We start from the raw sequence: 222296 nt of genomic DNA on the forward strand, positions 1-222296 counted from the left end.
CCCAGCCTCCATTCGCTGGCGATAAAACCGGACAACTCATGTGCTACCTAACCCGGACAACTCATGCGCTTACGACAGGCTGCGTCCCGGAGCTTGACGCAGTGGTGAAATGCCACTATGCAACGCCAACTTTTCCAAAGGCCGCCTGACCGATACCGCGCGCCGCCTGGCGCGGGCAGAATGGTTTGGCAGGTCTAGAAACTGAAGGTTAGACAAGATGTCCCGCACCTGCGAACTCACTGCCAAGGCAGTCCAGACTGGCAACAATGTGAGCCACGCCAACAACAAGACCAAGCGTCGCTTCCTGCCGAACCTGGTCAATGTGACGCTGATTTCCGAAGCGCTGAACCAGAATGTTCGCCTGCGCATTTCGGCCAACGCGCTGCGTTCGGTCGAGCATCGCGGCGGCCTCGACGCCTTCCTGGCCAAGGCCGACGTCAAGGAACTGTCGCAGCGCGCGCGTCTGCTCAAGAAGCAGATCGCCAAGAAGCTTGCCGAGCAGTCGGCCGCTTAAAGCAGCTTTCAGGCGGGGGACGACCGCCTTGGGCATCGGCCAGACCGGTGCTCGGAATGTGAGCGAGCGTCGGCATGACGCTCCGCTGGTTCCATCACCCAGGATAAAAAAATGAATTTCCTGACGCGATATTCGCCCTTCGTGGCCGCAATGGCGCTCGTCGTCGTGGCGTCGAACATCCTAGTGCAGTTCCCGATGCAGGGCGAGATCGGCGGCCTGTCGCTGGCCGACCTGCTCACCTGGGGCGCCTTCACCTATCCCTTCTCCTTCCTGGTCACCGACCTCGCCAACCGCCGCTATGGCCCGGCCGTGGCGCGCAAGGTGGTGTTCATCGGCTTTATGGCTGCGGTGACCTGCTCGATCCTGATCCCGCCCTTCCTGTTTCGCCACGGCCTGATCGAGTTCGAGACCGCCGCCGACCGGCTGGTGCGCATCGCCGCCGCTTCCGGCGCCGCGTTCCTCACCGCACAATTGCTGGACGTCACCGTCTTCAACCGCCTGCGCCGGCAGAGCTGGTGGCGCGCGCCGATCGTCGGCACGCTGGTTGGCTCGGTGTTCGACACGGTTGTCTTCTTCGGCGTCGCCTTCTCCGCGGCCTTCGCCTTTGCCGGCCCCAACGACAGCTTCGCGCTGGAGACCGCGCCGCTGATGGGCGTACTGCCGGTCGAGACGATGCGCTGGGTGTCCTGGGCGCTTGGCGACCTTTCGGTGAAGCTCATCATCGCTGTCGTGGCGCTGATTCCTTACCGTCTGCTCGCCGCGCGCTGGAGCCAGCCGGCGGTCGCGGTCGGAGCATGATCCCGAAAAGTGGGACCGGTTTTTGGAAAAGATCATCCTCAAACAAAATGAGAGAGCATGATCCCCTGGGTTCAGCTTGATTCCACGCGCACGCCCGAGGGCGGCCAGGAGCTGCGCCTTAAACAGCGCGGCGCTGAATTTTCGATCATGCTCGGCACCAACGAGCTGATGAACAGCCGCCTCAGCGGCTCCGAGGAAGCGCTGGCCAGGCTTTCCTGCGAGCGGATCGCCGGCCGCAAGCGGCCAAACATCCTCATCGGCGGGCTCGGCATGGGTTTCACCTTGCGCGCGGCCCTCTCCGCGCTCGATGCGGACGCCACCGTCACCGTTGCCGAACTTGTCCCCGCGGTCGTCGCCTGGGCGCGCGGCCCGATGGCGGAAATCTTCGACGGCTGCCTCGACGGCCCTCGCGTCGCCATTCGCGAGGCCGATGTCGGCCAACTGATACGGGCGGAGAAAGCCGCCTGGGACGCCATCCTGCTCGACGTCGACAATGGTCCCGAAGGCATCGTCTACAAGGGCAATGACGCGCTCTATGGCGCGGCCGGCCTGGCGGCCGCGCGAGCCGCCTTGACGCCCGGCGGCGTCCTGGCGGTCTGGTCGCAGGGGCCGGACAGCGGCTTCACCCGGCGGCTGAAGCAGGCCGGCTTCGTGGTCGAGGAGATCAGCACGCGGGCCAACGGCAAGCGCGGTGCTCGCCACGTCATCTGGGTTGCTACCAACCAGGCCTGACGCTTTCAGCCACGGCCGCAGCGGCTTTACGCTTTGTTACGCCCGATGATGCAGGATCGCGGAAATTCTCCAGAGTGGTTCGCCGTTTCACGGAAACGGCGAACCACTCTACCTCTCTGTTTTGATGCAATTCCTAACGGAAAACCGTGGCACACTTTTCCTGGAATTGCTCTAAGGCATCGCGACCAGCATGACCGTGCATGGCACCGGTTGGAAAAACGATCTCCTGCTTGCGTTGTGCGCCATGCTGGTGGTGCTGACGATCAACGCCGTTTCCGGCTTCCCCACCCTTGCGAATTATGGCGCAGACAATGACAGCATGCTGCGGCTGGTCGAGGTTCGCGACCTGCTCGGCGGCCAAAGCTGGTTCGATCTCCATCAATACAGGATGGGCACCTCGGGCGGCTTCGTCATGCATTGGTCGCGGCTTGTCGACACGCCGCTCGCGCTGATCATCATGGCCTTCGATGCGCTGGGCGCCAGCACGGCCGCTGCCGAACGCGCCGCGCAGATCATCTGGCCGACCCTCCTCTACGGGCTGACCATATTCGTGCTCATGCGCGCCTCGCAGCGCTTCGCCGCTGCGAATGTCGCGATGCCGGCAATCATCCTGTCGACGGCGGCGCTGTTCTTCCTGATGATCTACAGCCCGGGGGTGATCGATCATCACAACGTCCAGCTGTTGCTGACCGCAGCCAGCCTCTGGCTCCTGATGGAAGCGCCCTTCTGGCGGCCCGCTGCCCTTCTGTCGGGCATTTGCGCCGGCCTGACGCTCGCGGTCGGCATGGAGACCGCTCCTTATGTGGCGGTGCTCGGCATCTGCGCTGCTGTCCTGTTCATCCTCGACGACAAGGAGCGCGTCACGGCACGAGGCTTTGGCCTCGGATTTGCCGGCATCGCCTCCCTGGTTTTCGTAGCGACCATCCGGCCCGCCGACTGGGGCGTGGCCCAATGCGACGCCTTCTCGTCCTTCCAGTTCGCGGTAGCAGCGCTGTCCGGCTTCGGCCTCGCGATCGCGGCTGCGTTGACCGCGTCGACAACGCGGGCGCGGCTGGTTTCAATGCTGGCGCTTGCGGTGGCGGTCGCGGCCGCCGTGATGCTGTTCTTCCCGCAATGTCTGGCATCGCCCTATGCGGGCATGGACGAGCGCATCCGCACCTATTGGCTGGCCGACGTGATCGAAGCCCAGCCCTTCTGGAGCGTCGCCATCCACCAGCCGAAGCTAATGGCGGCGCGCTATGTGACGCCCTTCATCGCGATTCTGCTGATCGGCTTTCAACTCCGGACCCGTCGCCTGCGCCGCGAGGAAACGCTGGCCGCCATCCTGCTCCTCGTTGCCTTCGTCGTCAGCCTTTGGCAGGTGCGCGGCTCGACCTTCTCCGTCGCCTTCGCCATATTGCCGCTCTCGGCCTGGATCGCGAAAATCCGCCTGCGGGCGGACGCCGCCCCGTCATGGCGCCTTTCCGCCGGCATCGTCCTGGCGTGGCTGGTCTCGCTGAACGCGACCTGGACCGGCGTCGCGATAGCGGCGCAGTCCATGGTCCAGACGGCGCCGCAGCGGATCAATTCCGATCCCGACCATGCCGTGACCTGCGGCAAGCCGGGCGACTTCCGCGACCTCGCCGCCATGCCGGCGACGACGGTGCTTGCCTCGTCCAATCTCGGCTCGGGAATATTGGTGTTCACCGGCCACCGCACGCTGGCCGGCCCTTACCACCGCAATGTCGGCGGCAATTTGGCCATGCTCGATGCCTTCATGGGAGCCCCGGACGCCGCCCGCGCCGTCATCGAGCGCGAGCATGTTGGACTGATCGCGATCTGCCGCGGCAACACGGAAGAGATATCGCTGGCCTCGGACGCGCCGGAAGGCCTTGCCGCGGCGTTGCTGCGGGGCGACCTGCCGGAATGGCTCGAACTAGACCAGTCTACGGCGGGAAAGCCGATCGAGATCTACAAGGTCCGTTGAATATCAGCCTGCAACGATATCAGCATCGTCGACCGCGCCCCTCGCAACCTGCTTGCTTTGAGCTGATGCAACTTCACTTCGTGATTTAGAAAATCGCGATCGAAATCAGTTCCGTGGGTCGTTGCAATCCAGCCTGTGCTTTGGTTAGCATTTCGCTGGGGCGGCGATATATGTATTCAAGCAATTTGGATTCGGGGTTTTAGGGAGAGAATATCCATGTCGGCCACAGAGGACGCGCTGGTGCCTGCATCAGCCACACAAACGCTGCAGCATGTTGTCTCCCACATGGTGGGCGCCGTGAACCGCGCCGCCTTTGTGGAAAAGCCTTTCTGGCATTTGGAGATGACCGATGTTTTCCCGGCGGACCTTTATCGGCGCATGCGCGCCGCCATGCCGGAGGCGCGCGAATATCGTGCGCTCAAGGGGCGCAACAATGTGAATATCAAGGCTGACGGCACCGCGACGCGGATCAAGATCGACCTCTACCCTGAATATATCCGCCATCTGCCTAGCGAGAAACGGGCCGTCTGGGCGTTGGTCGGCAAGGCATTGCATGCGCCGGACCTGAAGCAAGCGTTCATGCGCCGCCTCGCCCCGGGCCTGGAGCGCCGGTTCGGTCCGGACTTCATGAAGGTCGGCATGTATCCGGTGCCGATGCTGACGCGCGACGTGGCGGGCTACAAGATCGGCTTCCACACCGACACGAAGTGGAAGGGCATCACGGTGCAGTTCTACCTGCCGGAGGACGACTCGATCAACCATATCGGCACCCGCTTCGCCGAGCGCATGCCGGACGGGCGTTTCGAGAATTCGCACCGGATGTCGTTTTCGCCGAATACAGGCTACGCCTTTGCGGTCGGCACCGACACCTGGCACGCCGTCGACACCGTCGGACCGGAAGTCCGCACCCGCGACAGCATTCTTCATACCTATTTCGTCGACAACACCACGACGCTCAAGATCCGCAACCGGAGCAAGCGCGCGGCCAATTTCGTGATGAACGAAGTCCGCCACATCGGCCGGTAGAACAATTCCAGGAAAAGTGTGAACGGTTTTTCCGTGCGGCCGACAGGGCCCATCGTCCTCAGTCCTGGTGCAGGATGAATTCCAAATAGAGGTTCCGCTGCAGGATCGAATGGTTGTCGTCGGATATCAGCGATACCATCAGCGCGCCGTCGTCGCGGGTCCAGACGTCGAGCCCTTCCATATTGTCGATCTGGTAGCTCATGTCGGCCTCCATCAGCACCGGCCCGTCGGCGACCGCGCCCTTCGCGACGCTTTCGCCATAGATGCGCCGCAGCCGCATCTTCACCCCGCGGGCAATCGAGAAACTGCGTTCCAGAAGCAGCAGGTCGCCGTCCGGCAGGAAGGCGCCGTCGGTTATGTCGAAATCGCCGTCGCGCCTGACGGTGAAGACGCCCTTGTGCGGTCCCTCGATGACGGCTGCGTAGACGTTGCCTGCCTTGTTGAGGCTCCTCTCCGAGACCACGACCAGGCCGCCCTCGTGCTGCCCATAAGGATTGGCGTGGGTGACGGTCTCAAAGCCGCGGTTCTGGCGCAGCTCCTCGGCCGGGATCTGATAATCGAGCTGCCTGACCGGGGCTTTCATATTGTCGGGATCGATCTTGAACTGGGCGACGCGCTGGTCGCGCTCGAAGCCGACGGTGGCGATGCCGTCCTTGACCGCGAGCCCCTCCGCGTCGACCTCCCATTTCCGGTCGATCGGGCGGCCCGCGGCGTCGACCATCTGCTGCATGCGGAAATTCGTCACACCCAACGGTCGCCTGCCGGCGTCACGCGTGATCGTGCCGAAGAACCAGAAACCGGTGTCGGCGACACCGATGAAATCGCCGCCCGGCTTCAGGAAGCGAAAGGCCGACAGCGCGCCGAAATCGCGCGCCGGCGAGGTCATCTCCAGCCCGCCGACGAATTCGAGCGGCCCGAACCGCGTCTCGTCGTGGCCGATATGGAACTGGCTGATCGGCCGCGCTGAGATCTCGACCGTCTCGACGGGAGTCCCCGCAGCGGCAATGGCCGGCGAGGCGCAGGCCAGCATGCAGGCGAAAAACGTCCGCCGCGCACGCCTCCTTGAAAAGATCATCCGGCGCGCCGCAGGCCGCCGCGCCTTGTGTCGCGCGCGCTTTCCTCGCCGAACAGCGATGCGAGCTGCTCGGTCATGGCGCCGGCCAGTTCCTCGGCATCGACGATGGTGACGGCGCGGCGATAATAGCGCGTGACGTCGTGGCCGATGCCGATCGCCAGCAGCTCGACCGGCGAGCGCGTCTCGATCAGCTCGATGACCGCCCGCAGATGGCGTTCCAGGTAATTGCCCGGGTTGACCGAGAGCGTGGAATCGTCGACCGGCGCGCCGTCGGAGATCATCATCAGGATCTTGCGCTGCTCCGGCCGGCCGATCAGCCGGTTATGCGCCCATAGCAGCGCCTCGCCGTCGATGTTTTCCTTGAGCAGGCCCTCGCGCATCATCAGCCCGAGATTGCGCCGCGCGCGCCGCCACGGATGGTCGGCGGATTTGTAGATGATGTGGCGCACGTCGTTGAGCCGGCCGGGATTCGGCGGCTTGCCGTCCTTCAGCCATTTCTCGCGCGCCTGCCCGCCTTTCCACGCCCGCGTGGTGAAGCCGAGGATTTCCACCGAAACGCCGCAGCGCTCCAGCGTGCGCGCCAGTATGTCGGCGCAGGTCGCAGCGACCGTGATCGGCCGGCCGCGCATCGAGCCCGAATTGTCGAGCACCAGCGACACCACCGTGTCGCGGAACTTCGTGTCGCGCTCCTGCTTGAAGGACAGCGGCTGCATCGGGTCGATGACGACGCGGACCAGGCGCGCCGGATCGAGATAGCCTTCCTCGAGGTCGAAATCCCAGGAGCGGTTCTGCTGCGCCATCAGCCGGCGCTGCAGCCGGTTGGCGAGCCGCCCGACGACGCCGGAGAGGTTGGCCAGCTGCTTGTCGAGGAAGGCGCGCAGCCGGTCTAGTTCCTCTTCCTCGCACAGATCCTCGGCGCCGACCGTCTCGTCGAAGGCGGTGGTGAAGACCTTGTAATCGATCTCTTTCGGCAAATTGAGGAATGGGTTGTCGTTGCGCTTGGCCTCGCCCGGCGTCTCGGCGTCGGAATCATCCTCGTCGGAGAGATCGTCCGAGGTGGCGTCGGTCGCCTCGGTCTCGGCCGACTCTTCCTCGTCGGCGGAGGCTTCGGCATCTTCCGACTGCGACTGCTCGGAGCCTGAATCCTCCTCGCCGCCCTCCTCGCTCTGTTCCTCGCCTTGCTGCTCGTTCTCTTCGTTTTCCTCGGAGTCGTCGGTTTCCTGGTCGTCGCCAAGCTCTTCGGCCATTTCCATGGAAACCAGCATGTCGCGCACGACGCGGGCAAAGGCCTGCTGGTCCCCGAGCTTGGCCGACAGGCCGTCCAGATCGGCGCTGGCCTTCTCCTCGATCCAGGGACGCCAGAGGTCGACCAGGCGCTCGCCGCTCTTCGGCACGGGACGTCCGGTGAGCTTTTCGCGCACCATCAGCGCGATCGCCTCTTCGAGGGGGGCGTCGGCCTTGTCCCTGACGTCGACGAGGTTCGCCTTGGTGTATTTGTCCTCGAGCATCGAGCCGATATTGTCGGCCACGCCCTGCATGGCGCGGCTGCCGATCGCCTCGACACGAGCCTGTTCGACGGCATCGAAGATAGACCGCGCCAGCTTGCCCTCCGGCGCCAGCTTGTTGTGGATGCGCTGATCGTGGCAGGCGCGCTTCAGCGCCATGGAATCCCCCAGCCCACGGGTGATCGCGATATCGTTGCGGGAAGCTTTCTTCGGCAGCTCGGGCAGCCGGGCGCGGTTGCCGGCGAGCGCCGGCCGATCCTTGGCGAAGCCGACCTCGAGGTCCTTGTCGCCGGCCACGGCGCGCATGCACACGGTCACGGCGCGCTTGAAGCTGTCGGCTTCAGACCCGTTCTTCGGCTTGTTGCGCGTGTTGTCGCCCGGACCCGCCATTGATCATTCCCTGCGCGATTCATGCTGAAAGGCTGGAGGCCTTTCAGCTGCGCACCTAACCCAGCACCACGTTGGCGGCGCTCTCCGGCAGATCCTCGCCGAAGGCGCGCTGGTAGAACTCAGCCACAACCGAACGCTCCAGCTCGTCGCACTTGTTGAGGAAGGTCAGCCGGAACGCCATGCCGATATCGCCGAAGATCTCGGCGTTCTCGGCCCAGGTGATGACGGTACGCGGGCTCATCACGGTCGACAGGTCGCCATTGATGAAGGCCGAGCGCGTCATGTCTGCGACGCGCACCATCTTGTTGACGATGTCCTTGCCCTTGTTGTCGCGATAGTGCTTGGCCTTCGCCAGCACGATGTTCACTTCATTGTCGTGCGGCAGGTAGTTGAGCGTGGTGACGATCGACCAGCGGTCCATCTGCGCCTGGTTGATCTGCTGCGTGCCGTGATAGAGGCCGGTGGTGTCGCCGAGACCAACCGTGTTGGCGGTGGCGAACAGCCGGAACGCCGGATGCGGGCGGATGACGCGGCTCTGGTCGAGCAGCGTGAGCCGCCCCGACGATTCCAGGACGCGCTGGATGACGAACATCACGTCAGGACGGCCGGCGTCATATTCGTCGAAACAGAGCGCGACATTGTGCTGATAGGCCCAGGGCAGAATGCCGTCGCGGAATTCAGTGATCTGCAGGCCTTCCTTGACGACGATGGCGTCCTTGCCGACGAGATCGATACGGCTGACATGGCTGTCGAGATTGACGCGCACGCAGGGCCAGTTGAGCCGCGCCGCCACCTGCTCGATATGCGTCGACTTGCCGGTGCCGTGGTAGCCCGACACCATTACCCGGCGGTTGTAGGCAAAGCCGGCGAGGATCGCCAACGTCGTCGCGCGGTCGAAGAGGTAGTCGGGATCGATATCCGGCACATGCTCGGTCGCCGCCGAATAAGCGGGAACGACCATCTTGGACTCGAAACCGAATTTCTCCTTCACCGACACCGTCGTGTCGGGCAGGTTGGCGATATCGCGATCGACCTTGTTCATCTCTATCAACGTCTCCACGGGCGAAACGCCGCGTTTCGCCGGCAATCGATTTTGTCCGGGGGCGGTCTTAGAGCCTTTTCCAACCTTATGAAAGTTGGAAAACGACACGGACCGTGGGGCCGCTCAGCACAATCCTGCCTGCTTGAGCACGCGATAAGCCTGGAGCACATCGCGTAACCGGTCTTCCGAACCTCTGTCGCCGCCATTCGCATCCGGGTGGTGGCGCTTTACCAGTTCCTTGTAACGCGCCTTGATGTCCTGGCCAGTCGCCTTTGTGTCAAGGCCAAGCGTTTCCAGCGCCTTGGCCTCAAGCGGCTTTGCCTTGCGCTCCCGCGGCTCGCGCGCGCCTGAGCCGAACAGGTTGAACGGATCGCGCATGCGGTTGTAGTAGCCGGCGCGACCCGAACGCTGCTGCGCGAAATCCGGCGCCGAGCGCGTCCCGCCGCCATTGGCGCCCATGCGCCATGTCGGCCTGTGGCCGGTCAGCGCCTCTTTCTGGAAGCGCGCGATCTCGCTGTCCGACACGCCGGAGAAGTAATTGAAGCCCTTGTTGTATTCGCGCACATGCTCGAAGCAGAAGCGGAAATACTCGCCCTCCTTGAGGCGTCCGACAGGCGCCCGGTGCGTGCCTGCCTCGTTGCAGCCGTCCCACTGGCAGATCGGCGCGCGCGACTTAAGCTCCGCGTCCTTTTCCGGCCGGATTCGAATTTTCTCGAAATATTTGGGATACGCTTTCATCTCACCCATTTATGGGCTGTTCGCACCTGCGAAACAAGAATTGACATTTCGCCGATGATCGCCCTAACCGCTGAATCGCGGCTTAAAAGCGGTCGAATTCAGATTTTGCGGCTGTGCCGCAGGTAAGTTGCGGCCATGCCGTCAACAATTTGCGGCTATGGCCGTCAAGTGGGGAAGGGAAGCCCGGATGTCCATACAGTCGACGATGGAAAACAAGCTGAAAGCGGCATTTTCGCCCGAACGGCTCGCCGTCATCAACGAAAGCCACCTTCACGCCGGCCATCATCACGTCGAGCACGGTCACGAGGCCCACTTCGACGGCACCGGCGAGACGCATTTCCGCGTCCGTGTCGTCTCGGCCGCCTTTGCCGGCATGAGCCGCGTCGATCGTCACCGCGCTGTCAACAAATTGCTGGCCGATGAATTGAAAGCCGGCGTGCATGCGCTGGCGATCGAGCCGGCGGCACCGGGCGAGAAGACGCGCTGGTAGTCAGCCGACCGTCGCCTTGAGAAACGCCAACACAGCCGCGGTCAGGGCATCGCCGTCCTGACCGATTGATCGACACCGCCGTCGAACAGCGTGACCTGGCCCGGACGCCCGGCGGCTGACGCGCCTGCCGGCAACAGCGCCGTCAGGGATGCCGCAATGGAGCTGCGCCGATCGATCATCATCCTCATCTCCGGCCAGATTTAAGGCGGCAGCGCGCGGATGCGCGCCGCGCACTTCGATAAAGCATCAATAACGACAACTTGTGGAGCGCAAACCAGATCCCGCCCTTGAAGCTCCGCCGGCAATCACCACGTATTTTCCAAGGCGAGCAATTCGGCCGCATCGGGCATCTAAACGGGTCAATGTCAGATTGCATGCGCTATCCTTCATATGAAGGGAACAAACAGCGCTTTCCGGCAGTTGATGCAGCGATGAGCCGATTGGCAGCCCATCGGCTCCGAGGCAAAGCACCATGCGCGAGAACCAATCAGACGTCTTCGATCTGTTTTCGGAGATTTATTCCAACGCGGCCCAGGAAGAGATCAGCCTACAGCAATACCTACTGGCCTGCCGCGAAGACAAAACCATGTATGCGTCGGCACCCGAACGCATGGTCGAGGCGATCGGTGAGCCGAATCTGATCGACACCAGCAAGGACGAGCGGCTCGGTCGCATTTTCTCCAACCGCACCATTAAGATCTATCCCTCTTTCTCCGACTTCTACGGGATGGAGGATACGATCGAGCGCATCGCCGGATATTTCCGCTACGCCTCGCAAGGCCTCGAGGAGCGCAAGCAGATCCTCTATCTCCTCGGTCCGGTCGGCGGCGGCAAATCCTCGCTCGCCGAACGGCTGAAGAAGCTGATGGAAGAGCGGCCGATCTACACGCTCAAGGTCGGCAACCAGATCAGCCCGATCTTCGAGTCGCCGCTTGGCCTTTTCCATCCCGATCGCATGGGCGACCTGCTGGAAGACAAATACGGCATCGCCCGCCGCCGCCTGAGCGGGCTGATCTCGCCCTGGGCGGCCAAGCGCCTCGACGAGTTGTCGGGCGACATCTCCAAATTCAGTGTGGTCAAGCTGATGCCGTCGCGGCTGCGCCAGATCGCCATCGCCAAGACCGAGCCCGGCGACGAGAACAATCAAGACGTCTCGGCCCTGGTCGGCAAGGTCGACATCAGACAGTTGGAGCACTTCAGCCAGTCCGACCCGGACGCCTATTCCTACAGCGGCGGCCTCAACCGGACGACGCAGGGCCTGCTCGAATTCGTCGAAATGTTCAAGGCGCCCATCAAGGTCCTGCACCCGTTGCTGACCGCAACCCAGGAAGGCAGCTACAACGGCACCGAGAATTTCGGCGCCTTCCCGTATCAGGGCATCGTCGTCGCCCACTCCAACGAATCGGAATGGCAGCAGTTCAAGAACAACAAGAACAACGAGGCCTTCCTCGACCGCATCCTCGTGGTCAAGGTTCCCTATTGCCTGCGCATCACCGAGGAACGGCAGATCTACGAAAAGCTGCTCCGTGAGAGCGAATTGGCGAACAGCCCCTGCGCGCCCGAAGTGCTGGACATTCTCAGCCGCTTCACCGTCTCCACCCGCCTTGCCGAACATGAGAACTCGCCGCTCTACACCAAGATGCGCGCCTATGACGGCGAGAACCTCAAGGAAATCGACCCGAAGGCGAAGTCTGTCCAGGAATATCGTGACGCGGCCGGCGTCGACGAAGGCATGACCGGGGTCAGCACCCGCTTCGCCTTCAAGATCCTGTCGCAGACCTTCAACTACGACACCAAGGAGGTCGCCGCCGACCCGGTGCACCTGATGTACATCCTCGAGGAGGCGATCAAGCGCGAGCAATTCCCGAAGGAGACGGAGGCCGCGTATCTCGAATTCATCAAGTCGGAGCTCGCGACGCGCTACGCCGAGTTCATCGGACACGAGATCCAGAAGGCCTATCTGGAATCCTACAGCGAGTACGGTCAGAACCTCTTCGACCGCTACATCGCCTATGCCGACGCCTGGATCGAGGATCAGGATTACAAGGACCCCGACACCGGCCAAATCCTCAACCGTGAGGTCCTGGACAAGGAATTGTCGCAGGTCGAAAAGCCCGCCGGCATCGCCAATCCCAAGGACTTCCGCAACGAAGTGGTCAAATTCACCTTGCGCGCCAGGGCGCGCAACCATGGCCGCAATCCATCCTGGACGAGCTATGAAAAGCTTCGCGAGGTCATCGAGAAGCGCATGTTCGGACAGGTCGAGGACCTGCTGCCGGTGATCAGCTTCGGCTCCAAGCAGGACAGCGTCACGGAGAAGCGGCACAACGAATTCGTGCAGCGCATGGTGGAGCGCGGCTACACTCAGCGGCAGGTGCGACGGCTGGTCGACTGGTACATGCGCGTGAACAAGGCGGGCTGAACAAAGTCGGGACGGTTCCATGCCGATCTTCATCGACCGCCGCCTCAATCCGAAGGACAAGAGCCTGGGCAATCGCCAGCGCTTCCTCAGGCGCGCGCGCGAAGATCTCAAGCGCAGCGTGCGCGACCACGTCCGGACAGGCCGCATCGCCGACGTCGACCGAGAGCACGCCGTGCCGATGCCTCGCAAGGGTATCAACGAACCGACCTTCGGCAACGACAAGGAAACCGGCCGGCGCCAGCATATCCTGCCCGGCAACCGGACGTTCAGCCCCGGCGATCTTATCGCCAAGCCGGGCGGCGGCGGAGGCTACGGATCGGCCCCGGGAACCACGGCATCCGAAGACGACTTTCGCTTCGTGCTGTCGCGCGAGGAAGTGCTCGATCTTTTTTTCGAAGACCTCGAACTGCCGGATCTGGTCAAGCTCAATCTCAAGCAGATACTGAGCTTCAAGCCGAGACGGGCGGGCTTCAGCGCAAGCGGAGCGCCGACCAACATCAATGTCGGACGCACGATGCGCAACAGCCATGGGCGGCGCATCGCGCTGAGACGCCCCAAACAGGCGGAGCTCGACGCGATCGCCCGGCAGATTGCCGAGCTCGAAGCGAAGCCGGCCAGCGCGGCGGTAAGCGAACGCATCGCCGCCCTGCGCGAGGCGTTTGAGCGGCTGGAGCGCCGGCGCAGGCGCATTGCCTATGTCGATCCGGTCGATATCCGTTTTAATCGCTTCGATCCCCAACCGGTGCCGAATGCGAGCGCGGTGATGTTCTGCCTGATGGACGTCTCCGGCTCGATGGGAGAGCGCGAGAAGGATCTGGCCAAACGCTTCTTCGTGCTGCTGCATCTGTTCCTGACGCGCCGTTATGAACGCACCGAGGTCGTCTTCATCCGCCACACCCACGAAGCCAAGGAGGTGGACGAGCATACATTCTTCTACCACACCGAAAGCGGCGGCACGGTCGTCTCAACCGCGCTCGAGGAAATGCACCGCATCATCGAAGAACGCTATCCGGTCGCCGAATGGAACATCTACGCCGCCCAGGCTTCCGACGGCGACAATTTTGCTACTGACTCCGAGCGCTGCATAGAACTGCTCGACCGCAAGATTATGCGGCTTTGCCAGTATTTCGCCTATGTCGAGATCATCGACGAGCGGGAAAGCCATATTTTCGGCTCGACCGAGAACGGAACGTCGCTCTGGCGGGCCTACAACGCCGTCGACGGGAAATGGCCGAACTTCCAGATGAGGCGCATCGCTGCGCCGGCCGACATTTACCCGGTCTTCCGAGAGCTCTTCGCCAGGCAACCTGATCTGCGCAAGAGCGCTTGAGGACTGAGGGTCGAAGGGACATAGGCCGATGGTCAGCCAGGCGCGCAAATCCGAACTGTTGTTTTCCGGGTCTGACTGGGACTTTTCGAGACTGTCCCGCGTCTATGACGAGATCGAAGCGCTCGGCCTCGAAGAGCTTCGACTCGACATCTATCCGGTGCAGATGGAGGTCATCTCTTCCGAGCAGATGCTCGACGCCTATTCTTCGGTCGGCATGCCGCTGATGTACCGGCATTGGTCTTTCGGCAAGCGTTTCCTCTACGACGAGCTTCTTTACCGCAAGGGCGCGCGCGGTCTGGCCTATGAGCTGGTCATCAACTCCAACCCCTGCATCGTCTATCTCATGGAAGAGAACACCATGGCCCTGCAGGCTTTGGTGACCGCCCATGCCGCGCTTGGGCACAACCATTTTTTCAAGAACAATCATCTCTTCCGGCAATGGACCGATGCCGGCGGCATTTTGAGCTATCTGGATTTTGCCAAGAGCTACATAGCCCGATGCGAGGAACGGCATGGCCTGGCAGCCGTGGAAGCGATCCTGGATTCAGCCCACGCGCTGATGGAACAGGGTGTGTTTCGCTATCACCGGCCGCCGAGGCTGTCGTCGGAGCAGCAGCGCGAAGGGCTTCGCGAGCGCCTGGAATACGAGGAGCGTTCCTTCAACGATCTCTGGCGAACGCTGCCGCCTCCTCAAGAGAGCGGCGAGACCAAAACAGGCATTGACGACGATGCGGCCGAGCGGAAGAAATCGCTTCATCTGCCGGAGGAAAACCTGCTCTACTTTCTCGAGAAGAACAGCCTCGTCCTCGAGCCCTGGCAGCGCGAGATCGTCAGGATCGTGCGGGTCATCGCGCAATACTTCTACCCGCAGCGGCAAACCCAGGTGATGAACGAAGGCTGCGCGACCTTCGTGCACTACACGCTCATGAACACGCTTTTCGACCGTGGCCGTATCAGCGAAGGCGCCATGCTCGAGATCTTGCGCAATCACTCGAACGTCGTTTTCCAGCCGGCCTATGACGACCCGCGCTTTTCCGGCATCAATCCCTATGCGCTCGGTCTCGACATGATGCAGGACATCCAGCGCATCTCGACCACGCCGACAGCCGAGGACCGCGACTGGTTTCCCGACATCGCCGGCCGCGGCGACTGGCGCGACACCTTGGTCGACGCCTGGGCCAACCACCGCGACGAATCCTTCATTCGCCAGTATCTGAGCCCGGCGCTGATCCGCAAATGGCGGCTCTTCGTGCTGGCCGACGGTGCCGACGAGCCGCATTACGAAGTCGCCTCGATCCACAATGAGCGTGGCTATGCCAAGATACGGTCGGCGTTGGCGCAAAGCTACGACATCGGGGCAAGTCGCCCCGACATCCAGGTGATCGACGTCGACCTCCTGGGCGACCGGCATTTGCGGCTTCAGCACACGGTGAAGGACGGCGTGATGCTCGAGGGTGAAAGCCGCGATGCGACGCTGCGCCATGTCCGCAACCTCTGGGGCTACGACGTCAGCCTGGCCGCAATCGATGGCGGAACCGGCGCAATGCTCTCCGAGCGCTGGACCAAGGAACTCTAAGATCGCAGGCTGTCGCTAGATCAAGATGACGTTTCGTTGAATCGCCATCCTGATCTAACTCTTTGTTGGAGCATGATCTTCTCCGAAAACCGGTTACCACTTTTCCGGATCATGCTCTAGCAGGCCGGCATTACGTGATTATCAACACACCTAGCCTTCGCTGGCCGGACGTATCCTCAACCTCGCAATGCGGTTCTTGTCGCGTTTCATGACAACGAAGCGCTTGCCGTGGAACGTGAAAGCCTGCTTCTCCTCAGGAATCGATTGCGTCTCGTGGATGACGAGACCGGCGATCGTCGTCGCCTCCTCGTCGGGCAGGTCCCAGTCGAGTGCGCGGTTCAAGTCGCGGATCGGCACCGTCCCGTCGACAACGACCGAGCCGTCAGCCTCCTTCTTCACGCCCTGCATATCGATGTCGTGCTCGTCGGCGATCTCGCCGACGATTTCCTCGATGATGTCTTCCAGCGTCACCAGTCCTTCGACCTCGCCATATTCGTCGACGACGATGGCGAAATGCGCCTTGCGCCGCAGGAAGGCGTTGAGCTGTTCCTGCAAGGTGGTGGTGTCCGGCACGAACCACGGCTTCGCCGCGATCTTCATGACGTCGATCCGCGAAAAGTCGTTGCCGACCTCGTTGAGGGCTCTCAGCAGATCTTTCGCGTGCAGGACGCCGACGATGTTGTCGAGCGAGCCCTTCCACAGCGGCATGCGGGTGTGCGGGCTCTGCAGGATTTCGCGCACCACCGCCTCCGGCGCATTGTCGGCATTGACCGAGCGCATATTGGTGCGGTGGACCATGATGTCCGACACTTCGAGTTCATCGAGGTCGAAGAGGCCTTCGAGCCGATTGCGCTCCTCACCGGCAGTCGCGCCCTCGCGGCGGGCATCGTCGATGTCTTCATCCTTGCCGTTGCGCTCTGTTCGCTGCGGCGGCTCGAGCGGCCGAAGCGCGTAGCCGAAAGCGGCAAGCAACCGGGCACGGAACAGAAGCGCCAAAAGCACGATGACGGCAAGGACGGCGGCGACGATCCAGCCGGCGCCGGTCATCTGGAATGGCTCATCTTGAGCCGTTCGGGATGGCTCACTTTGAGGAAGGAGAGCACTTCCGAGGACGGCACGTCCTTGGCGATGAACGACTGGCCGATGCCGCGCGTCAGGATGAAGGTCAGCGCGCCGCGCGAGACCTTCTTGTCCTGGGTGATGAAGCCGAGCAGCGCCTCGGCATCCGGCAGGTCGCCCGGAATATCGGCCATCCGCCAGGGCAGGCCGACGGCGCGCAGATGCGCTTCGACGCGCTCCGCGTCGTCCGGGCTTGCCAGGTTGAGCCGCGCCGAAAAACGATGTGCCAGCGCCATGCCGATGGCGACGCCCTCGCCATGGACGAGGCGCGCGCCGTCATATTGCGTGGCTGCTTCCAGCGCATGGCCGAATGTATGGCCGAGATTGAGCAGCGCGCGGTCGCCGGTCTCGAACTCGTCGCGGGCAACGACATCGGCCTTGGCGCGGCAGGCCTCGGCGATCGCCCCGACCCGCGCCGGACCGCCTGCGAACACGTCCCGCCAGTTCTGTTCAAGCCAGGCGAAGAAGGCCGGGCGGTCGATCAGCCCGTATTTGGCAAGCTCGGCATAGCCGGCGCGGAACTCGCGGATCGGCAGCGTGTCGAGCACGCCCGTGTCGGCGAGCACCAGCCTGGGCTGGTGGAAGACGCCGACGAGGTTCTTGCCGCGCGCGCTGTTGATGCCCGTCTTGCCTCCGACCGAAGAATCGACCTGCGCCAGCAGCGAGGTCGGGATCTGCACGAAGTTCATGCCGCGCCGCACGATGCCGGATGCGAAGCCGGCAAGGTCGCCGATGACGCCGCCGCCGAGCGCGATCACCACGTCACGGCGTTCGAGCTTTGCCGCGAGCACGCCGTCGACCACCTCCTCGAGATGGGCGAAACTCTTGGTCTTTTCGCCGGCGGGCAGCGTGATGACGGCGGACTGGATGCCGCCCTCGCCCAGCCCCGCCTTGAGCGTGTCGAGATGCGCGGCGGCGACGTTCTCGTCGGTGACGATGGCCGCGCGGATGCCGGGAAGGCGGCGCGCGATCTCTTCGCCGGAGCGCGCGAGCAGCCCCGAGCCAATGAGGATGTCATAGGCGCGGTCGCCGAGCCCGACCTCGACCTTCACCGGTTCGGCCTGGCTCACGGCTGCACCTCGTCAGTTGGAGCGCCCGTCGCGATCGTGGCGACGCCGAGTTGGGCGCAGAGCGCCGCGACGACCTCGCCGGCGATGATCTCCTTGCGGTCGTCGCGCGTCGGCACGGTCAGGTCGGCGGTCGCGTACACCGGATAGCGCTCGCCCATCAGGCGCTCCAGCACACCGCGCGGGTCGGGATTCTTGAGCAGCGGCCGGTTCTGCTTCTTGGAGACGCGCTCCATCAACAGGTCCAGATCGGCTTTCAGCCAGACCGATACGCCATGCGCCGAAATCGCCTCGCGCGTCTGCGCGTTCATGAAGGCGCCGCCGCCGGTCGACAGCACCTGCGGACCGTTCTCCAGCAGACGCAGGATCACGCGCTGCTCCAGCGCCCGGAATTCCGGCTCGCCATAGCGCTCGAACAGCTCCGGCACCGTCATGCGCGAGACGCTTTCGATCTCCTGGTCGCTATCCATGAAGGGCAGCGAAAGCATCGTCGCCACCTTGCGGCCGATCGCCGTCTTGCCGGCGCCCATCAACCCGACGAAGACGATCGAACGGCTGCCGAGCGCTTCGATCAGCGCGGCGCATCCTTCGTCCGTCGGATTTGGCAGAGCGTTCATCGGGGCCTCTTTGCGCCGTATCGACATCAAAAGCCTGTTTGCGTCAAGCGCAGGCGGACGAACGGTTTCAAAGCTTTTCCGGCAAAACCTCTGTCGACCGAAATCCTTCGTCCTTGAATTGCCTGGATTGGCGTCCCATAAGGGCACAGGGCTTTGGAAACGCAGAACAGCAAGACGGGCGAAATTTGAATGCCGACTTTGTTTCGCTTCGTCGTGACGCTGGCGGTTCTTGCAGGCATTGCCTATGGCGCGATGTTCGCCCTGGCCATGTTCGTGGAGCCGAAAAAGGCCGAAATGAGCATCCGAATTCCGGCCGAGAAGCTCAATCCGAAGAAGAATTGATCCCGGCCCGATGAACAGCGCCGCCCGCATCGAAGCCTTCCTCGAAATGATGAGCGCCGAGCGGGGCGCGGCCGAAAACACGCTTTCGTCCTACCGCCGCGATCTGGAGGATGCTTCCGAGGCGATCAAAGGCGGGCTTGCCGGCGCGGGGCCGGCCGACATCCGCGCCTATCTCGACGACATCGCCGCGCGGGGCTTCGCGCCGACCTCGCAGGCGCGCAAATTGTCGGCGATCCGCCAGTTCTTCAAATTCCTCTATGCCGAAGGCCTGCGCGGCGACGACCCGACCGGCACGCTGGACAGCCCGCGCAAGGGCCGGCCGCTGCCGAAGACGATGAGCGAGGCCGAAACGGGCCGGCTGCTCGACCGCGCGGCGCAGGAAGCGGCAGAAACCGGACCGGACGGCGACAGGCTGGCCGCGTTGCGCCTGCACGCGCTGGTCGAGGTTCTTTACGCCACCGGCCTGCGGGTGTCGGAGCTGGTCGGCCTGCCGGTCACGGTGGCGCTGCGCGACGACCGCTTCTTCATGGTGCGCGGCAAGGGCGACAAGGAACGCATGGTGCCGCTGTCGGCCAAGGCGCGCGCCGCCATGCGCGCCTGGCTTGCCGCGAGAGCCGAGCGGCCGGCCTTTGCCGAGAGCCCGTTCCTGTTTCCGTCCTCCTCGGACAGCGGCCATCTCTCCCGGCAGGTGTTCGCCCGCGATCTCAAGGGCTTGGCCGCGCGGTCCGGCATAGCGTCGGCGAAGATCTCGCCGCATGTGCTTCGCCACGCTTTTGCCAGCCATCTCCTGCAGAACGGCGCCGATCTCAGAGCCGTTCAGCAACTCCTAGGCCATGCCGATATCTCGACCACGCAGATCTACACCCACGTTCTGGAGGAGCGGCTGGTGCGGCTGGTCAACGATCATCACCCGCTTGCCGACTAGGCCTCATATCGCTATGTGAGGGCGACGTTCCACCGCCCGGAGCCGGCATTTCAGCGGTTCCGCCAGCCATTTGCCTTCCGACGGATCGGTCCGACCCAAGCATGTACAACTACCTCGACTTCGAAAAGCCGGTGCAGGATCTGGAGCTCAAGATCCTTGAGCTGAAGAAGCTTGCCGAGAACGGCGAGGCGGTCGATGTCGCCGAAGAGATCAGCAGGCTGGAAAAGCGCTCGCGCGACGCGTTGCGCGACCTCTACAAGGCGCTCACGCCCTGGCAGAAGGTGCAGGTCGCGCGCCATCCCGACCGCCCGCATTGCGTCGACTACATCAAAGGGCTGTTCACCGATTTCACGCCTTTAGCCGGCGACCGCAATTTCGGCGACGACCAGGCGATCGTCGGCGGCTTCGCGCGTTTCCGCGGCGAGCCGGTGGCGGTCATCGGCCAGGAGAAGGGTTCAGACACGGCAAGCCGCATCAAGCACAATTTCGGCTCGGTGCGGCCAGAGGGCTATCGCAAGGCGGTGCGGCTGATGGAGCTTGCCGACCGCTTCCAAATCCCGCTTTTGACATTGGTAGACACGGCCGGCGCCTATCCCGGCGTCGGCGCCGAGGAGCGCGGTCAGGCCGAAGCCATCGCGCGTTCGACCTCCGCCTGCCTTTCGCTGAAAGTGCCGTCGATCTCGGTGGTCATCGGCGAAGGCGGCTCCGGCGGCGCCATCGCGATCGCCACCGCCAACCGCGTCTACATGCTGGAGCATGCCATCTATTCGGTGATCTCGCCCGAGGGCGCGGCGTCGATCCTGTGGCGCGACACCACGCGCTCCAAGGACGCTGCGACCAACATGAAGATCACCGCGCAGGATCTTCTCGAGATGAAGATCATCGACGCCATTATTCCCGAGCCGATCGGCGGCGCCCAGCGCGCTCCGGAGACGGTAATTGCGTCCACCGGCGACCTCATCGCCCGGACGATGAAGGATTTTGCCGGCGCCAACACCGATTTCCGCGAGCAGCGCCGCGAGAAATATCTGGCGATGGGCCGCAGCCTTTGACCTCTCAAGTCCCGGCAAGACGTTCAACTGTGGCCGGAATAAGCAATTCCGCCACAAAAATGCCGCCGGATTCGGCTCAATGGAAATCGCCGCGAGGGGTTTGCCAAGGCTTGCGGTAAGGAATTTTCAAGGTTAACGGGCTTACGGTCCCACTGGTGTTCAGCCTGCGGGCCCGGCCATGCCGAGTGCCGTTGGCCCGAGAGAAGAGACGTAGCCGTATCGATGTTTGCCAAGCTTGCCCGCACCGGAGTCCTGATCGCCGCCATCGGCGTCGCCGGCTGCAATGATTCGTCGATGAAGGATTTCGCGCCGGAGGCCAACAAGCCGCTGCCGGACAAGATCCTTGCCGACATGAAGGCCAAGGGCATGGTGCGCACCTCTTCGGTGATGGCGCGCATCTTCAAGGAAGAAGGTAAGCTGGAGATCTGGAAGGCCAAGACCAATGGCCGCTACGATCTCGTCGCCACCTACGACATCTGCAAATGGTCGGGAAAGCTCGGCCCGAAATACACCGAGGGCGACCGCCAGGCGCCGGAAGGCTTCTATACGGTGCGTCCGTCGCAGATGAATCCGCGCTCGAATTACCATCTGTCCTTCAACATCGGCTTCCCCAATGCCTATGACCGCGCCAATGGCCGCACCGGCCAGAACCTGATGGTGCATGGCGCCTGCTCGTCGTCCGGCTGCTATTCGATGACCGACGCGCAGATCGAACAGATCTATGCCTTCGGCCGCGACGCCTTCCAGGGCGGCCAGACCGAGTTCCAGATCCAGGCCTTCCCGTTCCGCATGACCGCCGCCAACATGGCGCGCTACCGCAACGACCCGAATTACGAATTCTGGAAGATGCTGAAGGTCGGGTACGACAATTTCGAGATCACCAAGGTGCCGCCGAAGGTCGACGTCTGCGAGAAGCGCTATGTCTTCAACCAGGTGGCGCCGGAAGGCACGACCTTCGACCCGACCGGCCCCTGCCCCACGACCATGCAGCCTGACTCGTTGAAAACGGCCTATGCTGACTACGAGAAGCGTTACGACGCGGCCTTCAAAGCAGCCGTCAATTCCAGCACGCCGCCGCCGAAGCCGACGATTGCCGGCATCAAGGAAGCGAGCATCGTTTCCGACTGGTCGAAGCGCCGCGCCCGCGGCGAGCGCGTGCCGATCGAGCCGCCGTCGCTGAATGCCGACGGCTCGGTGACGGAAACTACCCGCATGGGCCGCATCGATTCCCCGCTCGGCCGCAAGATGGCAGCAGCCGACGCGCAGAAGGAAGCCAAGCGCAAGGCCGAAGAGCAGCGCGTGGCCGCGATCGAGGCGGCTAAGGCCGCCAAGGAAGCGGCTAGGCAGCAGGCGCTGGCCGAGAAGGAAGCCGCCAAGCAGGCGGCGCAGCAGCCGGTCGTCACTGCAGGCGTCGAGGCAGTGCCCGCGCAGGAGACCCAGCAGGCCGCCGACGCCGACCAGGGCACCGTGTCAAAGCTGAAGAAGAAGCTGCTCGGCATGTTCGGCGGCTGAGGCTTCAATGCATGTCGCCCAAAAGCATGCTCTCGGGCATTGACCCGAGGGGTAAGGCGGTTTTGGAATAGCGACATGCATGAACAGAGGGCAAAGCCGCCCGCCATCTACGATCTCAAGGGACTGAACTGTCCGCTGCCGGTGCTGAAAGCCCGCAAGCGGCTGGCTGCGATGCGGCCGGGTGCCAGGCTGTGGCTCGAGACCACCGATCCGCTGGCCGTGATCGACATCCCGGCCTTCTGCGCCGATGCCGGCCACCAATTGGTCGAAACGGCCGCGGTGACGGGCGGCCATCGTTTCCTGGTCGAGCGCGGCAGCGCGGCCTGACCGGCGTCGTTTTCGGCCTATAGCCCCGCTATTGCCAGCGGATTGGTCTCCAGCGCGGCCCGGTCCGGCGTGTCGATCGACGGCTTGTTGGTGAAGGCGGCGAACAGCCGACGGCTGTAGTCCTGCGGCATGTCGAGCGTGATCAGCACCAGCCTAGTGCCGCGCTGGCCGTCGGGCCAGGCCGGCAGCCTTGCCGGCGGATGCAGGATCTTCTGCACGCCGTGAATGACCAGCGGCCGCGACGGATCCTCCGCAAGCTCGATGACGCCCTTCATGCGCAGGAGTTTCTCGCCATGCGTCGAGCGCAGAAGATCAAGGAACATTTCGATCGCCGAGAACGGCACCGGGCCGTCATGGACGAGCGAGTGCGTGCGCACGCGCGTATCATGGCGATGCTCATGATGGTGGTGGTGATCGTGGTCGCCGTCATGGTGATGATGATCATGGTGATGATCATGCGCCGCCTCTTCACCAAGCCAGCGCCGCACGTCGGCGGACTTGGTTTCAGGATTATAGAGGCCGCAATTGAACAGCGCCGCGGCGCCGGCATCGGCGACGTCGAGCAGGACGGCGCCTGGATTGACCTGCTTCAGCCTTGCCCGCAACGCCTCGACCTCGGCCGCGTCGGCCAGGTCGATCTTGGTCAGCACGATGCGGTCGGCCACCGCCGCCTGCTTCACCGCTTCGACATGGGTATCGAGCGTTGCCTCGCCATTGACGGCGTCGACCAGCGTGATGACGCCGTCGAGCCAGAAGGCGTGCACCAGCGCCGGATGCGCCATGATCGACTGCAGCACCGGCGCCGGATCGGCCAGACCCGTCGTCTCGACGACGACGCGCGCCAGTTTCGCGATACGGCCGGTCTGCAGCCGGTCGACGAGATCGGCGAGCGTGTCGACCAGGTCGCCGCGCACCGTGCAGCACAGGCAGCCGTCGGAAAGCTGGATGATGCCGTCGGAAGCCTGCTCGACCAGCAGATGGTCGATCGCCACCTCGCCGAACTCGTTGATGATCACCGCCGTGTCGGCAAGCGCCGGCTCCTTGAGCAGCCGATTGAGAAGCGTCGTCTTGCCGGCGCCGAGGAAACCGGTGAGCACGGATACGGGAATGGGAAAGCTGCTGTCCATGACGCGGCTCAGTTGGCCTTGGCGGGCTGGTCGCCCTGCGCCGCGGCGGCAGCCGTTCCGGTCGCCAGAGGCTCGGCGCCGGCCGGCGCCGGCCTGTCGGGTCGCCAGCTCGGCAGCGGCACACCGGCATAATTCTGATCGGCCTGGTCGACGAACGCCTTGGGCGCCGGCCCCGTCGCGCCGCCGAGACCGACGGCAACGAGCGTGGGGTGGTCGAGCTTCACCTGGTAGGGCGATTTCGGCTTATCCTTGGCGGCAACCTCGGGGGCCGCCTCCGATTGCTCGTTCTTCGGCTTTTTCGCGCAGATCTCGTCATGCATATCGTTGGGCGACAGTGTGTCGCCATAGGGCTTGAGCCCTGCAAGCGTGGTCGAAGTGGCCGTCGGCATCTCAAAACCCAAGTCGAGCAGCTTTGCCGCCGCTTCGGCGCGGCTGATCGCCGATTTCTCACCCAATACCACGGCCACCAGCGTGCGCCCGTTGCGTGTCGCCGAGCCGATCATGTTGAAGCCGGACGGACAGACGAAGCCGGTCTTCATGCCGTCGGCGCCCGGATAGCGGCCGATCAGGAGATTGTAGTTCGGGATCGCCTTCTTGCCGACCGCAAGGCCTTCGATCGAGAACCACGGGGCATATTGCGGAAAATCATTGCGCAACGCCGTCACCAGCACGGCAAGGTCACGCGCGGTCGTATACTGCTCCGGCGAATAGAGCCCGTTCGGGTTGACGAAATGCGTGCCGACCATGCCGAGCCGGGCCGCCTCGGCGTTCATGCGGTCGGCAAAGGCAGCCTGCGACCCGCCGATATTCTCGCCCACGGCCATGGCGATGTCGTTGGCCGACTTGACCAGCATCATCTTCAGCGCGTTGTCGAGCCGCATCACCGAGCCGGGCTTGAAGCCCATTTTGCTCGCCGGCTCGCCGGCCGAATGCTTCGTCACCTTGATTGGCGAATCGAGCGCCACCTCGCCGGCCTGGATCGCGCGGAAGGCAACATAGGCCGTCATCAACTTGCTGAGCGAGGCCGGATACCAGCGCTTGAATGCGTCCTGGTGCTCCAAGATTGAGCCGCTCTTCAAGTCGAAAAGGACGATCGGATTGGCCCGGACCGGGCCGGCAAACACCGGCAACGCAAGCGCGCCTCCCAGCAATAGGTTGAGGAAATGCCTTCGCCGCATGATCAAATCCGAAATCGCCTCTTGCCGTAATCGCGGCTGGGTTCGTAAGATTTGGTTACCCATCGCCAGCATAAATGCGGCCCGGCCCTCGACCCGGACCGCATTGTTGCGGTGCTATTTACCCTATGTGACGCCAAAATGGCAAAGTTCAAGACAATCATAATTGCTGAACAGCGGCTCTGACCGACTGCCGCCAATCAACCAAGAGATGGACCGATCATGCCAATTCTGAACCGCGCCGCGCAAATGCAGGAAGAAGTTGCTGGCTGGCGACGGCATCTGCACCAGACACCGGAGCTGAATTTCGACGTGTTCCAGACCGCCGCCTTCGTCACCGAGAAGCTGAAGGCCTTCGGCTGCGACGAGGTGGTGACGGGGCTGGGCAAGACCGGCGTCGTCGGCATCATCCGCGGCCGCAAGGGCGATGGCACGGCGATAGGACTGCGCGCCGACATGGACGCGCTGCCGATCGACGAGATCACCGGCAAGCCATGGGCCTCGACGGTGCGCGGCAAGATGCATGCCTGCGGTCATGACGGCCACACCGCCATGCTCTTGGGTGCGGCCAAATATCTTGCCGAGACGCGCAATTTCGCCGGCAGCGTGGCGGTGATCTTCCAGCCGGCCGAGGAAGGCGGCGGCGGCGGCAACGAGATGGTCAAGGACGGCATCATGGAGCGCTTCGGCATCGAGAAGGTGTTCGGCATGCACAATATGCCGGGCCTGCCGGTCGGCCAGTTCGCCATCAAGCCCGGCCCGATCATGGCCGCGACGGCCGAATTCACCATCACCGTCAGGGGCCGCGGCGGCCATGCGGCGATGCCGCACGGCACGATCGATCCGATCGTCATCGCCAGCCAGCTGGTCGGGGCGCTGCAGACCATCGCCTCGCGCAGCACCGATCCGGTCGAGGCCGTGGTGGTGTCAGTGACGAAGTTCCACGCCGGCGACGCCTATAACGTCATTCCCGAAAGCGCCGAGATCGCCGGCACCGTGCGCACGCTGAAGAAGGACGTGGCCAGGAAGTCGGAAGAGCGCATCCGCGCGCTCTGCGCCGGCCTCGCCGCGGCCTTCGGCGCCACCATCGAGGTCGATTACGACGCCAATTACCCCGTCACCTTCAACCATGCAGAGGAAACCGCGTTTGCGGGCGATGTCGCAGCCGACATCGCCGGCGACAGCCATGTCCACCGCGCCATCCAGCCGGTGATGGGCGGCGAAGATTTCTCCTATATGCTGGAAGCCCGCCCCGGCGCCTTCATTTTCATCGGCAATGGCGACTCCGCCGGCCTGCATCACCCGGCCTACGACTTCAACGACGAGGTCATCCCGCACGGCATGAGCTATTGGGTGAAGCTGGCCGAAACCGCGCTGGCCGCCTGAGCGCCTTAAGGCGATACGGCTTGGCCGGCTCGGCCCTGCCGAGACAGCCTAAGTGGGAGGTCAGCATGCCCCTTGGCGAACCGGCCCGAAGCGTTTATGTGTCGGGCCGCGTGGTCCCGTAGCTCAGTAGGATAGAGCGGCAGATTCCTAATCTGTAGGTCACAGGTTCGATTCCTGTCGGGATCACCAAGTTTTTTCAAGGGCTTGGCGAGCAGGTCGCTGCATCGTTGGCGTCAAAGTGATCCCGAAGCGAACGGCCCCGAAAGATGGTGCCTGCGCAAAAGTGTGGAGAGGTGGTTCGCGGCCTCGGCGAATGCTTCGCCTCCGGAAGTGATCAGTGCCGGCCGTTCCTGCTCGGACGCAGCCAGGACGCGTTCCCAGAAAGCGGCGACGACAGCGCTCGACCGGGCGAGATCGGCAGCCACGTTCTTGTCATCGGCCAGCGCCGCCAGATGCCGAAGATCGATGCCGCCAATACCGGGCGGGACTTTCGCTCCCATGTCGACAAAGCCCGGAGGCAGCGATCCTTTCAGATTGTGGACGCGATGCTCGATGACGGCTGCATAGATCTGGTCGACGGCCTGCTTGGCGCCCGCGACACGAGAGGGGTGATCGGTGTCGGCCGCGGCATGGGGGAGAAGTTCCAGACGCTCACCATAGGTTTGGACCAGCTTGAGATAGGGCAGCATCGGCCCCGAAACGGTGCCGCCGTCATTGAACAGGTCCGCATCGATCGCCGCATGGGAAACGGGCCCTGACGCCAGCGCGCGCTCCAGCGCCGCCACGTCGACCAGCTCGCCGCGATCATAGTTGATGAGCACGGCGCCGTGGTTGAGAGCCGAAAGCACCTCATCTCCGATCAGCCCGGCATTGGCGTATCGTTGCTGGCCGGCATCGAAGGCACCCAGGCCAAGGTGAACCGAAAGCGCGTCCGCGCCGCGCGCTGCGTCCACCATGGTTGCGGCGTAGTCGAAGCCTTCCAGCTCGATCCATTTCCGGTGGCGTGGCCGCGCATGGATAGTGATCCGCATGCCGAAGGCCTGGCCGAGCCTGGCGAATTCCCGGCCGATATTGCCATAGCCGATCACCGCCAGTCTTTTGCCTTCGAGCTTCTCGGTCGGATAGTGCCGCAGGTCTTTTCCCGTATCGAACTGCCCGCCGGCGACCAGGTTGTTGAGCTTGTCAACGGGAAGATCCGGCCTGACCTTCAGCAGCGCCTTCATGGCCATTTGTGCGGTGGCGCGGCTGTTGATGCCCGGCGTGTTCATCAACGGCGCTTCGCCGCCTTCTCCGCTGCCCCCGCCCCACGATGCCGACCCCATATTGCCGGTGCCGGCACCGATGCGCACGCCGCCGAGGCGGAACCTGGTCTCCGCGGGAATGAACGTCGCGGCAGCGATGACGGCGTCGTAGCGGCCGTCGCCGGCCTCGGCCAACAATTCCTCGCGCGTGCTCAATTGCGGCAGGTAAAAGAAATGCAGCTTGCCGGGGTCAAGGGCGCCCTTGACGATGCCTGTCTGGTGGAACACGCCACCTCTGGCTTCGATATAGGCCTTGACCTCGCTGTGGTCGGGATGGCCGTCCGCGCCAAAGCGGAGGCCTACAAAATCGCAGATCAGAATATTGGCTGATGTCATGGAGCGTCGTTTCCCTGCAGCTGTCTCCAGCTACTCCAATCCGTTATCCGATGGACTGCGTGAAGCGGCATATCCGGGTCGCAAGCGAGAGATCGCCGTAAGGAAGCTAAACTTGTTGGCCCTGAAGGATGAGAACCCGCGAAATGGCGCAGGCGCAGAAGAGCAGGCTCGCGCCCGACGCCGGCCTGGTCGGCGTCAACCATTATATGCGGTTCGCCGTTTCATGAAACGGTGAACCGGTCTGGCGCTTCGGCTATTCCGCCGCGATCCGCTGGCCGGCGGCGCGGCGCAAGAGCGCATAGCCCGCCTCGTCGACGGCCTGCGCAACGCGCTTGCGGATGGCTTCGGAAACCAGGACGCCGTCGGCGAAATCCTTGTCGGTCGCATAGACCGCGGTGGGCAACGCCAGAGCCTCGAAGAAGCCGAACAGCGGCCGCAATTGATGCTCGATGATCAGCGCATGCCGCTCGCCGCCACCCGTTGCCAGCAAAAGCACCGGCTTGCCCCTCAGCGACGCCGGATCGAGCAGGTCGAAGAAGTGTTTGAACAGGCCGGTGTAGCTGCCCTTGTAGGTCGGCGACCCGGCCACCAGCATATCGGCGTTGACGACCCTGTCGAGAATATCGCGGGCCTGCTGATCGAGATCGCGCGCCCATTTGGCGCTGCCGAGCGAGGCGCCGACGTCCTCGATATCAAAGGTGCTTGCCGACAGGTCGTTGCGGACCGCGATGTCCCTGACCACCTGCTCGACAAAACCGCGTGTCTTCGACGGCCGGGTGAAATTTCCGGAGAAACCGACAACGGTTGGATTGGGCATCATTCCCTCGGAAGCCGGCGCTGGATCTAACTTCTATAGTTTTTATAGACTCTGGCCTGCCTTAGAAGGAACGATCCGCCTTTCGAGGGTTCGTCCCCGAACAATTTTTCCATGGATCGGACTGATCGTGGTCAGATGCCCGGCCGGGTCAGGCTGAGATAATTTCGTAGTGAAGGATCTGGGCGTCGCCGAGGGACGATCTGCGTCCAGGCGAGATGACGCCGGAGCCGAAGAGAAGAATATCTTCGCGGCGTATGAGCACTTCATGGCCGGGTCCCATTGACACAAATGTGCCCGACGAGCTTCGCTCGACAAGGCGCGCCTTACCATTCGAAATGGTGAAGGTCGCGTGGTGCCTTGAGACCCAGGGCCGCTGGACGACGATATTGCATTCCGGAGATCGCCCGATCGTCACGAATTCGTTGTTTCGGCAGGATCGCGACTGATCTTCGTAGCGGATGACCAGATTGATCTGCGGCAGCGGGGCAGAGCGCCTCTCGACAAAGGTGCCTCGGTTGGCGATGTGCGTGCTGAGGGCCCCATCGTCGCTTCTCAAGGTATAGACGTCGAAGAGTTCTTGCTTTCCCTTGAAGGCCATTTTGTCGAGGAGCCGCAAGGTACTGCGGCTGCCCGCGGAAAGGGCTTCGAAGAAGCTCTGGCTGATCAGCACCTCCCCTGGGTTGGCCGTGGTGGACAACCTTGCGGTGACATTGACCACGTCGCCGAATAGTGCGCCGCGCGCGCGAATGACCGCTCCGAAGTGCAATCCGATACGGGCGCTCAACGGCCCTTTCATCAGTTGGCTGCTGATCTGGCAGACGGCCCTCAGCGCCACCTCCGGCCTCTCGAACAGGCTGAGCACGTCATCGCCCTTCGAGTAGATGAAATCACCGCCGTGTTGGACGACGATCTCGCGTATCGCGTCGAGGCAATCCGAGACCTGCCGCAGAGCGGCATCGTCGCCGATGCGCTCATAGAGCGGCGTGCTGCCCACGACATCAGCCAAGAGGACCGCGGCTAGAAGTCTTTCCTGATCCATCGACTCGTGTCCGCCCGAGAACGAAGCGTGTATAACATACCAAGGTCGACTTTGACTTATCCACGTGCGCGCCCGGGCCGCCGGGCAAGTGCTTTGGCGCGATTATCTCGGACGGACAGGCATCTGCTTTCGCTCATCCGCCAAACGGGTTATCGGGCTCTGAAATAGCGGCGAAAGAAGTTTCGCTTCCTTAACCTGGGCCGCCGGCCGCCGGATTGGCGATGATGGCGGCCCGGAAACGGGCGACGAAATCGTCCAGCGCCGGGCGTTCGGCATCCGAGATCGCCCAGTAGGAGAAGGCATCGTCGGTCCAGTGGACCTGAAGGAAGCCACCTGCCGACAGATTGTCCGCCACAGGCACGGATTTGGCCTCGTTCTGCCGCGGTTCGGCCACCAGCGTGATCAGATGCTCGTGATGGCGGTAGACCAGCGCCGGCATCGGCCTGTCGCCGATCACCTCGACGCGGCCGCCGAGCAGCGCGTAGCCGTCCTTGGCCATGTCGGGCGCCGGCGGCGACACGCCGATGCGGCCGTCGAGCCATGGCTTCACCGTGTGACGGTCGGACGAGACGATGTCGACCGGCGTCGCTGCAAGCAGGCTGCGGCGGTGGCCGTTGGCGACGGCCACGGCGAAGCTGTCGGACCCATTGTCGGCCGTCGCCAGCCACTGCGTCGCGCCGCTGGCGAGAAATGCCGTGAGCACGATCGAGGCCGCCATCTGGCGCCAGTCGAAGGAGTTATACCAGCGTGCCGCGCGCGGCTGCATCGCGATGACTTGGCCTCGCGGTTGCGCGGACGGCAGCGGCGCCGCCTTCGCGGCAGGAGGTTCGGCAGTGTCCTCGGCGTCTTTCACCTCGGCGATGGCCGCAATGCGGGCCAGGAAATCGTCGCTGACGGTCGGGCGTGGCACGCTGGCGACAGCGCCGCGCAGCGCCACGAGGCGTGCATGTTCGGCGGCCAGCGCCGGATCGGCGGCCATTCGCCGCTCGACCGCCAAAGCGGCCGCGGCATCGAGCTCGCCATCGACAAGGGCGTGGATCATCAGCTTCATATCCTGCGGGTCTTGCGGCAATCCATCCTCACGCGGGCGATTTTCATGCGGGCTCATGGTGGCGCCCTCCAAGTTCCTTCATCAAGAGGGCGCGGGCTCGTGCCAGCCGCGACATCACCGTGCCTTGCGGCACGCCGAGCATGGCGGCGATCTCGCGGTAGCTGAGACCGTTTATGTCGCGCAGCACCAGCGTTTCGCGAAAGGCTTGCGGCAGCTTGGCGATCGCCGCTTCCACCGCCGCCGAATTCGCCTTGGCGACCAGCGCCGCCTCGGGGCTGTCGGCATCGGAGTCGGGCGGCGGCGACACGTCGTCGAGATCGGTGAGGTCGCCGACGGCGACTATGCTGCGCGGGCGGTTCTTTGCCATCCATGTATAGGAGGCGTTGCGCACGATGGTGAGCAGCCACGCGCGGGGGTTTCCCCCGGCGAATCCGGCAATGCCCGCATGCGCCTTGAGGCAGGCCTCCTGCACGACATCCTCGGCATCGGCTTGATTGCCGGTCAGCCAGCGGGCGAGCGACAGCGCATCGCCAAGATGCGGCAGCACCACTTCGGCAAAACGCGCGGCCAGCATCTTTTCGCTCAACACCGTTCCGCCGCCGGGCGCTCCCGCCATGGGTCTGCCGCCCTCAGCGGGAGGCGACGATCTGTCCCTGCTCGTGCGGGTGAAGATCGCGACCGCAGGCAATGGCGCCTGCTTCGAGGGAGGAGAAGGCATTGGTGTCACCGGAGTCAAGTGCCTCGGAAGCAAGGCGCGCCTCGGAAGAGGACGGCGCATCGCTGGCTGCAATGAGATGCTCGCCGTCACGGTCGTGGATCTCGATGGTTGCGATCGGCACGGATCAGGGCCGGCGGCGGGGCGGTATCGCCCAGAACAGATGCGCCCAACTGGAACGCTCCAAGCGATGACGGCGGCTGACGCCTTCGCCCTCTTCAGCCCGTGCGTATTTGTCTTCTCGCCGCGTCATGATGGTCTCCTGCTGTCGCGCACAAAGGGCGCATGCCCTGGAGACCGGCGGACCGGGCCGTTTATTCCCGGCCGGTCGGCTTTTTCGTTCACGCTAACGTGAAGGCGTGCGAGCCTACAACGCCAGCAGCACAAGCCCCGCCAGCGCCGATCCCGCCAGCGCCGGCAGCATGCCGGCCTTCAGCCTGAACATGGCGACCATCGCCGCCGCCGACAGCAGCGCGGCGCGCCAGTCGAGCGAGGACAGGACCGGCACTTCCACGCCCCAGCCGACGCTTGCGACCTTGCCGAAGACGACATGCAGCGCGAACCACAATGCAAGGTTCATGATGACGCCGACGACCGCCGCTGTGATCGCGCCGAGCGCCGCTGCCAGCGCCTTGTTCTGCCTGAGCTGCTCGATGTAGGGCGCGCCCAAAAATATCCAGAAGAAACAGGGGACGAAGGTGACCCAGAGCGTCAGCGCCGACCCGAGCGATCCGGCAAGCAAAGGACTGATCGCGCCGGCATGGCGATAGGCGGCGGCGAAGCCGACGAATTGCAGCACCAGGATCAGCGGCCCGGGCGTCGTTTCGGCAAGCCCCAGCCCGTCGACCATTTGGCCCGCCGATAGCCAGCCGAAAGAGGTCACCGCCGCCTGCGCGACATAGGCGAGCACAGCATAAGCGCCGCCGAAGGTGACGACGGCCATCAGGCTGAAAAAGCCGCCGATCTGCGTCCACACGCTGGCCGGCCCCGCCAGCGCGGCGATCAGCGCCACCGGCCCGAGCCAGACCGGGAGCCAGATGGCGGTGGTGCGGACCGCATGCCACCTCGTCGGCATGGTGTGGCCGAGCTCGCCGCGCTCGAACATCAGGTCGACCACGCCGCTTGTGTCGGCAGCGGCGCTGCCCTTGCCGTGCGCAGAGCCCGAAAAAAGCCTCGGCGCGAAGCGATTTCCGATCCAGCCGATAAAAGCCGCCGCGAGCACGATAAGGGGGAACGGCAGCTTGCCTGCATAGATGGCCAGGAAGGCCGCCACCGCGATCACGATCATGGCCCGGTTCTTCAGCGCCCGCTTGCCGATGCGGATCACGGCTTCGACGACGACGGCGAGCACCGCTGCCTTGATGCCGAAGAACAGCGCCTCGACCACCGGGACGTCGTTGTAGAGCATATAGAAGCTGCTCAGGCCCAGCATGACCAGCGCGCCCGGCAGCACGAACAATGTGCCGGCGACAAGGCCGCCTGCCGTCCGATGCAGCAGCCATCCGATATAGATGGCAAGCTGCTGCGCCTCCGGGCCCGGCAGGAGCATGCAGTAGTTGAGCGCGTGCAGGAACCGCTCCTCGCCGATCCAGCGGCGCTCCTCGACCAGTTCCTTGTGCATCAGCGCGATCTGCCCGGCCGGCCCGCCAAAGGAAAGCAGGCCGATCTTTGTCCAGAGCCGCGTCGCTTCGCGGAAGCTCGGCGCGGCCGGGACCTCGACCGGCCGCGCCGCACCGTCCTTGGCAAGCATGGTCATTGTGCCTTCCCTCCGACCGGCCAGTTATGCGTCTCGTCGGTGGCGTCGCGGCACCAGCGGAAGAAGGCGTCATAGAAGAGCATGCCGGCCTCGAGCTGCTCGAGATCGTCTCGGAACATGCGCGACAGGCCGAGCGAGGCGGCGAGGAACCCGGCCGCCTGCGGCACGAGGTCCAGGCGCGCCGTATCCGCGGCGCGCACGATCAGCGCCAGGCGATCGAGCGCCTCGCTGCGCAGGCCGAACTCCTCGATCATTGTATCGAAGGTGCAGCGCTCGCCACGATGGCTCCAGAACACGCCTTCGATGTCGAAGGGAACCGCTGCGAACCGATCGGCCACCAGAGGCACCTCGGCCGGATCGACGAACAGGAGCACCGCATCGGGATCGACGAAGCGGCGGATCAGCCAGGGGCAGGCAATGCGGTCGACCTTCGGCCGGGAACGCGTGACCCATACGGTGCGGCCCTTCTCGTCGCGGGGCGGGATCGCGCCGGCGCTGACCAAGGGCGCCTTGGCGGCGACCCAGGCCTCGAAGCCGCCTTCAAGCGACTCCGCCGGAATGGCTTCATGACGCAGCCATGCGGCAACGCCTTGCGACAGCTTCTGCCCCCTCTGGCAGATCACGACGACTTTGCGTCCCGAAAATTCCGACGCCCAGCTCGAGACGGTTCTGAAATCGCGCCGGCAAGACGCCGGCAGCAGGCGCGGGTCGGCTTCATAATCCTCGTCGGTGCGCACATCGACCAGACAAGGCGCGTCGGGCAACCCGATGAGACGGGCAAGCTGCGGAACGGTAATTGCGGTTGTTGACGGCATGGCGTCCACCTCCTGAACAGAGAGAGTCTGGACGCGATCGTTGGGCTGACGCCTCACGGGGTCGTCGCGGGGAACCCCTTGCGGGAATGCTGGAACGGTCCCCTGCGATTGTCAAGAATTCAAATTGCCAGGGGCGGAAGCTCCGCCCCGCGCTTTACCTGAAGCGGCCGTGGCCTTTTACTGCGCCGTCCAGCCGCCATCCATCGGCAAAGTCGTGCCGGTGATCTGCTTGGCCGCGTCGGTGCACAGGAACAGCGCAAGTGCGGCAAGCTCCTCGACGGTGACGAATTCCTTGGTCGGCTGCGCCGCCAGAAGCACGTCCTGCTTGACCTGCTCCTCGGTCATGCCGCGCGCCTTCATCGTGTCGGGGATCTGCTTTTCGACCAGCGGAGTCCAGACATAGCCGGGCGCGATCGCGTTGACGGTGATGCAGTTCTGCGCGACTTCCAGCGCCACCGTCTTGGTCAGGCCGGCAATGCCGTGCTTGGCCGAGACATAGGCCGACTTGAACGGCGAGGCGACCAGCGCATGCGCCGAAGCCGTGTTGATGATGCGGCCCCATTTACGGCTCTTCATGCCGGGCACTGCCGCCTTGATGGCGTAGAAGGCGGCCAGAAGATTGATGCGGATGATGGCTTCCCACTTGTCGTCGGGAAATTCCTCGATCGGCGCGACATGCTGGATGCCGGCATTGTTGACCAGGATGTCGAGGCTGCCGAACGCCTCCTCGGCCTCGTGGATCATGGCGGTGACGGCGGCGCCGTCCATCATGTTGGCGCCCGAATAGCGGCACTTGACGCCGAAATCCTTCTCGATGCCGGCCCGCTCCTGCTCGATCGCCGCGGCGTCGCCCAAGCCGTTGATGGTGACGTTGGCGCCCTCCGCGGCGAAGGCACGGGCGATTGCAAGGCCGATACCGCTGGTCGAGCCGGTGACGAGCGCATTCTTTGAAGACAAGGAACCCATGGGAGATCTCGCGACACAAGGACAGGAGGGAAGAGTATGAAGGCAGACAACCGGGAAGGCACATGATTTGTGCGCCGCAGCATCACAATGCCACACCCATATGCCCACTCCTTTTGCATTGCAGCAAAGAACCGGGAAGGACGCTATGTCCCTAGAATGAAGCTGGTGTGACGCTCTTAATCGTTTGGTCACCACCAAACCGTTTGGCACTACCAAACCGTTTGGTGACCTATCCGGCTATCTTCAGGAGCGAGGACACCAGAAGCCTGCGCTCGTCTTCGGACAGCACGTCTGAATCGAACAGATTCATGCTGCGCATCCCTTCGATGGCGAGAAAGCAGACCAGCAGCGAGCCGAGGTCGTCCGTCTCCCCCTTCAGCCGTTCGAACAACTGGCGCTTGAAGGCCTTGATCGGTGTCAGAAAATCGGGATCTTCGGCAATCGCCGAGAACATCCAGGACGCCGACGGTTTCGGCCGCTCGCAATCGTCGGCCGACAGCTTGATATAGGCTGAGAGCACGCCTTCGTGGCCGGCCTCGATGGCGCGTGCTTCCAGCGCCTTCTGGAAGTCGCTGAGATAGCTTTCGACCAGCCCCTGCATCAGCTTGGCTTTGGTCGGGAAGTTGTACAGGAGGCCGCCTTTCGACACGCCGGCGCGGCTGGCGACCGCGTCGAGCGACAGGCTTCCCGGACCAGCCTCGCGCGCCACGTCGGCAGCGGCGGCAAGTATCTTTTCGCGCGAGTTCGCCCTGGGTATTCTCATCGCGCCTCCCCGTACATTAGCTTAGGCGGAATTGACAAGACCGTCCAGCCGGTACAGTAAAGCGCGCCGATTTGAAATCGGGACTTATCGTCGATATGTGCCCCGGCATCGATTGATTTGCCGGTTGCCGGCTCAGGGGACCACCGTGAAGCGCTTTTTCATCATCGCCGGATTCTTGCTGCTGCTTGCCTTGGTGTGCGTCGGCATCGTTGGTTTCAACTTCATGCGCGACGCCGGCATCAAGCAGTATTTCGCCACCATGAAGCCGCCGGCGGCGACGGTTTCGACAGTGACGGTCAAGCCATCGGGGTGGACGCCCGGCGTCGAGGCGATCGGCACCGTCAACGCCGTACGCGGCGTCGATCTCACCCTCGAGACCAGCGGCATCGTCAAGGACATCCTCTTCCACGCCAACCAGAAGGTTGCCGCCGACGCGGTGTTGGTGCAGCTCGACGATGCCGTCGAGAAAGCCGATCTGGTGGCGCAGAAGGCGCAGGCCGCCTCGGACCAGGCGGCGCTGACTCGCGCGATCGAATTGCAGCGGCGCGGCGTCGGCACGGACGCGACGCTTGACGCCGCGCGTGCCGCGGCGGACGCCTCGGCCGCGCAGGTCAACAAGCTGCAGGCGGTGCTCGACCAGAAGCAATTGTCCGCGCCCTTCGGCGGCACGGTCGGTATCCCGAAGATCGATATCGGCCAGTATCTGGCGCCAGGCAACGCGGTGGTGACGATCCAGGATTTGGACACGATGCGGGTCGACTTCACGGTCCCCGAACAGCAGCTGCCGCTGCTCAAGATCGGCCAGACCATCAAGCTCGGCACCAATCTAGCCGACATGTCCTTTGCCGGCTCCATTCGCGGCATCGACCCGAAGATCGACCCGGCAAGCCGGTTGGTCTCGATTCGCGGCGAGGTCGCCAATCCGGAAGGCAAGCTGACGCCTGGCCAGTTCGTCCAGATCCGCGTCGAGCTGCCGCAGGAAAACAACGTCATCTCCGTGCCGCAGACGGCGGTGACGTCCAGCCTCTATGGCGACTATGTCTTTGTGGTCCAACCGGCAAAACCCGCTGCCGCCGCCGCGCCGGCAAAGCCGGATGAGCAGAAAGCCGGCGCCGACAAGGCGTCCGGCGATGCCGCCAAGCCGCAGGCGGACGCCACCAAGCCTGCCGCCGACACCACGGCAAAACCGGCTGACGCGAAGCCGGCCGACAAAGCGGCCGGCGACGCTGCCAAGCCGGCCGAGACCGCGCAGCAGCCGGCGCTCACCATCTCGCAGGTCTTCGTGAAGCTCGGCCGCCGCAACAACGGCATGGTCGAGATCGTCCAGGGTCTCAAGGATGGCGACCAGGTCGTCACGGCCGGCCAGAATCGTCTGTTCAACGGCATGTCGGTTGCCGTCGACAACACCATCGATCCCAGCAAATCGGCGAATAAGCAGGTTCAGCAATGAGCTTTTCCGACCTCTTCATCCGTCGGCCGGTGCTCTCGACGGTGCTGGCCTGCATGATCCTGCTTCTGGGTTTCCAGGGCATCTTCGGCCTGTCGATCCGCCAGTATCCGAAGGTTGACGAGACAGCGATCACCATCACCACGGCCTATCCCGGCGCCAGCGCCGACCTGATCCAGGGCTTCATATCGGCCCCGATCGCGCGCGCCGTCGCCTCGACAGAAAACATCGACTACGTCACCTCGTCCAGCCGTCCGTCCTCGAGCACGGTCACGGTGCAGATGAAGCTCGGCTCCAATCCGGACGTCGCGCTCGCCGAGGTGTTGTCCAAGGTCCAGGGCGTGCGCGGCACCCTGCCGGACGCCTCCAAGGATCCGGTCATCGTCAAGGGCACCGGCCAGCAGTTCGCGATGATGTACATCTCGATGCAGAACCCGAACATGACGAAGGAGCAGCTCACCGAATATATCGAGCGCGTCATCCGGCCTCGGATCTCGACCGTGGAAGGTGTCGCCGACGTCCAGATCTTCGGCGCCCAGGAATATTCCATGCGCATCTGGATCGACCCGATCAGGCTTGCCGCCCGCGGCGCCACGGCCGTGGACGTGCTGACCGCAATCAACAACTCGAACTTCCTGTCGGCGCCCGGCAACACCCAGAACGAATATGTGGTCTCCTCGATCACCGTTCATTCGACCCTGCAGACGCCCGAGGCCTTCGCCCAGCTCCCGATACGCTCGACGGATGGCCAGGTGGTGCGCCTGCGCGATGTCGCGCGTGTCGAGCTCGGTGCGAAAAACACCGACACCAGAGTGAGCTTCAACGGCAAGCCGGGAACCTTCCTGGCCATCTTCCCGACGCCCGCGGCCAACCCTCTGACGACTGCCGCCGCGGTCACCAAGCTCGTGCCGCAGATCCAGGAGACGCTGCCGAAAGGCATGACGATCGAGGTCGTTTACGACGCGACGGGCCAGATCAGCGCCTCGATCGAGGAAGTGTTCAAGACCATCGGCGAGGCCGTCGCCATCGTCATCGTGGTCATCCTCCTGTTCCTCGGCTCGTTCCGCTCGGTAATGATGCCGATCGTGACCATCCCGCTGTCGCTGATCGGCGTCTGCTTCATCCTGTTCACCGTCGGTTATTCGATCAACCTTCTGTCGCTGCTGGCCATGGTGCTGGCGATCGGCCTTGTCGTCGACGACGCCATCGTGGTGGTGGAGAACATCCACCGCCACATGGAGGAAGACGGCATGTCGCCGATGCAGGCGGCCTTCAACGGCATGCGCGAGATCGCGACGGCCATCGTGGCGATGACCATTACGCTGGCCGCCGTGTTCGCCCCGCTTGCCTTCACCGGCGGCCTGACCGGCGCGCTGTTCCGCGAATTCGCGGTGACGCTGGCCGGCTCCGTGGTGCTGTCGGGCGTGATCGCCATGACCATCACGCCGATGATGTCCGCTCGCCTGCTGAAGGCGGGCCAGCACGGCCGCTTCCAGCGGATCGTCGACGGAACCTTCGGCCGCGTCGAGCGCGTCTACGAACGGGCGGTCACGGCTTCGCTCAGGAACCGCCCGGTGACGCTGATCATCGTCATAGCCCTCGTCGCCCTCACCGGCTTCATGTTCACCAAGACCTCGACCGAGCTGGCGCCGGAAGAGGATCAGGGCTTCCTGCTCTCGATCGTCACCGCGCCGCGCTACGCGACATCGGACTACACCGAGACCTACGTCAACCAGATGCTCGGCCTGGTGAAGGATATTCCGGAGACCAGGGCGCAATTCTCCGCCGTCGCCTTCGGCGGCGCGACCAACAGTGCCTTCGTCGGCTTCGCCTTCAAGGATTGGGCGGAGCGCAAGCGCAGTTCGAAGGAGCTGCAAGCCGACATCCAGGGCCGCCTCGCCAAGGTGGCCGGCGTCGAAGCCTTCGTCTTCGCGCCGCCGACGCTGCCCGGCTCCGGCGGCGGCCTGCCGATTTCCATGGTGGTGCGCTCCACCGGATCTCCCTCGGAGGTCTTCGAGCAGGCGGAGAAGATCAAGAACAAGGCGCAGGCCTCCGGCCGCTTCATCGTCGTGCAGAACTCGATGTCTTACGATGCGCCGCAGGTGACCGTCACGATCGACCGCGAGCGCGCGGCAGCATTGAACCTGCCGATCGCCGATGTCGGCAATACGCTGACGCTGCTTGTGGGCGGCTCCGAAGTGGCGCAGTTCGATCGGGATTCCAACAGCTACGACATCATCCCGCAGGTGCCGCAGGAATTCCGCGACAATCCCGACAAGCTCGGCGAATATTTCGTGCGCAGCGTCGACGGCAAGATGGTGCCGCTGTCGGCGGTCGTGAAGATTTCGACCAATGCCTCGCCGGCCGCCATCGAGCAGTTCAACCAGCTGAACTCCTCGACGATCTCGGCCTTGCCTCTGCCCGGCGTGACCACCGGCGACGGCCTGAAGGTGCTGGAGGATCTCGCCAGGGAGACGCTGCCCGACACCTTCTTCATCGACTATTCGGGCCAGTCGCGGCAGGAGAAGGAACAGGGCAACACCATCCTGATCGCCTTCGCCGCCGCCGTGATCGTCATCTACCTGGTGCTGGCGGCCCAGTTCGAGAGCTTCCGCGACCCGCTGATCATCATGATGGCGGTGCCGCTGTCGATCTTCGGCGCGATCGTGCCGCTCAACATCGGCCTGGGGACGCTCAACATCTACACCCAGGTCGGACTGATCACGCTGATCGGCCTGATCACCAAGCACGGCATTCTGCTGGTGGAATTCGCCAACCAGCAGCGTGAAATCCATGGCATGCGGCGCCGCGACGCCATCATCGCTTCGGCCAAGGTGCGCCTGCGGCCGATCCTGATGACCACGGCGGCCATGGCGCTCGGCGTCGTGCCGCTGATCGTCTCCAGCGGCGCGGGTGCAGCCGCGCGCTATTCGATGGGCCTGGTCATCTTCACCGGCATCCTGGTCGGCACCATGTTCACGCTCTTCGTCGTGCCGATGTTCTACACTTTCATCGCCAGCAAGGACCTGCCGCATCTCGCCGAGAAGCCCGATCCGAAGCTGATGCCGGCGCTGCCGAGCTGAGACGCCGACCGAAGCGAAAAACAAAAGAGGCCGGAAAATTCCGGCCTCTTTTTTTGGCGGCTGCCTCACAGCTTCGCGATCGGTGGAAGGCGGCAACCTGCCTGCTACTCTTGCCCAGCCGGTTACTTGGCCAGGGAGTTACTTGACCCAGGGCGTTACTTGACAATCACGATGCTGGTGTTGCCCGGGCCGAAGGCCTCGACCAACTGGTAGAAATCGGCCGCCGCATCGGGATGCAGCCGCACGCAGCCATGCGAAGCGGGACGGCCGAGATGGCTAATGGCATAGGTGGCGTGGACGGCATAGCCGCCGCTGAAGAAGACCGAATGCGGCATAGGCGCGTTGTCGTATTTTTTCGAATACCACATCTCGTGCAAGCGGGTCGGCTTGAACGAGCCCGTCGGCGTGATGTGTCCTCTGCTGCCGGTCGATACCTTCCAGATGTAGGTCGGGCGGCCGTCGACCGTGACTTCCATGACCTGTTGCGACAGCGAAACCTTGGCGACGAGCTGGTTGGCGTGGGCGGCGTTGCCGGCGCCGAACAGAAGCGCCGCGCCGGTGAGCGCGGCGGCGGTGATATGGATAAGCTTGGCCGAAATGGCGGTGTGCATGACGATCCCTCTGTTTTTTGCCGTTGTGTCCGGCTTCAATTTCGATGGGGCCTTATCGTGCTCCTCCGTTTCAGACCTATTTCGCTTGATGCTCGTTTCTGTTTCGAATTCGTTTCCACAAATTAACAGCCAAGCCGGGTGAGCGATACTGCGGACCTTTTTGAGAGGTGGCGGTCAGGCGCCGCACAATCAGCTTCGGCCAGAAACGAAAGTTCATTTCATACGTAATGAAAGACCGGGGCCCGCTTTCGAAACCGATTTGCAACACAATGCGTCTCCGGCGGCATGATCCGGATACAGGCCCGCGGCAGATTTGACGCAACGGGAACAGACATCTGCAAACGAAAATGGGCAGGAAATCGAAACTCCGCTCCTGGCTTCTCAGGATCAGCGTCGCGGCCATCGTGCTCGGCGGTGCCGGCTCGGTGGCCGGCAACCCGGCGACGACGCTGGCGGCGATGAGTTCCGGCGAGGTTTCGACGCTGCACATGGCTCTGTTCATCGCCACGGTCTGGATTGTTTCCAGCCTGCGCGTCCACCGGCTGAAGGCCCTCTGGCGGGTCGGCCGTCGGCTGATGAGGACGCGCGGCCCCTCCGGCTACTTGCTGCCGAGAGGACCGAAGGCCCGCGCCGCAGCGGGGGGCTCCGTAAGCGGCGCGGGCGCTTCGGGAGTTTCCTGAAGCACCGACGATATCGAGATTGGGGATAGGGACATGAAGACGAAACTTGCCGCCTCGGTGCTGTCCGCGCTCCTTTACGCGCAGGGCCTGCTCGGCTTCGCCGCCCTGGCGACGGTGCTGCTGAAGGAGCGTGCCCCGGCCGAGATAACCGTCAGCGCGAACGTTCCAACTGGACCCTCGGTCATCGTGGTGCGCTGAGCGCCTGGCACCGAACCCAGAATGACCACCGCTTTGGGGAATCCGATGCTCGATAGCCTCGCCGACCTGAACTCACTCATTGCGCGAGAGCGGCGGATCGAAACGATAGCCGGCGCCGCGGATGGTGGTGATGGTCTCGGTGTCGAGCTTGCGGCGCAGGCGCACGATGCGCGAATCGATCGACCGGTCGAAAGCGTCGGCATTCTCGGCCGGCGCCGCGGCAATGATGTCGTCGCGCGTCAGCACCTTGCGCGGGCTGGCCAGGAACAGTTTGAGCAGCGCCACCTGCCCGGGGGAAAGCTGCTCCTCCGCGCCCGAGCGATGCATCACCATGGCCGACCGCAGATCGACGGTCGCGTTCTCCAGCACGATAAGTTCGCCGGCGGCCCTGCCGCGTCTCATCAGCAGGCCGCCAATGCGCGCGGCAAGCTCGCGCACGTTGAGCGGGCTTTCGACGACGTCGGCCGCACCCAGCTCAAGCGCCAGCACCTTGTCGACGAGGTCGCGCGGCCGGCAGATCAGAATGAAGTCCGGGCCACCCTCGCCACCCCCGCCCTGGCTGCTGTAACGCCTGAGCAGTTCGCGGCCCTCGGCTTGGGTGACCTCGTCGCCGACCACCACGACATCGATGCCGCCAGCCGAAAGCAGCGTCTCGGCCTCCCAGGGCTGGCGCGCCTGGCGCACGTCGTGCCCGCGCCGATCGAGATGGTCGGCGAGGTCTTTGGCCACCACCTCGGCGACGGACACAAGCGCAATGACGGATCGTGCGGCCATTTTCTCCACCCCGCCACAGACAACTCGAGATGAGTGCTGGACATCATGTTTATACCCAATCTACTTTCCGCCGAAAGCGGGAGCGAGCGCGTTGTGAAGGCAAGCATCATCGTCGTCGAGGATGAACCGGATCTCAGGGAGGCCGTGGCCGAGTACCTCGGCGCCAGCGGCTTTGACGTCGCGACGGCCGAGAATGCCGTGGCGGCGCGCGCGCTGTTCGAGGCGCAGCCCTTCCACCTCGCCATCCTCGACATCGCCATGCCCGGCGAGGACGGGCTGTCGCTCGGCCGCTGGCTGCGCTCGAAAACGCAGATCGGCATCATCTACGCCACCGCCGCAGGCACCGCGCTCGACCGCATCGTCGGGCTGGAGCTCGGCGCCGACGATTATATCGTCAAGCCATACGAATTGCGCGAGGTGCTGGCGCGCGTGCGCAGCGTGCTGCGCCGCGTGCCGCAGCCGACCGAGCCGCAGGCGCAGAAGGCCGATGCCGGCAATCGCCGCTTCATGAATTTCGGCGGCTTCAAGGCCGATTTCGACGGCAGGCTGGTTACTGCCGCCAATGGCGCGGTGATTGAGATGGCCAAGAGCGAGTTTGATGTGCTCGAGGTTTTCCTCACCCGCGCCAACCGGCTTCTGACGCGAGCGGCGATTTCGGAAGCGATCGGCTTCGTCGAGGATCCGGAATCCTCGCGCGCGGTCGACATCCGCATCATGCGGTTGCGAAAGAAGATCGAGGCCGACCCCGCCAATCCGAAATTCCTGCGCACGGTGCGCGGCGAAGGCTATATCTTCTCGCTGCCGAGTGGCGACGCCAACTAGAGCGTTCCGGGAATGGCGTGAAACGGCTAGGCTCGGCGCCTTGGCCGTAGCCTTCCGTCCAAAATTGCGTCAAAACAAAGCGGTAGAGCGGTTCGCCGTTTCCGTGGAACCGGGGGACGCTCTGAACGACCGACGTCCGGGCCTTGGATGACCATGACTGCTGATGCAGCACGCACCGATACGAATGGCTCGCGTCCCGGCGGCGCCGCGATGGCGGCTGTCCATGTCGTGCGGCGCCTGCGCGAGGCAGGCGACTGGCAGCGCGAGATGGACGACATACTGGGAACAATGTGCCGCAAGATGGATTGCCAGCGCGGCATTCTTTTCCGCCTGCGTGAATTGCCGGGCGAAGGCTTCGCCCAGTCCGTCGCCGCCTATTGGATCGATCCTGATTTCGGCGGCGAGCTGGCGTCGCCCACGGTGATCATGCAGTCGATCATCAACTCGGACTCGCTGCTGGAGCAGTTGCAGGAGGATGAGCGGCAAGGCAAGATCTTCTCCGGCCACACACGCGACCTCGACGGTTTCCTGCGGGCCGATTTCGAGAAGCAGAACATCAAGTCGTTCCTGTCCGTCTCCGTTTTCGCGCATGGCCACCTTTGGGGCACGCTGGCCATCAACGACTGCATCGCCGAGCGCGAATGGACGGATGAGGAAGAAGCGACGCTGCACATCATCGCTTTGGCCATTGGCGACGCCATCGAGCGCTCGCCATCCGAGGCGCATGCCAGTGAAGTGATCCGTCGCACCATGCTGCAGGCCTCGCTGGACGCCATCATCGTCATCGACGAGACGGGTTCGATCATCGAGTTCAATCCGGCCGCCGAGAAGATGTTCGGCTTCCAGCGCAGCGCCATCCTCGGCAAGGACCTGCTCGATACCATCGTTCCGGTATACTACCGCAAAGGCTATGCCTCTGGCGCCGAATACATGGCCGGCCGCGGCGCGCCGATGGTCGGCCAGCGGTTGGAGACCGTCACGCAGAACGCCGCGGGCGAGATTTTCCCGATCGAGCTGACCGCAACCGAGATGCGCGTTGCCGACCGCCGCCTGATCTTCGGCTCGATCCGCGATCTGCGCGAAAAGCTGCAGGCCGAGGAGGAGATCAACCGCCAACGCGAGAAGCTGCACCAGAACGAGAAGATGGCGGCGATGGGCTCGCTGCTCGCCGGCGTCTCGCACGAGCTGAACAATCCGCTGGCGGTGGTGGTGGCGCAGTCGACGCTGCTGCATGAATTCGCCGGCGACCCGCAAACCAAGGTACGTGCCGAGAAGGTGCGCGCCGCCGCCGAGCGATGCGGCCGCATCGTCAAGAGCTTCCTGTCGATGGTGCGGCTGCACCCGACCGAGCAGGCCGAGACGGACCTCAACCAGGTGATGCGTTCGGCGCTCGAAGTCACCGCCTACGGGGCGCGCTCCAGCGGCATCATCATCGACACCGACTTCGCCAACGGGCCGCTGCTTGCCATGGCCGATGCCGACCATATCACCCAGGTGGCGGCCAACTTCCTCATCAACAGCCAGCATGCGCTGGCCGGCGTCAACGGCGAGCGGCGCATCAAGGTGCGGACGTTCCGCAACGAGCACGGCAATCCGGGCTTCTCCGTCGAGGACAACGGCCCGGGCATTCCCGAGGCGATCCGCGCGCGCATCTTCGAGTCCTATTTCACCACCAAGCCGGTCGGCGTCGGCACCGGCATCGGCCTGTCGATCTCGAAATCGATCGTCGAGCGCCACCACGGAAGCATCTGGTTCGAGGACGTGGAGCCGAATGGCGCGCGCTTCGTCGTGCAATTGCCGGCAATCGCAGGCGGCAGCGCCGCGCCCGGCGAAGGTCCGGCGCGTTCGAGCGGACTGCGCCATGCCTTGGTGATCGACGACGAGCCCGACGTCGCCGCCTCATTGTCCGACATACTCGAACTGATGGGCGTGAAGTCGCGCGTCGTGGTAAGCTGGACATCGGCGGCCGACGTATTGAACGGTTACATGCCGCCGGACATAGTCTTTTCCGATCTGCGCATGCCGGGCATCAGCGGCATTGCCATCTACCGCGAATTGCTTGCCGAGAAGCCGGCGCTGGCGCAGCGCTTCGTGCTGGTCACCGGCGATCTGATCGGCGCCAAGGCGGAAATCGAAGCGCTGCCGCCGCAGCAGCGCCCGCATATATTGGAAAAGCCTTTCTCGACCCTCGACGTCCGCAGCATTCTGGCGATTGTCGCCGACGAAGCCGCCGCCGACAACGGCGCCCACATCTGAGTTGACTGCCCAGAGCGACAGGGAAACGTAAGGAAGGTGCGGCGAAACCTCTTGATCTGGCGCCGCCGCGGGGTCTGTTGAGATTCAGGTCAGGCCGAGCCGAGAATGGTGGATTCCGAGAACCGGAGCGGAGCGTACTTTCAGTACGTGAGCACCGGAAGCGCAGGAAGCTGCCCTTCGCAGGCCGGCCTCACCTGAATATCGCCGGGCCCCAAAAAAAGAGGCTCCCGACCGACTTTCCCGGCGGGAGCCTGACTCGAGCGCAGGAGGGCGCGCTCAGGGGAGGTCTTAAAAAATGTTCGGCGTGCTGGTGAGCGGCGCGGTGTTGGCGATCATGCGCACCGCGCGTTCCCGGTGCTGGCCGGACTGCTCGGCGATGGCGCGCAGGCAATCGAGGCTCTCGGCGCCCCAGTTCTGGCCCTTGCAGGCAAAGTCGACCGAGGATTCCGGCAGGCGGGCGGTCTTGAGCGTCGTCTGCGCGCCCTCGATCACATTGGCCGGCGGATTGATCGAGGCGAAAGCCGGGCCTGAAGCGGGTGCCGCGAGCATGCAGCCGAAGGCGCAGACGCCGATCGCCATGAACATCGCCATCGGATGATCGCTGGCGCGCTGGCGCAACGCCAGCTTCGGCCGGCGGTCATTGCGTTCCGGTCCATGCAGGCGGCGATTGACATCGGCGGTACGAACTTTCGCAAACATCGCTGTTCCCTTCGTTTATCTTTCTTTTTGGCTATAAAACGAACTTAATCGCACCAGGTAACAGCCGAATGATCGACGGCGATTGTCTGTGTAACGGGATTGAAACAGGCACCGTAGGCGGCAGCATACCAATCCGAGGCGACCATTCGACCGACGATCGAAACGGTCAGCGCAGATATACGCCTGCCGCGTCCGGCCGGACTGTAAACAGCCTCACACAGCAAACGCTTAAATCGAGCGCGCCGCCGCTGTCTGCGCACGCCCCTTGACTCGTCGAAACGGGCCTTCTCCGTGGCTGGCATCCGCCCGCTGAATTGCTGTTCCGGCTCCTCGATTAACACCCGGATTTTCCGGGAAGCCCGGGCGAGGCTAAACTTGCCGCCACGGAATTCCCATATTTCCACAAGTAATTGCATTTCAATGAAAAATGTGCTTATATTGAATGGATATTCAATAAAAAGAAGAGCATGCAGATGAACCCGCACCTCCGTGACGTGGCGATCCCCAACGATTGGGACCGGCGGGGTTTGCCGGGGTGGAGCTACCATTCCAACGCCCTTCTCGAGCTCGAGAAGGAATACGTCTTCTGCAATCACTGGCAGATTGCCGGCCATGTCTCTGACGTGCCGAATCCGGGCGACTATCTGACCATGGACGTTATCGGCGAACGCGCGCTGATCGTGCGCGGCAAGGACGGCGTCGTGCGCGCCTTCAACAATATGTGCCGCCATCGCGGCAGCCGCGTTGTCGCCGACAGCCAGGGCAGTTGCAAGAACGCGTTGGTGTGCCCATTCCATGGCTGGGTCTACAATCTCGACGGCACGCTGCGCGGTGCTGCCCGTCCGCGTTCCTTCCCCGAACTCGACAAGACCGAGTTCGGCCTGATGCCACTCGACCTCGAAATCTGGATGGGCTTCATCTTCATCCGCTTTCGCAAGGGCGGCCCGCAGCCTTCGGTGGCCGAGCTGCTCAAGCCGATCGAGGCCGAGATCGCTTATTACAACGTCGCCGCCATGGTGCCGTCCTGGGGCATCTGGACGCAGAAATCGCCGGTCAACTGGAAGTCGGTGCGCGACGTCGACAATGAAGGCTATCACGTCGCCATGGCGCATCCCGCGTTGCAGGACCTCTATGGCGCCACCTATTTCGACGAGCCCTTCATCAACGGCGTGTCGCGGTCCTTCGCCACCTACAATCCGCATACCGGGCGACGCTGGAGCGTTCGCGAGTACATCAAGCTCGCGCCCGAGGCGACGCATCTGCCGGAACATCTGCGCAAGGCCTGGATCTATTACGGCATCTTCCCCAACAACGCGCTGTCGATCATGCCGGAATCCGTCCAGTTCTATCAGGAGTTCCCGCTATCGACCGGCGAGACGCTGCTGCGCGGCGCCATCTATCGCTACAAGGACGAGACGCGCGAACAGGCGGCGGCACGCTACCTCGCCTATCGCATCGACCGCGACACCATGAACGAAGACGTCCAGCTTTCGGTGTGGTCGAACGAATCCATGCTGTCGGAAGCCTTCGAGGGTTTTTATCTCTCCGACCTCGAATATGGCGTGCGCACCCATCACGACCATTTGCGCAAACAGGTGCCTGTGCTGAACCTGGAGACGGCGCCCGAGGAAAAGGACATGTGGGGGCTGAATGACGCGCTGCGGTCGAGGGCGTAGGCTACCGATCTCCCCCTTGAGGGGTATATGGCTGCGAAGCGGCCAGAGGGGGTCGCTGCGCGTGAAGCGCCAACACTTCATGCTAGACAACGATGGCGATTTACGTGAGGCGACCCCCTCTGTCGCCTTCGGCGACATCTCCCCCTCAAGTGGGGAGATTGGCTCTCACCCCCGCCACACCCCCTCTTTCCGCAGGTCGTCCATGGTCCGCGAAATGCCTTCGCGCAGGATCGCCACCATGTCGTCGACCTGCTCGCGGCTGATGACCAGCGGTGGCGACATCACGCACATGTTTATCAGCGGCCGCACCAACAAGCCTAGCTCGTGGCAATGCGCGTCGATGCGTTTTCCCACATTCTTGTCGAGCTGCAGCGGGTCCTTGCTTTTGCGATCGGCGACGCATTCGACGCAAGCCATCAGGCCGATGCCACGCACCTCGCCGACCAGCGGCAGCTCTTCCAGCGTCTTCAGTCGTGCCTGGAAATAGGGCGCGATTTCGCGCGTGTGGGCGAGCACGCCCTCCTCCAGCAGATCGAGATTCTTCAGCGCGACAGCGCAGCCGACCGGATGGCTGGTGTAGGTGAGGCCATGGCCGAACAGCGCATCGGGATGGTTGGAGCGGCGCAGCTCTTCGAGCAACCGCTCGGAGATGATGACGCCGCCGAGCGGGAAATAGCCCGATGTGACACCCTTGGCGAAAGTGATCATGTCCGGATCGATGCCGAACGCAGCGCCGGAGGCAAAGACATGGCCGAGCCGCCCGAAGCCGGTCACCACCTCGTCCGAGATATAGAGGATATCGTTCTCGCGGCAGATCTCGCGGATACGCTGGAGATACCCGTCCGGCGGCACGATGACGCCTCCGGAAGCCTGTACCGGTTCGCCAACAAAGGCGCCGATGCGCTGCGCGCCGACGCGCACGACGGCGTCGCGGAACTGATCGACTAGGAAATCGGTGAAGGCGGCAACGCCCATGTCTTTCGGGCGCCGGAACGAATCGGGCGAGGACAGCTTGACCACCAGCTCGTCGGCGCCGTCCATCCAGTCGCGGTCGCGCGGCCGGCCGTTGAGCGAGGCCGACAGATAGGTCGAGCCGTGATAGGCGCCGCCGCGGCTGAGGATCAGCTTCTTCTCCGGCCGTCCCCGCACATTGTTGTAGAACTGCATGAAGCGCAGCGCCGTCTCCACCGCCGACGAGCCGCCGGTGGTGAAGAAGGTGTGGCTGAGGTCGCCGGGTGCCGCATCGGCGATGCGCCGCGCAAGCGCGGCCGAGGGCGCGTTCATCGTATACCACGGCGTGTTGTAGGAGAGCGCCATCGCCTGGTCGTACATGACCTTGGCCAGTTCCTCGCGGCGATGGCCGACATTGATGCACCACATGCCGGCCGGCCCGTCGATCAGGCGCTTGCCGGAGCCGTCGGTGATATAGATGCCGTCGCCCTCGCCGATCAGAGCGCGGGCCTCCTTGCCGACCGAACCGGCATAGGGCCAAGGCTGCACGAGATGGCGCTTTGCGAGCTCGACCGCGTCGTCATCACCGGGTTCGACGAGGTCGCTTGCCTTGATCTTGCTCTGGGCCGCCATTTCCGCCTCGCATCGCCAGGTTTTCGATTTTCATCGGATATCGAACGGCGCGGAAAACCATGGAAATTCGGCCTTTCGTCACTTCATTTTGAATATCCGTTCAATCAATATCGCAGAGATAGCGCTTGATTTCAATCGGCGGATGCGCTCATGATGAAGAAAGCCGGCAAGCCAGGAGCGATCAGGCTCCGAGCATAATTCGGGAACAGGCGGCTGGCGCTACGAAGGGGAAGGCCGCATGGCGGGACAGTCCGAGCCAGCTACCGAAATCACGCCCGGAGCGCTGCAATGACGGTTGCCGCGGAAGGGTCGCCCCCGTTGCGCATGGCGGGATCGAGACGAAGCACCCTTCTGCAATCGGAAGCCGTCCAGGGCTTTGCCCTGATCAGTCCCACCTTTCATCTACGCCCTTATTCTCCTCGTCCTGCCGATCCTGGTCGTCATCGCCCATTCCTTCTGGACGCAGAACTACCTCACCATCGACGACACGTTCACGCTGGAGAACTACCGGGTCGCGCTGACCGAGCCGATCTACCGCGACCTGCTCTGGCGCTCGCTTTATATATCGCTGATTGTCAGCCTGCTGACAGTGGCGCTTGCCTACCCGATCGCCTATTTCATTTCCTTCCATGGCGGTCGCCACAAGAGCCTGTGGCTTTTCCTCATCACCATCCCGTTCTGGACCAGCTATCTGCTGCGCGTGATGTCGTGGAAGGTGATCCTCGGCTACAACGGGGTGCTCAATTCCAGCCTGATGGGCCTCGGCATCATCGACGAGCCGTCGACCGCGCTGCTCTACAATTCCAGCGCCGTCATCATCACGCTCACCCATGCCTGGGCGACCTTCGCGATCCTTCCGATCTTCGTTTCGCTGGAGAAGGTCGACCGGACCCTGGTCGAAGCGGCGACCGACCTCGGTGACGGGCCGCTGCGTTCCTTCCTGCGCGTCACCCTGCCGCTGTCGGCGCCCGGCGTCATCTCGGCCGCGCTGATCGTCATGATCCCGACCGTCGGCGACTATGTCACGCCGAAGCTCGTCGGCGGCAAGGACGGCGTCATGATCGCCAACGCCATCCAGGCGCAGTTCGGCAAGGCGTCGAACTGGCCGTTGGGCGCTGCGCTCTCCGTCACCGCGATGATCATCGTGTCGCTGATGGCAGGCGCCACCGTGCTGGTCATCCGCGCCCTGCAGAGGCTGGCACGATGACGGCGATCAGACGTTACCTGCCCGGCTGGCTGTCGAGCTACGCCGTCCTCTATCTGCTTTTCCTCTATCTACCGGTGATCTTCCTGCCGATCTTCTCGATCAACACGGCGGCGACGCCGAAATTCCCGCTCTCGGGCATCACGCTGCACTGGTACGAGGACCTGCCACGCACGCCGGCGCTGATTGACGCCACCTGGAACAGCCTGATCGTCGGCGTCTCCGCCTCGATCCTGTCGACGGTGCTCGGCATCCTCGCCGCCCGCTCGATCACCCGCTACCGCTATCCCGGCCGCCGCGCCGTCAATGGGCTGATCATGGCGCCGCTGGTGCTGCCCGAAGTGATCGTCGCCATCTCGATGCTGCTGGTCATGCTGCAGCTGGGTTTGAGCCTGTCGCTCTTCACCGTCGTGCTTGGCCATGTGCTGGTCTGCATTCCCTATTCGATGACCGTGCTCACCTCCGGCTTCGAGGGTTTCGACCGCAGCCTCCAGGAGGCTTCCGCGGATCTCGGCGAGAGCGCGTTCGGCACCTTCAGGCGCGTGACGCTGCCGATGGTCGCGCCGGCGATAATCTCCAGCCTGCTCGTCTGCTTCACCATCTCGCTCGACGAATTCATCATCGCCTTTTTCCTCACCGGCACCGAGGCGACGCTGCCGATCTACATCTGGGGCCAGTTGCGTTTCGCGGCCAAGCTTCCCGGCGTGCTGGCCCTCGGCACCTTGCTGCTCTTTGCGTCCTTCGTGCTGATGACGATTGCCGAAATCCTGCGCCGCCGCGCGGCGAGACGCACCCAGAATGGGGCAGGCAGTCCGAGCGCACGCCATCGGATCGCACCACGATCGAGATCCGCGACGTTACCCGCAGCTACGGATCGTTCAAGGCGCTGGACAACGCCTCGCTGGCAATCCGCGAAGGCGAGTTCTTCTCGCTGCTCGGGCCCTCCGGCTGCGGCAAGACCACGCTGTTGCGCATGATCGCCGGCTTCGACACGCCGACCAGCGGCTCGATCGCCGTCGACGGCCAGCCGATGGACGGCATCCCCGCCAACCGCCGGCCGACCAACATGGTCTTCCAGAGCTATGCGATCTTCCCGCATCTCAATGTCGAGCAGAATGTCGCCTATGGGCTGAAGCGGCTGAAGCTGGACGTCGGCGAGGAGAAGCGCCGGGTCGAGGAAGCGCTGGCGCAGGTCTCGCTCACCGGCCTCGGCAAGCGCCGCGCCACCGAGCTTTCCGGCGGCCAGCGCCAACGCGTGGCTTTGGCCCGGGCGCTGGTCATGCGGCCCAAAGTGCTGCTGCTCGACGAGCCGCTCTCGGCGCTCGACAAGAAGCTGCGCGAGCAGATGCAGGTCGAACTGCGCCGCCTGCAGCAGGCGGTCGGCATCACCTTCGTTCTGGTCACGCACGATCAGTACGAAGCCTTGGCGATGTCGGACCGCATCGCGGTGATGTTCGGCGGCCGCATCGCGCAGGTCGCTTCGCGAAGGAAATCTACCAGCGCCCGGTCAACCGCCAGGTCGCCGACTTCCTCGGCGGCATGAATTTCGTCAAGGCTGAGATCGTCGAGGAAAACGGCGCTTCGCTGGTGCTCGACACGCTGGGCTTCGGCCGCGTCAGGACCGACAAGCCGAAGGCCTTCCTGCGCAATGGCGGCGCGGCGACGCTTGGCATCCGGCCCGAACGCCTGCGCGTTTTGTGGGACAATGCGTCAGCAAAATTCGAGATCGCCGGCAAGGTCGCCGAGCGCCACTATTTCGGTGAGATCACGCATCTGATCGTCGAGATACCGGGGCTCGAAAAGCCGCTTTCGGTGACCGAGACAAACGATTTCGGCGCCGACGACATTCCGGTCGGTGCGCCGGTCCGCCTCGCCTACGATCCTGAAGCTTTGGTGGCGATGGCCGACTGAATCTTTGCGGCAGCGATACGGCCGGCGACGATCGCGCCCTCGACATAACCCGGGAAAGACGGCGAGACTTCCGAAGCGGCGAAATAGACCGGCGGCGCGCCGGCAAGGATCACGCGCTCGGCATTCCGCGCCGTCACATCGACGATGAGATCGCTATAGGCGCCGCCGCTCCAGCGGTCATGCGTCCAGTCGCGCGAGCTGAAATCGACGATGTCGGCGGCCCGCGGGCCGAGCGCCTGGACAAGCCGCGCGGTGATTTCCGCCTGCAACGCCGCCTTGCCGAGCGGATGCCAGCGCAGCGCGAGCGGCCCGCCGACAAAGACGACAAGCGCGGCGTGATCGGCATCCTTGCTGGCGTCGCAGGCAAACAGCCCGGGTTGATCGCGCCACATCATCATGCCGCTCAAGGCGCGCTCGCGCCAGAACGGCTTGGCGTAGCGCACCAGGATCTTGATCACCGCGCCGCTTTCCCAGACGCCGAGCGCGCTTGCGAGCTCCGCCGGCAAAGCCGGCGTGAAATCGAGCTTCGCGGCCGTCGCCGGCGGCAGCGCGATCAGCACCTCGCGCGCTTCGATCGTGGCTGCGCCGGTGCTGATGTGAACGCCTTGCGGGGCGCGCTCGACACGGGCCACCGCTTGGTTCAAGCGCAGCCAGTCGCCGAGCTCGCCGGCGAGGTCATCGGCCAGCGATTGCATGGTATCGCCCAGAAAATACTGCAGCTCGAACACCTCGTTGGTGACGCGGCGATCATTGTCGATCAGATACCAGAGCGGCACCTTGTCCGCTGCCAGGCACCACAGGCCCTCGACCAACGAGCGGAAAGCGGCCTTGGCATCGGCCGCATCGTGCTGGTGTTCCAGCCAATTGGCGACGGTCAGCCCGGCAATAGCTGGATCGTCCGGATCGATTCTGTTCATGCGCTCGCGGATCGCCATCGAGACACGATAGGTCCGCTCCGCCCGCGCCGGCCTCATCGACGGATGGGTGATGAATTCGCCCTCGACATAGGTCTCGACGAAGGTCTTGCCGTAGGCCCTGGCCAGCGCCATCACTTCGGGCATGTCCACGCACAGGAACTGGCCGCCGCTGTCGATCAGTTCGCCTAACCCATTGCGGACAGCCTCTACCCTGCCGCCGACGCGGTCGCGCGCCTCCAGCACAAGGAAATCGATGCGCCCCCGCTTCAGTTCGAGCGCGGCGGACAAGCCGGTGAAGCCGGCACCGACGATGACGACGTCGGTCCTTTCAATACTGCTCTTCAATAGCCGGCCTTGATCTTCTCGAATTCGGCGATCATCTTGAGCTTGAGTTCCGAAGGCAGCGGCTGCTGGAACAGCGTCTTGTCCACCCATTTTTCCACGTTGTCGTAGCCCTTTTCCTTGAGCACCGCCGGATCGACGCCAGCCATGCCCTTGGCGTTGGCTTGGCCGTAGCCCCAGTTCTTGACCAGCACCTTGGCGACTTCCGGATCGTTGACGGCGTTGAGGTAGTCATAGGCCTTGTCGACGTTGCCGGGCGCGTCCTTCAACAGCACGTAGCCGCAGACCCAGGTCGAGATGCCTTCGTCGGTGTCCTTCTTGGATTTGATCGGCACGCCGGCCTTGACAGACTGCACGGTCGCGTCGTTCCAGGCCCAGGCGAGGTCGACCTCGCCGCCGGAAAGCAGCTGCACGATGTCGGTGGTGTCGGTCCAGTAGGAACGCACATTCTTGTGCACCTGGCGCAGGAAATCCGACGCTTGCTTGAACTGGTCGTCCGTCATCTTGGTCCAGTCCTTGAGCCCGATGGCGAGGCTGGCCAGCGCATAGGCGTCGTCGACATTGTCGCCGATCGAAACCCTGCCCTTGTATTTCGGATCGGCGAACACCTTCAGCGACTGCACGTCCTTTTCGGCGATCTTGTCGGAATTGTAGGTGAGCTGTGTATCGCCCCAGTCCCACGGCATGAACCAGGCCTTTGCCGTCGGACGTCGCGGCAAGGTCCTTCATCACCATGATTCCGGGATTGAGATCCTTCCAGCCGGCGATCTTGGAAGTGTCGAGCGGCTGCAGCAGGCCCGCTTCGCGCCACTTCACCACGCTCTGCGAGCAAGGATGGCCGAGATCGGACTTGAAGCCGGAGCGGATCTTTTCGAAGGCCTCGTCCTCGTCGCCGAAGAAGGCGAAGGTCGGCGAGTCGCCGTTCTTCTCGACATATTTGCCGTGGAAGCTCGGATCCTCGTAGCCGGACCAGTCGAAGACGATCAGGTCCTTGTCGGCGGCAACGGCGAACGCCGCCGCCGAAGCCGCGATCGCGCTCCCAAGCGCCAAGGTCAATGTCAGGCGTCGGCTGAATTTCTTCATGCTGTTCCGTCCTCTTTTGGTTGCCGGTCTTGTTGGCCGGCTGTTGCTAACCCTGGCTTTTGCTAGCCCCAGCTCTCGCTAGCCATAGTGTTTCGGGAAGGCGGCGGCCAAAAACGCATTCGCCGCCTGCAATGCGGTCTCTCGCGTGGTGTCCTCGGTCCCCATCATCAGCCGCAGCCACAAGCCCTCGAGCATGGCGCTGAGCGCCAGCGCGATGACCTGGGGGTCATAGGTGTAGTTGCCGCTCTCTTTGAGCGTCGTGCAAAGATCGATGAAGACCTGCTGGTAATAGGCGTCGCGCGAACTGCTCAGCGCCTGGTAGGTCGGCCGTGACTTGGCTTCGCCCCAGAAGGCGAGCCATGCAGCAAGCTTGCGCTTGTTGCAGATCGAGCGGTCGAAATCGGCCCATACCAGATGCTGCAGCTGTCGCGCCGGATCGTCGCCCGCCTTCTCCAAGGCAGTGCGCCAATGCGCCGAATATTCGTCATACATGTACTGCAGCGTGGCAATGAGCAGCTTTTCCTTGCTCTCGAAATGGAAGTTGACGATGCCGCGCGACAGGCCCGCGCCGTCGGCCACATCAGCCATCGTCGTTTCGGCATAGCCGCGCTTGGCCAGTGAATCGATCGTCGCCTCGATCAGCTGCAGCCGCCGGACCTCTTTCGAGGCCTTGCGGCCACGCTTTTCGGCGTCGCCTTTCCGCGCCGTTTCGGGGAGAGCATCGCTCGCCTCTGCAGTCTTCATGGGTGTGACGGTCTCCAGCATCGCCGGCTATCCGACCGGCTTCCAACCGCGCAGATGAGTGGGGCGGTGCTCGCACTGTCAAGCACCTTCTGCATCGCCTCCCAGGTCTTGATATTCTTGTCGACATAGGCCGCGCCGACCGCTGTCGCGGCCTGCGCGTAGAGCGGCCCCTTGAGCCGCGAAAGCTCTTCGCGCGCGACCTCGCGGTACCATGGATTGCGGTCGCGGACCGTGATGTCGGCAAAGCCGGCGCGCCGCATCGCCTCGGCATAGCGCGCCGGCGAAGCCATGGCGAAGGAGAGCCCTTCGGCCGCGATATAGGCCTTCATCTGAGGCGACGGCTCGCCGTCATGCCCGATCATCCAGTCCGGCGCCGCAAACACCCCGCCGGGCTTCAGCACGCGAAAGATTTCGGCGAACAGCGCGTCCTTGTCCGGCACATGCAAAAGCGCATCCTTGGAGAAGACGACGTCGAAGGAGGCGTCCGTGAAAGGCAGCGGCCCCGGCGGCGCCTGGATGAAGCCGGCACGGTCCTCGATACCCTGCCTGATCGCCCCTCGCCTCGCCGTCTCGATCACCGGCTTCTCGACATCGAAGCCGGTGGCTCGAGCCGCGCCGTGCGTTGCGACCAGATGCAGCGTGATGCCGCCGGTGCCGCAACCGATATCGAGGACCGTCTTATCCTTGAGGGAAAGGCCTTCGACCACGCGGTCGACCTCGTCCGGGCCGCCCGGCGACAGGTAACCCTCGCTCCACAGCGCTTCGAGGAAGCGGATGGCGGTGTCGTCATATTCCGGCTCGGCGTCAGCCGTTTCGATCATCGGATCCTCAACGCAAATGCCGTGCGGGGTCGGTCCAGAAAATGCCGGCAAAGCCTAGCGCATCAACAGGAAAACGCAACACCATTTGTTGAACATTCATTCAGAACGGCTGGACAAAAAACTGTGGTCCGTGCCAAATTCGGGCAACCAGGGAACAAAACGCACGGAGTAATCCAGGAAAACCGCGACCCGGTTTCGCGTCGAGAATCGCGGAAACAAGAAGATAGGGGCAGCCGGATGGAGGTTTGCGCGCATGAAGGCATGGGACGCGATCGTCATCGGCGGCGGCCATAACGGGCTGGTCAACGCCTGCTACCTGCAGCGCGCCGGGCTGGACGTGCTGGTGGTCGAGAAGAACGATTGGGTCGGCGGTGCGGCGACCAGCCGCGAGCTGACGCCGGGCTTCCTCTATTCCAACTGTTCCTATGTCTGCTCGCTGTTTCGGCCCGAGATCATGCGCGATCTGGAGCTGCCGCGCTTCGGCCTGCAGGTGATCTCCTATGAAGGCGGCGCGGTGTTCACGCGCGACGGCGACTACCTCGCCAACTACCGCGATCATGACGCGCATCGCCGCGAGTTCGCCCGTTCTTCGAAGCGCGACGCCGAGGCTTATGACCGCTATTCGCGCGACGTCACGCGACGGTGTCGCTTCATCCAGCCGCTCTTGATGCGCACCGCGCCCGATCCGACCAGCTTCAAGCCGCGCGATCTCGGCGAACTGCTCTATCTCGGCAAGAAGTTCGCGGGGCTCTCAACCTCGGAAAGAGCGCTGACCTTGCGCTTCTGGACGATGTCGATCTCGGACTTCCTCGACGAGTATTTCGAGACCGACGTTATCAAGGCCAACTTCGCGCTGTCCGGCATCATCGGCACGGCGCTTGGGCCGATGTCGCCGGGTACAGCCTATGTGCTCCTCCACCACTATATGGGCGAGGTCGATGGTTCGGTCGGCGCCTGGGGCTATGCGCGCGGGGCATGGGCGCCGTCACCAGGGCGCTGGCCGTCTCAAGGCCAGTGGCGGCACCATCCGCACCGGTGCCGAAGTCGACCAGGTGCTGATCAGGAACGGCAAGGCCAAGGGCGTGGTGCTTGCCGGCGGCGAGGAGATTTACGGCAAGCTCGTCATCTCCAATGCCGACGTCAAGCGCACTTTCCTGAAGCTGGTCGAGGAGAAGGAGCTGCCCGACATCTTCCTGCGCCGCGTCCGCAATTTCAAAATCCGCGGCTCCTCCGGGAAAGTCAACATCGCGCTCGATTCCCTGCCCGAATTCCCGGCTTTGCCTAAGGACTCGCCGGCCTACCGCGCCGACATGCATTTCACCGATTCCATCGAGCGCATGGAGCGCGCCTATGACGACCGGAAGGCCGGACGCTGGTCGGCCGATCCCTTCCTAGACATGATGATCCCGACCACGCTCGACCCGACCATGGCGCCGCCGGGCAAGCATTTCATGAGCTGCTTCGTGCAATACGCGCCGCCCAAGATCGACGGCCGCGACTGGACCGACGCCGACCGCGACGGCTTCGCCGAAAGCGTGATTGCGCAGGTCGCGCAATATTCGCCCGGCTTCCGCGACCGCATCGTCCACATGGAGGTGCGCACGCCGCGCGAGATCGAGGCCGAGGTCGGCCTCACCGAAGGCAACATCTTTCAGGGCGAGCTCACCTTCGACCAGCTGCTCTTCAACCGCCCGGTGCCCGGCTACGCGCAATACCGCTCGCCGGTCGGCGGGCTCTACATGTGCGGCTCTTCCACCCATCCGGGCGGCGGCGTCATGGGCGCGCCCGGACGCAATGCCGCCGCCGAGATCCTGCGCGATCTCGCCAAGCCAACCCTGCATATGAGCCCGGCCCATGACGTCATCTGATTTGAACTGGGATGCCATCGTCATCGGCGGCGGCCATAATGGCCTCGTCGCCGCCGCAACGCTGGCCAGGTCTGGCCGCGCGGTGCTGCTGCTCGAGGCCGGCAACGAGGTCGGCGGCGCCGCGCGCACCGAGGAATTTGCGCCGGGCTTTCGCGTCTCCACGGTCGCGCATCTGCTCAATCGACTGCATCCCGATGTGGTGAAGACGCTGGAGCTGGAACGCCACGGACTGACGGTCGAGCACGGCGACTTCATGCCGTCGGTGGCGCTGTCGAAGGACGGTCCGCTCACGCTGCACGGCGCCTATGGCGAGGTGCTGACGGGTGCGAGCCCATCCGAGCAATCGGCCTGGAAAGATTTGCGCGCGCAATTGCTGCGCTATGCCGGCGTGCTGAAGCCTTTCCTGTCGCGCCGTCCGCCTGGTCTTGGCGGCATGTCGCTCGCCGAGATGACCGGGCTCGGCCAGACCGCGCTGGCGCTGAAGAGGCTCGGCAAGGAAGATATGCGCGACTTCCTGCGCGTGCTTTTGATGAATGTGTACGACCTGCTCGACGAGCAGCTCTCGGACGACCGTCTGAAGGGCCTGCTTGCTTTCGACGCGACGCTCGGCTCGCATCTTGGGCCGCGCTCGCCGACTTCACTGCTCGGCCTCTACTACAGGCTTTCCGGCGAAATTGGCGGCCTTGCGGGTGCGCAAGTCCAGCCGAAAGGCGGCATGGGCGCTGTCGTCGCTGCCATTCGCGCGGCGGCGGACAAGGCGAGCGTTTCGGTCCGCCCGGCCTCGCCGGTAGCCAAGGTCATCGTCGAGAAGGGCCGCGCCGTCGGTGTCGTCACTCAAGGCGGCGAAACGCTGCGGGCCAAGGCCGTCATCTCCGCCATCAATCCGGCGACGACGATCCTCGAGCTTGTCGGGTCGCGCGAGGTCGACACCGGCTTCGTGCGCAAGGTGAAGAACATTCGCATGAAGGGTGATGCGGCCAAGCTCCATCTGGCGCTTGACCGGCCGCCGCAATTTACTGGCGTCGACGCCGCCGACCACAAGGGCCGCCTCGTCGCCGCGCCTTCGCCCGACCATGTCGAGCGCGCCTTCAACCCGTCGAAATATGGCGAGTTCTCGCCCGAGCCGGTGATGGAGATCACGTTGCCCAGCCTGGCCGACCCATCGCTCGCACCGTCCGGCGCCTGCGTGCTTTCGGCCGTGGTGCAATACGCGCCCTATGCTTTGAGAGAGGGCTGGGCCACCGGCAAGCCGCGCTTCCTCAAGGCGATCATGGCGCAGCTCGAAACCTATGCGCCGGGGATCGGCGCAACGGTCCGCCACTTCGAGCTTTTGACGCCCGCCGACATCGAAGCGCGCTACCGCATGCCCGGCGGTCACTGGCACCACGGCGAGTTGCAGGCCGACCAGATGCTGATGTCGCGACCGGTCTCCGGCTGGTCGGGCTATGATACGCCGCTCGAAGGGCTGTTCCTTGCCGGCGCCGGCTCGCATCCGGGCGGCGGCATCTCCGGCGCGCCCGGCTTCAACGCCGCGCGCCACATCATCGCTATGAGGGCCTAGGGGATGTTTTTGCAGATCGCTGAAGCTGCGCTCTACGGCAGAGGAAAGCCGTCATGAATCGTCATGTGAAAACCGACGCAGCCCGCACCCTCGCGCAATCCCACTTCCGCACGCCGCCTGGCTGCGGATGGCGAAATATCGAGCTCCTCGTCCCACAGCGAATGCGGCGCGCGGTAGCCGGCCCAGCTGTACCAATCCTGCTTCAGGCCCAGCGCGTCGATGCGCGGCTGGAAGGGGTGCCGAGCCGGCTGTCGCCGACACGCTTTCGGCTGTGCTCGCAGGAGCGGCATCTGCCTTGGCTGCTCGACAGCGCGATCGGCTATGAGGTCAGCGTCGAGGAAGAGACGGAGACCGTCGCCGGACTGGCGCTGCAAGGTCCGACGTCCTTCGCCATCCTCCGCGACGCGGGCTTTTCCGGTGTCGAGCAGCTTAAAGTCTTCGACCTCGCCGAGTTCGCGCATGACGGCGCTACGGTGACCATCTCGCGCACCGGCTTCACCGGCGATCTCGGCTACGAATTGTTCGTGCCGGCCGGCAAGGCACTGAGCCTGTGGGACCGGTTGATGGCGGCGGGCGAGCTGCGCGGCATCCGTGCCATCGGCTATACGGCGCTGAACCGGGCCCGGCTGGAGGCCGGGCTGATCGTCGCTAACGCCGACTTCACCACCGCCGAGCATGCCATCCGCGCCGACCGCCTGCGCATGCCGGACGAGATCGGCCTCGGCTTCATGATCGATCTGGACAAAGGCCATTTCAACGGCCGCCGCGCCATCCTCGAAGCCCGGACGAAGAAGAAGCTTCGTCACGTGCTGGTCGGCCTGGAGATCGAAGGCAACATCCCGGCCGAGCATGCGATCGTCTACTACAAGAAGAGCCAGGAGGTCGGGCTGGTCAGCGCGGCGATGTGGTCGCCGATGGCCGAGCGCAACATCGCGCTCGCCTCGCTGCAGCGGCCCTATGGCGACACGATCGTCGACGAACTCTGGGTCGAGATTTACGCCATGCGCGAGCTGCAGTACCAGAAGCTGATGAAGAAGGCGAAGGTGGTGCAGAGGCCCTTCATCAAGCTCGACCGCCGCACAGCCAACCCGCCGGCGGACTTTTGACCATGGCAAGCGAAGCGGAAGATCTGGAAGCGGAAGCCGCCGAGCAGTGGGAGCTGGTCAACACGCCGCTCGGCGAGATGTGGTCCGGCCGCACCCGCTACGCTGCGGCGATGTTCTTTTTCAAGCGCGGCGAGATGAACGCCGAGACGCTGGAGGTCTACCGCATCTGCGCCCGGCTCGACCATGAGGATCCCTTGCCGATCATCCGCGACCGCGGCGTCGGCAAGGAATGGCTGAAACGCATGGGTTCTTAGGCAGCCCATAAACGTATGGCGGCGCCGCGAGGGCGGTGCCGCGCGATCGTCATTCTAGGGCGGAGCAAGGAGCGGAGCGACGCGGCGCAGACCCTAGAATCCATTCCGTGACCTCGAAGCGCTGCCGCGGTCCAGAATTCTGCGCTGCCGCGCCCTTCGACCAAGGTAACGGCATGGATTCTAGGGTCTTCGCGACGGAGCTTCGCTCCTGCTTCGCCCTAGAATGACGACGTGAAAAGCGCTGGGTTCCAATCTTTTAATCTGCGATCATGCACTCACACGGGAGGCTTATCCGATCGTGCGTTCAAGCACGCTCAACCAATTCCGGTAAGCGATCTTCTCGATCAGCGCGCGCCCGAAACCGTGGGCCGCCAGCGCATCGATGAGCTTGGGCAGGCCGGCGACGTCGCCGATAACGGCCGGGATCATGGCGCCGTCGAAATCCGAACCCAGCCCGACGCCGTCCTCACCCAGCGCCTGCAAAAGCGAATCGATGTGGCGCACCATGATGTCGAGGCTGGTGTCGGCATTCATGCGGCCATCCTCGCGCAGGAAGCCGGTGGCGAAGTTAAGACCCACCATGCCGCCCGATTCACGGATCGCGCCGAGCTGCCAGTCGGTCAGGTTGCGCGAATGACCACAGATCGCATGCACGTTGGAATGGGTCGCGACCAGCGGTGCGTCGCTCAGCGCCGCGACATCGCGAAAACCCTTCTCGTTGAGATGCGAGAGGTCGATCATGATGCGGAGCTTGTTGCAGGCCTTGACCAGCGCCTTGCCGGCATCGGTGAGGCCAGGCCCGGTGTCGGGCGAGGACGGAAAGCGGAACGGCACGCCATTGCCGAAGGCGTTGGGGCGGCTCCAGACGATGCCCAGCGAACGCAGACCTGCAGCATGCAGCACGTCGAGCATGGCAAGCTCGGGATCGATCGCCTCGACGCCTTCGATGTGGAACACCGCCGCGATCGAGTCCTTGGCCATCGCGTCCCGCACATCGCCGGCGCTGCGGCAGACGGTCAGCGCGCCGGCGCGCTCAAGCCGGAACAGGATGGAAGCCATGCCGATGGTCGAGGTGATCGCATCGGCCTGCGGCAGTTCGGGCGGCAGCGGTTCATTGTCGCTCGGTGCCGGCGGCACGGCGCTGCGTTTCGACTTTTCGACCGGCGGCGGAAAAATCGCGAACATGCCGCCGGCAAAGCCGCCCTTCCTGGCGCGCGGTAGGTCGATATGCCCGCCCGGAGTCCCCTCGATGAACAGCTTTTCGACATCGGCTTCCTTCGACTGGTAGAGCCGAAGCAGCGTGTCGTTGTGTCCGTCGAAAACGGGGATCAGGTCGGTATCGGTCATCAGGGAAGCCACTCAAAATCGGGGACGGGCGGGACGACGGGTTTCGTCCGAGCGAACCGTCAACTTAGGCAAGATGACCGGACGGTGCAAATGCCGGGCTGGCTCTTTTCCTTCTCCCCTTGTGGGCCCACAAGGGGAAGACGGCACTACTGCTTCAGCACATCCGCCCATTCAGGGTGGCGGCGGAACTGGGCGTTGGCGAAGGGGCAGAGCGGGATGATCTTCTTGCCGGCGGCGCGCGCATCCTCGACCGCGCGGGTGACGAGCCGAAGTCCGGCGCCCTGGCCGCGAAACACATCCGGCACCTCGGTGTGGTCGATGATCAGCTGGTGTTCGCCGATCTTGGTGAAGGTCATCTCGGCCTCGGCGCCGCCGGGGCCGCGCAGCACATAGCGCCCCTTTGAGCCGCGGTCTTCCAGTTCGATCTCGGGCAGTTGGTCAGCCATTTTTACTTGCCTCCTTCGGCAACCGGCGCCGGCGCGAAAAACCGCCGCGCCGCCTCGATTTCATTCGGCCGAACCTCATGCCCGCCGTCGTGCCATTCCACTGTGACATCGGCGCCGTCGGCGCGCAAATAGGCCTCGAGCCGCGACGTCAAATTGGGCGGGCAGATCGGATCGCGTTTGCCGGCCGTGATCAGGATATGGCGGCCGGCAAGACTGCCCTGCACCTGCGGCTCGAACGGGATCAGCGGATGCATCAGCGCCGTGGCGTCGAACAGACCGGGCTCGGCAAACACCACCGAAGCCAGGAGGTTGGCGCCGTTGGAGTAGCCGAGGCCGAAGACCGCCGAGGGTTTTGCCGCTTCGGCATGCGCCTTGACGAAGCCTGCCATCTTCGATGTCGCGCGCGCCAGGTCGTCCATGTCGTACACGCCCTCGCCGGTACGGCGGAAGAAGCGCGCAGCACCGTGCTCCGACACATCGCCGCGCGGCGACACGATCGTCGCCGAAGGCAGAAGCTCGCGGCCGAAACCGAGAAGCTGGTTCTCGTCGGCGCCGGTGCCGTGCAGGACGAAGAGCAGCGGACTGCCCGGCGAACCGGGCAGCACCTTGTGGATGTAAGCGTCCTTGCTCATGGCTTCAGTCTTCCAGCTTCGGCAGGTGTTCTTCGAGGTAAGGCCTCAAATGCTGATGCTGCGTCGGCAGCTTCAGCGCCTCGCCGAGATGCGCGGTGTCCTCGTCGCGGTCGAAGCCCGGTTCGTTGGTGGAGACCTCGAACAGCACGCCACCCGGCGTGCGGAAATAGATCGCCCAGAAATAATCGCGGTCGATAACCGGCGTCACCCCATAGCCCGTGTCGACCAGCGCCTTGCGTACTTCCAGCTGCTTGGCACGATCCTCGACCGCGAAGGCAACGTGATGCACCGAGCCGGCGCCAAGATTGGCAAAGCCGGCACCCGGCAACGATTCGATGTCGACGACATCGGCGCCGTTGCCGTTCTTGATCGACAGCCGGCGGATATTGCCGGACTTGTCGACCTCCTCATAGCCCATGAATTTCAGCAGCTCCTCGGTGGCGCCGCCATCCTTCAGCCGGAGCGAGACCGAGTGGAAGCCTCGGATCGCCTCGTCGCCGGGAACGCCGCCCTTGACCCAGGGCGCCCGCTTGTCGGTCTTGTCCTCGACGAGCGCGAAACTGTCGCCGTCCGGGCCGGTGAAGGTGAGCCGCTTTTCGCCGAAGCTTTCGGTGCGGGCAACATTGCCCACGCCCTCCTCGGCGAAGCGCTTTTCCCAATAGGCCAACGTGCCTTCCGGCACTGAGAACACCGTTGTCGCCACCTCGCCGACGCCGTGTCTGCCCTTGGCGATATCGGGGAACGGGAAATAGGTCATCACCGAACCCGGCGTGCCGACCTCGTCGGCGTAATAGAGATGGTAGACGTCCGGCGCGTCGAAATTGACGGTCTTCTTCACCCGGCGCAAGCCGAGCTTTTTTGTAAAGAACTCATTGTTGCGGCGTGCATCGCTCGCCATCGAGGTGACGTGATGCAACCCCTGGATCTGATTGAGCATGATAGTGCTCCTTCCCTTGTCCTTGTGCGGCCCTCGCCGCTGTCCACGCCAATATGAGGATGGGCGGGCTGGCGGCAAAGCGGGCAAACACAGAATGGACTGTGTCATAAAAGTGAACAACTCTTCAAAATATGTTCACCAATCTATCACCGGCATTGGCTTGCAACGCCGGTGATTTCCGGTCCATCTGAGCGCTTCCACAAGGAGACGATCTTGGACAATCAGCCGAGCCGCCCGAATGTTCTCCTCATCACCTGCGACCAGTGGCGCGGCGATTGCCTCTCGGCGGCCGGCCATCCGGTGGTGAAGACGCCGAATGTGGATGCGCTCGCTGCGGAGGGCGTGCTTTTCCGCCGCCACTATGCCGGGGCGGCGCCGTGCTCTCCTGCCCGCGCGTGCCTCTACACCGGGCTCTACCAGATGAACAACCGCGTCTGCCGCAATGGCACGCCGCTTGATGCGCGCCATGGCAACATCGCGCTTTCGGCGCGCGCGGCGGGCTATGATCCCACCCTGTTCGGCTACACCGATGTGTCGCTCGATCCGCGCCAGCTGGCGGCCGGGGATCCGCGGCTGCGCAGCTATGAGGGGGTGCTGCCGGGCTTCACCTTGCGCCAGGCCCTGCCCGAGCATCAGAAGCAATGGCTGTCGTGGCTGCGCGCGCAAGGCGTCGACACCGGCGAAGGCAGCCCCGACATCCACCGTCCGGCCCGCGGCCAGGCGGAACGCGGCGTGACCAACGCACCGCCCGTCTATTCGAAAGACCAGACGTCGACCGCTTTCCTGGCCGGCGAATTCATCCGCTGGCTTGGCGAGCAGGAAGAGCACGCGCCGTGGTTCGCGCATGTCTCCTTCATCAGCCCGCACCCGCCCTTCATCGTGCCCGAACCCTACAACAGTATGTATGATCCGGCCGAAGGGCCCGCTTTCAACCGCGCAGCAAACCCGGAAGACGAAGCCGAGAGCCATCCCTATCTCGCCTACGATCTCGCCGGGCAGAAGCGGACAAAATTCATCCCCGGCATCGAGGGCAAGGTGGCGGATTGGAGCGAGGAGAACTTTCGCCGCATCCGCGCGATCTACTACGGCATGATCTCCGAGGTCGACGCGCAGCTCGGCCGCATCTGGCAGGCGATCAAATCAGCGGGCGCCTGGGACCACACCGTCATCGTGCTGACCTCCGATCATGCCGAGATGATGGGCGACCATTTCATGCTCGGCAAAGGCGGCTTCTTCGACGCCAGCTATCACATTCCGCTGATCGTCCGGGATCCGCGCCGGACCGCCGCGGCGGGCTCGTCTGTGGATCATTTCACCGAAGCCGTCGATGTCTTCCCCACCTTGCTCGACCTGATCGGCGCCGCGCCGCAGCGCCACCTCGACGGCAGCTCGCTCGCGCCGTGGATAGACGGCAAGGAACCGCAGAACTGGCGCGACGCCGCGCGTTGGGAGTTTGATTTCCGCACTGTCGCCAAAGGCGAAGCCGAGCGCCATTTCGGCATCGGATCGCGCGCTTGCAACCTCGCCGTCCTTCGTACCGTGGACTTCAAATATGTCCATTTCGGCGGCGGCCTGCCGCCGCTTCTGTTCGACCTGTCGAAGGACCCGGGCGAGCTGAACAATTTGGCTAACGACCCGACCTATCTGCCGGTACGGCTGGAGTTCGCGGAAAAGATGCTCGCCTGGCGCGCCGCTCACCTCGATCAGTCGCTGGCCTTGGCGGAACTGACTGAGGATGGAGTGGTCGGGTACGTGAGTAGGCAGTAGGCAGTAGGCAGTAGGCAGTAGGCAGTAGAACATTCTTTCGCCTACTGCCTATTTCCTACTGCCTATTGCCTCATTTCAGAATCAACCGCTGCTGGTCGCGGTTGGCGGCATAACTGCTCTTGTCATAAGCCGTCTGCGCCTGCAGCTGCTCCTTGGTGAAGTTGGTGTATAGATATTTCTTGCCGTTCTTGTCGGTCATGAACTTGAGCTTGTCCATGCCGATCGCCACTTCCTTGGCGCCGATGCCGAGGAAGCCGCCGACATCGACAACGACCGCGTCCGGCTTGTTGTCGGGCGTCAGCACGACATCGCCGATCGAACCGATCTCGGCATCGTTGGCGCCATAGACCGTCGTGCCCTTGAGGTCGTCGACGCGGATGTTGCCCATGGGCATTTCGCTCAGCGTCGATTTGTCGATGGACGCGGTCTTGGTCTGGTCGGTGGCGGCGGTGCCGTTAGCGGCGGGCTTGTTCTCGGCCGTGCTCTGGGCCGGCGGCGTCGCAGGCTTGTTCTCGGCCGTCGACTTGGCGGGCTCTGCCGGCTTCGCTGCCTTATCGGACGTCGTGCCCGAAGAGACCACCGCAGGCGTGGTGGTTGCCGGCGCATTGTTCGCGGCCGTCGTCGAGCCAGCCGCCGGATCATAAGGCTTGCGGTCGAACTCCGGCTGGGCCTGCAGCTGCTCCTTCGTCGTCTCGGCCACCAGCCAGCGGTCGCCGTTCTTCTCCGCCCATTTCGCCTTGTCGAAGTCGAAAGTGACGTTCTTCGTGCCGATGCCGAGGAAGCCGCCGACGCCGATCACCAGCGACTCGGCCTTGCCGTCCTTGGCAAGCACGATGTCCTTCACGTCGCCGATCTTCTGGGCGTTGTCCCCAGTGCCGTTATAGACCGACTCGCCCATGATGTTCGTGGCCAGATTGCCCTCCGCCTTCTTCACCGGCTCGGCCGGCGCCGCAGCGGGAGCCTGCGCTGTTGTCGTGTTGTTGGCGGGCTGCGTAGCGTCGGTAGACTGCGCCGGCGCCGGATCGTAAGGCTTGCGGTCGAACGCCGGCAAGGCGTTCAGCTCATCCTTGGTGGACTTGACAACCAGCCACCGGTCGCCGTTCTTCTCGGCCCATTCCAGCTTGCCGTAGTCGAAAGCGACGTCCTTCTTGCCCACGCCGAGGAATCCCCCGACGCCGATGATTGCGGACTTGGCTTTGCCGGCGGAATCGAAAACGACATCATCCACCTTGCCGATGTTCTGGGCGTCATCACCGGTGCCATTGTAGACGGACTCGCCGATGATATTGGTCATCAGGGCGCCCTCGGCGCGGGGAACAGGAGCCGTGTTTTCCGCTGCTGGGGCCTGTGGAGCCGGGGCGGGAGTTGTCTGTGCAAAAGCGCCACTCGCGAGCAGCGTCGCGATCGCGGTGGTCGCAAAAAGAGTGCGGATCATAATAATCTCTCCTCGTGCCTGATCTTTGTGCATGGCGCTGTCCCGCGCGGCCTCTGAACGGCGTGGCGGGCGCGACAGTATCGACAGGATCACAACGTTGTGTCCGTGACCTTGTTCCAACTTGGCCTTGTTCCAAAAGCCGCCGCCGCCCCGTCGCGCTGATTCCTGACCGCGGGGGAACCTTGCGCCGGCACTTTCGTTTGGGCTGCGGCTGAGGCGTCGTCCGCCCAGTCCAGAAAGATACGGAGCGGGAATGTGGATTGCTGCGGTGCTGAACCAGGATGGCGGCACGTTCCGCACCATCGACATCCAGGCTTTCGCCGACCAGCTGCGTCAGATCCTCGAAGCCGCCGGTCATTCCGTTCAGATTGAAATCGTTGCCGGTCGTGACATCGCTGCAGCATTGGAAAAAGCCATCGCCAAGCGGAGCGTCGACGTCGTTCTCGCTGGCGGCGGGGACGGCACAATTTCCACGGCCGCTTCCCTTCTCATGAACAAGAAGAAGGCCTTGGCCATTCTCCCGGCCGGCACGATGAACCTCTTCGCCCGCGGCCTTGGCATTCCGCAGACACTGGAGGGTGCGTTGAAGTCCTTCGCCGACGGAGAGGTGATCGCCGTCGACATGGCGAGCGCCAACGGCCAGCCCTTCGTTCATCAGTTTTCCATCGGCATGCATGCAAAGATGGTCCAGCTGCGCGAAAAAATGGAATTCGGTTCGCGACTTGGAAAAATGCAGGCATCCGCGCGCGCCGCATGGGCGGCTATCAAGAACCCGCCGGCACTGAAGGTGAGTCTGACCATCGGCAAGACCGAAATTGTAACCCGCACCACCGGCATCGGCATTTCCAACAACCTGTTCGGCGAAGGCCATCTGCCCTATGCCGACAATCCGGCCGGCGGCGTGCTCGGCATCTATGTCAGCGTCGCACGCCGTCGCCATCATCTGGCAAAGCTTTTGCTGGACATGCTGCGCGGCAGGTGGCGCCAGAGCGCGCATGTCGAGGTGCATCAGGCAGACAGGGCGGTGCTGAAAATCCACTCTTCAGTCAAAAAGGTCAGAGCCGTCATGGATGGCGAGTTGATCCGGGTGGAGCGCGAGACAACAGTCGAAATCCACCCCGGCGCGCTGAACGTCCTCGTTCCGGCGCGCGGCGTCAGCGCAAAGGCGGCTTGAGCGGAAAGCGCTCCTTCAGGGTTGCGAGGTCGGTTGGGCGGGAGCTGGGCCCTGCTCGGTGCCGGGCGGCTGCGGTACATGCTGCGCGTCGGAATTCGGCGACTTTATCAATTCCCCGTAAATCTCCACCGCGCCCCACGCAATGAACACCAGCAACAGGCCGGCGATGAGTATCCTCAGAGCATGCCAGCCCCAGTGTCCCTGACGGGCTTTGTTTTCAGGAACGATCTTGGTCATGATTGGCCTCCATGTTGCGTGGCGGCGGCTTTTCAGGCGCAGCACGGTCGGGTAACGGGCCCTTTGCGTGAAGGTTCCAGACCGGGTGGCATCGCTTTCGCCATCATTGGACGAACAGATCAGGGCACGGGTTTGAGGTTGGCGAGCTTGGAGCGGGCCACCGGCCTTTAGACAAGTCGAGCAGTCTCGAGTAGTCTTTTAGACAAGTCGAGCAGTCTCGAGTAGTCTAATGCATGTCCTCCTGATCCGGCCTGCGCGGCTTGGGCTTGGCATTCTCGCGATAGATGGCGTAGGCCAAGACCGCCAGGGCGGGCGCGATGATGGCTCCGCCCTTGCCCTTGGCAAGGGCCGGAAGCAATGCAAGTGCCGCGGTGACGCCCAGCGCGGTCATGTCGGCCTGCCGCCGTTTCGCGCGCCGCCTGCTCCGCATACTCATCGTCAGCTTGTGAATGACAAGGGTGAGCCCGGCAAGCACCATGAACCCGATGCCGAAGCCGAGACTGGTCGCCAGCTGTCCATAGCGCGCCGCCAGCCAGATATAGACGGCGCAGATGAGGAAGCCGACAGCGCACAAGGTGAAAACGGCGGCGAGTCCGTAGAAGATTGCCGTCGTTTTTGCCTTTTGCAAAGCCGCCATTGCCTCGCCCGAGGCAAGGGCGGAGACCAGCGAGACAAGCGTCCCCATCTGAGGTTAGCGGCGGGAAAGCAGGGCGAAGAGGAAACCGAGGCCCGCCGCGATGGCCAGCGATGTCACGGGCTTCTCGCGCACCTTGGCTACCAGCTGCGCTTCAATGTCTTCGGCGCTGCTCCGCATGCTCTCGAAGGCTGCTTCACCTTGCGCGCGCAATTGTTCGACGCCCTCCGCAGCGGCATGGCGCGCCGCCCCATAACCGTGTTGACCGGTCTTGGCGAGCTGCTCCGTGAGTTTCTGGATGTCCACTTTCAATTGCTCGATATCGGCCTCTAGGTCGGCGGTGGTCGCTTCATCTGTTGCGGATCTGCCTGCGGCGGTTGCCATCTCTAACTCCCTGGGTTTGCTTGGATTTCAACGTCCGTTCTGTGTCAAAGTTCCCCTTTCAGCGGCTCCAACCGGCCTAGATCAGCGGACGGCGTTCCTCGCCGAGCCCCTCCCAGCGGGCGAGCTTCTTCAGTCCGTCATAGTCGACCACTTCGCAGCCGCCGTCTCGCCATAGGATGAGCTTGCGGTCCATCAGCTTGCGGATCGTCTTGTTGGTATGGACCAGCGAAAGGCCTAGGGTGTCGGCGATATGCTGTTGCGTGATAGGTATCCGCACCGGCGTCTGGCCGTTCACTCCGGCACTGCGCGCCCGGCTGGTGATAAAGGCGATGAGGTAGGCCGCTCGTTCGAGCGCGGTGCGGCGTCCGATGCTGAGCAGGTTCTCGTCCAGCATCCGTTCCTCGCGCGACGCGATCCAGGTGATATCGTAGGCAAGACCCGGATAATTGCGATAAAGTTCCTGCAGCTGTTCGCGCTCGAAGACGCACAACAGCATCGTTGACAAGGCCTCGACGGAATGCTGCATCTCGCCCATCAAGCTTCCCTGCAAACCGATGAGGTCGCCGGGCATGGAAAAATTAAGGATCTGCCGGCGCCCGTCGGGCAAGAGCTTGTAACGGAACGCCCAGCCCGACAGCACGGTGTAGAGATGCGCGCTGTGGCTGCCTTCGACCAGGACTGTCGCCCCCTTGTCGACGGCTAGCTCGCCACGCTTGAAAGTGCTTACGAACGACAGCTCCTGCGTGTCGAACGCGCGAAAGGCGGGCAACGACCGCAACGGACACACTTCGCAAGGATATTGACGACTCGCAGCCGGATGTGCGCTTTGGCTGGACATTTCGACCCCTCTTCGAAATCCCTGCCCTTCGTGGGCGCAGGGAAACGCTTGAGACCGGCAGGGGTTCCGCGAGACCGCGTCCCATGTCTTTTTTAAATGACATGGCAGCGAATTCCGCGCATCAGTGCGGCCCTGCCCCAGGAGAAAACCGAGAAGTGCCAGCATTGCTCGACGGACTGCGTATCCTCGTACTGGAAGATGAGTTCCTGATCGCACTGGACGTCGAGCAGCTTTGCCGCGACCACGGCGCCGCCGAAGTGACGATCGCCCGAGAGATCGCCGACATCGACGGAGAAGCTCTGTCTCCGCGCTTCGACGCGGCGGTGGTCGACCTGATGCTCGCAGGCGTCTCGACCCTGGATTTCGCCGCCCGGCTGCGCAGCGAGGGCCTGCCGTTCGTATTTGCCTCCGGCTATTCCGATTCGGACGAGATCAAGGACGCGTTCCCGGACATCCGCCTGGTCACCAAGCCCTTCTCGGGCGACGATCTTGTCGAAGCCGTGGCCCTGGCCTGCGGCCGGGCCGCCCCGGCCTGAGGTTACCCTTGCAGCCGCAATGGTAGAGATCGGCTCAAGCCGCGTTCGAACCTGTGACCTGCGCCGAGATCGCGTCAGGCCCGAACTCGTCTTCTCCGGAAATCTTGAGGATCTCCTGCAGCCTGGCGCGCGCCCGGCTGACGCGGCTCTTGATCGTGCCGACCGCGCAGCCGCAGATCTCGGCGGCTTCTTCGTAGGAGAAGCCTGAAGCACCGATCAGGATGATGGCTTCGCGCTGGTCCTCGGGCAGTTGCTCGAGCGCGCCGCGGAAATCCTTGAGGTCGAGCTGGCCGTGCTGGGCCGGGTGCACGGCAAGCCTGGCCGTCATGATGCCGTCGCTGTCCTGCACTTCGCGGCCGCGCTTGCGCATCTGCGAATAGAATTCGTTGCGCAGGATGGTGAACAGCCATGCCTTCAAATTGGTGCCGGGCTGGAAGCTTTCATGCTTGTCCCACGCCTTGACCAGCGTTTCCTGGACAAGGTCGTCGGCCCGATCGGCGTTCTGCGTCAGCGACACGGCGAAAGCGCGCAGGCTCGGAATCGCGCCGAGCAGCTCGGTCTTGAAGCTCTGGGATACGGCCGCCATGCCTCAGTCCTTTTTCTGGGCAGGTTCGGCCTGTTCCAGCTGGCTGAGCAACTGAGCGAAACGGTCCGGTACACGGTCCGAGACCAGCTCGTCATAATACTGTTTGAGCTTACGGGCGATTTCGGAGTTTGCCCCCAGCGGGTTGCCATCCCCGTTCCGATGCCTGCTTACGGCATCAGGCATTTGTTTTTTTGACATTTCTTTCATATTAGCCCTAGTTTCCAGCACCCGAACCGCTCTTCAGCTTCAAACCACAACGCAAGCGGAACCCTCGTCTGGTTGCCCATCCCGAAGTCCCGAAACGCCCGCCTTGTAATTTAGTTCCCAAGCCGGCGGAACTTTTTCCGGAAGCCTGCGTTTGAAATCCGGGGTGCGTAGTCGGTTTAGTCTCGAAAATGCAACGTCATCTGAGGGAGACGTCAATAATGAGTTTGTCAGCTACCATCGCTCCGCATCTTCCGTTCCTGCGCCGCTTCTCGCGGGCAGTAACGGGCTCGCAGGAGAGCGGTGACGCGCTGGTCGCCGCGATGTTAGAAGCCATTATCGCCGACACCAATATCTTCCCCGAAGCCTCGAGTGACCGCATCGCGCTCTACAAGGTCTTCGCCAGATTGTTCACCTCCGTCGCCATCCGCGTGCCGCAGGAACAGGCACAGACCGCCTGGGAGCAGCGGGCTGCGGCCAATCTGAATGCGCTCGCGCCCCGTCCGCGGCAGGCTTTCCTTCTGGTTGCCGTCGAGGGCTTCAGCGAGGACGAGGCGGCTGAAATCCTCGACGTCGAGGAAGAAGAATTCTCGGAGCTGCTGGCCCAGGCAAGCAACGAGATTTCCCGCCAGGTGGCGACCGACGTGCTGATCATCGAGGACGAGCCTCTAATCGCCATGGATATCGAGGAAATGGTCGAAAGTCTTGGCCACCGCGTGGTCGGCACGGCGCGCACCCATGCCGAGGCGGTGGCCTTGTTCGGCAGGACGCGGCCGAAAATGGTCCTGGCCGACATCCAGCTCGCCGACGGCAGCTCGGGTATCGAAGCCGTCAACGAGATTTTGTCCTCGACACCGGTGCCGGTGATCTTCATCACCGCCTTTCCGGAACGCCTCCTGACCGGCGAGCGCCCGGAGCCGGCCTTTCTGGTCACAAAGCCTTTCAATCCGGACATGGTCAAAGCTTTAATCAGCCAAGCTCTGTTCTTCGACCGCCAGGCCAAAGCCGCCGCCTGAGCCTGCGGAAGCTAAGCTCTTGGACCGCCAGGCGAGGCTTTTCGCCGCGTGTGGCGCGTCCCTGTTTGCGACTTGAAAAGCCCTTCAAGGGATCGTCTTTTTCGGCAAATGGTGGAACAAACGAAACCGAGCCACGTTCTTTCCCCGACAGAAGAAGGAGACGCATCATGCTGTACTGGGCGCTCGTATTTCTCGTAGTTGCGATCATCGCTGGTGCGCTTGGGTTCGGCGGCATCGCCGGTACATCGGCGGGCATCGCGCAGATTCTGTTCTTCATTTTCCTCGCTTTCCTGGTGATCTCGCTCATCGCCGCCCTCTTCAGGAGAGCTTGACCGCAACACTGGAAGCCGCACCCCTCAAACGGTTTCCAGCCACCGCCGGGCGGCGCCTCGAAAGAGCACCGTCCGGCGGACCGCTTTTGAAGAGCACTGCGAATTTCGGGAGGTCACTCGGGCGGAACCAGTTTGCGGATTGAGCCGTTCATGGACTAGCGCGGGATGTTTCCAATGCCTTCCGAGAGTTTTACGAAAGACGGCGGCAAGAAGCAGAACGGCGAAGTGATCGCGATGCATCCCTCGGAGAGTGGGATGCAAGTCGGGCGGGCCTTGCTTCATGCTCTGCACAATGCCGGGATCTCGGTTCTCTACCAAGACCGGCAGATGAAGACTGTCTGGGCGCGTAATATGAACGCGCCCTGGGCGTCCGAAACGGCCGACGGCAAGGATTTGCTTTCGCCGGCGCAGGCCGAGCGCATACAAGCCGCCAAACTCGGGGTGATCGAGTCCGGCAATGCGGATCAGCTCGAGCTCAGCATTCCGGGAAGCCATGGCGTCCGCTGGTTCCAGCTTTGGATCGACGCCGACCGCGGGGAAGCCGGCGACGTCCTCGGCGTCGTTACCACGATGGTGGAGACGACGGAGCAGAAACGCCGCGAGCAGACGCTGAAGGCATTGCTGCGCGAAGTCAGCCATCGATCGAAAAATCTCCTGGCCATTATCCAGAGCATCGCCACGCAGACCGGGCGCTATACGGAGACGCTTGGCGACTTCCTGGCGCGGTTCCGCGGCCGCCTGCAATCGCTCGCTTCCTCGCAGGATCTGGTCACTTCCTCCAACTGGCGGGGTGCCGCACTGCGGGAACTCGTATCCGGCCAGGTCGGCCGCTATAGCAGCGATCTGGCTAAAAGCCTGCGGTTCATGGGCGAAAATCCTTATCTCAATCCCAACGCTGCCCTGCATATCGGCCTGGCCATGCATGAGCTGGCCGTGAATTCCGTAAGCTATGGCGCGTTGTCCCGGCCGGAGGGCCATGTCGAGGTGCGCGCCAGGCTCGATCCCGAAAACGGAACCTCGCCTAAGCTTTTGCTGACCTGGACCGAAACGGTCGGCGACGCGCGGCGCAATGAGAAGCGCTTCGGCAGCGTGGCGCTGGAACGCGTCGTGCCGATGTCGCTTAACGGTTCCGCGACGCTGGAAATCGGCGAGGATCGGATCGAATATCGCCTCACCGTTCCGCAAGGGAACTTCGAGACGGATTGATCGTGCCGCCGATAGCGTGAGAGCTATTCCAGGAAAAGTGCGCAACGTTCAGGTTCAGCGACCTCGCCCTAGCCTTCCATCAAAACGGAGCCTTGCCGGCAAAGGTCTTAACCGGCTGTTCACCATAAAGTTCGATTCTGTACTCCCGGCTACAATGCGCCGGAAACCCGTCCGCGCCGGCGCGACCTGGGAGACTGACGATGGTTCCGGACATGAACAGGCTGGAGCAGGCCGCCCGCATCTCCATGAGCGGCTTCCAGGAAGCCGAGCCGCCACCGGCGCCGCGATCGTCGCATTTTTCGCCCCGCATGGGCGCGTTTGCGCTTCTGGCCGCCATGGCCTTGGTCGCGGCCTGGCAATTGTTCTGACCCGGGCAGGATCAAGACAGAACTTTGAAGCGCTGATCGCATCCCTGGAGGTCTCCGGCGTGCTTGTCGCGTCGGACGGCGAGCGCCCGGAAAAGACTGCGTTAGGCAACAGTGAAATCTGGCAGGCAAAGCATGTTTTTTCATGCTAAACGGCTGGTGGCACTGCCGAAAGTGAGGACAAAAGTGAGGAGCAATTCTATGCGGAAGATGATCATTGCCATGGTTGCCGTGGTCGCCGTCAGCGGCTGTACCACGACCGAGCAGGACGTCGTCGGCGGCGGCCTGATCGGCGCTGGTGTGGGCGGCCTGGTCGGCGGCGGCAAGGGTGCGCTGATCGGCGCGGCCGTCGGTGCCGGGTCGGGCCTTCTGGTTCGCAACCTGCGCAACGGCTACTGCCAGTATCGCGATCATCGCGGCCGGATCTACACGGCTCGCTGCAACTAGTTCAGCACCTGAAAAACCGGGGGCCGGCAGCCGGCCTCCGGTTCTCTCCGCTTTCGAATCGCTTATTCGCCGCCCAGGATTTTTGGCCCGCTCACGCGACCAGCGGGATCCTGATTTCCACCTTCAGACCGTCGTCACGGTAGTTGCGCGAGATCGTGCCGCGCAATTCGCGCGTGACATTGAGGTCTATCAGCTTGGTGCCGAAGCCGGTCTTGGCCGGTGCTTCCAGATCCTTCTGGCCCGTTTCGCGCCAATTCAAAAGCAGCGTCCGCTCGCGATCGCGCCCTTCAATGCTCCAGTCGACCTTGAGGGCGCCCACCGAACTGCCGGCTTCGCCATATTTCAGCGCGTTCGTGGCGAGTTCGTGGAAGGTCAGCCCGAGCGCTTGCGTCGTCGTCTCGTCGAGCAGCACCTGCGGCCCCGACAACACGCCTTCGGGAAGATCCTTGCCGAACACCTGTCCAAGTTCGATGCGCAGCAGGTCGCCAAGATCGGCCTTCTGCCAGCGCGAGCGCGTCAGCATATCCTGCGACGCGGCCATGGCCTGCAGGCGCGCCGAGAACGAAGCCGAAAACTCCTTGACGTCAGTGGCTTGCGAGGCCGTCTGCCGCGCGATCGCCAGCACGCGGGTGATCGAATTCTTGATGCGGTGTTTCATCTCCTGCAGGATCAGGTCCTTTTCCAGCAGGCTCTTTTCGGTCGCCTCGTGCAGCGCCGACTTCGCCTCATAGGCGCGCTCCTGATAGCGCGCCACCAGCGCGATGGCCCCTGCAAGCAAGAGGCCGAACAGCCCGAGCATCACCGGAATGGCGCGCGAGGACGGCGGTTCGAAGGCGCTTGTCGGCCTGAACAGCACGGTCCAGGGCCGGCCCGCGACAACGATATCGCGACGCGCCAGAAGCGTCACCCCGATGCGTTCTGCCGGCGGCGCCTCCGAACGGAACAAAAGATTGCCGTCCTCGGGCTTGCCGTCATAGACCTCGACATTGACCGGCAGCAGCGGAGAATGGCTGAGCGCGACCTGGAACAGGTCCTGCGCGCGGAAGGCAGCGTAGAGAAAGCCGGCCGTAGAGGAGCGGCTTGCATTAATCACCTCGGGCGCGGTTTCGATGTTCAGGCGCACAAAAACCAGGAACCCGGTGAAGGTCTGCGTCACGCCGGCACCCTGGCCGAGCTGGACAACGCCGCTCGCATGCTGCTGGTCGTCGGCCATCGCCTTTTCGATCGCCGCGCGCCGTACCGGCTCGCTGAACATGTCGAAGCCGATGATCGACTGGTTGGACGTATCGAGCGGCTCGAACAGCACGATTGGCGCGCGCCATGGCTCGGTTGTCGCGGGGTAGATCGGGTGCTCCGACCCCAGGTCGTGCAGGATATCGCGTTCGACCGCCGCCTCGTCGCCGGTCTTTGCCAGTCTCAGGAAGCCGATACCGCGAAGCCCCGCGAAATTGTCGGCTATGTCGAGGGCGGTGAAGAAGGCTTTGAACTCGCCGCGCGTGATGTCGCCGTTGCGGGCATCGAACAGCGCCTGCGTCGATCGCAGCAGCGACAGATGCAGGTCGATGCGGCTTTCGATGCGGTTCAACGCGTCATCGGCGGTGCCCTCGAACTTGATCCGAGCCGCCTCCTGCGTCGCGAAGTAAGCGAACCCCGCCATCGTCAGGCTGATCAGCGCGACGGCGACAAAGGCAACGATCGGAAAGAGCTTCTTCAATTCAAAGATGCGGCCCGTGGATGGTCAACGATCTTTATGGGCAAGTCTCCCCGCCAATACAATGGCGCGGTCAAATCATCACCGCGGTTGGTACATCACGTACCGTTAATTAGCCGGCTATCTGTCAGTTTTTATGCCGCGATCTTCAGCGCGCCTGGACCCGGAATGGCGCCCGGCGGGCATTTGCCCAAAATGATCATGCCGAGCACCTCGTCCTGGGTGACATCGGTGGTGCGCGCGGTGCCGACCACCTGGCCGTTCTTCATCACGCAGACCCGGTCGGCGAGATCGAAAACGTCGTGGATGTCGTGGCTGATCAGGAAGATGCCGATGCCTTCGGCCTTGAGCTGCTTGACCAGTTCCCCGACCTGCGCCGTCTCCTGCGGGCCGAGCGCCGCCGTCGGCTCGTCCATGATCAGGATGCGGGCATTAAACAGGATTGCGCGCGCGATCGCTACCGATTGCCGCTGTCCGCCCGACAGCTTGATGACCGGCTCCTTGAAGCGCTGGAAACGCGGATTGAGCCGGCCCATCACCTTGCGCGCCTCGGCTTCCATGGCGACGTCGTCCAGCGTGCCCCAGCCCGTCATCAGCTCGCGGCCGAGGAAGAGATTGGCCGCGGCATCGACATTGTCGGCCAGCGCCAGCGTCTGGTAGATCGTCTCGACGCCGTATTTTTTGGCGTCGCGCGGATTGGAGATCGAAGCCTCCTCGCCATTGATGAATATCTGCCCGCTGTCGCGCTTATAGGCGCCGGACAGGATCTTGATCAGCGTCGATTTGCCGGCGCCATTGTGGCCGAGCAGCGCCATCACTTCGCCGGGGAAGAGATCGACCGACGCATCGTCGACGGCGCGGATGCCGCCGAACGCGATCGAGATGTTGCGCATGTCAACCAGCGGAACGCCGGCGGGAGCGGTCTTGTCGGCCATGATCCTTTTCCTCCCGTTGCTCACACGCGCTTGCGATAGAGGGTGTCGAGCCAAACCGCCACGACCAGCACGGCGCCCACCACGATGCTCTGCAACGGCGAGTCGACGCCGAGCAGCACCATGCCGGACTGCAGCGACTGCATCAGAAGCGCGCCGAGCATGGCACCGAGCACGGTGCCCGAACCGCCGGCAAGCGAAGTGCCGCCGATGACGGCCGCGGCAATGACCAAAAGTTCGTCCAGCGTTCCGAGCGCATTGGTGGACGAATTCTGCCTGGCGGATGAGATCGCAGCCGCGATCGTCGCCAGCACGCCCATGATCATGAACACCTTCATGGTGATCCAGCGCGTGTTGATGCCGGCGAGGTTGGCCGCTTCCGGATTGCCGCCGATGGCAAAGACATAGCGGCCGAAACGCGTGCGCTTGGTGACGAAGGTCATGATCAGGCCGACGGCAACCGCCATCAGCACCGGAATGGCGATGCCATGCGCGATGAACAGCCCGCCTTCGGGGATGGTGATGTTGTTGGCGGCGGCGTAGCGGTTCACGATGCCGACGGGCCATGGATAGGAGTTGGCGAGCCACACGGCGCCGAGGATGATCGCGCAGGTGACCGTGGCAAGCAGCGTCTCGGCCCAGACCGGGCGCAGCGGGAAGCGGAAGCGCTTGCGCTGCACGCGGCCGTTGAAATGCATGAAAATGACCGCCAGACAGGCGACGATGCCGACGGCCCAGCTCCATTTGGCGCCGATCGAGCCTGCCGGGCCGCCGCCCATCAGCTGGAAGGTGGCGTCGAGCGGCGCAACGGTCTGGCCGCTGGTGACCCACCAGGCGGCGCCCCGCCATACCAGCAATCCCCCCAGCGTGACGATGAAGGCCGGCACTTCGAGATAGGCGATGACGAAGCCCTGGAAGGCGCCGATGATGAGGCCGAGCGCCAGGCCGATCAGTAATGCCAGGACCCAGATCCACGGGTTGCCGAGCTCAAGCCCGACAAAGCGAACCAGGAAATGCACCTGGGCAAAGCCCATGACCATGCCGATCACCCCTTCGGCTGATCCAACGGACAGGTCGATGTTGCGCATGACGATGACCAGCACCATGCCGGAGGCCATGATCGCCACGGCCGACGTCTGCACAGACAGGTTCCAGAGATTGCGCGGCGTGAGGAAGGTGCGGCTGTCGAAGTCGAGCGGGTTGACGCCGAGCCGCAGGCTGGAGATCACATGCAGCCCAACCCAGATCAGGAGCAGCGCGCCGATCATGCCGAGCATGCGGGTGTCGAGCTCGGTCGCCTTCAGGAACCGGGCGACAGTGCCGAGTTCCGACGCGCGCGCGGTGTCCGCCGGTTGGGTAGACGTCGTATCGGTCATGCTTTCCTCCCGCCGGCTTGCTGTCTGGCGCGGATGCCGGAACTCAGCCTAGAAGCTAGCCGCCTGAGGCGGAACCGCAATCTTTTGAGAAAACGCCGCGGCTTTCAGGCCGCGGCGCAATTCGTGAGATCGAATGTCGGCAAGGCTTAGTTGCAGACCGTGACGCTGCCGGCGGCAACGCCCGCGCAGACCTCGTCCTTCTTGATCCAGCCGGCGTCGATGACGACGTTGAGATTGTCCTTGGTGATCGCGACCGGCGTCAGGAAGAGCGACTTGACGGTGTTGCCGCCAGGCGTCGTGAAGTCCTTGGCGCCGGCGATGTCGCCCATCTTCTTGCCATCGGCGAGCTGCGAAGCGATCTCGGCGGCGTTCTTGCCGAGCTCGCGCGCGTCTTTCCACACGGACACCGTCTGCGTGCCGAGCGCGATGCGGTTGAGGGCCGCGTGGTCGCCGTCCTGGCCGGAGACCGGAACGGTGCCGGCCAATCCTTGCGCCGTGAGCGCCGCGACGACGCCGCCGGCAGTGCCGTCGTTGGCCGCCACGACCGCGTCGACCTTGTTGTCGTTGGCGGTCAGGAATTGCTCCATGTTCTTCTGCGCGTTGGCGGGCAGCCAGCCGTCGGTATAGGCCTCGCCGACATTCTTGATCTTGCCGCTGTCGATCGCGTCCTTCAGCACTTCCATGGAGCCCGCGAACAGGAAGTCGGCATTCGGATCGGAGCCCGAGCCCTTGATGAAGACGTAGTTGCCTTCCGGCTTCACCTTGAACACCTCGCGGGCCTGCATGCGCCCGACTTCCTTGTTGTCGAAGGTCAGGTAGAACACGTCCTTGTTCTCGATCAGGCGGTCGTAGCCGACGACCGGGATGCCTTCGTCGAGCGCCTTCTGCACCGCCGGACTGATCGCCGAGGCATCCTGCGCCAGGATGATCAGCGCGTTGGCGCCCTGCGAGATCAGGCTTTCGACGTCGGTCAGTTGCTTGCCCGGATTGGACTGCGCGTCCGCCGAAATATACTTGTCGCCCGCGGCCTCGATGGCGGCCTTCATCGCGGCTTCGTCGGTTTTCCAGCGCTCTTCCTGGAAATTCGACCACGACACGCCGATCACCTTGTCCTTCGCCTCGGCGACCGACGCCAACGTCAGCGACATGGTAACGCCCGCCAGAATGGCGGCTGCGAATTTCTTCATGATATCCTCCCTGCGCCGTGCGGCGCGACCCTGACTGGCCCGAAGGCCGGCACAGAGGCTTTTTTTCGAGCCTCAAAAAAATATTGGTCCAGCAAAACGACCCTGTCAACTGCGATTTTGATGGGTTTTGATGGGTCCAGGCATTTTTTTCGACGTCCGCAATAAATAATGACATGGACCTTGGCTTCTGCCACAATCCCTAGCGTGTCAGCGACAGGCCATGGCATCATCACAAGGCCGCGATGACCGGGAGGACGTGCAGGACAATGTCGGTCGGAATCCGTCACGACGATTTGCGCCGGCGCAACCGCGCCATGGTGATTTCGGCGGTGCGCCGCGCCGGCCAGCCATCGCGGACGGAGATTGCCGCCACCACCGGGCTCAGCCACTCGACCATTTCGGCGATCTCCGCCGATCTGATCCAGGAGGGCATCCTCGCCGAAAGCAAGGCCAGCGAGCCGACGGCGTTGAAACGCGGCCGGCCGCAGATCGGCCTGGCGCTGAACCCCGAAGCCGCCGCGGTGCTGACCGTGGTTTTGTCGCTGAACTTCCTGTCGGTTGCCGTCATCGACTATGCCGGCCAGGTGGTTTCCGAGGAGCAGCATCGCCTGGACACGCTCGTCATGCCGCGCGATGAGCTGATCGGCGAATGCATGGCGATTGTCCGGCGCCGGCTGCAGGATCCCGACCTCGACGTGGGCAGCGTCGCCCGCATCGCCATGGGCATTCAGGGCATCACCGATACCCATTCACGCGCCATGCTGTGGTCGCCGATCACGCCGCTGACCGATATCCCCTTTGCCGATCTCCTCGAGAAGGAATTCGGCATCCCGGCCACCACGGAGAACGACTGCAACATGATGGCGGTGGCGCTGCAGTGGCGCGATCCCGAGCGCTATCGCGACGACTTCATCGCCATCCTCTTGTCGCACGGCATCGGCATGGGCCTGGTGTTGAAGGGCGCGCTGTTCACCGGCACGCATTCCTCGGGCGGTGAGTTCGGCCATATGATCCATCGTCCGGGCGGAGCGCTTTGCCGCTGCGGCCGCCGCGGCTGCGTCGAGGCCTATGCCGGCAATTATGCCATCTGGCGCAGCGCCATGGGCATAAGCGAGGATGCCACGCCGACCGATGTCGGCGACGCCGACATGCGCGCGCTTGCCGCAAAGGCGCGTCAGCAGGATGGCCCCGAGCGCGAGGCCTATCGCCGGGCCGGCGAGGCGCTCGGCTTCAGCCTCGGCAGCCTGTTCGCCCTCATCGATCCGGCGCCCGTCGCCATGGTCGGCGTCAGCGCGGCCGCCTTCGACCTGATCGAACCGGCGCTGCGCGAGGCGATCGCCCAGACGGCCGGCGGCCAGCACTCCGAATCGATCTCCTTCGACACTGAGCCGAACGAACTGCCGCTGATCCGCGAAGGCTGCGCCATGCGCGCGCTGACCTTCGTCGACCAGGAGATTTTCGCGCCGGGAGGCCAGGCAAGAGCGGGCAAGCACGTCGAATAGCGGCGAGCCAGATGCCGGGATACGCTGAGATTCAGGTCAGGCCGAGTCGAGAATGGTGGGTTCCGAGAACCGGAACGGAGCGTACCTTAGGCACGTGAGTACCGGAGGCGCAGGAAGTCGCCGTTCGCCGGCCGGCCTCACCTGAATCTCGGCGTATCCCCCTAATCTTCCCTGATCGCGTAACCCGCCCCGCGGATGGTGCGGATGACGTCCGGCATGCGGCCGTTGTTGACGGCCTTGCGCAGGCGTCCGACATGGACGTCCACGGTGCGCTCGTCGATATAGATCGTCTCGCCCCAGACATTGTCGAGCAGCTGGCTGCGCGAGAACACGCGACCGGGGTGGCGCATCATGAATTCGAGCAGGCGGAACTCGGTCGGGCCGAGCCTGATCTCGCTCTTCTTGCGGTAGACGCGGTGCGACTCGCGGTCGAGCACGATGTCGCCGACCTTGAGCACGCTGGACAGCACCTCCGGCTTGGCGCGGCGCAGCAGCGCCTTGACGCGCGCCATGAACTCCGGCGTCGAGAACGGCTTGACCAGATAATCGTCGGCGCCGGTCGAGAGGCCGCGCACGCGGTCGCTTTCTTCTCCGCGCGCCGTCAGCATGATGATCGGCAGCCGCTCGGTCTCGGGCCGCATCCTCAGACGCCGGCAGAGCTCGATGCCGGAAACCGCCGGCACCATCCAGTCGAGCACGAGCAGGTCGGGAACGTTTTCCTGAAGGCGGATTTCGGCCTCGTCGCCGCGGGTCACCACTTCGACCTGGTAACCCTCGGATTCGAGATTGTAGCGGAGCAGCACCCCCAGCGGCTCCTCGTCCTCCACCACCATGATGCGTGGCGCGATCATCTGGCAGTTACCCCTGTCAGGCCGCCGGCGCCGACATTGCCGTCTCGTCCTGCTTGGGGCGGTTGGCGGGCAATTGCGTGCCGGTCAGCACATAGTAGGCGTTCTCGGCGATGTTGGTCACATGGTCGCCGATGCGCTCGAGATTCTTGGCGCAGAACAGAAGATGCGTGCAAGCGGTGATGTTGCGCGGGTCTTCCATCATGTAGGTCAGGAGCTCGCGGAAGACGGATGTGTATTTGACGTCGATGCGCTCGTCGTCGTTGCGAAGCTTGGCCAGCGCCGTGGCGCCGCCCACCGTATATTCCTGGATCACGGCCTGGACCTGGATCAGCACCATCTGCGCCATGGAATCGATCGAATGCGTGAGGTCGCGCGGCGCGGCGCTGACGCCGACCGAGCCGACGCGCTTGGCGATGTTCTTGGCGAGATCGCCGATGCGTTCGAGATCACCCGCCATGCGGATCGAGCCGACCACGTTGCGAAGATCATCGGCCATCGGCTGGCGCTTGGCGATCAGCGTAATGGCGCGATCGTCGAGTTCGCGCTGACGCGCGTCCATGATGGCGTCGTCGGAGACGACGCGCTGCGCCAGCGCATTGTCGGTCTCGAGCAGCGCCCTGGTCGATGCGCCGACCATGGAGGCGGCGAGATCGCCCATGTCGTTGATGAGCCGGCTGATCTGCCTCAGATCCTCGTCGAAGGAAGCGACGGTATGTTCGGCCATGATGATGTCCTCGTATGAACTCAGCCGAAGCGGCCGGTGATGTAGTCCTGCGTGCGCTTTTCGCGGGGCGAGGTGAAGATCTTCTCGGTTCGGTCGAACTCCACCAGCTCGCCGAGATACATGAACGCCGTCTGCCGCGACACGCGCGCCGCCTGCTGCATGTTGTGGGTGACGATGACGATCGTATAGTCGGCCTGCAATTCGTCGATCAGTTCCTCGATCTTGGCCGTCGACAGCGGATCCAGCGCCGAGGCCGGCTCGTCGAGCAGGATGACCTCGGGCTTCACCGCCACGGTACGGGCGATGCACAGGCGCTGCTGCTGGCCGCCCGAGAGGCTGAGGCCGCTGGCGTTGAGCTTGTCCTTGACCTCGTTCCAGAGGGCCGCGCGCTTCAGCGCCTGCTCGACGCGGCTGTCCATCTCGGCCTTGCTGATCTTCTCATAGAGCCTGACGCCGAAGGCGATGTTTTCGTAGATCGACATCGGGAACGGCGTCGGCTTCTGGAACACCATGCCGATCTTGGTCCTGAGCAGGTTGAGGTCCTGCGAGCGGTCGAGGATGTTCTTGCCGTCGAGCAGCACCTGGCCCTCGGCGCTCTGCTTCGGATAGAGCTCGTAGATGCGGTTGAGCACCCGCAGCAGCGTCGACTTCCCGCAGCCCGACGGGCCGATGAAGGCCGTCACGCTGCGCTCGGGCAGGGACAGGTTGATGTCCTTCAGCGCTTTCGACTGGCCATAGTAGAAATTGAGGTTCTTGACCTCGATCTTGGCCTTCTCGACGGTCGTCTCGGGTGCGTTCAGGTCGGTGGACAACATCGGTTTCATCTGTCCTCTCTGCGTCCGGTTAGGCTGCGAGCGATGATGCTCAACCCGAGAACCGTCAGGGTGATTATGAGTGCGCCCGTCCAGGCCAGCTGCTGCCATTCCTCGTAAGGGCTGAGAGCGAACTGGAAGATGGTCACTGGCAGGCTGGCCATCGGGGCATTGAGATTGCTCGACCAGAACTGGTTGTTGAGCGCGGTGAAGAGAAGCGGCGCCGTCTCGCCGGAGATGCGGGCGATCGCCAAAAGGATGCCGGTGACGATGCCGGACAGCGCCGCGCGGTAGGCGACCGAGCGGATCACCACCCAGCGCGGCGCGCCGATGGCGGTGCCGGCTTCGCGCAGCGCGTTGGGCACGAGGTTCAGCATGTCCTCGGTGGTACGCACCACCACGGGGATCACCAGGATCGACAGCGCGACGGCGCCGGCGATCGCCGAGAAGTGCCCCATCGGCCGCACCAGCAGCTCATAAACGAACAGGCCGATGATGATCGACGGCGCCGACAAGAGGATGTCGTTGATGAAGCGCACGACCGTCGTAAGGCGTGAGAAGCGCCCGTATTCGGCCATGTAGGTGCCGGCCAGCACGCCGATCGGCGTGCCGACGACGATGCCGATGATCGTCATGACGATGCTGCCGTAGATGGCGTTGAGCAGGCCGCCGGCATCGCCGGGCGGCGGCGTCATTTCCGTAAACACGGCCGGCGACACCCCGGAAAGCCCCTTGTAGAGCAGAGCGCCGAGGATCAGCGCCAGCCAGGCCAGGCCGATGCCCGCTGCGGTCACGCACAGCGTCATCATCACGGCATTCTTGCGTTTGCGGCTTTGGTGAAGCGATTGGGCCGTCGACATCGGTCAGGCTCCCGTACGGCTATCGATGCGCAACAGCATGTAGCGTGCGACCGCGAGGATGATGAAGGTGATGATGAACAGGATCAGGCCGAGCGACACCAGCGAGGATGTGTAGAGGTTGCCATCGGCTTCGGTGAATTCGTTGGCGATGGTCGCCGAGATTGTCGTGCCCGGCGCGAACAGCGAGGCGCTGATGCGGTGCGCGTTGCCGATGACGAAGGTAACGGCCATCGTCTCGCCGAGCGCGCGGCCGAGGCCCAGCATGACGCCGCCCATGATGCCGACGCGGGTATAGGGAATGGTCACGCGCCGGGTCACTTCCCAGGTTGTGCAGCCGATGCCGTAGGCCGATTCCTTCAGCACCGCCGGCACCGTGTCGAACACGTCCTTGGTGATTGAGGTGATGAAGGGCAGCACCATGATGGCAAGGATCAGCGACGAAGTCAGCAGGCCGATGCCGTAGGGCGGACCGGCAAAGAGGCTGTTGAGGCCGGGGATGCCTTTGAACAGCCAGATGACCAAGGGCTGGACCGTCGTCTGCAGGAACGGCGCGAAGACGAACAGGCCCCAGATGCCGTAGATGATCGAGGGAATGCCGGCGAGCAGTTCGACCGCAATGCCGATCGGTCGCCTGAGCGGGCGCGGGCAAAGCTCGGTCAGGAAGACGGCGATGCCGATGCCGATCGGCACGGCGATGAGTATGGCGATGGCCGAGGTGACGATGGTGCCGTAGATGGGCGCAAGCGCGCCGAAATTCTCGGTGACCGGGTTCCAGGCTTCTGTGGTCAGGAAGGAGAAGCCGAACTTCGACAGCGCCTCCCACGAACCGGCGATCAGCGAGATCGCGACGCCGCCGAGGAGAACCAGCACGAGGATGGCGGAAAGGCGCGTGGCCGTCCGGAAGAGCATGTCGGTGAGGGCGAAGCGGCGCACCGTCGCTTCCCTGGTCCGCATGGCGGATGATGTCGCAGCTTCGGAAACGGCCGTCATTAGCCCCTCGCATTTCGAAAGAGACAGGAGGGCGCCAAAGACGCCCTCCTTATTCCGCGATAATTACATGCCGGAGTAGAGCGGCTTGCCGTTCGCGTCGACGATGTCCTTGCTCCACATCTCTTCGACGCTCTTCACGACCGCGTCCGGCATCGGAACGTAGTCCAGGCTGGAGGCCAGTTCGTCGCCCTTGGCATAGGACCAGGCGAAGAATTTGAGCGCTTCGGTCGTGGCCGCCGCGTCGTCGGGTTTCTTGTAGACGAGGATCCAGGTGGCGGAGGTCATCGGCCAGGATTCGGCACCGGCCTGGTTGGCCAGGATGACGCCATAGCCCGGCTGCGAGCTCCAGTCGGCATTGGCCGCGGCCGCCGAGAAAGCGGCGGCGGTCGGCTCGGCCTTCTTGCCGTCCTTGTTGATCAAGTCGGTGTAGGTCAGCTTGTTCTGCTTGGCATAGGCATATTCGACATAGCCGATCGCGCCGCCGGTCTGCGAGACGTTGTTGGCGACGCCTTCATTGCCCTTGGCGCCGATGCCCACCGGCCATTCGAGCGCGGTGTTGACACCGACCTTCGACTTCCAGTCGGCGCTGACGTCGGCCAGGTAGTAGCTGAAGTTGAAGGTGGTGCCGGAGCCGTCCGAACGGTGCACGACCGCGATCGCCTGGTCGGGCAGCTTGACGTCGGGGTTGAGCTTCTTGATCGCTTCGTCGCTCCAGTTGGTGATCTTGCCGGCGAAGATGTCGGCCAGGGTCGGACCGTCGAGCACCAGCTCGCCCGGCTTGACGCCTCCGAGGTTGACGACCGGAACGATGCCGCCCATCACCATCGGGAACTGCGCGAGCCCGGTAGCGTCGAGATCCTGGCCCTTCAGCGGCGCGTCGGAGGCGCCGAAGGTGACGGTCTTGGCCTTGATTTGCTTGATGCCGCCGCCGGAGCCGATCGACTGGTAGTTGAGACCGATGCCGGTCTCCTTCTTGTAGGCGTCGGCCCACTTCGCGTAGATCGGATAGGGGAAGGTGGCGCCGGCGCCGGAAATGTCGGCTGCCATCGCGGCGGCCATGCTAAGGGTTGATGCCGCAGCCATTGCAATCGCAACGGCCGCCGAGCGGATGAAATGTCTCATGTGGCCTGCTCCTGTTCGGAAGATGGTCTTTCGGCACCCGTTCTATCGGCGCCCGTGAGCGCAATAGCCCTCGATTATTACAGTCGCATGACAGTTTCGTGTCAGCCCCGTAACGTCTGAAAGGGGATGTCGGCGGCGGCCCCCGAAGGACCGGCCGGAGTTTGCCGTGGAAATCAGCAACTTGTCTGGCTTTTGAAGCAAAATTTATCCCGGCGGCCGGATCGCGGCCGCCGGGAAATAAAATCCGGACGAGAGCGCGTTGCCTGAGCACCAGAGCGGATCATGGCGTGGCCATCGCCGAAAACAGGGTCCGTTGGGGTAGAGTCGACGCTGTTTCTTGTTGGCGGTCGCTGCTCCCGCCCGTAACCGAAGAGCGGAATCAATGCCAACATTGTCCGAGCTTGGCGTTTGCTTTGGTATGGTGCGATCGCGCCATACGCGTGCGTCAGCCCCTTGCCGCCGTCCTGCCGCCAAATTCGTTCTAACCGGCGTTGCGCCGGGTCTCGACGTCCGGTCCCAGCCAGCGCTCGAGCTTTTCGAGCAGCGCCCGCGGGCTGATCGGCTTCGGCAGGTAATCGTTCATCCCGGCTTCCAGGCAGCGTTCGCGGTCGCCCTTCAGCGCATGCGCCGTGACGCCGACGATCGGCACATGCGTGCCCATGTCCTCCTCGAGCCGGCGGATGGCGCCCGTCGCCTCCAGCCCGTTCATTTCCGGCATCGATACATCCATCAGGATCATGCGCGGATTGAGCCTGCCGAAGGCGTCGAGCGCCTTGCGGCCGTTGCCGACGATCTCGAAGCGGTAACCGGTCTCGCCTAGGATCTGCGTGAACACCATCTGGTTCACCTCATTGTCCTCCGCGACTAGGATGTCGAGCCCGCGCTCCGCCTCGGCTGGGCGTGGACGCGCCCGCACCGGCGGCGGCTGTCCGATGCCGCCGCCTGCGCCGGCGCGGCTTGCGGGGGGCTGCTGCCTGCGGCGGGTTGCGCCGCGGCGCTGCTGTGGCGATGGCGCTGGATGGTCGCAACCAGCGTTTCCAGGAGAATGGAGGAGCGCGCCGGCTTGATAAGCTGCGCATCGATGCCGAGGTCGCGATAGGTGGTGTTGGCAAGCGACTGGTCGACCGAGGTCAGCATGATGATGGGTGTATGCGCCAGGCCCGCCGTGCTGCGCATGATACGCGCCATCTCGGCGCCGTTCATGCCGGGCATCTGGTAGTCAAGCACCACGCAGTCGACCGGCACGCCATAGGCGGCGGCGGCAATCAGCACCTTCAACCCCTCGGCGCCGCTTTCGGCCGCGCAGGAATCGAACGTCCACGACGCCATCTGCTCGCTCAGGATCGAGCGGTTGACGGCGTTGTCGTCGACAATGAGCACGCGTGCGCCGGTGACGTCGACCGGCATGATGCGCTGTCCGCCCTGCTCGGCCCTGGGCAGCGTGACCGTGAACCAGAAGGTCGAGCCCTTGCCCTCGGCGCTGTCGACGCCGATCTCGCCGCCCATCATCTCGACCAGCCGGGAGGTGATGGCAAGGCCAAGTCCGGTGCCTTCGTGCCGCCTGGTCGAGGACGTATCGACCTGGCTGAATTTTTCGAACACCAGCTTCAGCTTCTCTTCCGGAATGCCGATGCCGGTGTCGGTGACCGAGATGGTGAGCCTTGTTCCCGCCGGAGCCCGCTCGCCCGTGACGTCGACCAGCACATGGCCCTTGTCGGTGAACTTCACCGCGTTGCCGAGCAGGTTGGTGACGATCTGCCTGACGCGGCCGACATCGCCGACGAATTGGCCGTCGAGCCCCGGCTGGATGCGGACGATGAGCTCGAGGTCCTTCTCCTTGGCGCGCGTCGATACCAGCGTCGCCACATCCTCGATCGCCTCGGCGAGATTGAAGGGCGCCGGATCGAGCACCAGCTGACCGGCGTCGATCTTGGAGAAGTCGAGAATGTCGTTGATGATGGTGAGCAGCGCGTTGCCGGATTTGACGATGATGTCGGTGAATGTCTTCTGCTTCGGATCGAGGTCCGACTTCGCCAGCAGTTCCGCCATTCCAAGGACCCCGTTCATCGGCGTGCGGATCTCGTGGCTCATATTGGCGAGGAATTCCGATTTGGCCCGGTCGGCTAGCACGGCGCGCCGGCGTGCTTCGCTCAGCTCGGCCTCGCGCTGCTTGAGCTCGGTGATGTCGGTGGTGGAGCCGATGAGGTAGAGCGAGCCGTCCGAGGCGATCATCGCGCCCTTGCGCGCGAACTGGTGCCTGACGGTGCCGTCCGGCATCGTCACCGTCTCCTCGATCTCCTGCGTTTCGCCGGTGCGCAGCACAGCAAGATCGCCGGCGACGAAAGCTTCGCCGTCAGCGCCGAAGATCTCGACATCGGTCCTGCCGACCGCTTCTTCCCTGCTGAAGCCGGTGAGATCGCACCAGCCCTTGTTGACGTAGAATTGCCTGAGGTCCGAACGCTTGGCGTAGATCGACACCGGCACATTGTCGATGAGGCTGCGGAACACCTCGTTCTCGCTCATGCTTTGCCGCAGCGCCTGTTCGCGCGCCTTGACGTCGGTGATGTCGGTGCTGGAGCCGACCAGATGCACGGAGCCGTCGATCGCCACCAGCCGGCTCTTGCGCGTCATCAGCTGCCGCACCGTGCCGTCGCGATGGGTGACGGCCTCCTCGACCTCGCGCCCCACACCGGTCGCTACGACTTCGGCGTCGTCATTGCTGAAACCATCCGCCTCTTCCGTCGCGAAAAGCTCGCGATCGGTCTTGCCGAGGACCTCGTCCTTGGCGAGGCCGGTCAGCGCGCACCAGGCCTTGTTGACGAATTCGATGCTGAGGTCGTCCGCCTTGATGAAGGCAGCCACGGGCAGCTCGTCCATCACATGCCGATAGAGGTCGATCTGGCGCATGGAGTCGCGCAACGCCTTCTCGCGCGCCTTGATGTCGGTGATATCGACACGCACGCCGATGAACGTTCCGTCGTCGGTGCGCATGTCATAGACCTGGTACCAGCGCCCGTCGGCGTTGAGGCGTTCGTAGGCCGAGCTCGGCAAACGGTAGCGCTCGAGCATTGCGTCGAGCCAGCGCTCGGTGTCGACGCCATGCAGGCCGTCGATTTCGGTGTCGCCGCTCGAGCGGAAGTAGCCGACCGAATGGCCGAGAGCCAATGCCTCGCGGAATGTGCGGCCCGGCTGCCAGACCGACTTCAGCGCCGGCAGCGTATCTTGCAGCTTGCGGTTGGCGAAAACGAAGCGGTTGTCCCGATCGTAGATGATGACCCCCGCGGGCAGCGACTCCAGCACGGTGGCGAGGTTCTTGCGCGCGTCCTCCGCCTCGGTCTCGCGCTGTTTCATGTCGGTGATGTCGACATAGGAGATCAGCTTTTTGCCGCCGGGGAGAAGCGCCAGCGAGGCGATCAGCGTGCGGCCGTCCTTGCGCGACAATTGCCTGGGGCCTGCGGCGCCGGCCCGGATTTCGGCTTCGCGGTCGGCCACATGGCTTTGCCATGCCTGTTCCTCGCCACCGAACGGGTCGGCGTCACGGCTGGCTTCCATGAGGTCGCGAAAGCGGCTGCCGGCCGGAGCACACCGCGGGTCTATCTGCCAGAATTCATAGAATGCCCGGTTGACCACCTCTGCCCGCAATTCGGCATCGAGAACGATGACGCCGATCGGCATCGAATCGACCATCAGGCTCAGATTGGCGAGCGCCTCCGAGGTCCCGGCCATATCGTCACCGAGGAAGGCGCCGGTGCCGCGAATATCCGCCTTGCTCGAATCCCGCGCGCTGTCCGCCTCGACAGTTTCGTTCGTATCCGCCATTCCTACCCCCAAGGCCGAACCGTGCTCGTTCGTCGGCGGAATGTGCCTGACAAGCATTAACGATCCGCTAACCATAATGATTGCAACGCCTGCCGCCCGGTGCCGTTGAGGCAGATTCCGACGCTGGCGCCGGCTGCGTTAATCCGCCCGTTGGCGATCACGGCAATGAAGCATTATAAGGTGCCTGAGGTGTTGCTAATGTTTGGTCGAATCGCGGCTTTTGTCCTGTGCCCGGCGCTGCTTGCGGCGGGTGGCTGCGCGCGCAGCGACGACGGCACGGTGATCGTTCCGAGCCGGATGGACGTCAGGCGTGTCTGGGACAAGGCACCGCCGGGAACGACCGCGTCGCGGCAGATCGCATCGGACGTGTTTCCCTTGCCGCCGAGCCCGCCGCAGAGCCCCGCTGTGCGGCGCCATTCCAGGTCCGCTCCGGCGAGGCGTTCCTACAACCAGGATCTGCCTGATCAGTCTTCCAACGAGCAGACCCCCCTCACCTGCAGGAATGTCGGCGAAAGCGGCAAGCGCTACCGCGTCGTCTGCGAGTAACTTCGCCTCAATCCGCCGGCGGATGCCGGCTGGGTGCGCTACCCGGATTGAGAAAGACAACCCGACTGGTTCAGGCCGGCGGCGGCCGAACCCGCGCCGCAATCACGCATCGCTGATGAAACCTTGGCCGGCGCCGGACGTTGTTGGCTCTGATGCGATCCGCGCAGCGCAGAGGGAGACCGAAGATGTCCTTTCACTTCACCGTCTCTGGCCTGACCAGGAACTTGATCCATTCGCTTGGGCTGGACCATGAGCACGCGCTGAGATCCCTTACCCCTGAACAAAGCCTTCTGCTGGATTGTTACCTGGCCGGGCAGATCCCGGAGTCCGCCTGGAGCGACTACGTCTTCGAGATGCCGGAACTGGAAAAGCATGCCCAGGTCAGGCGCTCAAGCGGTTTAGCCTGAAGGTAATTCCAGGAAGTGTGAGCGGTGAAGCTCGGCGGCTTCGCCCGGAATTGCGTAAAGACAGATAGTCAGGCCCGCCGCCTACTTCTTCGGCGAGTTGAACTGCAGCGTGAAGACATTTCCGGCAATGCCTTGCGCCAGCGAGGGCGAAAGGCTGAGCGGCAGACAATCGTTCAGGGCCTTGGTCGCAGCCTCGACATACGCCTTACGCGCCTTGTCGTCGCCGCTGACATGGATAGCGGTTGTTCTCGGCGGCCCGATCAGCGTGCCGTCGCGTTTGAAGCTGAAGCTGAGCGTGACTGAGGAATTGTCGGAATTGGCCGGCGGCGTCCAGCAGGCGAGCAGGGCGGCGCCGACCTCGTTCATACCATTGAGCGGTGCGGCGGCCGATGGAAAAGGCACAACCGACAGCGCGCCCGCTATCATCAGAAATCTTGCTGTGTTCATCGCAGGTCCTCGTCGCCGTCGCTCTGCCCCCTGGCGGTATCGTACGATCCAGGACGAAGATGACAATAGCATTTCGGCCCGCCCATCGGCGTACCGTCGTGATTGCGGCGCGATGGCCCGCGAAAAAGCAAAAGGCCGGCACGAGCCGACCTTTCCCTTGCCTCGTCATGGCGCCAGTACATCCGTGGTCGCGGCGAGGACTGGAACCAGTAGACAGGCCTTAGGTAAATGAAACCTTAACGCCGAGGATTTACTGCGCTGTGGCCTGCGATTTCACATGCGCGATGTAGCCGCGCACGTCGCCGGCCGGCTCCGAATAAGCCTTGCCGAGCTTCTTCTCCATGGCCGCCATGTATTCCTTCGCCCAGCTGGGCAGCGCGTAGTCGACCACCGCCAGGAATTCGAGCGTTGCCGCCAGCCTTATATCGGCGATCGACGGGTTGTTGCCGCCGATGAACGGTTTGCCGTTGCGGAAGAAGGAGTGAAACACCTCGAGCGGCTCGGCGATCGCGGCCATAGCCGCCTTCTGCGCTTCCGATTTCTTGTCGGGATGGGCGTCGCTGTGGCCGACCTCGCCGGCATACTGCGGAAAGCCGAGCGCCGGATATGTCGCGCGCGCGACATAGGGATAAAGCGTGCCGACAAGGTAGAACATCGCGCTGTCGATCATCGCCCGCTTTGCCGGCGCCTTCGGATAGAACTTATCCAGCCCGTGCTTGTTGGCGAGATACTGCATGATGGCGCAGCTTTCCCACAGCACGCCGCGCGGCAGGCCCTTGTCCTCGATCATCGGCGTCAGATGCGCCGGATTGCGCGCCAGGAATTCGGGCGAACGGGTAAGGCCCCAGGCATCGGTCTCTGCCGGATCGAGTCCGGCCGCGCGCGCGAACACCCGCACCGCCATGTTGTTGACGCTCGGCCGCAGCATGCTGAGCTTCACGCCGGGCATCCTGGCCGGCTTCGCTTTGGCCTTGGGCGCGGGCTTCGCCGTCGCTTTGGGCGCGGCCTTTGCCGTCGCTTTGGTCGCGGCCTTTGCCGTCGCGGCGTTTGCTGTCGCTTTAGGCGCAGCTTTTGCTGTCGCCTTCGGCGCGGCTTTCGTATTCACCTTCGCGGCCGTTTTTGCCGCGGCCTTAGCCGCGGGTTTCTTCGCGCTCCTCGTTGCAGCCTTTGCCATATTGGTCCCTCCCTTTGACCCGGTTAATAAGGATTTTTCGGCGTCCTGCTTTCGGACAATGTTTCGCGTGACCGCTCGACCAGCGCCTGGATGGCATCGGCCAGATGCAGTTCGGCGATGTTGTAGTCGCCGCGCGCCACACGGATCCTGTGCGCTTCCATCAGCACGTCGGCATGGGTGAAGCCGGCCGGCGGCTCGAAGCGGTAGGAAGCAAGCTCGATCAAAAGTCCCAGCGGATCCTCGAAATAGATCGAGTCCATGAAGCCGCGGTCCTTGACGCCGCTGTGCTTGATGCCGCGCTCGTCGAGCCGCGCGACCGCCTGCAGGAAGGTGACCCGCGACACCGAAAACGCGATGTGGTGGACGCAGCCGATATCGGTCGGTGTCCGCCGCTTGACCGGGGTGCGGCTCTCGTCGGTGAAGACGGTGATCAGCCGCCCGTCGCCGGGATCGAAGTAGAGATGGCTTTCGCTCGCCTTGTCGAGATTAGGCTGCTCGAAGATGAAAGGCATGCCGAGCACGCCCTCCCAGAAGTCGATCGAGGTCTGGCGCCCGGCGCCGACCAGCGTCATGTGATGAACGCCTTGCGACTGCAGCTTCCGCATTGCTTCCTCCCCGCCTGCGCTCGCTTGCCGGCTGACGAATTAAATGCCCAGCCGCCCTGAATCAGCGCTTGGCACGCGACCGCCGCCCGGTTCTCGGATCGAGGTCGGAGCGCCGATGAGTGGATGCTAATTCAATCCGAGGCGCTGCGCCAGAAGCACGGACCTTCACTGCACTTCCGAGCATCGCCGTCTTCGGCGATAATGCGAGCCATGATGGCGAGCCGTCCGGCGACCGCTCAGGACTGACGCTCGCGAACATACGCACGCCGCATGACGCTTGGCGTTCGTGTGACATGGCGACGTATTAGGAAGCTTGGTACGCCCAAGGGGAATCGAACCCCTGTTCCCGCCGTGAGAGGGCGGTGTCCTGACCGCTAGACGATGGGCGCGCTCAAGAACCGGCTACATAGGCTGGCGGCCGCGAAAAAGCAACCAAGCAGATTCCGGAAAAGTGTCGTACGGTTTTCCGACAAGAATCTGCGACAAAACAAAAAGGCCTAAGCGGGTGCGGTCAGCCCTTTTGTTTCGGCTCGATCAGGTCCCAAAGATTGCCGTAGAGATCGGCAAAGACAGCCACCGTGCCGTAGGCCTCATAGCGCGGCGCCTCGCGGAATTCGACGCCCTGGGCGAGCATCGCCTGATGGTCGCGGGAAAAATTGTCGGTCTCGAGGAACAGGAAGACCCGGCCGCCGGTCTGGTTGCCGATGCGGCTTGCCTGCTCTTCGCCGGATGCTTCCGCCAGGAGCAGCCGCGCTCCTTGGCCCTTGGCCGGTGCGACCGTGACCCAGCGCTTGCCGCCGCCGAGATCGACATCCTCGCTCAGCACGAAGCCGAGCCGTTCGACATACCAAGCGATCGCCTCGTCGTAATTGGCCACGGCGAGCGCGACGGTCGCGACGCTGCGGCCGTCGGCAAAACCGCTCATTTGTTGCGGATCGCGAATTGGCCGATCATGCGGCGCTCGGCGATCTCGTAGACGAAGATCGAATGGCTGCCATCGGTAAGCTCGGCATCGATCGACAGGCGGTTGCCGGAGAGCGACTGGCTGATCACCTTGGCGCCGACCGGCAGCACGATGTCGCCGGAGAGCGGCGCACCGGCCGGAGCCTGGACATCGCTGGCGGGCGCCGCCACCGGCGCATTGCGGGCTTTGTAGACAAGCGCCCCGATCACCACCATAAGGGCGAGGAACAGAAGGCCGAGATTGACGATCATGAAACGGACGAGCTTGCGGCGCACATTCTCGGCCGCGGGATCGAGCGGCTTTTCCTCATCTTCTTCGGCGATCGGCCGGGCCATGGCTAAACAATCCGCAACGGGTTTCGATGAGCGCTCATAACGAAGAGACCCCGATATTGATAGAGGACGAATTGGCGGACGAGGAATCGGCTGCCGGCGACGCTGTCGCGCTGGAAGCCGGCGCCGATGCCGCCGGCCAGCGTCTCGACCAATGGCTTGCCGCCAAGCTCGGTCCGGAGCTCTCGCGCAGCCGCGTGCAGGCTCTGATCAAGCAAGGCGCGGTCTCCATTGCCGGTAAGGCGGTGCTGGAAGCCAAGCGCAAGCTGACGGCCGGCGAGCAGATCGAAATTCTGGTACCCGCGCCCGAACCAGCCGAGCCGCAGGGCGAGGACATTCCCCTCGACATCCTCTACGAGGACGACGAACTGATCGTCATCAACAAGCCGGCGGGACTGGTCGTCCATCCCGGCGCCGGCAACTGGACCGGCACGCTGGTCAACGCGCTGATCCATCATTGCGGCGACAGCCTGTCCGGCATAGGCGGCGTCAGGCGGCCGGGCATCGTCCACCGGCTGGACAAGGAAACCAGCGGCGTCATGGTCGTGGCCAAGACCGACCGGGCGCACAAAGCCCTGTCGGAGGCCTTTGCCGACCACGGCCGCACCGGCGATCTCGAACGCGCCTATCTGGCGCTGGTCTGGGGCATCCCGCAACGACCGACCGGCACCATCGACGCCACCCTGGGTCGCGCCGCCGACCGGGTGCGCCGCGCGGTGGTGCCGGAAGGCCGCGACGACGCCCGCCATGCCGTCACCCATTTCAGCGTCGTCGAGCGCTTCGGCGAAGCACAGCAGGCTTTTGCCGCCGCAAGCCTCGTCGAATGCCGGCTGGAGACCGGGCGCACCCACCAGATCCGCGTCCACATGGCCCATATCGGCCACCCGGTGGTCGGTGACCCGGATTACGGGCAGGCCTTCCGCACCAAGGCCAACCGGCTGCCGGAACCCTTGAAAACCAAGGTCAAAGCCTTTCCCCGGCAGGCCCTGCACGCCTGGCTCCTTGAATTCCGGCACCCGACCACCCATCTGACGATGAGGTTCGAAGCGCCGATACCGGGAGATATGGAGGAACTCGTCGGCGACTTCCGAAAACTTTGAACCGGCCCGCCACGAACAAGCTGCAAACCAGCCATCAAAAAACCTGACCGGCGTTGTTCACTTCAGCGTGACAGACTGTTTAGCGTTGAACAAATGCCTGTCTTTTCTGGTTTTGTTCCTATATATACAGGTTGTCGCGGATGAGCCTTTGGCATCCGTGACGCGTGCCCGCCGCGTTTAGGGGGCATTCACTCCAAAGAGAGAGGGGCGCTATCATGGCCCAATCATTACCCAGTATCGTTTCCGGTGAAGGCGGTCTCGCCCGTTACCTGGAAGAAATCCGCCGCTTTCCGATGCTTCAGCCGCAGGAAGAGTACATGCTCGCCAAGCGTTATGCCGAGCATCAGGACACGTCGGCTGCCCACAAGCTCGTCACCAGCCATTTGCGGCTCGTCGCCAAGATCGCCATGGGCTATCGCGGCTACGGCCTGCCGATCGGCGAGGTGATCTCGGAAGGCAATGTCGGCCTCATGCAGGCCGTGAAGAAATTCGAACCGGAGCGTGGCTTCCGGCTCGCCACCTATGCCATGTGGTGGATCAAGGCCTCGATCCAGGAATACATCCTGCGCTCCTGGAGCCTGGTCAAGATGGGCACCACCGCCAACCAGAAGCGTCTGTTCTTCAACCTGCGCAAGGTGAAGGGCAAGATCCAGGCGCTCGACGAAGGCGATCTGAAGCCCGAGCAGATCAGCGAGATCGCCACGCGCCTCAATGTTTCCGAGGCCGAGGTGGTCTCCATGAACCGCCGCCTGTCGGGCGACGCTTCGCTCAATGCCCCAATCCGGGCGAGCGAAGGCGAGTCCGGCGAATGGCAGGACTGGCTGGTCGACGACCATGAAAGCCAGGAAGAGATGCTGATCGAGCAGGACGAGCTGGAAAACCGGCGCTCCATGCTGTCGGGCGCTCTGTCAGTGCTCAACGATCGCGAGCGGCGCATCTTCGAGGCGCGTCGCCTGGCCGAAGAGCCGTTGACCTTGGAAGAGCTGTCGGCCGAGTTCGACATCAGCCGCGAGCGCGTGCGCCAGATTGAGGTGCGCGCCTTCGAGAAGGTGCAGGACGCGGTCAAGGCCGCCGCCAAGCGCCAGACCCAGGCGCTGCGCACCATCGAGGCGCAGCCGGCGGCGTAACAAGCTCAAAATCGAAAGAAAAAGGCGGCGCATTGGCGTCGCCTTTTTTATTTGGCGAAAGCGGCGAACCAGCCCTTTCTCCGCGGGGAGAAATGTCCGGCAGGACAATGAGGGGCAGCGCCGACGCTGCAAGGTTGTGGTTCAGGCAACAATCGCTTCAAAGGGCCGGCGCGCTGATCCTCGACCGCCGCGCCGCCCCTCGTCCGCCCTTCGGCACCTTCTCCCCGTGGAACGGGGAGAAGGAAAGGCTCAGGCCGTCGGCTGCTTGGTCTTCCTGAGGTAAGGAAGAACCGTCTCATACGCCCCGAAACGCTTGATCGCATCCTCATTGGAGACGGCGGCGGTGATGATGACGTCGTCGCCCTGCTTCCAGTTGGCCGGCGTCGCCACCTGGTGCTTGGCAGTCAGCTGGATGGAATCGATGACGCGCAGGATCTCGTCGAAGTTGCGGCCCGTGGTCATCGGATAGGTCAGCGCCAGCTTGATCTTCTTGTCCGGGCCGATGACATAGACCGAGCGCACGGTGGCGTTGTCGGCCGGCGTGCGGCCCTCCGAGCTGTCGCCGGCGCCCGCCGGCAGCATCTCGTAAAGCTTGGCGACCTTGAGGTCTTTATCGCCGATCAAAGGATAGTTCACCGTCTGGCCGGTAGCGGTCTTGATGTCGGCCTGCCACTTCTCGTGGCTCGACACCGGATCGACGGAAATGCCGATGATCTTGACGTTGCGCTTTTTGAACTCGCCTTCCAGCCCTGCCATCGTGCCGAGCTCGGTCGTGCAGACCGGCGTGAAGTTCTTCGGGTGGCTGAACAGCACCGCCCAGCCGTCGCCGATCCATTCATGGAAATTGATCGTCCCTTGCGTGGTCTCGGCCGTGAAGTCCGGCGCAATATCGTTGATACGAAGGCTCATGACGTGTTCCCTACCCTTGTGACATGCCACCGGCATGGGCCAACCCCATCGGCGGCTTAGCCTTCTATACCGCCGCACGGTCCAGTTCAAAAGACTTGTGTCTGTCAGCGTGATCGAGGGAGCGGAAAAATTTCGTCTTTTCCTGGAAATGACACGCGGAATTTCCGCGACTATGCTGGGAGGCTGGATGAAGCGGCTTAAGCCTTCTTTATCGCCAGCGTTGCCGTGAGGTCTTCCATACGCTGCGCAAGCGCCGCGAGCGCGGTGGTGAGCACGCTGTCGCTCTTGTCGGCCTTAGTCAGCGCCTCGTCGCGCGTCTTGCGCAAGGTGAGCACCTCGCTCTCCATGCCCTTGACGCGCTTGGTGAGCTCAGAGAGCTCGTCCATAACCATGATACCTGCCATGACGGTAAGCCTCTGGTCGCCGATCTCGCCGAAGGAATCCTTCAGGTGCGAGACATAGCGGTCGAAGCGCTCGGCAAGGTCGATCAGATGCTCTTCCTGGCCCTCGTCGCAGGCCATCCGGTACTGTTTGCCGTCGATGGAAACGGTGACCTGTGCCATTGCCTTACCTGTCCAGAACCGCGCGGATGGTTTCCATGGCGGTCACCAGCCGCCGCGACACTTCCTTGTTGGCATCTTCCAGCCGCTCGGCGCGCGCTTCGGAATTGTCGAGCTCCTGCGCCAGGCGCGAACGGTCGGCGTTCATGCGCTGCACCTCGGCCTCGGCTTCCGAATAATCACGCTCATGCTCGAGCTTCGCCGCAACGGCGTTTTCCAGCCCTTCCATGGCCTTGCCCAGCCTGGCGATGACTTCCTTCAGGGTCGTTTCCCCGGTCATGGCCTTCGTCCTATGCCCTGCCCATCACCGAATCGCACGCGTTCAGAACGCGTTACCTCGGAAAGATTAGGCGCCGGGTGAAGGGCGCGTCAACAAAGCTCTCGCGACTGTCCCCCGCTATCGCTAATGTAGACGCTCGATGCCATCACAAGCCCGGCAAAATCCGTCCCGATTTGTTGACTAAAAGGCCGCGCCTGCTATGTGTCGCGGCATCCTTTTCCAAGGGTTCTCCCCAGGCTCCAACTCACTTCCGGAGGAAGCATGACCTCGCGTGAACAACATGATCGGATGGCCAACGCGATCCGTTTCCTTTCCATGGACGCCGTCGAGAAGGCGAATTCCGGTCACCCTGGCCTGCCGATGGGCTGCGCCGACATCGCCACGGTGCTGTTCAGCCGATTCCTGAAATTCGACGCCAAGGCGCCGCATTGGGCCGACCGCGACCGCTTCATCCTGTCGGCAGGCCACGGCTCGATGCTGCTCTATTCGCTCCTCTACCTCACCGGCTATGAGGACATGACGATCGACCAGATCAAGAGTTTCCGCCAGCTCGGCTCCAAGACCGCCGGCCATCCCGAATACGGCCATGCCGCCGGCATCGAGACCACCACCGGCCCGCTCGGCCAGGGCCTTGCCAACTCGGTCGGCTTCGCGCTCGGCGAGCGCATCATGAACGCCGCCTTCGGCAACGAACTCGTCAACCATTATACCTATGTGCTGGCCGGGGACGGCTGCCTGATGGAAGGCGTCTCCCAGGAAGCCATCGCGCTGGCCGGGCATTTGAAGCTCAACAAGCTGATCGTCTTCTGGGACAACAACAACATCTCGATCGACGGCCCGGTCTCGCTGGCGGACAACACCGACCAGGTCGCCCGCTTCCAGGCCTCGGGCTGGAACGCCAGCCACATCGACGGCACCGATCCGGAAGCGATCGCCTATGCTATCGAGGCGGCGCGCCATTCCGACAAGCCGACGATGATCGCCTGCAAGACCACCATCGGCTTCGGCGCCCCGACCAAGGCCGGCACCAACAAGGCGCATGGCTCGCCGCTGGGCGCCGAGGAAATCGCGGGCGCGCGCAAATTTTTCAACTGGGACTCGCCGCCCTTCGAACTTCCGGCCGACATCCTCGAGGCCTGGCGCGCCATCGGCAAGAACGGCGCCAAGGCGCGCGCCGACTGGGAAGGCCGCCTGGCCACGGCCGAGCCGAAGCTCAAGGCCGAGTTCGAGCGCCGTCTTGCCGGCAAGCTGCCCTCCAACTTCGACGCCGTCATCGGCGACTACAAAAAGAAGCTGTCGGCCGACAAGCCGAAGGTCGCCACCCGCAAGTCGTCGGAAATGGCGCTGGAAGTCATCAACGGCGCGGTGCCGGAAACCATCGGCGGCTCGGCCGACCTCACCGGCTCCAACAACACCAAGACCAGCCAGACCAAGAATATCACGCCCGACGATTACGGCCAGCGCTATGTCCATTACGGCATCCGCGAGCACGGCATGGCGGCTGCGATCAATGGTCTCACGCTGCATGGCGGCCTGATCGCCTATGGCGGCACCTTCCTGTGCTTCTCCGACTATGCCCGCCCGTCGATGCGCCTGGCCTCGCTGATGGGCATCCGCTCGATCTTTGTCATGACGCATGATTCGATCGGCCTCGGCGAGGATGGCCCGACCCACCAGCCGGTCGAGCATCTGGCCGCACTGCGCGCCATCCCGAACCACAATGTCTTCCGTCCGGCCGACGCGGTCGAAACCGCCGAGTGCTGGCAGATCGCGCTCGAATCCGAAAAGACGCCCTCGACCCTGGCGCTGACCCGCCAGAACCTGCCGACCGTGCGCACCGAGCATTCGGCAAGGAACCTCTCCAGCCAGGGCGCATACGAGCTTGCCGCCGCCAGCGGCGAGGCCGTGGTGACGATCTTCGCCACAGGCTCCGAGGTCGAGATCGCGCTTGGCGCGCGCGACCTGCTCGAAAAGCACGGCCATCCGACCCGGGTCGTCTCGGTGCCCTGCTTCGAGCTGTTCGACCGGCAGAGCGACGATTACCGCAAGAAGACCATCGGCAACGCCAAGGTGAAGGTCGCGATCGAGGCCGGCATCCGCCAGGGCTGGGATCACCTGATCGGCACCGACGGCATTTTCGTCGGCATGCACGGTTTTGGCGCCTCCGGCTCGATCGAGCAGCTCTATCCTCATTTCGGTATCACTGCCGAGGCCGCGGCCAAGGCGGTGGAAGCCCGCCTGCACGGCAACTAGGAATTGGCTCAGCCCGGATCGTCGATTGACGATTTGCCGGGCTGGACCAACCTAATCGATTTAAATGCGACCTTCTGCGGCTGGATTCTTGCGCCTTCCGCCGTTATGAAACTGCGGACCCATCCGCCCCAAGGGAGAGAACAATGACCGTCAGAGTTGCCATCAACGGATTTGGCCGCATCGGCCGCAACATCCTGCGCGCCATCCATGAATCCGGCCGCAAGGACATCGACGTGGTCGCCGTCAACGACCTCGGCCCGGTCGAGACCAATGCGCACCTCTTGCGCTACGACAGCGTGCATGGCCGCTTCCCGCATGAGGTGACCGTCGACGGCGACCAGATCTCAGTCGGCAAGGAGAAGTTCAAGGTCACCGCGATCAAGGATCCGACCCAACTGCCCTGGAAGGAGCTCGGTGTCGACATCGCGCTCGAATGCACCGGTATCTTCACCGCCCGCGACAAGGCCGCCGCGCATTTGACCGCCGGCGCAAAGCGTGTGCTCGTCTCGGCCCCGGCCGAAGGCGCCGACCTCACCGTCGTCTACGGCATCAACCACGACAAGCTGACCAAGGACCACATCGTCATCTCGAACGCGTCCTGCACCACCAACTGCCTGGCGCCGCTGGCGGCCGTGCTGCACGAGACCGTTGGCATCGAGAAAGGCATGATGACGACGATCCACTCCTACACCGGCGACCAGCCGACGCTGGACACCATGCACAAGGACCTCTACCGCGCCCGCGCCGCGGCGCTGTCGCAGATCCCGACCTCGACGGGTGCCGCCAAGGCGATCGGCCTTGTCCTGCCCGAGCTCAAGGGCAAGCTCGACGGCATTTCGATCCGCGTGCCGACCCCGAACGTCTCGGTCGTCGACTTCAAGTTTATCGCCAAGCGCTCGACCACCGCGCAGGAGATCAACGAAGCGGTCATCGCCGCATCCAATGGCAAGCTGAAGGGTGTTTTGTCGGTCACCCATCACCCGAACGTGTCGATCGACTTCAACCACGACCCGCATTCCTCGATCGTGGCGCTCGACCAGACCAAGGTCATGGACGGCAACTTCGTTTCGGTCCTGTCCTGGTACGATAACGAATGGGGCTTCTCGAACCGCATGGGCGACACCGCCGTCGCTTTCGGCAAGACCATCGCCTGATCCAGGGTTCATTCGGAGTTTTGAAACGCCCGGCTTGGCCGGGCGTTTTTTGTTGGCCGGCTGAGCCAAAAAACATCCTGCTGCCTTGCACTGGTCATGTCTTCGCCCCACTCTCCCGTAAATCGAGAAATGAGAGGGACTTGGAGGGGCAATAGCGGATGGAGCATGCGATATATCTCGTGACGCTGGTCGGCACGGCGCTCATTGTCGCCGCCGCGTTTTCGAGCCTGATCGCCTTCCGCTTCGGCGCTCCTTTGCTGCTCCTCTTCCTCTGCATCGGCCTTGCCACCGGCGTCGACGGGCTCGGCATCGAATTCGACAATGCGCGGCTGGCCTATTTTGCCGGCTCACTGGCCTTGGCCATCATTCTATTCGATTCCGGTTTCGGCACGCCGCTCAACGCGCTGCGCCAGGCGGCCGGGCCGGCGCTGTCGCTGGCCACGATCGGCGTTATCCTCACCACCGGCATCTTCAGCGTCGCCGCTTCGTATTTCCTCAACCTCAGCTGGCTGGAATCCTCTCTACTTGGCGCCGCTGTCGCGTCCACCGATGCGGCCGCCGTGTTCTTCCTGCTGCGCGCCGGCGAAATCCATCTGCGCGAGCGCGTGCGCTCGACCCTCGAAGTGGAATCCGGCACCAACGACCCGATCGCCATCTTTCTCACCATCACGCTGGTCGAGAGTATCGCCGCGCATGCCAACCCGGAAGCCAATGTGCTGGCCACCAACCTTTTGCTCGGTTTCCTCGCCAATATGGGGCTCGGCGCCATTATCGGCGTGCTCGGCGGCTTTGGCATCGTGCGCCTTGTCGAGCGGCTCAATCTCGACCACGGCCTGTTGCCGATCTTCGTGCTGACGCTCTCGCTGATGGTGTTCGCGGCGGCCGGCGCCATCGGCGGCTCGGGCTTCCTCGCCGTCTATCTTGCCGGGCTGATCGCCGGCAATTCCGACATCCGTGCCGTCACCATCCTGAAGCGCTTCCAAGACGGCATGTCGTGGCTGGCGCAGATCATCATGTTCCTGATCCTCGGCCTGTTCGCCACGCCCTCGCAATTCCCCGAAATCCTCGTGCCGGCGGTCCTGCTCGGCCTGTTCCTGATCTTCGTGGCGCGGCCTTTGGCCGTCTGGCTCTGCCTGATCCCGTTTCGCCTGCCGCGTCCCGAAGTCGCCTTCGTCTCGTGGGTCGGCCTGCGCGGCGCGGTCTCGATCCTGCTCGCCATCACGCCGTTGCTTGGCGGGCTCGAGCATGGCCGGCTGATCTTCAATGCCGCCTTCATCATCGTGCTTGTCTCGCTGGTGGTGCAGGGCTGGACGGTCGGGCCGCTGGCGCGGCGCCTCGGCCTGATCGTTCCTGCGCGGCTCGGGCCGCTGGACAAGGTGGAGCTCGAATTGCCGGGCTCGGCGCATCACGAGCTGCTTGCCTATCGCGTCGCCCCCGGCAGCCCGGTGGCGCGCGGCGAGCGCATCCCGCGCTGGGCAAGGCCTTCGCTGGTGCTGCGCGACGGCCGTTCCATGCGCTTCCAGGACATGGGCCGGTTGGCGGCCGGCGATCAGGTCTACATCTTCGTGCCGGACCGCTACCCGCGCCTGCTCGACAAGCTTTTCGCCAGCCGCGCCGTGGTCGATCCGGAGGATGCTGACTTCTTCGGCGCCTTTGCCGTAGATCCCGCTCGATCGGCGGCGGAGCTGGAAGCCGCGTATGCACCGGGGCTGACCGAGGCCGAACAGAAGCTCACCGTCGCCGCGCTCGTCACCGAGCGGCTCGGCGGCCACGCCGAATATGCCGACCGCGTGATGATCGGGCCGATCGAGCTGATCGTGCGCGATGTCGACGAGAAAGGCAGGATCACCGGGCTTGGCCTGTCCTTCGAGCCAACCGCGCCGGTGGCTCGCGTGCCGGTTTTCCTGAGCGCCGGCGAGATCGCCGATCGTATAGCCGCGATGATCCGCGGCTGGCGTAAGCCGGCGGAACAACAGCCGGCCGAGGACGTGCCGAGCGACAGCGTGGCGCCTGGACCGGACGCACAGAAGGCAACCGGCGAAAGCTGATGTCTCACGCCGACATCATTTTTGCGCGCGCGCTGCAACGCGGCCCTTGCATCGTCCCCGGTGCCGGGTAAGGTCGCCGCGTTTTCGCTAAAGCAATTCCAGGAAAAGTGTGGGCGGTTTTCCGTCCGGAATTGCGTCAAGGCACCAGGAAGGAACGACCATGGCCGGCTTCAAGACACTCGATGATATCGGCGCCGTCGGCGGCAAGCGCGTGCTGGTGCGCGTCGACCTCAACGTTCCCGTCGCTGACGGCAAGGTGACCGACGCCACCCGCATCGAGCGCATCGCGCCGACCGTCGCCGAACTCTCGAAAAAAGGCGCCAAGGTTATCCTGCTGGCGCATTTCGGCCGCCCCAAGGATGGACCGTCGGCCGAGTTCTCGCTGGAGCCGATCGCCCGCGCGACGGCGGAAGTGCTTGGCCGCCCTGTCGGCTTTGCCGCCGACTGTATCGGCGACAAGGCTGCCGAGGCCGTCGCCGCCATGAAGGACGGCGACGTGCTGCTGCTCGAGAACACCCGCTTCCACAAAGCCGAGGAAAAGAACGAACCGGCCTTCACCGAAAAGCTCGCCGCCAATGGCGACATCTATGTCAACGACGCCTTTTCGGCCGCGCATCGCGCGCATGCTTCGACCGAAGGCCTGGCGCGCCACTTGCCGGCCTATGCCGGCCGCACCATGCAGGCCGAGCTCGACGCGCTGGAAAAGGGCCTCGGCAATCCGGTACGGCCGGTGGTGGCCATTGTCGGCGGCGCCAAGGTCTCGACCAAGATCGACCTTTTGATGAATCTCGTGAAGAAGGTCGACGCGCTGGTGATCGGCGGCGGTATGGCCAACACCTTCCTGGCCGCGCGCGGCACCAATGTCGGCAAGTCGCTGTGCGAGCATGACCTCGCCGGCACCGCCAAGCAGATCATGATCGAGGCGGCCGAAGCCGGCTGCGCTATCATCCTGCCCACTGACGGCGTGGTCGCCAAGGAATTCAAGACTGGCGCGCCCAGCGAGACCGTCGCCATCTCGGACGTGCCGGCCGACGGCATGATCCTCGACGTCGGCGCAAAGACCGTACAGAGCGTCAACGACTGGATCGACCGCGCCGCGACGCTGGTCTGGAACGGTCCGCTCGGCGCCTTCGAGATCGAGCCCTTCGACCGCGCGACGGTGGCGGCGGCAAAGCATGCGGCGGCGCGCACCAAGGCAGGCAAGCTTGTCTCGGTCGCCGGCGGGGGCGACACGGTGGCCGCGCTCAACCACGCCGGCGTCGCCGACGACTTCACCTATGTCTCGACCGCCGGCGGCGCCTTCCTCGAATGGATGGAAGGCAAGCCGCTGCCCGGCGTCGAGGTGCTGAAGCGGTAAACAGTCCGAGACCGGGCAAAGCCCGCGCGGCTTTCAATCGATTCTAGCTTTCCGGCGTCATTCCTTTGGCGGTAGTGTTCTCCTAGCGCGGAATAAACGCAGCGTAGGAGAGCACCCATGAGCGAACGTCTCGAAGATATCGCCGCCGCGATGGTGAGCGGTGGCAAGGGCCTTTTGGCCGCCGATGAGAGCTCCGGCACCATCAAGAAGCGTTTCGACGTCATCGGCGTCGAGTCGACCGCCGATAACCGGCGCGACTATCGCGAGATGATGTTCCGCACCAAGGAGGCAATGACGAAATACATCTCCGGCGTCATCCTCTATGACGAGACCATCCGCCAGAAGGCCGCCGACGGCACGCCGCTGGTCGACATCATCAAGGCGTCCGGCGCCATTCCCGGCATCAAGGTCGATCTCGGCGCCAAGCCTCTCGCCGGCTTTCCCGGCGACACTATCACCGAGGGTCTGGACGGGCTGCGCGAGCGGCTCGCCGACTATTACAAGCTCGGCGCCCGCTTCGCCAAATGGCGCGCCGTGATCGACATCGACACCGGCAAGGGCGTGCCCTCGGCCAATTCGATCGCCTCGAACACCCACGCGCTGGCCCGCTATGCCGCGCTCTGCCAGGAAGCCGGCATCGTGCCGATCGTCGAGCCGGAAGTGCTGATGGACGGGGCGCATTCGATCGACACCTGCTACGACGTCTCCAAGGCGACGCTCGTCAAGCTCTATGACGAACTCTACGCGGCACGTGTCGTGCTCGAAGGGTCGATCCTTAAGCCGAACATGGTCATCTCCGGCAAGAAGTCGGGCAAGACCGACGCGCCTGAGGAAATCGCCGAAAAGACGATAAAGCTGTTCCGCGAAGTGGTGCCGGCGGCAGTGCCCGGCATTGCGTTCCTCTCCGGCGGCCAGGAGGACGAGGAGGCGACCGCGAACCTCAACGCCATCAACGCCATCGGACCGCACCCTTGGAAGCTCACCTTCTCCTATGGCCGCGCGCTGCAGGCCGCGCCGCAGAAGGCGTGGAGCGGCAAGGCCTCGAACATCGCCGCCGGCCAGGCCGCCTTCACCCACCGCGCCCATATGAACCATCTGGCGGCGCTCGGGAAATGGCAGCCGGCACTGGAAAAGGCCGCCTGACGCCAGCCTTTCGCATCACACGCAAAGCCCGGGCCAGCGGCCCGGGTTTTGTTTTTTGCCGACAGGATTCCTACCTGATGCAGCGAAACGGCGGCGGCCGATGCATGTCGCCCAAAAGCGCGTGCCGGTCTGGGAATACGACATGCATAAAAACGAAAACATAAAGCGCGTCGCCTGAATTCCTTTCAGCGCGACGGGCTTTATGTCGGATCGCGCCCATGTCGAACGTCCTTGGCAGGAGAGGACAGGAGATGGTCATGCAACGCAATGCCGTGGTTTCGCGCGAAGACTGGTTCGAGGCGCATCGCAAGCATCTGGAACGCGAGAAGGAACTGACAAAGTTCCGCGACCTTATTGCCGCCGAACGGCAGCAACTGCCCTGGTTCAAGCTGCGCAAGGATTATGTCTTCGAGAGCGAGGCGGGGCCGAAACGCTTGGCGGAGCTGTTCGCGGGCAAGAGCCAGCTCATCGTCTATCATTTCATGATGACGCCGGGCTCCGACCACCGCTGCGAGGGCTGCTCGTTCCTCGCCGACCATATCGACGGCGCAAACCAGCACCTGAAGCATCATGATGTTTCATTGGTCGTCGTCTCGCGCGCGCCGTTGGCCGAGATCCTGCCCTACAAGCGGCGCATGGGCTGGAAGTTCGACTGGATGTCGTCCTATGCCTCAGACTTCAACTTCGACCTGCAGGTCTCCTTTACCGACAGGCAGATTGCGGCGCGCGAAACCACATACAATTTCGAGAAGCGCCCGTTGCGGTCGAAGGACCTGCCCGGCACAAGCATCTTCTATCGCAACGAGCGCGGCGACATCTTCCTCACCTTCATGTCGCGCGCCCGCGGCGGCGACGCGCTGATCGGTGCTTATCATTATCTCGACATGACGCCCAAGGGCCGCAACGAGACCGGCCCCTATCACGGACTGATGGACTGGGTACGTCTGCACGACGAATACCAGGACAAGGCCAAGAACCGGCCGGACTGCTGTGCGTGAACGGCATCGTTCACGTCAGCCCAAACGTGCGCTAGGTCAGGACGCGCCACTCGCGGGCCGTCCTCACCCGAACATGGCCAGGCCTACGCCCAGTGCCCAAGCACCGCCGCCAGCGAGATCGCTGCCATCGCCAGCAGCGCCAGCTTCCAGAAATCGCCGCGCCGCTTCAGCCCCGGCCAGCCCAGCGGTTTGATGACCTGGATCAGCATGATGCCGATGATGACTAGGGCGAGCAGTTTCGTCATGCCGCCTTTGACCAGCATCGACGGCGGCTGTCAAAGCTGTTCTCAAGGCACACCTCGGTCGGAACAGAAATCGGGTTGATTTGCACCCTTCGAGAGGCGCCACACCGCTTTCTTCGGCACCCTGCCAACCTCCTGACAGACTGCTGTCAGGAGAGGTGTGAGATACTCTTCTCATCAAAAAGAGAGGAGTGAGGTCATGAACGGTTTTACCATTCTGCGTAGCGTGCAGCACTATGTCGGCAGGATCCGCACCGTGCGCAACGAGATCCGCACCCAGCGTTTCCTGAACAACTTGCCGGCGGACATCCGCAAGGACATTGGCTGGCCGGACCTTTACACCGGCCGCATACGCGAAAACTGAAATTTTGCCGCCGCGACTTGGATTGTGGCGCTGCCGCGCCCAGATGTAATGCCGCCTAGTGATGTCGAGTTCAGGGAATGAAGCCTTGTTTGCTGATGGTTTCGCCATAGCCTCCTGACAGTAGGTTGTCAGGAGGCCTGCGATAATTAGAACGGCTTCGATCCTGACAACAACGAATATGATCCCGACGATCCGGAGTAATCCGCGTATGGTGAAAAGCTGGAACGACACGCTGAACACGCCGGGCATCAACGGCATCAAGCCGTCGCCGCGACTGTCCTTCGGGACGAAATTCGTTGCCGCGCAGCGCAAGCGCGAAGGGCTGAAGCCATAAACCCCGGGGGAGAAATCGATGCGCCGCGCCGACAGGCTTTTCCAGATCGTGCAGCATTTGCGGGGTGGCCGGCTGGTCACCGCGCAGAAGCTCGGCACGTGGCTCGAGGTTTCCGAGCGCACCATCTACCGCGACATAGCCGACCTGCAGTCGACGGGCGTGCCGATCGATGGCGAAGCGGGCGTCGGCTACATGATGCGGGAGGGTTTCGATCTTCCGCCGCTGATGTTCACGCGTGACGAGATCGTGGCGCTGGTTGCCGGCGCCCGCATGGTGCGCGCCTTCGGCGGCGCCGCGATGGCGAGGGCCGCCGACGAGGCTCTGGTCAAGATCGGCGCCGTGCTGCCCGACTCGGAAAAGGACCGCATCGCCCGCACCGAGATCCACACGCCGATGTGGGTGGTGAGCGACGCCGCGCGGGAAGCGATCGACCTGATCGAGCGCGCCATCGAGAAGCGCCAGGTACTGACCATCGACTATTCGGACGAAGCCGGCCGCGGCACCGCGCGCGATATCAGGCCGTTGGGTCTGTGGTTCTGGGGCAAGGTCTGGACCCTGGTTGCCTGGTGCGAGATGCGCGACGATTTCCGCGCCTTCCGCATCGACCGCATCGCCTCGGTCGTCATTGCCGGCCGCATCTTCAAGCCGGAGCGCGGCAAGCAGCTCGCCGATTTCTACCGCGCCGTCGAGCGCAGCGAGGATTACGGCATGGCGCCCGACCGCGCCGCGCGGACGTGACTTCCTCCCAAGCCACTGTCCAATAAAAAAGCCCGCTTCGAGCGGGCTTTTTTATTTGGACGCCGGGAGGCTTACTCCTGATCGTCGTCTTCGTCCTTGTCCTTCGACTTGAGCGCCGAGAGCTTGGCGAAGACGGCGTTGGCGTCGAGCTCCTGATCCTCGTCCTTCGGCTTCTCGGGCGCGGGCACCAGCCGTTCGGTGAGCGCGGCGGGCAGCAGCGTGTCGCCGGCGGGCTGCGGCTGCTCGCGGCCGCGCGAGGCGCGGTTGACCTCGAGGTCGAGATCGATCTGCGAGGTGAGGCCGAGCGTCACCGGATCCATCGGCTGCAGATTGGCCGAATTCCAGTGCTTGCGTTCGCGGATCTGCTCGATCGTCGACTTGGTGGTGCCCACGAGACGGGCAATTTGCGCGTCCTTGAGCTCGGGGTGGTTGCGCACCAGCCACAGGATGGCGTTCGGCCGGTCCTGGCGCTTCGACAGCGGCGTGTAGCGCGGGCCCTTGCGCTTTGATTCCGGCACCCGCACCTTCGGCTCGGACAGCTTCAGCCGGTAATTGACGTCCTTCTCGCCGCGCGCGATCTCGTCGCGCGTCAGCTGCCCGGTGATGATCGGGTCCATGCCCTTGATGCCCTGCGCCGACTCGCCGTCGGCGATCGCCTTGACCTCGAGCGGATGCAGCCCGCAGAACTGCGCGATCTGCTCGAAGGAGAGCGCGGTGTTGTCGACCAGCCAGACGGCGGTCGCCTTGGGCATCAGCAGCGAATTGGCCATATCAAAAATCCTTCTCGTTCGCCCGCGTTCCCGCGCGGGCGGTGGTTTTAGAGCCACCAAAATGGGAAATTCGCGGCCTGTATAAACGCTCCCTCCAATTTTCGCAATGTTTTTGGGAAGGGCCCGATTCACGGCCCTAAAAAGACAAAGCCCGCTGGACGAGGTCCAGCGGGCTCGGAACCGGAAACGAAGCAAGCGTCTCGACGGCTCTGGCTTGCATGTCCCAGCCCGGCCTTGCGGTCGGGCTGCGTCTGATTACACCGCCTGGCGGGCGATGCGCTCGATGTCGGCACGGTTGATGCCGAGGTCGCTCAGCTGGCGGGCGTTGAGCTTGTTCAGCTCGCGCACGGTCTCGTTGTACATGCGCCACTTACGGAAAGCACGGATCGGGTTCATGATGGTTTCTCCAGTCGTTGGTTAAATCGTTTGATGCCGCGTAAATAGGCATGTCTGCCCACAAATTGAACGGACGCTTTTGCATGGCCGCAATGCGTTTTGTGCATTGCACCATTAAGCCTTTATTCAGCTACCCAAAAGGCACGCGGGGCGCCGCAGGATGTGCGGAGATTCAGGTCAGGCCGAGACGAAAATGGCAGCTTCCGAGAACCGGAGCGGAGCGTACTTAAGTACGTGAGCACCGGAAGCTCACGAAGCTGCCATTTGCAGGCCGGCCTCACCTGAATGTGCGCACATCCTAGCCGACGTCGAGGACGATCTTGCCGATATGCTCGCCCTCTTCCATCCGCTCATGCGCCCGCCAGGCTTCGGTCAGCGGAAAGATCATGTCCATGACGGGTGCCACCTTGCGCGTGCCGAGCAGCGGCCATACCTGGGCCTCCAGCGCGGCCGCGACCGCCGCCTTGAACTCGACGCTACGCGGCCTGAGCGTCGAGCCGGTGTGGGTCAGGCGCTTGACCATGAGCGTTGCGAAATTGGTGCTTGCGACAGCGCCGGCCTGCACGGCGATCTGGACGATGCGCCCCTCGACGGCCGCGGCTTCGTAGTTGCGCGCGACATAGTCGCCGCCGACCATGTCGAGGATGACCTCGGCGCCCTTGCCGCCGGTCGCATCCTTGACCGCGGCGACGAAATCCTCCTGGCGATAGTTGATCGCCCGGCCGGCCCCGAGGTTGAGGCAGGCGTCGCATTTCTCCTTGCTGCCGGCGGTGGTGATCACATAAGCGCCGAATGCCGCGGCGAGTTGGATGGCGGTGGTGCCGATGCCGGACGAGCCGCCATGGACAAGCAGCGTCTCGCCCTTCTTCAGGCCGCCGCGCTCGAACACATTGTGCCAGACGGTAAAATAGTTCTCCGGCACGGCGGCGGCTTCCGAATAGGTGAAGCCGGCCGGGATCGGCAGCACGCTGCCGGCATGGACTTTGACGTACTCGGCATAGCCGCCGCCCGGCGTCAGTGCGCAGACCCGGTCGCCGATGCGCCAGCGCGATATCTCGTCGCCGAGCACCGCGATTTCGCCGGCCACTTCGAGGCCGGGCAAGTCCGAAGCGCCGGGTGGCGGCGGATAGGCGCCCTTGCGCTGCTGGACATCCGGCCGGTTGACGCCGGCCGCATGCACGCGGATCACCACCTCGCCTGGACCAGGCGCCGGCACGTCGCGCGTTTCCGGCTTGAGCACTCTTGGCCCACCGGGCTGCGAGATCGCGATGGCTGTCATCGTCGCCGGAATCTTCTGACTTGCCATGGCTTGCCGTCTCCTTGTGTCGATCTGTTCTCGGCCGTTTGCATCGGCGCCCCTGCCCTATGTATGCTGATTGCCAAATCAGGCAAATGGCCAAGCAAGGGAGAAGCGACGATGGCGATCTTCGACGATGAACCCAGGAAGAAGCCGCGCCCGCACGAGATCGGCCAGGACCTCTCGCTGCTTTCGGTCGACGAATTGTCCGAGCGCATTGCGATGCTGCGCGACGAGATCGCCCGGCTGGAAGAGGCACGGGCCGCCAAGGGGGCCACCAAATCCGCGGCCGAGGCACTGTTTCGCAGAGGATAGTTCCACCAGCGCGCCAGTCCGCCCCGGAAAAGCCTGATTGCGCCTGCCAGACGCTGAAACACCTGCGCCCGAAATTCCAGCCGGATCAGCCCATGTTTGCAACCTACAGACCGATCCTCTCGCTGCTGCGCGGCACGGCGTTCCTGCTCGCCGCCTCCGGCCTGCACGGGCTGCTCCTGCCGCTGCGCGGCCAGGTGGAAGGCTTTTCGACTGCATCGCTCGGCCTGATGGGCACGGCCTGGGCGGGCGGCTTCGTCGCCGGCTGTTTCTTCGCGCCCCGCCTTGTTCGCCGTGCCGGTCATGTCAGGGCTTTCGGCGCCTTCGCCGCGTCCGGCGCGATCGTCGCGCTGCTCACCGGCCTCATCATCGACGAATATGTCTGGATTCTTTTGCGCGCCTTCACAGGTTTCACCATGGCTGGCGCCTTCATGGTGATTGAGAGCTGGCTCAACGAGAAGGCCACCAACGAAAACCGGGGCACCGTCTTCGGTCTCTACATGATGGTCACCTATGCCTCGATCATGGGCGGTCAGATGATCGTCGCCGGCGGCGATGTGCGCTCAGCCTCGTTGTTCATGATCACCGGCATCCTGTTTTGCCTGTCGCTCATTCCGACCGCCGTGTCGACGCAGTCGCATCCGAAGCCCCTGCAGGACGTCAAGCTCGACGTCAAAGGCCTCTACGCCAATTCGCCGGTGTCGGCGGTGGCCTGCCTCCTGATCGGCATCGCCAACGGCGCCTGGGGCACGCTCGGCGCCGTCTATGGCGCCCGCATCGGCATCTCCACCGCCGAGATCGCGCTGATGATGAGCCTTGTGGTCATCGCCGGCGCCGCCATGCAGCTTCCGGCTGGGCGTCTCTCGGACACCACCGACCGCCGCTTCGTTCTGGCCGGCGCAGCCTTCGGCGCGGCGCTGGTCGCGGTGCTGATCTTCCTGTTCGCGCCGCGTTCGGGCGTCTTCGTCATCGTGCTGACCGCCGCCTATGGCGCCTTCGCCTATACGCTTTATTCGATCGCCGTCGCGCATGCCAACGACCACGCGCGCGCCGAGGACTTCGTCAAGGTTTCCGGCGGCCTGTTGCTGCTCTACGGTTTCGGCACGATGATTGGACCGCTCCTGGCCGCGGCCTTGATGGGTTCGGTGCGTCCGGAGGGCCTTTTCCTTGCAACCGCGCTCGCCCATCTCAGCCTCGCCGGCTACACGCTGCTGCGTATCCGCGCCCGCGCGCCGGTGCCGATCGAAAACCGCGATGCCTTCAAGACACAACCCGCGGACCGCGCGGTCACGCCCGAGGCAACGCGGCTCGATCCGCGCAGAAAGGTTGAAACCAATAGTTGAGATTCAGAAGACTTTGCCTCACAAATAAAGGCATGATGTTTTCTGACGCCTTCGTGGCGATAGCCGATCCCAATCGGCGCTATCTCTTGGAAGAACTCCGGCGCGGCCCGAAGACGGTGAACGAATTGGCGGCCGGGTTGCCTGTCTCACGCCCGGCGGTCTCCCAGCATCTGAAGGTCCTGCTCGATGCCGGCCTGGTCAACGCCAAGGCCGAAGGCACAAGGCGCGTCTATACTGTCAGCAGCGCCGGCTTCCTCAGGCTCAATATCTGGCTCGACCAGTTCTGGGAAACGGCGCCTGGGGGATAGTCTTTGGCGATTGATGCATGTCGCTCAGAAGTGTGCAGCGGTTCTGAGACAACGACAGGCATCAAGACCCAAAGCGCGATGCGCTTTGGCCGGAGCCCTCAGTTCTCAGTGCCGTGCCGAGCGCGTCGAGCAATTCGCCGGTGCCGTGCTCGCGGGTGGCCGGTGAGTCGATGCCGTCGAAAAAGGCGCCCTGTTCCGTCAGGATGAGCCGCGTTCCCTTGCCTTCGGCGATGAGCTCTATCGTCGCAAGCGACACGGAGACCCGGGTTTCGCCGAACAAGAGCTCATAGCTGTAGACGATGCGCCGGTTAGGCACGATATCGTGATAGACCGCGTTGTAGAAATGCATCTGTCCGTCGCTGGGACAGCCGGCATTCAGTTCCTTGCCGCCGACCCGAAAATCCATCTCATGCCGGCTGGGCATGGGGTTGTCGGGGTCGAAGAACCAGCGCTTCTTCGCCGTCGGATCGCTTAGCGCGAAATAGACCTTTTCCGGCGCCGTCGGATAGACGCGCTCGATGACGAAGGTGGAATGGACGACGGATCGTTCGCTCATGACAGGACCCCTCAGGTTTCATCTTTCGTTTCAGCGAGGAAATCGCCGAGGCGGTCGAGCCGACGCTCCCAGGCGAGCCGCCGCTCGTTGATCCAGTGCTCGGCCGACCGAAGCGCCTGCGGCTCGATCCGGCAGGTCCGCACCCGGCCAAGCTTTTCGGTCCGCACCAGGCCGCTTGCCTCGAGCACGTTGAGATGCTGGACGACGGCCGACAACGACATTGCCAGCGGTTCAGCCAGCTGGCTGACCGACGCCGGCCCGCGCGACAGACGGTCCACCATCTGCCGCCGCGCCGGGTCGGCGAGCGCCTGGAACATCAGGTCGAGCTGCGCGGGATCGTGGAGCACGTCGCTCTAGCCGTTATTGTACGGAAAGAGCTTGAAGTAAGGTCGCGCTTCCTCGATCACCCGGGCGAAGGACGGGCGCGCGAGCAGCCGGTCGTGGTAGCGTTTCAAGGCCGGGAATTTTTCGCCGAAGGGCTCGACCTTGTTGGCGTAGAACAGCGCCGGCGAGGCGGCGCAGTCGGCCATGGTGAAGCTTTCGCCTACGGCCCAGGTTCTTGCCGCCATCTCCTCGTCGACAATGGCGTAGGAGTTGCGCAGCTGCGCGCGGGCCTCCTCGACCCCGAACGGATCGGTCTTGTCCGTCGGCCGCAGCCTGTCGCCGACCATCTTCTGCATCGGATGCTGCACGTAGAAATCGTAGAAGCGGTCTGCCTGGCGGACCTGCAGGGCGAGATCGATATCGGCGGGAATGAGCTCGACCGGCCCGGGGTAATGCGCGGCGAGATATTCGACGACGATGGTCGACTCCAGCACCGTGCGGTCCCGCGCATCGTCACGCAGCGCCGGCATCTTGCCGGTCGGCGACACCTTCAGGAAGGTGGCGCGGGAAGCCTCGTCGCCGAGGTCGACAATGACCGGCTCGAATGGCGTGTCGTTCTCGTAAAGCGCGATTAGCGGCTTCCAGCAGAACGAGGCCAGCGGGTGGAAATGCAGCGTCAGGGACATTCCGGCTCTCTTTCGCATTCGGATAATCGGACCGATACTGAAGTAATTACTTCACTATTGTTGTGGACGGCTCGAGTCAAGCCGGCGTCTTGCCGGCGCTAGCCGTGTGCGGCGATGGCCTTGATGATCTGCGGCCAGTCGTTGCGGTGCAGTTCGTGGCCACCGCCTTTGATCTTGACCAGTTCTGCGCCGAGAACAGCCTTGGCGAGCGCTTCGCCATGTCCGATCGGGAAGAGCGGATCGGCGCTACCGTGGATGACGAGCAGCGGCACGCGCAGATCCCGCACCGTGCGCTGCGGGCCGCCGCCTTTGAGCAGGAAATGGTTGGTCGCGCTGGCGAGACCGCCGGAGCGGTCGTAATCCTCCTCGATCATCTTGCGCGTCCGCCCCTCATCGAACGGATGGCGAGTGCTGGCAATGGCGCGGGCATCCTTGACCATGAAGTCGAGCACCTGCTCCCGCTTCAACCAGTCGACGTTGCCGCCTTCGGCCGAGTGCTCTTTGTAAGCCTCGGTCGTTCCGGGCAGGGCGGACGTATCGACGCCGAGCGGCGAACAGGAGATCACGGTGAGCGCTCTGACGCGTTCGGGATATTTCAGCGCCACGCTTTGCGCGAGCATGCCGCCCATCGACATGCCGGCGACATGCGCTCTGGTGACGCTATGGTCGTCGAGCACGCGCATGGCGTCGTCCACCATGTCCTCGAACGTGTAGGGCGGCGCGCCCGGTGGATATTTCGTCGACAGGCCGGTGTCGCGGTTGTCGTAGCGAATGACGAAGCGGCCACGCGCGGCAAGTTGCCGGCAGAAGGCTTCGGGCCACCACAGCATCGAGGCCATGGCGCCCATGATCAAAAGGATCGGCGGATCTTTCGGACTGCCGAAGCTTTCCGAAACGATGTCGGGGCGCCGCGCCGCGTTGGTCATCTGCTCTTCCTATCCGATTGCATTTTGCAATCAGTTGCACGATAATCAAACCGATATCATAATGCAACTGGTTTCTGGAGAATACCATGAGCATCGACCGTCGGTCCGGCTGCCCAATCAATCTGTCGCTCGAAGTCTTTGGCGACCGCTGGAGCCTGATCATCCTGCGCGACATGATCTTCGGCGGCCGACGCCATTTCCGCGAGTTGCTCAACGGCTCGCTGGAAGGCATCGCCTCCAATATCCTGGCCGACCGGCTGAAACGGCTGATGGAGCTTGGCCTGCTGACCAAGGCCGACGACCCCAGCCACAAGCAGAAGGCGATCTACAGCCTGACCGAGATGGCGATCACCCTGGTGCCCATCATGGCGCAGCTTGGCGCCTGGGGACGCGTCTGGCTGCCGGTCACGGAAGAATTGTCGATCCGCGCCGAGCTGCTCGAAAAAGGCGGTCCGCCGCTATGGGAGCAATTCATGGACGAACTGCGTCACGAGCATCTCGGAGCGCCATCGAAGACGCCGCCGGGCACGCCGACCGTGCGCCAGCAACTACGGGCTGCCTACGAGGAAGTGGTCGCGCGAAAGGCTGAGGCCGTCACGACATGAACACCGCCTATAGCCACAGCGCTGTGGGATGTGCTGCGATTCAGGTCAGAGCGAGTCGAGAACGATGGCTTCCGAGAACCGGAGCGGAGCGTACTTTAAGTACGTGAGCACCGGAAGCGCAGGAAGCCGTCGTTCGCAGGCCGGCCTCACCTGAATATCGGCACATCCCTCAGTTTAGGTTTATATCCCGGCTGGCCGACCGCATCGACACCGAGAAGCCGGCCAGCACGTCGAACAGCGCGATGATCATCAGCGTGAAGAAGACGGAATGCGCCGCGCCCTTCACCAGCAGGAATTCGACCAGAAAGGCGATGAAGACCAGCGTCGACAAAAGATGATCCAGGATCGATGCATTGGTCGTGCGCACCGATTTCGAGATCTCGACGAACAGGAAGATCAGGCCGATCAGCACCATCAGGTCGCCCAGCGTCATCGAGAACACGCCGCCCGACATCATGCGGAAGGAGAACATCTCAGTCATCCACGGATCGTCGCCGCCGTCGAACAATCCCAGCAGGCCGAGATTGTAGAGGACGAAGGGCAGTATCAGCAGCGGAACAGCACCGAACATCTGGGCGACTCCAAGGGAATACCCTTTTGTAAAATCCGCGGCAGGCGCGTCGTCAAGGTTTTTCGCTGGCGCTGGCGAACACGCTATAAGACCTAATGAAATAACGATGTCAGCCGGTTGCCCGATTTTTCTGCAAGGTGCGCAACTCAGGCCTCCATCGACCAGGGCCAGACGCAAAAAGACCGGCCAAAGGCCGGTCTTTTGAAACGTCAGAAACCCTCGGAAGCTTCTCAGCTTTCCTTCGGCTCCAGAACCTGGCGGCCGCGATACATGCCGGTCTTCAAGTCGATGTGATGCGGGCGGCGCATTTCGCCGGAATTCTTGTCCTCGACATATGTCGGGGCCTTGAGGGCGTCGGCCGAGCGGCGCATGCCGCGCTTCGACGGAGAGGTTTTTCTTTTTGGAACGGCCATGGATATGCTCCACTACATGGTCAAAATGCCCCGGCAACCCTCGCGAAAGGGCCGCATCGAGGCCATAATCTGAGAAAGTCGGGTGCCTATACACGCCTTGCGCCGTTTTGGCCAGCGCTGGCCGCGAATTTTTTTGAGCCGGCGACGCTTCGTCCTAGTCCAGGCACCCGACATAGGCGCCTGAGCGACTGGCGCGCCGCTCGATCAGCGAGGCCAGCCGCCGCAATCCCGGACCCGGCCTGGCCGGATTGCGCGCGATCGGATTGGGCAGGCTGACGGCGAGCAGCGCCGCCTGTCTTCGCGACAATTGCTTGGCCGAGACGCCGAAATGGTGCCGGGCGGCGGCCTCGATGCCGTAGATGCCCGGCCCCCATTCGGCGATGTTGAGATAGATCTCCATGATCCGCCGCTTCGACATAACCGCGTCGAAATAGACGGCCAGCGGCAGCTCGACCACCTTGCGCACGCTGCCCAGCGGCCGCGACCACAAAAAAAGGTTCTTGACCGTCTGCATGGTGATGGTGGAGGCGCCGCGCGTCGCCTCGCCGGCCAGCGCGTCGTCAACCACGCCGCGCAATTCGCCGAGATCGACGCCGCGATGAAAGCAGAACTGCCCGTCCTCCGACATGATCACCGAATGCGCCAGCACCGGTGCCACGTCGTCGATCGACACCCAGCGCCGGTCGTAGTCGGAAAAAGTCACGAGGTCCTTGAGCATCAGCGTCGAGACCGGATGCACGAAGGGTGGCAGATAAAGGAAGGTGAGCACGACCGGGATCGCCGCCAGCACGAGCGCGACTACCAGGCAGCGCCGGGCGATGCGCTTCACACCGGCGCGGTTCAGGCGCCGACGTCGCGCCATGTCCAGCCCTTCGCTTCCATGTTCGACGATCGGTTCCGTCAAGCCGTCCCACCCGTGCCTCGCCCCCATCGGCATAAAGGCGCACGCCTGCTTGCGCAATGTCTGAGTGTCGGCTACCGCTCCCGGCCATGAGCAAAGACGACCAGATCGCCTTCGAAACCGCGCTTTTCATGCGCGCCGCGGCTGTCGAGACCGAGCTGCGCCGGATCCTCGACGCGCGTCCGCTTTCCGGCGAGATCGCGCGGCCGGAGCGCCTGATGGCGGCGATGCGCCACGGCGTGCTCAACGGCGGCAAACGGCTGCGGCCTTTTCTGGTCGTGGAAAGCGCAGCTCTTTTCGCCACCGATGGCGAGGCAGCGCTCCGCGTGGCGGCGGCGCTTGAATGCGTGCATTGCTATTCGCTGATCCACGACGATCTGCCTTCCATGGACGACGATGATCTGCGCCGCGGCCAGCCGACGGTGCACAAGGCCTTCGACGAGGCGACCGCGATCCTTGCCGGCGATGCGCTTTTGACTTTGGCCTTCGACATCATCGCCGACGACGCGACGTTGCTGCCGGCGGAGCGCCGCGCCACCCTGGTCCTCGCACTTGCCCGCGCGGCCGGCGCCGGGGGCATGGTCGGCGGCCAGACGCTCGATCTCGAGGCCGAGCGCAAACGGCCGGACGAAGCCGGTATCATCACCTTGCAGGCGATGAAGACCGGCGCGTTGATACGCTTCGCATGCGAGGCCGGCGCGATCCTTGCCGGCGCGCCGCCCGCCGACCGCGAGCGGCTGGCGGAGTTCGGTTCGGCGATCGGCCTTGCCTTCCAGCTCGCCGACGACCTGCTCGACCTGACGGCGGATGCTGTCCAGATGGGCAAGGCCACCAACAAGGATGCCGCCGCCGGCAAGGCAACGCTTGCTTCGCTGCACGGCCTCGACTGGGCGCGCGGCCAGCTCCACGGCCTGATCGAACAGGCGCATGCGCTGCTCGACCCCTATGGCGAAGCGGCTGAGCTGCTCAAGCAAGCGGCGACTTTCGTGGCGACGCGCAGCAACTGAACGGTGGCGCAGGCCGGCGGCCAATGCCGAGCGATGCGCGCTCCAGGAAAGCGTGGCCGCAAAGCGAGCTGCCGGCGCTGCGGGTAGAGCCGGCAAAGGGTCGGATTGTTCGCTCTACCCGAATACTGCTGTCGATGGCCGGGTGATTATCCCGCATCCGCAGCAATCTATATGCGCTCCAGGACAACGAACGGAGATCGGTTCGGTCGACCACGCTTCGCCGGCCATCCAGCCGTGAAATCCAACCTGAAAGGAACCTGGAAATGCCCTTTGCCAACTTCAAGATGCCCGAGGCCGCCCTCACAAGAGCGCAGAAGGAAGACCTCGTCCACAAGACGACGCAGATGTTCGTCGACTATTTCGGCGAAGGTGTACGCCCCTACACCATGGTGCTGATCGAAGAAGTTCCCGACGGAGGTTACGGCCGCGCCGATGAGGTCTTCATTCTTACCGACGCCTACCGGGCCGAGGATAGTGCCTGACTTGAACCGGGCGAGTCGCTTGCCGGGTGGCACGCCCAACTTTCCGTGTCGGAGCCGATACTCGTTTCCCTTGGATCAGCCCCGGTTCGGCAAGCTCCGCAGGAAATCGATCATCGCGGCGTTGACCTCGTCCGGGCGCTCCTGCTGGGTCCAATGCCCGCAGCCGGGCAGCATCAGCGTATCACGGATTTGCGGGACGAAGTTCCTGAGATTTGCCAACAGTTGATCCATGCCGGGGAAGGCGACCACAAGGTCACGGTCGCCCGCTGCGTAGAGAGCGGGAACCTTGATCCGCGCGCCGGCAAAGGGCGCCATCAGTTCCCAGTTCCGGTCGATGTTGCGGTACCAGTTGAGACCTCCGGCAAAGCCGGTGCGCTGGAATTCGCCGGCGTAGAAATCGCTGTCGCTTTCGCTGAGCCAGTGCGGCAGACTTGCAGGAACCTCGGCGGCTTGCAGGAGGCCTCCGCCGTGCGGGACCATGGCAATTCTGGCGCCGCCGTCCGAAGCGTCTCCCGACAAAGCGGAAAGCATGGCGCGCACCGTGGCTCGCGGGTCCCGTTCCAGCTCCGCCTCGGCAATGCCGGGTTGCTGGAAATAGAGCTGGTAGAACTGGGACTCCGCCGTTCGCGGCATGAGGCTGGTCGGACGCGCATTGCCGCGCGGCCGGAACGGCACGCTGAGGCCGACGACGGCATGGAAGCGGTCCGGCCGTAGCAGCGCGGCATGCCAGGCCACCACCGCACCCCAGTCGTGGCCGACGATGACGGAGCTGGGGACCTCGAGGGCGTCGAGAAGACCCACCATGTCGCCGACCAGATGAAAGAGCGTGTATTGGTCGATCGCTTCCGGCCGGTCGCTCTTGCCGTAGCCTCGCATGTCTGGGGCGACGGCACGGAAGCCCGCCACTGCGAGCGCGCCCAACTGATGCCGCCAGGAATACCAGGATTCAGGGAAGCCATGGCACAAAAGCACCACCGGCCCTTCGCCCTGCTCCGCGACATTGAGGCGGATGCCGTTGGTCTCAACTATCCGCTGTATAGGTTCGCTCACGGCCGCTTCTCATGCTCGCGTTCCACCTCTGATCAATGGCGAAAGCCACACGCCGCAACGGGTGGCCGAAGCCAGCGGGGTGCCAAGTTTTAGAGGCGCGCATCTTCCATTGACTGTCTCAGGGGCGGTCGCGGCAGTCAATATCCGACATGGTCACGTAGCGCCACGGCGTCCACGCACTTGAATAGTTATGACGATGCGCGTCCATTTGTGCAGGATCGCTGACTGAGGAGGCCGGGAACCGATGCTCAAGCTGCAAGCCTGGCTGGCCGATTATTGGGTCATTGGTGCAGGGTTCATGGCAGCATCGCTTATAGCGGCCGCGCCGGTCGTACCGCTTCCGCTGCCGGTGTTCCTGATTTTCCTGCACAGCCCGTTTTACATGATCCATCAGGTCGAAGAGCACACCGGCGACCGATTCCGCAAATTCGCGAACGAAAATGTTTTCGGCGGCCGTGACGCCCTTACCGTTGCTTCGGTTCTCGTCATCAACCTGCCGTTTGTCTGGGGCATCAACCTGCTGGCTCTTTATGCGGCGTTCTTGTGGGGACCCGCTTGGGGCCTGGTTGCCCCCTATGTCATGATCGTGAACGCGCTCGCGCACCTCGTCACATCGGCGCGGCTCGGCAAATACAATCCCGGCCTCGTCACCAGCGTCATTTTGTTTTTGCCGCTGAGCGTCGTTACGATCTGGATGATCGGCCGGACGGGAGGTCTTGTCCCGCAATTGGTCGGTGCATCTCTCGCGATCCTGCTTCACCTGGCGATCATGCGGTGGTGACCCTTCGACACCGCTCTCTCGTCGTCACCTCATAGCATCCGCGGCGACGTCATCAGTCTTGATCGCCGGCAAAACGGCCCTTTGTCCTCAACGGCACCACATTTGCGCTGGCCGGCTGTTCCGGCTCCGGGCTCTGCGCGGCGGCTGCCATATCGGCCCGCGGCAGATAGATCGTCACCGTCGTGCCCTTGCCGACTTCGCTGTCGACCGTGACCGCGCCGCCGGACTGCTGCGCGAAACCGTAGACCTGTGCGAGGCCGAGGCCTGTGCCCTTCTCGGGCCCTTTGGTCGTGAAGAACGGTTCGAAAACCTGCGGAAGCACTTCTGGCGCAATGCCGATGCCTGTGTCGGTCACCCGTAGCGCGACGAACTCACCTTGCAGGCCGGCTGCGTTATCGCCGCTCGACAACAGCATGTTCTCCGCCGTGATCGTTACCAAGCCACCGTCAGGCATGGCGTCCCGCGCGTTGAAGGCAATGTTGACGAGACCAAGCTCCAGTTCGCCGGGATCGACCTTCACCGGCCAGATTTCTGGTCCGACAGCGGCGACCAGTTTCACCGATTTGCGCATGGAGCCGGCTATCATTGCGCGGACGGCTTCCACGCGCTCTGCCAGCGAGACGACCTCGGCGCGGGCAGCCTGCTTGCGCGAGAAGGCCAGCAACTGGCGTGTCAATGCGGCGCCGCGCTGGAGTGCAAGTTCCACGGATTCGGTCGCCCGTTTCATTTCGGGATCGGCGCCGACTTTCTTCCCCAGTCGAACAAAGCTTTCGACCACCGTCAGGAGGTTGTTGAAATCATGCACGATGCTGCCGGTCAGTTGGCCGAGCGCATCCATTTTCTGGGCATGAACGCGTTGCGCTTGCGCCTGCCGCAGTGCGATCTCCGCATCGCGTCGATCGGTAATGTCGCGCGTAATCTTGGCGAACCCGATCAGCTCTCCTCGCTCGTCGCGGATCGGATCGATCACGACATTCGCCCAGAACAGCGTTCCATCCTTGCGGACGCGATGGCCCTCGGTTTCGAAGCGTCCATCCCGTGTTGCCGTATAGAGCGCGCGGCCAGGTAAACCGGCGGCACGGTCATGCTCGGTGTAAAAACGTGAGAAGTGCTGACCGATGATTTCTTCGGCCGCATAGCCCTTGATGCGCTCCGCACCGGCGTTCCAACTGGTCACCAGCCCGTTGGGATCAAGCATGTAAAGCGCATAGTCGGTCACGCCGCTCACCAGAAGGCGGAACTGGCGCTCGCTTTGACGCAAAGCTTCGTGTGCCGCACGGCGTTCGGTGACGTCGCGCGTAACCTTGGCGAATCCTTCGAGCTGGCCTGCGTCGTTATGGATCGGGGTGACGACAACCGATGCCCAGAAACGGCTGCCATCCTTGCGTACGCGCCAACCCTCGCCTTCATACCGCCCGTTCTGCACGGCTGCTTCAAGGACGCGGAGCGGCGTGCCTTTTGCGCGTTCTTCACGAGTATAGAATTTGGAAAAATGCTGGCCCACGATTTCCTCGGCAGCGTAGCCTTTCAGCCGCTCGGCGCCGGCGTTCCAATTGGTGACAATGCCGCTTGGATCGAGCATGTAGATGGCATAGTCGGTCACACCGTCGACAAGGATGCGGAAGCGCCGCTCGCTCTGCAGCAGCGACTGATGCGCGGCCACGCGCTCGGTGATGTCTCGCGTGATCTTTGCGTAGCCGAGAAGAACGCCGTTGCGGTCCAGCACCCGTTGGACAAGGCCGCTCGACCAGAACCTGGTTCCGTCCTTGCGCACCCGCCACCCTTCGGCCTCGTATCTTCCCTCCGCCTTTGCCGCGGCAAGCATCTTGCTCGGGAGGTCCTTCGCCTGATCTTCGGCTGTGAAAAATCGGGAAAAATGTTGCCCCAGGATTTCCGAAGCCGCGTAGCCCTTTATCTTCTCGGCGCCGGCATTCCAGCTGGTGATGAAGCCATCTGCATCGAGAGTGTAGATCGCATAGTCGGCAACAGCGTCGATGAAGAATTCGAGGCGATGGCTGTCGGAAAGATGTTGCGCGTCCGTTGTAGTCAGTGGCATTGTCGAACCCGCATTTTACGCTCGCATTAAGCAGTTCGTCCGGTGACGCTTCAGCATAGGCTCGGCTATCCGGCATAGCAACAAGCTTGGACCAATGGCGACATATTCATCCGCTCTCGCATCCAACCTGACAAACTCGGGCTACTTGTATAGCTTTGCTCCGGAAAATGAGCCTGGAGACGATGAGGAGAACCCCATCGCGCATGGACTCGGCTCTGCCGAGCACGACGAACTGCCCTATAAGGTCGAGTTGTGGAACGCCGCCAAGATTGGCGTCGAACAGGTCCTCGCTGTCACGGCAAATGCCAGCATCGGCTACGCTGCCTATTATGCAGCGACCCGTGAGCATCCGGACCGCTACGTCACCTTGCGGCATAAGAACAATTTCGTTTCGAGATGGAACGGTCCGACGAATTAGGCAGAGGCCTGTCTATGACACGGAGCGCCAACTCTTTCCGTCCGGCCGAAGCGCTGCCCTACCGTATCGAACTCTGGCGCGCCGACAGCCATGAGATCATCGAACGGGTTCTCGCACGCGCCGTTACGGCCCAGCTTGCCCGCGCCATTTTTCAAGCCGCAAGAGACGAGCATCCTCAACGGCGGGTCACGCTGCGCAAGGGAAACCGTATCCTCTCCGATACGACGGATTGACGATCTGCCGTCCGGTTTCAAAGCGCTGTCCGGAAGTCCGGTGCGCTTAACCTGTCTGTCGCGGACAGCGATACGTCGCCGCTGCATCAAAAGCTGCGACAAGGCCAGCCTCTCTCCAACGAAATCTTAATGTAAATCAAGCCTAATCCCGACCGTTAAAATTGTGCGTATGTGTTGGGGTTGCGCATGCCGGAATATTCTTCCTTCCTCCGGTCGATCCGGATCCGTTACATTTCGGGATTGCTTGTCTTCGCGTTGGCGTCGGCTGCCATCATGTTCGCGCTCAATCGTGTGAATTCATACCGTCACGAGGTTGATGCCCTCAGCGGCAATTTCGTCATCTTCGCCCGCGACCTGCGCAACGCCACCAATTTCGCCGAGACCACCGGCACCGCCTGGCGCAGCGAGACGCGCGATGCGTTGACGACCGCCGCGCGCGGCCATTCCGAACGCCTGATGGGCGAGATCGGGATCCTGAACGCCCAGCTTGCCGCGATCAGGCCGCGCCTGTCGAAGAACACCGTCAACGCGCTGGATACCGCTTCGGTCAACGGCGACCTGTTCTGGTCGGCGCGTGACATGGTGCGCAACTTCAACCTGATGGCGGTCGCCCAGAAGGTCGACGAGTGGAGCTACCGCGAGATACGCAACCAGAACGACCTTTTCGCCCAGCCGATGCTGGTGAAGGTGCGCACCGCGCTCGACGAGGAGCGCCGCCTCGCCGATGCTTCCAGCGACCGGCTGCTCCTGTGGGCGAGCGGCCTTTTGTTCGCCGTGCTCGCCATCGCGGCGTTTCTGATCTTCCGGCCGATGGAGAATGCGATCCGGCGCGCCTTCGCCGAGACCGCTGCATCGTTGTTCAAGGCCGAGGCCGCCGACCGCGCCAAGTCCGAATTCCTCGCCAATATGAGCCATGAGATCCGCACGCCGATGAACGGCGTGCTCGGCATGGCCGAGCTGCTCGCCAAGACGGAGCTTACACCGCGCCAGAAGACCTTCACCGACGTCATCGTCAAATCCGGCAACGCGCTGCTCACCATCATCAACGACATCCTCGATTTCTCCAAGATCAATGCCGGCCAGCTGACGCTCGACCCCGCTCCCTTCCGCCTGGCGGAAGCGGTCGAGGACGTGGCGACGCTGGTGTCGGCGCGCGTTGCCGAAAAGAACCTCGAGCTCATCGTACGCGTCGACCCGCGCCTGCCGGCCTTCGTCGTCGGCGACGCCGGGCGCTTCCGCCAGATCGTCACCAACCTGCTCGGCAACGCCGTGAAGTTCACCGAGAAGGGCCATGTCCTGGTCGATGTCGGCGGCGATGTCGTCGACGGCGTGGTCCAGTTCAAGGTCCGTGTCGAGGATACCGGCATCGGCATCCCGGCCGAGAAACTGCAAAACGTGTTCGAGAAATTCGCCCAGGTCGACGGCTCCTCGACCCGCCGGCACGAGGGCACCGGGCTTGGCCTGGCGATCGCGGCTCGTCTCGTCGATCTGATGGGCGGCAAGATCGGCGTCGAGAGCGAGATCGGCCGCGGTTCCGTGTTCTGGTTCGCCGTGCCGTTGCCGGCGCATGACCAGCAGTCGCGCGACAAGCTCGTGCCGGTCGACGTCACCGGCGCCCGGGTGCTGGTCATTGACGACAACCCGGTCAACCGCGAGATCCTGCTGGAGCAGCTCAGGAGCTGGAGCTTCGACTGCGCGGCCGCAGAAAGCGGCGCCGTCGGCCTCGCCTTCCTCGACCGCGCCTGCCAGCTCGGCGCCTCGGTCGACTGCATCATCCTCGATTACCAGATGCCCGGCATGAACGGCGCCGATGTCGCGCGGGCCATCGCCGCCGACAGCCGGCTTTCCTCCATTCCGGTCGTGCTGCTCACATCGGTCGACCAGGTCGATTTCGGCAGGATGGTCATCGATTTCGGCATCGTCGCCCATCTCACCAAGCCGGCGCGTTCGGCGGTGCTGCTGGGCACCGTGATCTCCGCCATCCAGAAGGCGCGCACGCAAAACGCCAAGGCGCATTTCGTGCGCGAGCCGATCGCGCCGCAGGCGGCCCCGCCGGCTTTGACCGTCATCCGCGGCCCGTCGGTGCCCGTGCCGGCGGCGCCGGAATCGACGGCAGCACCGAGCGGCCCGATCGATATCCTGATCGCCGAGGACAATGACGTGAACCAGCTGGTCTTCGGCCAGATACTCAACGGTTTCGGTCTCAGCTACCGCATTGCCGGCAATGGCCGCACCGCTGTCGAGATGTACCGCTCGCTGCGTCCCCGCTTGGTGCTGATGGACGTCTCCATGCCGGAGATGAACGGCTATGAGGCGACCCGCGCCATCCGCGCCATCGAAGCGCAGAACGGCGATCATACGCCGATCATCGGCGTCACCGCGCATGCGCTGAAGGGCGACCGGGAAAAATGCATCGAGGCCGGCATGGACGACTACCTGCCGAAACCGGTCTCGCCCGACCGCCTCGGCGCCAAGATCGGCACCTGGCTCAGCGAGACGGTGGCGGCGAAGACGGCTTAAGCGCTTTGCCGAACGAGGACGGCTCTCGATAAAGATCGACCTGCCGAGTTCCCGCCAACCCCCTCTGTCCCGCCGACTCTGAACCAGCTCTTTTCGAGCCTTCAGCCCCGCCGGAACGGATAGAGGAATTGCCGCCAATATCCTTTCGGCACCGGATGGCCGTGAATGCCGTAGCCCCTCGGCCAGCGGCCCTCGGGCAGATGATAGGTGCCGAACAGCCGGTCGAGCAGCGGGAAATGGATGGCGAAATTGACGTCGATCGCCTCTTTCTCGAGGCCATGATGCCAATGGTGGAAGCGCGGCGACACGAGCACTTTTTCGACCGGACCGAAACTGGTTCCGATGTTGGAATGGATGAAGGACGAATAGACGTAGACGATCAGGATATAGGCTTGGATCGCCGATTCATCGAAGCCGAGCACGAACATCGGCGTCGCCGTCAGGCTGCGAAGGAGGATGATTTCCAGGAAATGCATCCGCGCGCCGGCAATCCAGTCCATCGACTTGGCCGAATGATGCACGGCATGAAAATTCCACAGGAACGGGATGCGATGGAAGGCCCGGTGCACCCAATATTGGGCAAGATCGGTCAGGAACATCACCGCCAACAGTTGCACGACCCAGGGCAGATCGTGGACCCAGGCGCGCAGCGAACCGAGACCGGCTTGCCCATTGACGAAATTGGACGGCGCGAGCGTCAGGTAGGTCAATATCTGCACCAGCAGCGACGAGACCAGGTAATAGAACAGGTCCTCGCGCCATTCGTCGCGGAACACGGTCTGGCCTTTGTTGCGGGCAAAAATGCGTTCGAGCGGGACGAACAGCACGCCCATGAACAGGACATTGAGAATGAAGAAATCAAGGCCGAAGAACACGCCGTCGACATGCAACTCGTGACGCACCGGGAGCATGCCGATGAGCGAGGCCGACAGCACCGTGACCATGGCCGCCACGCCGAGCGTCTTTTCCCTGCGCAGCATCATGCTCAGGATGGCCAGGACGTAGCCCGAGATAAGCACGAAATAGAGGACCGGCTTGAAGAACAGCATCTGGTGGATCGGAGCAAGGTCCGGCATCGAGGTCAGCGTCGGGTAGCGCAATACGATGACCATGAGGAGGCCGGTGATCCCGGCAAGCAATGCGATCGAGCCGGACAGCCAGCCGGACCCGAACGGCCGCTTGGTGCGCGGTGTTTCGAGCTCACCGATAACCCTTTTAAGGAAATTCCCCTCCGGCATGATGCTCCCCCTATGTGATCCGAATAAAAACGCGCCGTGGAAATACTGAACCCGCTCTTACTATGGCAAAGCGCATTAAGATTTGACCGCCACCGCCTGGCAAGCGGATTCTCCTCGCAACATTAGCGATTGGCTATCGGCGTTGTTGACGGCCGGGAAGGTCGCGTCCCCGCCAGGAATGCAAGTCGCTACAATTTAAATCGCTGCTGGATGAGGCAGGCGCATTCGGCCGGCATCAACCGGCTGGTGTCGAGCTCAAGATCGTAAGCGACGCCTTATGCAGGCGTCGAATTGCCAGCGTGCAAATCCGGGCAGTCGGTCTGCACGCCGGCTTTCGCGCGTTTCGAGCACCTCTTGCGGCCCCCTGTCCTGGCGTTGCGTCACCGATTGCGCAACACCACGCAGGCGCCGCCGACGCTTTGCAGCTTGGTGCAGATGCCGTTGGCCTCGCCGCGCGAGTCGGCGCCGATCCTGACCGCATAGATGCCGCGGCGGCCGATCGGCGTGCGCACCCGGCTCACCACCGGATCACGGCTGGCGAGCAAGGCCGGGAACCGGCTTTTGACCCTCAGCCATTGGCCGATCGCTGCCGAGCGGCGGAAGTTGCCCGCCACCTGCACGCCCCACGGCTTGACGTTAATCGAGGCCATGGCGACGGTCCGCGACATGATCACAGGCAGCCGGCGGCAGGCGACCGCGAAACTCATCTTGGGATCGAGCGGCTGGACGGTGCCGGCATAGGATTTGTCGGCAAACTTGTCGACGGGCTCGCCCATGATGTCGAAGACGTAGCTTTCCGTCTCCATCGGCAGGAAGCCGCCCGAGGCGAGCCAGCGCGACACTCGGTTCTCGCCGGCATTATAGGCCGCCGCCGCGAGGCCGAGATTGCCGTAGCTTGCCTTCATCTCGGCGAGATACTTCGCAGAGGCGGGAATAGCCTGCCCGATGTCGAAGGAGTTGGCCAGGCCACGCATCTTGGCGGTGCCCGGCATGAATTGCGCGATGCCTTCGGCGCCGACCGGGCTTACCGCGTTCGGATCGAAGCGGCTCTCCTTCCAGATCAGCCGGGCGAAGAAATCCTTGGGCAGGCCGTTCTGTTGGGCCTGGGTTTCGATCAGATCGCAGACGCGGTTGATCAGCCGTTTCGCAGCCGACTTCGACTGAGGCGGATCGGCCAATGCCGGACCGGCGGCGATCAGCGCGCAAGCGAGAAGCAGCGTCATCTTCACGAAACGCTGCATCCCGCTCATTCCGCGGCGGCTTTGCCGTGTCCGTACCGCTGCTCGATGTAATCGGCGACCATCTTTTCGAAATCCTGCGCGATCGAAGGACCGCGCAGCGTCGCCGCCTTCTTGCCGTCGATGAAGACCGGCGCCGTCGGCGTCTCGCCGGTGCCGGGCAGCGATATGCCGATATCGGCATGCTTGGATTCGCCCGGACCGTTGACGATGCAGCCCATCACCGCGACCTTGAGGCTCTCGACGCCGGGATATTTCTCGCGCCACACCGGCATGTTCTTGCGAATGTCGGCCTGGATGCTCTGGGCAAGTTCCTGGAATACGGTGGACGTGGTGCGCCCGCAACCGGGGCAGGCCGCGACGATCGGCACGAACTGCCGGAAGCCCATGGTCTGCAGAAGTTCCTGCGACACCTGCACCTCGCGGGTGCGGTCGCCATTCGGCTCCGGCGTCAGCGAGATGCGGATCGTGTCGCCGATGCCCTGCTGCAAGAGAATGCCCATCGCTGCCGAAGAGGCGACAATGCCCTTGCTGCCCATGCCGGCCTCGGTGAGGCCAAGATGCAGCGCATGGTCGGAGCGGGTGGCGAGCTCGGTGTAGACGGCGATCAGGTCCTGCACGCCGCTGACCTTGGCCGACAGGATGATCTTGTCGCGGCCAAGTCCGATCTCTTCCGCCATCTCGGCCGACAGGATCGCCGACTGCACGATCGCCTCGCGCGTCACCTCCTGCGCGGTAAGCGGCGAGCCTTGGGCCTGATTGTCGTCCATCAACCGGGTCAGCAATTCCTGGTCGAGCGAGCCCCAGTTAACGCCGATACGCACCGGCTTGTCATGTCTGATCGCCATTTCGACGATGGCGGCGAACTGGCGGTCCTTCTTTTCCTTGAAGCCGACATTGCCGGGATTGATGCGGTACTTCGCCAGCACCTCGGCGCAGGCCGGATGATCGGCGAGCAGCTTGTGGCCGATATAGTGGAAGTCGCCGACCAGCGGCACGTCGATGCCGAGCCGCAGCAGTCGCTCATAGATGCGCGGAACCGCGGCCGCGCTCTCGTCGCGGTCGACCGTGATGCGCACGATTTCCGAGCCGGCGCGGTGCAGCGCCGCGACCTGGGCGACCGTCTGGTCGACATCGGCCGTGTCGGTGTTGGTCATCGATTGCACGACGACCGGGGCGCCGCCGCCGACGATCACGCCGCCGACCGAGACGCCGACCGACATTCGCCGCGGGAAGGGTGAGGAAAAATATCCGGTCATGCCGGCCGCCTTCATCTGAAAGTTCCGGGCATGAGGTGGCGGAGCAAAGATGGCTTGTCAATGGCAACCGGCAGGCAACGCCGGCAAATCCGCCGCTCCCGATCGGCCGCCATGCGGCTCAAAGGGAACATCGGGCCACAAGATGCACGCCCAAACGGTCAGCAGATTCAGTGTAAAGCACCTCCCGGTGGCATTCTTGCCACCGGGAAGGTGCACCGCGGCGGGAGCGGTGATGGTGTCTAAAAGGAGCTTCAGTGTGCGGTCGGTTTCGCCTTCAGCTTTTCAATCTCGTCCTTGATTGCCAACTTGCGCCGCTTGAGAGTGGCGATCTCGAGGTCGTCTACCGAAGGATGGTTCATCGCATCGACAAGTTCACGCTCGATATCGCCGTGCTTTCGCTGCAGCTCATCAAGATGGGATGCAAGAGACATGATTGGTTCTCCCTTTCATGGTTTCCTCGATTGCAGCCGTCGCAGGCTCGTCCACCGCAGGTTGCGACTGTGACGGCATGATGACAGTTTGCCACCAACCGATCTCGATGTCGAATGCCACGTGGTAGCATTCCACGACAAAGTGAAATGTGATATCAGCGGCGCGCCGGTCACAAACGCACTGACCCGACCGGCCCCGCCCAGACAGCCCGATTGGGCGATGCATACGCAGACGGTAGATAATGTCCGAACAGGAACAGGCTGAAATACGCCTCGAATATTCCCGGCTCAAACAAGAACACGCCGATTTCGACGCTGCCATAAACGCTATGATCGCCACAGGCTGCGACCCGCTTCAGATCCAGCGCATGAAGAAGAAGAAGCTGATCCTGAAAGACCGGCTGTCGGCGCTGGAAGACCGCATCATCCCGGACATCATCGCCTGAGCGGATCGCCTCTGCACCGTCAAGAGATCGATAGCCGCCCCGCGCGCTCGCGCAGCAGCGCAAGAAGTTCGCCGGTCCGTTCTTCGGACGTGTCGATCGGCACAACAAGGCACATCGTCGCCTCGACCTTGCCTGGTGCAGAGAACACCGGCGCCGCAAGGCATTTGGTGTAGGCGTCGACCAGGCCTGACGTGACGCAATAGCCGGTGACGCGCGCCCGCGCGATATCGTCGATGAAATCATCGAGTTCGAGCTTGCGGCCGTCCGGCAGCACGAGATCGTCTTCAGTCACCATCGCTTCGATCCCGCCGCGATCGAGGCCGGCAAGCAACAGCCGGCCGGATGCTGTCCAAGGCAGCGGGATCTGGAGGCCTGTGGCCGAACTGATGCGGAACGGCCTGGTGCCCGGGCTCGAATGGACGATCGTGTAGCGGCCGCTCTGCAGCATGCAGAGCTCGGACGTCTCGCCTGTCTCGCGCGACAGCGTGTCGACCTCCTGACGCCCGCGCCTGAGCAGGTCGTTGCCGCGCATATAGGCCATTCCGTAGAGATAGAGCTTCTTGCCGAAATAGACGCGATTGCCGTCGCCGGCCATTTCCAAGAGCCCGGCTTCGACCAGCTCGCGCACCAGCGTGTAGGTGGTCGAGCGCGGCGCGTTGAGCCCTTTGGCCAGGTCGCCGATGCCAATCGCGCGCTGGTTGGCATGCAGGAATTCCAGGATGTTTAGGGCCCTGTTGAGGCCCTTCTCGCGCGAGCCCGCCGGCCGCTCTTCATCCGCACCTTCGCTCGGCCACTCGGTCAGCATTTCACCATCTTGCATTGTCGATTCCTGATGCTAGTATCTGTCCTGTACAGGATACACACGTCTCTTGTAAGAGACAATCGCTGATTGCGATGCGTATCTCTGCTGCATTGGGGAACAAACCATCAAAGGAGGTCGCCGTGAACGACACATCCGGTAGACGTGATTTTCTGAAACTGGGAATGGCGGGCCTAGCCACCGCCGGCGCGCTCACCGCCATCAGCGCAGAGAAGGCGGCGGCGCAAGCCGCATCCGACAGCGTGCTGCGCACTGCGCTCGATCGCGGCAAGCTGATCGTCGGCACCGGCAGCACCAATGCGCCGTGGCATTTCGAGAACGATGCCGGCGAGCTGGTCGGCATGGACATCACCATGGGCCGCATCCTTGCCAAGGGCCTCTTCGACGACCCGACCAAGGTCGAGTTCGTCATGCAGGACCCCGCCCAGCGTATTCCGAACGTGACGACCAACAAGGTCGACATCACCATCCAGTTCATGACCATGACGGCGCAGCGCTCGCAGCTGATCCACTTCTCGCGGCCCTACTATGTCGAAGGCGTCGCGCTGCTCACGCTGCCCGGCTCCGAAAACAAGACCTTCGCCAAGCTCTTGGCGAACGGCGCCAACACCCGCGTCTCGATCCTGCAGAATGTCGACGCCGAAAGTTCGGTGCATTTTGCCTTGCCGCAGGCGCAGGTGCTGCAGATCGACACCCAGGCGAACGTTCTGCAGGCGCTGGAATCCAAGCGCGCCGATGCCGCCGCCGTCGATCTGTCGACCGTGCGCTGGCTGGCCTCGCGCAATCCCGACAAGTATTTCGACGCCGGCAAGAGCTGGTATTCGATGCTTTACGGCGCCGCGGTCCGGCAAGGCGACCTCGATTGGCTGACCTTCGTCAACCAGACCTTCACCATCGCCATGTTCGGCCATGAAACGGCGCTCTACGATGCCGCCTTCAAGGAATATTTCGGCCAGGAGCCGCCGCCGCGCCATCCGGGCTTCCCGGTCATCTGACGCGCCACACGATCAAGCCGGCGGAAGGAGCGGTCCTTCCGCCTGTTTTTCCTCGACCCCGGCGCGAGGGCGGCGAATCCTATCCGTCGCACCGCGGCCATTGAGACGGACGCATGGGCTATACGCTCAATTTCAACCTGATCTGGCGGCATTTCGACAAGCTATGGGGCGGCCTGCTGCTCAGCCTCGAGCTTGCCGTGATCTCGATCGCCATCGGCATCGTCATCGGCCTGGTGCTGGCCGTCTGGTATGTCTCGGCCGGACGCGTGGTGCGCGCCATCATCGCGGCCTATGTCGAATTCATCCGCAACGTACCGCTGATCCTGCTGGTCTATTTGGTCTTTTACGGCCTGCCGACGGTCGTCGATCTTGCCTACAGCGCCCCCACCTCCTTTGTCCTGACCCTATCGGTCTATAGCGGCGCCTATCTCGTCGAGGTGTTCCGCTCAGGCTTGGAAGCGGTGCCCCGCGGCCAGCTCGACGCTGGCAAGGCGATCGGCCTTACCCCATGGCAGCGCCTGATCCACGTACGCCTGCCGACGATGCTGCGCATCACGCTGCCGGCGCTGTCCAACACCTTCATCTCGCTGTTCAAGGACACCTCGATCGCGTCGGTGATCTCGGTGCCCGAGCTCACCTACGGCGCCCAATGGATCAACTTCAATACGTTCCGCATCGTCGAGGTCTATCTGGTGACGACGGCGATGTATCTGGCAACCGGCTATACCTTGCTGTTTGCGCTGCGGCTGGTCGAACGCCGCTTCAGGGCGGCGCGCTGAGATGCTGAGCCAGATCCTCTACGCCCTGCCGTTCCTTGCCGAAGGCTTTGCCGTGACCTTATGGGTCTCGCTGCTGGTCGTGGTCCTGTCCTTGGTCGCCGGGGTCCTGCTGGGCGTCGGCCTTGTCTATGGGCCAGCGCCGCTGCGTTGGGCGGTGCGCATCTTCTCGGACACCATCCGCGGCATCCCAATCCTGGTGCTGATGTTCTTCGTCTATTACGGCCTGCCCGCTGTCGGCGTGCACCTTCAGTCCTTCTGGGCGGCGGTGCTGGCGCTGACCTTGTTCAAGACGGCGCAGGTCGTCGAGTATCTGCGCGGCGCCATCGCCTCGATCCCGAAAGGCCAGTCGGAAGCCGCGATGGCGATCGGCCTCACCTTCCGCCAGCGCCTCACCTCGGTGATTTTCCCGCAGGCTTTCCGCCGCTTCCTGCCACCCTGGATCAACGGCGTCACCGATGCCGTGAAGGGCAGCGCGCTGGTTTCGCTGCTCGGCATCACCGATCTGATGCAGGCGATCAACCAGATCATCGGCCGCACCTATGAGGCGATGCCGCTCTATATCCTCGGGGCCCTCATCTATTTCGCCGTCAACTATGCGCTTTCCTATGCCAGCCGCAGGCTGGAACGGCGCTTCGCTTTCATCCGGGATTAACGTGATGGCCAGTTCGAACGACAACCCAGCGCTTCTCGATATTGCCGAGGTTTCGAAATCCTTCGGCCCGGTGAGCGTACTGCGCTCGGTCAGCCTGCAAGTGGCCAAGGGCGAGGTGGTAACCATCATCGGCCCTTCGGGCAGCGGCAAGACCACGCTGCTGCGCTGCGTGAATTTCCTGGAAAGCTATGACAGCGGCTCGATCCGCATCGACGGCAAGGAAGTCGGCTTTCGCGACGGCGGCGCGCGCCAGCGGCGCAGCGAACGCGATTTGGCCGCCATGCGCGCCGAGACCGGCATGGTGTTCCAGAGCTTCAACCTCTTCCCGCATCTGAGCGCCGCCGGTAACATCATGCTCGGACTGACCAAGGTGCGCGGCAAGAGCAAGACAGAGGCGCGCTCGATCGCCGAGCATTGGCTGGGCCGCGTCGGTCTCGCCCACAAGGCGGACAGCCTGCCCGCCGAACTTTCGGGCGGCCAGCAGCAGCGCGTCGGCATTGCCCGCGCCGTCGCCATGGAGCCCAAAATCCTGCTGCTCGACGAGATCACCTCGGCGCTCGACCCGGAACTCGTCGGCGAGGTGCTGGCGGTGGTGCGCAGTCTCGCCGAGGACGGCATGACCATGGTGATGGTGACGCACGAGATGGCTTTCGCCCGCGATGCCTCCAGCCGCATCGTCTTCATGGCCGATGGCGGCGTCTCGGCGGTTGGCCCGCCGAAGGACGTGCTCGCGGCGGAGACGACCAACGAGCGCCTCCGCACATTTCTGGCGCGTTTCCGCGCCTCGCATTTCTGAAGCGGATGGCCTCGGCCATCCAGGGAGTACCCTTCCATGTCGCCTTACACACGGCTCGCCGAACTCGGCCTGACGCTGCCCGAGCCGCCCACGCCCATCGCCAATTTCGTCACCCATGCCGAGAGCGGCCGGCTGATCTTTCTTTCGGGGCAGGGGCCGCTGCGTGCCGACGGCACGCTTTGCACCGGCAAGGTCGGCGACGACGTGACCGTCGAGCAGGCCTATGAGCATGCCCGCCTCACCGGCCTCAATCTGCTCGCCGTCATGCATGCCGCGGCGGGCGACCTCGGCCGCATCGTGCGAGTGGTGAAGCTGCTCGGCTTCGTCAACGCCACGCCGACCTTCAGCGACCACCCCAAAGTGGTCAATGGCTGCTCGGATCTCTTCGCCGATGTCTTCGACAAGACCGGCGGCCATGCGCGCTCGGCGATCGGCGTCGGCTCGCTGCCACGTAACATCACTGTCGAAATCGAAGCGGTCGTCGAGATCGCCGCCTGATTTAACGGAGTCCACTCACATGAAAACCTATTCCGACGCCGGCTCCAACACCACCATCCGCGAGCGGCTGGGCTTGAGGCCTATCATCAATGTCTCGGGCACGATGACGGCGCTGGGCGCCTCGATCATCGTTCCCGAAGCGATCAGCGCCATGGCCGAGATGGCTTCGCAATGGGTGGAGATGGATGATTTGCAGCGCGCCGCGAGCTCGGTGGTCGCGCGCCTCACCGGCGGCGAGGCCGGCTTCATCACCGCCTGCTGCGCCTCGGGCATCACCATGGCCATCGCCGGCGCGATGACCGGCACCAACCTTCTCGCGATCGAACGCCTGCCGGACGACACCGAAGGGCTGAAATCGGAGGTCGTGATCCAGCTCGGCCACATCGTCAACTATGGCGCGCCCATCGACCAGTCGATCCGCGTCGCCGGCGCCAAGGTCATTCCGGCGGGCACCGTCAGCGTCACCCAGGACTACCATGTGCGCGAGGCAATCAATGAGCGCACGGCGGCCGCTCTCTACGTCGTCGCCCACCATACCGTGCAATATGGCATGCTTTCGCTGGAGGAGTTCTGCGAGATTTGCCATGCCAAGAACATTCCAGTGATTGTTGACGCCGCGTCCGAATATGACCTGCGCAGCTTCCTGGCGCGCGGCGCCGACATTGTCGTCTACAGCGGCCACAAATTCCTCAGCGGTCCGACCAGCGGCATCGTCACCGGCCGCAAGGACCTGGTCCGCGCCGCCTATCTGCAGAACCGCGGCGTGGCGCGCGCCATGAAGGTCGGCAAGGAAAGCATCGCCGGCACAATGGCGGCGCTCGACGCCTGGGAAAAGCGCGACCATGCCGGCATCCGCCGGCGCGAGGAGGCAGCGCTCAATCTGTGGAAGAATTCACTTCAAGGCATCCCCGGCATTGGTGCTGAGATCATTCCCGACCCGACCAACAATCCGCTCGACCGCCTGCAGGTCTTCGTACGCCCGGAAAGCCGCTTCACCGCCGCAGGCCTCGCTTCCGCTTTGGCTGCCGGCTCGCCGCCGGTGATCGTGCGCAATCACGAAGTCGAACGCGGCCATTTCTTCCTCGATCCGTGCAACTTGCATCCCGGCGAGGCCGAGATAGTCGCCGAGCAGTTGCGCGCCGTGCTGACGGCCAAGGAGCGTCCGGCCGACGCGATGAAGGTGGCGCGCAAGGACTCTTCGGGCTCCCTGCGCTGGCCGGATTAGCTCGGTGCGCATCGACAATCTTGCGGCTATCGGCGAATTCCGCTAAGGCGCGCCTTTGCCGCCGGGGAGCGAAGCCTTGACCGATCAGCGTGCCGACGTCGCCATCATCATGGGCAGCCAGTCCGACTGGGCGACGATGCGCCAGGCCGCGGAAACGCTGGAAGCGCTGGGCATCCCGCACAGGAGGCTGATCGTCTCCGCGCACCGTACCCCCGACCGTCTCTATGAATTCGCCAAGGGCGCCAAGGCGGCCGGCTACAAGGTGATCATCGCCGGCGCCGGCGGAGCGGCGCATCTGCCCGGCATGACGGCGGCGATGACGCCGCTGCCGGTGTTCGGCGTTCCGGTCGAGTCCAAGGCGCTTTCGGGCCAGGATTCGCTTCTCTCCATCGTGCAGATGCCGGCCGGCATCCCGGTCGGCACGCTGGCAATCGGCAAAGCGGGGGCGGCCAATGCAGCACTTCTCGCCGCCGCGGTGCTGGCGCTCAACGATGAAAAACTCGCCGCCCGGCTCGACGCCTGGCGCGCGGCGCAGACCGCCAAGGTTGCCGCCGAGCCGACGGACACGCCGTGAGCCTGGCGCCCGGATCGACCATCGGCATCATCGGCGGCGGCCAGCTCGGCCGCATGCTGGCGATGGCCGCGGCGCGCCTCGGTTATCGCATCGTCGTGTTGGAGCCCCAGCCCAACTGCCCAGCCGCCCAGGTCGCCACCCGGCAGATCGTCGCCGCCTATGACGATCCGGCGGCGCTCGCCGATCTGGCCAGCGCCAGCGCGGTCATCACCTATGAATTCGAGAACGTCCCGGTCACCGCGGCGGAAACGCTGGCTGCAACGGTCCCGGTCTATCCGCCGGCCCGCGCGCTCGAAGTCGCGCAGGATCGCCTCACCGAGAAAAGCTTTCTCAACAGCATCGGCATCCCGACGGCGGAGTTCTGTCCGGTCGACAATGACGACCAGCTGACCGAGGCCTTGAGGAAGTTCGACGGCAGCGGCGTGCTGAAAACCCGTCGCATGGGCTATGACGGCAAGGGCCAGCGCGTCTTCCGCAACATGCAGACCGGCGACTTTGCCGGGGTCTGCGGGGCGATGGGCAATGTGCCGCTGATCCTGGAATCGCTGGTCGCCTTCGAGCGCGAGATTTCGGTGATCGCCGCGCGTGGGTTGGACGGCTTGGTCGCGGCTTACGATCCGGCCGAAAACATTCACCGCGAAGGCATCCTGCGCACCTCGACCCTGCCGGCTGCCATCCGCCCGGGAACGGCAGCCGCCGCCAAGGATGCGGCCGCGAAAATTCTTTCCGCGCTCGATTATGTCGGCGTCATCGGCGTCGAGTTCTTCGTGCTTGCCGACGGCTCGCTTCTGGCCAATGAGCTGGCGCCGCGCGTGCACAATTCCGGCCACTGGACGGAAGCCGCCTGCGTCGTGTCGCAGTTCGAGCAGCATATCCGCGCCGTCGCCGGCCTGCCGCTTGGCCCGCCCGCCCGCCATTTTGACTGCGTGATGGAAAACCTGATCGGCGACGACATGCTGAAAGTGCCGGCGCTGGTGGCTGAGCCCGACCTGATGTTGCATCTCTACGGCAAGGCCGAGTCGCGCCCCGGCCGCAAGATGGGCCATTTTACGCGCCTCATCAGGTCGCGATAACGCCCTATTGCATATCCTGGTTGTCGCCCGCGTCCGAGCCGGCGCAGCTCGGATCGCTCAGCTTGCAGCTGGCGTCGGAGGTGAGCTGCTTTATGCGCTCGTTGGTGAGCTTCGTCAGGCACTGCGAAACCTCCATCGGGTGAATGGAGCCGCCCGCGCTGTCGGCGGTCGAATAGGCGCATTCGGCATCGCGAAAGGCGATCCAGGCGCGTTGCGCCGTCTGCAACAGCTTGTTCGAGGCCTGATCGTTGCTGCCGACGATATTCTTATAGGCTGCGTTGAGCTTGGCGTCGGCCGCCTGGTGGTCGGCATCGGCGCAGATGTTCAGCATCGACTGGCTGTCGTCGTTGCGGTCGCATTCCTGCGCCCGGGCGGCCGGTGCCGTCGCAAGCAAGACCAGACAGGCAGGCAGAAGTAGGCGGCGCATGTGCAATCTCCGGTCGTTCGCGCAGACCGCACCATTCCAGCCGCCTTTGAGTCGCGCAATGCAGCTTCGCCGGGATGGCGAATATTTGATATGCCGCGCCACTTGCGGCATTCGGACACGCGCATGTGGTTGACACGGGCAAGCCTCCTCGTTTATGAGCCACGCAAGTTCAAAAGGGCGCGCTTTTTCCGGGCGCGCCTTTAAAATTCGGCCCGGGACGGGCCCTGACCGAACAGGCAAGACCATGAAGATCAAGAATTCGCTCAAGGCGCTCAAGGCGCGTCACCGCGACAACCGGTTGGTTCGCCGCAAGGGACGCATCTACATCATCAACAAGACCGCTCCGCGCTACAAGGCGCGCCAGGGCTGAGCCTTGCGCGCGGCCTGATGCATGTCGCCCGAAAAGGAAGCGACATGCAAAGAGACCAGGCCGCGCTGATGTCGAATGCCGGTTCGCCGGCGCTCTCACGCTAAAATCACTTTGACGATCCGCCGTCCGGGACTAGATTCCGGCGATGCGGATTCTTTTTGCATTTTTCACCGCCTTTTTGCTTTCCGGCACGGCTTTGCCTGCAGGAGCTGAAGAGGTGCCCGGCGCGCTGCCTCCAGATGCCGCGCCGCTAGCCGCCGCTACGCCGCCGCCGGCCGCTCCGACCAAACAGGGCCGCCTCGACCAGCTCTTCACCGAGTTGAAGCGCGAGCGCAATGAAAAGGCGGCCGAGCGCATAGCCGGCCGCATCTGGAACGAGTGGAACCAGTCGGGCAGCGCCTCGATCGACCTGATGATGCAGTGGGCGCAAAAGGCGACGGAAGACCAGAAATTCGACGTCGCGCTCGACTTCCTCGACCAGGTCGTGACCTTGCAGCCTGATTATGCCGAAGGCTGGAACCGCCGGGCCACCGTGCATTTCCTGATGAAGAATTACGGGAAGTCGATGGCCGACATCGACCGCACCCTGCAGCTCGAGCCGCGCCATTTCGGCGCGCTCTCTGGCCTCGCCCAGATCATGGCCGAAACCGGCCACAAGCAGTCCGCGTTGGAAGCCTGGCAAAAGGTGCTGGCGATCTACCCGATGATGCGCAGCGCCCAGAACCAGGTTTCGACGCTCTCGGAAGAGTTGGCCGGCGAGGGTATTTGAACTAGGGCAGTAAGGGAGTAGGGCAGTAAGGCAGTAGGAAACGAGCACACCTACTGCCCTACTGCCCTACTGCCCTACTGCCCTACTGCCCTACTGCCCTACTGCCCTACTGCCCTACTGCCCTCCCTCCGTATCTCTCCGCATGAACCTCGCCTGCGCCACCCTCCTCTCCTCGTCGCGCTCCTCTTCGCCCTGGCCGGTGTCACCCGCGCCGGCGTCTGGTCGATCGAGCGCCGCAACCCGCCGGACGGGGCGTTCGCCGAGATCAACGGCGCGCGCATCCATTACGTCCATATCCCGGCGCCGGCCGGCGCCGACCTGCCGCCGGTCGTCTTCATCCATGGCGCCAGCGCCAATCTCAGGGACCAGATGCTGCCGCTGAAGTCCTTGCTCGAGGGCCGCGCCGAGATGCTGTTCTTCGACCGCCCGGGTCTCGGCTCGTCGGAGCGCGGCGACAATGAGACGCTTGCCGCGCAGGCGGACACGATCGCCGCGCTGATGGACCGCATCGGCATCGAAAAGGCAGTCGTCGTCGCCCATTCCTTCGGCGGCGCGATCACAACGGCCTTCGCCCGCCAGCATCCTGAGAAGACCCGTGGCCTCGTTTTCCTTGCACCCGCCACGCATCCCTGGCCGGGCGGCGCGACCGCCTGGTATTACAAGCTCACCGCCACGCCGGTGATCGGCTGGCTGTTTTCCGAAACGCTCGCTTATCCGGCGGGCATGCTGCGGATCGGCATGCCACAGCTTGCGTCTTTTCGCCGAACAAAGTGCCGGAAGGCTATATCGACGACGCCTCGATCCCGCTGGTGCTGCGGCCGTCCGCCTTCCGCGCCAACGCCCGCGATGTCGCCCAGCTCTACGACTATGTCCGCGCCGCCGCGCCTGCTTACCGCGAGATCAAGGCGCCGGCCGTCGTCATATCGGGCGATCGCGACAAGGTGGTCTATGCCACGATCCACTCCGTCGGCCTGGAGCGCGACATTCCCGGCGCCGAGCTGGTCTGGGTCCGCAATCTCGGCCACAAGCCGGACTGGATCGCGCCCGACCTCGTGGCCGGCGCCATTGCGAAAGTGGCTGGCACGCCGATCGACCTGCAGGTGATGGCCAAGACCGTGGAAGGCCGGATCGCCGACGATGCGCAGGGCGCCGGTGGATGTCCTGAGCTCCGAGTGCCAGACGCAGAACTCGCGCCGGGCTGAACTCGAAGTTTTAAGCGCCAAGGGCGTGTTGAGATTCGGGTCAGGCCGAGTCGGAGTCGAAGACGGGCGCGAAGCGACCAAACTGGGACGTTCCGAGAACCGGAGCGGAGCGTACTTAACTTACGTGAGCACCGGAAGCGCAGGAAGCCGGCATTTGCAGGCCGGCCTCACCCGAATATCAACACGCCCTAATGCGTCTCCGACCCAACATACGCAATGCGCAGCATATTGGTCGAGCCGGGCGTCCGCAGCGGCACGCCGGCGGTGATGATGACGCGGTCGCCCGGCTTGCCGAAGCCTTCTTCCAGCGCGATGCGGCAGGCACGGTCGACCATGTCGTCGAGGTCGGTCGCGTCCGGCGAGACGACGCAATGCGTGCCCCATAAGAGCGACAGCCGGCGCGCCGTGTTGAGGATCGGCGACAGCGCCACGATCGGCACCTGCGGGCGCTCGCGCGCGGCGCGCAGACCGGTGGTGCCCGACGCGGTGTAGGAGATGATCGCCGACAGTTTCAGCGTCTCGGCGATCTCGCGCGCGGCCAGCGAAATGGCGTCGGCCCCGGTGGCCTCGGGCTCCGAACGCTGCGCGTTGATGATGCCGGCATAGGTCGGGTCGGTTTCGACCTTGGTGGCGATACGGTTCATCATGGCGACCGCCTCGACCGGATAGGCGCCGGCCGCGGATTCGGCCGAAAGCATGATCGCGTCCGCGCCTTCGAAGACGGCGATCGAGACGTCGGAAACCTCGGCGCGGGTCGGCACAGGTGCCGTGATCATCGATTCCAGCATCTGCGTGGCGATCACCACCGGCTTGCCGGCACGGCGCGCCGCGCGGGTGATCTGCTTCTGGATGCCCGGCACGGCTTCGAGCGGCATCTCGACGCCGAGATCGCCGCGGGCGACCATCAGCGCGTCGGAGAGCTCGATGATCTCGGCGAGCCGCGCCACCGCCTGCGGTTTCTCGATCTTGGCCATGATCAGCGCGCGGCCGCGCGCGATCTTGCGGGCCTCGGCCAGGTCCTCCGGCCGCTGCACGAAGGACAGCGCCACCCAATCGATGCCGGCGGCGAGCACCGCGTCGAGATCGGCCCGGTCCTTCTCGGTCAGCGCGCCGACCGGCAGGTCGGTATCGGGCAGGCTGACGCCCTTCTTGTCGGAAATGCCCGAGCCGGCGACGACCGTGCAGGTGATCGACTTGCCGTCGCTCTTCTGCGCCTTCAACTCCAGCTTGCCGTCGTCGATCAAAAGTCGGTGACCGGCCTCGACCGAGCTCAGGATTTCGGGATGCGGCAGATACACCCGCTTCGACGTGCCGGCTTCGGGATTGTCGTCGAGCGTAAAAGTCTGGCCGACAGTCAGTGCTTCCTTGACGTTGGCGAATTTGCCGACCCTGAGCTTCGGCCCCTGCAAATCGGCGAGGATGCCGATCGGCCGGCCGACGGCCGCCTCGACCGCACGGATGCGGCCGACCAGCGTGCGCATCAGCTCGTGGTCGGTATGGCTCATATTGATGCGGAAGACATCGGCGCCCGCCTCGAAAAGCTTCTTCAGCATCTCCTCGGAGGAGGAAGCCGGACCGATGGTGGCGAGGATCTTGACCTTGCGGTTACGTCTCATTGACTGTTTGTTCCCGGAGCGGGGGCCGCTGCAGGCGCGCCTCCCGTTGCGGGCTCGTCGGTCAGCTGGACCATCCAGCTGGCCTGCTCGCCCGTGTCATATTCCTGAAAACCGGCGCGCTGGAAGCCCCGGGCGACGCAATCATTCACGCCGGCGATCTTGAACTCTTTTTCGGCCACGCACATGTTGATCGGGCCGTCCCAGCGCCCGCCGCGTTCGGCGTCTTCTGCATAAAGATAGTAAAACCTTGATGACAGCGGACCCTCGATCAGCGTCTTGCAGGTCGATCCTTCGATGTGCCACCAGCCCTCGGTGATCCAGCCGGCCTTGGCGCGATAGCCGATGCCGACGCCCACCAGATTTTGCGTCGCGTTGCAAACGCGGAAGTCGGCCCGGGCCGGCGAGGTCGCGGCTATGGCGAGAAATCCCGCGCCGATGATCAGCAACGGCACGGCCAGGCGCATGCGCAACCGGCCGGCAAAACCCATCGCAGATCCCCTTGCGAACCACATTTGCATTTCTCGAAGCCCCTTTTCAGCAAACTCCGGTCGCATGTCAACGCGCCGTTTTGTTGAATTCCAATCGATTTAGAATGGCCCGTCGCGCGAATTCTCCCGCGGCCGGGGATTTTTTGCGGAAACCTTGGCCAAACAACGGCATTGCGCCGGCGTCCTCTTCGTGGAATGACGATACCACATCGCAGCCGCCATCCCCTTTTCAGCCGATGACCCGATCCACAGTTTTCACGCCGTTCGACATTGTCGAGGGCGACCGCAAGAAAGGCGTCGTGCTTCTGGCCGATCATGCCCGCCGCGATCTGCCGGAGGAGTATGGCAGTCTCGGTTTGCCGGCGTCCGAATTCGATCGTCACATCGCCTATGACATCGGCGTCGAGACGGTAACGCGCGAACTTGCAGCAGCGCTCGACGCGCCCGCCGTGCTGGCCGGGTTCTCGCGGCTGTTGATCGACCCCAACCGGGGCGAGGACGACCCGACCATGATCCGTCAGCTCTATGACGGCACCGTGGTGCTGGGAAATTATCCGATTGCCCGGGAGGAACGCGAGCGGCGGCTCGACCGCTTCTACCGGCCCTATCACGACGCCGTCGGCGCAATGATCGCCTCCGTGGCGCACGCCTCGGGCAAGGCGCCGTTCATCTTCTCCGTGCATTCCTTCACGCCGGCGATGCAGGGTTTTGTCCGTCCCTGGCATGTCGGCGTGCTGTGGGACCGCGACGACCGCGTAGCGCGGCCGCTGATCGACATGTTGGCGCAGGACAAGTCCCTCGTCGTCGGCGACAACGAACCCTATGACGGCGCGCTGCGCGGCGACACCATGTTCCGCCACGCCATCGTCAACGGCTACGCCCATGCGCTGATCGAGATCCGTCAGGACCTGATCGCCGAACGCGCCGGCGCCCTGGCCTGGGCCGAACGCCTGGCGCCGATCGTTGACGCCATCGACCGGCGCCCCGATATACATCAGGTGAAAATGTTCGGTTCGCGCACCGGACCCGTGTGACGAGACCGACAGCCGGGAGTTCCCCAATGACCGAACTCAGCGACGACCAGAAACGCGATTTCGAGGCAGCCGCTTTCCGCCGGCTGGTGGCGCATCTGCGCGAACGCGGCGACGTCCAGAACATCGACCTGATGAACCTCGCCGGCTTCTGCCGCAATTGCCTGTCCAACTGGTATCGCGAAGCCGCCGACGCCGACGGCGTGACGCTGTCGAAGGACGAGTCGCGCCAGATCATCTACGGCATGCCCTATGCCGAATGGCAGGCGCTCAACCAGACCGAGGCGTCGGAAACCAAGAAAGCCGAGTTCGAAGCAAAGCGGCCGAAGGATCATTGATAGGACAAGCGCCTGCGCGACTTCGTCATTCCAGGGCGGAGCAAGGAGCGAAGCGACGCGCGCAGACCCTGGAATCCATGCCGTTACGCCTGCCGAAGAATGCCGCGGCCCAGAATGACCATGACGGTGCAACGATCAGAGAACATTCTGCACCGCAGCGGCGCTCTCGGGTAACGGAATGGATCCTCGGGTCTGCGCGCGTCGCTTCGCTCCTTGCTCCGCCCGTGGATGACGAAAGGAGAGGCGCTTTTGCCAAACCTACAAAGCGGCAGCCTGCCACGAACAACGTCGCGCCCTCGGTCGCGCTTCTTGGTCCAAGCACTTCCACAATGCGGTTCTTGACTACAAATTGAATCGATCTAATTTGCCGCGTGACCCCCTTTGCATGGCGGATTTCAGACCATGAGCGTGCAAACCACGATGCAGGCCGCGACGCGCGGCCGCTGGGCCGTCGCCGGCATTTTCCTCGCCAATGGTTTCTTGACCGGCAGCTGGGCGCCGCAGATCCCGGTCTTCTTGACTCGGCTGGAGATCACCCGATTCACCCTCGGCCTGCTGATCCTCCTGTTCGGCGTCGGCGCTGTGATTTCCATGACCTGGTGCGGCCACCTCATTTCGAGGCATGGCTCGCGCAACGTGACGCGCTGGTTCGGCGTTTGCGGCAGCTTCGGCCTGCTGATCGTGGCGCTCGCGCCCAACGTTCCCCTGGCGCCCATCGCCATGCTCATCTTCGGCGGGTCGATCGGTGGCATGGATGTCGCGATGAACTCGAATGCCGTCGTGGTCGAAAGAAGGCTTTCGCGGGCGATCATGTCGTCCTCGCATGGCTTCTGGAGCCTCGGCGGCTTCGCCGGCGGCGCGCTCGGTGGGTACTCGATCCAGAACTACGGTTATCTTCCCCATGCCGTCGCGGTGACGGTGATCGCCTTTGCCGTGATCGCCTTTGCCATTCGCTACCTCATCGCCGAGGACCGGCCGCAGGCGGTCGAGCACCGGAAATTCACGCTGCCACGGCACACGGCCGTCTATCTGGTCGGGCTGATGGCGCTTCTCACCATGATTTCTGAGGGCGCGGTGCTCGACTGGGCGGCACTCTTCCTGCATCAGGAGCTGGGCGCCGATCTCGCGGTCGCCGGCCTCGCCTATGCCGCCTTCTCCGGCGTCATGGCGCTGATGCGTTTCCTGGGCGACGGCGTGCGCAACCGCTTCGGCGCCGTGGCGACGCTGCGCGGCTCGGCGCTGGTCGCCGCCGCAGGCATGCTGGTCGCCGGGCTTTCGCCCTCGCCTTACCTTGCCATCGCCGCCTTTGCCTTCTGCGGCTTCGGCATCGCCAATATGGTGCCGATCATCTTTTCGGCCGGCGGCAACCAGGAAGGCATGTCGTCGGGCACCGGCATGAGCGTCGTCACCACCATGGGCTATTCCGGCATATTGGTGGCCCCGTCGGCGATCGGCTTCGTCGCCGAGCATTCGAGCTTCGGCCCGATCTTCGTGGCGCTGTCCGCACTGCTGGTCATCGTGCTCTTGATGGCCGGCCTCGCTCACCGGGCCGAATTCGCCCCCGAGCCGGATGATTTCGGGTCGGATCGACCTGAAATCATCCGGCTCTAAGATCAGCAGCATGATGTCGTCCGAAAACCGCTTCACACTTTTCGGCATCATGCTCTAGCCGGCGCCGGCGGAGTAGCTTTTCAGCTCCTCCTGCAGGAAGTCTGCCACGCGGCGGATGCGCATGCTGGTGCGCACGTCGCGATGCATGGCGAGCCAGACCGGCAGAACCGGCGGGGGCAAATCGGGCAACAGCTTTTTCAGGTTCGGATCGGCATGCCCTGGTGGGTGCTGCGCGCAGGCAGCCCGTTCGTGGCCATGTGGCGCAAGATCGTCTCGATATCCTATCTTGCGTTTCGAGGCCAACCGGCTGGTCTCGACGCGGCTGGAGTGGTCATCGGCGAAATCCCGCACACGCCGCTCGACCAAGCGGTGAAGGAGGCTGCAGGATATCGGCATCGCCGTGGGCCGTGGCGCCTCGCCGCCTGATCAAGACAGATCAGAAACGAACCGGCGGGCTCAAGCCCGGCCGTAACTCGTTTGGATCAGATCCTGCCCATCAACAAGAGGATCAGCAGCACCACCAGGATAACGCCGACAATGCCGGACGGGCCGTAGCCCCAGGATCGCGAATGCGGCCATGCCGGCACGGCGCCGATCAAAATCAGGATCAGGATTATTACGAGAATTGTACCGATCGTCATGAAAAACCCTCGCCGTCTGGTTGAACTACGAGAAAACAATGCAAAAAGCCGCCCGGGAGTTCCCTGGCGGCTTTTGCATTGGGCTCCGAAACGGCTCTATTCCGCGGCCTTCGGGAAGGCGACTTCCGGCTCGGCGCCGGTCTCCTTGGCTGGTTCGTCGGTCGCGATCTTGCCTTTGCCGCGCCGGAACAGGCGACTGAACCAGCCGCGCCGCTGGCCGGGTTTCACCTTGGCACGGGTGAACACCATCAGCATGGACGGCGTCACCACCAGCGTCAGCAGCGTGGCGAAGGACAAGCCGAAGACGATCGCCGAGGACAGCGAAATCCACCATTGCGTCGACGGCGCGTTGATCGTCGTCTCGTGATGGAAGATTTCGAGACCGAGGCCGAAGGCGATCGGCAGCACGCCGAGGATGGCCGACACCGCGGTCAGCACCACCGGACGGGCGCGCTCGCGGCAGGTCTGCAGCACCGCGTCCATCTTGTCCCAGCCTTCCTCGCGCAACCGGTCGTAGGTGTCGATGAGCACGATGTTGTTGTTCACCACCACGCCGGCAAGCGCGATGACACCGATGCCCGACATGACGATGCCGAAGGCCTCGCCCGTCAACAGCAATCCGAGGAACACGCCGATCGTCGCCATGACCACGCAGGACAGGACGAGCCACACGCTGGTGAACTTGTTGAACTGCGCAAGCAGCACCAGGAAGATCAGGAAGATCGCGGCGCCAAAGGCCTTGCCGAGGAAGGCGCTGGCTTCCGCGCTGTCCTCGTTGGAGCCGGCGAGCTTCCAGCGGATACCGCTGCCGAGATCCATATCGGCGACCGCCTTGGTGACTTCCGCCTGCACGGCCGCCACCTGCGCGCCGGCGCTGACATTGGCCTGGACGACCACGGTGCGCGCGCCGTCGATGCGGTTCAGGATGCCGACCGTGGGCTCCGGCTTGCGCACGACGAAGTTCGAGATCGGCACCGACCCTTGCGAGGTCTGCACGCGCAACTCGTCGAGCGTCGAGAGCGTGCGGCGGTCTTCCGGCAACCGCAGCCGGATGTCGACCGCGTCGTCGGCGCCGGCCGGCCGGTACTCGCTGAGCTTCAGGCCGTTGGTCACCAGTTGCACCACCGTGCCGACCGAAGTCGGGCTGATGCCGTATTGCGCCGCCTTGGCGCGGTCGACCTCGATCGCCCAGTCGACGCCGGGCGGCGGCAGGCCGTCCGAAATGTCGATGACATTGGGGATCTTGGCGACGCGCGCCGCGACCGCTCGCGCCTTGTCGTCGAGCCCGGCCGGATCGGCGGCGGACAGCCGGATCTGGATCGGCTTGCCGGTCGGCGGGCCGGCTTCCGGCACGCGCACCTCGACATCGACACCGGGAATGCCGGCCATCACGCCGCGCAGATCGTCGAGGATCTGGTTGGCGGACTTGCGCTCGCGCCAGTCGACGAACTCGTACTGGATAACGCCGACCACGTCTTCGGGGATGTCCTGGCCTCCGCCCTGCGTCTTGCCGACGCGCGTGTAGACCGACTTCACGCCGGGCCAGCCGAGCAGGCGGTTTTCCGCCGTTTTCGTTGCCGCATCCATTTCGGCCAGCGAAAGATTGCCCCGGGCATGGACGTAGAGCAGGCCGTAATCCGGCTCGACGCTGGGGAAGAACTCGACGCCGGCGCCATATTTCGAATAGGCGAAGCCGACGCCGACCAGAAGGCCGACGGTGAGCAGGATCACCGTGATCGGGAAGCGCACTGCCTGCTTGACCACGGCCATGTACCAGCCGTCGCGATTGCCTTCCTCGTGATGCTCCGGCGCCTTGGCGAAGATCGCGCCCAAAGTCGGCGCGAACACCAGCGCATAGAGCATCGAGGCCGACAGCGTCACGATGAGCGTGATCGGCATGTACTTCATGAAGTCGCCGATGATGCCGGGCCAGAAGAGTAGCGGCGAAAAGGCGGCGATGCGCGTCATCGTCGCCGCGATGACCGGGCCGGCCATGCGCTTGGCAGCGAGCGCGAAGGCGTCGGCCTTCGGCATGCCTTCGCTCATGCGCCGTTCCGCGAATTCGGTGACGATGATGGCGTCGTCCACCAGCATGCCAACGGCCAGGATGAGGCTGAACAGCACGATCATGTTGATCGTGTAGCCCATCATGGCGAGCAGCAGGATACCCATCAGGAACGATGACGGGATGGCAAGGCCGATGAGCAGCGAGGCACGTCCGGACAGCGCATAGAGGATGACGATGAACACCAGGATGACGGCGATCATCACATGGTTCTGCAGGTCGCCGAGCAGCTCGTTGACGAAGACCGACTTGTCCTGCGTGTAAGTGACGTGCATGCCCTCGGGCATCGTCTTGATGAAATTGTCCGACACTTCCCTGACATGGGCCAGCGTGTCGATCAGATTGGCGCCGATGCGCTTCTTCACTTCGATCGCGATTGCCGGTCTGCCGTCGAGGCGTGTCACTGTCTCGGCGTCCTTGAAGGTCGAGCGTATGGTCGCGATGTCCTTGGCCTGGACCACGGCGTTGGGCGTGGCGACCACCGGCAGGTTGGCGACATCCTCGGGCTTCTCGATCAGCGACGGCACCTTGACCGCGTATTTGCCTTCCGAGCCTTCGAGATTGCCGGCCGCCACGAGACTGTTGGAGGAAGCGACGCCCTGGATCACCTGGTCGAGCTGCAGCCCATAGGAGGAAAGCTTCACCGGGTCGACGACCACCTCGACAAGGTCGTCGCGCGCGCCCTGCAGCGAGCCTTCGAGCACGCCGGGAACTTCCTCGATACGGTCGCGCAGCTCGCGCGCGGCCGACGTCAGCACGCGCTCCGGCACGTCGCCGGAAAGCGTGACGACGAGAACCGGGAATTCCGAGACATTGACCTCGTTGACCGTCGGCTCCTCGGCGGCCTGCGGCAGGTCGGCCTTGGCGTCCTGCACCTTGCTGCGCGTATCCTGCAGCGCCGTCGCGAGATCCGTCTGCGGCTGGAATTCGACCAGCACATAGCCACCGCCCTGGAAGGCGGCCGAACGCATCTCCTTGAGCCCCTTGAGGCTCTTGAGCTTGCTTTCCATCGGCCTCAGCAGCAGGCGCTCGGAATCCTCCGGCGAAATGCCCTGATAGATCAGGCTGACATACATCATCGGAATCGGAACGTCGGGCTCCGCTTCCTTGGGCGTCGACTGATAGGCGACCCAGCCCGCGACGACCAGGAACAGCAGCGCCGAAATCGTGAGGCGGGCATTGTTGATGGCGAGTCTGACGATATCCATGACTTCGGCCTGTAATGCTTCGGGGGCTGCGGACTGCCATCGCCGGATTGGTCCGGCGACAGACGCGTCCTGCTTTACTGCGTGCCGGCGGTGGCTTCGCCGATCAGCTTGTTGATGGTCGCCTGGTCGGCCTCGACGGGCTTCACCAGGTCGCCTTCCTTCACCAGCTCCTGGCCGGCGACGATGATGCGCGCATCTTCCGGAATGCCGCCCAGCACCAGGCCGTGCGGCGTGTCGTCGACCAGGTCGATCGGGAAGAACGCCACCTTGTCGTCCTTGCCGACGGCGCGGATGCCGAGGTCGCCCTTGTCGCCCAGCGTCACCACCGAGCGCGGCAGCATGACCGCGTTGGTCGGCTCGGCGCTGAGCGTGATCTCGGCCGTCATGCCGGCGGGAATGGAGCCGTCGGCATTGGGGATCGCCACTTCGACGCGGAAGGTGCGGGTCTGCGCCGAGGCATCGCGGCTGATGTAGCGAACCGTGCCGGTGACCTTCTGGTCGTTGACCAGGCGCACATCGGCCTGGTTGCCGATCTTGACGTAGCGCAGGTCGCGCTCACTGATCTCGCCGCGGGCGATCACCGGATCGAGCTTCAGGACCGTCGCCACCTCGCCGCCCTGCATGACCGAGCTGCCGAGCTCCACCGGGATGCGGTCAATGACACCGTCGAACGGCGCCTTGACCTCGTTGCGGTCGAGTTCGGCCTGCGCGGTGTCGAGCTGCGATTGCGCCTGCGTCAGGTTGGAGCGGGCGGTGTCGAGTTGCAGCTTCGGCAGGTTGCCGGTCTTGGCCAGGCGCTCGGCGGCGTCGAGCTCCGCCTTGCGCTGCACCAAGAGCTGCCTGGCGTTCTCGACATTGGAGATCTTCTCCTCGGCCGCGAGCATCAGCACGAGATCGCCGGTCTTGACGCGGTCGCCCTGCTTGACCGGCAGCTTTTCGATGACGCCGGCGACACGCGTCGCGAGCACGGCGCGCTTGTCGGCTTCGGTCAGGCCGGAGATGCGGATCGCTCGCGCATATGTCTTGCGCGGCGGCGTGACCACCGCGACGGTGCGAGGCGCAGCCTTCGGCTCGGCCTCGGCCTTGTTCGGCTTGGCGGCCTCCGGCTTGCCGGCGTCAGCCTGTTTGTCGGTGGTAAGCGACTTGTCGGTGGTGACCGACTTGTCGGCAGCGCTGCCGACGGATGAAAACTCGCCCGTTCCCATCCAGGCCGCGAAACCGATGAGCACGGCAATGGCTGCAAGCTTGTGAAACCTGATTTTCGGCATCGTCGTTTTTCCGTTGCAGGACCTGGCGAGGTCGGCGCTTTCAAACCCAGGCGCGGCCGATATGGGTGTGCGCGGGGCCTAGTTCAATTTGCCGTGATCGGCAGACGCGCGCTTCTACCTCAAAGTTGCGGCGCAATATAGTCGGAAAAGTTGCAGGAACATTGCGGTGTGCAATCCTGTGCCTCGACAAAGACGGGCTTTTCTGCAAGCCGGCTGGCTCATTTGCGGGCGCGCCGACAGGTTTCCCCAAGGTTACTGGCAGCAGCCGTCAGCATGATGCGAGAAATCTTCCATAAGCGGCGGCAACCACCCGCTTGGAGGCAGTCACGCCGCGCCATGCTCGGGTTGAAGCTGTCAAGTGATGAAGTTGAGCAGCCGGAAGATCCGCTCGAATGTCCTGCCATAGGGCGGGCGCAGCAAGCCGCCTGCGCTGAGCTTCGACTGGATGAAGATCGGCTTTTCCTTACTGAAGGTGCGGAACCCCCATTCGCCGTGATAGGCGCCGGTGCCGCTCTCGCCGACGCCGCCGAAGGGCTGTCGCTCCTGCACCAGATGCAGCATGCAGTCATTGATCGTGACGCCGCCAGCCATCGTTTCGCGCATCACCCTTTGGCGGTTGGCGCTGTCACTGCCGAACCAGTAGAGCGCCAGCGGCCGCTCGCCCCGGTTGACATGCTCTATGGCCTCGTCGACCGCGCCATATTCGACGATCGGCAGGACCGGCCCGAAAATCTCCTCGCGCATCAGCCGCAGAGTCTCGCCGGCGTTGCGCACCAGCACCGGCGCCATCTTGCGATCGCTGACGCCGAGCTTCTCGTTGGCCGGATTGACCTCGATGATGTCTGCGCCGCTGTCGCGGGCCTCCGCGACCATGTCGCTCAGCCGCCGGTGATGCCGCTCGCTGACTATCGCTGTGTAGTCGGGATTGTCGCAAAGGCGCGGATAGAGCTTGGCCATTGCGACCGCGACCTTCGCCGCGATCGCCGCGCCCTTCCCTCGCGGAACCATCAGATAGTCCGGCGCGATGCAGGTCTGGCCGGCATTGAGCAGCTTGCCATAGGCGACGCTGGCAACCGCCGCGTCGAGGTCGCAGGACGGATCGAAGATCGCCGGCGACTTGCCGCCGAGCTCGAGCGTCACCGGCGTCAGATTGGCAGCGGCGGCTAGGGCCACCTGGCGGCCGACGGCGGTCGAGCCGGTGAACAGGAGATGGTCGAAAGGCAGCGACACGAAGGCCTTGCCGACCTCCGCGTCCCCGATCATCACGCTGACCTCGTCGGCGGCGAAATATTTTTCGATCAGACTGGCGAGCAGGTCCGAAAATTTCGGCGTCAGTTCCGACGGCTTGATCATAACGCGGTTGCCGGCAGCGAGCGCCGCGGTCGCCGGCGCGACGGCGAGCTGGAACGGGTAATTCCAGGGCGAGACGATGCCGACGACGCCGAGCGGCTGCGGCAAGAGGCGGTTGCGTCCAGGCAGGAAGGGCAGGCTGGTGGCGACGCGGCGCTCGCGCATCCAGGCGCCGAGACGCGACAGCGCGTGCCTGATGCCGGCGCGCACGACGAACAATTCGGCAAGCCGCGTTTCCTCAGCCGAGCGGGCGGAGAAATCGCTGTCGATCGCCGCGCAGATCTCGGCCTCGTGCTTTTCGGTGAGCGCCAAGAGCCGCTTCAGCCGGTCCTTGCGCACGTCCAGCGTCGGGAACGGCTCCTTCTCGAAGGCCCTGCACTGTGCTTCAAACCTGACCCCGAGAGCGTTCTGTCTGGTCTGCAGCACCGCGACCTCCCCTTTACGTTCAGGTAAGTTACATCGCCCCGACAACCGAATCCAGCATTGCCCGGTTCCGCTGGGGAATGATGAGGCAATCGCCCCATCCAAGCGCCTCAAATATGCCGCTTGGCACCTGCCAACCACATAGGAACGCCGTTGGTCCGCAATCAGCCCTTTTCGCTGTTCATGCATTCATTGGGCGTGCGTAAACGGTCTTTGACGATGGTGCGGCTCGTGACAAAAACCGCAAGATCGGTCGAGCGCCTCATGTCCGCGCGGCTTAGCTGGTGCTGCCACGGAGAATAAAATGATGAAGGCGGCGGTTCATAACCACCATGCCAGGATGCAGCGGGTGCTGGATCACATAGACCGGAATCTGGACGACGATTTGGACCTGGACGCGCTGAGCGGAGTCGCAGCCTATTCGAAATATCATTTCCACCGGCAGTTCACGGCGACCTTCGGACTGTCAGTGCATCGTTACATCCAGCTCGCCCGCATGAAGCGCGCTTCATCCCGGCTGGGCTATGTGGACGCCGAAAGCGTCACGGATATAGCGATGGATGCCGGCTACGACGCACCGGATGCCTTCGCCCGCGCCTTTCGTCAACGTTGCGGGCAATCGCCTTCGTCGTTCCGGAAATCTCCCGATTGGGGGTCGTGGCTGATGGCCTTCGGGCCTCTCGACAACGCCAGGAGAAAGCTCATGCAGATAATCTTTACGCCGGAAGACGTAACGATCCGCGACATGCCTCCCACCCCGGTGGCGATCATGGAACATCGCGGCGATCGGGCGGCGCTCGGCGACACCATCCAGCGGTTCATTGCCTGGCGCAAGGCAGCCGGCCTGTCGCCCGAGACAAACCCGACCTTCAACATCTTCCGGTCCGAGAGATGTCCCGCTGTCGCAGCCGACTACAGCATGGACATCTGCGTCGGCACCGACCAGCCGATCGACGCTGGCGACAAGCAGATGAAGGCCGGCGTGATTCCCGGCGGACGCTGCGCCGTGCTGCGCTACCCCAGCAACACCAACAATCTGGAGCCGGCAGCACTCTACCTTTATCGCGAATGGCTTCCGGCCAGCGGCGAGGAAGCACGCGATTTTCCGATCTATTGCCAGCGACGGCTGTCCTTCCTTCCGGAGCTCTCGGTGCCCGAGATTGTCGTCGAGCTCTTTCTGCCACTGAAGTAGCGCCGCCCTCTGACAGCGGCTTGTCCCCTGCGATCGCAACGGACCGGCCGCTGTCCACGCTGTCTCGGCCTCGCGGGTTCAAGACCTTGCAATCAGGCGCGGCGGCGCGCGGATTCCGGCTTGATGCGCGCTGCCAGGAACTCCTTGACGCGACGCCCGGGCGCCGGGCCGCGCAGCGGCTTGAAGCCGTCGTCGAGCTCGCCTGAAAGATCGAGCGTGGCATGCTGGCCGACGGCGTCGTAATTCTCTTCCAGCCAGTCGCTGGCCGCGCTGCGGCCGAGGTCGCGCAGATAGGCGATGAAAGCCCATTCGGCATTGATCTTGGACGACGCGGAGAGGTCCTTGAAAGCCTCGTCGGCATCGATGCGGTGCATGCGGATGTCGCGGTATTCGCCATGCGGCAGGCGTCCGGCCGCGATCAGTTCCTTGACGAAGGCGATCGAGCGGAATTCACGCAGCAGCCCGGCGTTGAAGGTAATCTCGTCGATGCGGTTCTGGATCTCGTTGGCGCTTTTCGGCGTGCCTTCGCGCACGACCGGATTGATCTGCACCAGGAGCACGTCCTCTGTCGCCGCCGTCTTGAAGAACGGATAGAGCGCCGGATTGCCGCCATAGCCGCCATCCCAATAGGGCACGCCCTTGATCTCGACGGCGCGGAACAATTGCGGCAGGCAGGCCGAGGCCATCACCGTGTCGAGGTCGATCTCGCCGTCGGAGAAGACGCGCAACTGTCCGGTCTCAACATTGGTCGCCGAAATGAACAGCTCCATCGACTTGCAGGCGTGCACATTGCCGAAGTCGATCTCCTTGGCCACCACATCGCGCAGCGGGTTGAGGCCGAGCGGATTGGCGACATAGGGCGAAAACACCCGCGACATCGTGTCGAAGAAGAAATAGCCGGGCGTATTCTCGATCGACCAGTTGCCCCAGACCACGTCCCACGGCATGCGCTGCACCGGACTGAAACGCCCCTTCGAGGCCACCGCCCGCCAGAAATCGTCGAGCTTCTTGCGCGCGCCTTCCACGCCGCCCCGGACAAATCCGTCGGCCAGCGCCACCGCGTTCATGGCGCCCGCGCTGGTGCCGGACACCGCCGCGATCTCCAGCCGCCCATCCTCCAGCAGCCGGTCGAGCACGCCCCAGGAAAAGGCGCCATGCGAGCCGCCGCCCTGCAGCGCGATGTTGATCTTCTTCTTTTCCTCCGCCTTGCCGTTCTTCGCCATGGCGTTCCTTGTCTCGATGCGCCGGCCTACCGCTGCCTCATTTTGCACGGAGACGGCGCAGTCAGCCTATGTTGCAGTGCAGCATATAGGGGCGTACCAAGGCAAGAACACGAACACACAAGCGTGATCGGATGAAATTTCGGAGAGATCTTTCCTCGCCCTACGAAGTGGGACCGCTTTGCGGGGCGAAGAACTGCTTCTCAGGCCACGAGATCGGGCACCGGCCCGACATAGCGCGACTGCGGCCGGATGAGCCGTCCGGTCGCCTGCTGCTCGCGGGCGTGCGCAATCCAGCCGGCAACGCGGCCGGCGGCAAAGACGTTGGAGAACGCCTCTTTCGGGAAGCCGACCGCTTCCAACAGAAGCGCGGTATAGAACTCGACGTTGGTCTGGATCGAGCGCTGCGGCTTGGCGATCCTCAGCACCTCAAGCGCCGCCTGCTCCACAGTCTCGGCGAAGGCCAGCCGGCTGCCGGTTTCGCTGCGCGAGCCGAGCTGCCGCACGACCGCCTTCAGCGCGTCGGCGCGCGGGTCGCGCACGCGGTAGATGCGATGGCCGAAGCCCATGATGCGCTCGCCATGCGCGATCTCTTTACGCAGCCAGGCCGTGGCGTCGCCACTGGCCTCGATGGCGTCCAGCATCTCGATCACCGGCCCGGGCGCACCGCCATGCAGCGGCCCTTTCAGTGCGCCGAGCCCGGCCAGGATCGCCGAGGTCAGCCCGGCCTGGGTCGAGGCCACCACGCGCGTCGCGAAGGTTGAGGCGTTGAGCCCGTGGTCGCAGACCGTCACCAGATAGCTGTCGAGCGCCTTGGCAAGCGCCGGCGAGGCGGCGCCGGAGAGCATCCGTAGCATATCGCCCGCATGATCGGCTTTTTCGTCGGGGACGACCGGCGTCTCGCCCCGGCCAAGCTGCAGCAGCGCCGGCGTCAGCACCGCCGGCGCCGCGATCAGCCTGAGCGCATCGGCAAGACTATCGCCATCCGGCAGGACGGCCATGCCGGCCCTCATGCCGCTGTAGATGTCGAGCGGCGCAAGCTGGGCAAGCATCGGCTGCACGCGATCAAATACTTCAACCCGCGCCTTGCCGATCGCCTTCTCCAGTTCGGCATCGCTCGGAGGGTCGTCGAAGAAGCCGTCGAACAGCAGCCGCACCACCTGCGCGTAGCGCCGGCGGCCGGCGAGTTCCATCAGCGAATGGCCGCGGATGGTGAGGTGCCCGCCCACACCATCGACATCGGAAAGCACTGTGTCTGCCGCCACAACATCGTCGAGCCCATTTGCCATGATCGTCTCCTTGATCTTTTGTGCATGACAATTAATGCTGTGCAATCAATGCATCAATCTTGATCAAGATAATCAATGTAAGGCGGGCAAATGACGGAATGGCTGACGCGGGATGAGGCGCTTGAGCGGCTCAACGTCCGTCCACAGACGCTTTATGCCTATGTCAGCCGCGGCCGCATCGGCATGAAGCCGGACGACGCAGACCCGCGCCGCAGCCAGTACCGCGCCGACGACATCGCCGCGCTCGCCACGCGCCGCGACCGCGGAAGGAGCCCCCAGGCGATCGCCGAAAGCGCCATCGCCTGGGGCGAGCCGGCGATTCCCACGTCAATCTCCACGGTGCTGCATGGCCGTCTCATCTATCGCGGCAAGGATGCGGTGGAGCTTTCGGCGACGGCGACACTCGAGGAGACCGCCGGACTGCTGTGGGCCTCCGACCGTCCGGTATCGTTCGCCTCGCTGACCTCTTCGGCCGCCCGGCAAAGCGGCACGCCGACCGCCTTCGCCAGGCTCTCGGCGCTCGCCGCCGGAGGCTGGTCCTCGCTCGGACGCAGGCCGGCCATGCTGCAGCAGGACGGCGCCGCCGCGACCAGCGCGCTGGCAACCGCGCTCGGCGCGGCGCCGGGTTCCGAACCCGTGCATATCAGGCTGGCGCAGGGCTGGTCGGTGGAAGCCGCCGGCGCCGATCTCATCCGCAAGGCGCTGGTGCTTTTGGCCGATCACGAACTCAACGCCTCGACCTTCGCCGCCCGCGTCGCGGCCTCCACCGGCGCGCCGGTCGCCGCCTGCCTGCTCGCAGGCCTTGCGACGCTGGCCGGCCCGCGCCATGGCGGCGCCGGCGCGGCGGCGATCACGCTTGTCGAGGATGCCGAGCGGCTGGGTCCGGACGAGGCGATTGCCCGCTGGCTCGCCCATGACCGGCCGCTGCCAAGCTTCGGCCACCCGCTCTATCCGGAAGGCGATCCGCGCGCCCAAGCGCTGCTGCCCGACCTGGAGATCGATGACGGGATCGTACATCTTCGCGACGCCGTGCTCGCCGCGACCGGGCTGCATCCGAACATCGATTTTGCGCTGGCCGCGATGACGCGCAGCCTCAGCCTGCCGGCCGATGCACCGTTCCGCCTGTTCGCGCTTGGCCGCAGCGTCGGCTGGACGGCGCATGCCGTCGAACAGGTGACCAGCAACAGGCCGATCAGGCCGCGCGCCCGTTACGACGGGCCGGTCGGGATAGAGGCAGACCGATAACAAACATTTAGCGCCTCGCCGTCGGGGTGAAGCGCTTGGCGCTTCGCCTTTAGGTGAAACGCGATAGGGTGTGTCGAGATTCAGGTCAGGCCGAGTCGAGAACGATGGCTTCCGAGAACCGGAGCGGAGCGTACTTGAAGTACGTGAGCACCGGAAGCGCAGGAAGCCGCCGTTCGCAGGCCGGCCTCACCTGAATATCGGCACACCCGTCAGGACATCGTGTCCAGCTTGCGCTGCATCGCCGCAATCTGCGCCTTCAATTCCTGCAGATCGTCGGATTTCTCTTCCTTCTTCGGCGGCTCGGCCGGGGCCGCGGAATTGCCGCCGGCGGGCGGGAACGGCGTGAACATACGCATGGCGTTCTGGAACATCTCGACATTGCGGCGCGTCTGTTCCTCGAGCGCCTTGATCGGCGTCTTCATCATGTCGATCGGTGTCTTGCCGAAGGCGCCTTTGAGCTGCTCGCGGAACCGCTCCTGCTCCTTGGAGAAGGCGATCATCGACTGTTCGAGGAAGCTCGGCACGATCATCTGCATCTGATCGCCATAGAAGGAGATGAGCTGGCGCAGGAACGGGATCGGCAGCATGTTCTGCCCGTCCTTGTTCTCCAGCTCGAAGATGATCTGCGTCAGCACCGGATGGGTGATGTCGTCACCTGTCTTTGCGTCCTGGACCGTGAACTCCTCGCCCTTCTTGACCATCTCAGCCAAGTCCTCGAGCGTCACATAGGTGCTCGTGCCGGTATTGTAGAGCCGGCGATTGGCATATTTCTTGATGACGATCGGGTCGTCTTTTGCGGCCATCCGTATCCTCCCCAGGACACCGGCACCTTTAGGAGTAAGCGGCCGGTAACGATTGCGCCCTTTATCGAGGATACGCGCAAAAGCGTCACAATTCCAAGCGGTTTGTGCACTGCGGCATCATTTAATGCTGCATGGCCATGACAAAATCCGCCGCGCGGTCAACGGCATGTTACCGCAACCGGCGCGGGCGCTGCTTGCCGCGCATGGCGGCCATGCCCATTTCCGGTTTGACTCGGCTGCTTGAACCGGCAAGAAAGTCTCCAAGGATAGCCTAAAACACGACACCTCGAAGTCTGGAGAAGAAAATGTCCGCTTCCAATTCCATCGTCGTCGCCAGTGCCGCCCGCACCGCGGTCGGATCCTTCAACGGCAGTTTCGCCGCCACGCCGGCACATGAGCTCGGCGCCGTCGTCATCAGGGAATTGCTGGCGCGCGCGAAGGTCGAGGCGGCGGAAGTCGACGAGGTCATCCTCGGCCAGGTGCTGACCGCCGCGCAAGGCCAGAACCCGGCCCGTCAGGCCTCGATCAATGCCGGCCTGCCGAAGGAGACCACGGCCTGGGGCCTCAATCAGGTTTGCGGCTCGGGCCTGCGCGCCATCGCGCTCGGCATGCAGCAGATCGCCACCGGCGACGCCAAGGTCATCGTCGCCGGCGGCCAGGAATCGATGTCGCTGTCGCCGCATGCCGAGCACCTGCGCGCCGGCGTCAAGATGGGCGACTACAAGATGATCGACACCATGATCAAGGACGGCCTGTGGGATGCCTTCAACGGCTACCACATGGGCAACACCGCCGAGAACGTCGCCCGCCAGTTCCAGATCACCCGCGAAACCCAGGACGAGTTCGCGCTCGCCTCGCAGAACAAGGCGGAAGCCGCGCAGAAGGCCGGCAGGTTCAAGGACGAGATCGTCGCCTTCACGATCAAGGGCAAGAAGGGCGACACCATCGTCGACCAGGACGAGTACATCCGCCATGGCGCGACGCTCGACGCCATGACCAAGCTGAAGCCCGCCTTCGACAAGGACGGCACGGTCACCGCCGCTAATGCTTCCGGCATCAATGACGGCGCCGCCGGCGCGCTGCTGATGACCGAGGCCGAGGCCGCTAGACGCGGCATCACCCCGCTGGTGCGCATCGCCTCCTGGGCGACCGCCGGCGTCGATCCGGCGATCATGGGCACGGGTCCGATCCCGGCTTCGAAGCGGGCGCTGGAAAAGGCCGGCTGGTCGGTCAAGGACCTCGATCTCGTCGAGGCCAACGAGGCCTTCGCCGCGCAGGCTTGCGCCGTCAACAAGGGCATGGGCTGGGATCCCTCGATCGTCAACGTCAATGGCGGCGCCATCGCCATCGGCCATCCGATCGGCGCCTCCGGTGCCCGCGTCTTCAACACGCTGATCTATGAGATGCGCCGCCGCACCGCCAAGAAGGGCCTCGCCACGCTGTGCATCGGCGGCGGCATGGGCGTCGCCATGTGCGTGGAAGCGCTCTGAGAAAAGCGTGAATGGTGAATGGGAAATGGTGAATGGCGGATAGGTTGACCGTCTCGACCATTCACCATTCACTATTGACCATTCACCAGGGAGGAGGAACTTCATGTCCAAAGTAGCAATCGTCACGGGCGGATCGCGCGGCATCGGCGCTGCGATATCGGTCGCCTTGAAGAACGCCGGCTATTCGGTCGCGGCCAACTATGCCGGCAATGACGAGGCGGCCCAGAAATTCAAGGCCGAGACCGGTATCCCGGTCTACAAATGGTCCGTCGCCGACTACGAGGCCTGCGCCGCCGGCATCAAGCAGGTCGAAGCCGATCTCGGTCCGGTCTCCGTGCTGGTCAACAATGCCGGCATCACCCGCGACGCCATGTTCCACAAGATGACGCCCGCGCACTGGAAGGAAGTGATCGACACCAACCTCTCCGGCGTCTTCAACATGACGCATCCTCTGTGGAGCGGCATGCGCGACCGCAAGTTCGGCCGCGTCATCACCATCTCCTCGATCAACGGCCAGAAGGGCCAGATGGGCCAGGTCAATTATTCGGCCTCGAAAGCTGGCGACATCGGCTTCACGAAGGCGCTAGCTCAAGAGGGGGCTCGCGCCGGCATCACCATCAATGTCGTCTGCCCCGGCTACATCGCCACCGACATGGTCATGGCCGTGCCGGAAAAAGTGCGGGAGTCGATCATCGCTCAAATCCCAGTCGGCCGCCTCGGCGAGCCGGAAGAGATCGCGCGCTGCGTCGTCTTCCTGGCGTCCGACGAGGCCGGCTTCATCACCGGCTCGACGATTACCGCCAATGGCGGCCAGTATTTCGTCTGACACTCCGGTACTTCGCCCGACACCCCATTGTCGCCAAGGCGGCTCCTGCACCGGAGCCGCCTTTTCTGTCCTTCGGCAAGGCCGGCGCGACACCTTGCCTCAATTCGGCACGCAAAAGTTAACGGCCGAGATCAGCTCTGTGCACAACCCCTCTGACAAGCTGTGAATCCTCGGTGGGCAAGCTGTGGATAACACCATATCTAGCGGTGAACAAACCGGGAAAGTTTGTGCATCTCTGATTCGTCGCCGATTCGTTCTGGCTTTGACCGAAAAGTTAATTGCAAAGACCGAAAACCTCACCCAGATCATGAAAAGCCGTTAAGAAAGATCAACAATTTCATAATTTTGGCGGCGCCCTCGAGTCCACCGCGACCATTCGCCGGCAAAGGTTAATGACGGCATGGCTTCAGCGGAGGCCACGCATGAATTGGGCCAATCTCCCGATTCAGCATGTGGTGAGACTCATCGTCAAAAAATCCACATGTAGCCGTGAACAAAACCTGAATCAGAGTGCGTCACCGATTCGTCGCTGATTCGTTCCAGACTCGTTCCAGCTATTAACGGCAGCCGGTTTTGACCGGCTCGTCCACTCCTGTCAGCTCCCAAAAAGAACATTCCGCTTTCGCTCGGCGCCCTAAATCCCTATGTGTCGGCTGTCACACGCGGCGGCGCCCGCCGCGCCTCCGACCAAAAGCGGCAGAAACACTATTCCGAGCCGATGAACATCCAGCCGAAACGCTCCCAGCCGCTGATCCTTTCGGGCCGCGACGTGACGGCCGTGTTGGGTCCCACCAATACCGGCAAGACCCATCTCGCCATCGAGCGCATGGTCGCGCATGGGACCGGCATCATCGGCCTGCCGCTGAGGCTGCTCGCCCGCGAGGTCTATGCGCGCGTCTGCGAAAAGGTCGGTGCCCACAAGGTGGCGCTGATCACCGGCGAGGAGAAGATCGTGCCTGCCGGCGCGAAATATTCGGTCTGCACCGTCGAGGCGATGCCGCGCGAGACCGACGCCGCCTTCGTCGCCATCGACGAGGTGCAGCTCGCCGGCGATCTCGAGCGCGGCCATATCTTCACCGACCGCATCCTGCATCTGCGCGGCCGCCAGGAGACGCTGCTCCTGGGCGCCGCCACCATGCACGGCATCCTGCAGAAACTGCTGAAGGGTGTATCCGTGGTGACGCGGCCGCGGCTTTCGCATCTCGCCTATGCCGGCTCGAAGAAGCTCACCCGGTTGCCACGGCGAACCGCGATCGTCGCCTTCTCGGCCGACGAAGTCTATGCGATCGCCGAGCTGATCCGCCGCCAGCAGGGGGGTGCTGCCGTCGTGCTCGGCGCGCTCTCGCCGCGCACCCGCAACGCGCAGGTCGAGATCTTCCAGTCCGGCGACGTCGACTATCTCGTCGCCACCGACGCCATCGGCATGGGGCTGAACCTCGACCTCGAGCACGTCGCTTTCGCCCAGAACCGCAAGTTCGATGGCTATCAATACCGCAACCTGACCGCCGCCGAGCTCGGCCAGATCGCCGGCCGCGCCGGCCGCCATCTGCGCGACGGCACGTTCGGCGTCACCGGCCAGGTCGATCCGTTCGACGAGGACCTGGTCAAAAAGATCGAGGCGCATGATTTCGACCCGGTGAAGGTGCTGCAATGGCGCACCGCCGATTTCGACTTTTCCAGCCTGGATGCGCTGAAGCGCTCGACCGAGTCCAATGCGCCGGTCGAAGGCTTGACCCGTGCGTTGCCGGCGGTGGATGCCCAGGCCCTGGAGCACCTGTCGCGCGATGGCGACATCCGCGCTTTGGCCACCGGCAAGGAGCGCGTGGCGCTGCTTTGGGAAGCCTGCGCGCTTCCCGACTACCGCAAGATCGCACCGGCGCAGCATGCCGACCTCATCGCCTCCATCTATATGGACCTTGCGCGGCATGGCCATGTCGATGAGAATTACATGGCCGAGCAGGTGCGGCGCGCCGACACGACCGACGGCGATATCGACACGCTGTCGCACAGGATCGCCCAGATCCGCACCTGGACTTTCGTTTCCAACCGGCCGGGCTGGCTGGCCGATCAGCTACACTGGCAGGAAAAGACGCGCGAAATCGAAGACAGATTGTCGGATGCGCTGCATGAGCGGTTGACGAAACGCTTCGTAGACCGCAGGACTTCCGTCCTCATGCGGCGCCTTAGAGAAAATACCATGCCTGAAGCCGAAATCAGCCCTACCGGAACCGTCCTCGTCGAAGGTCATCATGTCGGCGAGCTGCAAGGGTTCCGCTTCACCGCCGACCAGAGCGCCGGCGGCGAGGACGCCAAGGCGGTGCGCACCGCCGCCCAGAAGGCGCTCGCGGCCGAGTTCGACGCGCGCGCCGAACGCTTTGCCGCCTGCGCCAATGGCGACCTGGCGCTCGGCTCCGACGGCGTGTTGCGCTGGATCGGCGCGCCGATCGGCACGCTGGTCGCCGGCGACGAGGCGCTGAAGCCGCGCCTGGTCCTGCTCGCCGACGAGCAGCTGACCGGCCCTGCCCGTGACAAGGTCGCGGCGCGCGCCGAGCGTTTCGTCAATTTCCAGATCGAGTCGCTTTTGAAGCCGCTGGTCGACTTGAAGAACGCCGACCAGATCACCGGCATCGCGCGCGGCATCGCCTTCCAGCTGGTCGAGCATTTCGGCCTGATCAATCGCCGCGACATCGCGGAAGAGATGAAGTCGCTCGACCAGGAAGGCCGTGCCGCATTGCGCCGCCTCGGCGTGCGCTTCGGCGCCTACCATGTCTTCGTGCCGGCGCTGATCAAGCCGGCGCCGGCGGGACTGGTGACGCTGCTCTGGGCGCTCAAGAACGACGGCAAGGACAAGCCGGGCTTCGGCGACGTGGTGCATGCGCTGGCCTCCGGCCGCACCTCTGTGGTCATCGACCCGGCCTTCGACAAGACCTTCTACAAGCTCGCCGGCTACCGCAATCTCGGCCGCCGCGCCGTACGCGTCGATATCCTCGAGCGGCTTGCCGACCTCATCCGCCCGGCGACCAATTGGAAGCCCGGCCTCGGCCAGCGTCCGGACGGCGCCTATGACGGTCACTCCTTCATGGTGACGCCGCCGATGATGTCGATCCTCGGCGCCACGGCCGACGACATGGAGGAGATCCTGAAAGGTCTCGGCTATCGCTCGGAGGCCAAGCCGGCCGCCGAGGTGAAGGCGAAGCTCGACGCGCTGGACGCCGCCGCCCGCGAAGCGGCCGCGGCCAAGCTCGCCGCGGAAGAAGCGACGCGCGCTGCGCAGGCGACGGAGGCGCAAGCCGCGGCAACTGATACGGCCGCGGAGGCAACGGTCGAGGGCTCGGAGCCGGCTGCCGCCGAAGCTCCGGCTGAAGCCACCGCGGAAGTGGCAGCGGAATCTTTCGCGGGACAGCCGGCAGAAGTTCCGGCCGAGGTTACGGAAGAGGCTCCCGCGGTGGAAGACATCGCAACGGTGGACATTACGGCAGCGCCCGAAAGCGCCGACGCCCTTACCTCCCCCTCGATGGGGGAGGTCGCGGCGCGAAGCGACGCGGGTGGGGGTGATAGCGCCGACCTTCCCCAGGAGGGCGAGGATAGTGCCGGCGAGGCGCCAGCCGAAGCTGAGGAACCAAAACCTGTGCTCCTGTGGCGTCAGGCGCGTTTCGACCATCAGCGTCCGCGTCACCGTCATGACAACCGCCGTGACCATCGTCCGCGCGGTGGCCAGCCCGCACGCGAGGCAGGCGCCGGAGGCGGCCAGCCCGGTGACAAGCCGGCGCATGAGGATCGCGACGGCGCCGGCAAGCCGCGCTTCGACCGCTCGAAGTTCAAGCCGAGGCCGGATGCAGGCGACCGGCGCGAAGGCAGGCCGCAAGGCGAGCGCCCGGATCGCCACGAGGGAGGCCGCCGTGAGGGCCGGCCCGACTGGAAGGGCAACAGGCAGGGCGGCAAGGGTAACGCTCAGAGCGGTAGCAACGCTTCTGGCGGGAAGCCGGCCTTCCAGGGCAAGCCGCGCGAGGAGCGCCCGCAGCGCTTCGATCCGGATTCGCCCTTCGCCAAGCTCGCCGCCTTGCGCGACCAGCTGAAGAAATAGGTTCGAGCATGATCCCAAAAAGTGGGAACCGGTTTTCGGGCAAGATCATGCTCCAACAAAAAGACAGCATGATCCCGAACCGAGCGACCGCATCAGCGAAAAGTGGGAACCGGTTTTCGGATAAGATCATGCTCCAACAAAGCTAGCCGCGATGGTTGGAGAAGGCCGCCAGCGCATCGACAAATGGCTGTTCTTCTCGCGCGCGGTGAAGTCGCGCTCCCTGGCGGCGAAGGTCGTCGTCGCCGGACGCGTGCGGATCAATCGCGACAAAGCAGCGCAGGCCTCGGATCTGGTCAAACCCGGCGACGTGCTCACCATCACGCTCGAGGGCCGTATCCTGGTCTGGAAGGTGGTGAATTGCGGCACGCGACGCGGCCCGGCCGACGAAGCGCGGCTGCTTTACGAGGACATGTCGCCGGCGCCGACACCCAAGGGCGAGGCAGTTCCGGACGCCATTCCGGCGCTGCGCGAGGCCGGTAGCGGCCGCCCGACCAAACGCGAGCGCCGGCAGACCGACCGTCTGCTCGGCGATGATTGAGACATGATCGGCCCGGGTGGCGCGGCCGGAGCAATTCCAGAAAAAACGCGCAAGGGTCAGGCTGGGTGCCCTCGATGTGCCATTCCGGCCGGAATTCCATTCCGGACCGCCCGGCTCCGCCGGCAATCCCTGCCCTTGCATGCGGCGGGCAAAGGCGTTACCTCAGCCAAAAAGCCCAACAAAATGGGACGTTCCGGAGCCTGCAATGACCTATGTCGTGACCGACAATTGCATCAAATGCAAATATATGGACTGCATCGAGGTCTGTCCGGTCGACTGTTTCTACGAGGGCGAGAACATGCTCGTCATCCATCCCGACGAGTGCATCGACTGCGGCGTGTGCGAGCCCGAATGCCCGGCCGACGCGATCAAGCCGGACACCGAGGGTGGTCTCGACAAATGGTTGCAGATCAACTCGGAATACGCCGAGAAATGGCCCAACATCACCGCCAAGAAAGAGCCGCCGGCCGACGCCAAGACCTTTGACGGCGAGACCGGAAAGTTCGAAAAGTATTTTTCGGCGGAGCCCGGCGAAGGCGATTGATATAGCGGCCAGCAACACCGGCATGACGCGACGTGACGGGACCGATACAATTGCTGCCTTGACAGGCAGCGCTGCCGCTTGCCGTTAGCGAATGCAGCAAAACCTTGATTCTTCCGACTTTTTGTGTTATATCAACCAAACATGCCGGTGACACAACGTCGATTTATGGCGCTAACGCCCCAAATCACTGAAAGGTGAGCTTTTAGATCCGGACCAGAGCGATCTGGGGCAGGCGGTCGCATTCGTGCGATATGCCGGTCCCTGCTTTTCCGGTGGGTTCATCCCTGTTGCGCGGCTATTGGTCGGCTATCGCCGGCCCCATGGGTTTCGAGTCGGCATGATGCCGGCTGCACAACTAAGGAGTTCAGGGCGTAATGGCAACGATCACCCCGCAGAAGAAGTCCAACGCGGCCCGCCACGGGTTCAAGACCGGCGAATTCATCGTCTATCCGGCGCATGGCGTCGGTCAGATCGTGGCGATCGACGAGCAGGAAGTTGCGGGTCACAAGCTGGAACTGTTCGTCATCGATTTCCAGAAGGACAAGATGCGTCTGAAGGTGCCGGTCGCCAAGGCGACCTCGATCGGCATGCGCAAGCTGTCGGAAGAGGACTATGTCGACCGCGCGCTCAAGGTCGTGCAGGGTCGCGCCCGCATCAAGCGCACCATGTGGTCGCGCCGCGCCCAGGAATATGATGCCAAGATCAACTCCGGCGACCTGATCTCGATCTCGGAAGTGGTGCGCGACCTCTATCGCGCCGACAACCAGCCCGAGCAGTCCTATTCCGAGCGTCAGCTCTACGAAGCCGCGCTCGACCGCATGGCCCGCGAGATCGCCGCGGTGAACCGCATGTCGGAGACCGAGGCGGTGCGCCTCATCGAGGTCAACCTCAACAAGGGCCCGAAGCGCGGGGCCAAGGCCGACAACGAGGAAGCCGAGCAGGAAGAAGCTGCCTGAGCCTTTTCGCTTTTGAGTGTCCGGAGCACTGTTAGAAGTCAGCGCCGCCCCTCATGCGCCTGCCGGCACTTTCTCCCCCACAGTGACGGGAAGAAGGGAGATGCTGCAGCCTCGGCGCTCATTCTGCACGTCGAGAGTTGGCAAAATCATTGGTGACGGCGTTTTTCTCCCCGTCACTATACGGCGAGAAAGGCCCGGCAGGGCAATGAGGGGCAGTGCAAATCTACGAAGAAATCGCACCTGATCCCTCGCCGCCGGACTCCTTCTGCGCCTCTTCTTGCCTCAGCGAAGCTATAAATCGCTTGGTCCGCTCGCGCTCCGGATTGTCGAAGACAACCGAAGCCGGGCCCTTCTCCACGATCGAGCCGGCATCGAGGAAGACGACCTCCTGTGCGATCTTGGAGGCGAGCCTCAGATCATGCGTGGCCATCACCATCGTCGTGCCTTCGCGGGCTAGCTGCCCAAGTACGTCGACCACTTCCTGCGCCAGCTCGGGATCGAGCGCCGAGGTCGGCTCGTCGCAGAGCAGCACGCGCGGCGATGGCGCCAACGCGCGGGCGATCGCTACGCGCTGCTGCTGGCCGCCGGACAGCGTCGCCGGCCAGGCGTCGGCCTTGTGCACCATGCCGACCTTTTCGAGAAGCGCCAGCGCCCGCTCGCGCGCTCTCGGCTCGGGCCATTTCAGCACCGTCACCAGCCCTTCCATGACATTCTCGATCGCTGTGCGGTGCGGGAAGAGCTGGAAATTCTGGAAAACCATGCCGGTCTGCAGGCGGATGCGCTGGATATCCTTGGCCGGCACTTTGACGCCCGGATGGAACGCAAGCGTCTCGTCGCCGATACGCAAGGAACCGGAGGTGGGGATTTCCAGCAAGTTGATGCAGCGCAAGAGCGTGCTTTTGCCGCCGCCCGATGGGCCGACCAGCGCCGTAACGCTGCCCTCGTCGAGGCTGACGGTGACGCCTTTTAGAACCAGATTGTCGCCGAAGCGCTTTTCGATGTTGGTGAGGCCGATCATGCGTTGGCCTCCAGGAACCCGCCATAGCGGTTGAGCCGCACCTCCAGCCGTGCCTGCAGCGCTGACAGCACCGAGCTCAATGCGAGATAAAGCGCCGCCGCTTCGACATAGAGGATCAGCGGCTCATAGGTGGTGGCGACGATGCGCTGCGCGGCCTGGAACATCTCGGGCACCGTGATCGCCGCCGCCAGCGAGGTGTCCTTGACCAGCGAGATGAAGGTGTTGGAGAGCGGCGGCACCGCGACGCGGCCGGCCTGCGGCAGAATGGTGCGCCGCATCGCCTGGCTCCAGGTCATGCCGATCGAATAGGACGCCTCCCACTGGCCCTTCGGCACCGAGCCGATAACGGCGCGGATGATCTCGGAGCTGTAGGCGCCGATGTTGAGCGTGAAGCCGATCAGCGCGGCGGGAAAGGCATCGAGCAGGATGCCGACCGACGGCAGGCCGTAAAAGATCAGGAACAACTGAACGAGCAGTGGCGTGCCGCGAAAGATCCAGACATAGAAACGCACCGGCGCGACCAGCGGCTTCGGGCCGAACAGCCGGATCAGCGCCGTCACCAGTCCGGCGATGAGCCCGAGCGCGAAGGACAAAAGCGTCAGCGGCACGGTGAAGATCAGCGCCGCCCATAGCAGCGTCGGTAATGATTCCAGCATCAGTTGCAGCCAGTGCGGCACGGGGCGCTTCTCCCTTCCAGATACGGCGGCGCGTTCCCCCGTATGGACTGACTATCCTGCGAAAACCGGCAGGCCGTCAAAGACGGCCCCCATGAATGTCGTGTAAAAAATGGCGGCCGTCTAAGACGGCCCCCGAATCTCATGCAAAAAATGGCGGGCCGTCTTAGACGGCCCGCCGGTTTGCTAACAAAAGGACGATTGCCTTATTTCGAAACGTCCTGACCGAAATACTTGTCGGCGATCTTCTGATAAGTGCCGTCGGCCTTGATGTCGGCCAGCGCCTTGTTGATGGCCGCGACCAGCTCCGGATCACCCTTGCGCACGATGACGCCGGAATAGTCGGCATTCTCTTCCTGCGCGGCGATCTTCACATTGGCGTCCGGCTTGTGCTTCTTGAAGTCGAGGAAGGACAGGCTGTCGTTGATGGTGGCGTCGGCACGGCCGGTGAGCAGAAGCTGGATAGACTGGTCGAAGCCGTCGGTGCCGACGAGCTCGGCGCCGTTCTTCTCGGCGAGCTTGCCGAAGTTCGAGGTCAGCGACTGCGCGGCCTTCTTGCCCTTGAGGTCGGCGAAGGTCTTGATGTCGGTGTTGTCGCCGCGCACGATCAGCACCGCTTTCGAGGCGATATAGGGATCGGAGAAATCATACTTGGCCTTGCGGGCATCGGTGATGCCGACCTCGTTGATGACGGCATCGTAGCGGTTGGCGTCGAGGCCGGCGATCAGGCCGTCCCACTTGCCTTCGAGGAACTGAACCTTGACGCCGAGCTTGTCGCCGATGGCCTTGGCGATCTCGACGTCGAAGCCGACCAGCGCGTTGGACTCATCGTGATAGGTGAAAGGCGCATAGGTGCCTTCAGTGCCGACCTTGAGCACGCCGGCCTGCTTGATCTGGTCGAGATTGGCGCCGGCATGGCCGGCGGTGATCGCCAGAACCTGCAGCGTTCCGGCGATAAGAAGCGGTTTGAGCCATTTCATTTTTCTGTGATCCCGTTTTTGACCGGTGCCCCGGCGCGATTGTACGAGCCGGAAATTGGCAGATAGGAGGCTGCGAAATAAGGAACCAGATTTCAAAAATCGGCTCAGCCAGAAATCTGGTTCTCAAAACCAGCCAGGAATCCGCCAAGCGGCGTTTCCCGGCAGATAACAAAATGTTTTCGTCGGCACCATCTGCCCCCTCGGGCGGCGGAACCATCCATGCGCCTGACACGTTGCATGGCTGTTGTAGGGCGCGGCGGCATCTTTTCAACCGCCATACGCGCAATCGTCGCAAAAGGAGCCGGCATGATCGAGGACGCGGCAGGACGGACATTGGTCCGGGCGGCAATGAAGGCTCCCTACCTCGAGCGCGACGAGGAGCATGTCCTTGCGCTCCGCTGGAAGGAAGAGAACGACCAGCACGCGCTGCACAGGATCACCGTCGCCCATATGCGGCTGGTCATCTCAATGGCCTCGAAATTCCGCCATTACGGCCTACCGCTCGGCGATTTGATCCAGGAGGGCCATGTCGGCCTGCTCGAGGCAGCGGCCCGCTTCGAACCCGCGCGCGAAGTGCGCTTCTCGACCTATGCCACCTGGTGGATTCGCGCCTCGATGCAGGACTACATCCTGCGCAACTGGTCGATCGTGCGCGGCGGCACCAGCTCGGCGCAGAAGGCGCTGTTCTTCAACCTCAGGCGCTTGCGAGCACGGCTGGCCAACGGCACCGAGCCGCTCTCCAACGCCTCGCTCTATCGCGAGGTCTCGGCGGCGCTCGGCGTGCCGGAAGCCGACGTGGCGATGATGGATTCGCGCCTGTCCTCGCCCGATAGCTCGCTCAATGCGCCTTTGGCCGACGAGAACGGCGCCGCCGAGCGAATGGATTTCCTGGTCTGCGAAGACCCGCTCCCCGACGAGATCGTCGGCGAAAGGATCGATGTCCAGCGCCGGGCCGTCTGGCTGAAGAGCGCGCTCGGCGCGCTCAACGCCCGCGAGCTTCGCATCATCGAGGAGCGCAGGCTGAGCGATGACGGCGCCACGCTGGAATCGCTTGGCGAACAGCTCGGCATCTCCAAGGAGCGCGTCCGCCAGATCGAGGCCCGCGCCATGGAAAAGCTGAAGCTGGCGCTGGTGAAGCAGAATCCGGAATTTCTGGCGGAAGCCGCCTGAAGCTGGCCCGGGCCAAGCTCAAAGGTAAGAAAACAAGAATAAATCCGCCATCGAGGCAATTTTCCTCGGGTAATGATGAGGATTGTGAGGTCTTTAATAGACCGTCGCGCCGCAATCGGCTTTTTGACTCCTCCGATCACAACACATGGGGGATTTGCCATGCTGCGATGCTGCGCGCTCCTTACAGCCTTGATCCTCGTGGGTCTCACGACATTCCAAGCGCATGCCGATCGAAGGGTGGCCCTCGTCATCGGCAATTCGCAATACCGCGAAATCCCGGCCCTCAAGAATCCCGACAAGGACGCCGAGGATGTATCGAAGACATTTCGGCTGGCCGGCTTCGAGGTGTTCGCGGCCAGGGACCTCACCAAGCTTCAGTTCGAAGAGAAGTTCCGCAACTATCTGGCGGCGGCGGACGGCGCCGATCTGGCGGTCGTCTATTATTCCGGCCACGGCTTTCAGATCGGCGGGGAGAATTTCCTGATCCCGGTCGACGCGTCGCTGAAAGACGCGGCCGACATGGAAGTCCAGGCCGTCAAGGTCGACGACATATTGCGGCAGCTGCGCTCGAGATCGAAGGTCCAGATGATCATCCTCGACGCCTGCCGCAACGATCCGTTCCCGCGCAAGGACTATTGGCTGCGCGACCAGTTGATCGTCGCCGGCAGCAGCGGCCTTGCGCAGGTGACAGGCTCGCAGAACACGCTGATTGCCTTTGCGACCGAACCCGGCGCCGTCGCCTATGACGGATCCGGCGATCTCAGCCCGTTTTCATCGTCCTTCTCCCGCCGAGCGCTGGCGCCGAACCAGGAGATACGCTCGGTGATGGCAGCAGTGCGCCGCGATGTGGTCAAGGCGACCAACGGCAAGCAGGTTCCGTGGGAGAACTCCTCGCTGATCGACGACGTCGTATTGATGCGCGGGACGGAGCAACCCGCGCCGCCGCCGGACGCTGAGCAGAACCAACAGGTGACCGAGCGTGGAATCCAAATCGGCGATGTCGCCGAAGCGATTGGAAGTCGCGACATCCCCGTCCCGCTCGGCGTCGGCCCGGTTCCGCTGAACCTGGATTTCCCGGCCAAGGATGCCTCGCTCGGCCTCACGCTTGCGAGCTACCCGGCAACCGGAACGCTGTCCCTGCCGGACCGCGTGCTTTCGCCGCAATCGAGCCTGACGGCCGCCGAGGTCGACAAGCTGCGCTACGAGCCGCAGATCGGCTCGGCCGCTCCCGTGGCCGTCGGCTTTCAGATCCGCGTGGGCAATGCCGCGAGACAGGCGACGGTGAAACTGTCGCCGAACGTCGATCCCTGCGACCAGGCCGCCGGCGAGCCGCTCGACCTGCAGGGCGTCGTCCCGGGCCGCTTGCCGAACGAGATCGGCGGCGGGGCTGTCGAAGCCTGCGAGGCGGCGGTGAAATCCTATCCCGGCATTGCGCGCTTCCGTTACGAGCTCGGACGGGCGCTGCTGGCATCGGGCAGGATCGACGAAGCCAGGCGGGCGATCCAGCAGGCTGCCGACAAGGGACATATCCGCGCCCTGTTCGCACTCGGCTCCATCGCCTCGTCAGGAATCGGGACGGCTGCCGACACATCGGAGGCGAATGGTCTCTATTCGAAAGCGTCCGACAAGGGAGACCTCTACGCCATGGCCGCCTGGGGCCGCGCTTTGTTCAACGGCCTCGGCGTCGAGCGCGATACCGGCAAGGGGCTGGACCTTTTGCTCCAGGCGGCGGCGATGGGGCACATCGATGCCATGAAGGAGCTTGCGGTGATCTTCAAGGAGGGCCGCAACGGCGTGCCTGCCGATCCGGCCCGCGCCCTGGCTTTCCTGAAGGCAGGCATGGAGCGGCAAGACGTGTACTCGATGGGCATCCTGGGTCTTCCCGCGCGAAGCACCCCCGTGGTCATGGCGTGCAAGGCCCCGAAGGTCATCACGAAGATAAAGGTGGTCCGCGTGCCCGTGTCGAAACCGAAGTCCGTCACACCGACGGTTTCGGGAAGACCTGGGATCAAGCCGGCGCCAACGGAAACCGGGAGATCACCTTGGAGTGGCAGTGGCGCCACTCGCACCGGCGGCGACAGTAACGGCGGCGGCAGTACCGGCGGTGGCCAAAGTGAAGGTGGCGTGACCGGTAGCGACGGCTTGTGACGACAACGGCTCCTCGACCTGGGCGATTGTTCAATAGCGGGCGGATCGACTGAACGCGCCAGAGCGTTTCACCGTTTCACGGAAACGGCGAACCGCTCTATCCCCTTTGTTTGCGCAATTCCGGACGGAAAGCCGCTCACACTTTCCTGGAATTGCTCTGGTCCCTACTTGTCGGTGACGATCTTGACCTTGTCGCCGGCCGATACGCTGGCGCCCGGCGACATGGCGTTGAGCACGCGGAACAGATCGAGCTTGCGGTCGACGCCGACCATCTGCGCGGCGAGCGAGCCCATGGTCTGGCCGGCCTGGACGGTGACGACGCGGATATGCAGCGGCTTCAGCGCCGCCTTCTCGGCCGGGCTCAGCACGCGGAAGGAGCCGCTGACCGAGCGCGCCACCGGGTCCAGCGAAGTGCTGGCTGAGGGCGCGGCCGTCAGCAGCCTGTAGACCTGCCCGCCGGCGCGGATCACCGCGATGTCGAACTGCCATCCTTGCGCGCTGGCATGCGCCGTCGCCGCATCGTTGCCGTTGATCGTCTCCTGGCGCACGCTGGCGTCTTCCAGCCCCGCCACCCAGCCGCTGCGGATGTAATCGGTGAGCGAGACCGACTTGTCGATCGCCACGCCGTCGAAGCGGATGGCGATGTCGCCAGGCCCGGTCGCGGTGACGGCGGCCGCCGAATTGTCGATGACGAAGCCGTCCGGCACGGTGAAGGAGACGCCGAGATTGGGATGCATGAAGGTCTGGCCGCGCACATAGCCTTCTTCTGGCGTGTCGCCGTAAAGCAGGCCGTCTATGCCGGCCAGAAATGCGTCGCGGTCGCGCGTGCCGACGCCGGGCAGGCCGAAATTGCGCGCAAGGCGCTGCGCCAGCTCGATACGCTGCGGCGTGTTTGGGTGCGTCGCCAGGAAGTCGAGGCTGGCGTCGGTGGCGCCGCTCACCGAGCGGAAATCCGTGTAGGCAGACATCGATTGCAGGAAGCGGCCGGCGGCATAGGGATCATAGCCCGCCTCGCCGATCGACTTGATGCCGATGGCGTCGGCCTGCAGTTCCTGGTTGCGCGAGAATTGCGCGAGCCTGAGCTTGCCGCGGATGAGCGCCGCCTTGGCGGTCGGGCTGTCGCCGAGCACGTCGGAAACCACCTTGGTCGCCAGGCCTTCCTCGGCCTCGAGCTGCTGCCGCTGCAGTCCGTGATTGGCGGTGACGTGGCCCATCTCATGCGCGATGACGGCGGCAAGCTCGGAGGAATCGTTGGCCAGCGCCAGCAGCCCGCGCGTCACATAGAGATAGCCGCCCGGCAGCGCGAAGGCGTTGACGTTGGGCGAGTTGAGGATGGTGATGCGATAGGTCTGGGTCGGGTTGGCCGACACCACCGTCAGATTGCCGACGACCTTGGCCACCATGCGTTCCAGCTTGGGGTCGGAATATTCGCCGCCATAGGTCGCCAGGATGCGCGGATGCTGCGCCTTCGCCATTTCGGCGAGCTTGGCGTTGGCGACGACATTGTCGACGGTGATCGGCTTGTCGGAAGGCTGGAAGCCGCTCTCCTGCACGTCCGGCGGCGTGAACATCTGGCAGCTCGCAAGCAAGGCAACGCTCGCCAGCGCGAAAAATCGTGCCAGCGGCTTCATCCATACCTTCTTAGCGCCGCTCGACAGGTCGGCTTCCTTTCCAAATCTTTCGGCAAATCACGGCCCAGCCGGACCAGCATGGCCGGACCTAGCCATACTCCCCCGGACAAGGCAAGGAAACGCCGGATCGCCCATTGCCGGTTTGGCCATAAATTATGTCTGCTTCCGGGCAATATGTTGTGATCCGGCAACGGTGCCGCCTCGATCGCCGATATAGCGCCTGAACGCATCCGGTCCAGACCGATCGAAGAAATCGTCGGCCGGCCCGGTCGCCGCGATCATGCCTTCATCGAGAAATGCCACGTCCTGGCCGATGCGGCGCGCGTCTTCCGGCTGATGCGTGACGAAGAGGACCGTCATTTTGCGCTCGGCGTGGATGCCGGCGACAAGGTCGAGCATGTCCCCGCGCAGCGCCGGGCCGAGCGACGCGAAAGGCTCGTCGAGCAGCAAAACCGGCCGGTCGCGCAGCAGCACCCTCGCTAGCGCCACGCGCTGCCGCTCGCCGCCGGAAAGCTCGCGCGGCAGCCGCTGTTCCTTGCCCGCCAGGCCAACCCGCGCCAGCGCCTCGGCGACGGCAATGCGATCGGCGTCGCTGAGTTTCAGCGATGGCGAGCGACCGAGTCCGACATTGGCTGCGACGGAAAGATGCGCGAACAAATTGTTTTCCTGGAACACCATCGACACCGGTCGCGCCGAAGGCGGCGTATCGCCGATATCGGTGCCGCCGATCAGCACCTTGCCCGTGTCGGGCGTCTCGAAGCCGGCTATCAGATTGAGCAACGTCGACTTGCCGGAACCGCTCGGCCCCATGATGGCGGTGATCCTGCCGGCCTGGAATTCGACATTGAAGCGAAACGAAGACTCGCCATAGCTGAACGAGACGTCATCCAGCGCGACGGTGAGGCGCTTTTGCGTGGCGGTGCCCTTAATGGTCGTCGTCATCGCTTTCCTTCCCGCCCCAGCCGGTCGGCGGCGACCACCAGCATCAGGCAGACCAGGCCGAGCAGCAAGGCAAGTCCCGCGGCGTCGGCTGTCCGGTAGCTGCCCATGCGCGCCAAAAGCAGATAGGGCAAGGTCTGCACGGAATCGCTGCCGAAGAGCGCGATCACGCCGAGATCGCCGAGCGACAGCGCCATGGCGAAGGCGAAGCCGGTGGCCAAGGGCCGCCTCAGCGACGGCCAGTCTATCAGGCTGAGCCGGTTCCAGCCGGCTATGCCGAGCGCCAAGCAAAGCCGCTCATGGCGTTCGCTCGCCGCGTCATAGGCCGGGCGAATGGCGCGGATGGCGAAGGGCATCGCCATCACCGCGTTGACGGTGACGACCATGACCGGCGCGACGGCGAAGACATCGGTGACATGGCGCAGCGCCAGGAACCAGCCGGCTCCAAGCACGATCGGCGGCACGACGAGCACGAAGCCGGCGCCGGTGTCGGCGGCATGTTCGAGCAGCGACATGGTGTTCCCCGGGCGGCCGCGCAGGGCCAGCGCGCGCCGTGCCCCAATCAATGCCAGCGACAGCGTCACGCTGAGCAGTGCCGCGAGGAAAGCGAGGCCCGCGCTGGTGAGCGTCGCGCGGCGCACCGCTTCCTCGCCCGCCAGCCGGCCAAGATCGGCCTCCAGGCCTGAAAGCAGCGTCGCCGCCATCGGTCCGGCGACGAACAGCAGGGCAAGCGCGATGAGGCCGGCATTCAGCACGGTTTCGAGCCGGCCTGCCGAAAGGTAGCGGCGCGGCGCGACCGGCAGATTGGCGTCGCCGACCGTGTTGGCGCCGAGCCGTGTGAGAGCGACGACCACGATGAACGTTAGCGCGATCTGCAGCAGCGTCAGCACCACGGCGCGCGCGGGATCGAGATCGAAGCGCAGCGCCTGGTAGATGGCGACCTCCAACGTCGTCGCGGCCGGACCGCCGCCCAGCGTCAGCACGATGGTGAAGGAGGTGATGCAGAGCATGAAGACCAGCCCGGCAATCCCCGGCAAGGCCGCGCGCAGCACCGGCCATTCGATGAGCCGGAAGGCCGGCCGGGCACCCATGCCGAGCTGGCTCGCCAGCCGCCACTGGTCGGCGGGGACGGTGCCGAGCGCCTCGAGGAACAGGCGCGTCGCCAGGGGCAGGTTGAAGAAGACATGCGCGACCAGGATGCCGGAGAGGCCGTAGATTCCCGGCCACTCTCCGGCGCCAAGCCTGGCGAAAGCGCCGGCAAAACATCCGGCGCGACCGTAGAGTGCCAAGATGCCGAGTGCGGCGACGATGGCGGGCAATGCCAGCGGCACGGTGAACAATTGCAGGATCAGGCCGCGACCTGGAAAGGCCGGATGCCTCGACAGAGCGCGCGCCACGAGCAGCGCCGGCGCGACCGAGAGCAGCGTCGAGAGAGCCGCCTGCCAAAGCGTGAAGCGGGCGACGCGCAGGAGGTAGCTGTCGAAGGCGGCGGCAGCGCCAGAGAGATCCTGCGCGCCTTCAACGGCGAGGCCGGCGAAGGCGCCGCCGATGAGCAGCGCGATGGCCGCCAGCGCGATGACGCCGGCGGTGATGCGGGAGTCACGCGCGGCGTGCACGCAGCACCATTCGGGTTCGAGCTAGCGAACGCCGCGTTCCTTCGCGCCCCCCTCTGTCCTGCCGGACATCTCCCCCTCTCGGGGGGAGATTGGCGGTTTCGGCGCCCCGCTCAATACTGCAACCTTGGCGATTGGCGAAAGCTAACGCGAAGGCTGATCTCCCCCCTAGAGGGGGAGATGTCCGGCAGGACAGAGGGGGGCGCCGTAGAGCAATCATCTTGGACGGATAATGGCCACGACCACCTACTTGCTCATCACCGCCAGCCACTCATCCACCCACGCCTTGCGGTTGGCGGCCACGTCCTCGGGGCTGAACAGCAAGGTCTTGGCCGGCTTGACCAGCTTGTCGAAAGCCGGGTTGAGCGGCTTGTCGGTTTTGCCGGCCGGGAACATCCAGTTGGTTTCCGGAATGACGTCCTGGAATTTCGGTCTGGTCATGAAGGCGATGAATTTCTGCGCCAGGGGGTTCTTCGCGCCGGTCGTCGTGATGCCGGCAACCTCGATCTGCAGGTATTCGCCCTCTTCGAAGGAAGCCGCCTGATAGCGCTCCGTGTTCTCGGCCACCATGTGATAGGCCGGCGAGGTGGTGTAGGAGAGCACCATCGGCGCCTCGCCCTTGGTGAACAGGCCATAGGCTTCGCTCCAGCCCGGCGTCACCGTCAAGACCTTCGGCTTGAGCTTGGCCCAGGCTTCCGGCGCCTTGTCGCCATAGACAGATTTCACCCACAAAAGCAGGCCGAGTCCCGGCGTCGAGGTGCGCGGATCCTGGATGACGATCTTGTCCGTGCCGCTACCCTCGACCAGCTCCCTCAGGCTCTTCGGCGGCGTCTTCAGCTTCTGCGTGTCATAGACGACGGCGAAATAGCCATAGTCGAAAGGAACGAAAGTGTCGTCCTTCCAGCCGCCGGGCACGTCGATGCCGGAGACTTCGCCATGCGGCGCGAACAGGCCGCTCGCCTTGGCGTCGGCGGTGAGATTGGTGTCGAGGCCGAGCACGATATCGGCCTTGGTGCCGGCGCCTTCGAGCTTGACGCGGTTGAGGAGCGCGACGCCGTCTGCCACCGAGACGAATTCGAGATCGCAGCCGCATTCGGCCTCGAATTCCTTTTTCACCGCCGGGCCGGGACCCCAATCGGCGGTGAAGCTTTCATAAGTATAGACGGTGAGCTTGTCCTTTGCCTCGGCAGGCGCGACGCCCGTCAGAAGCGAAACAAGACCGGTTGCGAGAACAAGCTGGGACAATAGCGAGCGCATCGGCGCCTCCTTCGTTCGTGTGACAAGGAATTGAGGCGCCGGATGGTCCGAAACGTCTAATCCCTCCGCCGGTACAAACCGGATCAGGTTCAGCGGGTTGGCTTGATTGCCTCTCAGCCGGATCACGTCCGGCACCCCGTTAGAGCGTTTCGACAGATAGGCCCGGCCGAAGCGCCGCGCAAGCGGAAGTTTACCGGGCTGATGATGTTCGCCGGCAGGGCTCGCAACCGAAGCGCGCTGCATCCGGCTTCCGTTTCACCCGACAGGCTGGTAAGGGCGACGCCCATGGGCACATTCACCATCCTGCTTGGCGGCGAGCTTATCCGCACGCCCCGGCTCGAACGTCAGATCGAAGGCTCGCGCGTCATCGCCGCCGATGCCGGCATCGGCCATGCCCGCATGCTTGGTCTTGTCCCCGAACTTTGGGTCGGCGATTTCGACTCGGTGCCGGCGAACCTGCCGGATGATCTCGCCGCGGTGCCGCGAAAGGTCTTCCCGGCCGAGAAGGACATGACCGATGGCGAGCTCGCTATAGCGGAAGCGCTCCAGCGCGGCGCCACCAGCCTCGTTCTGGCCGGCGCCTTCGGCGGCAAGCGCGCCGACCATGCTTTCCTGCATCTGGCGCTGGCCGTGCGGCTGGCCGAGGCGGGTACGACGGTGCTGCTGACCAGCGGCGCGCAGGAAGGCGTTCCCGTTTTGCCGGGCAGCGCCGCCTTCGACTATGCGGACGGCACCTTGTTTTCGGTGCTCGGTTTCTCGGAACTCGCCGGGCTCACGGTCACCGGCGCCAAATGGCCGCTCGACCGCGTCGAGGTGGCGTTCGGCTCCTCGCTCACTATATCAAACGAGGTCAAAGGGCAGCTTGGCATCGCGCTTGAGCGCGGCCGGGCGCTGCTTCTGGCCCACCCCTATCCTCTTCCAGAAAGCTGAAATGGCGCCGCCACTCCTCAATCTCGACGGCATTAAACTGACCTTCGGCGGGACGCCCCTGCTCGACGGCGCGGCGCTCAGCGCATCCGCCGGCGAGAAGATCGCGCTGGTCGGACGCAACGGCTCGGGCAAATCGACCCTGCTCAAGATTGCCGCCGGCATGATTGAGCCGCAGGACGGCGAAGTGTTCAGGCAGCCCTCGGCGACGGTCCGCTATCTGCCGCAGCTGCCGGACATGGAAGGCTTCGCCACCGTGCACGCCTATGTCGAGGCCGGCCTCGGCCCGGCCGACGATCCGCATCGCGCCACCTATCTGATGGAGCATCTCGGCCTGACCGGCGAGGAACGGCCGAGCGACCTTTCCGGCGGCGAGGCGCGCCGCGCGGCGCTGGCTCGCGTCATGGCGCCGGAGCCCGACATCCTTTTGCTCGACGAGCCCACCAACCATCTCGATCTTTCGGTGATTGAATGGCTGGAAGAGGAGCTTGCCCGCACCTCCTCGGCCGTCATCCTGATTTCGCACGACCGCCGCTTTCTCGAGCGCGTCTCGCGCGCCACAGTCTGGCTCGATCGCGGCCAGACGCGGCGGCTGGATAGAGGGTTCGCCCATTTCGAGGAATGGCGCGACCAGGTGCTGGAAGAGGAAGAGCGCGACCAGCACAAGCTCGGCCGCCAGATCGTGCGCGAGGAGCACTGGCTGCGCTATGGCGTGACCGCCAGGCGCAAGCGCAACATGCGCCGCCTGGGCGAATTGCAGACCATGCGCCAGCGCTTCCGCAACCATCGCGGCGCCGAGGGCACCGCCACCATGGTGGCAAGCGACGCCTCCGAATCCGGCAAGCTGGTGATCGAGGCCAAAGCCATCGACAAGAGCTTTGGCGACCTCACCGTGGTCAAGGGTTTCTCGACCCGCATCCAGCGCGGCGACCGTGTCGGCCTGGTTGGCCCGAACGGCGCCGGCAAGACGACGCTTTTGAAGATGCTGACCGGCGAGCTGGCGCCGGACGCCGGCACGGTTCGGCTTGGCGTCAATCTAGAGATCGCAACGCTCGACCAGAAACGCGAAGCGGTCGACCCGCAGGAGACGCTGGCGCATTACCTGACCGACGGGCGCGGCGAGAACCTGCTGGTCAATGGCGAGCAGCGCCACGTCGTCTCCTACATGAAGGATTTCCTGTTCAAGCCGGAGCAGGCCCGCACGCCGGTGCGCGAGCTTTCCGGCGGCGAGCGCGCGCGGCTGCTGCTGGCGCGCGTGCTGGCGCGGCCGGCGAACTTGCTGGTGCTCGACGAGCCGACCAACGACCTCGACATGGAAACGCTGGAACTGCTGCAGGAACTGGTCGCGGGCTTTGCCGGAACGGTGATCCTGGTCAGCCACGACCGCGATTTCCTCGACCGCACCGTCACCAGCGTGATCGCACCGGAGGGCAACGGCTGCTGGATCGAATATGCCGGCGGCTATTCCGACATGCTGGCGCAGCGCGGCGGCTCCAGGCTGGAAGACCGCAAGGCAAGGTCGAAGGCCGAGGCCACCGAGGCTTCGCCGAAAGCCGAACAACCAGCGTCCAAGAGCCCTGCGAAAAAGCTCTCCTTCAAGCAGAAATTCGCGCTGGACTCCCTGCCGAAGAAGATCGAGGCGGTGACGGCCTCGATCTCGCGACTGGAGAACAACATCGCCGACCCGTCCTTCTACGAGCGCGACCCGGTCTCGTTCCAGAAGACCATCGCCGCGCTCGACAAGGAACGCACGACGCTCGCCGCGCTCGAGGAAGAGTGGCTGGAGCTGGAGATGCTGCGCGAAGAGATGGAGGGGTAGGCTTGCCCGCACCTTTATATGCGCTTATCTTATGCGCATAGAACAGGGAGGCTGTCGTGCTCCAATCAACTGCGAAATCGCAACGCAAATCGGTAAACACCTCGATCGATTCGAGATTGATCGAGGAGGCCAAGGCATTGGGTATCAATATGTCCCGCGCTGCCGAGCAAGGAATCGCCAAGGCAATTTCTGCCGAGAAGACCCGTCGCTGGCAGGAGGAGAACAAGGAAGCGCTCGAAAGCTCTAACGAATACGTCAAGCGTAACGGTCTGCCTTTAGCCAAGTACCGGCTGTTTTGATGGCCCGCTACGATTTCTACCGAAGCACGGGAAGCGACGGCTATCTCCTCGATGTCCAGTCCGACATACTTGAACACCTCGATACCAATGTCGTCGTTCCCCTTCTGCCCCCCAATATCGCACCGCTGCCGGCACGCAGGCTGAACCCGATCTTCAGGATCGACGGCAACGAACACATTATGGTCACTCAGTTCATTTCGGCTGTGACCGCTTCCGAATTGCGGGCGGCGGAAGGAAACCTTGCCAGGCATCATGACGAGATCGTCGCCGCTCTCGACATGCTTTTTCAGGGATTTTGAGCAGCGGCGCCATTGCGTCGCCGCTCACCCGGAAGTCTTCGCAGCCCAGGCCTTCAGCGCCTCGTCGAACACTTTCTCGCCCGGGATGCCCTTCTCCATGGTGAGCAGCGCCCGGCGTCCGGTCTTGTAGACCACCGGAACATCGATCCAGTCCTGGCCCCTCAGCAGCGTCAGATTGGCGTCTTCGTCGGCCTTGGTGTCGTTGAGCGCGACGAGGAAGAAACCGTCGGCGATCTTGGCCGGAATGCCGATCAGCGGGCTGCCGGCATCCTGCTCGGAGCTCTTCATGGCGATGCGCAGGATGTTGTCGACGCCGCCGCCGTCAAATCCTTCCGGCGTCAGGAAGATCATCTCGACGATGTGGCTGGCCGGAAGCGTCTGGTCGGTGTTGCGCCGGATCGTCATGCGCAGCTGGATATTCTTGCCCGGGATCGTCGCCTCGGCGCGGATCGCCGGCTCCGGCGGCAGGTCGCCGCCGGGCGATTCCTGCACCAGCGACCAGACGATGCTGCCGGGCTCGGCCGTGCCCTGCTGGGTGCTGGTGCGCTCCTCATAGAAAATCGCCTTCTGCCCGACCGGCACGGTCGCCGCGGCCGTTGCCGGCGCGGGCGGCGTCGTGCCTGCGGCCGGCGGCGTTGCGCCAGCCGCGGGCGGCGTTGCTCCAGCCGTGGGCGGCGTGGCGCCAGCCGCGGACGGTGTGGTTCCGGCCACCGGCGGCGTCGGATTGGCCGCGTTGGTCGCCGGCGCCGCCGGCGTTGCTCCCGCGGCAGGCGCCGCGGGTGTTTGCGCGGCCGCCGCAGGCGGGGTCGCCGCCGGCGCCGTTGCGGCCGCGGGCGGCGGCCGCGACGTCAGCGCCGCGACGGACTCACCTTCGCCGATCGTGGGCTGTCCGCCGGCGGAGCCGGGATCGGTCTCCTTGCCCTCGGGTGTCAGGCGTTGCGTGAACTTGGTCGTCTCGGCTGGCTCGCTGCTAGCCGCCGGGGCCGGCGCCGCGGCCGTCTCGGTGGCGGGCTTGGCCGGAGCCGGCTTCGCCAGCGGCTCGGTCGAAACCGTCTTGCTGCCGCCGCCAACGCCGAACAGCGAGCCGAACGCATTTTTGTTCAGCCATATGCCGTAGCCGCCGCCCGCCAGCACCAGGAGCGCGATGACGGCGGCGATCAAGCCGCCATAGCCGCGCTTGCGCTCCCGCGGCTGTGGCCGTAGGCGCTGGAAGGTGTCGGCCGCCGGCTGCTCGTCATTGGCAAAGACGTCGCCGCCATCATCGGCATCGTCCAAGCCCGCCAGGCCGACATCGTCTTCACGCGGCGACGGCATCGGCGGTGGCGGGGCTTTCTGCCACGCGGGCTCCGCTTTTGGTGCGGCCTGCAAACTTGGCTCCGTCCTTGCCGTGTTCTGCCACGCTGGCTCGGCCTTCGCAGCGTTTTGCGGCGCGGGCTCCGCCTTCGGCGCGCTTTGCCAGCTCGGTTCCGTCCTGGCGGGCGGGGCCGCCGGCTTGAACGGTTCGGATTTGAACGGATCCGGCTTGGCAGGCGCCGGCGCCTCCGGCTGGCGGGAGTGGTACGGCTGATTCTTGTTACGGTCGATGGAGGAGAAGATATGCTCCAGCTCCGCCAGCGGATCCTCGGCCGGAACGCGTTTGACATAGTCGCGCTCGACGCTGGAGATGGCGTCTTCTAGCGAGCGCTTCTGCTTGCTGACGACATCGGGCGCAAGCGGCGGGGAATATTCAGCGAGCTTCTTCGCCAGCACCGCGCGGGCACCGTCGTATATCTGTTTGCGCACCTCGAACGAAGGATCCACCTTCTTGTCGAGCTGCTTTTTCAGAACACTAACGAAATCTGCCATGCGTCAAGTGACCTGCATTCTTTTCCCGCCGGCCGCAAATCAGCCATAGCGCCGGGAAGGGCTGTGAAACTAGTCTTGAAACGGGTCGGTCACAAGTATTGTGTCGTCCCGCTCGGGGCTGGTGGAGAGCAGCGCCACCGGGGCGCCGATCAGCTCCTCGATATGGCGGACATATTTGACCGCTTGCGCCGGCAAATCGTTCCAGCTTCTGGCGCCGGCCGTGGTTCCCTTCCAGCCTTCGAGCGTCTCGTAGATGGGCTCGACACGCGCTTGCGCGCCCTGGCTGGCCGGCAGGTAATCGATCGTCTCGCCATCGAGCCTGTAGCCCGTGCAGACCTTGATCTGGTCCAGCCCGTCGAGCACGTCGAGCTTGGTGAGCGCGATGCCCTTGATGCCGTTGACGGCGACGGCCTGGCGCACCAGCACGGCGTCGAACCAGCCGCAGCGGCGCTTGCGTCCGGTGACGACGCCGAATTCGTGGCCGCGTGTGCCGAGGAACTCGCCGATCTCGTTCTTCTGTTCCGTCGGGAACGGCCCCTCACCGACGCGCGTCGTATAGGCCTTGGTGATGCCGAGCACATAGCCGATGACGCCGGGGCCGACGCCGGAACCGGCAGCGGCTTGCCCCGCGACCGTATTGGACGAGGTGACGAAGGGATAGGTGCCGTGGTCGATATCGAGCAGCGTGCCCTGCGCGCCCTCGAACAGGATGCGCTCGCCGGCGCGACGCCTGTCGTCGAGCACTTTCCAGACGCGGTCCATGTAAGGGAGGATTTCGGCGGCCACCGAAGTCAGCTCCTGCATGATCGCCTCATGCGTCGCTTCCGGATGGCCGAGCCCGCGGCGCAGCGCGTTGTGGTGCGTCAGCAGCCTGTCGACCTTCAAGGGGAGCGTTTCCAAATCCGCCAAATCCATCACCCGCACCGCGCGCCGGCCCACCTTGTCCTCGTAAGCGGGGCCGATGCCGCGGCGGGTCGTGCCAATCTTGGTTCCGGAATTCGAGGCGGCGTCTTCGCGGAATCCGTCCAGCTCCCGGTGCAGCGACAGGATAAGCGCGGTGTTTTCGGCTATTTTCAGGCGCTCCGGCGTGACCTCCACGCCCTGTTCCTTGAGCTTCTTGGCTTCGGCGACGAAGGCATGCGGATCGAACACCACGCCATTGCCGATGATCGAAAGCTTGCCCTGCCTGACCACGCCTGATGGCAGCAGCGACAGCTTGTAGACCTTGCCGTCGACGACCAGCGTATGGCCGGCATTGTGGCCACCCTGGAAGCGCACGACCACATCGGCCCGTTCCGACAGCCAGTCGACGATCTTGCCCTTGCCTTCGTCACCCCACTGCGAGCCGACGACCACCACATTGGCCATGTTCTTTTCCCTTGAAATGCCGCGCGGGCGGCCTGAAAACGACAGGCCTCTATAGCGTCAAGCGCCCGCCGGCGCGACCCTTTCTTTGCCGTCGAAACCATCCTGGAGCATGATCCCCGAACCGAAGGTCGGCGAACGTCAATTTGATCCAGGCACAACAAAATCCGGCTTTCGCATCATTTACTTGTCGCCGCTGCCGCACTAGGCCGGCCTGAACCCTCGAATATGCTGCAGGGCCGGATCCTCCATGCACAGAGCCGCGTACCTGTTCCTCCTGTCGACCACGCTCTTGTGGGGCGGCAATTCGGTGGCGGGCAAGCTTGCCGTCGGCCATGTCTCGCCAATGACGCTGGTGTTCCTGCGCTGGGTCATGGCCGTGCTGATCCTGCTTCCCATCGGCTGGCGGACACTGCGCGAGGATTGGCCCGAAGTGCGCAGCCACTGGAAGCTGCTTGCCGGCCTCGGCGCTTGCGGCTTCACCATCTTCAACGTCATCTTCTACACCGCGCTTAACTACACGACCGCCATCAATGTCTCGATCGAACAGGCAGCCATCCCGATCGTCATCATCCTTGCCAATTTCGTGCTGTTCAGGCTGCGCGTGCGACCTCTGCAGATCGCCGGCGTCGTGCTCACGATCATCGGCGTCGCGCTGACTGCCAGCCATGGCGATCTCGGCCAGTTGCTGAAGCTCGACCTCAACTTCGGCGATGCCATCATGCTTGTCGCGGTGCTTTGCTACAGCCTCTATTCGGTGGGGCTGCGCCTCAAGCCGGCAATCCGCTGGCAAAGTTTCATGCTGGCGCTGTCGATCGCTGCGCTGCTGACGTCAGTACCCTTCTTCATCTGGGAGATCGCGGCCGGCCACGTCATCGTGCCGGATGCGCGTGGATGGGCGCTCACGCTCTATACGGCGCTCGGCGCGTCGGTCGTCTCGCAGGTTCTCTATATCAAGGGCAACGAATTGATCGGTGCCAACCGTGCCGGCCTGTTCATCAACCTGGTGCCGATCTTCGGAACGCTGCTTTCGGTGCTGATCGTCGGCGAGCAGTTTCAGGCCTATCAGGCTTTCGCGCTGGCGCTTGTCCTGGGCGGCATTGCGCTTGCCGAATACAGCGGCAGCCGAGCAGCGCTGCAGGCAGGATGATGTCTCAAATCATGCGCCAGACGGCCATCGGGTGACGGCTATGCCGTCGACGCCCCGCCTGCTGCAGACGGGGCGTTTTGATGTCGGGCGCTGGAGGATCGGCTACTCGCCGCCGACGTCGAAGCGCAGCCGCTTAGCCGAATCGATCGCCTTGTGCGCGCGCACCTGCTCCAGCACTTTTTCCGGGAAGGGCGCATCGAGATAGAGCAGCGCGATCGCATCGCCGCCCGGGCGGTTGCGGCCGAGCTGGAAGTTGGCGATGTTGACGCCGTTCTCGCCGCACACCGTGCCGAGCAGGCCGATGATGCCCGGCGCGTCGGCATTGGTCGTGTAGAGCATGTGCTGGCCGACTTCGGCGTCGAGATTGATGCCCTTGATCTGGATGAAGCGCGGCTTGCCATCGGAGAAGCAGGTGCCCGCGATCGAGCGCGTCCTGTGTTCGGTCTTGACGGTGAGCTTGATGTAGCCGTCGAACACGCCCGACTTGTCGCGCTTGACCTCGGCAACGATGATGCCGCGCTCCTTCACCATGATTGGCGCCGACACCATGTTGACGTCGGAAACCTGCGGACGGATGAGGCCGGCAAGGGCAGCGCTTACCAGCGCGCGCGTGTTCATTGTCGCGGTCGAGCCGTCGAACAGGATCTCGACCTCCTTGATCGGATCCTCGGTGACCTGGCCGACAAAGGCGCCGAGCACTTCGGCAAGCTTGACGAAGGGCTTGAGCCGCGGCGCTTCCTCGGCCGTGATCGAAGGCATGTTGATGGCATTGGAGACCGCGCCCTTGATGAGGTAGTCGCTCATCTGCTCGGCGACCTGCAAAGCGACATTCTCCTGCGCCTCGGTGGTCGAGGCGCCGAGATGCGGGGTCGCCACGACATTCTCCATGCCGAACAGCGGGTTGTTCTCCGCCGGCTCGACCTCGAAGACGTCGACGCCGGCGCCCGCCACCTTGCCGCTTTTCAGCGCCGCGACGAGGTCGGCCTCGACGACCAGCCCGCCGCGGGCGCAATTGATGATGCGCACGCCGTTCTTCATCTTGGCGATCGCCGCCGCGTCGATGATGTTGCGCGTCTTGTCGGTCAGCGGCGTATGCAGCGTGATGAAGTCGGCGCGGTGAAAGAGCTCATCGAGCTCGACCTTCTCGACGCCGAGTTCCTCGGCGCGGCTGTCCGACAGGAACGGGTCGAAGGCAATCACATGCATCTTCAGGCCGACGCCGCGCGTGGCGACGATCGAGCCGATATTGCCGCAGCCGATCACGCCCAGCGTCTTGCCGGTGATCTCGACACCCATGAAGCGGTTCTTCTCCCACTTGCCGGCATGGGTCGAGGCATTGGCTTCCGGGATCTGCCGCGCCAGCGCGAAGATCATCGCGACCGCATGCTCGGCCGTGGTGATCGAATTGCCGAAGGGCGTGTTCATCACGATGATGCCCTTGCGGCTGGCGGCCGGGATATCGACATTGTCGACGCCGATACCGGCGCGGCCGACGACCTTGAGCCTGCCGGCGGCATTGATCAGCTTCTCGGTGACCTTGGTCGCCGAGCGGATGGCGAGGCCGTCATATTGGCCGATCACCTCGATCAGCTTTTCCTTGTCCTTGCCGAGATCGGGCAGATAGTCGACGTCGATGCCGCGATCCTTGAAGATCTGCACGGCGGTGGTGGAAAGTTTATCCGAAACGAGAACGCGGGGCGCCATTGCGGCCTCCTTGACGTGGGAATGGATGTGTCGGGAAATGGCGGCCCACTGGCCGCCATGAAACTCAGGCCGCTGCCTTGAGCGACGCCTTCTGCGCGGCGAAGGCCCAGTCGAGCCAGGGCATCAGCGCTTCGAGATCGGAAGTCTCGACGGTTGCGCCGCACCAGATGCGCAGGCCGGGCGGGGCATCGCGATAGGAGCCGATGTCGTAAGCGACGCCTTCCTTATCGAGCGAAGACACGATCCCCTTGGCGAAAGCCGCCTGGCCGTCGGCATCGAGCGCCGCCACTTGCGCGTCGGTGAAGGAGAGGCACACAGACGTATTCGAGCGCGTCGCCGGATCGACGGCGAGATGGCCGAGCCACGGCGACTTCTCAACAAACCGGTCGAGCACCGCGGCATTGGCGTCCGCGCGGGCGATCAAAGCCTCCAGGCCGCCGATCGACGTAGCCCACCGAAGAGCACCGAGATAATCCTCCACGCACAGCATCGACGGCGTGTTGATGGTCTCGCCCTTGAAGATGCCCTCGATCAGCTTGCCGCCCGAAGTGAGGCGGAAGATTTTCGGCAGCGGCCAGGCCGGCTTGTAGGTCTCCAGCCGCTCGACGGCGCGGGGCGACAGGATCAGCATGCCATGCGCGCCCTCGCCGCCCAAAACCTTCTGCCAGGAGAAGGTGACGACATCGAGCTTTTCGAAATCGAGCCGCTGCGCGAAGGCGGCCGAGGTTGCGTCGCAGATAGTCAGCCCCTTGCGGTCCGCGGGAATGAAATCGCCGTTCGGCACGCGCACGCCCGAGGTCGTGCCGTTCCAGGTGAAGACAACGTCGCGGTCGAAATCGACCTGCGCCAGGTCGGGCAGCTTGCCGTAGCCGGCCTCGAACTTGCGCACATCGGCGAGCTTGAGCTGCTTGACGACATCGGTCACCCAGCCGGAGCCGAAGCTCTCCCAGGCGACCATGTCGACGCCGCGCTCGCCAAGCAGCGACCAGAGCGCCATCTCGACAGCGCCCGTGTCCGACGCCGGCACGATGCCGATGCGGTAGCCGGCGGGAACCTTGAGGATGTCGCGCGTCTGCTCGATCGCCTGTTCGAGCTTCGCCTTGCCGATCTTGGCGCGGTGCGAGCGCCCGAGCGCGGCGGCTTTCAGCGCCTCGGCCGACCAGCCAGGGCGTTTTGCGCAGGGACCTGAGGAGAAATTGGGATTTGCCGGACGGAGTCCGGGCTTGGTAAGCGTCGTCATCGTGGTCTATCCTTCCAGATAGTGGCCCCTCGTTGGGGAGGGGTGGCCCACGGACGGCGATATGCGCTCAGCCTTTCGGCGTCAAGGGGAAAGTTTTTGTCGCTGACGGGATATTCGTTCCGAGCCGAAAGAAATACGGCGGGCCTTCAGGACCCGCCGCCGAAACCTCTCCGGCTGCATCGCTCACCAGAGATCGTAACGCAGCCCGAGCTTGACCTGATGATTGCTGATGCCTTTGTGGACAGGGAAGGAGGTAAGGCTTGCGGCGGTAACGTATTCCGCATCGGGGGCGGAGAAATACTGATACCCCAGGTCGACGAGCACGTTCTTGGATACCTGGTATGCAAGGCCAGCATTCAACGTATAGGCGAGAGAGTACCGAGATTTATTATCCTCGACGGTGAAGTTATTGGCGGAGTCATTGATATCGGTGTAACTGGCCGAAAGCTTGCGCGTGCTGCGAACAACGCCGATGCCGGCGCCGACATAAGGCGTGATGCCTACATATGTGCCAAGATCGACATAGCCGTTGAGTATGCCTGAGATCGCATAGTTCTTCAGGTTTCCGAACCCCACGGCCGACGGCGTCGCGGTCCCTGTATCATCATAGCTGAAGCTGGCTTTGTTGCCGGGCAGATAGCCGAGGTTGAGATCGGCGCGAAGGTAATCATTGAAGTGATATCCGAAGCCGATGCTCGCGAAGTAGGCGTCCCGGCTCTCGCTGAAGCTTTCGTTGTTGATCGTTGACGGGAAGGTGAAATCTCCGTTTTTGAAGCTCTTCCGCGCGAGATAGGAAACATCGCCGCGCAGGTACCAGCCCGAGCCGATCTCGACCGGCTGATAGTCCGGCGCCTGGTCGACATAGATCGGCGGATCGTAGTCTGCCGCCAGCGCCGGCGTCATCGGCAACAGGATGATTGCGGCAAGCGCTGACGCAATACGCGATCTGGATATCATGGTCCCCGGCTCCTGAAATTGGCGCCGGCCGCGAACGCGGGCGCCGTTTCAAGGAGCCATTGTTAACCACAGTGGTTAAGTGGCGGTTAAGGATAACAGTCGGTTACCGAATTGATTTCGATCAACATTTATCGGCGACGCATAAACGAAAGCCGCCCGGCTGGCGCCGGGCGGCTGACGAATTTCGGGATAATGAAGGCGATTACTTAGTGTAGATCGGTTCCGGTTCCGGCTGATAGGCGACCACCGGTGCGGCGCAGCCATTGTTGCCGCTGAACTGGTAGCGCAGGCCGCCGCGCACCTCATGCGTGTTTATGCCATGATCGAAACCCGGCCCGGAGCTGGTCGAATCGAACTCGAACATGCGGCCGCCCTGGATGTGGGTGAAGCGATAGCCTGCATCGAGGACCACCCTGTCGGTCAGGCAGTAAGAAGCACCTGCCATGAGAGCGTAGGCGAAGCGCCAGTTGGATGACCCCGGATTGGTCTCGGTGGTGTTCGGATCGTGGACCGTGTCCCACTTGATGTGCGCGCCGCCGATGCCGGCGCCGACATAAGGCGTGATGCCGTGCCAGGTGCCGATATCGACATAGGCGTTGGCGAGCAGCAGCAGGGCGCTCATCCTCGACACTTCGGTTGATGTCGTAGTGAGGTCCGAGGTCTGGCCGTTGAAGTTCGACTTGAACCAATAGTCGGCAGTCAGATCGGTACGGAAGTAGTCGTTGACCTTGTAGCCGACACCGCCGCCTAGCGAGAAGCCACCCTTCAGCTTGCCGAAATCGAAATCGTTGGTGCCGGGCGGTGGTCCGTACGTAATGTAGTCGATGCCACGCAAAGTCGACTTGTGATAGTCAATGTCGCCACGGATATACCAGCCGCCGACATCAGTTGGCTGCTGTTCGACTACCGGCGGCGGAGCTTCTTCGATTTGCGGTTCCGCGAGGTCGGCGGCGAGAGCCGGTCCGGCTATCCCCGCGAACAGCGCGGCAAGCAATGCCATTCTTGCTGTCTTGAACATTCTGTCACCCCTAAGAAGCCTCGGGACGACTCCCGCCCGAAGATGATTGACCTCGGGTTTGGATAATGAATTGCAAAGGTTAAAAGCCGTTTAACCGTACCGATTAACCACGACTCTATACAATTTTAGAGGGAAAGCCGTTGTCCCAATGGCCCCCCGGGCAACGAAAAAGCCCGCCAGGCGGCGGGCTTCCGGATCTAGGAAAACTGCGCGACCGGCTCAGGCGGCGCTGCGGGTTTCCTGGAGGATGTCGACGATGTCGTTGACGACCGCTTCGACCAGTTGCGGATCGTCGCCCTCGGCCATGACGCGGATGAGCGGCTCGGTGCCCGAGGGCCGGATGACGAGGCGGCCGGACGTGCCGAGCCGGTTGCGTCCTTCCTCGATCGCCGCCTTGACCGACGCCTCCTCCAACGGCTTGCCGCCGGAGATGCGGACATTCTTCAGAAGCTGCGGCACCGGCTCGAATTTCTTCGACAGCTCGCTGACCGGGCGGTTCTGCCGTTTGATGCAGGCCAGCACCTGCAAGGCGGAGACCAGGCCATCGCCGGTGGTCGAGAAATCGGAAAGCACGATGTGGCCCGACTGCTCGCCGCCGACATTTAGGCCATGTGCGCGCATATGCTCGACCACATAGCGGTCGCCGACCTTGGTGCGATGGAGCTGCAGCTTCATGTCGCCGAGGAAGCGCTCCAGGCCGAGATTGGACATCACGGTGGAGACGACGCCGCCACCGGCCAGCCGTCCGCTCTGGTGCCAGGATTCGGCGATCAGCGCCATGATCTGGTCGCCGTCGACGATCGCTCCGTTCTCGTCGACGATGACGACGCGGTCGGCGTCGCCGTCGAGCGCGATGCCGATGTCGGCGCGCACCTCGTGCACCTTCTTCTGCAGGCCGGCCGGATGGGTCGAGCCGCACTCCTTGTTGATGTTGAAGCCGTTCGGCTCGACATTGATCGCCACCACCTCGGCGCCGAGTTCCCACAGCGCCTCGGGCGCTACCTTGTAGGACGCGCCATTCGCGCAGTCGACGACGATCCTCAGGCCCGAAAGCGACATTGAGCGCGGCAGCGTGCGCTTGGCGAATTCGATATAGCGGTCATGCACGCCGTCGACGCGCTTGGCGCGGCCGAGCCCGTCGGAATCGGCGAGCGCCAGCTCGATGTCCTTGTCGAGCATGCTCTCGATGCGCTCCTCGATCTCGTCGGAAAGCTTGTAGCCGTCGGGACCGAACAGCTTGATGCCGTTGTCGTAATAAGGATTGTGCGAGGCCGAGATCATCACGCCGATGTCGGCGCGCAGCGAGCGCACCAGCATGGCGACCGCCGGCGTCGGAATAGGACCGAGCAGGAACACGTCCATGCCGGCGGCGCACAGGCCGGCCACCATGGCGTTCTCGATCATGTAGCCGGAAAGCCGTGTATCCTTGCCGAGCACGACGCGGTGACGATGATTGCCGCGCTGGAACGAGAGCCCGGCGGCCATGCCGACACGCATGGCGACCTCTGCCGTCATCGGAAATTTGTTGGCGCGACCGCGGATACCGTCTGTGCCGAAATACTGACCTGCCATGTGCCTTACAGTCCCCGTCGGTTTTTCAGCGCCCGTATTGCCACAATTGAGCCGCATCCGATCATCAAATTTCGTGATTGTATATTACCAATCCTTAGAAAAACATTGTCGCGGGCGGCGCAAGTGCCCGCGCGAGGCATTTCAATGTCCTATCCACCGGCAAACTTTGGCTGGCACCACGCCGGCAAGCAATTCATACCTTATCAGGAGCAACACACTTTGTGAGCGTACCGATGCGGAAGCATCTGGCGCAACCGGGCATTGAGAGCTATTGATTTGGCATAGGGACACTTATTGGCGGCAGCAAGGGAGAAAACGCCATGCTTATTCATAGACTTGCAGCTTTGACGGGTATCGCCGTCGCAACCTTGTTCCTGGCGGCGCCCGCCAACGCGCTGACCATGGCCGAGTGCAGCACCAAGTATAACGCGGCCAAGGATGCGGGAACGCTCGCCGGTCAGACCTGGAACCAGTTCCGCAAGGCGCAGTGCGGCAGCGATGCTTCCGCCGCGAGCGACACCAAGGCGGCGACCGACGCCAAGACGGCGACCGATACGAAGGCCGCCGACACGAAGAAGGCAAAGACGGCCGCCGCTGCCGACGACGCAGCCAAGGGCTTGAGCGCCAAGGAGTGCAGCACCAAATACCAGGCCGCAAAATCCGCCGGCACGCTCAACGGTATGAAGTGGAACGACTTCCGCAAGGCCGAGTGCGGCCCTGGCGCAACCGCCGCGGCTGCCACCGCCCCCGCCACCAAAACCGCCACGACGACCAAGACCTCGACCGCCGCTGCCGATGGCGGCAAGGGCCTGACCATGGCCGAATGCAGCACCAAGTACCAGGCTGCGAAGACCGCCAACAAGCTGAACGGCATGAAGTGGAACGACTTCCGCAAGGCCGAATGCGGCGCAGGTGCCGACGATGACGACACCGTGCCGGCTCCGACTGAGGCGACTTTCACGAAGGAACCGGCCAAGCCGACTGTGACCGCTCCGAAGGGCGTCACTTTCCCGGCCGCCATCTCGCCGAAATTCGCCAACGAGACCCCGGCCAAGGCCCGCATGCACACCTGCCTCGAGCAGTACTATGCCAACAAGGATGCCAACACGCTGAACGGCCTGAAGTGGATCCAGAAGGGCGGCGGCTTCTATAGCCTGTGCAACGCCAAGCTGAAGAGCTGATCGCCTAATTATTCGAAGGGAAAATGCCCGCGCGTCACAAGATGCGCGGGCTTTTTGTTGCAGGCGAAGACGCCCGCGGCCTGCTCGCATCTGCATACGGCGGGACTGTCGGCATCGCCGATTTGCCCACACTGCCCACCGCCAGGCTTGTCGGGAGCTCGCAAAGATTCCGGTTGAACATATAGGGAACAAACAGTATACAAAAAGATGTCGAACCTATCATCAATCAGGAGGGTCTCAATGTTCAATTTGAAATTGGCGGCGTTGGCTATGACGGCATTGGTCGCTTGGAACGCCTCACCTGCGAGCGCGCTGACGATGAAGGAATGCAGCGAGACCTATCGGGCGGCCAAGGAAGGCGGCACTCTGAACGGCATGGACTGGGCCGCTTTCCGCAAGGAGAAATGCGCGACGTCCGCCGCGGAGAGCGTCAGCGCGGATCCGGTCACATCCGCGGAGCAGCAGAAAACCGAAACCAGCGCTGCGGTCGCCCCCACGGTAGCGCCGGCGGGCGTGACATTCCCAACCACCCTCGCCGCCGAGTTCAAGACCGAAAAGCCTGCTAAGGCCCGGATGAAGACCTGCCTGCAGGGTTACCACGACAACAAGGAGGCGGGTACGTTGAACGGCCTTCGCTGGATCCAGAAGGGCGGCGGTTACTACAGCCTCTGCAATGCGCGGCTGAAAGCTGAATCATAAAAATCAAATACGGCGGATAAAGCGGTTCACCGTTTTTCCCGCAGACGTTGAGCCATCATCCTCGGGGGTATCTGGGGATTTGCTGTTGGGCGATATCTACGCGCCAGGACGAGGCAAGCCTTGCCTTGTCTCCAATGCCCAAACAAAAACGCCGCGGAGCAAGCCGCGGCGTTTCTCGATCAGTCTTTCGCGCACCAACCTCAGCTTGACGGCTGGGGTTCCATGCCGCCTTCGGGCTCGGGGCCTTTCTTGCGGCGGCCGCCCGTACCGGCCTTCGGCACGGCCGAGCCGCGGCTGGGCGGCGTGTCGTCGCCAAGGTCGCGGGCGGGCTTGTGCCCGGCGATCAGCTGCTTGATCTCTTCGCCGGACAGCGTCTCATACTCAAGCAACCCTTCGGCAAGCGCGATCCAGTCCTTCTTCTTCTTGGTGAGCACCGACTTCGCGGTCGAATAGGCGTCGTCGATCAGCCGCCGCACCTCGGCGTCGATGATCTGCGCCGTCTCTTCCGAGATGTTCTGCTGGCGCGCCACCGAATGGCCGAGGAAGACCTCTTCCTGGTTGTCGCCATAGGCGACATGGCCAAGTTTGTCGGAGAAGCCCCAGCGCGTGACCATGGCGCGCGCCAGCTTGGTCGCCTGCTCGATATCGGAGGAGGCGCCCGACGTGATGTTTTCCTTGCCGAACTTGAACTCCTCGGCGACGCGGCCGCCCATCATGATCGCCAGCCTGGAGATCATGTATTTGTAGCTCATCGAATAGCGGTCGCCTTCGGGCAGCTGCATGACCATGCCGAGCGCGCGGCCGCGCGGGATGATGGTCGCCTTGTGCAGCGGATCGGCCGTCGGCACGTTGAGCGCCAGGATGGCGTGGCCGGCCTCGTGATAGGCGGTCAGCTCCTTTTCGGCCTGCGTCATCGCAGACGAGCGGCGCTCGGCGCCCATCATGATCTTGTCCTTGGCGTCCTCGAACTCGGCCATGGTGACGAGCCGCTTGTTGCGGCGCGCCGCCATCAGCGCGGATTCGTTGACGAGGTTCATTAGATCGGCGCCGGAGAAGCCGGGCGTGCCGCGCGCGATGACCTTGAGATCGACATTGGGCGCCAGCGGCACGTTGCGCACATGCACCTTGAGGATCTTCTCGCGACCGACGATGTCGGGGTTCGGCACCACGACCTGGCGGTCGAAACGGCCGGGCCTCAGCAGCGCCGGATCGAGCACGTCAGGGCGGTTGGTGGCGGCGATCAGGATGATCGACTCGTTAGATTCGAAGCCGTCCATCTCAACCAGCAGCTGGTTCAGCGTCTGCTCGCGCTCGTCATTTCCGCCGCCGAGGCCGGCGCCGCGATGGCGGCCGACGGCGTCGATTTCGTCGATGAAGATGATGCAGGGCGCGTTCTTCTTGGCTTGGTCGAACATGTCGCGCACGCGGCTCGCGCCGACGCCGACGAACATCTCGACGAAATCCGACCCGGAAATGGTGAAGAACGGCACGTTGGCCTCACCCGCGACCGAGCGGGCGAGCAGCGTCTTGCCGGTGCCGGGCGGGCCGACCAGCAGCACGCCGCGCGGGATCTTGCCGCCGAGGCGCTGGAATTTCTGCGGATCGCGCAGGAACTCGACGATCTCTTCCAGATCTTCCTTGGCCTCGTCGACGCCGGCGACGTCCTGGAAGGTGACGCGGCCATGCGCTTCCGTCAGAAGCTTGGCCTTCGACTTGCCGAAGCCCATTGCTCTTCCGGAACCGGATTGCATCTGGCGCATGAAGAATATCCACACGCCGAGGATCAGGATCATCGGCAGCCACGAGATCAGGTAGCCGAACAGCGAATTGGAGCCGTCGGTCTCGGGCTTGGCGGTGATGGTGACGTTCTTGTCCTGCAGCCTGGAAACCAGCGACGGGTCGCCAGGCGAATAGGTCTGGAAGCCGTTGGCGTTGTCCGTGTAGTTGCCGAAGATGCGGGCGCCGGCGATGGTCACGCTCTTGACCCGGCCAGAGGCGACATCCTGCAGGAACTGCGAATAGGCGATATCCGTCGTGGCACCGCGCGTCTGGGGCGTCTGGAACAGATTGAACAGGGCGATGAGCAGGACCGCTATGATCGCCCAGAGCGCGAGGTTGCGATAATTCGGATTCATCTATTGTCCCGTTGGGGCCCGCCTGCGGGCCCGCGATAATGGAGAAGCTCGGCCTAACATAGGGAGAGCGTCTCCCCTTGCCAAGCAGAACAGCACGTATCGGTTAAGCTTTCGCCCACCCTCGCCCACCATCATGGCCGTGAAATGGCGGCGCCGGCAACGGTGGCGCACCCATAAGCGCCGCGCTGGCGGCGGCTGGCTCAATGTCGAAGGACGGCAGGAAGCGCGCGAAAGGAGCCACCGCCGGAACGGCCGCGATCGGCTGCAGGCCCGCATTGCCGCCCGCAAACCCAAGGCATACGCCGCCGGACCACAACGAAGGCTCCGCGGCCAGCGCTGCGCGTGAGAGGCTTTGTGGAACATCCTCGCTCAGGGACGCTTGCCTGGCTGCGGCGGACCCCAGCGGCGCGATCACCAAATCGCCCGGCCCGTCTTTGAAAGTGATGCGGCAGCGGCTGTCCCAGAGCCGGTTGTCCACCGGCGGCATGGGGGCGGGCAGGTTGCGGTTTTCGCGGCGAAGGAAAATGCCGGTTCGGCGCGCGTCGACCACCGTCCGCGACAATGTAGCGCAAAGCGACCCCAACCGCAGACGCGAGAGCAGCTTAGCGCAGCGCGCCTCATTGGCGAGGAACGACACGCCGCCGACGGCGGCCAAAAGGATGCGCAACGCATAGATGGCCGCCTCGCCATCCTCATGCCCGGCGAAATCGCGATCAAGGCGGATGAGGCCCGGACTTGGTCTGTCGGCAAAGGCGTCTATGAGCATGGCGGCGCGGCGACCGATGTCCTGGCGCGCGAAAGCCGCCTGCTGCGACCGCGCCAGCGCTTCCTCGATGCGCCGTTCGCCGTCGCCCTGCGCGAGCTTCGCCCGCACGCGCGGCCGCTCGAAGCGGGCATCGACATTGGTCGGATCCTCGATCCAGCCGATGTCGCGAGCCTGCAGCATCTCGCGCAGCGCCGCGCGCCTTGTACCGAGCAGCGGCCGGACGATCCATGTCCGCCAGTCGTGCAGCGTAGCGGGCGCCATGCCGGCGAGGCCGCGGCCGTCATCGTCGCGCGCCTGCCGCATCAGCACGGTCTCGGCCTGGTCGTCCGCGGTGTGGCCGGTCAGGATCAGCTTGATGCCTTCGGCGCCGGCGGCTTCGGCAAGCAGCCTGTAGCGCGCCTCGCGCGCGGCAGCCGGCAGCCCGCTCGCAGGCTTGTCGCCGTGCCAGGCGAGAATGCGATGCGCGATGCCGCGCTCGGCGCAGAAATTGGCAACCAGCCGTGCCTCGCCGGCCGAGTCCGGCCTTAAGCCGTGATCGATCGTCACCGCAAGCAGCCTGGCGCCGGGTGCGGTACGATCGAAGTGGTCCTTGAGGAGAAGCAAAAGGGCGGTCGAGTCGCTGCCGCCGGATACGGCCGCAACGGCGCCGCTCGAAAAGTCTAGGTCTGAGAAAAGGCCGTGTGAAAGATCAGCTTTGGTATCGGGCGTCAGCACGCCGCCAGTGCCTTTTCCTGTTTGATGCGTTCCTTGAGCGTCCCGGAAACGTCGGGATAGCGCTTGCCGATCTCGTTGAAGGTGGCGCAGGCGACGTCGTTCTGCTTCAGGCCCACCAGCGAAACGCCGAGCTTGAGCAGCATGTCGGGCGCCTTCTTGGCCTTCGGATAGTCCTTGCTGGCGGCGAGGAAGACTTCCGCCGCGTCACGGTATTTCTGCTGGCCGAGCAGCGACTCGCCCAGCCAGTAATGCGCATCCGCCGCCTTGGCGTCCTTGGGGAAGCGCGAAATATGGTCGCGAAAACCCTGCTCGGCGGTCGGATAATCGCCCGACAGGATGAACTGGTAGGAATTGCGGTAGAGCTCGTCGGGATTGTTGGTCGACGGCAGGGCCGCGACTTCAGTGCCGCCGGCTTTGTTCTTCCTGGCGGGGGTCTCGGCGGAAGGAGCGCCTGCCGTGGCCGCCGGAGCTTGCGCCGGCGCGCTGGCATGCGGATCGGTCTCGGCATTGACGACGTTGCCGTTCTTGTCGACGGTGATGGTGCCGAAATCCTTCGGCGGCGCGCCGGTGATCAGCTTGCCGGGATCGCCGGTTTGCGATTCCACGATGACATCGCCGACTGTCTTGCCGCCGCCATTTTGCCCGCCGGTGTGGGCCGGCGCCTGCGTCGCCGGAGCTTGGGCGACGCTGTTGTCGGTTCCGGCTTCGCCGGTACCGGTAGCCCCGGTGCCGGCATCGCCGAGATTGGTGTTGCCGTTGCTATTTCCGTCCTGGGGCTGGGCCTCCGACTTCTTCTGTCCGGCCGGCTTGGCGCCGCCTTGCGAGCCGCCCTCCAACTGCTGGAAGCGGAACTCGTTGTCTTCTTGCTGCTTGCGGATCTGTTCCTGCATCTGCAGGATCTGGAAATTCATCTCCTCGATCTTGCCGTTCAGCTGGCGCAGTTGGTCTTCAAGACCGGTCATGCCAGCGCTGCTATCCTGCGCGATCTGGGCCTGCTCCGGTTTCTTCTTGTCGCCGAAGATGCCGAGTGTCGGCAGATGGAAGGTGAATCCGCCGTCGGAAGCCTGCCCGGCGCTGTCGGCCGGCGCTGCAAGGCTTGGAAGGCTTGATACGAGCAGCAGCACAAGCGTGCCGCTCAGGACCGTTCTGAAGTGCATTCTGTCTCTCGCGGTGGGTGTTGGCCTGATGCGCCTTTCCAAATCAAACAAGGGGAGGAAGCGCCCTCGCGCTCATAGCAGGACGCGAGACTTCGGCCAAATTTTGTTTCGGTTTGTCGCAAATGAAAAAGGCAGCCCTGAGGCCGCCTTTCATGTTCGGGATGTTGTATTTTTGTCGCCCGCGTCGACGCGACGCCGCAGGACCCGGCTCTTAGGAGCCGGCGCCGGAAAGCGTGGTGACGGCGCGGCGGTTCTGCGACCAGCAGGAGATGTCGTCGCAGACGGCGACCGGACGCTCCTTGCCATAGGAGATGGTCTTCAGGCGGCCGGCGGAGACGCCCTTGGAGACCAGGAAGTCGCGCGTGGCGGCGGCGCGACGGGCGCCCAGCGCAAGATTGTACTCTCGCGTGCCGCGCTCGTCGGCATGGCCTTCGATGACGATCGCGTACTGACGATACTGGTTGAGCCACTGCGCCTGACGCGACAGCGTGGTCTGCGCATCGGCGCGGATCGACGAGGAATCGGTGTCGAAGAAGATGCGGTCGCCGATGTTGACCGTGAAATCCTGCGCCGAACCCGGCGTGGCAGCGCCGGCGCCGTTGAGGCCGAGATCGGCCGCGCTGTTCGGGGTCTTCTTCGAGGCGCAACCGGTGATGGCGAGAGCCGCCAGCAGCGCAATCATCGCCGGGTTTCTGGTAAGTGCTGCGATACGGCTCATGCCGCCTCTCCTTCGCATATGAGTGATTTCGTTGATCACCCAGTAACCACGTTTGGGTTAACCGGCATTCAAGAAACACGGTTAATGTTTGGTTTCGAGCCGCCCTCCGCGGCCGTTTGCGCCCCACGCATTTACCAAGGCGAGGTTGCGCGCGGACCGTAGGCAGAAATGCGGCCAAAACGCGACCAAGGTGAAAAGCGGGATTTTGAGCCGCCCGCTTTCGTCAGTTCTTCAATTCTTCAGTTTCTTCAATTCCCCAGTTCCCGCCGCTCACTCCAGCAACGGCGACCAAGCGGGGTCGGAAGCATAGTTCGCCGTCGGAATCTGCTGCTCGTTGCGGCCGGTCAGATCGACCGAGACCAGCTTGGGTCCGCCTGCGGAGTCGCGGAAGAACATCAAGACGCGGCCGTTCGGCGCCCAGGTCGGCCCCTCCTGCTGGAAGCCCGAGGACAGGATGCGCTCGCCCGAGCCGTCGGTCTTCATGACGCCGATCTGGAATTCGCCGCCGCTCTGCTTGGTAAAGGCGATGAGGTCGCCGCGCGGCGACCAGACCGGCGTCGAATAAACGCCGTCGCCGAAGGAGATGCGGTGCGGGTTGGAGCCGTCCGCGCCCATGACATAAATCTGCGAGCGGCCGCTGCCACCGCCACGGTCGGAGGTGAAGACGATTTGCGAGCCGTCCGGCGAATAGGAGGGCGAAGTGTCGATCGCGGTCGAGTCGGTCAGCCGCGTCGTCGAGCGGCTCCTCAGGTCCATGGCGAAGATGTTGGAGTTGCCGTCGTCGCGCAGCAGGCTCATGATCACCTTCTGGCCGTCGGGCGAAAAGCGCGGCGCGAACGTCATGCCCGGGAAATTGCCGACCAGCTCGCGCTGGCCGGTCTCGATCTGCAGCAGATAGACCTTCGGCTGTCCGCTTTCATAGGACATATAGGTGATTTCCTGCCGGTTAGGCGAGAAACGCGGCGTCAGCACAATCGAGCGGCCGTCCGACAGATAGCGCACATTGGCGCCGTCCTGGTCCATGATGGCGAGGCGCTTCTTGCGCGCGTTCTTCGCCCCGGATTCGTCGACGAAAACGACGCGCGTATCGAAGTAGCCTTTTTCGCCGGTGATCTTTTCATAGATCGCATCGGCGATGATGTGCGCGACACGGCGTTGATTGGCGTCATTGGCGAAAAACTGCTCGCCGGCCAGCTGCTGGTTGCCGAAAATATCCCACAGGCGGTACTGAGCGCGGATGCGGCCATCCGCCTCCTTGCTCACGCTGCCGGTGACCAGCGCCTGCGCGTTGATGACCTTCCAGTCGTCAAAACGGGGCGTGGCATCCGGATTGGTGATCTTTTCGACAAAGGCGGCCTTGTCGATCGGCGCGAACAGTCCCGATCGTTTCAGGTCGGCTGCGACGATCTCCGATATCTGCGGGCCAAGCCCTCCCTGGAAGTCAGGGATGGCGATTGGCATCGGCTCGACATTGCCTTTGTTGACGTTCAGCTCGAGAGTTGCCTGGGCAGGCAAGGTGGCGACAGAACTTATGCCCATCGCCATCGCGGCGATCATCAGGAGCGGCTTGAGGATGGATTTCATGTCTTCTCGCTTCTCTTGCTGATTTTTTGGACGCTCAGGCTAGAGGCCAAGCATCGCTCTCGGATCGAAGTTGACGCGAATGTCAGACCAGATGTCTTGCTTTCCGGCGGGAACCTGCAGCCCGGCGACATCGCATTTCTGCACGGCGCGAATCGCGCTGGCGTCGAATTGGGGGTTGCCGCTGGACTTCTCCACCGTCGGGCGTCCCTCCAGCTTGCCGGAGGCATTCAGGTTGAAACGGATCACCACGGTGAAGTTCTCGGAGCCTTCGAGGCCGACCGGAAGGGTCCAGCAACCACCGAGCTGATCCTCCAGCGCCCCTTGCTCCGACCTGGAGAGTTTCTGGCCCTGATCCTTCTCGCCACCAAGCGAGGCCTGCTGGGTCGAGCGCTTGGCGCCGCCGCCGGATGGCTTCTGCTTGTCGAGCAGAGCCGTTATCTCGTCGGCGTTGAACTGCTTCTCGTCCGATTTCTTCTTGGAAGACGCTTCCTTCACCGGCTTTTCCGCGTCCTTGCGATCCGGCGCCTTGGCGCTCTCGGCCTGGGCCGGCTGCGGCTTCGGCCGCGCTTCGGGCGCCGGCGCCGAATCCGGGAGCTTTGCCTCTTCTGCCGGCTGATCCTGCGAGATCGCCTCGGCCACCGCGTCGGGCTTGACCTCTTCCTTTTGGATAGCCGCGGTCTTGTCCGGCTGCGGCGCGGGCGTCGGTTCCTTGGCAGGCGTCGGCTTCGGCTCCGTCTGCTTGACCGGCTCGGGCTTGACTTCTTCCTTGGGCGTCGGCGTCGGCGCGACTTCCGTCGCAGGCGTCGGCTTCGGCTTCTCCTGCGGCTTCGGCACGTCCTCGACCGCGGGCTTCTCGGTCGGCGTCGGCGCGGGCGGCGGCACCGCCGTCTTGTCGACTGGCTTCGGCTTGGTTTCGTCCGTCACCGGCTTGTCGGTGTCGACGGTATTCTCCCCGACTTTCTGGGCATTGGGAACGATATCCGGGCGCTTCGTCGGAACAGGCGCCGGCTTGTCATGCATGACCGCCTTCTTGTCCCCCTGCAGCGTCTGTGCCACGGCTTCCATCGGCACGATGTCCACTGCCACCGACTCCACGTCGGAGGCAGGCATAGCCGGCGGCGACGACAGCGTGAACAGCCCGAAGGCCAGCGCCACCGCATGCAAGATCACCGAAGAGGTGAGACCGGTCCGCATTTGGCGTCTACTGATCCTGTTCCTGCAGCGAGACCAGGCCGATATTCTTGTAGCCGGCTGCCGAAATGCGGGCCATGACCTTCATCGCCGTGCCGTAATCAGTCGACTTGTCGCCGCGGATGAAGATGCGTTCGTCGTAACCGGTCTTCGAGATCGCCTGCAGCTTGGCTATCAGTTCCTCGATCGGGATTTCAGTTTCCTGCAGATAGATCTGGCCGGCGGCATTGATCGACACGGTGATCGGCTGCGTATCGACATTCATCGCCTTGGCCTGCGTGTCCGGCAGGTCGATCGGAACCCCGACGGTGAGCAGAGGCGCCGCGACCATGAAGATGATCAACAGCACCAGCATCACGTCGACCATCGGCGTGACGTTGATTTCGGACATCAGGGCATGGTGACGGCCACGCCGCCTATGGCCGCGCCCGCCTCGCCCCGAGCCACTTGCGCCTGCAGCAGACATCCCCATGATCGATCCTCAGCCCTTCTGCGCTACTTTTTCATCGATTTGGCGCGAGAGTATGGCGGAGAACTCGTCCGCGAACCCTTCCATGCGCATGCCGAGCTTGTTCGCGTCCGATGACAGCTTGTTGTAAGCGATGACCGCGGGAATGGCCGCGAGCAGACCGATCGCGGTGGCGAGCAGCGCCTCGGCGATGCCGGGCGCCACAACCGAAAGGCTGGTGTTCTTCGAGGCGGCGATCGCCTGGAACGATGTCATGATGCCGATGACGGTGCCGAACAGCCCGATGAACGGTGCGGCCGAGCCGGTGGTGGCGAGGAAGCCGAGGCGACCCTCCAGTTTCTCCATCTCGCGCGTCAGCGCCAGGTCCATCGCTTTGTCGATGCGGGTCTGCAGCGCCAGCGCCGATTTCGCGCCCTTTTCGAAACTCTTCTTCCATTCGCGCATGGCGGCGACGAAGATCGCGCCCATGCCGGTGGTCTTGCGATCGGCCAGCGTGCGGTAGAGCTCCTCCAGCGACTGGCCCGACCAGAACACCTGCTCGAAGCGGTTGAGCGCCAGCCGCATGCGGCCATAGGCGACGAGCTTGTCGATGATGATCGCCCAGGTCCAGATTGAGGCGCAAAGCAGGCCGATCATGACCAGCTTGACCACCCAGCCGGCCTGCATGAACAGGGCCCAGATCGACAGATGCGCGCCCGGATCGGCGAGTGCGATGTTTTCCATGACTTAAGTCCTTAAGGTTTTCCGGGCATCGCTGGCGGCTGGCCCATGGGCATTCCTTTGGTCCGATCGCGCGAAGCTTGAAGCTTGCGGGATAAGCCCCGAATGCACCGTTTCGCGGCCTTTTCGAGGCAAATATTGGTGAAAGGAAGGCACACGAATTGCGCCAATCTTCACCAATTCCTTCATGAACCGTTATGGTTAAGGATGGGTTAGGAAGTAAGGCGCGGCGCATTGCCGCGCATGATCTCGGCCAGGCGAGAGACGCAACACAGGGCCAAGCTGATATTCAGGTCAGGCTGAGCCTAGGCATGAAGGCGGCGACCCATTCCTTCGGGAAGCGCTTCGGTCGGCCGCTTTCGCCGATGATCGCCGCTTCGACTTTCGCCTCCACCAGCACATCACCGCCGCGCTTCAATTGCTGGCCCATGAAGATGCGGGCGCCCGAAATATCGTCGGTGCGCGTGTCGATGGTGAGGATATCGTCCATGCGCGCCGGCGAGCGGAAGTCGATCTCCATGCGCCGGACCACCCAGACGATGCGCTCGCCATGCTTGCCGTCCAGGAGTTCGGTATGGTGGACGCCGGTCAGCCTCAGATAGTCGGAGCGGCCGCGTTCGAGGAATTCGAGATAGCGCGCATGATAGACGACGCCGGAGAAATCGGTGTCGGCATAATAGACCCTCGCCATCAGCCGGTGGCCAAAATCCGTCAGCGCTCCAGAAAGCCCAGCGCTGAGCGCCGCCGATTCACCATGATCGTCCATCGCGCTTTCCTTTTCAGGCCCGAACAGGCACCTAAAGTCCTCGGGCTTTAGGTATTTTTTCTGTGCGTGTCGTTGTCTCAAAACCGCTGCACACTTTTGGGCGACACGCACCGTTTTCGCGCGGCAAGGGGATGGCATTGTTGGGCACGATGATCAAGACCTTGATGGCGGCGCTGCTTGCGCTTGGCCCGTTGGCCTTGCCCGCCGGAGCGGCGACCTTCTCGATGAAGCGCGGCCTCAATCTCGACCAGTGGGTGACCTGGCCGGCCGAGGACAGATGGGGCGAACGCCAGGCGATCCTGCCTTATCCGGAGTGGCGCAAATTCCTCAAGGAGGACGACCTCAAGGCGCTCAAGGATGCCGGTCTCGACTTCCTGCGCATGCCGGTCGATCCCTCGCCCTTTCTTTCGGACCGCACCGAGGCCCTTCGCGATGACCTCTATGCCAGCGTGCTCGACTCGGCGCGCATGATCAACCGCGCCGGCCTCAAGGTGATCGTCGACCTGCATCTGATCCCGGCCGGCGCCAATCGCAAGATCGGCATGAGCGAAGTCATGCGCGACCCGGCCGTCTTCGACGCCTATACCGAACTGGTGCGCAAGATGGCGCGGACGTTGGCCAAGGAGGATCCGAAGCTTGTCGCGCTGGAACTGATGAATGAGCCGCTGGTCGATTGCGAGGCAAACGGCACCAATCTTTGGCCCGACCGCCAGAAGCAATTGTTCGCGGCCGCGCGCGCCTCCGCCACCAGGCTGACGCTGATCCTGACCGGCGGCTGCTATTCGAACGCGGAATCGCTGGCCAGGATCGATCCCAGGACGATCGCCGATGACAACATCATCTGGACCCTCCATTCCTACGACCCGTTCCTTTTGACGCACCAGGGCGCAAGCTGGGCTGGCGACTTCATTCCCTATGTCACCGGCCTGCCCTATCCGCTGACGGCCGTCCCGAAGGCGCAGCTCGACATGACGCTGGACACGATCCGCGACCGGATCAGGGCCGAGGCGCCTTGGGCGCGACGAAGCGGCCTGCTTAGCTATCTCGACGAGCAGGTGGCGACGATGGACAGCCCCGAAAAGCTGCTTGGCGTGATGGATGCCCCGTTCGCGACGGTCGATGCCTGGGCGAAGGCCAACGGCGTCAAGCCGCAGGATATCACGCTCGGCGAATTCGGCATGATCCGCAAGGAATACGGCAACGGCTTCGTCATGCCGGCCGCATACCGCGCCGCCTATGTGCGCGACATGATCGCCCGCGCCGAGGCGCATGGCTTTTCATGGTCGGTGTGGAGCTATGGCGGCGCCTTCGGCATCGTCGATGCTTTCGACGGCGAGAAGGCTGAGCCGGACGTGATGGACGTAATCCGCCAGCTTCCACGTTAGTCACCAGCGATGCTACCAATTCTGCGCTGGCATCGGGGGATTAGCTTATGCGCTCACTGCTTTATACGACCGGATCACCTTTCGCGCGCGGCATTCGTGTCGTGCTGGACGAAATCGGCCTCGACTATGAGCGCCGGGAGGAAACGACGACGCCATCTGCCGCGTCTCGCGCCGAATGGACCCCGGCGCTTCAAGTACCGACGCTACGGGATGGCGATCTGACACTTTGGGAAAGCGGTGTCATCGCCGAGTATCTGCTTGCCGCCTATCCGCAGCGTGTCGATAGCGATCCGGCTCTGGCTCCGTCGATGTGGCGGGCGGCATCGGAATGGCAGGACCGATTGCTCTTTGCTTCGATCCAGACGCTGGGCACCGCCGCAACGACGATCAGCCAGATGCAATGGTCCGGAGTGAGGCATCGCGGCAATTCGCATTTGACGCGCTGCGCAGAGCGCATTGCCCATCTGGTCGGATGGCTGGAAGGGCGGATCGACCGCGACGGCGAGGGATTTTTCGGCAAGGTCGTGTCGGTCCAGGACATTTTCCTGACCTGCCACTTACGCTTCATTGCCAACCGGCCCCTGGACCTCGATACTCAACTTGGCGAGCATCCGAAAACCCGCGCGCTTGTGAGCAGGATGGAAGATCGCGCCAGCTTCCGGAACAATCCGGTGCTGTGGTGGGAACCTGGCATCACCGGCTACGAAGCCGACGGCACGCCCATCCGCGCTATCTAAGCAATTCCAGAAAAACTGTGAACAGTTGAACAAAAACATAGGGCGTATCGCCGTTTCGGTGAGACGGTGAAACGCAAATGGGAACCTTAGCCCAGATCGATCTGCAGGATCTCCGGCCGCACCCCGAGACGTACCGGCAGAATGCTGAAGCCCAGTCCGCCCGACACGATCAGGTTGCGGTCATTCTCCACAACATGGCCGTAGGCGAAGCGGTTGCCATAGTCCGAAGGCACGATCGGCGAATAACCAAACAGCCGCACCTGTCCGCCATGCGTGTGTCCGGACAGTGTCAGCGACACCCGCTCCGGCACCTTCGTGAAAATGTCGGGCTCGTGTGCAAGCAGGATGATCGGCTCGCTCCCCTGGATTTTGGCCAAGGTGCCCGGGAGATCGTCGAAGCCCTGGAAACTGTCGCGTCCTTTGGCCTTGTTCGGCAGCAGCGCGAGTTGATCGGCTAGCCCGGCGATCCAGAAACCATGCCCGTCCTTTTCCAGCCGCACGACGTCGTTTTCCAGCACCGGGATGCCGACATGCTCGAGGGCCTTGCGCGACTGGGTCGGGCCGGCTTCCGCTCGCTGGGCGAAGAAATCCGTCCACCAATCGTGATTGCCGAGGATCGACAGCACGCCAAGCGTCGCCTTGAGCCCCGCCAATGCCTCGGCCCACTCCTCCACCCGCACCCGGCCCGTCACCAGCTTGGTCCCGGCGGTATAGTCACCGAGCAGCACAATCAGATCCGGCTGAAGCGCGTTCGCTTCCTGGGCAAGTGCTGCGATCCGTTCCGGCGTCATCCAGGGCCGGCAGGAGTGGATATCGGCAAGCGCCACGACGCGCAGCTTGAGCCCGGCCGGCCAGTGCGGCGGCGTCAATGCGTAGCGCTTAACATGGGTGAGCAGCATCGGCTCGATGCCGACCGCATAGGCGCTGAGCGACACCATGGCGAAGGCCGAGCCGCCGATAAGGCGCAGGAAAGCGCGTCTGGTGATCATAGGTCGCCCCAAGCCCTAGGATTGCGTCAGATAGGCCTACCTTAAAGGGTGCAATTGCGCCCTCAGTCAGGCCAAGGCGCGCAGATTCTGCGTAGATGGGGCATTGCGTCGCCGAACCGCGAACAAATCTGCGTTACTCTTCCTGGAACAGGCTGATCTGCTGCTGGGCGATATCCCTGGGCGGATCGAGGCCGAGATGGCGCCAGGCATTGGCGGTCAGCACGCGGCCGCGCGGCGTGCGCTGGATGAAGCCCTGCTGGATGAGATAGGGCTCGATGATGTCCTCGATCGCGTCGCGCGGCTCGGAGAGCCCGGCCGCGATCGTCTCGATGCCGACCGGGCCGCCGCCGAAATTGCGCGCGATCATCGACAGGTAGCGGCGGTCGAGCGCATCGAGGCCGAGCGCGTCGACCTCCAGCCTGGTCAGCGCCTCGTCGGCGATCTTCCTGTCGACATGCGCAGCACCGGCGACGCTGGCGAAGTCGCGCACGCGGCGCAACAGCCTGCCGGCGATGCGCGGCGTGCCGCGCGCGCGGCGCGCGATCTCCACCGCGCCGTCGTCGCCAAGCGGCATCGACAGGATACGGGCGCCGCGCCGCACGATCTGCTCCAGTTCCTCGACCGTGTAGAAATTGAGCCGAACCGGGATGCCGAAGCGGTCGCGCAGCGGATTGGTCAGGAGCCCAAGCCTGGTCGTCGCCGCGACCAACGTAAAATGGGCGAGGTCGATCTTGACCGAGCGCGCCGCCGGCCCCTCGCCGATGATGAGATCGAGCTGGAAATCCTCCATCGCCGGATAGAGGATTTCCTCGACCGCCGGATTGAGGCGATGGATCTCGTCGATGAAGAGGACGTCGCGTTCCTCGAGATTGGTGAGCAGCGCGGCGAGATCGCCGGCCTTGGCGATAACGGGGCCGGAGGTGGAGCGGAAATTGACGCCGAGCTCGCGCGCCATGATCTGCGCCAGCGTCGTCTTGCCGAGCCCGGGCGGGCCGACGAACAGCACATGGTCGAGCGCCTCGCCGCGGCTCTTGGCGGCGTCGACGAAGACCTTGAGATTGGCGCGCACCGCCGCCTGGCCGACGAACTCGTCGAGCGACTGCGGCCGCAGCGTCTGGTCGGCGTCCTCGCCGCGCTTGTCGGGAGCGATGAGGCGGGGCGAAAGGGTCATGCCGCCTTCCTTGCATAGGACCGGTGGCGGGACAAGCGTCGCCTCACCGCGCCAGTTCCTTCAGGCCGAAGCGGATGAGCTTGGACGCGTCCACGCCCTCGCCGGCCGATTTCAGCGCCGCCGCGACCGCGTTTGCGGCGATGTCGCGCGAATAGCCGAGATTGACGAGCGCCGAGACCGCATCCGTGATCGGCGCTGCGGCGACGCCTTCGCCAAGCTCCTGCTTGAGGCCGATCGTTCCGGTAGCCGCACCCGCATAGGCAGGCGCCTTGGTGCGCAATTCGGTGACGATGCGCTCGGCGACCTTCTTGCCGACGCCGGGCGCGCGAGAGACCATGGCGATGTCGCGCAGCGCGATCGCGTTGGCGAGATCGGCCGGCGCGAGCGTCGACAGGATAGCCAGCGCCACCTTGGCGCCGACGCCCTGCACATTGCTCATCAAGAGGCGGAACCACTCGCGTTCCAGCCCGGTCTGGAAGCCATAGAGCCGGATCATGTCCTCGCGTACATAGGTCTCGATGAACAGCACCACCGCCTCGCCAGGCGAAGGCAGCGCGGCCAGCGTGCGCACTGAGCAATGGACGACGTAGCCGACGCCATGCACGTCGATGACGCAGCTATCTTCGTCGATCTCGTCCAGCGTGCCTTTCAGTTTGCCGATCATTGCCTGGCTTTCATGGATGCGTTTGCGGAGAGACGATTTCGAGGTCGGGGAAAAAGCTGCGATAGCGAGGAGCGTCGCGCGTCAACAGGCGGTAACCAGCAACGGCGGCATGAGCGCCAATGAAAAAATCCGGCAAGGTCCGTTCCCGAATGCCGCCGGCCCGCCGATAACGGGAATGTGTCACCCCGGCCAGGAATGCGGCTTCCCAAGGCAAGAACTCGCGATCCATTTCAAGTCTCTCGACTGCTTTCCTCAGCATTGCTTCGGAAGCGATCAGAGGCGCAAGCTCGGACCAGACGATGCTGTTGATGACCAACGCGCCATCGCGTCGGCAGGAGATGATCGCGGACGAGGACCACTCCCTCAGCGGCCCTGCTGGACCCCAGACATCAATGAGCACGTTTGTGTCAATCAATGTTGAGATTTTCACGCGGTCCCCTCAACCACTCCATATATTCGTCCGTCGTCATGCCGCCCAAATCCAGCGTTCCCTCCATCCTATCGAGAACCTCCTTGAATTTGCGGGCAGCTTCCTCCTCCGAAACGTTTTGGTTGACGGCGACAAGCTGGGCGCCCTCGTCCGTGGCCACGAACTGCACCTCGGAGCCGGGGCCTATGCCCAGATGATCCCTTATTTGTTTTGGGATTGTGACTTGTCCTTTGGTGGTCACTCGCATGGTAATACCTCCAAGGTATTACTTACTTCGCAAATGAGAACAAGTCAAGAACAACGCTACCCGACCAGCGCGGCCATACGGTAGGCCGCGCTCGGGCGGTGATGCGCATGGCAGATGGCGATGGCCAGAGCATCGGCGGCGTCGTCGGTATCGAAGATCGCCTTCGGCATCAGCACCTTGACCATCATATGGATCTGCTTCTTCTCGCCGTGGCCGACGCCGATCACCGCCTTCTTGACCGCATTGGGGGCGTATTCGGCCACCACCAGACCGGCGCGAGCCGGCACCAGCATGGCGATGCCGCGCGCCTGGCCGAGCTTCAGCGTCGCCGTCGCATCCTTGTTGACGAAAGTCTGCTCGACCGCCGCCTCATGCGGCATGGCCTGGTGCAACACCTCGGCCAAGCCGTCATGCAGCTGGCAGAGTCTTGTCGCCAGCGACTCCTTCTCGTCGGACCACACCGTGCCGGACGCGATGAAGCGCAGCGAATTGCCCACGCTGTCGATAATACCCCATCCGGTGCGCCTCAGGCCCGGATCGATGCCGATGATGCGAATCGCTTCCCCCATGCGCCAAGTCTAGCTCTGGCGGCAAGCGATGCCAGCAAAATGTGAACAAACCAGAAACAATTGCGATCTCAGCGATGCGCCGTTTCCGTAAACAGCGAGATGCCTAATTCGTCACGCGACGGATAGTTTTCGACAGCCGCGTGAGAAATGCCGGCCTGGACGATGCGACCAGCTTCCATGTCAGGACTGCATTGCCCATGCGCCGCGGCAGGATTCCGATGCAAAGGAACCAGGCCGCCAGAGCAGCCCGCCGCCGCCAGGATGCGTCCATTTCCAGGCTGGCGGCGGCGCCCGCTCTTGCCAGTCCCAGCCGGGAGTCGGTTTCAACCGGATGCTGGGGCTCGTCGACGCAGAGCGAAGCCAGCCGCTCTTCCAGATGCACCGGATCGCGAAGGCCGGCATCCGGCGGCACGGTCAGACCGATCTCGGCCGCCCGGCCGGACAAGGCCTCGAGGCGACGGAAGTCATGCTGCACGCGCCAACGCGCTCGCTCGGCAAGCTTTTCGGCAAACACCGAATGGTTGGAACCGTGGATGCGGTAGGCGCCAAGGCAGGTGTCGATGGATTTCACCTCTCCGTGCAGCGGAGCGAGTGTCGCGAGATAGCCATCGGCGCCTTGCCGGAAATCGCTTTCAGGCATGGGCATTATCGTTTCCAGCGCCTCGCGGTCGAACGCCAACCCGCTTGTCACCGTCGTACGGTACCGCCCCTTGCGCAACAATTCCGGGACGACGTCGCCTGAATCGAACGGCTGCTCCGGAGGGGGAAAGACATCCTTGATCCGCTGGTCCTCATCGACGAGATGCAGTCGGAATTGCGCCTGGGCGACATCCGCGTCCCATTCGTCCAGGACCTCGGAGACGGCGTTTGGATAGAGATAATCGTCGGCGTCGAGGAAAAGAATGATCTCGCCGGTGCTCGCTTCGAACCCGGTATTGAACGCGGCGGCATGCCCGCCATTCCTGCGCCTGAGGCACGGACGAATTTTGTCGCCGTAGGATTCGATGACGGCGACCGACGCATCCGTCGATGCGTCGTCGACGACCACGACCTCGACATTTCGGTGGTCCTGCTCCAACGCGCTGTCGATGGCGCGTTCTAGAAACTGTTCGTAATTGTAGTTGGGGATGATGATCGATACCGGGATGCGGTCCAATGGCGAATGCACGGGATCAAGCCTCGCAATCTGCTTTGGTCACAGTGACGGTGATTTTGTTGCAGAACCGGCTCGGGCCGACCCGGCTGCGGCGAACGGCTCCAACTAGGGGCCTATCGCTTCAAGGCAAGTGTGATCTTACCCGCGAAGGCCGGCATCACCTTCAAATACAATAACGGCCGCCGCAATATCGAAGAGCACTCGGAATCGCAGGTGTCGACCTGCGCTCGCCGTCACCGCTATCTTTGCAAACGCGGTTTCAGCCGCGCGCGAACGCCGTATTCAAAAGGCTGATCTGGTCGGAAACCGGGTTGGCCCGCCGGCTGGGGGCATGCAGGTCGCTGACGACGACGCCATAGATTTCCTCGTCCATGCGCCGCACCAGCGACTGCAGGCGCAGCGAGCGCGTCACGAGGTGCACAAAATCCTTGGGCAGTTCGTTCCAGCCAAGCGCCTCGTCATGCGCGGACGCGGTGTCGAGCCGCACCTTGGATTTCTCCGAGGCCACCTGGTCGCGCGTCATCTCGCCGGAATTCGCCGCCCGCTGCAAAAGCAGCCAGGAGGCGACCTGCATAAGCCTCGTGGTCAGCCGCATCGATTCGGCCGCATAGAGCGTAGCCGCCGTGCGCGACAATTTCTTGGCTTCGAGCCTGCCCTTGCCATCGAGATATTCGGCGGCCTGCTCGACCAGCCCCATTCCTTCCTGGTAGAGCGGCTTGAAGGATTGGGAGAAAACCCGGCGCTCCGCCAGTTTGATGGTTTTCGCGCTGCCCTTCGAAGGCTCGTTCATCGATACGCCCCTGCACTGCCGCCAGCTGATTCGGCAATCTTGCCGACGTGGCTCGCACCCCTAAATGACTGAGGCTTGAAAATGCGCTTCGATGCCCATGAAGGCAAGCGCATGTTTAACAAACGGTTAACGCCGGCCGTTTTCCGGCCACCCGCCGGCGGATGGCGCAGGGCCTGCCGTATGTGGATAAAAAAAGAGCCGCGGATAAGGCGGCTCTCAGGAGTTTAACAGGGAGGCGTCAAACAAAGTGGCTCCAACCACTCGGTAAGAATCCAGCAAAACTGGATGCGCATAGTAAACACCCGTAAAGCTTAATGAAGCCTTAACGCGGCGGTGATTTTTTAAGCGAACGCGCTTTCCTGTGCCGGAACAGGACAGCGGGTGCGCCGCCCGGGATCGTCTGAAACCGGATTTCGAACGCCGATCGTGGCGGCCGTAACATGTTGGCTGCTGCCGCGGCATCGTGCCGAAACACGCGCCACGCAAAAGGCCGCTCCTCTGAAGCGGTGCGCAGACCCGCGCCCCTTGAAATCACGCAGCATATCCGGGAGCAAACCATGGATTGGTATTCGATCGTCAAATTCCTTCACGTCGTTTCGGCTATTTTGTGGGTCGGCGGCGGCTTCGTGCTGTTCCTGCTCGGCGTGCTCGCCGAGCGAGCCGGCAACATCGACGACAAGCTGCAGGCAATGCGCGCCAGCGGACAGCTCGGCAGCAAATTCTTCGCGCCTATGTCGATGCTGACGCTGGTCTTCGGCCTCATCATGTGCGGCTTCTGGGTCGGCTTTACAGAATTATGGATCGTTATCGGCCTCGTCGGCTACGCCACGACCTTCTCGATCGGCATGCTGGTCTTCAAGCCGACCGGCGAGCGCATAGGCGCGATGGTCGCCAAGGAGGGCGTGACGCCGGCCGTCCTTGCCATCGGCCAGCGCATGATGAACTGGGCGCGGCTCGATTATGCGGTGATGCTGGTGATCATCGCCGACATGGTGCTGAAGCCCAGTTTGCATGACATCGGCATTCTTGCTGGGATGGCGATGGTGATTGTGCTGGGCGTCGCGCTCGCCTTCGGCGGCGGCCGCCAGATGGTGCCGAGCGCCGCGTGAGCGTCGCGATTGTTTGGAGCGAGGCGGTCGGATGGCCGCTTCGCTTCTACATCAAGCCGATGACGCCGTCCCACAGCAGCTTGACGGCGACCACCGCGACGGTGGCGTAGGTGAACGGATAGAAGATTTCCGGCCGCATGCGGCGCACCAGCCAGGCGCCGGCGATGGTCGAAAGCGGCGCCAGCGGCATCAGCACCGCCGACGCAGTCAAATTGGCGGTGTCGAACTGGCCGAGCGCGAAATAGGGGATGAGCTTCAGCGCATTGGTGGCGGCAAAGAAGATCGCCGCCGTTCCCGATAGCATTTTCGGGTCGAGCCGGATCGGCAGCGCATAGACTTGGAAGGGCGGGCCGCCGACATGGGCGACGAAGCTGGTGAAGCCGGCGACCGTGCCCCAGAAAGCAGCGGCGATGCGGTTCGGCTCAGCCGCATGGTCGGCGCCGTGGCGGAACTGCAGGTAGATCCATCGCAACACGAACACCAGCGCGACGGCGCCGACGATCAGCCGCACCATCTCCTCGGTGACCAAAGCCGCGGTCAGCCAGCCGAGCCCGATGCCGATGACGGCGCCCGGCATCATGTCGACCAGCATCTTGCGGTCGTAAACGCCCCACCAGCTCCACACCGAGACGACGTCCATCAGGCACAGGATCGGCAGCAGGATGGCGGCCGCCTGAACCGGCGGCATGGTCAGCGCCATCAACGGCACGCCGACGAAACCGACGGCGCCGCCGAAGCCGCCTTTCGACAGGCCGACAAGGATCACCGCCGGAATGGCGGCGGCGTAGAACCACGGATCGCTGAGCAGGCCTGACATCGGCAAGGGAAGATTGGAGAAGGCGGGGAACCCAGCCATAGCGCAGAACGGCGCTGCCGGGATAGTCAATTGATGCCGGCATCCGCTATGCCTGCCCGACACTGCAGCCGGCCGCGCTGCAAAGGATCGTCGGTCGGTTCACTGCCTTCGAGGTGCGGACATGAGCGCTGTCGGCATTCGCCGGGCCTGCGAAGCGGACGCACTAGCCTTTTGTATAATCAGGCCCAAAACGTGTCGGCAGGCCGTCAGCGAGTTTCACCCAAGGGAGCTTCTCCTCGAAAGCGACATGCAGCGTAGGCGCAAATTTTTCCGGCTCCGCCATCGCTGCGGTAAAAAAATGCATGACATTGGACATCTTCTTTGAGCGGAAGGAAAGCGGCGAACCGCAGTGATCGCAGAACGTTCTTTCTACGCCGGGAGAAGAGTTGAATGCCTTCGGTGGCCTCCCCAGCCATCGCCATTGGCCGTCCAGGACGCCAATGTAGGTGGTCATCGGCGCAGAACATTGCCGCCGACAACTTTCACAATGACAGACCACGCAGGCCTGTGCCGGTCCATCGACTTCAAAGGCAATAGCGCCACATAGGCAATGACCACGCATGCGAAACCTCCTGAGGCAGCAAGGACAGCTTAGAGCCTGGGGCGTGCGGGAGACGCCAGGAACGCGCCGAACTGGCGCCTGATCCCGACATTCGGCGCTAACAATTGTGAATGCGTGCGCGGCCATCCAGGACCAGGCGCGACGATGCTCGATCGGACCGGTCCCCGTCCGCCGCATAGCCGACTGTTCAAGCCGGACGGTTTGCTCTATGCCGCAATGCAACCATCTTCGCCCGGCATAGGCGAAACCGGGATCGAAGGCCAATGAACGAAGCAACTCCGCCCAACCGCTGCCGCATCGTGCTGATCGCGCCGCCGCTCATGCCGGCCGAGCAGATCTGCGCGGCATTCGAGGGTGGCGACGTCGCTTCGCTGATCCTGCCCGATAACGGCATGGACGACGCCTCCTTCCAGGCCTTCGCCGAAAAGATCGTGCCGATTGCTCAAGGAGCCGGCATCGCCGTCATCATCGCCGGCGACAGCCGCATCGCCGGGCGGGTCCAGGCGGACGGCATCCATGTCGAGGTAAAGCCCCGCGAGCTCGCCGAAACGATCGAGCGCCTTGCCGGCAAGATGATGGTCGGCGCCGGCGGCGCCAAGACGCGCGACGAGGCGCTGGAACTCGGCGAGGAGCGGCCCGATTACATGTTCTTCGGCCGCTTCGGCTATGACAACAAGCCGGAGCCGCATCACCGCAACCTCGCCCTCGGCGAATGGTGGGCGGAGATGATTTCGATCCCTTGCATCGTCATGGGCGGCTCCGAGCTTGCCTCCGTCGAGACGGTGGCCGCGACCGGCGCCGAGTTCGTGGCGCTGTCCAGCGCCGTCTTTGCCGACGGACGCGACCCGCGCGCCGCGGTCGCCGCCGCCAACGCGTTGCTCGATGAAACCGCGCCGCGTTTCGAGAACTGACATGCGCCTGCACGGCCCTTGCCTGGTGGTCCTGGCCGGCTTGCTTGCGCAGGCGGCGATGGCGGCCGAGACCGTCCCGCTGCCGCAGCCGCGGCCGGAGACGAGCGCGCCGGACAAGAGCGCGCCCGACGCAGCCAAACCGGATGCAGTCAAGCCGGATGCAAGCACGCCGGATACGGGCACGCCGGACACGGGCAAACTGGACAGAGCCAAGCCGGACGCCGGCGCGCCGGATCCGAGCAAGTTCGGCACCGCTCCGCATATCGACAAGCCGATCCAGAACACCTTGCCGCAGCCGGCCACCATGACGCCGCCATCGGCCGATGCCATCAATCCCGACCGCTTCGGTGCCAAGCAGCCGGACGCCGCCTATGGCGCCTTCCAGCGCGGGCTCTACAAGACCGCCTACAACCTTGCCATGGAGCGCGCCAAGAACGGCGATCCGGCGGCCGAGACGCTCGTGGCCGAAATCCTGTCGCGCGGACTGGGTATGCCGCTCAATCCGGCCGAGGCCGCGAAATGGTATGCGTTGGCGGCCGAACAGGGCGTGCCGGAGGCGCAGTTCCAATATGCGCTGATGCTGCTCGACGGCCGCTACGTGAAGAAGGACGAAAAGGGCGCCTTCGCGCTGATGCAGGCCTCGGCCGAGGCCGGCAACCGGCTCGCGCAGTTCAACTTCGCCCAGTTGCTCGTCCAGCAGGATCCAGGCGATGGCGGCCTTGCCAAGGCCGCTGTCTATTACGAGCGCGCGGCCGCCACCGGCCTTGCCGATGCCCAATATGCGATGGCGCAACTCTATGCCAACGGCGCCGGCGGCAAGCCGCATGACGATGCCCAGGCGCGTCTTCTCCTGGCGCAGGCCGCGAGGCAGAACTACGACACCGCCCAGATCGACCTTGCCACCTGGATGATCGAGGGACGCGGCGGCGGGCGCGACCTGAAATCGGGCTTTGCCTGGATGAAGCGGGCGGCGCAAGGCGGCAATGTCGCCGCCCAGAACCGCCTCGCCAAGCTCTATATGGGCGGCATCGGCACCGATCCGGACCTGATCCTTGCCGGCGCCTGGTACATCGTCGCCCGCCGGGCCGGGCTGATCGACCCGCAGATGGACGATTTCCTGCAGGGCCTCGACGATGATCAGACCAAGCAGGCGCTGCAGAAGGCAAATCGCCTGCCTTGACGCCTGACGCCACGCACGGCATGTCCGGTCGCCTTGGGGTCCCTCCCTTGCCACTATGGGCGATTTGTGGTCTTGGAGGCGCCAAAGCGCGACCTGCGCCAGAAAATCTCATCCGGATCAGTTCATCATGGCCAAGATCAGTGGCAGCGAAATCCGTCCCGGCTATGTCATCGAGCACGATGGCGGGCTGTGGGTGGCGGTCAAGACCAACACCGTCAAGCCCGGCAAGGGCGGCGCCTACAACCAAGTCGAGCTGAAGAACCTGATCAACGGCACCAAGCTCAACGAGCGCTTCCGCTCGGCCGAGACCGTCGAGCAGATCCGGCTCGACCTGAAGGATTTTTCGTTCCTCTACGAGCAGGGCGATGCGCTGGTCTTCATGGACACCGAAAGCTACGAGCAGCTCGAGCTGGCGAAGGACTTTGTCGGCGAGCGCGCCGCTTTCCTGCAGGACGGCATGATGGTGACGGTACAGCTTTACGAGGACCGGCCGATCGGCATCTCGCTGCCCGACCAGGTGACGCTGACCATCACGGAAGCCGACCCGGTGGTGCGGGGCCAGACGGCGGCCTCATCCTACAAGCCGGCGGTGCTGGAAAACGGCATCCGCGTGCTGGTGCCGCCCTTCATCTCGGCCGGCGAGCGCATCGTCGTCGATACCAACGAAATCACCTATATGCGCCGCGCCGATTGAGCGCCGGCCGGTAGGAAGACAAGCCAGGAAGAAAAAATGGCGCGTTCCGCTCTCCTCAACGTCATGGTCCAAGCCGCGATGAAGGCCGGCCGCTCGCTGTCGCGCGACTTCGGCGAGGTGCAGAACCTGCAGGTCTCGATGAAGGGACCGGGCGACTATGTCAGCCAGGCCGACCGCAAGGCCGAAGAGATCGTCTTCGCCGAGCTTTCGAAGGCGCGGCCGGGCTATGCCTTCCTGATGGAAGAGCGCGGCGCCGTCGAAGGCGAGGACGCCCAGCACCGCTGGATCGTCGACCCGCTCGACGGCACCACCAACTTCCTGCACGGCATTCCGCTCTTCTCCGTGTCGATCGCGCTCGAGCGCCAGGGCCAGATCGTCGCCGGCGTCGTCTACAATCCGGCGATGGACGAGCTCTATACGGCCGAGCGCGGCGGCGGTGCCTTCATGAACGATCGCCGCCTGCGCGTTGCCGGGCGCTCCAAGCTGACCGATGCCGTGATCGGCTGCGGCGTGCCGCATCTCGGCCGCGGCCAGCACGGCAATTTTCTGATCGAGCTGCGCAATGTCATGGCCGAAGTCTCCGGAGTCCGCCGCCTGGGCTCGGCGGCGCTCGATCTTGCCTATGTCGCAGCGGGACGGATGGACGGTTTCTGGGAAACCGGCCTGTCGTCCTGGGACATCGCCGCCGGCATCCTTCTGGTGCGCGAAGCCGGCGGTTTCGCCTCCGACATGAATGGCGGACAGGACATGATGGACAGTGGCGAGGTCGTCGCCGGCAACGAGTTCATCCAGCGCGCGCTGCTGAAAACCGTGAAGAAGCCACTGGCTGCTCGCTGATTAATGCATGTCGCCCAGAAGTGTGCAGCGGTTTTGGGACGACGACATGCATCAAAACAAAGACTTAAAGCGCGTCGCCTGAGTCCGTTCAGCGCGACGCGCTTTAAAGCGTCCTTTGCGCGTCGAAAGGACGCGCGCCTTTAGTCGCAAAACCGCAACCGAAGCTTGAAATACTGGTCCGCGAGCGCCCAGATTAGGTGTTGCAGGATCATTCATGAACGACGCGCGTCCAGATACAAAGCTTGAAATCCCCTTTGTGGGGCGCTGGCATTATTCCCGCGCCGAAATGATTGCTGACGGCATCGTTCACGCGGTGGGCATCGTGCTGGCGATCGCCGCCGGCTCGGCTTTCCTGGCCTTGGCCGCC

Annotated in this window: 218 protein-coding genes, 2 tRNA genes, 7 pseudogenes and 1 riboswitch (1 of these 228 running past the window's edge); of the genes and pseudogenes, 103 read left to right on the forward strand and 124 right to left on the reverse strand. The window is 63.7% G+C overall.

What is annotated here, in order from left to right:
- The first annotated feature begins 217 nt into the window (after positions 1-217).
- From rpmB to LB553_RS02910, 5 genes are all read left to right on the forward strand, one after another.
- On the forward strand, positions 218-514 hold the full coding sequence (rpmB, locus tag LB553_RS02890; RefSeq protein WP_095767449.1) for a 50S ribosomal protein L28: 297 nt from the start codon (positions 218-220) through the stop codon (positions 512-514).
- A gap of 111 nt (positions 515-625) precedes the next feature.
- On the forward strand, positions 626-1312 hold the full coding sequence (locus tag LB553_RS02895) for a queuosine precursor transporter (RefSeq protein ID WP_224510508.1): 687 nt from the start codon (positions 626-628) through the stop codon (positions 1310-1312).
- Between the two features lie 57 nt (positions 1313-1369).
- Positions 1370-2044 (forward strand): hypothetical protein, encoded by a 675-nt coding sequence (locus LB553_RS02900; protein WP_224510510.1) that lies wholly within the window; start codon positions 1370-1372, stop codon positions 2042-2044.
- 190 nt (positions 2045-2234) lie between these two features.
- Positions 2235-4010: a GtrA family protein gene (locus LB553_RS02905; RefSeq protein ID WP_224510512.1), complete on the forward strand. Its 1776-nt coding sequence runs from the start codon at positions 2235-2237 to the stop codon at positions 4008-4010.
- Positions 4011-4226: 216 nt separating this feature from the next.
- On the forward strand, positions 4227-5036 hold the full coding sequence (locus LB553_RS02910; RefSeq protein WP_224510514.1) for a hypothetical protein: 810 nt from the start codon (positions 4227-4229) through the stop codon (positions 5034-5036).
- Positions 5037-5094: 58 nt separating this feature from the next.
- Here LB553_RS02910 and LB553_RS02915 read toward each other — a convergent pair whose 3' ends face one another.
- The 4 genes from LB553_RS02915 to LB553_RS02930 form a co-directional block, all read right to left on the reverse strand.
- Positions 5095-6111: an esterase-like activity of phytase family protein gene (locus LB553_RS02915; protein ID WP_224510516.1), complete on the reverse strand. Its 1017-nt coding sequence runs from the start codon at positions 6109-6111 to the stop codon at positions 5095-5097.
- Positions 6108-8006, reverse strand: a complete 1899-nt coding sequence (cobT, locus tag LB553_RS02920; protein ID WP_224510518.1) for a cobaltochelatase subunit CobT — start codon at positions 8004-8006, stop codon at positions 6108-6110. Before cobT ends, LB553_RS02915 begins: the two co-directional genes overlap by 4 nt.
- Before the next feature lie 55 nt (positions 8007-8061).
- Positions 8062-9048 (reverse strand): cobaltochelatase subunit CobS, encoded by a 987-nt coding sequence (gene cobS / locus LB553_RS02925; protein WP_224510520.1) that lies wholly within the window; start codon positions 9046-9048, stop codon positions 8062-8064.
- A 123-nt stretch (positions 9049-9171) separates the two neighbouring features.
- Entirely contained in the window at positions 9172-9795 is a 624-nt protein-coding gene (locus LB553_RS02930; RefSeq protein WP_224510521.1) for a J domain-containing protein, read from the reverse strand.
- A 178-nt stretch (positions 9796-9973) separates the two neighbouring features.
- Between LB553_RS02930 and LB553_RS02935 the strand changes: the two genes are divergently transcribed.
- Positions 9974-10276, forward strand: a complete 303-nt coding sequence (locus LB553_RS02935; protein WP_224510523.1) for a BolA family protein — start codon at positions 9974-9976, stop codon at positions 10274-10276.
- Between the two features lie 41 nt (positions 10277-10317).
- Here LB553_RS02935 and LB553_RS02940 read toward each other — a convergent pair whose 3' ends face one another.
- Positions 10318-10458: a hypothetical protein gene (locus LB553_RS02940; protein ID WP_224510525.1), complete on the reverse strand. Its 141-nt coding sequence runs from the start codon at positions 10456-10458 to the stop codon at positions 10318-10320.
- A 290-nt stretch (positions 10459-10748) separates the two neighbouring features.
- On the opposite strand from LB553_RS02940, the gene LB553_RS02945 reads away from it, so the two are divergent.
- The 3 genes from LB553_RS02945 to LB553_RS02955 are packed head-to-tail and all read left to right on the forward strand — an operon-like array spanning position 10749 to position 15604.
- Positions 10749-12698 (forward strand): PrkA family serine protein kinase, encoded by a 1950-nt coding sequence (locus LB553_RS02945; RefSeq protein WP_224510527.1) that lies wholly within the window; start codon positions 10749-10751, stop codon positions 12696-12698.
- A 19-nt stretch (positions 12699-12717) separates the two neighbouring features.
- A complete protein-coding gene (locus LB553_RS02950) occupies positions 12718-14028 on the forward strand; it encodes a YeaH/YhbH family protein (protein ID WP_224510528.1) in 1311 nt (436 codons plus the stop codon).
- Positions 14029-14056: 28 nt separating this feature from the next.
- The gene (locus LB553_RS02955) at positions 14057-15604 is read left to right on the forward strand and encodes a SpoVR family protein (RefSeq protein WP_224510530.1); all 1548 of its coding nucleotides are present in this window, start codon (positions 14057-14059) and stop codon (positions 15602-15604) included.
- A gap of 150 nt (positions 15605-15754) precedes the next feature.
- On the opposite strand, the gene LB553_RS02960 is transcribed toward LB553_RS02955, so the two are convergent.
- From LB553_RS02960 to LB553_RS02970, 3 genes are read right to left on the reverse strand one after another with little or no spacing between them, the layout of a single operon-like run.
- Entirely contained in the window at positions 15755-16651 is an 897-nt protein-coding gene (locus LB553_RS02960; RefSeq protein WP_224510532.1) for an HlyC/CorC family transporter, read from the reverse strand.
- Positions 16648-17793, reverse strand: a complete 1146-nt coding sequence (gene aroB, locus LB553_RS02965) for a 3-dehydroquinate synthase (protein ID WP_224510534.1) — start codon at positions 17791-17793, stop codon at positions 16648-16650. Before aroB ends, LB553_RS02960 begins: the two co-directional genes overlap by 4 nt.
- On the reverse strand, positions 17790-18407 hold the full coding sequence (locus LB553_RS02970; protein WP_224510536.1) for a shikimate kinase: 618 nt from the start codon (positions 18405-18407) through the stop codon (positions 17790-17792). Before LB553_RS02970 ends, aroB begins: the two co-directional genes overlap by 4 nt.
- Before the next feature lie 189 nt (positions 18408-18596).
- On the opposite strand from LB553_RS02970, the gene LB553_RS02975 reads away from it, so the two are divergent.
- From LB553_RS02975 to LB553_RS02995, 5 genes are all read left to right on the forward strand, one after another.
- Positions 18597-18749: a hypothetical protein gene (locus LB553_RS02975; protein WP_042643428.1), complete on the forward strand. Its 153-nt coding sequence runs from the start codon at positions 18597-18599 to the stop codon at positions 18747-18749.
- A gap of 10 nt (positions 18750-18759) precedes the next feature.
- Positions 18760-19674: a site-specific tyrosine recombinase XerD gene (locus LB553_RS02980; protein ID WP_224510537.1), complete on the forward strand. Its 915-nt coding sequence runs from the start codon at positions 18760-18762 to the stop codon at positions 19672-19674.
- Positions 19675-19775: 101 nt separating this feature from the next.
- On the forward strand, positions 19776-20726 hold the full coding sequence (locus LB553_RS02985; protein ID WP_224510539.1) for an acetyl-CoA carboxylase carboxyltransferase subunit alpha: 951 nt from the start codon (positions 19776-19778) through the stop codon (positions 20724-20726).
- A 222-nt stretch (positions 20727-20948) separates the two neighbouring features.
- The gene (locus LB553_RS02990) at positions 20949-22238 is read left to right on the forward strand and encodes a L,D-transpeptidase family protein (protein ID WP_224510541.1); all 1290 of its coding nucleotides are present in this window, start codon (positions 20949-20951) and stop codon (positions 22236-22238) included.
- A 75-nt stretch (positions 22239-22313) separates the two neighbouring features.
- Positions 22314-22565 (forward strand): sulfurtransferase TusA family protein, encoded by a 252-nt coding sequence (locus tag LB553_RS02995; protein ID WP_224510543.1) that lies wholly within the window; start codon positions 22314-22316, stop codon positions 22563-22565.
- A gap of 17 nt (positions 22566-22582) precedes the next feature.
- Here the strand turns inward: LB553_RS02995 and LB553_RS03000 are convergent, their stop codons facing one another.
- Both LB553_RS03000 and LB553_RS03005 read right to left on the reverse strand, forming a co-directional pair.
- The gene (locus tag LB553_RS03000; RefSeq protein WP_224510545.1) at positions 22583-23692 is read right to left on the reverse strand and encodes a CobW family GTP-binding protein; all 1110 of its coding nucleotides are present in this window, start codon (positions 23690-23692) and stop codon (positions 22583-22585) included.
- A gap of 8 nt (positions 23693-23700) precedes the next feature.
- A complete protein-coding gene (locus LB553_RS03005) occupies positions 23701-24870 on the reverse strand; it encodes a D-alanyl-D-alanine carboxypeptidase family protein (RefSeq protein ID WP_224510546.1) in 1170 nt (389 codons plus the stop codon).
- Positions 24871-25089: 219 nt separating this feature from the next.
- On the opposite strand from LB553_RS03005, the gene LB553_RS03010 reads away from it, so the two are divergent.
- Both LB553_RS03010 and LB553_RS03015 read left to right on the forward strand, forming a co-directional pair.
- Positions 25090-26253: a M20 aminoacylase family protein gene (locus tag LB553_RS03010; RefSeq protein ID WP_224510548.1), complete on the forward strand. Its 1164-nt coding sequence runs from the start codon at positions 25090-25092 to the stop codon at positions 26251-26253.
- 112 nt (positions 26254-26365) lie between these two features.
- Positions 26366-26442: transfer RNA gene (locus LB553_RS03015), tRNA-Arg, on the forward strand.
- Positions 26443-26486: 44 nt separating this feature from the next.
- Here LB553_RS03015 and LB553_RS03020 read toward each other — a convergent pair.
- The 11 genes from LB553_RS03020 to LB553_RS03065 form a co-directional block, all read right to left on the reverse strand.
- Entirely contained in the window at positions 26487-27890 is a 1404-nt protein-coding gene (locus LB553_RS03020; protein ID WP_224510550.1) for an NAD(P)-dependent oxidoreductase, read from the reverse strand.
- A 253-nt stretch (positions 27891-28143) separates the two neighbouring features.
- Complete coding sequence (gene msuE, locus LB553_RS03025; RefSeq protein ID WP_224510551.1) at positions 28144-28707, reverse strand: FMN reductase; 564 nt, start codon at positions 28705-28707, stop codon at positions 28144-28146.
- A gap of 148 nt (positions 28708-28855) precedes the next feature.
- A complete protein-coding gene (locus tag LB553_RS03030; protein ID WP_224510553.1) occupies positions 28856-29746 on the reverse strand; it encodes an adenylate/guanylate cyclase domain-containing protein in 891 nt (296 codons plus the stop codon).
- A gap of 190 nt (positions 29747-29936) precedes the next feature.
- Positions 29937-30854 carry an anti-sigma factor family protein gene (locus LB553_RS03035; protein ID WP_224510554.1) on the reverse strand — a complete coding sequence of 306 codons (918 nt, stop codon included), beginning with the start codon at positions 30852-30854 and terminating at the stop codon, positions 29937-29939.
- Positions 30841-31413 (reverse strand): sigma-70 family RNA polymerase sigma factor, encoded by a 573-nt coding sequence (locus tag LB553_RS03040; protein WP_224510555.1) that lies wholly within the window; start codon positions 31411-31413, stop codon positions 30841-30843. Before LB553_RS03040 ends, LB553_RS03035 begins: the two co-directional genes overlap by 14 nt.
- 13 nt (positions 31414-31426) lie before the next feature.
- Positions 31427-31636 carry a hypothetical protein gene (locus LB553_RS03045; RefSeq protein ID WP_224510557.1) on the reverse strand — a complete coding sequence of 70 codons (210 nt, stop codon included), beginning with the start codon at positions 31634-31636 and terminating at the stop codon, positions 31427-31429.
- Between the two features lie 3 nt (positions 31637-31639).
- Positions 31640-31765 carry a hypothetical protein gene (locus LB553_RS30440; protein WP_263483907.1) on the reverse strand — a complete coding sequence of 42 codons (126 nt, stop codon included), beginning with the start codon at positions 31763-31765 and terminating at the stop codon, positions 31640-31642.
- A gap of 114 nt (positions 31766-31879) precedes the next feature.
- Entirely contained in the window at positions 31880-33268 is a 1389-nt protein-coding gene (gene chrA, locus LB553_RS03050; protein WP_412033176.1) for a chromate efflux transporter, read from the reverse strand.
- Positions 33265-34083 (reverse strand): chromate resistance protein ChrB domain-containing protein, encoded by an 819-nt coding sequence (locus LB553_RS03055; protein ID WP_224510559.1) that lies wholly within the window; start codon positions 34081-34083, stop codon positions 33265-33267. Before LB553_RS03055 ends, chrA begins: the two co-directional genes overlap by 4 nt.
- A gap of 177 nt (positions 34084-34260) precedes the next feature.
- On the reverse strand, positions 34261-35049 hold the full coding sequence (locus LB553_RS03060; RefSeq protein WP_224510561.1) for a 3-hydroxybutyrate dehydrogenase: 789 nt from the start codon (positions 35047-35049) through the stop codon (positions 34261-34263).
- Between the two features lie 229 nt (positions 35050-35278).
- Complete coding sequence (locus tag LB553_RS03065; protein ID WP_224510563.1) at positions 35279-35812, reverse strand: TetR/AcrR family transcriptional regulator; 534 nt, start codon at positions 35810-35812, stop codon at positions 35279-35281.
- A 145-nt stretch (positions 35813-35957) separates the two neighbouring features.
- On the opposite strand from LB553_RS03065, the gene LB553_RS03070 reads away from it, so the two are divergent.
- Together LB553_RS03070 and LB553_RS03075 are read left to right on the forward strand one after the other, a co-directional pair.
- Positions 35958-37262 carry an efflux RND transporter periplasmic adaptor subunit gene (locus tag LB553_RS03070; RefSeq protein WP_224510565.1) on the forward strand — a complete coding sequence of 435 codons (1305 nt, stop codon included), beginning with the start codon at positions 35958-35960 and terminating at the stop codon, positions 37260-37262.
- Positions 37259-40342: an efflux RND transporter permease subunit gene (locus LB553_RS03075; protein ID WP_224510567.1), complete on the forward strand. Its 3084-nt coding sequence runs from the start codon at positions 37259-37261 to the stop codon at positions 40340-40342. Before LB553_RS03070 ends, LB553_RS03075 begins: the two co-directional genes overlap by 4 nt.
- 155 nt (positions 40343-40497) lie before the next feature.
- Here the strand turns inward: LB553_RS03075 and LB553_RS03080 are convergent, their stop codons facing one another.
- Entirely contained in the window at positions 40498-40953 is a 456-nt protein-coding gene (locus tag LB553_RS03080) for a L,D-transpeptidase (RefSeq protein WP_224510569.1), read from the reverse strand.
- A 347-nt stretch (positions 40954-41300) separates the two neighbouring features.
- Here LB553_RS03080 and LB553_RS03085 point away from each other — a divergent pair, with 347 nt between their 5' ends.
- Positions 41301-41633: a hypothetical protein gene (locus LB553_RS03085; RefSeq protein ID WP_224510571.1), complete on the forward strand. Its 333-nt coding sequence runs from the start codon at positions 41301-41303 to the stop codon at positions 41631-41633.
- Positions 41634-41666: 33 nt separating this feature from the next.
- Complete coding sequence (locus LB553_RS03090; protein WP_224510573.1) at positions 41667-41831, forward strand: hypothetical protein; 165 nt, start codon at positions 41667-41669, stop codon at positions 41829-41831.
- Positions 41832-41903: 72 nt separating this feature from the next.
- Here LB553_RS03090 and LB553_RS03095 read toward each other — a convergent pair whose 3' ends face one another.
- Positions 41904-42605 carry a response regulator transcription factor gene (locus tag LB553_RS03095; RefSeq protein WP_224510575.1) on the reverse strand — a complete coding sequence of 234 codons (702 nt, stop codon included), beginning with the start codon at positions 42603-42605 and terminating at the stop codon, positions 41904-41906.
- A 45-nt stretch (positions 42606-42650) separates the two neighbouring features.
- Here LB553_RS03095 and LB553_RS03100 point away from each other — a divergent pair, with 45 nt between their 5' ends.
- Together LB553_RS03100 and LB553_RS03105 are read left to right on the forward strand one after the other, a co-directional pair.
- Positions 42651-43427 (forward strand): response regulator transcription factor, encoded by a 777-nt coding sequence (locus tag LB553_RS03100; RefSeq protein ID WP_263483909.1) that lies wholly within the window; start codon positions 42651-42653, stop codon positions 43425-43427.
- A 153-nt stretch (positions 43428-43580) separates the two neighbouring features.
- Positions 43581-45683, forward strand: a complete 2103-nt coding sequence (locus tag LB553_RS03105) for an ATP-binding protein (protein WP_224510982.1) — start codon at positions 43581-43583, stop codon at positions 45681-45683.
- A 288-nt stretch (positions 45684-45971) separates the two neighbouring features.
- Here the strand turns inward: LB553_RS03105 and LB553_RS03110 are convergent, their stop codons facing one another.
- Positions 45972-46382, reverse strand: a complete 411-nt coding sequence (locus tag LB553_RS03110; RefSeq protein ID WP_224510579.1) for a hypothetical protein — start codon at positions 46380-46382, stop codon at positions 45972-45974.
- Positions 46383-46426: 44 nt separating this feature from the next.
- The gene (locus LB553_RS03115) at positions 46427-46867 is read right to left on the reverse strand and encodes a hypothetical protein (protein ID WP_224510581.1); all 441 of its coding nucleotides are present in this window, start codon (positions 46865-46867) and stop codon (positions 46427-46429) included.
- Here LB553_RS03115 and LB553_RS03120 point away from each other — a divergent pair.
- Positions 46856-48058 carry an aromatic ring-hydroxylating oxygenase subunit alpha gene (locus LB553_RS03120; RefSeq protein WP_224510582.1) on the forward strand — a complete coding sequence of 401 codons (1203 nt, stop codon included), beginning with the start codon at positions 46856-46858 and terminating at the stop codon, positions 48056-48058. The genes LB553_RS03115 and LB553_RS03120 overlap by 12 nt on opposite strands.
- A gap of 165 nt (positions 48059-48223) precedes the next feature.
- Here the strand turns inward: LB553_RS03120 and LB553_RS03125 are convergent, their stop codons facing one another.
- Complete coding sequence (locus tag LB553_RS03125; RefSeq protein ID WP_224510584.1) at positions 48224-49642, reverse strand: aminotransferase; 1419 nt, start codon at positions 49640-49642, stop codon at positions 48224-48226.
- Between the two features lie 288 nt (positions 49643-49930).
- Here LB553_RS03125 and LB553_RS30645 point away from each other — a divergent pair.
- The 3 pseudogenes from LB553_RS30645 to LB553_RS03140 all read left to right on the forward strand — a co-directional run bounded on the left by LB553_RS30645 (position 49931) and on the right by LB553_RS03140 (position 52757).
- Positions 49931-50849, forward strand: a pseudogene (locus LB553_RS30645) (ABC transporter permease).
- Positions 50846-51655: pseudogene (locus tag LB553_RS03135) on the forward strand (ABC transporter permease); the annotation flags it as partial. The pseudogenes LB553_RS30645 and LB553_RS03135, both read left to right, overlap by 4 nt.
- Positions 51656-51687: 32 nt before the next feature.
- Positions 51688-52757, forward strand: a pseudogene (locus LB553_RS03140) (ABC transporter ATP-binding protein).
- Here the strand turns inward: LB553_RS03140 and LB553_RS03145 are convergent.
- The 4 genes and pseudogenes from LB553_RS03145 to LB553_RS03160 all read right to left on the reverse strand — a co-directional run bounded on the left by LB553_RS03145 (position 52721) and on the right by LB553_RS03160 (position 56664).
- Positions 52721-54019 (reverse strand): flavin monoamine oxidase family protein, encoded by a 1299-nt coding sequence (locus tag LB553_RS03145; protein WP_224510588.1) that lies wholly within the window; start codon positions 54017-54019, stop codon positions 52721-52723. The pseudogene LB553_RS03140 and the gene LB553_RS03145 overlap by 37 nt on opposite strands.
- Positions 54016-55099: pseudogene (locus LB553_RS03150) on the reverse strand (ABC transporter substrate-binding protein). The gene LB553_RS03145 and the pseudogene LB553_RS03150 overlap by 4 nt, the downstream one beginning before the upstream one ends.
- A gap of 78 nt (positions 55100-55177) precedes the next feature.
- Positions 55178-55864 (reverse strand): transcriptional regulator BetI, encoded by a 687-nt coding sequence (betI, locus tag LB553_RS03155; protein WP_224510591.1) that lies wholly within the window; start codon positions 55862-55864, stop codon positions 55178-55180.
- Entirely contained in the window at positions 55840-56664 is an 825-nt protein-coding gene (locus LB553_RS03160) for a class I SAM-dependent methyltransferase (protein WP_224510593.1), read from the reverse strand. The genes betI and LB553_RS03160 overlap by 25 nt, the downstream gene beginning before the upstream one ends.
- A 253-nt stretch (positions 56665-56917) precedes the next feature.
- On the opposite strand from LB553_RS03160, the pseudogene LB553_RS30650 reads away from it, so the two are divergent.
- The 4 genes and pseudogenes from LB553_RS30650 (at position 56918) to LB553_RS03185 (ending at position 61453) form a co-directional block, all read left to right on the forward strand.
- Positions 56918-58532: pseudogene (locus LB553_RS30650) on the forward strand (phytoene desaturase family protein).
- Positions 58519-60093, forward strand: a complete 1575-nt coding sequence (locus LB553_RS03175) for a phytoene desaturase family protein (protein WP_224510599.1) — start codon at positions 58519-58521, stop codon at positions 60091-60093. Before LB553_RS30650 ends, LB553_RS03175 begins: the two are co-directional and overlap by 14 nt.
- A 53-nt stretch (positions 60094-60146) precedes the next feature.
- The gene (locus LB553_RS03180; RefSeq protein WP_224510601.1) at positions 60147-61199 is read left to right on the forward strand and encodes a glycine cleavage T C-terminal barrel domain-containing protein; all 1053 of its coding nucleotides are present in this window, start codon (positions 60147-60149) and stop codon (positions 61197-61199) included.
- A gap of 2 nt (positions 61200-61201) precedes the next feature.
- Positions 61202-61453, forward strand: a complete 252-nt coding sequence (locus LB553_RS03185; RefSeq protein ID WP_224510603.1) for a hypothetical protein — start codon at positions 61202-61204, stop codon at positions 61451-61453.
- Between the two features lie 288 nt (positions 61454-61741).
- On the opposite strand, the gene LB553_RS03190 is transcribed toward LB553_RS03185, so the two are convergent.
- From LB553_RS03190 to LB553_RS03205, 4 genes are all read right to left on the reverse strand, one after another.
- Positions 61742-62800 carry a dipeptidase gene (locus tag LB553_RS03190; RefSeq protein WP_224510605.1) on the reverse strand — a complete coding sequence of 353 codons (1059 nt, stop codon included), beginning with the start codon at positions 62798-62800 and terminating at the stop codon, positions 61742-61744.
- Positions 62801-62946: 146 nt separating this feature from the next.
- Positions 62947-63246, reverse strand: a complete 300-nt coding sequence (locus LB553_RS03195) for a GNAT family N-acetyltransferase (RefSeq protein ID WP_027166574.1) — start codon at positions 63244-63246, stop codon at positions 62947-62949.
- A gap of 2 nt (positions 63247-63248) precedes the next feature.
- Positions 63249-63878 (reverse strand): alpha/beta hydrolase, encoded by a 630-nt coding sequence (locus LB553_RS03200; RefSeq protein WP_224510607.1) that lies wholly within the window; start codon positions 63876-63878, stop codon positions 63249-63251.
- Positions 63879-63882: 4 nt separating this feature from the next.
- Positions 63883-64815, reverse strand: coding sequence for a VOC family protein (locus tag LB553_RS03205; protein WP_224510608.1), 933 nt, complete (start codon positions 64813-64815; stop codon positions 63883-63885).
- A gap of 213 nt (positions 64816-65028) precedes the next feature.
- Between LB553_RS03205 and LB553_RS03210 the strand changes: the two genes are divergently transcribed.
- Positions 65029-66582, forward strand: a complete 1554-nt coding sequence (locus tag LB553_RS03210) for an alkaline phosphatase family protein (protein WP_224510609.1) — start codon at positions 65029-65031, stop codon at positions 66580-66582.
- 70 nt (positions 66583-66652) lie between these two features.
- Here the strand turns inward: LB553_RS03210 and LB553_RS03215 are convergent, their stop codons facing one another.
- Positions 66653-68017 carry a PRC-barrel domain-containing protein gene (locus tag LB553_RS03215; RefSeq protein ID WP_224510610.1) on the reverse strand — a complete coding sequence of 455 codons (1365 nt, stop codon included), beginning with the start codon at positions 68015-68017 and terminating at the stop codon, positions 66653-66655.
- Positions 68018-68270: 253 nt separating this feature from the next.
- On the opposite strand from LB553_RS03215, the gene LB553_RS03220 reads away from it, so the two are divergent.
- Positions 68271-69191: a diacylglycerol/lipid kinase family protein gene (locus tag LB553_RS03220; RefSeq protein WP_224510611.1), complete on the forward strand. Its 921-nt coding sequence runs from the start codon at positions 68271-68273 to the stop codon at positions 69189-69191.
- 15 nt (positions 69192-69206) lie between these two features.
- Here the strand turns inward: LB553_RS03220 and LB553_RS03225 are convergent, their stop codons facing one another.
- From LB553_RS03225 to LB553_RS03240, 4 genes are all read right to left on the reverse strand, one after another.
- A complete protein-coding gene (locus tag LB553_RS03225; RefSeq protein WP_224510612.1) occupies positions 69207-69428 on the reverse strand; it encodes a hypothetical protein in 222 nt (73 codons plus the stop codon).
- Positions 69429-69654: 226 nt separating this feature from the next.
- Positions 69655-70113: a hypothetical protein gene (locus tag LB553_RS03230; RefSeq protein WP_224510613.1), complete on the reverse strand. Its 459-nt coding sequence runs from the start codon at positions 70111-70113 to the stop codon at positions 69655-69657.
- Positions 70114-70119: 6 nt separating this feature from the next.
- The gene (locus tag LB553_RS03235) at positions 70120-70446 is read right to left on the reverse strand and encodes a DUF883 family protein (protein ID WP_224510614.1); all 327 of its coding nucleotides are present in this window, start codon (positions 70444-70446) and stop codon (positions 70120-70122) included.
- Positions 70447-70522: 76 nt separating this feature from the next.
- On the reverse strand, positions 70523-71284 hold the full coding sequence (locus LB553_RS03240) for a Crp/Fnr family transcriptional regulator (protein ID WP_224510985.1): 762 nt from the start codon (positions 71282-71284) through the stop codon (positions 70523-70525).
- Between the two features lie 155 nt (positions 71285-71439).
- Here LB553_RS03240 and LB553_RS03245 point away from each other — a divergent pair, with 155 nt between their 5' ends.
- Complete coding sequence (locus LB553_RS03245) at positions 71440-71820, forward strand: response regulator (RefSeq protein ID WP_224510615.1); 381 nt, start codon at positions 71440-71442, stop codon at positions 71818-71820.
- 34 nt (positions 71821-71854) lie between these two features.
- Here the strand turns inward: LB553_RS03245 and LB553_RS03250 are convergent, their stop codons facing one another.
- Positions 71855-72406: an RNA polymerase sigma factor gene (locus LB553_RS03250; protein WP_040985057.1), complete on the reverse strand. Its 552-nt coding sequence runs from the start codon at positions 72404-72406 to the stop codon at positions 71855-71857.
- Positions 72407-72409: 3 nt separating this feature from the next.
- Positions 72410-72613: a NepR family anti-sigma factor gene (locus LB553_RS03255; RefSeq protein ID WP_224510616.1), complete on the reverse strand. Its 204-nt coding sequence runs from the start codon at positions 72611-72613 to the stop codon at positions 72410-72412.
- Positions 72614-72831: 218 nt separating this feature from the next.
- On the opposite strand from LB553_RS03255, the gene LB553_RS03260 reads away from it, so the two are divergent.
- From LB553_RS03260 to LB553_RS03280, 5 genes are all read left to right on the forward strand, one after another.
- Positions 72832-73626: a response regulator gene (locus tag LB553_RS03260; protein WP_224510618.1), complete on the forward strand. Its 795-nt coding sequence runs from the start codon at positions 72832-72834 to the stop codon at positions 73624-73626.
- A gap of 167 nt (positions 73627-73793) precedes the next feature.
- Complete coding sequence (locus LB553_RS03265; protein ID WP_224510619.1) at positions 73794-73958, forward strand: DUF1328 domain-containing protein; 165 nt, start codon at positions 73794-73796, stop codon at positions 73956-73958.
- 174 nt (positions 73959-74132) lie between these two features.
- Positions 74133-75164: a sensor histidine kinase gene (locus tag LB553_RS03270; RefSeq protein ID WP_224510621.1), complete on the forward strand. Its 1032-nt coding sequence runs from the start codon at positions 74133-74135 to the stop codon at positions 75162-75164.
- Positions 75165-75364: 200 nt separating this feature from the next.
- The gene (locus LB553_RS03275; protein WP_224510623.1) at positions 75365-75532 is read left to right on the forward strand and encodes a hypothetical protein; all 168 of its coding nucleotides are present in this window, start codon (positions 75365-75367) and stop codon (positions 75530-75532) included.
- A 198-nt stretch (positions 75533-75730) separates the two neighbouring features.
- Positions 75731-75976 carry a YMGG-like glycine zipper-containing protein gene (locus LB553_RS03280; RefSeq protein WP_027166589.1) on the forward strand — a complete coding sequence of 82 codons (246 nt, stop codon included), beginning with the start codon at positions 75731-75733 and terminating at the stop codon, positions 75974-75976.
- A gap of 91 nt (positions 75977-76067) precedes the next feature.
- On the opposite strand, the gene LB553_RS03285 is transcribed toward LB553_RS03280, so the two are convergent.
- The 4 genes from LB553_RS03285 to xylF all read right to left on the reverse strand — a co-directional run bounded on the left by LB553_RS03285 (position 76068) and on the right by xylF (position 81182).
- A complete protein-coding gene (locus LB553_RS03285; RefSeq protein WP_224510625.1) occupies positions 76068-77690 on the reverse strand; it encodes a CHASE domain-containing protein in 1623 nt (540 codons plus the stop codon).
- Between the two features lie 131 nt (positions 77691-77821).
- Positions 77822-78622, reverse strand: a complete 801-nt coding sequence (locus LB553_RS03290) for an ATP-binding cassette domain-containing protein (protein ID WP_224510626.1) — start codon at positions 78620-78622, stop codon at positions 77822-77824.
- A gap of 20 nt (positions 78623-78642) precedes the next feature.
- On the reverse strand, positions 78643-79995 hold the full coding sequence (locus LB553_RS03295) for a sugar ABC transporter permease (RefSeq protein ID WP_224510628.1): 1353 nt from the start codon (positions 79993-79995) through the stop codon (positions 78643-78645).
- A 146-nt stretch (positions 79996-80141) separates the two neighbouring features.
- Positions 80142-81182, reverse strand: a complete 1041-nt coding sequence (xylF, locus tag LB553_RS03300; RefSeq protein ID WP_224510630.1) for a D-xylose ABC transporter substrate-binding protein — start codon at positions 81180-81182, stop codon at positions 80142-80144.
- A gap of 266 nt (positions 81183-81448) precedes the next feature.
- Between xylF and LB553_RS03305 the strand changes: the two genes are divergently transcribed.
- Complete coding sequence (locus LB553_RS03305) at positions 81449-82684, forward strand: ROK family protein (RefSeq protein ID WP_224510632.1); 1236 nt, start codon at positions 81449-81451, stop codon at positions 82682-82684.
- Positions 82685-82845: 161 nt separating this feature from the next.
- Here the strand turns inward: LB553_RS03305 and phoB are convergent, their stop codons facing one another.
- From phoB to LB553_RS03340, 7 genes and pseudogenes are all read right to left on the reverse strand, one after another.
- Positions 82846-83535: a phosphate regulon transcriptional regulator PhoB gene (gene phoB / locus LB553_RS03310; RefSeq protein ID WP_010911896.1), complete on the reverse strand. Its 690-nt coding sequence runs from the start codon at positions 83533-83535 to the stop codon at positions 82846-82848.
- A gap of 16 nt (positions 83536-83551) precedes the next feature.
- The gene (gene phoU, locus LB553_RS03315; RefSeq protein ID WP_224510635.1) at positions 83552-84259 is read right to left on the reverse strand and encodes a phosphate signaling complex protein PhoU; all 708 of its coding nucleotides are present in this window, start codon (positions 84257-84259) and stop codon (positions 83552-83554) included.
- 20 nt (positions 84260-84279) lie between these two features.
- Positions 84280-85083 carry a phosphate ABC transporter ATP-binding protein PstB gene (pstB, locus tag LB553_RS03320; protein WP_224510637.1) on the reverse strand — a complete coding sequence of 268 codons (804 nt, stop codon included), beginning with the start codon at positions 85081-85083 and terminating at the stop codon, positions 84280-84282.
- Positions 85080-85931 (reverse strand): phosphate ABC transporter permease PstA, encoded by an 852-nt coding sequence (gene pstA / locus LB553_RS03325; RefSeq protein ID WP_224510639.1) that lies wholly within the window; start codon positions 85929-85931, stop codon positions 85080-85082. The genes pstB and pstA overlap by 4 nt, the downstream gene beginning before the upstream one ends.
- A gap of 3 nt (positions 85932-85934) precedes the next feature.
- Positions 85935-86921, reverse strand: a complete 987-nt coding sequence (pstC, locus tag LB553_RS03330) for a phosphate ABC transporter permease subunit PstC (protein ID WP_224510641.1) — start codon at positions 86919-86921, stop codon at positions 85935-85937.
- 63 nt (positions 86922-86984) lie between these two features.
- A complete protein-coding gene (pstS, locus tag LB553_RS03335) occupies positions 86985-88043 on the reverse strand; it encodes a phosphate ABC transporter substrate-binding protein PstS (RefSeq protein ID WP_224510643.1) in 1059 nt (352 codons plus the stop codon).
- Positions 88044-88524: 481 nt separating this feature from the next.
- A pseudogene (locus LB553_RS03340) lies at positions 88525-91766 on the reverse strand (response regulator); the annotation flags it as partial.
- A gap of 294 nt (positions 91767-92060) precedes the next feature.
- Here LB553_RS03340 and LB553_RS03345 point away from each other — a divergent pair.
- Positions 92061-92408: a hypothetical protein gene (locus LB553_RS03345; protein ID WP_224510645.1), complete on the forward strand. Its 348-nt coding sequence runs from the start codon at positions 92061-92063 to the stop codon at positions 92406-92408.
- 185 nt (positions 92409-92593) lie between these two features.
- Positions 92594-92815, forward strand: a complete 222-nt coding sequence (locus LB553_RS03350; RefSeq protein ID WP_224510647.1) for a hypothetical protein — start codon at positions 92594-92596, stop codon at positions 92813-92815.
- Between the two features lie 81 nt (positions 92816-92896).
- Here LB553_RS03350 and LB553_RS03355 read toward each other — a convergent pair whose 3' ends face one another.
- From LB553_RS03355 to LB553_RS03380, 6 genes are all read right to left on the reverse strand, one after another.
- A complete protein-coding gene (locus LB553_RS03355; RefSeq protein WP_224510649.1) occupies positions 92897-93262 on the reverse strand; it encodes a hypothetical protein in 366 nt (121 codons plus the stop codon).
- A gap of 250 nt (positions 93263-93512) precedes the next feature.
- Complete coding sequence (locus tag LB553_RS03360) at positions 93513-94436, reverse strand: glutathione S-transferase family protein (RefSeq protein ID WP_224510651.1); 924 nt, start codon at positions 94434-94436, stop codon at positions 93513-93515.
- A 23-nt stretch (positions 94437-94459) separates the two neighbouring features.
- Positions 94460-95041 (reverse strand): VOC family protein, encoded by a 582-nt coding sequence (locus LB553_RS03365; RefSeq protein ID WP_224510653.1) that lies wholly within the window; start codon positions 95039-95041, stop codon positions 94460-94462.
- Between the two features lie 314 nt (positions 95042-95355).
- Positions 95356-95430: transfer RNA gene (locus tag LB553_RS03370), tRNA-Glu, on the reverse strand.
- A 122-nt stretch (positions 95431-95552) separates the two neighbouring features.
- Entirely contained in the window at positions 95553-95966 is a 414-nt protein-coding gene (locus tag LB553_RS03375; RefSeq protein ID WP_224510655.1) for a VOC family protein, read from the reverse strand.
- Positions 95963-96340, reverse strand: a complete 378-nt coding sequence (locus LB553_RS03380) for a fimbrial protein (RefSeq protein WP_224510657.1) — start codon at positions 96338-96340, stop codon at positions 95963-95965. Before LB553_RS03380 ends, LB553_RS03375 begins: the two co-directional genes overlap by 4 nt.
- Positions 96341-96366: 26 nt before the next feature.
- Between LB553_RS03380 and LB553_RS03385 the strand changes: the two genes are divergently transcribed.
- A complete protein-coding gene (locus LB553_RS03385) occupies positions 96367-97437 on the forward strand; it encodes an RluA family pseudouridine synthase (RefSeq protein ID WP_224510659.1) in 1071 nt (356 codons plus the stop codon).
- 215 nt (positions 97438-97652) lie between these two features.
- Positions 97653-98564 (forward strand): RNA polymerase sigma factor RpoH, encoded by a 912-nt coding sequence (gene rpoH, locus LB553_RS03390; protein WP_224510662.1) that lies wholly within the window; start codon positions 97653-97655, stop codon positions 98562-98564.
- A 249-nt stretch (positions 98565-98813) separates the two neighbouring features.
- On the opposite strand, the gene LB553_RS03395 is transcribed toward rpoH, so the two are convergent.
- The 3 genes from LB553_RS03395 to LB553_RS03405 all read right to left on the reverse strand — a co-directional run bounded on the left by LB553_RS03395 (position 98814) and on the right by LB553_RS03405 (position 100313).
- On the reverse strand, positions 98814-99473 hold the full coding sequence (locus LB553_RS03395; protein ID WP_224510665.1) for a peroxiredoxin: 660 nt from the start codon (positions 99471-99473) through the stop codon (positions 98814-98816).
- A 197-nt stretch (positions 99474-99670) separates the two neighbouring features.
- Positions 99671-100036 (reverse strand): cell division protein ZapA, encoded by a 366-nt coding sequence (locus tag LB553_RS03400; protein WP_140755654.1) that lies wholly within the window; start codon positions 100034-100036, stop codon positions 99671-99673.
- A gap of 4 nt (positions 100037-100040) precedes the next feature.
- The gene (locus tag LB553_RS03405) at positions 100041-100313 is read right to left on the reverse strand and encodes a DUF4164 domain-containing protein (protein ID WP_023763725.1); all 273 of its coding nucleotides are present in this window, start codon (positions 100311-100313) and stop codon (positions 100041-100043) included.
- Between the two features lie 261 nt (positions 100314-100574).
- Between LB553_RS03405 and tkt the strand changes: the two genes are divergently transcribed.
- The 6 genes from tkt (at position 100575) to LB553_RS03435 (ending at position 109266) form a co-directional block, all read left to right on the forward strand.
- Positions 100575-102566, forward strand: a complete 1992-nt coding sequence (tkt, locus tag LB553_RS03410; protein WP_224510666.1) for a transketolase — start codon at positions 100575-100577, stop codon at positions 102564-102566.
- A 143-nt stretch (positions 102567-102709) separates the two neighbouring features.
- Positions 102710-103720 carry a type I glyceraldehyde-3-phosphate dehydrogenase gene (gene gap, locus LB553_RS03415; RefSeq protein WP_224510669.1) on the forward strand — a complete coding sequence of 337 codons (1011 nt, stop codon included), beginning with the start codon at positions 102710-102712 and terminating at the stop codon, positions 103718-103720.
- Between the two features lie 158 nt (positions 103721-103878).
- The gene (locus LB553_RS03420; RefSeq protein WP_224510670.1) at positions 103879-105768 is read left to right on the forward strand and encodes a potassium/proton antiporter; all 1890 of its coding nucleotides are present in this window, start codon (positions 103879-103881) and stop codon (positions 105766-105768) included.
- A gap of 160 nt (positions 105769-105928) precedes the next feature.
- Positions 105929-107125: a phosphoglycerate kinase gene (locus LB553_RS03425; RefSeq protein WP_224510673.1), complete on the forward strand. Its 1197-nt coding sequence runs from the start codon at positions 105929-105931 to the stop codon at positions 107123-107125.
- 117 nt (positions 107126-107242) lie between these two features.
- Positions 107243-108268: a class I fructose-bisphosphate aldolase gene (locus LB553_RS03430; RefSeq protein ID WP_224510676.1), complete on the forward strand. Its 1026-nt coding sequence runs from the start codon at positions 107243-107245 to the stop codon at positions 108266-108268.
- 257 nt (positions 108269-108525) lie between these two features.
- The gene (locus LB553_RS03435; protein WP_224510678.1) at positions 108526-109266 is read left to right on the forward strand and encodes a DUF899 domain-containing protein; all 741 of its coding nucleotides are present in this window, start codon (positions 108526-108528) and stop codon (positions 109264-109266) included.
- Between the two features lie 83 nt (positions 109267-109349).
- Here LB553_RS03435 and LB553_RS03440 read toward each other — a convergent pair whose 3' ends face one another.
- A complete protein-coding gene (locus tag LB553_RS03440) occupies positions 109350-109529 on the reverse strand; it encodes a hypothetical protein (RefSeq protein ID WP_040985195.1) in 180 nt (59 codons plus the stop codon).
- Positions 109530-109707: 178 nt separating this feature from the next.
- Between LB553_RS03440 and LB553_RS03445 the strand changes: the two genes are divergently transcribed.
- The 3 genes from LB553_RS03445 to LB553_RS03450 all read left to right on the forward strand — a co-directional run bounded on the left by LB553_RS03445 (position 109708) and on the right by LB553_RS03450 (position 110944).
- On the forward strand, positions 109708-109872 hold the full coding sequence (locus tag LB553_RS03445; RefSeq protein WP_224510681.1) for a hypothetical protein: 165 nt from the start codon (positions 109708-109710) through the stop codon (positions 109870-109872).
- A 208-nt stretch (positions 109873-110080) separates the two neighbouring features.
- The gene (locus tag LB553_RS30445; RefSeq protein WP_263483911.1) at positions 110081-110206 is read left to right on the forward strand and encodes a hypothetical protein; all 126 of its coding nucleotides are present in this window, start codon (positions 110081-110083) and stop codon (positions 110204-110206) included.
- A gap of 18 nt (positions 110207-110224) precedes the next feature.
- Positions 110225-110944: a helix-turn-helix transcriptional regulator gene (locus LB553_RS03450; RefSeq protein WP_224510683.1), complete on the forward strand. Its 720-nt coding sequence runs from the start codon at positions 110225-110227 to the stop codon at positions 110942-110944.
- Positions 110945-111015: 71 nt separating this feature from the next.
- On the opposite strand, the gene LB553_RS03455 is transcribed toward LB553_RS03450, so the two are convergent.
- The 3 genes from LB553_RS03455 to LB553_RS03465 all read right to left on the reverse strand — a co-directional run bounded on the left by LB553_RS03455 (position 111016) and on the right by LB553_RS03465 (position 113416).
- On the reverse strand, positions 111016-111714 hold the full coding sequence (locus LB553_RS03455; RefSeq protein WP_224510685.1) for a DUF1013 domain-containing protein: 699 nt from the start codon (positions 111712-111714) through the stop codon (positions 111016-111018).
- 255 nt (positions 111715-111969) lie between these two features.
- Positions 111970-112110, reverse strand: a complete 141-nt coding sequence (locus tag LB553_RS03460; protein ID WP_071074868.1) for a DUF1127 domain-containing protein — start codon at positions 112108-112110, stop codon at positions 111970-111972.
- 298 nt (positions 112111-112408) lie between these two features.
- Positions 112409-113416, reverse strand: a complete 1008-nt coding sequence (locus LB553_RS03465; protein WP_224510687.1) for an NAD(P)H-quinone oxidoreductase — start codon at positions 113414-113416, stop codon at positions 112409-112411.
- Between the two features lie 111 nt (positions 113417-113527).
- Here LB553_RS03465 and LB553_RS03470 point away from each other — a divergent pair, with 111 nt between their 5' ends.
- The 3 genes from LB553_RS03470 (at position 113528) to LB553_RS03480 (ending at position 115370) form a co-directional block, all read left to right on the forward strand.
- On the forward strand, positions 113528-113722 hold the full coding sequence (locus tag LB553_RS03470; RefSeq protein ID WP_040998812.1) for a DUF1192 domain-containing protein: 195 nt from the start codon (positions 113528-113530) through the stop codon (positions 113720-113722).
- A gap of 92 nt (positions 113723-113814) precedes the next feature.
- Positions 113815-115062 (forward strand): MFS transporter, encoded by a 1248-nt coding sequence (locus LB553_RS03475; RefSeq protein WP_224510689.1) that lies wholly within the window; start codon positions 113815-113817, stop codon positions 115060-115062.
- A gap of 32 nt (positions 115063-115094) precedes the next feature.
- Positions 115095-115370: an ArsR/SmtB family transcription factor gene (locus LB553_RS03480; RefSeq protein ID WP_224510690.1), complete on the forward strand. Its 276-nt coding sequence runs from the start codon at positions 115095-115097 to the stop codon at positions 115368-115370.
- Between the two features lie 61 nt (positions 115371-115431).
- On the opposite strand, the gene LB553_RS03485 is transcribed toward LB553_RS03480, so the two are convergent.
- The 4 genes from LB553_RS03485 to LB553_RS03500 all read right to left on the reverse strand — a co-directional run bounded on the left by LB553_RS03485 (position 115432) and on the right by LB553_RS03500 (position 117862).
- Positions 115432-115926 (reverse strand): SRPBCC family protein, encoded by a 495-nt coding sequence (locus tag LB553_RS03485; RefSeq protein ID WP_224510692.1) that lies wholly within the window; start codon positions 115924-115926, stop codon positions 115432-115434.
- Positions 115927-115937: 11 nt separating this feature from the next.
- Positions 115938-116273: an ArsR/SmtB family transcription factor gene (locus tag LB553_RS03490; protein ID WP_224510694.1), complete on the reverse strand. Its 336-nt coding sequence runs from the start codon at positions 116271-116273 to the stop codon at positions 115938-115940.
- Positions 116274-116279: 6 nt separating this feature from the next.
- A complete protein-coding gene (locus tag LB553_RS03495; protein ID WP_224510696.1) occupies positions 116280-116936 on the reverse strand; it encodes a glutathione S-transferase family protein in 657 nt (218 codons plus the stop codon).
- Positions 116937-117034: 98 nt separating this feature from the next.
- Positions 117035-117862 (reverse strand): alpha/beta fold hydrolase, encoded by an 828-nt coding sequence (locus tag LB553_RS03500; protein ID WP_224510698.1) that lies wholly within the window; start codon positions 117860-117862, stop codon positions 117035-117037.
- An 86-nt stretch (positions 117863-117948) separates the two neighbouring features.
- Between LB553_RS03500 and LB553_RS03505 the strand changes: the two genes are divergently transcribed.
- Positions 117949-118467, forward strand: coding sequence for a winged helix-turn-helix transcriptional regulator (locus LB553_RS03505; protein ID WP_224510699.1), 519 nt, complete (start codon positions 117949-117951; stop codon positions 118465-118467).
- 169 nt (positions 118468-118636) lie between these two features.
- Here the strand turns inward: LB553_RS03505 and LB553_RS03510 are convergent, their stop codons facing one another.
- The 3 genes from LB553_RS03510 to LB553_RS03520 all read right to left on the reverse strand — a co-directional run bounded on the left by LB553_RS03510 (position 118637) and on the right by LB553_RS03520 (position 120313).
- The gene (locus LB553_RS03510; protein WP_224510701.1) at positions 118637-119038 is read right to left on the reverse strand and encodes a hypothetical protein; all 402 of its coding nucleotides are present in this window, start codon (positions 119036-119038) and stop codon (positions 118637-118639) included.
- Positions 119039-119268: 230 nt separating this feature from the next.
- Positions 119269-119451, reverse strand: coding sequence for a 50S ribosomal protein L32 (gene rpmF, locus LB553_RS03515; protein WP_006203806.1), 183 nt, complete (start codon positions 119449-119451; stop codon positions 119269-119271).
- 154 nt (positions 119452-119605) lie between these two features.
- Positions 119606-120313: a transglycosylase domain-containing protein gene (locus LB553_RS03520; protein WP_224510703.1), complete on the reverse strand. Its 708-nt coding sequence runs from the start codon at positions 120311-120313 to the stop codon at positions 119606-119608.
- Positions 120314-120441: 128 nt separating this feature from the next.
- On the opposite strand from LB553_RS03520, the gene LB553_RS03525 reads away from it, so the two are divergent.
- Both LB553_RS03525 and LB553_RS03530 read left to right on the forward strand, forming a co-directional pair.
- Positions 120442-121359, forward strand: coding sequence for a polyprenyl synthetase family protein (locus tag LB553_RS03525; protein WP_411962097.1), 918 nt, complete (start codon positions 120442-120444; stop codon positions 121357-121359).
- A 263-nt stretch (positions 121360-121622) separates the two neighbouring features.
- Positions 121623-121841: a tautomerase family protein gene (locus tag LB553_RS03530; protein ID WP_224510705.1), complete on the forward strand. Its 219-nt coding sequence runs from the start codon at positions 121623-121625 to the stop codon at positions 121839-121841.
- Positions 121842-121916: 75 nt separating this feature from the next.
- On the opposite strand, the gene LB553_RS03535 is transcribed toward LB553_RS03530, so the two are convergent.
- Positions 121917-122891 (reverse strand): alpha/beta fold hydrolase, encoded by a 975-nt coding sequence (locus LB553_RS03535; protein ID WP_224510707.1) that lies wholly within the window; start codon positions 122889-122891, stop codon positions 121917-121919.
- A 244-nt stretch (positions 122892-123135) separates the two neighbouring features.
- Here LB553_RS03535 and LB553_RS03540 point away from each other — a divergent pair, with 244 nt between their 5' ends.
- On the forward strand, positions 123136-123672 hold the full coding sequence (locus LB553_RS03540) for an HXXEE domain-containing protein (RefSeq protein ID WP_224510710.1): 537 nt from the start codon (positions 123136-123138) through the stop codon (positions 123670-123672).
- A 52-nt stretch (positions 123673-123724) separates the two neighbouring features.
- Here the strand turns inward: LB553_RS03540 and LB553_RS03545 are convergent, their stop codons facing one another.
- On the reverse strand, positions 123725-125728 hold the full coding sequence (locus LB553_RS03545) for a PAS domain-containing sensor histidine kinase (protein WP_224510712.1): 2004 nt from the start codon (positions 125726-125728) through the stop codon (positions 123725-123727).
- A 94-nt stretch (positions 125729-125822) separates the two neighbouring features.
- On the opposite strand from LB553_RS03545, the gene LB553_RS03550 reads away from it, so the two are divergent.
- From LB553_RS03550 to LB553_RS03560, 3 genes are all read left to right on the forward strand, one after another.
- Positions 125823-126146, forward strand: a complete 324-nt coding sequence (locus LB553_RS03550) for a hypothetical protein (protein WP_224510714.1) — start codon at positions 125823-125825, stop codon at positions 126144-126146.
- 14 nt (positions 126147-126160) lie between these two features.
- Positions 126161-126379: a hypothetical protein gene (locus LB553_RS03555; protein ID WP_224510716.1), complete on the forward strand. Its 219-nt coding sequence runs from the start codon at positions 126161-126163 to the stop codon at positions 126377-126379.
- Between the two features lie 186 nt (positions 126380-126565).
- Positions 126566-128899 (forward strand): response regulator, encoded by a 2334-nt coding sequence (locus LB553_RS03560; RefSeq protein ID WP_224510718.1) that lies wholly within the window; start codon positions 126566-126568, stop codon positions 128897-128899.
- 101 nt (positions 128900-129000) lie between these two features.
- Here LB553_RS03560 and LB553_RS03565 read toward each other — a convergent pair whose 3' ends face one another.
- From LB553_RS03565 to LB553_RS03580, 4 genes are all read right to left on the reverse strand, one after another.
- Positions 129001-130137 carry a sterol desaturase family protein gene (locus LB553_RS03565; protein ID WP_224510720.1) on the reverse strand — a complete coding sequence of 379 codons (1137 nt, stop codon included), beginning with the start codon at positions 130135-130137 and terminating at the stop codon, positions 129001-129003.
- A gap of 380 nt (positions 130138-130517) precedes the next feature.
- Positions 130518-131360, reverse strand: a complete 843-nt coding sequence (locus LB553_RS03570) for a lytic transglycosylase domain-containing protein (protein ID WP_412033233.1) — start codon at positions 131358-131360, stop codon at positions 130518-130520.
- Positions 131361-131383: 23 nt separating this feature from the next.
- Positions 131384-132634 (reverse strand): flavodoxin-dependent (E)-4-hydroxy-3-methylbut-2-enyl-diphosphate synthase, encoded by a 1251-nt coding sequence (gene ispG, locus LB553_RS03575; protein WP_224510724.1) that lies wholly within the window; start codon positions 132632-132634, stop codon positions 131384-131386.
- A 251-nt stretch (positions 132635-132885) separates the two neighbouring features.
- Entirely contained in the window at positions 132886-133065 is a 180-nt protein-coding gene (locus LB553_RS03580) for a YdcH family protein (RefSeq protein ID WP_149791894.1), read from the reverse strand.
- Between the two features lie 242 nt (positions 133066-133307).
- On the opposite strand from LB553_RS03580, the gene LB553_RS03585 reads away from it, so the two are divergent.
- Complete coding sequence (locus tag LB553_RS03585; protein ID WP_126080812.1) at positions 133308-133511, forward strand: YdcH family protein; 204 nt, start codon at positions 133308-133310, stop codon at positions 133509-133511.
- Between the two features lie 19 nt (positions 133512-133530).
- On the opposite strand, the gene LB553_RS03590 is transcribed toward LB553_RS03585, so the two are convergent.
- Complete coding sequence (locus LB553_RS03590; RefSeq protein ID WP_224510726.1) at positions 133531-134331, reverse strand: IclR family transcriptional regulator; 801 nt, start codon at positions 134329-134331, stop codon at positions 133531-133533.
- Positions 134332-134453: 122 nt separating this feature from the next.
- Between LB553_RS03590 and LB553_RS03595 the strand changes: the two genes are divergently transcribed.
- From LB553_RS03595 to LB553_RS03630, 8 genes are all read left to right on the forward strand, one after another.
- Entirely contained in the window at positions 134454-135326 is an 873-nt protein-coding gene (locus tag LB553_RS03595; protein ID WP_224510728.1) for a transporter substrate-binding domain-containing protein, read from the forward strand.
- Positions 135327-135439: 113 nt separating this feature from the next.
- On the forward strand, positions 135440-136105 hold the full coding sequence (locus tag LB553_RS03600; RefSeq protein ID WP_224510730.1) for an amino acid ABC transporter permease: 666 nt from the start codon (positions 135440-135442) through the stop codon (positions 136103-136105).
- Between the two features lies 1 nt (position 136106).
- A complete protein-coding gene (locus tag LB553_RS03605; protein ID WP_224510733.1) occupies positions 136107-136757 on the forward strand; it encodes an amino acid ABC transporter permease in 651 nt (216 codons plus the stop codon).
- A 4-nt stretch (positions 136758-136761) separates the two neighbouring features.
- Positions 136762-137553: an amino acid ABC transporter ATP-binding protein gene (locus tag LB553_RS03610; RefSeq protein ID WP_224510735.1), complete on the forward strand. Its 792-nt coding sequence runs from the start codon at positions 136762-136764 to the stop codon at positions 137551-137553.
- A gap of 36 nt (positions 137554-137589) precedes the next feature.
- A complete protein-coding gene (locus LB553_RS03615) occupies positions 137590-138051 on the forward strand; it encodes a RidA family protein (protein WP_224510736.1) in 462 nt (153 codons plus the stop codon).
- A 19-nt stretch (positions 138052-138070) separates the two neighbouring features.
- Positions 138071-139276, forward strand: a complete 1206-nt coding sequence (locus tag LB553_RS03620; protein WP_224510738.1) for an aminotransferase class V-fold PLP-dependent enzyme — start codon at positions 138071-138073, stop codon at positions 139274-139276.
- A gap of 76 nt (positions 139277-139352) precedes the next feature.
- Positions 139353-139850 carry a 5-(carboxyamino)imidazole ribonucleotide mutase gene (gene purE, locus LB553_RS03625; RefSeq protein ID WP_224510740.1) on the forward strand — a complete coding sequence of 166 codons (498 nt, stop codon included), beginning with the start codon at positions 139353-139355 and terminating at the stop codon, positions 139848-139850.
- A complete protein-coding gene (locus LB553_RS03630; protein WP_224510742.1) occupies positions 139847-140923 on the forward strand; it encodes a 5-(carboxyamino)imidazole ribonucleotide synthase in 1077 nt (358 codons plus the stop codon). Before purE ends, LB553_RS03630 begins: the two co-directional genes overlap by 4 nt.
- 4 nt (positions 140924-140927) lie before the next feature.
- Here LB553_RS03630 and LB553_RS03635 read toward each other — a convergent pair whose 3' ends face one another.
- Positions 140928-141350: a lysozyme inhibitor LprI family protein gene (locus tag LB553_RS03635; protein WP_224510745.1), complete on the reverse strand. Its 423-nt coding sequence runs from the start codon at positions 141348-141350 to the stop codon at positions 140928-140930.
- A 244-nt stretch (positions 141351-141594) separates the two neighbouring features.
- On the opposite strand from LB553_RS03635, the gene ykgO reads away from it, so the two are divergent.
- A complete protein-coding gene (gene ykgO / locus LB553_RS03640; RefSeq protein WP_040974291.1) occupies positions 141595-141720 on the forward strand; it encodes a type B 50S ribosomal protein L36 in 126 nt (41 codons plus the stop codon).
- 145 nt (positions 141721-141865) lie between these two features.
- Positions 141866-142489, forward strand: coding sequence for a tetratricopeptide repeat protein (locus tag LB553_RS03645; RefSeq protein ID WP_224510747.1), 624 nt, complete (start codon positions 141866-141868; stop codon positions 142487-142489).
- Between the two features lie 114 nt (positions 142490-142603).
- Here LB553_RS03645 and LB553_RS30755 read toward each other — a convergent pair whose 3' ends face one another.
- On the reverse strand, positions 142604-142831 hold the full coding sequence (locus LB553_RS30755; RefSeq protein WP_263483913.1) for a hypothetical protein: 228 nt from the start codon (positions 142829-142831) through the stop codon (positions 142604-142606).
- A gap of 27 nt (positions 142832-142858) precedes the next feature.
- On the opposite strand from LB553_RS30755, the gene LB553_RS03650 reads away from it, so the two are divergent.
- Positions 142859-143593: an alpha/beta fold hydrolase gene (locus LB553_RS03650; RefSeq protein WP_263483914.1), complete on the forward strand. Its 735-nt coding sequence runs from the start codon at positions 142859-142861 to the stop codon at positions 143591-143593.
- Positions 143594-143879: 286 nt separating this feature from the next.
- Here the strand turns inward: LB553_RS03650 and pyk are convergent, their stop codons facing one another.
- The gene (gene pyk, locus LB553_RS03655) at positions 143880-145307 is read right to left on the reverse strand and encodes a pyruvate kinase (protein ID WP_224510749.1); all 1428 of its coding nucleotides are present in this window, start codon (positions 145305-145307) and stop codon (positions 143880-143882) included.
- Positions 145304-145795 carry a DUF1036 domain-containing protein gene (locus LB553_RS03660; RefSeq protein WP_412033214.1) on the reverse strand — a complete coding sequence of 164 codons (492 nt, stop codon included), beginning with the start codon at positions 145793-145795 and terminating at the stop codon, positions 145304-145306. The genes pyk and LB553_RS03660 overlap by 4 nt, the downstream gene beginning before the upstream one ends.
- 236 nt (positions 145796-146031) lie before the next feature.
- On the opposite strand from LB553_RS03660, the gene LB553_RS03665 reads away from it, so the two are divergent.
- The 3 genes from LB553_RS03665 (at position 146032) to LB553_RS03675 (ending at position 148775) form a co-directional block, all read left to right on the forward strand.
- Positions 146032-146829, forward strand: a complete 798-nt coding sequence (locus LB553_RS03665) for an N-formylglutamate amidohydrolase (RefSeq protein ID WP_224510753.1) — start codon at positions 146032-146034, stop codon at positions 146827-146829.
- A gap of 26 nt (positions 146830-146855) precedes the next feature.
- Positions 146856-147164 (forward strand): DUF1244 domain-containing protein, encoded by a 309-nt coding sequence (locus LB553_RS03670; protein ID WP_224510754.1) that lies wholly within the window; start codon positions 146856-146858, stop codon positions 147162-147164.
- A 402-nt stretch (positions 147165-147566) separates the two neighbouring features.
- Positions 147567-148775, forward strand: coding sequence for an MFS transporter (locus LB553_RS03675; protein WP_224510757.1), 1209 nt, complete (start codon positions 147567-147569; stop codon positions 148773-148775).
- Between the two features lie 54 nt (positions 148776-148829).
- Here LB553_RS03675 and LB553_RS03680 read toward each other — a convergent pair.
- Positions 148830-148985: pseudogene (locus tag LB553_RS03680) on the reverse strand (LysR family transcriptional regulator); the annotation flags it as partial.
- 3 nt (positions 148986-148988) lie between these two features.
- On the opposite strand from LB553_RS03680, the gene LB553_RS03685 reads away from it, so the two are divergent.
- On the forward strand, positions 148989-149201 hold the full coding sequence (locus LB553_RS03685; protein WP_224511001.1) for a hypothetical protein: 213 nt from the start codon (positions 148989-148991) through the stop codon (positions 149199-149201).
- A gap of 56 nt (positions 149202-149257) precedes the next feature.
- Here the strand turns inward: LB553_RS03685 and LB553_RS03690 are convergent, their stop codons facing one another.
- The 4 genes from LB553_RS03690 to LB553_RS03705 all read right to left on the reverse strand — a co-directional run bounded on the left by LB553_RS03690 (position 149258) and on the right by LB553_RS03705 (position 155733).
- Complete coding sequence (locus tag LB553_RS03690; RefSeq protein ID WP_040991775.1) at positions 149258-149416, reverse strand: DUF3309 family protein; 159 nt, start codon at positions 149414-149416, stop codon at positions 149258-149260.
- A gap of 96 nt (positions 149417-149512) precedes the next feature.
- A complete protein-coding gene (locus LB553_RS03695; RefSeq protein WP_224510759.1) occupies positions 149513-152689 on the reverse strand; it encodes an efflux RND transporter permease subunit in 3177 nt (1058 codons plus the stop codon).
- A gap of 74 nt (positions 152690-152763) precedes the next feature.
- Positions 152764-153957: an efflux RND transporter periplasmic adaptor subunit gene (locus LB553_RS03700; protein ID WP_224510760.1), complete on the reverse strand. Its 1194-nt coding sequence runs from the start codon at positions 153955-153957 to the stop codon at positions 152764-152766.
- 354 nt (positions 153958-154311) lie between these two features.
- Positions 154312-155733, reverse strand: a complete 1422-nt coding sequence (locus tag LB553_RS03705; RefSeq protein ID WP_224510762.1) for a coniferyl aldehyde dehydrogenase — start codon at positions 155731-155733, stop codon at positions 154312-154314.
- A 304-nt stretch (positions 155734-156037) separates the two neighbouring features.
- On the opposite strand from LB553_RS03705, the gene LB553_RS03710 reads away from it, so the two are divergent.
- Positions 156038-156922: an AraC family transcriptional regulator gene (locus LB553_RS03710; RefSeq protein WP_224510991.1), complete on the forward strand. Its 885-nt coding sequence runs from the start codon at positions 156038-156040 to the stop codon at positions 156920-156922.
- A 92-nt stretch (positions 156923-157014) separates the two neighbouring features.
- Here the strand turns inward: LB553_RS03710 and LB553_RS03715 are convergent, their stop codons facing one another.
- Together LB553_RS03715 and LB553_RS03720 are read right to left on the reverse strand one after the other, a co-directional pair.
- Positions 157015-158145: a patatin-like phospholipase family protein gene (locus tag LB553_RS03715; RefSeq protein ID WP_224510764.1), complete on the reverse strand. Its 1131-nt coding sequence runs from the start codon at positions 158143-158145 to the stop codon at positions 157015-157017.
- Between the two features lie 200 nt (positions 158146-158345).
- Positions 158346-159431, reverse strand: a complete 1086-nt coding sequence (locus tag LB553_RS03720; protein ID WP_224510766.1) for a citrate synthase/methylcitrate synthase — start codon at positions 159429-159431, stop codon at positions 158346-158348.
- 90 nt (positions 159432-159521) lie between these two features.
- On the opposite strand from LB553_RS03720, the gene LB553_RS03725 reads away from it, so the two are divergent.
- Positions 159522-160676 (forward strand): citrate synthase, encoded by a 1155-nt coding sequence (locus LB553_RS03725; protein WP_224510768.1) that lies wholly within the window; start codon positions 159522-159524, stop codon positions 160674-160676.
- 209 nt (positions 160677-160885) lie between these two features.
- Here LB553_RS03725 and phaR read toward each other — a convergent pair whose 3' ends face one another.
- On the reverse strand, positions 160886-161479 hold the full coding sequence (phaR, locus tag LB553_RS03730; RefSeq protein WP_224510770.1) for a polyhydroxyalkanoate synthesis repressor PhaR: 594 nt from the start codon (positions 161477-161479) through the stop codon (positions 160886-160888).
- A 305-nt stretch (positions 161480-161784) separates the two neighbouring features.
- Between phaR and LB553_RS03735 the strand changes: the two genes are divergently transcribed.
- The 6 genes from LB553_RS03735 (at position 161785) to LB553_RS03760 (ending at position 169917) form a co-directional block, all read left to right on the forward strand.
- The gene (locus tag LB553_RS03735; protein ID WP_224510772.1) at positions 161785-162969 is read left to right on the forward strand and encodes an acetyl-CoA C-acetyltransferase; all 1185 of its coding nucleotides are present in this window, start codon (positions 161785-161787) and stop codon (positions 162967-162969) included.
- A gap of 103 nt (positions 162970-163072) precedes the next feature.
- On the forward strand, positions 163073-163795 hold the full coding sequence (locus LB553_RS03740) for a beta-ketoacyl-ACP reductase (RefSeq protein ID WP_224510773.1): 723 nt from the start codon (positions 163073-163075) through the stop codon (positions 163793-163795).
- Positions 163796-164513: 718 nt separating this feature from the next.
- Positions 164514-167879 carry a helicase-related protein gene (locus LB553_RS03745; protein ID WP_224510993.1) on the forward strand — a complete coding sequence of 1122 codons (3366 nt, stop codon included), beginning with the start codon at positions 164514-164516 and terminating at the stop codon, positions 167877-167879.
- A 151-nt stretch (positions 167880-168030) separates the two neighbouring features.
- Entirely contained in the window at positions 168031-168417 is a 387-nt protein-coding gene (locus LB553_RS03750) for an RNA-binding S4 domain-containing protein (RefSeq protein ID WP_224510775.1), read from the forward strand.
- A 205-nt stretch (positions 168418-168622) separates the two neighbouring features.
- A complete protein-coding gene (gene fdxA, locus LB553_RS03755; RefSeq protein ID WP_095767304.1) occupies positions 168623-168961 on the forward strand; it encodes a ferredoxin FdxA in 339 nt (112 codons plus the stop codon).
- 374 nt (positions 168962-169335) lie between these two features.
- The gene (locus LB553_RS03760) at positions 169336-169917 is read left to right on the forward strand and encodes a CarD family transcriptional regulator (RefSeq protein WP_040991750.1); all 582 of its coding nucleotides are present in this window, start codon (positions 169336-169338) and stop codon (positions 169915-169917) included.
- A 223-nt stretch (positions 169918-170140) separates the two neighbouring features.
- Here the strand turns inward: LB553_RS03760 and LB553_RS03765 are convergent, their stop codons facing one another.
- From LB553_RS03765 to LB553_RS03775, 3 genes are all read right to left on the reverse strand, one after another.
- On the reverse strand, positions 170141-170935 hold the full coding sequence (locus tag LB553_RS03765; protein WP_224510777.1) for an amino acid ABC transporter ATP-binding protein: 795 nt from the start codon (positions 170933-170935) through the stop codon (positions 170141-170143).
- Positions 170932-171612 (reverse strand): amino acid ABC transporter permease, encoded by a 681-nt coding sequence (locus tag LB553_RS03770; protein ID WP_224510778.1) that lies wholly within the window; start codon positions 171610-171612, stop codon positions 170932-170934. Before LB553_RS03770 ends, LB553_RS03765 begins: the two co-directional genes overlap by 4 nt.
- Positions 171613-171815: 203 nt before the next feature.
- On the reverse strand, positions 171816-172589 hold the full coding sequence (locus LB553_RS03775) for an amino acid ABC transporter substrate-binding protein (RefSeq protein WP_224510780.1): 774 nt from the start codon (positions 172587-172589) through the stop codon (positions 171816-171818).
- Between the two features lie 306 nt (positions 172590-172895).
- Here LB553_RS03775 and LB553_RS03780 point away from each other — a divergent pair, with 306 nt between their 5' ends.
- Together LB553_RS03780 and LB553_RS03785 are read left to right on the forward strand one after the other, a co-directional pair.
- Positions 172896-173759: an RNA polymerase factor sigma-32 gene (locus LB553_RS03780; protein ID WP_224510782.1), complete on the forward strand. Its 864-nt coding sequence runs from the start codon at positions 172896-172898 to the stop codon at positions 173757-173759.
- A gap of 237 nt (positions 173760-173996) precedes the next feature.
- Positions 173997-175907 carry a caspase family protein gene (locus LB553_RS03785; RefSeq protein ID WP_318011477.1) on the forward strand — a complete coding sequence of 637 codons (1911 nt, stop codon included), beginning with the start codon at positions 173997-173999 and terminating at the stop codon, positions 175905-175907.
- A 164-nt stretch (positions 175908-176071) separates the two neighbouring features.
- Here LB553_RS03785 and LB553_RS03790 read toward each other — a convergent pair whose 3' ends face one another.
- The 4 genes from LB553_RS03790 to thiB all read right to left on the reverse strand — a co-directional run bounded on the left by LB553_RS03790 (position 176072) and on the right by thiB (position 181347).
- A complete protein-coding gene (locus LB553_RS03790; RefSeq protein WP_224510786.1) occupies positions 176072-177538 on the reverse strand; it encodes a M48 family metalloprotease in 1467 nt (488 codons plus the stop codon).
- Positions 177539-177691: 153 nt separating this feature from the next.
- The gene (gene thiQ / locus LB553_RS03795; protein ID WP_224510788.1) at positions 177692-178480 is read right to left on the reverse strand and encodes a thiamine ABC transporter ATP-binding protein; all 789 of its coding nucleotides are present in this window, start codon (positions 178478-178480) and stop codon (positions 177692-177694) included.
- Positions 178477-180093 (reverse strand): thiamine/thiamine pyrophosphate ABC transporter permease, encoded by a 1617-nt coding sequence (gene thiP, locus LB553_RS03800; RefSeq protein ID WP_224510790.1) that lies wholly within the window; start codon positions 180091-180093, stop codon positions 178477-178479. The genes thiQ and thiP overlap by 4 nt, the downstream gene beginning before the upstream one ends.
- A 243-nt stretch (positions 180094-180336) precedes the next feature.
- Positions 180337-181347 (reverse strand): thiamine ABC transporter substrate binding subunit, encoded by a 1011-nt coding sequence (gene thiB, locus LB553_RS03805; RefSeq protein ID WP_224510792.1) that lies wholly within the window; start codon positions 181345-181347, stop codon positions 180337-180339.
- Positions 181348-181390: 43 nt separating this feature from the next.
- A riboswitch (TPP riboswitch) is annotated at positions 181391-181496 on the reverse strand.
- A gap of 136 nt (positions 181497-181632) precedes the next feature.
- Here thiB and LB553_RS03810 point away from each other — a divergent pair.
- The 4 genes from LB553_RS03810 to LB553_RS03825 all read left to right on the forward strand — a co-directional run bounded on the left by LB553_RS03810 (position 181633) and on the right by LB553_RS03825 (position 184691).
- Positions 181633-182277 carry a thiamine diphosphokinase gene (locus LB553_RS03810; protein WP_224510794.1) on the forward strand — a complete coding sequence of 215 codons (645 nt, stop codon included), beginning with the start codon at positions 181633-181635 and terminating at the stop codon, positions 182275-182277.
- A gap of 1 nt (position 182278) precedes the next feature.
- Complete coding sequence (locus LB553_RS03815; RefSeq protein ID WP_224510796.1) at positions 182279-184093, forward strand: ABC-F family ATP-binding cassette domain-containing protein; 1815 nt, start codon at positions 182279-182281, stop codon at positions 184091-184093.
- Between the two features lie 116 nt (positions 184094-184209).
- A complete protein-coding gene (locus tag LB553_RS03820) occupies positions 184210-184392 on the forward strand; it encodes a type II toxin-antitoxin system CcdA family antitoxin (protein ID WP_263483646.1) in 183 nt (60 codons plus the stop codon).
- A complete protein-coding gene (locus LB553_RS03825) occupies positions 184392-184691 on the forward strand; it encodes a CcdB family protein (RefSeq protein WP_224510801.1) in 300 nt (99 codons plus the stop codon). Before LB553_RS03820 ends, LB553_RS03825 begins: the two co-directional genes overlap by 1 nt.
- Before the next feature lie 24 nt (positions 184692-184715).
- On the opposite strand, the gene LB553_RS03830 is transcribed toward LB553_RS03825, so the two are convergent.
- On the reverse strand, positions 184716-186536 hold the full coding sequence (locus LB553_RS03830) for a hypothetical protein (protein WP_224510803.1): 1821 nt from the start codon (positions 186534-186536) through the stop codon (positions 184716-184718).
- 69 nt (positions 186537-186605) lie between these two features.
- Positions 186606-187904, reverse strand: a complete 1299-nt coding sequence (locus tag LB553_RS03835) for an adenylosuccinate synthase (RefSeq protein ID WP_224510805.1) — start codon at positions 187902-187904, stop codon at positions 186606-186608.
- A 247-nt stretch (positions 187905-188151) separates the two neighbouring features.
- On the opposite strand from LB553_RS03835, the gene LB553_RS03840 reads away from it, so the two are divergent.
- Complete coding sequence (locus LB553_RS03840) at positions 188152-189051, forward strand: DMT family transporter (protein WP_224510807.1); 900 nt, start codon at positions 188152-188154, stop codon at positions 189049-189051.
- A 102-nt stretch (positions 189052-189153) separates the two neighbouring features.
- Here the strand turns inward: LB553_RS03840 and serA are convergent, their stop codons facing one another.
- From serA to glmM, 5 genes are all read right to left on the reverse strand, one after another.
- The gene (gene serA, locus LB553_RS03845; RefSeq protein ID WP_224510809.1) at positions 189154-190755 is read right to left on the reverse strand and encodes a phosphoglycerate dehydrogenase; all 1602 of its coding nucleotides are present in this window, start codon (positions 190753-190755) and stop codon (positions 189154-189156) included.
- A gap of 64 nt (positions 190756-190819) precedes the next feature.
- Complete coding sequence (locus tag LB553_RS03850) at positions 190820-191995, reverse strand: phosphoserine transaminase (RefSeq protein ID WP_224510811.1); 1176 nt, start codon at positions 191993-191995, stop codon at positions 190820-190822.
- 183 nt (positions 191996-192178) lie between these two features.
- Positions 192179-192952, reverse strand: a complete 774-nt coding sequence (locus LB553_RS03855) for an outer membrane protein (protein ID WP_224510814.1) — start codon at positions 192950-192952, stop codon at positions 192179-192181.
- Positions 192953-193154: 202 nt separating this feature from the next.
- Positions 193155-193970: an outer membrane protein gene (locus tag LB553_RS03860; protein WP_224510816.1), complete on the reverse strand. Its 816-nt coding sequence runs from the start codon at positions 193968-193970 to the stop codon at positions 193155-193157.
- A gap of 219 nt (positions 193971-194189) precedes the next feature.
- Complete coding sequence (gene glmM / locus LB553_RS03865; protein ID WP_224510818.1) at positions 194190-195542, reverse strand: phosphoglucosamine mutase; 1353 nt, start codon at positions 195540-195542, stop codon at positions 194190-194192.
- A 320-nt stretch (positions 195543-195862) separates the two neighbouring features.
- On the opposite strand from glmM, the gene LB553_RS03870 reads away from it, so the two are divergent.
- Together LB553_RS03870 and LB553_RS03875 are read left to right on the forward strand one after the other, a co-directional pair.
- Entirely contained in the window at positions 195863-196723 is an 861-nt protein-coding gene (locus tag LB553_RS03870) for a hypothetical protein (protein WP_224510820.1), read from the forward strand.
- 240 nt (positions 196724-196963) lie between these two features.
- Complete coding sequence (locus LB553_RS03875) at positions 196964-197422, forward strand: hypothetical protein (protein ID WP_224510821.1); 459 nt, start codon at positions 196964-196966, stop codon at positions 197420-197422.
- Between the two features lie 200 nt (positions 197423-197622).
- Here LB553_RS03875 and ftsH read toward each other — a convergent pair whose 3' ends face one another.
- The 9 genes from ftsH to ybgC all read right to left on the reverse strand — a co-directional run bounded on the left by ftsH (position 197623) and on the right by ybgC (position 207642).
- Positions 197623-199557, reverse strand: coding sequence for an ATP-dependent zinc metalloprotease FtsH (gene ftsH, locus LB553_RS03880; RefSeq protein ID WP_224510823.1), 1935 nt, complete (start codon positions 199555-199557; stop codon positions 197623-197625).
- 103 nt (positions 199558-199660) lie between these two features.
- Positions 199661-201037, reverse strand: a complete 1377-nt coding sequence (gene tilS, locus LB553_RS03885) for a tRNA lysidine(34) synthetase TilS (RefSeq protein ID WP_224510824.1) — start codon at positions 201035-201037, stop codon at positions 199661-199663.
- Positions 201031-202194 (reverse strand): tol-pal system protein YbgF, encoded by a 1164-nt coding sequence (gene ybgF, locus LB553_RS03890; RefSeq protein ID WP_224510826.1) that lies wholly within the window; start codon positions 202192-202194, stop codon positions 201031-201033. The genes tilS and ybgF overlap by 7 nt, the downstream gene beginning before the upstream one ends.
- 211 nt (positions 202195-202405) lie before the next feature.
- The gene (gene pal / locus LB553_RS03895) at positions 202406-202912 is read right to left on the reverse strand and encodes a peptidoglycan-associated lipoprotein Pal (protein WP_224510828.1); all 507 of its coding nucleotides are present in this window, start codon (positions 202910-202912) and stop codon (positions 202406-202408) included.
- 270 nt (positions 202913-203182) lie between these two features.
- Complete coding sequence (gene tolB / locus LB553_RS03900; protein ID WP_224510829.1) at positions 203183-204496, reverse strand: Tol-Pal system beta propeller repeat protein TolB; 1314 nt, start codon at positions 204494-204496, stop codon at positions 203183-203185.
- 39 nt (positions 204497-204535) lie between these two features.
- Positions 204536-205690 (reverse strand): energy transducer TonB, encoded by a 1155-nt coding sequence (locus LB553_RS03905; protein ID WP_224510832.1) that lies wholly within the window; start codon positions 205688-205690, stop codon positions 204536-204538.
- 7 nt (positions 205691-205697) lie between these two features.
- On the reverse strand, positions 205698-206159 hold the full coding sequence (gene tolR, locus LB553_RS03910) for a protein TolR (protein ID WP_411970634.1): 462 nt from the start codon (positions 206157-206159) through the stop codon (positions 205698-205700).
- A gap of 9 nt (positions 206160-206168) precedes the next feature.
- The gene (gene tolQ, locus LB553_RS03915) at positions 206169-206879 is read right to left on the reverse strand and encodes a protein TolQ (RefSeq protein WP_224510837.1); all 711 of its coding nucleotides are present in this window, start codon (positions 206877-206879) and stop codon (positions 206169-206171) included.
- 286 nt (positions 206880-207165) lie between these two features.
- Complete coding sequence (ybgC, locus tag LB553_RS03920; RefSeq protein WP_224510839.1) at positions 207166-207642, reverse strand: tol-pal system-associated acyl-CoA thioesterase; 477 nt, start codon at positions 207640-207642, stop codon at positions 207166-207168.
- A 131-nt stretch (positions 207643-207773) separates the two neighbouring features.
- Between ybgC and LB553_RS03925 the strand changes: the two genes are divergently transcribed.
- The gene (locus tag LB553_RS03925; protein WP_224510841.1) at positions 207774-209027 is read left to right on the forward strand and encodes a glycoside hydrolase family 5 protein; all 1254 of its coding nucleotides are present in this window, start codon (positions 207774-207776) and stop codon (positions 209025-209027) included.
- Between the two features lie 47 nt (positions 209028-209074).
- Positions 209075-209764: a glutathione S-transferase family protein gene (locus LB553_RS03930; protein WP_224510843.1), complete on the forward strand. Its 690-nt coding sequence runs from the start codon at positions 209075-209077 to the stop codon at positions 209762-209764.
- 86 nt (positions 209765-209850) lie between these two features.
- On the opposite strand, the gene LB553_RS03935 is transcribed toward LB553_RS03930, so the two are convergent.
- The 8 genes from LB553_RS03935 to LB553_RS03970 form a co-directional block, all read right to left on the reverse strand.
- A complete protein-coding gene (locus LB553_RS03935; protein WP_224510845.1) occupies positions 209851-210753 on the reverse strand; it encodes a metallophosphoesterase in 903 nt (300 codons plus the stop codon).
- 133 nt (positions 210754-210886) lie between these two features.
- Positions 210887-211924: a Holliday junction branch migration DNA helicase RuvB gene (gene ruvB, locus LB553_RS03940; protein ID WP_224510847.1), complete on the reverse strand. Its 1038-nt coding sequence runs from the start codon at positions 211922-211924 to the stop codon at positions 210887-210889.
- 43 nt (positions 211925-211967) lie between these two features.
- Entirely contained in the window at positions 211968-212588 is a 621-nt protein-coding gene (gene ruvA, locus LB553_RS03945) for a Holliday junction branch migration protein RuvA (protein WP_224510849.1), read from the reverse strand.
- Positions 212589-212598: 10 nt separating this feature from the next.
- Complete coding sequence (locus LB553_RS03950) at positions 212599-213018, reverse strand: type II toxin-antitoxin system VapC family toxin (protein WP_224510851.1); 420 nt, start codon at positions 213016-213018, stop codon at positions 212599-212601.
- Entirely contained in the window at positions 212996-213265 is a 270-nt protein-coding gene (locus LB553_RS03955) for an AbrB/MazE/SpoVT family DNA-binding domain-containing protein (RefSeq protein ID WP_224510853.1), read from the reverse strand. Before LB553_RS03955 ends, LB553_RS03950 begins: the two co-directional genes overlap by 23 nt.
- A gap of 56 nt (positions 213266-213321) precedes the next feature.
- Positions 213322-213834, reverse strand: a complete 513-nt coding sequence (gene ruvC, locus LB553_RS03960; RefSeq protein ID WP_224510855.1) for a crossover junction endodeoxyribonuclease RuvC — start codon at positions 213832-213834, stop codon at positions 213322-213324.
- A gap of 103 nt (positions 213835-213937) precedes the next feature.
- A complete protein-coding gene (locus LB553_RS03965; RefSeq protein ID WP_224510857.1) occupies positions 213938-215002 on the reverse strand; it encodes a glycosyltransferase family 2 protein in 1065 nt (354 codons plus the stop codon).
- Between the two features lie 247 nt (positions 215003-215249).
- Entirely contained in the window at positions 215250-215780 is a 531-nt protein-coding gene (locus LB553_RS03970) for a DUF1465 family protein (RefSeq protein ID WP_224510859.1), read from the reverse strand.
- Between the two features lie 557 nt (positions 215781-216337).
- Here LB553_RS03970 and LB553_RS03975 point away from each other — a divergent pair.
- Positions 216338-216889, forward strand: a complete 552-nt coding sequence (locus LB553_RS03975) for a DUF2269 family protein (protein WP_224510861.1) — start codon at positions 216338-216340, stop codon at positions 216887-216889.
- A 46-nt stretch (positions 216890-216935) separates the two neighbouring features.
- Here LB553_RS03975 and LB553_RS03980 read toward each other — a convergent pair whose 3' ends face one another.
- Both LB553_RS03980 and LB553_RS03985 read right to left on the reverse strand, forming a co-directional pair.
- Positions 216936-217706, reverse strand: a complete 771-nt coding sequence (locus LB553_RS03980) for a sulfite exporter TauE/SafE family protein (RefSeq protein WP_224510995.1) — start codon at positions 217704-217706, stop codon at positions 216936-216938.
- Positions 217707-217908: 202 nt separating this feature from the next.
- The gene (locus LB553_RS03985; RefSeq protein ID WP_318011478.1) at positions 217909-218484 is read right to left on the reverse strand and encodes a GFA family protein; all 576 of its coding nucleotides are present in this window, start codon (positions 218482-218484) and stop codon (positions 217909-217911) included.
- A gap of 86 nt (positions 218485-218570) precedes the next feature.
- On the opposite strand from LB553_RS03985, the gene LB553_RS03990 reads away from it, so the two are divergent.
- The 5 genes from LB553_RS03990 to trhA form a co-directional block, all read left to right on the forward strand.
- Complete coding sequence (locus LB553_RS03990; RefSeq protein ID WP_224510866.1) at positions 218571-219218, forward strand: thiamine phosphate synthase; 648 nt, start codon at positions 218571-218573, stop codon at positions 219216-219218.
- A 1-nt stretch (position 219219) separates the two neighbouring features.
- Positions 219220-220398 carry a tetratricopeptide repeat protein gene (locus LB553_RS03995; protein WP_224510868.1) on the forward strand — a complete coding sequence of 393 codons (1179 nt, stop codon included), beginning with the start codon at positions 219220-219222 and terminating at the stop codon, positions 220396-220398.
- Between the two features lie 127 nt (positions 220399-220525).
- Positions 220526-221092 carry an elongation factor P gene (efp, locus tag LB553_RS04000; protein WP_224510869.1) on the forward strand — a complete coding sequence of 189 codons (567 nt, stop codon included), beginning with the start codon at positions 220526-220528 and terminating at the stop codon, positions 221090-221092.
- Between the two features lie 36 nt (positions 221093-221128).
- Positions 221129-221929, forward strand: coding sequence for an inositol monophosphatase family protein (locus tag LB553_RS04005; RefSeq protein ID WP_224510871.1), 801 nt, complete (start codon positions 221129-221131; stop codon positions 221927-221929).
- A 214-nt stretch (positions 221930-222143) separates the two neighbouring features.
- Positions 222144-222296 carry the beginning of a PAQR family membrane homeostasis protein TrhA gene (trhA, locus tag LB553_RS04010; protein WP_224510873.1) on the forward strand. It continues 540 nt past the right edge of the window, so the window shows 153 of its 693 coding nt (coding positions 1-153); the start codon lies at positions 222144-222146; its stop codon lies beyond the right edge, outside the window.

The sequence above is a fragment of the Mesorhizobium sp. CA8 genome (assembly GCF_020164955.1).
Lineage (GTDB): Bacteria > Pseudomonadota > Alphaproteobacteria > Rhizobiales > Rhizobiaceae > Mesorhizobium.

What these genes read in the sequence shown, in the direction of transcription:
- rpmB (WP_095767449.1), top strand. Translation starts at nt 218, where the DNA reads ATGTCCCGCACCTGCGAACTCACTGCCAAGGCAGTCCAGACTGGCAAC.
- LB553_RS02895 (WP_224510508.1), top strand. Translation starts at nt 626, where the DNA reads ATGAATTTCCTGACGCGATATTCGCCCTTCGTGGCCGCAATGGCGCTC.
- LB553_RS02900 (WP_224510510.1), top strand. Translation starts at nt 1,370, where the DNA reads ATGATCCCCTGGGTTCAGCTTGATTCCACGCGCACGCCCGAGGGCGGC.
- LB553_RS02905 (WP_224510512.1), top strand. Translation starts at nt 2,235, where the DNA reads ATGACCGTGCATGGCACCGGTTGGAAAAACGATCTCCTGCTTGCGTTG.
- LB553_RS02910 (WP_224510514.1), top strand. Translation starts at nt 4,227, where the DNA reads ATGTCGGCCACAGAGGACGCGCTGGTGCCTGCATCAGCCACACAAACG.
- LB553_RS02915 (WP_224510516.1), bottom strand. Translation starts at nt 6,111, where the DNA reads ATGATCTTTTCAAGGAGGCGTGCGCGGCGGACGTTTTTCGCCTGCATG.
- cobT (WP_224510518.1), bottom strand. Translation starts at nt 8,006, where the DNA reads ATGGCGGGTCCGGGCGACAACACGCGCAACAAGCCGAAGAACGGGTCT.
- cobS (WP_224510520.1), bottom strand. Translation starts at nt 9,048, where the DNA reads ATGAACAAGGTCGATCGCGATATCGCCAACCTGCCCGACACGACGGTG.
- LB553_RS02930 (WP_224510521.1), bottom strand. Translation starts at nt 9,795, where the DNA reads ATGGGTGAGATGAAAGCGTATCCCAAATATTTCGAGAAAATTCGAATC.
- LB553_RS02935 (WP_224510523.1), top strand. Translation starts at nt 9,974, where the DNA reads ATGTCCATACAGTCGACGATGGAAAACAAGCTGAAAGCGGCATTTTCG.
- LB553_RS02940 (WP_224510525.1), bottom strand. Translation starts at nt 10,458, where the DNA reads ATGATGATCGATCGGCGCAGCTCCATTGCGGCATCCCTGACGGCGCTG.
- LB553_RS02945 (WP_224510527.1), top strand. Translation starts at nt 10,749, where the DNA reads ATGCGCGAGAACCAATCAGACGTCTTCGATCTGTTTTCGGAGATTTAT.
- LB553_RS02950 (WP_224510528.1), top strand. Translation starts at nt 12,718, where the DNA reads ATGCCGATCTTCATCGACCGCCGCCTCAATCCGAAGGACAAGAGCCTG.
- LB553_RS02955 (WP_224510530.1), top strand. Translation starts at nt 14,057, where the DNA reads ATGGTCAGCCAGGCGCGCAAATCCGAACTGTTGTTTTCCGGGTCTGAC.
- LB553_RS02960 (WP_224510532.1), bottom strand. Translation starts at nt 16,651, where the DNA reads ATGACCGGCGCCGGCTGGATCGTCGCCGCCGTCCTTGCCGTCATCGTG.
- LB553_RS02970 (WP_224510536.1), bottom strand. Translation starts at nt 18,407, where the DNA reads ATGAACGCTCTGCCAAATCCGACGGACGAAGGATGCGCCGCGCTGATC.
- LB553_RS02975 (WP_042643428.1), top strand. Translation starts at nt 18,597, where the DNA reads ATGCCGACTTTGTTTCGCTTCGTCGTGACGCTGGCGGTTCTTGCAGGC.
- LB553_RS02980 (WP_224510537.1), top strand. Translation starts at nt 18,760, where the DNA reads ATGAACAGCGCCGCCCGCATCGAAGCCTTCCTCGAAATGATGAGCGCC.
- LB553_RS02985 (WP_224510539.1), top strand. Translation starts at nt 19,776, where the DNA reads ATGTACAACTACCTCGACTTCGAAAAGCCGGTGCAGGATCTGGAGCTC.
- LB553_RS02990 (WP_224510541.1), top strand. Translation starts at nt 20,949, where the DNA reads ATGTTTGCCAAGCTTGCCCGCACCGGAGTCCTGATCGCCGCCATCGGC.
- LB553_RS02995 (WP_224510543.1), top strand. Translation starts at nt 22,314, where the DNA reads ATGCATGAACAGAGGGCAAAGCCGCCCGCCATCTACGATCTCAAGGGA.
- LB553_RS03000 (WP_224510545.1), bottom strand. Translation starts at nt 23,692, where the DNA reads ATGGACAGCAGCTTTCCCATTCCCGTATCCGTGCTCACCGGTTTCCTC.
- LB553_RS03005 (WP_224510546.1), bottom strand. Translation starts at nt 24,870, where the DNA reads ATGCGGCGAAGGCATTTCCTCAACCTATTGCTGGGAGGCGCGCTTGCG.
- LB553_RS03010 (WP_224510548.1), top strand. Translation starts at nt 25,090, where the DNA reads ATGCCAATTCTGAACCGCGCCGCGCAAATGCAGGAAGAAGTTGCTGGC.
- LB553_RS03020 (WP_224510550.1), bottom strand. Translation starts at nt 27,890, where the DNA reads ATGACATCAGCCAATATTCTGATCTGCGATTTTGTAGGCCTCCGCTTT.
- msuE (WP_224510551.1), bottom strand. Translation starts at nt 28,707, where the DNA reads ATGCCCAATCCAACCGTTGTCGGTTTCTCCGGAAATTTCACCCGGCCG.
- LB553_RS03030 (WP_224510553.1), bottom strand. Translation starts at nt 29,746, where the DNA reads ATGGATCAGGAAAGACTTCTAGCCGCGGTCCTCTTGGCTGATGTCGTG.
- LB553_RS03035 (WP_224510554.1), bottom strand. Translation starts at nt 30,854, where the DNA reads ATGAGCCCGCATGAAAATCGCCCGCGTGAGGATGGATTGCCGCAAGAC.
- LB553_RS03040 (WP_224510555.1), bottom strand. Translation starts at nt 31,413, where the DNA reads ATGGCGGGAGCGCCCGGCGGCGGAACGGTGTTGAGCGAAAAGATGCTG.
- LB553_RS30440 (WP_263483907.1), bottom strand. Translation starts at nt 31,765, where the DNA reads ATGACGCGGCGAGAAGACAAATACGCACGGGCTGAAGAGGGCGAAGGC.
- chrA (WP_412033176.1), bottom strand. Translation starts at nt 33,268, where the DNA reads ATGACCATGCTTGCCAAGGACGGTGCGGCGCGGCCGGTCGAGGTCCCG.
- LB553_RS03055 (WP_224510559.1), bottom strand. Translation starts at nt 34,083, where the DNA reads ATGCCGTCAACAACCGCAATTACCGTTCCGCAGCTTGCCCGTCTCATC.
- LB553_RS03060 (WP_224510561.1), bottom strand. Translation starts at nt 35,049, where the DNA reads ATGGGTTCCTTGTCTTCAAAGAATGCGCTCGTCACCGGCTCGACCAGC.
- LB553_RS03065 (WP_224510563.1), bottom strand. Translation starts at nt 35,812, where the DNA reads ATGAGAATACCCAGGGCGAACTCGCGCGAAAAGATACTTGCCGCCGCT.
- LB553_RS03075 (WP_224510567.1), top strand. Translation starts at nt 37,259, where the DNA reads ATGAGCTTTTCCGACCTCTTCATCCGTCGGCCGGTGCTCTCGACGGTG.
- LB553_RS03080 (WP_224510569.1), bottom strand. Translation starts at nt 40,953, where the DNA reads ATGCACACCGCCATTTCGGCCAAGCTTATCCATATCACCGCCGCCGCG.
- LB553_RS03085 (WP_224510571.1), top strand. Translation starts at nt 41,301, where the DNA reads ATGGGCAGGAAATCGAAACTCCGCTCCTGGCTTCTCAGGATCAGCGTC.
- LB553_RS03090 (WP_224510573.1), top strand. Translation starts at nt 41,667, where the DNA reads ATGAAGACGAAACTTGCCGCCTCGGTGCTGTCCGCGCTCCTTTACGCG.
- LB553_RS03095 (WP_224510575.1), bottom strand. Translation starts at nt 42,605, where the DNA reads ATGGCCGCACGATCCGTCATTGCGCTTGTGTCCGTCGCCGAGGTGGTG.
- LB553_RS03100 (WP_263483909.1), top strand. Translation starts at nt 42,651, where the DNA reads ATGTTTATACCCAATCTACTTTCCGCCGAAAGCGGGAGCGAGCGCGTT.
- LB553_RS03105 (WP_224510982.1), top strand. Translation starts at nt 43,581, where the DNA reads ATGACTGCTGATGCAGCACGCACCGATACGAATGGCTCGCGTCCCGGC.
- LB553_RS03110 (WP_224510579.1), bottom strand. Translation starts at nt 46,382, where the DNA reads ATGTTTGCGAAAGTTCGTACCGCCGATGTCAATCGCCGCCTGCATGGA.
- LB553_RS03120 (WP_224510582.1), top strand. Translation starts at nt 46,856, where the DNA reads ATGAACCCGCACCTCCGTGACGTGGCGATCCCCAACGATTGGGACCGG.
- LB553_RS03125 (WP_224510584.1), bottom strand. Translation starts at nt 49,642, where the DNA reads ATGGCGGCCCAGAGCAAGATCAAGGCAAGCGACCTCGTCGAACCCGGT.
- betI (WP_224510591.1), bottom strand. Translation starts at nt 55,864, where the DNA reads ATGCTGGAGACCGTCACACCCATGAAGACTGCAGAGGCGAGCGATGCT.
- LB553_RS03160 (WP_224510593.1), bottom strand. Translation starts at nt 56,664, where the DNA reads ATGATCGAAACGGCTGACGCCGAGCCGGAATATGACGACACCGCCATC.
- LB553_RS03175 (WP_224510599.1), top strand. Translation starts at nt 58,519, where the DNA reads ATGACGTCATCTGATTTGAACTGGGATGCCATCGTCATCGGCGGCGGC.
- LB553_RS03180 (WP_224510601.1), top strand. Translation starts at nt 60,147, where the DNA reads ATGAATCGTCATGTGAAAACCGACGCAGCCCGCACCCTCGCGCAATCC.
- LB553_RS03185 (WP_224510603.1), top strand. Translation starts at nt 61,202, where the DNA reads ATGGCAAGCGAAGCGGAAGATCTGGAAGCGGAAGCCGCCGAGCAGTGG.
- LB553_RS03190 (WP_224510605.1), bottom strand. Translation starts at nt 62,800, where the DNA reads ATGACCGATACCGACCTGATCCCCGTTTTCGACGGACACAACGACACG.
- LB553_RS03195 (WP_027166574.1), bottom strand. Translation starts at nt 63,246, where the DNA reads ATGGCTGACCAACTGCCCGAGATCGAACTGGAAGACCGCGGCTCAAAG.
- LB553_RS03200 (WP_224510607.1), bottom strand. Translation starts at nt 63,878, where the DNA reads ATGAGCAAGGACGCTTACATCCACAAGGTGCTGCCCGGTTCGCCGGGC.
- LB553_RS03205 (WP_224510608.1), bottom strand. Translation starts at nt 64,815, where the DNA reads ATGCTCAATCAGATCCAGGGGTTGCATCACGTCACCTCGATGGCGAGC.
- LB553_RS03215 (WP_224510610.1), bottom strand. Translation starts at nt 68,017, where the DNA reads ATGATCCGCACTCTTTTTGCGACCACCGCGATCGCGACGCTGCTCGCG.
- LB553_RS03220 (WP_224510611.1), top strand. Translation starts at nt 68,271, where the DNA reads ATGTGGATTGCTGCGGTGCTGAACCAGGATGGCGGCACGTTCCGCACC.
- LB553_RS03225 (WP_224510612.1), bottom strand. Translation starts at nt 69,428, where the DNA reads ATGACCAAGATCGTTCCTGAAAACAAAGCCCGTCAGGGACACTGGGGC.
- LB553_RS03230 (WP_224510613.1), bottom strand. Translation starts at nt 70,113, where the DNA reads ATGGGGACGCTTGTCTCGCTGGTCTCCGCCCTTGCCTCGGGCGAGGCA.
- LB553_RS03235 (WP_224510614.1), bottom strand. Translation starts at nt 70,446, where the DNA reads ATGGCAACCGCCGCAGGCAGATCCGCAACAGATGAAGCGACCACCGCC.
- LB553_RS03240 (WP_224510985.1), bottom strand. Translation starts at nt 71,284, where the DNA reads ATGTCCAGCCAAAGCGCACATCCGGCTGCGAGTCGTCAATATCCTTGC.
- LB553_RS03250 (WP_040985057.1), bottom strand. Translation starts at nt 72,406, where the DNA reads ATGGCGGCCGTATCCCAGAGCTTCAAGACCGAGCTGCTCGGCGCGATT.
- LB553_RS03255 (WP_224510616.1), bottom strand. Translation starts at nt 72,613, where the DNA reads ATGAAAGAAATGTCAAAAAAACAAATGCCTGATGCCGTAAGCAGGCAT.
- LB553_RS03260 (WP_224510618.1), top strand. Translation starts at nt 72,832, where the DNA reads ATGAGTTTGTCAGCTACCATCGCTCCGCATCTTCCGTTCCTGCGCCGC.
- LB553_RS03265 (WP_224510619.1), top strand. Translation starts at nt 73,794, where the DNA reads ATGCTGTACTGGGCGCTCGTATTTCTCGTAGTTGCGATCATCGCTGGT.
- LB553_RS03270 (WP_224510621.1), top strand. Translation starts at nt 74,133, where the DNA reads ATGCCTTCCGAGAGTTTTACGAAAGACGGCGGCAAGAAGCAGAACGGC.
- LB553_RS03275 (WP_224510623.1), top strand. Translation starts at nt 75,365, where the DNA reads ATGGTTCCGGACATGAACAGGCTGGAGCAGGCCGCCCGCATCTCCATG.
- LB553_RS03280 (WP_027166589.1), top strand. Translation starts at nt 75,731, where the DNA reads ATGCGGAAGATGATCATTGCCATGGTTGCCGTGGTCGCCGTCAGCGGC.
- LB553_RS03290 (WP_224510626.1), bottom strand. Translation starts at nt 78,622, where the DNA reads ATGGCCGACAAGACCGCTCCCGCCGGCGTTCCGCTGGTTGACATGCGC.
- LB553_RS03295 (WP_224510628.1), bottom strand. Translation starts at nt 79,995, where the DNA reads ATGACCGATACGACGTCTACCCAACCGGCGGACACCGCGCGCGCGTCG.
- xylF (WP_224510630.1), bottom strand. Translation starts at nt 81,182, where the DNA reads ATGAAGAAATTCGCAGCCGCCATTCTGGCGGGCGTTACCATGTCGCTG.
- LB553_RS03305 (WP_224510632.1), top strand. Translation starts at nt 81,449, where the DNA reads ATGTCGGTCGGAATCCGTCACGACGATTTGCGCCGGCGCAACCGCGCC.
- phoB (WP_010911896.1), bottom strand. Translation starts at nt 83,535, where the DNA reads ATGATCGCGCCACGCATCATGGTGGTGGAGGACGAGGAGCCGCTGGGG.
- phoU (WP_224510635.1), bottom strand. Translation starts at nt 84,259, where the DNA reads ATGGCCGAACATACCGTCGCTTCCTTCGACGAGGATCTGAGGCAGATC.
- pstB (WP_224510637.1), bottom strand. Translation starts at nt 85,083, where the DNA reads ATGAAACCGATGTTGTCCACCGACCTGAACGCACCCGAGACGACCGTC.
- pstA (WP_224510639.1), bottom strand. Translation starts at nt 85,931, where the DNA reads ATGTCGACGGCCCAATCGCTTCACCAAAGCCGCAAACGCAAGAATGCC.
- pstC (WP_224510641.1), bottom strand. Translation starts at nt 86,921, where the DNA reads ATGACGGCCGTTTCCGAAGCTGCGACATCATCCGCCATGCGGACCAGG.
- pstS (WP_224510643.1), bottom strand. Translation starts at nt 88,043, where the DNA reads ATGAGACATTTCATCCGCTCGGCGGCCGTTGCGATTGCAATGGCTGCG.
- LB553_RS03345 (WP_224510645.1), top strand. Translation starts at nt 92,061, where the DNA reads ATGTTTGGTCGAATCGCGGCTTTTGTCCTGTGCCCGGCGCTGCTTGCG.
- LB553_RS03350 (WP_224510647.1), top strand. Translation starts at nt 92,594, where the DNA reads ATGTCCTTTCACTTCACCGTCTCTGGCCTGACCAGGAACTTGATCCAT.
- LB553_RS03355 (WP_224510649.1), bottom strand. Translation starts at nt 93,262, where the DNA reads ATGAACACAGCAAGATTTCTGATGATAGCGGGCGCGCTGTCGGTTGTG.
- LB553_RS03360 (WP_224510651.1), bottom strand. Translation starts at nt 94,436, where the DNA reads ATGGCAAAGGCTGCAACGAGGAGCGCGAAGAAACCCGCGGCTAAGGCC.
- LB553_RS03365 (WP_224510653.1), bottom strand. Translation starts at nt 95,041, where the DNA reads ATGCGGAAGCTGCAGTCGCAAGGCGTTCATCACATGACGCTGGTCGGC.
- LB553_RS03375 (WP_224510655.1), bottom strand. Translation starts at nt 95,966, where the DNA reads ATGAGCGGTTTTGCCGACGGCCGCAGCGTCGCGACCGTCGCGCTCGCC.
- LB553_RS03380 (WP_224510657.1), bottom strand. Translation starts at nt 96,340, where the DNA reads ATGGCCCGGCCGATCGCCGAAGAAGATGAGGAAAAGCCGCTCGATCCC.
- LB553_RS03385 (WP_224510659.1), top strand. Translation starts at nt 96,367, where the DNA reads ATGAGCGCTCATAACGAAGAGACCCCGATATTGATAGAGGACGAATTG.
- rpoH (WP_224510662.1), top strand. Translation starts at nt 97,653, where the DNA reads ATGGCCCAATCATTACCCAGTATCGTTTCCGGTGAAGGCGGTCTCGCC.
- LB553_RS03395 (WP_224510665.1), bottom strand. Translation starts at nt 99,473, where the DNA reads ATGAGCCTTCGTATCAACGATATTGCGCCGGACTTCACGGCCGAGACC.
- LB553_RS03400 (WP_140755654.1), bottom strand. Translation starts at nt 100,036, where the DNA reads ATGGCACAGGTCACCGTTTCCATCGACGGCAAACAGTACCGGATGGCC.
- LB553_RS03405 (WP_023763725.1), bottom strand. Translation starts at nt 100,313, where the DNA reads ATGACCGGGGAAACGACCCTGAAGGAAGTCATCGCCAGGCTGGGCAAG.
- tkt (WP_224510666.1), top strand. Translation starts at nt 100,575, where the DNA reads ATGACCTCGCGTGAACAACATGATCGGATGGCCAACGCGATCCGTTTC.
- gap (WP_224510669.1), top strand. Translation starts at nt 102,710, where the DNA reads ATGACCGTCAGAGTTGCCATCAACGGATTTGGCCGCATCGGCCGCAAC.
- LB553_RS03420 (WP_224510670.1), top strand. Translation starts at nt 103,879, where the DNA reads ATGGAGCATGCGATATATCTCGTGACGCTGGTCGGCACGGCGCTCATT.
- LB553_RS03425 (WP_224510673.1), top strand. Translation starts at nt 105,929, where the DNA reads ATGGCCGGCTTCAAGACACTCGATGATATCGGCGCCGTCGGCGGCAAG.
- LB553_RS03430 (WP_224510676.1), top strand. Translation starts at nt 107,243, where the DNA reads ATGAGCGAACGTCTCGAAGATATCGCCGCCGCGATGGTGAGCGGTGGC.
- LB553_RS03435 (WP_224510678.1), top strand. Translation starts at nt 108,526, where the DNA reads ATGCAACGCAATGCCGTGGTTTCGCGCGAAGACTGGTTCGAGGCGCAT.
- LB553_RS03440 (WP_040985195.1), bottom strand. Translation starts at nt 109,529, where the DNA reads ATGCTGGTCAAAGGCGGCATGACGAAACTGCTCGCCCTAGTCATCATC.
- LB553_RS03445 (WP_224510681.1), top strand. Translation starts at nt 109,708, where the DNA reads ATGAACGGTTTTACCATTCTGCGTAGCGTGCAGCACTATGTCGGCAGG.
- LB553_RS30445 (WP_263483911.1), top strand. Translation starts at nt 110,081, where the DNA reads ATGGTGAAAAGCTGGAACGACACGCTGAACACGCCGGGCATCAACGGC.
- LB553_RS03450 (WP_224510683.1), top strand. Translation starts at nt 110,225, where the DNA reads ATGCGCCGCGCCGACAGGCTTTTCCAGATCGTGCAGCATTTGCGGGGT.
- LB553_RS03455 (WP_224510685.1), bottom strand. Translation starts at nt 111,714, where the DNA reads ATGGCCAATTCGCTGCTGATGCCCAAGGCGACCGCCGTCTGGCTGGTC.
- LB553_RS03460 (WP_071074868.1), bottom strand. Translation starts at nt 112,110, where the DNA reads ATGAACCCGATCCGTGCTTTCCGTAAGTGGCGCATGTACAACGAGACC.
- LB553_RS03465 (WP_224510687.1), bottom strand. Translation starts at nt 113,416, where the DNA reads ATGGCAAGTCAGAAGATTCCGGCGACGATGACAGCCATCGCGATCTCG.
- LB553_RS03470 (WP_040998812.1), top strand. Translation starts at nt 113,528, where the DNA reads ATGGCGATCTTCGACGATGAACCCAGGAAGAAGCCGCGCCCGCACGAG.
- LB553_RS03475 (WP_224510689.1), top strand. Translation starts at nt 113,815, where the DNA reads ATGTTTGCAACCTACAGACCGATCCTCTCGCTGCTGCGCGGCACGGCG.
- LB553_RS03480 (WP_224510690.1), top strand. Translation starts at nt 115,095, where the DNA reads ATGATGTTTTCTGACGCCTTCGTGGCGATAGCCGATCCCAATCGGCGC.
- LB553_RS03485 (WP_224510692.1), bottom strand. Translation starts at nt 115,926, where the DNA reads ATGAGCGAACGATCCGTCGTCCATTCCACCTTCGTCATCGAGCGCGTC.
- LB553_RS03495 (WP_224510696.1), bottom strand. Translation starts at nt 116,936, where the DNA reads ATGTCCCTGACGCTGCATTTCCACCCGCTGGCCTCGTTCTGCTGGAAG.
- LB553_RS03500 (WP_224510698.1), bottom strand. Translation starts at nt 117,862, where the DNA reads ATGACCAACGCGGCGCGGCGCCCCGACATCGTTTCGGAAAGCTTCGGC.
- LB553_RS03505 (WP_224510699.1), top strand. Translation starts at nt 117,949, where the DNA reads ATGAGCATCGACCGTCGGTCCGGCTGCCCAATCAATCTGTCGCTCGAA.
- LB553_RS03510 (WP_224510701.1), bottom strand. Translation starts at nt 119,038, where the DNA reads ATGTTCGGTGCTGTTCCGCTGCTGATACTGCCCTTCGTCCTCTACAAT.
- rpmF (WP_006203806.1), bottom strand. Translation starts at nt 119,451, where the DNA reads ATGGCCGTTCCAAAAAGAAAAACCTCTCCGTCGAAGCGCGGCATGCGC.
- LB553_RS03520 (WP_224510703.1), bottom strand. Translation starts at nt 120,313, where the DNA reads ATGGCGCGACGTCGGCGCCTGAACCGCGCCGGTGTGAAGCGCATCGCC.
- LB553_RS03525 (WP_411962097.1), top strand. Translation starts at nt 120,442, where the DNA reads ATGAGCAAAGACGACCAGATCGCCTTCGAAACCGCGCTTTTCATGCGC.
- LB553_RS03530 (WP_224510705.1), top strand. Translation starts at nt 121,623, where the DNA reads ATGCCCTTTGCCAACTTCAAGATGCCCGAGGCCGCCCTCACAAGAGCG.
- LB553_RS03540 (WP_224510710.1), top strand. Translation starts at nt 123,136, where the DNA reads ATGCTCAAGCTGCAAGCCTGGCTGGCCGATTATTGGGTCATTGGTGCA.
- LB553_RS03545 (WP_224510712.1), bottom strand. Translation starts at nt 125,728, where the DNA reads ATGCCACTGACTACAACGGACGCGCAACATCTTTCCGACAGCCATCGC.
- LB553_RS03550 (WP_224510714.1), top strand. Translation starts at nt 125,823, where the DNA reads ATGGCGACATATTCATCCGCTCTCGCATCCAACCTGACAAACTCGGGC.
- LB553_RS03555 (WP_224510716.1), top strand. Translation starts at nt 126,161, where the DNA reads ATGACACGGAGCGCCAACTCTTTCCGTCCGGCCGAAGCGCTGCCCTAC.
- LB553_RS03560 (WP_224510718.1), top strand. Translation starts at nt 126,566, where the DNA reads ATGCCGGAATATTCTTCCTTCCTCCGGTCGATCCGGATCCGTTACATT.
- LB553_RS03565 (WP_224510720.1), bottom strand. Translation starts at nt 130,137, where the DNA reads ATGCCGGAGGGGAATTTCCTTAAAAGGGTTATCGGTGAGCTCGAAACA.
- LB553_RS03570 (WP_412033233.1), bottom strand. Translation starts at nt 131,360, where the DNA reads ATGACGCTGCTTCTCGCTTGCGCGCTGATCGCCGCCGGTCCGGCATTG.
- ispG (WP_224510724.1), bottom strand. Translation starts at nt 132,634, where the DNA reads ATGACCGGATATTTTTCCTCACCCTTCCCGCGGCGAATGTCGGTCGGC.
- LB553_RS03580 (WP_149791894.1), bottom strand. Translation starts at nt 133,065, where the DNA reads ATGTCTCTTGCATCCCATCTTGATGAGCTGCAGCGAAAGCACGGCGAT.
- LB553_RS03585 (WP_126080812.1), top strand. Translation starts at nt 133,308, where the DNA reads ATGTCCGAACAGGAACAGGCTGAAATACGCCTCGAATATTCCCGGCTC.
- LB553_RS03590 (WP_224510726.1), bottom strand. Translation starts at nt 134,331, where the DNA reads ATGCAAGATGGTGAAATGCTGACCGAGTGGCCGAGCGAAGGTGCGGAT.
- LB553_RS03600 (WP_224510730.1), top strand. Translation starts at nt 135,440, where the DNA reads ATGGGCTATACGCTCAATTTCAACCTGATCTGGCGGCATTTCGACAAG.
- LB553_RS03605 (WP_224510733.1), top strand. Translation starts at nt 136,107, where the DNA reads ATGCTGAGCCAGATCCTCTACGCCCTGCCGTTCCTTGCCGAAGGCTTT.
- LB553_RS03610 (WP_224510735.1), top strand. Translation starts at nt 136,762, where the DNA reads ATGGCCAGTTCGAACGACAACCCAGCGCTTCTCGATATTGCCGAGGTT.
- LB553_RS03615 (WP_224510736.1), top strand. Translation starts at nt 137,590, where the DNA reads ATGTCGCCTTACACACGGCTCGCCGAACTCGGCCTGACGCTGCCCGAG.
- LB553_RS03620 (WP_224510738.1), top strand. Translation starts at nt 138,071, where the DNA reads ATGAAAACCTATTCCGACGCCGGCTCCAACACCACCATCCGCGAGCGG.
- LB553_RS03635 (WP_224510745.1), bottom strand. Translation starts at nt 141,350, where the DNA reads ATGCGCCGCCTACTTCTGCCTGCCTGTCTGGTCTTGCTTGCGACGGCA.
- ykgO (WP_040974291.1), top strand. Translation starts at nt 141,595, where the DNA reads ATGAAGATCAAGAATTCGCTCAAGGCGCTCAAGGCGCGTCACCGCGAC.
- LB553_RS03645 (WP_224510747.1), top strand. Translation starts at nt 141,866, where the DNA reads ATGCGGATTCTTTTTGCATTTTTCACCGCCTTTTTGCTTTCCGGCACG.
- LB553_RS30755 (WP_263483913.1), bottom strand. Translation starts at nt 142,831, where the DNA reads ATGGATGAAGACGACCGGCGGCAGGTCGGCGCCGGCCGGCGCCGGGAT.
- LB553_RS03650 (WP_263483914.1), top strand. Translation starts at nt 142,859, where the DNA reads ATGCTGCCGCTGAAGTCCTTGCTCGAGGGCCGCGCCGAGATGCTGTTC.
- pyk (WP_224510749.1), bottom strand. Translation starts at nt 145,307, where the DNA reads ATGAGACGTAACCGCAAGGTCAAGATCCTCGCCACCATCGGTCCGGCT.
- LB553_RS03660 (WP_412033214.1), bottom strand. Translation starts at nt 145,795, where the DNA reads ATGGGTTTTGCCGGCCGGTTGCGCATGCGCCTGGCCGTGCCGTTGCTG.
- LB553_RS03665 (WP_224510753.1), top strand. Translation starts at nt 146,032, where the DNA reads ATGACCCGATCCACAGTTTTCACGCCGTTCGACATTGTCGAGGGCGAC.
- LB553_RS03670 (WP_224510754.1), top strand. Translation starts at nt 146,856, where the DNA reads ATGACCGAACTCAGCGACGACCAGAAACGCGATTTCGAGGCAGCCGCT.
- LB553_RS03675 (WP_224510757.1), top strand. Translation starts at nt 147,567, where the DNA reads ATGAGCGTGCAAACCACGATGCAGGCCGCGACGCGCGGCCGCTGGGCC.
- LB553_RS03685 (WP_224511001.1), top strand. Translation starts at nt 148,989, where the DNA reads ATGCCCTGGTGGGTGCTGCGCGCAGGCAGCCCGTTCGTGGCCATGTGG.
- LB553_RS03690 (WP_040991775.1), bottom strand. Translation starts at nt 149,416, where the DNA reads ATGACGATCGGTACAATTCTCGTAATAATCCTGATCCTGATTTTGATC.
- LB553_RS03695 (WP_224510759.1), bottom strand. Translation starts at nt 152,689, where the DNA reads ATGGATATCGTCAGACTCGCCATCAACAATGCCCGCCTCACGATTTCG.
- LB553_RS03700 (WP_224510760.1), bottom strand. Translation starts at nt 153,957, where the DNA reads ATGCCGAAAATCAGGTTTCACAAGCTTGCAGCCATTGCCGTGCTCATC.
- LB553_RS03710 (WP_224510991.1), top strand. Translation starts at nt 156,038, where the DNA reads ATGAAGGCGGCGGTTCATAACCACCATGCCAGGATGCAGCGGGTGCTG.
- LB553_RS03715 (WP_224510764.1), bottom strand. Translation starts at nt 158,145, where the DNA reads ATGGCGAAGAACGGCAAGGCGGAGGAAAAGAAGAAGATCAACATCGCG.
- LB553_RS03720 (WP_224510766.1), bottom strand. Translation starts at nt 159,431, where the DNA reads ATGGCAAATGGGCTCGACGATGTTGTGGCGGCAGACACAGTGCTTTCC.
- LB553_RS03725 (WP_224510768.1), top strand. Translation starts at nt 159,522, where the DNA reads ATGACGGAATGGCTGACGCGGGATGAGGCGCTTGAGCGGCTCAACGTC.
- phaR (WP_224510770.1), bottom strand. Translation starts at nt 161,479, where the DNA reads ATGGCCGCAAAAGACGACCCGATCGTCATCAAGAAATATGCCAATCGC.
- LB553_RS03735 (WP_224510772.1), top strand. Translation starts at nt 161,785, where the DNA reads ATGTCCGCTTCCAATTCCATCGTCGTCGCCAGTGCCGCCCGCACCGCG.
- LB553_RS03740 (WP_224510773.1), top strand. Translation starts at nt 163,073, where the DNA reads ATGTCCAAAGTAGCAATCGTCACGGGCGGATCGCGCGGCATCGGCGCT.
- LB553_RS03745 (WP_224510993.1), top strand. Translation starts at nt 164,514, where the DNA reads ATGAACATCCAGCCGAAACGCTCCCAGCCGCTGATCCTTTCGGGCCGC.
- LB553_RS03750 (WP_224510775.1), top strand. Translation starts at nt 168,031, where the DNA reads ATGGTTGGAGAAGGCCGCCAGCGCATCGACAAATGGCTGTTCTTCTCG.
- fdxA (WP_095767304.1), top strand. Translation starts at nt 168,623, where the DNA reads ATGACCTATGTCGTGACCGACAATTGCATCAAATGCAAATATATGGAC.
- LB553_RS03760 (WP_040991750.1), top strand. Translation starts at nt 169,336, where the DNA reads ATGGCAACGATCACCCCGCAGAAGAAGTCCAACGCGGCCCGCCACGGG.
- LB553_RS03765 (WP_224510777.1), bottom strand. Translation starts at nt 170,935, where the DNA reads ATGATCGGCCTCACCAACATCGAAAAGCGCTTCGGCGACAATCTGGTT.
- LB553_RS03775 (WP_224510780.1), bottom strand. Translation starts at nt 172,589, where the DNA reads ATGAAATGGCTCAAACCGCTTCTTATCGCCGGAACGCTGCAGGTTCTG.
- LB553_RS03780 (WP_224510782.1), top strand. Translation starts at nt 172,896, where the DNA reads ATGATCGAGGACGCGGCAGGACGGACATTGGTCCGGGCGGCAATGAAG.
- LB553_RS03790 (WP_224510786.1), bottom strand. Translation starts at nt 177,538, where the DNA reads ATGAAGCCGCTGGCACGATTTTTCGCGCTGGCGAGCGTTGCCTTGCTT.
- thiQ (WP_224510788.1), bottom strand. Translation starts at nt 178,480, where the DNA reads ATGACGACGACCATTAAGGGCACCGCCACGCAAAAGCGCCTCACCGTC.
- thiB (WP_224510792.1), bottom strand. Translation starts at nt 181,347, where the DNA reads ATGCGCTCGCTATTGTCCCAGCTTGTTCTCGCAACCGGTCTTGTTTCG.
- LB553_RS03810 (WP_224510794.1), top strand. Translation starts at nt 181,633, where the DNA reads ATGGGCACATTCACCATCCTGCTTGGCGGCGAGCTTATCCGCACGCCC.
- LB553_RS03815 (WP_224510796.1), top strand. Translation starts at nt 182,279, where the DNA reads ATGGCGCCGCCACTCCTCAATCTCGACGGCATTAAACTGACCTTCGGC.
- LB553_RS03825 (WP_224510801.1), top strand. Translation starts at nt 184,392, where the DNA reads ATGGCCCGCTACGATTTCTACCGAAGCACGGGAAGCGACGGCTATCTC.
- LB553_RS03830 (WP_224510803.1), bottom strand. Translation starts at nt 186,536, where the DNA reads ATGGCAGATTTCGTTAGTGTTCTGAAAAAGCAGCTCGACAAGAAGGTG.
- LB553_RS03835 (WP_224510805.1), bottom strand. Translation starts at nt 187,904, where the DNA reads ATGGCCAATGTGGTGGTCGTCGGCTCGCAGTGGGGTGACGAAGGCAAG.
- LB553_RS03840 (WP_224510807.1), top strand. Translation starts at nt 188,152, where the DNA reads ATGCACAGAGCCGCGTACCTGTTCCTCCTGTCGACCACGCTCTTGTGG.
- serA (WP_224510809.1), bottom strand. Translation starts at nt 190,755, where the DNA reads ATGGCGCCCCGCGTTCTCGTTTCGGATAAACTTTCCACCACCGCCGTG.
- LB553_RS03850 (WP_224510811.1), bottom strand. Translation starts at nt 191,995, where the DNA reads ATGACGACGCTTACCAAGCCCGGACTCCGTCCGGCAAATCCCAATTTC.
- LB553_RS03855 (WP_224510814.1), bottom strand. Translation starts at nt 192,952, where the DNA reads ATGATATCCAGATCGCGTATTGCGTCAGCGCTTGCCGCAATCATCCTG.
- LB553_RS03860 (WP_224510816.1), bottom strand. Translation starts at nt 193,970, where the DNA reads ATGTTCAAGACAGCAAGAATGGCATTGCTTGCCGCGCTGTTCGCGGGG.
- glmM (WP_224510818.1), bottom strand. Translation starts at nt 195,542, where the DNA reads ATGGCAGGTCAGTATTTCGGCACAGACGGTATCCGCGGTCGCGCCAAC.
- LB553_RS03870 (WP_224510820.1), top strand. Translation starts at nt 195,863, where the DNA reads ATGCTTATTCATAGACTTGCAGCTTTGACGGGTATCGCCGTCGCAACC.
- LB553_RS03875 (WP_224510821.1), top strand. Translation starts at nt 196,964, where the DNA reads ATGTTCAATTTGAAATTGGCGGCGTTGGCTATGACGGCATTGGTCGCT.
- ftsH (WP_224510823.1), bottom strand. Translation starts at nt 199,557, where the DNA reads ATGAATCCGAATTATCGCAACCTCGCGCTCTGGGCGATCATAGCGGTC.
- ybgF (WP_224510826.1), bottom strand. Translation starts at nt 202,194, where the DNA reads ATGCACTTCAGAACGGTCCTGAGCGGCACGCTTGTGCTGCTGCTCGTA.
- pal (WP_224510828.1), bottom strand. Translation starts at nt 202,912, where the DNA reads ATGAGCCGTATCGCAGCACTTACCAGAAACCCGGCGATGATTGCGCTG.
- tolB (WP_224510829.1), bottom strand. Translation starts at nt 204,496, where the DNA reads ATGAAATCCATCCTCAAGCCGCTCCTGATGATCGCCGCGATGGCGATG.
- LB553_RS03905 (WP_224510832.1), bottom strand. Translation starts at nt 205,690, where the DNA reads ATGCGGACCGGTCTCACCTCTTCGGTGATCTTGCATGCGGTGGCGCTG.
- tolR (WP_411970634.1), bottom strand. Translation starts at nt 206,159, where the DNA reads ATGGGGATGTCTGCTGCAGGCGCAAGTGGCTCGGGGCGAGGCGGGCGC.
- tolQ (WP_224510837.1), bottom strand. Translation starts at nt 206,879, where the DNA reads ATGGAAAACATCGCACTCGCCGATCCGGGCGCGCATCTGTCGATCTGG.
- ybgC (WP_224510839.1), bottom strand. Translation starts at nt 207,642, where the DNA reads ATGGACGATCATGGTGAATCGGCGGCGCTCAGCGCTGGGCTTTCTGGA.
- LB553_RS03925 (WP_224510841.1), top strand. Translation starts at nt 207,774, where the DNA reads ATGGCATTGTTGGGCACGATGATCAAGACCTTGATGGCGGCGCTGCTT.
- LB553_RS03930 (WP_224510843.1), top strand. Translation starts at nt 209,075, where the DNA reads ATGCGCTCACTGCTTTATACGACCGGATCACCTTTCGCGCGCGGCATT.
- LB553_RS03935 (WP_224510845.1), bottom strand. Translation starts at nt 210,753, where the DNA reads ATGATCACCAGACGCGCTTTCCTGCGCCTTATCGGCGGCTCGGCCTTC.
- ruvB (WP_224510847.1), bottom strand. Translation starts at nt 211,924, where the DNA reads ATGACCCTTTCGCCCCGCCTCATCGCTCCCGACAAGCGCGGCGAGGAC.
- ruvA (WP_224510849.1), bottom strand. Translation starts at nt 212,588, where the DNA reads ATGATCGGCAAACTGAAAGGCACGCTGGACGAGATCGACGAAGATAGC.
- LB553_RS03955 (WP_224510853.1), bottom strand. Translation starts at nt 213,265, where the DNA reads ATGCGAGTGACCACCAAAGGACAAGTCACAATCCCAAAACAAATAAGG.
- ruvC (WP_224510855.1), bottom strand. Translation starts at nt 213,834, where the DNA reads ATGGGGGAAGCGATTCGCATCATCGGCATCGATCCGGGCCTGAGGCGC.
- LB553_RS03970 (WP_224510859.1), bottom strand. Translation starts at nt 215,780, where the DNA reads ATGAACGAGCCTTCGAAGGGCAGCGCGAAAACCATCAAACTGGCGGAG.
- LB553_RS03975 (WP_224510861.1), top strand. Translation starts at nt 216,338, where the DNA reads ATGGATTGGTATTCGATCGTCAAATTCCTTCACGTCGTTTCGGCTATT.
- LB553_RS03980 (WP_224510995.1), bottom strand. Translation starts at nt 217,706, where the DNA reads ATGTCAGGCCTGCTCAGCGATCCGTGGTTCTACGCCGCCGCCATTCCG.
- LB553_RS03985 (WP_318011478.1), bottom strand. Translation starts at nt 218,484, where the DNA reads ATGCGGCGGACGGGGACCGGTCCGATCGAGCATCGTCGCGCCTGGTCC.
- LB553_RS03990 (WP_224510866.1), top strand. Translation starts at nt 218,571, where the DNA reads ATGAACGAAGCAACTCCGCCCAACCGCTGCCGCATCGTGCTGATCGCG.
- LB553_RS03995 (WP_224510868.1), top strand. Translation starts at nt 219,220, where the DNA reads ATGCGCCTGCACGGCCCTTGCCTGGTGGTCCTGGCCGGCTTGCTTGCG.
- efp (WP_224510869.1), top strand. Translation starts at nt 220,526, where the DNA reads ATGGCCAAGATCAGTGGCAGCGAAATCCGTCCCGGCTATGTCATCGAG.
- LB553_RS04005 (WP_224510871.1), top strand. Translation starts at nt 221,129, where the DNA reads ATGGCGCGTTCCGCTCTCCTCAACGTCATGGTCCAAGCCGCGATGAAG.